At 66.5% G+C, this 167,223-nt stretch carries 156 protein-coding genes, 7 tRNA genes and 1 pseudogene (1 of these 164 running past the window's edge); 64 read left to right on the plus strand and 100 right to left on the minus strand.

The window, feature by feature from the left end:
* The 4 genes in view from sufC to M5J20_RS02700 are tightly spaced (at most 10 nt apart) and all read right to left on the minus strand, a layout consistent with a single transcriptional unit that may run on beyond the window.
* Positions 1-725, minus strand: the 5' portion of a protein-coding gene (sufC, locus tag M5J20_RS02685) for a Fe-S cluster assembly ATPase SufC (protein WP_253576085.1). 31 nt of this gene lie to the left of the window's left edge; the window shows 725 of its 756 coding nt (coding positions 1-725); the start codon lies at positions 723-725; its stop codon lies beyond the left edge, outside the window.
* Between the two features lie 10 nt (positions 726-735).
* Positions 736-1,908, minus strand: coding sequence for a Fe-S cluster assembly protein SufD (gene sufD, locus M5J20_RS02690; protein WP_253576087.1), 1,173 nt, complete (start codon positions 1,906-1,908; stop codon positions 736-738).
* Positions 1,909-1,912: 4 nt separating this feature from the next.
* Positions 1,913-3,358, minus strand: a complete 1,446-nt coding sequence (sufB, locus tag M5J20_RS02695; protein WP_253576089.1) for a Fe-S cluster assembly protein SufB — start codon at positions 3,356-3,358, stop codon at positions 1,913-1,915.
* Positions 3,359-4,054 carry a helix-turn-helix transcriptional regulator gene (locus M5J20_RS02700; RefSeq protein ID WP_253576091.1) on the minus strand — a complete coding sequence of 232 codons (696 nt, stop codon included), beginning with the start codon at positions 4,052-4,054 and terminating at the stop codon, positions 3,359-3,361.
* A gap of 167 nt (positions 4,055-4,221) precedes the next feature.
* Here M5J20_RS02700 and mptB point away from each other — a divergent pair, with 167 nt between their 5' ends.
* From mptB to M5J20_RS02725, 5 genes are all read left to right on the plus strand, one after another.
* Positions 4,222-5,820, plus strand: coding sequence for a polyprenol phosphomannose-dependent alpha 1,6 mannosyltransferase MptB (mptB, locus tag M5J20_RS02705; RefSeq protein WP_253576093.1), 1,599 nt, complete (start codon positions 4,222-4,224; stop codon positions 5,818-5,820).
* Complete coding sequence (locus M5J20_RS02710) at positions 5,813-6,736, plus strand: ABC transporter ATP-binding protein (RefSeq protein ID WP_253576095.1); 924 nt, start codon at positions 5,813-5,815, stop codon at positions 6,734-6,736. Before mptB ends, M5J20_RS02710 begins: the two co-directional genes overlap by 8 nt.
* Positions 6,737-6,739: 3 nt before the next feature.
* Complete coding sequence (locus M5J20_RS02715; protein ID WP_253576097.1) at positions 6,740-7,531, plus strand: ABC transporter permease; 792 nt, start codon at positions 6,740-6,742, stop codon at positions 7,529-7,531.
* A gap of 97 nt (positions 7,532-7,628) precedes the next feature.
* On the plus strand, positions 7,629-8,579 hold the full coding sequence (locus tag M5J20_RS02720) for a COX15/CtaA family protein (RefSeq protein WP_253576341.1): 951 nt from the start codon (positions 7,629-7,631) through the stop codon (positions 8,577-8,579).
* A gap of 12 nt (positions 8,580-8,591) precedes the next feature.
* Entirely contained in the window at positions 8,592-9,572 is a 981-nt protein-coding gene (locus M5J20_RS02725) for a quinone oxidoreductase family protein (RefSeq protein WP_253576099.1), read from the plus strand.
* Here the strand turns inward: M5J20_RS02725 and M5J20_RS02730 are convergent.
* Positions 9,569-10,471, minus strand: a complete 903-nt coding sequence (locus tag M5J20_RS02730; protein WP_253576343.1) for a heme o synthase — start codon at positions 10,469-10,471, stop codon at positions 9,569-9,571. The two genes, M5J20_RS02725 and M5J20_RS02730, sit on opposite strands and share 4 nt — an antisense overlap.
* Positions 10,472-10,710: 239 nt before the next feature.
* Between M5J20_RS02730 and tkt the strand changes: the two genes are divergently transcribed.
* The 5 genes from tkt to pgl are packed head-to-tail and all read left to right on the plus strand — an operon-like array spanning position 10,711 to position 17,165.
* Positions 10,711-12,864 carry a transketolase gene (gene tkt / locus M5J20_RS02735; protein ID WP_253576345.1) on the plus strand — a complete coding sequence of 718 codons (2,154 nt, stop codon included), beginning with the start codon at positions 10,711-10,713 and terminating at the stop codon, positions 12,862-12,864.
* Between the two features lie 21 nt (positions 12,865-12,885).
* A complete protein-coding gene (gene tal / locus M5J20_RS02740) occupies positions 12,886-13,971 on the plus strand; it encodes a transaldolase (RefSeq protein WP_253576101.1) in 1,086 nt (361 codons plus the stop codon).
* A complete protein-coding gene (gene zwf / locus M5J20_RS02745) occupies positions 13,968-15,509 on the plus strand; it encodes a glucose-6-phosphate dehydrogenase (RefSeq protein ID WP_253576103.1) in 1,542 nt (513 codons plus the stop codon). Before tal ends, zwf begins: the two co-directional genes overlap by 4 nt.
* Positions 15,494-16,441 (plus strand): glucose-6-phosphate dehydrogenase assembly protein OpcA, encoded by a 948-nt coding sequence (locus M5J20_RS02750; protein ID WP_367614860.1) that lies wholly within the window; start codon positions 15,494-15,496, stop codon positions 16,439-16,441. Before zwf ends, M5J20_RS02750 begins: the two co-directional genes overlap by 16 nt.
* A gap of 1 nt (position 16,442) precedes the next feature.
* On the plus strand, positions 16,443-17,165 hold the full coding sequence (gene pgl, locus M5J20_RS02755) for a 6-phosphogluconolactonase (RefSeq protein ID WP_253576105.1): 723 nt from the start codon (positions 16,443-16,445) through the stop codon (positions 17,163-17,165).
* Positions 17,166-17,221: 56 nt separating this feature from the next.
* Here pgl and secG read toward each other — a convergent pair whose 3' ends face one another.
* The 18 genes from secG to M5J20_RS02845 all read right to left on the minus strand — a co-directional run bounded on the left by secG (position 17,222) and on the right by M5J20_RS02845 (position 35,461).
* The gene (gene secG, locus M5J20_RS02760; protein ID WP_253576107.1) at positions 17,222-17,464 is read right to left on the minus strand and encodes a preprotein translocase subunit SecG; all 243 of its coding nucleotides are present in this window, start codon (positions 17,462-17,464) and stop codon (positions 17,222-17,224) included.
* Positions 17,465-17,537: 73 nt separating this feature from the next.
* Positions 17,538-18,311: a triose-phosphate isomerase gene (gene tpiA, locus M5J20_RS02765; protein WP_253576109.1), complete on the minus strand. Its 774-nt coding sequence runs from the start codon at positions 18,309-18,311 to the stop codon at positions 17,538-17,540.
* A 37-nt stretch (positions 18,312-18,348) separates the two neighbouring features.
* Positions 18,349-19,566 carry a phosphoglycerate kinase gene (locus M5J20_RS02770; protein WP_253576111.1) on the minus strand — a complete coding sequence of 406 codons (1,218 nt, stop codon included), beginning with the start codon at positions 19,564-19,566 and terminating at the stop codon, positions 18,349-18,351.
* A 104-nt stretch (positions 19,567-19,670) separates the two neighbouring features.
* A complete protein-coding gene (gene gap, locus M5J20_RS02775; protein ID WP_253576113.1) occupies positions 19,671-20,681 on the minus strand; it encodes a type I glyceraldehyde-3-phosphate dehydrogenase in 1,011 nt (336 codons plus the stop codon).
* A gap of 73 nt (positions 20,682-20,754) precedes the next feature.
* Positions 20,755-21,750 (minus strand): DNA-binding protein WhiA, encoded by a 996-nt coding sequence (gene whiA / locus M5J20_RS02780; RefSeq protein WP_253576115.1) that lies wholly within the window; start codon positions 21,748-21,750, stop codon positions 20,755-20,757.
* Positions 21,751-21,788: 38 nt separating this feature from the next.
* A complete protein-coding gene (locus tag M5J20_RS02785; RefSeq protein WP_253576117.1) occupies positions 21,789-22,769 on the minus strand; it encodes a gluconeogenesis factor YvcK family protein in 981 nt (326 codons plus the stop codon).
* Positions 22,770-22,867: 98 nt separating this feature from the next.
* On the minus strand, positions 22,868-23,764 hold the full coding sequence (gene rapZ, locus M5J20_RS02790; protein ID WP_437177611.1) for an RNase adapter RapZ: 897 nt from the start codon (positions 23,762-23,764) through the stop codon (positions 22,868-22,870).
* Between the two features lies 1 nt (position 23,765).
* The gene (gene uvrC / locus M5J20_RS02795) at positions 23,766-25,856 is read right to left on the minus strand and encodes an excinuclease ABC subunit UvrC (RefSeq protein ID WP_253576121.1); all 2,091 of its coding nucleotides are present in this window, start codon (positions 25,854-25,856) and stop codon (positions 23,766-23,768) included.
* 8 nt (positions 25,857-25,864) lie between these two features.
* On the minus strand, positions 25,865-26,398 hold the full coding sequence (locus tag M5J20_RS02800; RefSeq protein WP_253576122.1) for a PH domain-containing protein: 534 nt from the start codon (positions 26,396-26,398) through the stop codon (positions 25,865-25,867).
* Positions 26,399-26,444: 46 nt separating this feature from the next.
* Complete coding sequence (gene ribH / locus M5J20_RS02805) at positions 26,445-26,930, minus strand: 6,7-dimethyl-8-ribityllumazine synthase (RefSeq protein WP_253576123.1); 486 nt, start codon at positions 26,928-26,930, stop codon at positions 26,445-26,447.
* A 45-nt stretch (positions 26,931-26,975) separates the two neighbouring features.
* The gene (locus tag M5J20_RS02810; RefSeq protein ID WP_253576124.1) at positions 26,976-28,229 is read right to left on the minus strand and encodes a bifunctional 3,4-dihydroxy-2-butanone-4-phosphate synthase/GTP cyclohydrolase II; all 1,254 of its coding nucleotides are present in this window, start codon (positions 28,227-28,229) and stop codon (positions 26,976-26,978) included.
* Positions 28,222-28,827: a riboflavin synthase gene (locus tag M5J20_RS02815; RefSeq protein WP_253576125.1), complete on the minus strand. Its 606-nt coding sequence runs from the start codon at positions 28,825-28,827 to the stop codon at positions 28,222-28,224. The genes M5J20_RS02810 and M5J20_RS02815 overlap by 8 nt, the downstream gene beginning before the upstream one ends.
* A 3-nt stretch (positions 28,828-28,830) precedes the next feature.
* Positions 28,831-29,838: a bifunctional diaminohydroxyphosphoribosylaminopyrimidine deaminase/5-amino-6-(5-phosphoribosylamino)uracil reductase RibD gene (gene ribD / locus M5J20_RS02820; protein WP_437177614.1), complete on the minus strand. Its 1,008-nt coding sequence runs from the start codon at positions 29,836-29,838 to the stop codon at positions 28,831-28,833.
* The gene (gene rpe / locus M5J20_RS02825) at positions 29,834-30,496 is read right to left on the minus strand and encodes a ribulose-phosphate 3-epimerase (protein ID WP_253576127.1); all 663 of its coding nucleotides are present in this window, start codon (positions 30,494-30,496) and stop codon (positions 29,834-29,836) included. Before rpe ends, ribD begins: the two co-directional genes overlap by 5 nt.
* A gap of 10 nt (positions 30,497-30,506) precedes the next feature.
* Positions 30,507-31,997 (minus strand): RsmB/NOP family class I SAM-dependent RNA methyltransferase, encoded by a 1,491-nt coding sequence (locus tag M5J20_RS02830; RefSeq protein WP_253576128.1) that lies wholly within the window; start codon positions 31,995-31,997, stop codon positions 30,507-30,509.
* Positions 31,994-32,914, minus strand: a complete 921-nt coding sequence (gene fmt, locus M5J20_RS02835) for a methionyl-tRNA formyltransferase (RefSeq protein WP_253576129.1) — start codon at positions 32,912-32,914, stop codon at positions 31,994-31,996. Before fmt ends, M5J20_RS02830 begins: the two co-directional genes overlap by 4 nt.
* A gap of 15 nt (positions 32,915-32,929) precedes the next feature.
* Positions 32,930-33,427, minus strand: a complete 498-nt coding sequence (gene def / locus M5J20_RS02840) for a peptide deformylase (RefSeq protein WP_253576131.1) — start codon at positions 33,425-33,427, stop codon at positions 32,930-32,932.
* A 21-nt stretch (positions 33,428-33,448) separates the two neighbouring features.
* On the minus strand, positions 33,449-35,461 hold the full coding sequence (locus M5J20_RS02845; RefSeq protein WP_253576133.1) for a primosomal protein N': 2,013 nt from the start codon (positions 35,459-35,461) through the stop codon (positions 33,449-33,451).
* A 307-nt stretch (positions 35,462-35,768) separates the two neighbouring features.
* Here M5J20_RS02845 and M5J20_RS02850 point away from each other — a divergent pair, with 307 nt between their 5' ends.
* The 4 genes from M5J20_RS02850 (at position 35,769) to M5J20_RS02865 (ending at position 39,855) form a co-directional block, all read left to right on the plus strand.
* A complete protein-coding gene (locus M5J20_RS02850) occupies positions 35,769-37,010 on the plus strand; it encodes an RtcB family protein (protein WP_253576135.1) in 1,242 nt (413 codons plus the stop codon).
* Between the two features lie 693 nt (positions 37,011-37,703).
* Positions 37,704-38,582 (plus strand): polysaccharide deacetylase family protein, encoded by an 879-nt coding sequence (locus M5J20_RS02855; protein WP_253576137.1) that lies wholly within the window; start codon positions 37,704-37,706, stop codon positions 38,580-38,582.
* A 16-nt stretch (positions 38,583-38,598) separates the two neighbouring features.
* Positions 38,599-38,976 (plus strand): hypothetical protein, encoded by a 378-nt coding sequence (locus M5J20_RS02860; RefSeq protein WP_253576140.1) that lies wholly within the window; start codon positions 38,599-38,601, stop codon positions 38,974-38,976.
* A 3-nt stretch (positions 38,977-38,979) separates the two neighbouring features.
* Entirely contained in the window at positions 38,980-39,855 is an 876-nt protein-coding gene (locus tag M5J20_RS02865) for a hypothetical protein (RefSeq protein WP_253576142.1), read from the plus strand.
* Here M5J20_RS02865 and metK read toward each other — a convergent pair.
* The 11 genes from metK to pyrR all read right to left on the minus strand — a co-directional run bounded on the left by metK (position 39,852) and on the right by pyrR (position 51,404).
* Positions 39,852-41,093, minus strand: a complete 1,242-nt coding sequence (metK, locus tag M5J20_RS02870) for a methionine adenosyltransferase (RefSeq protein ID WP_253576144.1) — start codon at positions 41,091-41,093, stop codon at positions 39,852-39,854. The genes M5J20_RS02865 and metK overlap by 4 nt on opposite strands.
* A gap of 83 nt (positions 41,094-41,176) precedes the next feature.
* Positions 41,177-42,397, minus strand: coding sequence for a bifunctional phosphopantothenoylcysteine decarboxylase/phosphopantothenate--cysteine ligase CoaBC (gene coaBC / locus M5J20_RS02875; RefSeq protein ID WP_253576146.1), 1,221 nt, complete (start codon positions 42,395-42,397; stop codon positions 41,177-41,179).
* Positions 42,398-42,471: 74 nt separating this feature from the next.
* Positions 42,472-42,768, minus strand: coding sequence for a DNA-directed RNA polymerase subunit omega (gene rpoZ / locus M5J20_RS02880; protein ID WP_253576348.1), 297 nt, complete (start codon positions 42,766-42,768; stop codon positions 42,472-42,474).
* Between the two features lie 38 nt (positions 42,769-42,806).
* Positions 42,807-43,409, minus strand: coding sequence for a guanylate kinase (gene gmk / locus M5J20_RS02885; RefSeq protein WP_253576148.1), 603 nt, complete (start codon positions 43,407-43,409; stop codon positions 42,807-42,809).
* Between the two features lie 3 nt (positions 43,410-43,412).
* Positions 43,413-43,736: an integration host factor, actinobacterial type gene (gene mihF, locus M5J20_RS02890; protein ID WP_253576151.1), complete on the minus strand. Its 324-nt coding sequence runs from the start codon at positions 43,734-43,736 to the stop codon at positions 43,413-43,415.
* A gap of 225 nt (positions 43,737-43,961) precedes the next feature.
* Complete coding sequence (gene pyrF / locus M5J20_RS02895; RefSeq protein ID WP_253576153.1) at positions 43,962-44,810, minus strand: orotidine-5'-phosphate decarboxylase; 849 nt, start codon at positions 44,808-44,810, stop codon at positions 43,962-43,964.
* Positions 44,810-48,157 carry a carbamoyl-phosphate synthase large subunit gene (gene carB, locus M5J20_RS02900; protein WP_253576155.1) on the minus strand — a complete coding sequence of 1,116 codons (3,348 nt, stop codon included), beginning with the start codon at positions 48,155-48,157 and terminating at the stop codon, positions 44,810-44,812. Before carB ends, pyrF begins: the two co-directional genes overlap by 1 nt.
* The gene (locus tag M5J20_RS02905; RefSeq protein ID WP_253576157.1) at positions 48,158-48,604 is read right to left on the minus strand and encodes a carbamoyl-phosphate synthase domain-containing protein; all 447 of its coding nucleotides are present in this window, start codon (positions 48,602-48,604) and stop codon (positions 48,158-48,160) included.
* 20 nt (positions 48,605-48,624) lie between these two features.
* Complete coding sequence (locus M5J20_RS02910) at positions 48,625-49,908, minus strand: dihydroorotase (RefSeq protein ID WP_253576159.1); 1,284 nt, start codon at positions 49,906-49,908, stop codon at positions 48,625-48,627.
* Complete coding sequence (locus tag M5J20_RS02915; RefSeq protein ID WP_253576161.1) at positions 49,905-50,840, minus strand: aspartate carbamoyltransferase catalytic subunit; 936 nt, start codon at positions 50,838-50,840, stop codon at positions 49,905-49,907. The genes M5J20_RS02910 and M5J20_RS02915 overlap by 4 nt, the downstream gene beginning before the upstream one ends.
* The gene (gene pyrR / locus M5J20_RS02920; protein ID WP_253576162.1) at positions 50,841-51,404 is read right to left on the minus strand and encodes a bifunctional pyr operon transcriptional regulator/uracil phosphoribosyltransferase PyrR; all 564 of its coding nucleotides are present in this window, start codon (positions 51,402-51,404) and stop codon (positions 50,841-50,843) included.
* A 106-nt stretch (positions 51,405-51,510) separates the two neighbouring features.
* On the opposite strand from pyrR, the gene M5J20_RS02925 reads away from it, so the two are divergent.
* The 3 genes from M5J20_RS02925 to M5J20_RS02935 are packed head-to-tail and all read left to right on the plus strand — an operon-like array spanning position 51,511 to position 53,724.
* Entirely contained in the window at positions 51,511-52,851 is a 1,341-nt protein-coding gene (locus M5J20_RS02925) for a TIGR01777 family oxidoreductase (protein ID WP_253576163.1), read from the plus strand.
* 11 nt (positions 52,852-52,862) lie between these two features.
* The gene (locus M5J20_RS02930) at positions 52,863-53,309 is read left to right on the plus strand and encodes a type III secretion system chaperone family protein (protein WP_253576164.1); all 447 of its coding nucleotides are present in this window, start codon (positions 52,863-52,865) and stop codon (positions 53,307-53,309) included.
* Positions 53,299-53,724, plus strand: a complete 426-nt coding sequence (locus tag M5J20_RS02935) for a YbjN domain-containing protein (protein WP_253576165.1) — start codon at positions 53,299-53,301, stop codon at positions 53,722-53,724. Before M5J20_RS02930 ends, M5J20_RS02935 begins: the two co-directional genes overlap by 11 nt.
* Positions 53,725-53,732: 8 nt before the next feature.
* Here M5J20_RS02935 and M5J20_RS02940 read toward each other — a convergent pair whose 3' ends face one another.
* The 4 genes from M5J20_RS02940 to M5J20_RS02955 all read right to left on the minus strand — a co-directional run bounded on the left by M5J20_RS02940 (position 53,733) and on the right by M5J20_RS02955 (position 57,044).
* Positions 53,733-54,491, minus strand: coding sequence for an ATP-binding cassette domain-containing protein (locus tag M5J20_RS02940; protein WP_253576166.1), 759 nt, complete (start codon positions 54,489-54,491; stop codon positions 53,733-53,735).
* 4 nt (positions 54,492-54,495) lie between these two features.
* On the minus strand, positions 54,496-55,515 hold the full coding sequence (locus M5J20_RS02945) for an ABC transporter permease (RefSeq protein WP_253576167.1): 1,020 nt from the start codon (positions 55,513-55,515) through the stop codon (positions 54,496-54,498).
* The gene (locus M5J20_RS02950; RefSeq protein WP_256478053.1) at positions 55,512-56,453 is read right to left on the minus strand and encodes a substrate-binding domain-containing protein; all 942 of its coding nucleotides are present in this window, start codon (positions 56,451-56,453) and stop codon (positions 55,512-55,514) included. The genes M5J20_RS02945 and M5J20_RS02950 overlap by 4 nt, the downstream gene beginning before the upstream one ends.
* 147 nt (positions 56,454-56,600) lie before the next feature.
* Complete coding sequence (locus M5J20_RS02955; RefSeq protein ID WP_253576170.1) at positions 56,601-57,044, minus strand: hypothetical protein; 444 nt, start codon at positions 57,042-57,044, stop codon at positions 56,601-56,603.
* Positions 57,045-57,086: 42 nt separating this feature from the next.
* On the opposite strand from M5J20_RS02955, the gene M5J20_RS02960 reads away from it, so the two are divergent.
* The gene (locus M5J20_RS02960; RefSeq protein ID WP_253576172.1) at positions 57,087-57,860 is read left to right on the plus strand and encodes an SDR family NAD(P)-dependent oxidoreductase; all 774 of its coding nucleotides are present in this window, start codon (positions 57,087-57,089) and stop codon (positions 57,858-57,860) included.
* A gap of 601 nt (positions 57,861-58,461) precedes the next feature.
* Positions 58,462-59,970 (plus strand): HNH endonuclease signature motif containing protein, encoded by a 1,509-nt coding sequence (locus M5J20_RS02965; RefSeq protein ID WP_253576174.1) that lies wholly within the window; start codon positions 58,462-58,464, stop codon positions 59,968-59,970.
* 95 nt (positions 59,971-60,065) lie between these two features.
* Here M5J20_RS02965 and M5J20_RS02970 read toward each other — a convergent pair whose 3' ends face one another.
* The 16 genes from M5J20_RS02970 to aspS are packed head-to-tail and all read right to left on the minus strand — an operon-like array spanning position 60,066 to position 76,534.
* Positions 60,066-60,917 carry a PPK2 family polyphosphate kinase gene (locus tag M5J20_RS02970; RefSeq protein ID WP_253576176.1) on the minus strand — a complete coding sequence of 284 codons (852 nt, stop codon included), beginning with the start codon at positions 60,915-60,917 and terminating at the stop codon, positions 60,066-60,068.
* The gene (gene nusB / locus M5J20_RS02975) at positions 60,910-61,473 is read right to left on the minus strand and encodes a transcription antitermination factor NusB (RefSeq protein WP_253576178.1); all 564 of its coding nucleotides are present in this window, start codon (positions 61,471-61,473) and stop codon (positions 60,910-60,912) included. Before nusB ends, M5J20_RS02970 begins: the two co-directional genes overlap by 8 nt.
* A 9-nt stretch (positions 61,474-61,482) precedes the next feature.
* Positions 61,483-62,046, minus strand: coding sequence for an elongation factor P (gene efp / locus M5J20_RS02980; RefSeq protein ID WP_253576179.1), 564 nt, complete (start codon positions 62,044-62,046; stop codon positions 61,483-61,485).
* Between the two features lie 45 nt (positions 62,047-62,091).
* The gene (locus M5J20_RS02985; protein ID WP_253576181.1) at positions 62,092-63,183 is read right to left on the minus strand and encodes a M24 family metallopeptidase; all 1,092 of its coding nucleotides are present in this window, start codon (positions 63,181-63,183) and stop codon (positions 62,092-62,094) included.
* 16 nt (positions 63,184-63,199) lie between these two features.
* Positions 63,200-63,643, minus strand: a complete 444-nt coding sequence (aroQ, locus tag M5J20_RS02990) for a type II 3-dehydroquinate dehydratase (protein ID WP_253576183.1) — start codon at positions 63,641-63,643, stop codon at positions 63,200-63,202.
* Between the two features lie 5 nt (positions 63,644-63,648).
* The gene (aroB, locus tag M5J20_RS02995; RefSeq protein ID WP_253576185.1) at positions 63,649-64,701 is read right to left on the minus strand and encodes a 3-dehydroquinate synthase; all 1,053 of its coding nucleotides are present in this window, start codon (positions 64,699-64,701) and stop codon (positions 63,649-63,651) included.
* Positions 64,702-64,725: 24 nt separating this feature from the next.
* On the minus strand, positions 64,726-65,247 hold the full coding sequence (locus M5J20_RS03000; protein WP_253576187.1) for a shikimate kinase: 522 nt from the start codon (positions 65,245-65,247) through the stop codon (positions 64,726-64,728).
* Complete coding sequence (aroC, locus tag M5J20_RS03005) at positions 65,240-66,478, minus strand: chorismate synthase (RefSeq protein ID WP_253576189.1); 1,239 nt, start codon at positions 66,476-66,478, stop codon at positions 65,240-65,242. Before aroC ends, M5J20_RS03000 begins: the two co-directional genes overlap by 8 nt.
* Before the next feature lie 30 nt (positions 66,479-66,508).
* Positions 66,509-66,907, minus strand: coding sequence for a prepilin peptidase (locus tag M5J20_RS03010; protein ID WP_253576191.1), 399 nt, complete (start codon positions 66,905-66,907; stop codon positions 66,509-66,511).
* Positions 66,908-66,925: 18 nt separating this feature from the next.
* Entirely contained in the window at positions 66,926-67,747 is an 822-nt protein-coding gene (locus tag M5J20_RS03015; RefSeq protein ID WP_253576193.1) for a shikimate dehydrogenase, read from the minus strand.
* Positions 67,747-68,889: an endolytic transglycosylase MltG gene (gene mltG / locus M5J20_RS03020; RefSeq protein ID WP_253576350.1), complete on the minus strand. Its 1,143-nt coding sequence runs from the start codon at positions 68,887-68,889 to the stop codon at positions 67,747-67,749. The genes M5J20_RS03015 and mltG overlap by 1 nt, the downstream gene beginning before the upstream one ends.
* Entirely contained in the window at positions 68,883-69,389 is a 507-nt protein-coding gene (gene ruvX / locus M5J20_RS03025) for a Holliday junction resolvase RuvX (protein ID WP_253576195.1), read from the minus strand. Before ruvX ends, mltG begins: the two co-directional genes overlap by 7 nt.
* A 3-nt stretch (positions 69,390-69,392) precedes the next feature.
* Positions 69,393-72,059, minus strand: coding sequence for an alanine--tRNA ligase (gene alaS / locus M5J20_RS03030; protein ID WP_253576197.1), 2,667 nt, complete (start codon positions 72,057-72,059; stop codon positions 69,393-69,395).
* A gap of 48 nt (positions 72,060-72,107) precedes the next feature.
* A complete protein-coding gene (locus M5J20_RS03035) occupies positions 72,108-73,487 on the minus strand; it encodes a replication-associated recombination protein A (RefSeq protein ID WP_437177612.1) in 1,380 nt (459 codons plus the stop codon).
* The gene (locus M5J20_RS03040) at positions 73,484-74,719 is read right to left on the minus strand and encodes a protein kinase family protein (protein WP_253576199.1); all 1,236 of its coding nucleotides are present in this window, start codon (positions 74,717-74,719) and stop codon (positions 73,484-73,486) included. Before M5J20_RS03040 ends, M5J20_RS03035 begins: the two co-directional genes overlap by 4 nt.
* A gap of 6 nt (positions 74,720-74,725) precedes the next feature.
* Positions 74,726-76,534: an aspartate--tRNA ligase gene (aspS, locus tag M5J20_RS03045; protein WP_253576201.1), complete on the minus strand. Its 1,809-nt coding sequence runs from the start codon at positions 76,532-76,534 to the stop codon at positions 74,726-74,728.
* Between the two features lie 100 nt (positions 76,535-76,634).
* On the opposite strand from aspS, the gene ypfJ reads away from it, so the two are divergent.
* The 3 genes from ypfJ to M5J20_RS03060 are packed head-to-tail and all read left to right on the plus strand — an operon-like array spanning position 76,635 to position 79,732.
* Complete coding sequence (gene ypfJ, locus M5J20_RS03050; RefSeq protein ID WP_253576203.1) at positions 76,635-77,558, plus strand: KPN_02809 family neutral zinc metallopeptidase; 924 nt, start codon at positions 76,635-76,637, stop codon at positions 77,556-77,558.
* 5 nt (positions 77,559-77,563) lie between these two features.
* A complete protein-coding gene (locus M5J20_RS03055) occupies positions 77,564-78,301 on the plus strand; it encodes a CBS domain-containing protein (protein WP_253576205.1) in 738 nt (245 codons plus the stop codon).
* A gap of 36 nt (positions 78,302-78,337) precedes the next feature.
* Positions 78,338-79,732 (plus strand): L-serine ammonia-lyase, encoded by a 1,395-nt coding sequence (locus tag M5J20_RS03060; protein ID WP_253576207.1) that lies wholly within the window; start codon positions 78,338-78,340, stop codon positions 79,730-79,732.
* Here the strand turns inward: M5J20_RS03060 and hisS are convergent.
* Together hisS and M5J20_RS03070 are read right to left on the minus strand one after the other, a co-directional pair.
* Positions 79,729-81,036: a histidine--tRNA ligase gene (gene hisS / locus M5J20_RS03065; RefSeq protein WP_253576209.1), complete on the minus strand. Its 1,308-nt coding sequence runs from the start codon at positions 81,034-81,036 to the stop codon at positions 79,729-79,731. The genes M5J20_RS03060 and hisS overlap by 4 nt on opposite strands.
* Positions 81,037-81,058: 22 nt before the next feature.
* Positions 81,059-81,697 (minus strand): MBL fold metallo-hydrolase, encoded by a 639-nt coding sequence (locus M5J20_RS03070; RefSeq protein WP_253576211.1) that lies wholly within the window; start codon positions 81,695-81,697, stop codon positions 81,059-81,061.
* 89 nt (positions 81,698-81,786) lie between these two features.
* On the opposite strand from M5J20_RS03070, the gene M5J20_RS03075 reads away from it, so the two are divergent.
* On the plus strand, positions 81,787-82,737 hold the full coding sequence (locus M5J20_RS03075) for a peptidylprolyl isomerase (RefSeq protein WP_253576354.1): 951 nt from the start codon (positions 81,787-81,789) through the stop codon (positions 82,735-82,737).
* Between the two features lie 124 nt (positions 82,738-82,861).
* The gene (locus M5J20_RS03080; RefSeq protein WP_253576213.1) at positions 82,862-83,119 is read left to right on the plus strand and encodes a hypothetical protein; all 258 of its coding nucleotides are present in this window, start codon (positions 82,862-82,864) and stop codon (positions 83,117-83,119) included.
* A 173-nt stretch (positions 83,120-83,292) separates the two neighbouring features.
* On the opposite strand, the gene M5J20_RS11465 is transcribed toward M5J20_RS03080, so the two are convergent.
* The 24 genes from M5J20_RS11465 to M5J20_RS03200 form a co-directional block, all read right to left on the minus strand.
* Complete coding sequence (locus M5J20_RS11465) at positions 83,293-85,482, minus strand: bifunctional metallophosphatase/5'-nucleotidase (protein WP_253576215.1); 2,190 nt, start codon at positions 85,480-85,482, stop codon at positions 83,293-83,295.
* Positions 85,483-85,658: 176 nt separating this feature from the next.
* A complete protein-coding gene (locus M5J20_RS03090; protein ID WP_253576216.1) occupies positions 85,659-87,938 on the minus strand; it encodes a RelA/SpoT family protein in 2,280 nt (759 codons plus the stop codon).
* Between the two features lie 77 nt (positions 87,939-88,015).
* On the minus strand, positions 88,016-88,558 hold the full coding sequence (locus M5J20_RS03095) for an adenine phosphoribosyltransferase (protein WP_253576218.1): 543 nt from the start codon (positions 88,556-88,558) through the stop codon (positions 88,016-88,018).
* A gap of 37 nt (positions 88,559-88,595) precedes the next feature.
* Positions 88,596-90,209: an ABC transporter substrate-binding protein gene (locus tag M5J20_RS03100; RefSeq protein WP_253576220.1), complete on the minus strand. Its 1,614-nt coding sequence runs from the start codon at positions 90,207-90,209 to the stop codon at positions 88,596-88,598.
* A 44-nt stretch (positions 90,210-90,253) separates the two neighbouring features.
* On the minus strand, positions 90,254-91,429 hold the full coding sequence (gene secF, locus M5J20_RS03105; RefSeq protein WP_253576223.1) for a protein translocase subunit SecF: 1,176 nt from the start codon (positions 91,427-91,429) through the stop codon (positions 90,254-90,256).
* Positions 91,430-91,431: 2 nt separating this feature from the next.
* Positions 91,432-93,243 (minus strand): protein translocase subunit SecD, encoded by a 1,812-nt coding sequence (secD, locus tag M5J20_RS03110; protein WP_253576224.1) that lies wholly within the window; start codon positions 93,241-93,243, stop codon positions 91,432-91,434.
* Between the two features lie 174 nt (positions 93,244-93,417).
* Positions 93,418-93,708 (minus strand): preprotein translocase subunit YajC, encoded by a 291-nt coding sequence (yajC, locus tag M5J20_RS03115; RefSeq protein WP_253576226.1) that lies wholly within the window; start codon positions 93,706-93,708, stop codon positions 93,418-93,420.
* Positions 93,709-93,746: 38 nt separating this feature from the next.
* Entirely contained in the window at positions 93,747-94,823 is a 1,077-nt protein-coding gene (ruvB, locus tag M5J20_RS03120) for a Holliday junction branch migration DNA helicase RuvB (protein WP_253576228.1), read from the minus strand.
* A 10-nt stretch (positions 94,824-94,833) separates the two neighbouring features.
* Complete coding sequence (ruvA, locus tag M5J20_RS03125; protein ID WP_253576230.1) at positions 94,834-95,445, minus strand: Holliday junction branch migration protein RuvA; 612 nt, start codon at positions 95,443-95,445, stop codon at positions 94,834-94,836.
* Positions 95,446-95,475: 30 nt separating this feature from the next.
* Positions 95,476-96,009 carry a crossover junction endodeoxyribonuclease RuvC gene (gene ruvC / locus M5J20_RS03130; protein WP_253576231.1) on the minus strand — a complete coding sequence of 178 codons (534 nt, stop codon included), beginning with the start codon at positions 96,007-96,009 and terminating at the stop codon, positions 95,476-95,478.
* Between the two features lie 10 nt (positions 96,010-96,019).
* Positions 96,020-96,772 carry a YebC/PmpR family DNA-binding transcriptional regulator gene (locus M5J20_RS03135; RefSeq protein ID WP_253576232.1) on the minus strand — a complete coding sequence of 251 codons (753 nt, stop codon included), beginning with the start codon at positions 96,770-96,772 and terminating at the stop codon, positions 96,020-96,022.
* Positions 96,773-96,885: 113 nt separating this feature from the next.
* Positions 96,886-97,746 carry an acyl-CoA thioesterase gene (locus tag M5J20_RS03140; protein ID WP_253576233.1) on the minus strand — a complete coding sequence of 287 codons (861 nt, stop codon included), beginning with the start codon at positions 97,744-97,746 and terminating at the stop codon, positions 96,886-96,888.
* Between the two features lie 21 nt (positions 97,747-97,767).
* Entirely contained in the window at positions 97,768-98,253 is a 486-nt protein-coding gene (locus M5J20_RS03145; protein ID WP_253576234.1) for a hypothetical protein, read from the minus strand.
* Positions 98,250-99,353, minus strand: a complete 1,104-nt coding sequence (locus tag M5J20_RS03150) for a glycosyltransferase family 4 protein (protein WP_253576235.1) — start codon at positions 99,351-99,353, stop codon at positions 98,250-98,252. Before M5J20_RS03150 ends, M5J20_RS03145 begins: the two co-directional genes overlap by 4 nt.
* A 3-nt stretch (positions 99,354-99,356) precedes the next feature.
* Positions 99,357-100,268 (minus strand): phosphatidylinositol mannoside acyltransferase, encoded by a 912-nt coding sequence (locus M5J20_RS03155; protein WP_437177613.1) that lies wholly within the window; start codon positions 100,266-100,268, stop codon positions 99,357-99,359.
* A gap of 15 nt (positions 100,269-100,283) precedes the next feature.
* A complete protein-coding gene (gene pgsA / locus M5J20_RS03160) occupies positions 100,284-100,919 on the minus strand; it encodes a phosphatidylinositol phosphate synthase (RefSeq protein WP_253576238.1) in 636 nt (211 codons plus the stop codon).
* 6 nt (positions 100,920-100,925) lie between these two features.
* Positions 100,926-101,510, minus strand: a complete 585-nt coding sequence (locus M5J20_RS03165; protein ID WP_253576240.1) for an ATP adenylyltransferase — start codon at positions 101,508-101,510, stop codon at positions 100,926-100,928.
* On the minus strand, positions 101,491-103,566 hold the full coding sequence (gene thrS / locus M5J20_RS03170; protein ID WP_253576242.1) for a threonine--tRNA ligase: 2,076 nt from the start codon (positions 103,564-103,566) through the stop codon (positions 101,491-101,493). The genes M5J20_RS03165 and thrS overlap by 20 nt, the downstream gene beginning before the upstream one ends.
* 112 nt (positions 103,567-103,678) lie before the next feature.
* A complete protein-coding gene (locus M5J20_RS03175) occupies positions 103,679-104,893 on the minus strand; it encodes a Dyp-type peroxidase (RefSeq protein ID WP_253576254.1) in 1,215 nt (404 codons plus the stop codon).
* 15 nt (positions 104,894-104,908) lie between these two features.
* The gene (locus M5J20_RS03180; protein WP_253576256.1) at positions 104,909-105,523 is read right to left on the minus strand and encodes a copper resistance CopC family protein; all 615 of its coding nucleotides are present in this window, start codon (positions 105,521-105,523) and stop codon (positions 104,909-104,911) included.
* Positions 105,524-105,581: 58 nt separating this feature from the next.
* Positions 105,582-106,202, minus strand: a complete 621-nt coding sequence (locus tag M5J20_RS03185; RefSeq protein WP_253576257.1) for a copper chaperone PCu(A)C — start codon at positions 106,200-106,202, stop codon at positions 105,582-105,584.
* Positions 106,203-106,341: 139 nt separating this feature from the next.
* Complete coding sequence (locus M5J20_RS03190) at positions 106,342-107,541, minus strand: alpha/beta hydrolase (RefSeq protein ID WP_253576258.1); 1,200 nt, start codon at positions 107,539-107,541, stop codon at positions 106,342-106,344.
* A gap of 70 nt (positions 107,542-107,611) precedes the next feature.
* Positions 107,612-110,455: a DNA methyltransferase gene (locus M5J20_RS03195; protein WP_253576260.1), complete on the minus strand. Its 2,844-nt coding sequence runs from the start codon at positions 110,453-110,455 to the stop codon at positions 107,612-107,614.
* Positions 110,456-110,584: 129 nt separating this feature from the next.
* Positions 110,585-110,656: transfer RNA gene (locus M5J20_RS03200), tRNA-Val, on the minus strand.
* A gap of 245 nt (positions 110,657-110,901) precedes the next feature.
* Here M5J20_RS03200 and M5J20_RS03205 point away from each other — a divergent pair.
* The 9 genes from M5J20_RS03205 to msrB all read left to right on the plus strand — a co-directional run bounded on the left by M5J20_RS03205 (position 110,902) and on the right by msrB (position 113,844).
* A tRNA-Gly gene (locus M5J20_RS03205) sits at positions 110,902-110,977 on the plus strand.
* A gap of 22 nt (positions 110,978-110,999) precedes the next feature.
* A tRNA-Val gene (locus M5J20_RS03210) sits at positions 111,000-111,071 on the plus strand.
* A 49-nt stretch (positions 111,072-111,120) separates the two neighbouring features.
* Positions 111,121-111,193: transfer RNA gene (locus tag M5J20_RS03215), tRNA-Gly, on the plus strand.
* A gap of 28 nt (positions 111,194-111,221) precedes the next feature.
* Positions 111,222-111,295 (plus strand) — tRNA-Cys (locus M5J20_RS03220).
* A 30-nt stretch (positions 111,296-111,325) separates the two neighbouring features.
* Positions 111,326-111,397 (plus strand) — tRNA-Val (locus M5J20_RS03225).
* 1 nt (position 111,398) lies between these two features.
* Positions 111,399-111,474 (plus strand) — tRNA-Gly (locus tag M5J20_RS03230).
* Between the two features lie 46 nt (positions 111,475-111,520).
* Complete coding sequence (locus M5J20_RS03235; RefSeq protein ID WP_253576262.1) at positions 111,521-112,234, plus strand: dihydrofolate reductase family protein; 714 nt, start codon at positions 111,521-111,523, stop codon at positions 112,232-112,234.
* Between the two features lie 4 nt (positions 112,235-112,238).
* Positions 112,239-113,525, plus strand: a complete 1,287-nt coding sequence (locus M5J20_RS03240) for a glycosyltransferase family 87 protein (RefSeq protein WP_253576264.1) — start codon at positions 112,239-112,241, stop codon at positions 113,523-113,525.
* Positions 113,431-113,844, plus strand: coding sequence for a peptide-methionine (R)-S-oxide reductase MsrB (msrB, locus tag M5J20_RS03245; RefSeq protein ID WP_253576266.1), 414 nt, complete (start codon positions 113,431-113,433; stop codon positions 113,842-113,844). The genes M5J20_RS03240 and msrB overlap by 95 nt, the downstream gene beginning before the upstream one ends.
* Positions 113,845-113,850: 6 nt before the next feature.
* Here msrB and hemQ read toward each other — a convergent pair whose 3' ends face one another.
* The gene (gene hemQ / locus M5J20_RS03250) at positions 113,851-114,552 is read right to left on the minus strand and encodes a hydrogen peroxide-dependent heme synthase (RefSeq protein WP_253576268.1); all 702 of its coding nucleotides are present in this window, start codon (positions 114,550-114,552) and stop codon (positions 113,851-113,853) included.
* Between the two features lie 185 nt (positions 114,553-114,737).
* Between hemQ and M5J20_RS03255 the strand changes: the two genes are divergently transcribed.
* On the plus strand, positions 114,738-115,337 hold the full coding sequence (locus tag M5J20_RS03255) for a DUF3000 domain-containing protein (RefSeq protein ID WP_253576356.1): 600 nt from the start codon (positions 114,738-114,740) through the stop codon (positions 115,335-115,337).
* A 38-nt stretch (positions 115,338-115,375) separates the two neighbouring features.
* Positions 115,376-116,569 (plus strand): HRDC domain-containing protein, encoded by a 1,194-nt coding sequence (locus M5J20_RS03260; protein ID WP_253576270.1) that lies wholly within the window; start codon positions 115,376-115,378, stop codon positions 116,567-116,569.
* Here M5J20_RS03260 and dxs read toward each other — a convergent pair.
* The 4 genes from dxs to dut form a co-directional block, all read right to left on the minus strand.
* Positions 116,566-118,533 carry a 1-deoxy-D-xylulose-5-phosphate synthase gene (dxs, locus tag M5J20_RS03265; RefSeq protein WP_253576272.1) on the minus strand — a complete coding sequence of 656 codons (1,968 nt, stop codon included), beginning with the start codon at positions 118,531-118,533 and terminating at the stop codon, positions 116,566-116,568. The genes M5J20_RS03260 and dxs overlap by 4 nt on opposite strands.
* A gap of 94 nt (positions 118,534-118,627) precedes the next feature.
* Positions 118,628-119,854 (minus strand): class I SAM-dependent RNA methyltransferase, encoded by a 1,227-nt coding sequence (locus M5J20_RS03270; RefSeq protein WP_253576273.1) that lies wholly within the window; start codon positions 119,852-119,854, stop codon positions 118,628-118,630.
* Between the two features lie 2 nt (positions 119,855-119,856).
* Positions 119,857-120,777 (minus strand): DUF3710 domain-containing protein, encoded by a 921-nt coding sequence (locus tag M5J20_RS03275; protein WP_253576274.1) that lies wholly within the window; start codon positions 120,775-120,777, stop codon positions 119,857-119,859.
* Between the two features lie 97 nt (positions 120,778-120,874).
* Positions 120,875-121,339 (minus strand): dUTP diphosphatase, encoded by a 465-nt coding sequence (gene dut / locus M5J20_RS03280; protein ID WP_367614867.1) that lies wholly within the window; start codon positions 121,337-121,339, stop codon positions 120,875-120,877.
* A gap of 27 nt (positions 121,340-121,366) precedes the next feature.
* On the opposite strand from dut, the gene M5J20_RS03285 reads away from it, so the two are divergent.
* Positions 121,367-121,894 carry a DUF3093 domain-containing protein gene (locus M5J20_RS03285; RefSeq protein ID WP_253576275.1) on the plus strand — a complete coding sequence of 176 codons (528 nt, stop codon included), beginning with the start codon at positions 121,367-121,369 and terminating at the stop codon, positions 121,892-121,894.
* 12 nt (positions 121,895-121,906) lie between these two features.
* Here M5J20_RS03285 and M5J20_RS03290 read toward each other — a convergent pair whose 3' ends face one another.
* Complete coding sequence (locus tag M5J20_RS03290; protein WP_253576360.1) at positions 121,907-122,200, minus strand: DUF4193 domain-containing protein; 294 nt, start codon at positions 122,198-122,200, stop codon at positions 121,907-121,909.
* Positions 122,201-122,316: 116 nt separating this feature from the next.
* Entirely contained in the window at positions 122,317-123,168 is an 852-nt protein-coding gene (locus M5J20_RS03295; protein ID WP_253576276.1) for an inositol monophosphatase family protein, read from the minus strand.
* A gap of 46 nt (positions 123,169-123,214) precedes the next feature.
* Here M5J20_RS03295 and ppgK point away from each other — a divergent pair, with 46 nt between their 5' ends.
* The 6 genes and pseudogenes from ppgK to M5J20_RS03325 all read left to right on the plus strand — a co-directional run bounded on the left by ppgK (position 123,215) and on the right by M5J20_RS03325 (position 128,913).
* A complete protein-coding gene (gene ppgK, locus M5J20_RS03300; protein ID WP_253576277.1) occupies positions 123,215-123,976 on the plus strand; it encodes a polyphosphate--glucose phosphotransferase in 762 nt (253 codons plus the stop codon).
* 181 nt (positions 123,977-124,157) lie between these two features.
* Positions 124,158-125,696, plus strand: coding sequence for an RNA polymerase sigma factor (locus M5J20_RS03305; RefSeq protein ID WP_256478066.1), 1,539 nt, complete (start codon positions 124,158-124,160; stop codon positions 125,694-125,696).
* Between the two features lie 263 nt (positions 125,697-125,959).
* Positions 125,960-126,337: pseudogene (locus M5J20_RS03310) on the plus strand (integrase core domain-containing protein); the annotation flags it as partial.
* A gap of 160 nt (positions 126,338-126,497) precedes the next feature.
* Positions 126,498-127,169: a TetR/AcrR family transcriptional regulator gene (locus tag M5J20_RS03315; protein WP_253576279.1), complete on the plus strand. Its 672-nt coding sequence runs from the start codon at positions 126,498-126,500 to the stop codon at positions 127,167-127,169.
* Positions 127,166-128,092: an ABC transporter ATP-binding protein gene (locus M5J20_RS03320; protein WP_253576280.1), complete on the plus strand. Its 927-nt coding sequence runs from the start codon at positions 127,166-127,168 to the stop codon at positions 128,090-128,092. Before M5J20_RS03315 ends, M5J20_RS03320 begins: the two co-directional genes overlap by 4 nt.
* Positions 128,089-128,913 (plus strand): ABC transporter permease subunit, encoded by an 825-nt coding sequence (locus M5J20_RS03325; RefSeq protein ID WP_253576282.1) that lies wholly within the window; start codon positions 128,089-128,091, stop codon positions 128,911-128,913. The genes M5J20_RS03320 and M5J20_RS03325 overlap by 4 nt, the downstream gene beginning before the upstream one ends.
* A gap of 1,090 nt (positions 128,914-130,003) precedes the next feature.
* Here the strand turns inward: M5J20_RS03325 and M5J20_RS03330 are convergent.
* From M5J20_RS03330 to M5J20_RS03340, 3 genes are all read right to left on the minus strand, one after another.
* Complete coding sequence (locus tag M5J20_RS03330) at positions 130,004-130,699, minus strand: hypothetical protein (RefSeq protein WP_253576284.1); 696 nt, start codon at positions 130,697-130,699, stop codon at positions 130,004-130,006.
* 115 nt (positions 130,700-130,814) lie between these two features.
* Positions 130,815-132,566, minus strand: a complete 1,752-nt coding sequence (locus M5J20_RS03335) for a DEAD/DEAH box helicase (RefSeq protein ID WP_253576286.1) — start codon at positions 132,564-132,566, stop codon at positions 130,815-130,817.
* A gap of 59 nt (positions 132,567-132,625) precedes the next feature.
* Positions 132,626-132,883, minus strand: coding sequence for a DUF3039 domain-containing protein (locus tag M5J20_RS03340; RefSeq protein WP_253576362.1), 258 nt, complete (start codon positions 132,881-132,883; stop codon positions 132,626-132,628).
* Positions 132,884-132,931: 48 nt separating this feature from the next.
* Here M5J20_RS03340 and M5J20_RS03345 point away from each other — a divergent pair, with 48 nt between their 5' ends.
* The 6 genes from M5J20_RS03345 (at position 132,932) to galE (ending at position 138,346) form a co-directional block, all read left to right on the plus strand.
* Positions 132,932-133,396: a DUF3099 domain-containing protein gene (locus tag M5J20_RS03345; RefSeq protein WP_253576288.1), complete on the plus strand. Its 465-nt coding sequence runs from the start codon at positions 132,932-132,934 to the stop codon at positions 133,394-133,396.
* A gap of 30 nt (positions 133,397-133,426) precedes the next feature.
* Positions 133,427-134,968 carry a DUF7782 domain-containing protein gene (locus tag M5J20_RS03350; protein ID WP_253576290.1) on the plus strand — a complete coding sequence of 514 codons (1,542 nt, stop codon included), beginning with the start codon at positions 133,427-133,429 and terminating at the stop codon, positions 134,966-134,968.
* Positions 134,965-135,399 (plus strand): D-aminoacyl-tRNA deacylase, encoded by a 435-nt coding sequence (dtd, locus tag M5J20_RS03355; RefSeq protein WP_253576292.1) that lies wholly within the window; start codon positions 134,965-134,967, stop codon positions 135,397-135,399. The genes M5J20_RS03350 and dtd overlap by 4 nt, the downstream gene beginning before the upstream one ends.
* A 183-nt stretch (positions 135,400-135,582) precedes the next feature.
* Entirely contained in the window at positions 135,583-136,575 is a 993-nt protein-coding gene (locus tag M5J20_RS03360) for a sigma-70 family RNA polymerase sigma factor (protein WP_253576294.1), read from the plus strand.
* An 89-nt stretch (positions 136,576-136,664) separates the two neighbouring features.
* Positions 136,665-137,354: a metal-dependent transcriptional regulator gene (locus M5J20_RS03365; protein WP_253576296.1), complete on the plus strand. Its 690-nt coding sequence runs from the start codon at positions 136,665-136,667 to the stop codon at positions 137,352-137,354.
* Between the two features lie 11 nt (positions 137,355-137,365).
* The gene (gene galE, locus M5J20_RS03370; protein ID WP_253576298.1) at positions 137,366-138,346 is read left to right on the plus strand and encodes a UDP-glucose 4-epimerase GalE; all 981 of its coding nucleotides are present in this window, start codon (positions 137,366-137,368) and stop codon (positions 138,344-138,346) included.
* A 12-nt stretch (positions 138,347-138,358) separates the two neighbouring features.
* Here galE and M5J20_RS03375 read toward each other — a convergent pair whose 3' ends face one another.
* On the minus strand, positions 138,359-139,462 hold the full coding sequence (locus tag M5J20_RS03375) for a DUF4192 domain-containing protein (RefSeq protein WP_253576300.1): 1,104 nt from the start codon (positions 139,460-139,462) through the stop codon (positions 138,359-138,361).
* Between the two features lie 243 nt (positions 139,463-139,705).
* Between M5J20_RS03375 and M5J20_RS03380 the strand changes: the two genes are divergently transcribed.
* From M5J20_RS03380 to M5J20_RS03390, 3 genes are read left to right on the plus strand one after another with little or no spacing between them, the layout of a single operon-like run.
* Positions 139,706-140,752 (plus strand): PAC2 family protein, encoded by a 1,047-nt coding sequence (locus tag M5J20_RS03380; RefSeq protein WP_253576302.1) that lies wholly within the window; start codon positions 139,706-139,708, stop codon positions 140,750-140,752.
* Between the two features lie 21 nt (positions 140,753-140,773).
* Positions 140,774-143,314: a DEAD/DEAH box helicase gene (locus M5J20_RS03385; RefSeq protein WP_253576364.1), complete on the plus strand. Its 2,541-nt coding sequence runs from the start codon at positions 140,774-140,776 to the stop codon at positions 143,312-143,314.
* Between the two features lie 22 nt (positions 143,315-143,336).
* Positions 143,337-144,584 carry an NAD(P)/FAD-dependent oxidoreductase gene (locus M5J20_RS03390; RefSeq protein ID WP_253576304.1) on the plus strand — a complete coding sequence of 416 codons (1,248 nt, stop codon included), beginning with the start codon at positions 143,337-143,339 and terminating at the stop codon, positions 144,582-144,584.
* Positions 144,585-144,636: 52 nt separating this feature from the next.
* On the opposite strand, the gene ahpD is transcribed toward M5J20_RS03390, so the two are convergent.
* Both ahpD and M5J20_RS03400 read right to left on the minus strand, forming a co-directional pair.
* Positions 144,637-145,161 (minus strand): alkylhydroperoxidase, AhpD family, encoded by a 525-nt coding sequence (gene ahpD / locus M5J20_RS03395; protein ID WP_253576306.1) that lies wholly within the window; start codon positions 145,159-145,161, stop codon positions 144,637-144,639.
* An 87-nt stretch (positions 145,162-145,248) separates the two neighbouring features.
* Positions 145,249-145,845 carry a peroxiredoxin gene (locus M5J20_RS03400; RefSeq protein ID WP_253576308.1) on the minus strand — a complete coding sequence of 199 codons (597 nt, stop codon included), beginning with the start codon at positions 145,843-145,845 and terminating at the stop codon, positions 145,249-145,251.
* A 118-nt stretch (positions 145,846-145,963) separates the two neighbouring features.
* Between M5J20_RS03400 and M5J20_RS03405 the strand changes: the two genes are divergently transcribed.
* Both M5J20_RS03405 and hrpA read left to right on the plus strand, forming a co-directional pair.
* The gene (locus M5J20_RS03405; RefSeq protein WP_253576310.1) at positions 145,964-146,920 is read left to right on the plus strand and encodes a hydrogen peroxide-inducible genes activator; all 957 of its coding nucleotides are present in this window, start codon (positions 145,964-145,966) and stop codon (positions 146,918-146,920) included.
* Between the two features lie 25 nt (positions 146,921-146,945).
* The gene (hrpA, locus tag M5J20_RS03410; RefSeq protein ID WP_253576312.1) at positions 146,946-150,866 is read left to right on the plus strand and encodes an ATP-dependent RNA helicase HrpA; all 3,921 of its coding nucleotides are present in this window, start codon (positions 146,946-146,948) and stop codon (positions 150,864-150,866) included.
* On the opposite strand, the gene nrdR is transcribed toward hrpA, so the two are convergent.
* Together nrdR and M5J20_RS03420 are read right to left on the minus strand one after the other, a co-directional pair.
* Entirely contained in the window at positions 150,863-151,321 is a 459-nt protein-coding gene (gene nrdR, locus M5J20_RS03415; RefSeq protein WP_253576314.1) for a transcriptional regulator NrdR, read from the minus strand. The genes hrpA and nrdR overlap by 4 nt on opposite strands.
* Before the next feature lie 78 nt (positions 151,322-151,399).
* Positions 151,400-151,780 carry a hypothetical protein gene (locus tag M5J20_RS03420; RefSeq protein ID WP_253576315.1) on the minus strand — a complete coding sequence of 127 codons (381 nt, stop codon included), beginning with the start codon at positions 151,778-151,780 and terminating at the stop codon, positions 151,400-151,402.
* Positions 151,781-151,998: 218 nt separating this feature from the next.
* Between M5J20_RS03420 and lexA the strand changes: the two genes are divergently transcribed.
* The 5 genes from lexA to M5J20_RS03445 all read left to right on the plus strand — a co-directional run bounded on the left by lexA (position 151,999) and on the right by M5J20_RS03445 (position 157,033).
* Entirely contained in the window at positions 151,999-152,697 is a 699-nt protein-coding gene (gene lexA / locus M5J20_RS03425) for a transcriptional repressor LexA (protein WP_253576316.1), read from the plus strand.
* An 80-nt stretch (positions 152,698-152,777) separates the two neighbouring features.
* Positions 152,778-153,563, plus strand: coding sequence for a transcriptional regulator SugR (gene sugR, locus M5J20_RS03430; protein WP_253576366.1), 786 nt, complete (start codon positions 152,778-152,780; stop codon positions 153,561-153,563).
* Positions 153,564-153,634: 71 nt separating this feature from the next.
* Complete coding sequence (locus M5J20_RS03435) at positions 153,635-154,603, plus strand: 1-phosphofructokinase family hexose kinase (RefSeq protein ID WP_253576317.1); 969 nt, start codon at positions 153,635-153,637, stop codon at positions 154,601-154,603.
* A 15-nt stretch (positions 154,604-154,618) separates the two neighbouring features.
* A complete protein-coding gene (locus M5J20_RS03440) occupies positions 154,619-156,706 on the plus strand; it encodes a PTS fructose transporter subunit IIABC (RefSeq protein WP_253576318.1) in 2,088 nt (695 codons plus the stop codon).
* Between the two features lie 57 nt (positions 156,707-156,763).
* Positions 156,764-157,033 (plus strand): HPr family phosphocarrier protein, encoded by a 270-nt coding sequence (locus tag M5J20_RS03445; RefSeq protein ID WP_253576319.1) that lies wholly within the window; start codon positions 156,764-156,766, stop codon positions 157,031-157,033.
* Positions 157,034-157,065: 32 nt separating this feature from the next.
* On the opposite strand, the gene M5J20_RS03450 is transcribed toward M5J20_RS03445, so the two are convergent.
* Positions 157,066-158,406 (minus strand): uracil-xanthine permease family protein, encoded by a 1,341-nt coding sequence (locus M5J20_RS03450; protein ID WP_253576320.1) that lies wholly within the window; start codon positions 158,404-158,406, stop codon positions 157,066-157,068.
* A gap of 61 nt (positions 158,407-158,467) precedes the next feature.
* Here M5J20_RS03450 and nagB point away from each other — a divergent pair, with 61 nt between their 5' ends.
* A complete protein-coding gene (gene nagB / locus M5J20_RS03455) occupies positions 158,468-159,250 on the plus strand; it encodes a glucosamine-6-phosphate deaminase (protein ID WP_253576321.1) in 783 nt (260 codons plus the stop codon).
* On the opposite strand, the gene hflX is transcribed toward nagB, so the two are convergent.
* Positions 159,247-160,782, minus strand: a complete 1,536-nt coding sequence (hflX, locus tag M5J20_RS03460) for a GTPase HflX (protein WP_253576322.1) — start codon at positions 160,780-160,782, stop codon at positions 159,247-159,249. The genes nagB and hflX overlap by 4 nt on opposite strands.
* A gap of 114 nt (positions 160,783-160,896) precedes the next feature.
* On the opposite strand from hflX, the gene M5J20_RS03465 reads away from it, so the two are divergent.
* Complete coding sequence (locus M5J20_RS03465; RefSeq protein WP_253576368.1) at positions 160,897-161,637, plus strand: hypothetical protein; 741 nt, start codon at positions 160,897-160,899, stop codon at positions 161,635-161,637.
* A gap of 18 nt (positions 161,638-161,655) precedes the next feature.
* Positions 161,656-162,171 carry a hypothetical protein gene (locus M5J20_RS03470; RefSeq protein ID WP_253576323.1) on the plus strand — a complete coding sequence of 172 codons (516 nt, stop codon included), beginning with the start codon at positions 161,656-161,658 and terminating at the stop codon, positions 162,169-162,171.
* 9 nt (positions 162,172-162,180) lie between these two features.
* Here the strand turns inward: M5J20_RS03470 and dapF are convergent, their stop codons facing one another.
* Genes dapF through M5J20_RS03485 form a run of 3 tightly spaced genes read right to left on the minus strand, consistent with a single transcriptional unit; the run spans position 162,181 to position 164,532 of the window.
* A complete protein-coding gene (dapF, locus tag M5J20_RS03475; RefSeq protein WP_253576324.1) occupies positions 162,181-163,017 on the minus strand; it encodes a diaminopimelate epimerase in 837 nt (278 codons plus the stop codon).
* Between the two features lie 10 nt (positions 163,018-163,027).
* Positions 163,028-163,936: a tRNA (adenosine(37)-N6)-dimethylallyltransferase MiaA gene (gene miaA, locus M5J20_RS03480; RefSeq protein ID WP_253576325.1), complete on the minus strand. Its 909-nt coding sequence runs from the start codon at positions 163,934-163,936 to the stop codon at positions 163,028-163,030.
* Positions 163,930-164,532, minus strand: a complete 603-nt coding sequence (locus M5J20_RS03485; protein WP_253576326.1) for a hypothetical protein — start codon at positions 164,530-164,532, stop codon at positions 163,930-163,932. The genes miaA and M5J20_RS03485 overlap by 7 nt, the downstream gene beginning before the upstream one ends.
* A 125-nt stretch (positions 164,533-164,657) precedes the next feature.
* Here M5J20_RS03485 and M5J20_RS03490 point away from each other — a divergent pair, with 125 nt between their 5' ends.
* The 3 genes from M5J20_RS03490 to M5J20_RS03500 form a co-directional block, all read left to right on the plus strand.
* The gene (locus M5J20_RS03490; protein ID WP_253576327.1) at positions 164,658-166,061 is read left to right on the plus strand and encodes a DUF349 domain-containing protein; all 1,404 of its coding nucleotides are present in this window, start codon (positions 164,658-164,660) and stop codon (positions 166,059-166,061) included.
* Positions 166,061-166,741, plus strand: coding sequence for a hypothetical protein (locus tag M5J20_RS03495; protein ID WP_253576328.1), 681 nt, complete (start codon positions 166,061-166,063; stop codon positions 166,739-166,741). Before M5J20_RS03490 ends, M5J20_RS03495 begins: the two co-directional genes overlap by 1 nt.
* Positions 166,742-166,788: 47 nt before the next feature.
* Positions 166,789-167,223, plus strand: a 435-nt coding sequence (locus M5J20_RS03500; protein ID WP_253576329.1) for a hypothetical protein, incomplete at its 3' end; no start/stop codon positions are given.

Raw genomic sequence — 167,223 nt, forward strand, 5'->3', positions numbered from 1 at the left:
AGCTGGTCGGCGAGCTCGGCACCGCCCGTGGCCACGATCTTGCCGCCGGCGAAGACGTGCACGAAGTCCGGGCGCACGTAGTTCAGGATGCGCTTGTAGTGGGTGATCATGAGCACGCCGCCACCGGTCTCCTCCTGGTAGCGGTTGATGCCCTCGGAAACGATGCGCAGCGCGTCAACGTCGAGGCCAGAGTCGGTCTCGTCCATGACGGCGATCTTCGGCTTGAGCAGGGAGAGCTGCATGACCTCGTGGCGCTTCTTCTCGCCGCCGGAGAAGCCCTCGTTCACGGATCGCTCGGAGAACGACGCGTCCATCGCGAGCGCCTCGCGGGCCGCGTTGAGCTCGGAAACCCACTCGCGCAGCTTCGGGGCCTCGCCGCGCACTGCCGTCACCGCGGAGCGCATGAAGTTGGAGGAGGACACGCCCGGAACCTCGACCGGGTACTGCATGGCCAGGAAGAGGCCGGCGCGTGCGCGCTCGTCGATGTCCATGTCGAGGATGTTCTCGCCGTCGAGAAGCACCTCGCCCTCGGTGACCTCGTAGCGCGGGTGGCCCGCGATGGTGTAGGCGAGGGTGGACTTGCCGGAGCCGTTCGGGCCCATGATGGCGTGGGTCTCGCCGCCGTTGATGGTCAGGTTCACGCCCTTGAGGATCGGCTTAGCCTCCTGGCCCTCTTCGGTGGGCAGGACGTTGGCGTGCAGGTTCTTGATTTCCAGAGTGGACATGAAACTTCCTTTAGTTGTTGTTGTGCTCGAGCTCGCCGGCGACGCGCGCGATCAGCTCATCGCGCACAGACTCCACCGGAATCTGGTTGAGGACCTCGTTGAAGAAGCCGCGGATAATCAGGCGGGTCGCCTCGGCCTCGGGGATGCCGCGGGAGCGCAGGTAGAACAGCTGCTCCTCGTCGAAACGGCCCACGGTAGCGGCGTGGCCGGCGCCGGCGATCTCGCCGGTCTCAATCTCCAGGTTCGGCACCGCATCGGCGCGGGCACCGTCGGTGAGCACCAGGTTGCGGTTCGTCTCGTAGGTGTCGGTGCCCTTCGCCTCGGCGCGGATGAGCACGTCGCCCACCCAGCAGGTGCGGGCCTCGGGCAGGCCGGAGGACTTCTCGCCCTGCAGCGCGCCCTTGTACAGCACGTTGGAGCGGCAGTTCGGCACGGAGTGGTCGACGAGCATGCGGGTCTCGATGTACTGGCCGGCATCCGCGAAGTAGACGCCGTTGAGTTCCACGTCGGCACCCGGCTCGGCGAAGGTCACGCGCGGGGAAATGCGGGTCACCTCGCCGCCGAAGGCAGCGACGGTGTGGCGCATGACGGAGTCGCGGTTCGCGCGGATCGACTGCTGGCCGATGTGCACGGCGTCGCGCGCCCACTGCGTATCGACGACAGCGTTCAGCCGCGCCCCCTCACCCACGTGCCAGTTGAGGTTGTCCGCGTGGATGCCGGAGCCCTCGTAGCGCACGATGACGGTGGCCTCGGAGTGGCGGCCGGTTTCCACCAGGATCGTGGCGAAGGTGGTCGCGTCCAAACCGGCACCAGTGATGGTCACCTCGATCGCGCGGTCCAGCACCGCGTCCTGCGGCACGGTGATGATCGTGCCGTGCTCGGCGGACGTCCACGCCTGAGCGGCGACGCGGTCGGCGGGGCCGCCGCACACCTTCAAGCGTTCATCATCCGCGCTGACCTCTTTCACGGTGACTTCGGAGGGAGCGTCGATACACACCTGTACTGGCGCTTGCGCCGGGAATGTGCCGTTGTGCAAGCCGTGGATGCGGCGCAGCGAAATGAAGCGCCACACCTCATCGCGGCCGCCCGGGACGGGGAAATCCTCGACGTTGAAGGACTGGAAGACGTCGCCCTTGGTGTTGTGCGGCGTCGCGTTCTGGACGGGAGTTACTACGTCGGTCATCGGTCTAGCCCACCGATCCTTCCATTTGCAGTTCGATGAGGCGGTTGAGCTCCAGGGCGTACTCCATCGGCAGCTCCTTGGCGATCGGCTCGACGAAGCCGCGGACGATCATTGCCATGGCTTCCTCCTCCGGAATGCCGCGGGACATCAGGTAGAACAGCTGCTCCTCGCTGACCTTGGACACTTTCGCCTCGTGGCCGAGGGTGACGCGGTCATTGCGGATGTCGTTGTACGGGTAGGTGTCGGAGCGGGAAATGTCGTCCACCAGCAGCGCGTCGCACTCGACGTTGGACACGGAGTTGTGCGCGTTCGCGTTCACCTGGATCAGGCCGCGGTACGCGGAGCGGCCGCCGCCGCGGGCGACGGACTTGGACACGACCGTGGAGGACGTGTGCGGCGCCAGGTGCACCATCTTCGCGCCGGTGTCCTGGAACTGGCCCTCGCCGGCGAAGGCGACGGAAAGCACCTCGCCGCGGGCGTGCTCGCCCGTCATCCACACAGCCGGGTACTTCATGGTGACCTTGGAACCGATGTTGCCGTCAACCCACTCCATGGTCGCGCCTTCTTCGGCGCGGGCGCGCTTGGTCACCAGGTTGTAGACGTTGTTGGACCAGTTCTGGATCGTCGTGTAGCGGCAGCGGCCGCCCTTCTTCACGATGATCTCCACCACAGCGGAGTGCAGGGAGTCCGACTTGTAGATCGGGGCGGTGCAGCCCTCGACGTAGTGCACGTACGCGTCCTCGTCGACGATGATGAGGGTGCGCTCGAACTGGCCCATGTTCTCCGTGTTGATGCGGAAGTAGGCCTGCAGCGGGATGTCCACGTGGACCCCCGGCGGAACGTAGATGAAGGAGCCGCCGGACCACACCGCGGAGTTCAGCGCGGAGAACTTGTTGTCGCCGGCCGGGATGACCGTGCCGAAGTACTCCTTGAAGATCTCCTCGTGCTCGCGCAGCGCGGTGTCGGTGTCCACGAAGATGACGCCCTTGGCCTCGAGGTCCTCGCGGATCTGGTGGTAGACCACCTCAGACTCGTACTGCGCGGCCACGCCGGCCACGAGGCGCTGCTTCTCCGCCTCGGGGATGCCCAGCTTGTCGTAGGTGTTCTTGATGTCCTCCGGCAGGTCCTCCCAGGAGGTTGCCTGCTGCTCGGTGGAGCGGACGTAGTACTTGATGTTGTCGAAGTCGATGCCGGAGAGATCCGCGCCCCAGGTCGGCATCGGCTTCTTCTCGAAGATCTCGAGCGCGCGAAGGCGCTGGTTGAGCATCCACTCCGGCTCGCCCTTAATGCCCGAGATGTCCGCGACAACGTCGGAGTTCAGGCCACGGCGCGCCGAGGCGCCGGCCACGTCCGAGTCGTGCCAGCCGTAGTTGTAGGCGCCGATGGACTGGATGATCTCATCGTCGTTCATCGGCGTCTCAAGACCGGGTGCGGGGGTTGCTTTCGTCATTTAAGCTCCGCTCCTTTCGTTGATTTCTCCCGCCGGGGTGGCGACGGTGAGAGGAATGTTGGTCGTGCAAATACCGTGCCCGTCCGCGATCAACGCGAGCGGCTGGATGTGGCGGCCCACGAGCTGAGAAATCGCCTCGTGTTCCGCATCGCACAGCTCGGGGTGGGCCGCGGCAACCGCGGACACCGGGCAGTGGTGCTGGCAGATTTGGATGCCGCCGCCAGCGCGGGTGATCGAGGCTGCGTAGCCGTGGTTCTCCAGCGCCGCGGCGACGGCATCAATTACGCCCTCGACATCGTCGGCGCCGTGCACGCCCTGCACGCCGCCGAGAATCTTTTCAATGCGTTCCTTGGCAAAGCTGCGCACCGCGCTCTCCCCGCCGAGATCCTTGATCAGATCCACGGCTTCGAGCGCCAGCGTGTCGTAGCTGTTGCCGAAGTGATCGCGCCCCACTGCGGTGAGCCGGAAGTGCTTGGCGGGGCGGCCGCGGCCGGCCTCCTCGCCTGCGATCTGATTCGGTTCGCACGTTTCCGCCAGCCCCTCATCCAGCAGGATGTCGAGGTGGCGGCGCACGCCCGCGGCGGAAATGCCCAGCGCTCGCGCTAGCTCACTGGCACTCACGGGGCCGCGCTTGAGCAGCTGCGCCATCACCGCGCGGCGGGTATCGCCGCCGACGCTGCGGGTTTGCTCCGCCATCGCTTGCACCTCGCTTTCCGACGTTCACTTCCTCGGCGTGTGGTGAAAGTTGCACGCACTTTCGCCTTTCCACAACACTAGTGTGCGCTAAATCATTCCGCCTCTGAGGGTTCCCTTAGCCAGGGCGTTCTTAGGTTTTCTGCCTGCGCAGACTTAGAATCTGGTGCGTGAGAAAGGTTGCGTCGAAACGCGCATTGCGCCGCGCCCGAGTCGCGGGAACGGTGGGCACGGTGCTCATCGCCGTGGGCAGCCTCGGCGGCGGCGCCATGCCCGTGTCCTCGCACCCGTGGCCGCAGCCGTGGGGCATGGTGCACGGCTCTGCGATCGCGCTCGCCGGCGTGGCGGTGCTGGTAACGGCGTGGGCGTGGCTCTTTCAGCTCGTCGGCACCGGCCGCCGCGCCGCCGAGCACCGCGTATCGACGCGCGACATGGCCGCGACGTTTTTGTGGTGGGCGGCGCCGCTGCTGCTTGCGAGTCCTTTGTTCTCCCAGGACATCTACTCCTACCTCGCGCACGGATCGTGTGTGCGCATCGGGCTCGACCCCTACTGGGGCGGCCCGGTCGACCTGCTGGGCAGGCTCAACCCGCTGGCCCGCAACGTGCCGCCCATCTGGGCGCACTCCCCCAGCCCCTACGGCCCGGTTGCCCTCGGCATCGCCGCCGCGATCTCCGCGGTGACCCAGGACGCGGTCTTCCCCGCTATTCTGTTGCACCGCGCAGTCTCGGTGCTGGGCGTACTCGCCGCGGGGTGGGCCAGCATGCACCTCGCGCGGCGTTTCGGTGTCGGCGGTGCGAGTGCGCTGTGGCTCGGGCTGTGCAACCCGCTCACACTGCTGCACCTCATCGGCGGCATCCACAACGAGGCGATCCTGCTCGGGTTTCTGATGGTCGGCCTTGAGGTGCACTGCCGCGGCCTGGAGCGCCTTCGCGCAGGCACCGGCGGGTGGTGGCTGCTCGCGGCGTCCGCAGTGTTGATTTCTTGCGCGGGCCTGGTCAAGGTCACCGGCTTCATCGGCCTCGGTTTCACCGGCATGGCGCTAGCGCGCGAGCTGGCGGCTCGCCGCGGCATCGAAGATGCAGACAGGCTGCCGCGTCTGCGAGATGTCGGCTCCGTCGCCGGCGCCGCCGTATTCCAGGCTCTCATCCTCGCCGCGACCACGGTAGCGGCATCGGTGGGCACCGGCATCGGCCTCGGCTGGATGACGGTGCAAGGCGGTGCGGCGGAGATTCGCAGCTGGCTGTCCGTCACCACCGAAATCGGCGTGATCATCGGCACCGTCGGCGACTGGTTCGGGTTCGAAATCACGGACACCGCCGTGCACATCTCGCGCATCGTCGGCATCGCAATCGCGCTCATGTGCATGGCTTTACTGCTGTGGCGCACCTACACCGGCCGGATCCGCGCCGCCGGCGGTCTCGGTGTGGCGACGCTCATCCTCGTCATCCTGTTCCCTGTCGTGCAGCCCTGGTACCCGCTCTGGGCGATCCTTCCGCTCGCCGCCTGGACGACGGAACCGTGGGCGCGCATGGGCATCGCCGCGTACTCCGCATTCTTGAGCTTCCTCGTTCTTCCACCCGGCACCGGCATGATCGCGAGCGCCGTGATTACCGTCTACCTCTCCGCGCTCGCGGGCTTCCTCGCACTCGCCGCGGTCTGGTGGTTTTCGTGGCGCATGCTTGACGACGCCGCTTCAACCGCACCCGAGGACACGCCCCGCACCATGGACCCGCCGCGTTCCGGGGTTAGACTTGCCAGCCATGAGTGAAGCGCTCGTAGTCTCGGACGTCGTAAAGCGATTCGGCGAGAAGACCGCCGTTGACGGCGTTTCTTTCGCTGCCCGGCAGGGCGAAGTGCTCGCCCTGCTCGGCCCGAACGGTGCGGGCAAGTCGACGACGCTGAACATGTGCGAGGGATTCCTCGCCCCGACCGCCGGCGAGATACGCGTGCTGGGCATCGACCCGGCGACGCAGCCGCAGAAGGTGCGAGACAGGATCGGCATCATGCTCCAAGGCGGGGGATCCTACGCGGGCATCACGGTGCGCGAAATGCTCAAACTCGCCGCCTCATACAACGTGGACCCGCATGATCCCGAGTGGCTCATCGAGCTGCTCGGCCTCGGCGGCGTCGCTGGCACGACCTACCGCCGTCTCTCCGGCGGGCAGCAGCAGCGCCTTTCCCTGGCCCTGGCGATCATCGGCCGCCCCGAGCTGGTTTTCCTCGACGAGCCGACCGCCGGCATGGACGCGCAATCACGCCGCGCGGTGTGGAACATCGTCAACGCACTGAAGCGCGACGGCACCACTGTCATCCTGACTACCCACATGATGGACGAGGCGGAAACGCTCGCCGACCATGTAGTGATCATCGACCGCGGCCAAGTCGTCACCCAAGGCACCCTGGCAGAGCTCACCGAGCACAATGAGTTTCCCGCCGTTGCCGTCGATACGGCGGAACCGCTCGACCTCGCACGAATGACCAGTGCGCTCGCCCCCTTCGCCGTAACCGCGGAAGAGCCGCGCCGGCTGCACTACCGCATCATCGGCGACATCTCCCCGCGCGTTGTCGCGGCCATCGCGTCCGAAGCGGCGCGTCAAGGCGTACACATCCGGGAGCTGCGCGTGGCGCACCGCACCCTGGAAGACGTGTTCCTGGACATCACAGGCCGAGAGTTGAGGAGCTAACCCATGCGGCACACTGAAGAAACCCTCGAACTCCACACCTCGCTCGCGCCCGGAGTGTTCGCGCCGAACCCGCGCCCCGCCAGCTTCGGTGCCATGGCTGCCGCCCAAGGCCGCGTCGAGGCGAAGCTCATGCTCCGCCACGGCGAGCAATTGCTGCTCAACATCATCATCCCCGCCGCGCTGCTCGTCGCGGCGGCGCTTGTGCCGGTATTCGGCGAAGTTGATTTCAACCTCCTCGTCCCCATGGTCTTCGCTGTCGCTGCGACCTCGGCGGGGTTCACCGGGCAGGCGATTGCCCTCGCCTTCGACCGCCGCTACGGAGCGCTCAAGCGCGCCGGCGCGTCGGGTGTGCCGCCCTGGGTGATCATCGCCGGCAAGATCATCGGTGTGCTCGCCATGGTCGGCGTCCAGATCGTGATCCTCGGTGCGCTCGCGTTCGCTCTCGGGTGGCGTGTGAGCCTCGGCGGCGCGCTCTTCGGCCTGGTCACGCTCCTCGTCGGCGTTGCCGCGTTCACGGCCCTCGGTCTGCTCATGGGTGGAACCTTGTCGTCCGAACTCGTGCTGGCGCTGGCCAACCTCATCTGGCTCGTGCTCATGGGTGTGCTCGGCTGGGTGGCCTATTCGGGCGACATCGCGCACGCCGGGTGGTGGAATGTGGTGCCCACCGTGGCGCTGGCGGGCGCGCTGGTGCAGGCACTGCAGGGGGCGTTGAACGCCGCGGCGTGGATCTCCCTGCTGGCGTGGGCTGGTGCCGGCATCGGACTGGCGGCGCGCTGGTTCCGTTTCGACGGTTGAGTTAGCTACACTATCTGCCGAAGATCATCCTAAAGTTGCATAAGGGGTACCCCACGTGAGCACGACGAACGTCGACGCCGCCGCCCAGCCAGCCTCCGTGTCCGAAGCCGCGCGTCCCACCGGTGCGCGCCGCCTCGTCGAACCCTGGCACGACCCCACCGTCCGGTTTCAGCGCATCCTGGCCATGATCCTGCTCATCTGCCAGGGCGGCATCACCGTCACCGGCTCGCTCGTGCGCGTCACCGGCTCCGGCCTGGGCTGCGACACCTGGCCGCTCTGCCACGAGGGCTCGCTGGTGCCGGTCGCGGGTGCCGCCCCGTGGATCCACCAAGCCATCGAATTCGGCAACCGCCTGCTCGCCTTTGTCGTGGCGGCAGCCTCGATCGCTGTGCTTGTCGCCGTCATCCGCGCCGGCCGCCGGTCCGGCATCAAGGCGCTCGCGTGGGTCTCCTTGCTGGGTGTCGTGCTCCAAGCCGTGATCGGCGGCATCTCGGTGCTTCTTGATCTTCGCTGGTGGTCCGTTGCGGTGCACTTCCTGCCGTCGATGGTGTTGGTGTGGGTTGCGGCGCTGCTCTACATGCGCATCGCGGAAACCGACACCGCCGAGCCCACCACCCGCTACCCGGACGTCATCCGCACCTGGGTGGTCATCGCCGCCGTCGCGCTCTGCTTCGTCCTCGTCACCGGCACCATGGTCACCGGCTCCGGCCCGCACTCGGGCGACTCCGGCGTGGGCATGGAGGGCCGCCTCAACCTGGACACGGAGATACTGGCCTACGTCCACGCAGCCTGCCTCTACGTGTACCTGGCAGCGACGCTTGTCGCGGTCTACCTGCTGCGCAAGCACCAGGCGCCGAAGGACGCGTTCAACACCGCGGTCGTCCTCGTGGTGCTGATCATCATCCAGTGGGCCATCGGCGTCGCCCAATTCAACCTGGGCGTGCCGCGCTGGAGCATTCCCGCCCACATCGCCATGAGCTCCCTCGTCGTCGCGTTCTCCGCCTTCCTCTACGCCCACGGCAAACGCCGACTGCCCCTGCTCGTCTAAGCTCTGGGTGGCATGAAGGCCATCCAAGTATCGAAGCACGGCGGGCCAGAGGTGCTCGCACTCACCGATGTCCCCGCTCCGACCCCTTCCGAGGAGCAGGTGCTAATCGACGTCAGCTTTGCCGGCGTCAACTACATCGACACCTATTTCCGTTCCGGCGCCTACCCCAGCGAGGTCCCGTACATTCCGGGCTCCGAGGGCTGCGGCCGTGTCGCCCACGACCCGCGCGGCGAGATCGTCGAGGGCACACTCGTAGCTTTCAACGAGGCGCAGGGCACCTACGCTGAGCAGACCGTGGTGGACCGCGGCCGCATCGTGGCCGTGCCGGAGGGTGTTGACGAGAAGGTCGCGGCCTCCATGCTTTTGCAGGGTATGACCGCGCACTACCTGGTCACCGACACCTACCCCGTCGAGGAGACCACCTCCCTCGTCGTGACCGCCGGCGCCGGCGGCGTCGGACTCATGCTCACCCAGCTCGCCGCCGCCGCGGGCGCGACAATCTTCTCCGTGGTGTCTACCGAGGAGAAGGCCGAGCTCGCACGGGAGGCCGGCGCCACGGAAGTCTTCCACTACGGGCCCACGCTTGCCGACGACATCCGGGCCGCCAACGGCGGCAATGGCGTCGACGTGGTGTTCGACGGCGTGGGCAAGGACACGTTCGAGTTCGCCCTCGACGTGGTGCGCCCCCGCGGCCTCGTCTGCTCCTTCGGCTCCGCCTCAGGCGATGTGGAGGCCTTCGATCTGCAGGAGCTGAAGAAGGCTGGCTCGGTGTACGTGACACGCCCCATGCTCGCCCACTACACGTCCACGGATGAGGAGTTCCGCGCACGCGCCCAGGCCGTCGCCCGCGCGGTCGAGGATGGCACATTCTCTGTTCGCGTCCAGGAGCCCTACGAGTTGGCTGACGCTCGCCAGGCGCACGAGGATCTGCAGGCGCGGAAGACGACGGGCTCGGTGGTTATCCGAACGTCGGCAAGCGGGAAAAGCTCTTAGAGCAGCGTCGGGAGGCCGAGCACGGCGTCGACCGACAGGCCCAGGAACAGGGCCGCGAGGTAGTTGTTCGACAGGATGAACAGCTTGAGCGGCTTGACGTTCTCGCCGTGGACGATGCCGTTGTGCAGGCGAGTCGCCATAACAAGGAAGACCGTGCCGGATACGAGCGCAACGACGAGGTAGATCCAGGATGCCGCCGGGACGAGCAGCAAGGAAGTCGCCACGGTGGCCCAGGAGTAGATGACGATCTGACGGGTCGTCTGCGCCGGCGTGGCCACCACAGGCAGCATCGGCACGTTCGCGCGTGCGTAATCGTCCTTGTACTTCATGGCCAGCGCCCAGGTGTGCGGCGGTGTCCAGAAGAAGATGATCAGGAACATCACGATGGCCTGCCACCAGTTATCCGCCGAGCCGTCGTGCACGTTGTCCCGGATCACGGCCCAGCCGACCAGCACGGGCATGCAGCCCGCGGCGCCGCCCCAGATCACGTTCTGCCAGGTGCGGCGCTTCAGCCATTTGGTGTACACGAAAATGTAGAACACGTTCGTGAGCACGATGAACAGTGCCGCGAGCCAGGATTTGCAGAGCAGCCCCAGCCAGAGCACCGAAATAATCAGCAACGCCCATGCGAAGATGCGGGCGCGTTCTTTGGTAACTCGGTCGCGCACCAGCGGGCGGGCGCGGGTGCGGCCCATCAGCTGGTCGATGTCGTAATCGGCGACCATGTTGAAGGTGTTCGCGGCACCGGCACCCATCCAGCCGCCGAGCAGCGTGCCCAGAATCAGCCACAGATGCACCTCACCGCGATCTGCCTGGAGCATCGCGGGAATCGCGGCGACGAGGAGTAGCTCGATGACCCTCGGCTTCGTCAACGCGAAATACGCCTTGATGGTCTCCAACACAGCTCCTCACACCCTCGGCATCATTCCTTCGGATGATGTTAGCCCTCTCACGCAGCGGGCAACGAATCGACGCGGCGTCAGCGTACCGCCACACCCGGCACGCGCGCCCCGGCTGCAGTGCCGCACGGTAGAATTCTGCGGGACACGCGGGTTCGCGCCCGCCCATGCATTTGCCACCGCCGATTCGACCAAGTGAGGTTACTGTGACCGCGACCCTGCCCCCTGAACTGCAGGCCATGACCGTCCGCAACTACCCGGAGGATTGGACGGAGACTGACACCCGGGCGGTAGACACGGCGCGCGTGCTGGCCGCCGACGCTGTGGAGAACTGCGGCTCCGGCCACCCCGGCACCGCAATGTCGCTCGCGCCGCTGGCCTACACCTTGTTCCAGCGCATTATGCGGGTGGACCCGAACGATAAGGACTGGGTGGGCCGCGACCGCTTCGTACTCTCTAACGGCCACTCCTCGCTCACCCAGTACGTGCAGCTCTACCTCGGCGGTTTCGGCCTCGAGATGGAGGACCTGAAGGCGCTGCGCACCTGGGCGTCGAAGACCCCGGGCCACCCGGAGTACAACCACACCGACCACATCGAGATCACCACCGGCCCGCTCGGCCAGGGCCTCGCCTCCGCTGTGGGCATGGCGATGGCGGCGCGCCGCGAGCGCGGCCTGTTCGACCCAGAGGCACCGGCCGGCGAGAGCCCGTTCGACCACTTCATCTACGTCGTCGCGGGTGACGGCTGCCTGCAGGAGGGCGTGACCGCCGAGGCATCCTCCCTGGCGGGCACCCAGCAGCTGGGCAACCTGATTCTGTTCTGGGACGACAACCGCATCTCCATCGAGGACGACACCCAGATCGCTTTCACCGAGGATGTCATGGCCCGCTACGCCGCCTACGGCTGGCAGACCCTGACAGTGGAGTCCGGCGAGGACGTCGCCGCCATCGAGGCTGCCGTGGCCGAGGCGCAGGCTGACACCTCCCGTCCGACGATCATCCGCGTGAAGACCGTCATCGGCTACCCGGCGCCGACGCTCATGAACACCGGCGCCATCCACGGCGCGGCCCTCGGCGCCGACGAGGTCGCGCGCGTAAAGGAGGCCCTCGGTTTCGACACAGACGTGTTCTTCCCGGAGGAGGACAAGGTCATCGCCCACACCCGAAAGCTGCGCGAGCGCGCCGCCGAGAAGCACGCTGCGTGGAACGAGCAGTTCGATGCCTGGGCTGAAGCGAACCCGGAGCGCAAGGCGCTGTTCGACCGCATGTCCGCGCGCGAGCTGCCGGAGGGCTGGGGCGAGGGCGAGTTCGCCTTCCCGACGTGGGACGCGGACGAGAAGGGCCTGGCCACCCGCAAGGCCTCCGAAGCCGCGATTCAGGTCGCTGCGAAGGCGCTGCCGGAGCTGTGGGGAGGCTCCGCCGACCTCGCCGGTTCCAACAACACCCTGATTAAGGGTGCGGCCTCCTTCGGCCCGGAGGAGATCTCCACCGACATGTTCACCGCCCACCCCTACGGCCGCAACCTGCACTTCGGCATCCGCGAGCACGCCATGGGCGCGGTAATGAACGGCATCGCCCTGCACGGCGGCACCCGCGTCTACGGCGGCACCTTCCTCATCTTCTCCGAGTACCTCTACCCCTCCATCCGCGTCGCGGCCCTCTCCGGCATCGACGGCTACTACGTGTTCACGCACGATTCCATCGGCCTCGGCGAGGACGGCCCGACCCACCAGCCGGTGGAGACGCTGACTGCCCTGCGCGCCATCCCGGACCTGGCCGTGATCCGCCCGGCCGACGCCAACGAGACCTCCGCCGCGTGGAAGGCAGCCTTCGAGGCCAAGGAGCAGCCGAAGGCGCTGGCGCTGTCCCGCCAGAACCTGCCGGTACTGGCGGGCACCAAGGAGAAGGCGTTCGAGGGCGTGGCCCGCGGCGCCTACGTGCTGGTCGAGGGTTCCAAGGAGACCCCGGACCTGATCATCATGGCCACCGGCTCCGAGGTGCAGTACGCCGTCCAAGCCGCAGAGCAGCTGGAAGCTGAGGGCACCGCGGTGCGCGTCGTGTCCGTACCGTGCATGGACTGGTTCATGGAGCAGGAGGACGACTACATCGACACGATCCTCCCGCGCGAGGTCAAGGCCCGCGTTTCCGTTGAGGCCGGCGTCGGCATGCCGTGGTTCCGTTTCCTGGGCGAGCACGGCCGCGCCGTGTCGCTTGAGCACTTCGGCGCCTCCGCCCCGGGCAGCGAGCTCTTCGAGCGCTTCGGCTTCACGACGGAGAACGTTGTCCGCGTCGCCCGCGAGACCCTTGATTGCGTTGCCAACGACCGCACCGTGGCCACCAGCGAGCGCGTCGGCGACACCGAGTCTGAGCCGACCCGCGGCGACGGCATCTAAAACGAAAGGACACATGCTCCCATGACCGCTATCGACGATCTGCTCGCAGCAGGCACCTCCACCTGGCTCGACGACCTGTCCCGCGACCGCATCACCTCCGGCAACTTGGACGAGATCAAGGCGTCGAAGTCCATTGTCGGCGTGACCACCAACCCGGCGATCTTTGCCAAGGCCATGTCCACCGGCGACGCGTACAACGCGCAGCTCGCCGAACTGCGCGAGGCGAGCTCGCTTGCCGACGCAGCCGTCTACGCCATGAGCATCAAGGACGTCCAGGACGCCTGCGACCTGTTCGCCGACGTGTACGAGGCGTCCGGCGGCAAGGACGGCCGCGTATCCATCGAGGTAGACCCTCGCTACGCCGCCGACGAGGAGAAGACCGTGACCCAGGCAGCCGAGCTGTGGCGCCTGGTGGACCGCGAGAACGTGATGATCAAAATCCCGGCAACGGACGAGTCCCTGCCAGCAATCACCGCGTCCCTGGCGGAGGGCATCTCCGTCAACGTCACCCTCATCTTCTCCGTCGACCGCTACAAGCAAGTCGTCGACGCATACAAGGCGGGCATCCGCGCTGCTGCCGAGAACGGCCGCGACGTATCCAAGATCCACTCCGTGGCTTCTTTCTTCGTCTCCCGCATGGACACCGAGGTGGACAACCGCCTCGAGACCATCGGCTCCGAAGAGGCGCTGGCGCTGCGCGGCAAGGCCGGTATCGCAAACGCCCGCTTGGCCTACCAGGTGTTCCTCGACGAGTTCGCCGACATGTCCGACCTCCCGGCGGGTGCCAACAAGCAGCGCCCGCTGTGGGCGTCGACCGGCGTCAAGAACCCGGAGTACCCGGCGGACATGTACGTGGTCGAGCTCGCCGGCCCGGACACCGTGAACACCATGCCGGAGGCGACCATCGACGCGGCACTCGCCGGCGACGGCATCAAGGGCGACACCCTGACCGGCACTGCCGAGGAGTCTCAGCGAGTCTTCGATCAGCTCGAGGCCGTCGGCATCGACCTCGACGATGTTGTTGCCGTGCTCGAGCGCGAAGGCGTGGATAAGTTTGTCGATGCGTGGCAAGAACTGCTCGACTCGATGGAGGCCAACCTCAAGTGACGCGCCCACACCCGGCGCCGCTAGCGAACCCGCTGCGAGCGCTCGACGACACGCGCCTGCCCCGCATCGCCGGCCCGTCCGGCATGGTCATCTTCGGTGTGACCGGCGACTTGGCGCGGAAGAAGCTGCTCCCGGCCGTCTACGATCTGGCCAGCCGGGGTTTGCTGCCCGCCGGGTTCACGCTCATCGGTTTCGGCCGCCGCGAATGGTCCAAGCAGGACTTCGAGGCGTACGTGAAGGACGCCGTGACAGCGTCCGCGCGCAACGACTTCAACGAGAACGTGTGGAACCGCCTCGCCGAGGGCATGCATTTCGTCACTGGAGCGTTCGACGACGACGCAGCCTTCGACCGCCTCGCCGACCTTTTGGCCGAGATGGACGCGACCCGCGGCACCGGCGGCAACTGGGCGTTCTATCTGTCCGTGCCGCCGGAGCACTTCGCGGGCGTGATTAACCAGCTCGACCGCTGCGGCATGGCCGCACAGGACGAGAACCGCTGGCGTCGCGTGATCATTGAGAAGCCGTTCGGCCACGACCAAGCGTCGGCACGCGAGCTCAACGCCGTCGTGAACACCGTTTTCCCAGAGAACGCGGTGTTCCGCATCGACCACTACCTGGGCAAAGAGACGGTGCAGAACATCATGGCGCTGCGCTTCTCCAACCAGATGTTTGAGCCGGTGTGGAACTCCCACTACATCGACCACGTGCAAATCACGATGGCGGAGGACATCGGCCTCGGCGGCCGCGCCGGGTACTACGACGGCATTGGTGCCGCCCGCGACGTGATCCAGAACCACCTGATCCAGCTGCTCGCGCTGGTGGCGATGGAGGAGCCGACGTCGTTCAGCCCGCGCCGCCTCAAAGCGGAGAAGCTCAAGGTGCTGCGCGCCACCACCGCCGTCGGCCCATTCGAGGAGACGACGGCCCGCGGCCAGTACACCGCGGGCTGGCAGGGCTCAGAACGCGTGGTGGGGCTGCGCGAGGAAGAGGGGTTCGACCCCAACTCCACGACCGAGACGTACGCGGCCTGCACCATGCAGATCAACTCGCGCCGCTGGGCGGGTGTGCCCTTCTACCTGCGCACCGGCAAGCGTTTGGGCCGCCGCGTGACCGAGATCGCGCTGGTGTTCAAGCGCCCGCCGTACCAGCCGTTCACCGAAGGCCAGACCGACCTGCTCACCAACAACGCGGTGGTCATCCGCGTCCAGCCGGACGAGGGTGTGCTCATGCGCTTCGGCTCCAAGGTTCCGGGCTCGGCGTTCGAGGTACGCGACGTGAACATGGACTTTTCCTACTCGGAGGCGTTCACCGAGCAGTCCCCCGAGGCCTACGAGCGCCTGATCCTCGACGCCCTGTTGGATGAGTCCTCCCTCTTCCCCACCAACGACGAGGTGGAGCGAAGCTGGGAGATCCTCGACCCAGTGCTCGAGTTCTGGGCCGCCGGCGGGCGTCCAGACGAGTACCAGGCGGGCACGTGGGGGCCGGAATCCGCCGACCGCATGCTGCGCAAAGACGGCCGCGAATGGAGGCGCCCGTAATGATCATCTCGCTGCCAGACACCACCACGCGCCAAATCGCTTCGACGCTGATTAATGCGCGCGAGAACTACTCGCTCGCCACCGGGCGCGTGCTCACGCTGCTGGTCACGGCGAAGACGCGCGACGACGTCCGCCAGATCCTGGCCACCCTGCGCGAAGCCACTCGCGAGCACCCCGCCCGCGTGCTGGTGATGATCCTCGGCGATGCCGACGCGCAGACATCCCTCGACGCGGAGATCGTGGTTGGTGCCGATGCCGGTGCCTCCGAAATGGTGGTGATGCAGCTGCACGGCGAGCTGACCCACAACCTCGACGCGGTGGTCACTCCCCTGCTGCTGCCAGACACACCGATCGTCGCGTGGTGGCCCACCACCGCACCGGCGCGCCCGGCCGCTGCCCCGTTAGGCAACATCGCACAGCGCCGCATCACCAACACGCACCGCAACGTGACCGGTAACGCGCTGCTGCGCGTCACCACCGGGTACACGCCCGGTGACAGCGACATGATGTGGTCCCGGATCACCCCGTGGCGCGGCGTGGTCGCTTCCGCACTCGACCGCTGCCCCGACGCCACCATCTCCGCCGTCGAGATCTCGGGCTCCGCCCAGGACCCGAGCATCGACGTCGCCGCCGGGTGGCTGGCCAGCGCCCTCGGTGTCACGGTCACCCGCACCACATCGGGTGACTCGCCGCGCGCGGAGAACGGCGCACCCGTGGACATGCTGGTACTGAAGTCAAACCTCGGCGATATCACCGTCGAGGTTTTGGACGCGCACACGGTCCGCGTCGCCGTCCCCGAACGCCCCGATACCTTTGTGGCGCTCGGCGCCCGCACCGACGCGGATTGCCTCGCCGAGGAGCTGCGTCACCTCGACCCGGACGCAACCTACGGCCGCGCGCTCGCCGGCCTCGCACACGTACAGGTGGGTTAACATGCAGATTTTCCCGGAGCTTCCAGCGCTTATCGACGCCGCCTCCGCACGCCTCATCGACACCGTCACAGCCATCCAGAACGACCCGCGCGGCGGCGCCAACGCCGACGGCACCGCACGCCTAGTGCTCACTGGCGGTACCGCCGGCATCGCGCTATTGCGCCGGATTGCAGAGCTCGAGGCCGAAGAATGCCGCATCGACTGGGCCCGCGTCCACGTCTTCTTCGGCGACGAGCGCAATGTTCCCGTCGACCACCCCGATTCCAACGAGGGCCAAGCCCGCGAGGCGCTGCTCGATCACGTCGCGATTCCCGCAGCCAACATCCACGGCTACGGCCTCGACGGCGGCGACATGGGCGGCGCGGTGGCCGCCTACGCGGAGACGCTCGCCCAGTACGCGCCGCAGGGTTTCGACATTCACCTGCTCGGCATGGGCGGCGAGGGCCACATCAACTCGCTGTTCCCCCACACCGACGCAGTGCGCGAAACCGATGCGCTGGTGCTGGCGGTGACTGATTCCCCGAAGCCACCGTCGGAACGCGCAACGCTCACCCTGCCCGCGGTGCGCATGGCGGACCGCGTGTGGCTCCTCGTGTCCGGAGCGGAGAAGGCAGAAGCTGCCGCAGCGTTCGCCCGCGGTGCGGACCCCGAGGAGTGGCCGGTCGCCGGTGCGACGGGCAGGATCGAGACCGAACTCTTCGTCACAGAGGACGCGGCACCGTAAGCATCCCACAAGAAACGCCCCCTACCAGCCGGTAAGGGGCGTTACGCGTCTCAACACTAGGACGGCACGGCGAAGGTCTGCGTTAGGTTCAGGCCAATGATGCAGGCGATCCAGATCAGGCAGAGGATCACAGTCACGCGGTCGAGGTTCTTCTCCACCGTCGTCGAACCGGAGAGGTTTGCCTGCACGCCACCACCGAAGAGGGTGGACAGGCCGCCGCCCTTGCCTTTGTGCAGCAGAACGAACACCACCATCAGAATCGAGGTGATGACCAGCACGATCTCCAGGGCAAGCGTCATGCGCTAAACCCTACACCACAAACCCCCGCGCCCGAGAACCGGACACGGGGGGCATGGTGCTTGCCGACGGCGCTTACTGCACCGCATTCGCCGCAGCAGCGGCGAGCTTGGCGAAGTCCTGGCCGTCCAGGGACGCGCCGCCGACGAGGCCGCCGTCAACGTCCGGCTGGCCGACGATCTCAGCCACGGTGTCCGCCTTCACGGAACCGCCGTAAAGGATGCGGATCGCGTCTGCGGTCGCGTCGTCGGAAAGCTCGCGCACCAGCTCGCGGATGGCGTGGCACACTTCCTGCGCGTCCTCGGCGGAAGCGACCTTGCCGGTGCCGATAGCCCACACCGGCTCGTAGGCGATAACGGTCTTCGACAGGTCCAGACCCTCGAGAGACGCGCGGGTCTGGTTCACGACGTAGTCGACGTGAGTGCCCTCCTCGCGGATCTCCAGTGGCTCGCCCACGCACACGATCGGGTGCATGCCGTGCTCGATGGCTTTCTTCGCCTTCGCGGCGACGAGCTCATCGGACTCACCGTGGTACTCGCGGCGCTCGGAGTGGCCGACGACAACCCAGGTGCAGCCGAGCTTCTCCAGCATGGTTGCGGAGATCTCGCCGGTGTAGGCGCCGTTGTCGTGCGCCGAGACATCCTGCGCGCCGTAGGTGATCTGCAGCTTGTCGCCCTCAACGAGGGTCTGGATCGAGCGCAGGTCAGTGAACGGGACGGTCAGGGCAACGTCGACGAACTCGTAGCCGTCCTTCGGGAACGCGAACGCCAGCTTCTGCGCCGACGAGATCGCCTCTAGGTGGTCGTGGTTCATCTTCCAGTTGCCGGCGATAAGCGGTTTGCGTGCCATAGTTTCCTTCAGCTCCTTGAATGTGTTCGTTCTCGGGTTACTTGGACAGCACTGCCACGCCCGGCAGGTCCTTGCCCTCGATGAGCTCGAGGGAAGCGCCGCCGCCGGTGGAGATGTGGGAGAAGCCGTCCTCGTCCAGACCGAGGGTGCGGACGGAAGCAGCGGAATCGCCGCCGCCGACGACGGTGAAGGAGTCGTTGTTCTTAGTGGCTGCGATCATGGCCTCGGCAACTGCCTTGGTGCCGTCGGCGAAGTTCGGGAACTCAAACACGCCCATCGGGCCGTTCCAGAACACGGTCTTGGAATCCTCGATGGCAGCCGCGTAGTTCTTTGCGGTCTCCGGGCCGATGTCCAGGCCCATCCAGCCCTCCGGGATCTCGTCGAGGCCGACGATCTTCTTCTCCGCGTCCTTGTCGAACTCCGGGGCGGCAGCGACGTCGACCGGGAGCAGCAGCTTGTCGCCGTAGGTGTCCATGAGCTCCTTGCAGGTCTCGATCATGTCTTCCTGCAGGAGCGACTTCTGCACGTTGTGGCCCTGCGCTGCGAGGAAGGTGTAGCACATGCCGCCGCCGATGATCACCTTGTCGGCCTTCTCCGCCAGTGCCTTGATCACGCCGAGCTTGTCGGAGACCTTGGAACCGCCGAGCACGACGACGTACGGGTGCTCCGGAGCGTCCTTCACCTTGCTCAGGGTCTCAACTTCCTTGTCCACCAGGAAACCTGCGTACGCGGGCAGCTCCTTCGCCACGTCGTAGACCGAGGTCTGCGCGCGGTGGACAACGCCGAAGCCGTCGGAGACGAACGCGCCGTTGTCGGCGGCGAGGGCAGCGAGCTCCTTCGCGAACTCGGTGCGCTCAGCCTCGTCCTTCGAGGTCTCGCGGGGATCGAAACGGACGTTCTCCACCAGCATGATCTCGCCCTCGGTCAGGCCGTTCGCGCGCTCGTGCGCGTCCTCGCCCGACACATCTCCTGCGAGGGCGACGTACTGGCCGAGGCGCTCGGACAGCGCCTCGGCAACCGGAGCGAGGGAGTACTTCGAGTTGACCTCGCCCTTCGGGCGGCCGAGGTGGGCCATGACGATGACCTTGGCGCCGCCGTCGAGAAGCGCCTTGAGCGTCGGCAGGGAGGCGTCGATGCGGCCGGCGTCGGTGATGTTGCCCTCGTCGTCGAGGGGCACGTTGAAGTCGGAGCGGACGAGGACGTGGCGGCCGTCAACGCCTTCGTCGAGAAGCTGCTGCAGAGTCTGGGTAGCCATCAGGTGTTCTCCTAGGAATTTGGGGGGAATGGGTGATACTGCGAAGGGCCCGGGGCGTGCTTCGCGCACGCACCGGGCCCCCCTGGATTTACGGCAATTGCGGGTTAGAGCTGGTCCGCAACGTGCTTGGTCATGCGCACGTACTGGGAGGTGTAGGACCACTCGTTGTCGTACCAGGAGATGATCTTCACCAGGTTGCCGTCGATGACGCGGGTCATGCCGGCATCGAAGATGGCGCCGTGGGTGTTGCCGATGATGTCGGAGGACACGATCGGGTCCTCGGTGTACTCCAGCGCCTGGCCGAAGAGCTCATCCTGCACAGCGTTCTTGATGGCCTCGTTGACCTCGTCCACGGTGACGTCCTTGTTCAGGGTCACGGTGAGGTCGGTGGCGGAGCCGGTAATAGTCGGCACACGCATTGCGAAGCCGTCGAGCTTGCCCTCGAGGTTCGGCAGCACCAGGGAGACAGCTTTTGCGGCGCCCGTGGTAGTCGGCACGATGTTCTGCGCAGCAGCGCGAGCGCGGCGCAGGTCCTTGTGCGGAGCGTCCTGGATGCGCTGGTCGCCGGTGTAAGCGTGGATGGTGGTCATGAGGCCGGACTTGATGCCGAAGGTCTCATCCAGCACCTTAGCGACCGGTGCAAGGGAGTTGGTGGTGCAGGAAGCGGCGGAGATGATGGTCTGCTCGCCGGTGTAATCGGTGTGGTTCACACCCCAGACGTAGGTGCCGTCGACGTTCTTGCCCGGTGCGGAGATGATGACCTTCTTCGCGCCAGCGTCGATGTGGGCCTTGGCGTCCTCGCCGTTGGTGAAGCGGCCGGTGCAATCGAGAACGATGTCCACGTTTGCGTCGCCCCAGCCCAGGTTGGCCGGATCCTTCTCAGCGGTGACCTCGATGCGGCGGCCGTCAACGGTGATGGACTCCTCGTCGAAGGAAACCTCCTTGCCGAACTGGCCGTAAGCGGTGTCGTACTTCAGGAGGTGAGCCAAGGTCTTGTTGTCGGTCAGGTCGTTGATCTTCACGACCTCGAGCTCGCCCTCGTACTTGTCGGCGATGATGCGGAATGCCGAGCGGCCGATGCGGCCAAAACCGTTGATGCCAATGCGGGTAGTCACAGGTAATACTCCTCGTTACAGTGGAATTCTTTTGACTAGCCGAGCCTGCGTGGCCCGATGGCACCAAGTGTACTTAGGTACTCTCAGACGTGCAGGAGTGATTTTCGTCGATGAACGCCTGCGTGTCTGGTATCCCCAACTCCACTGCCCGCTTGTCGGCAAGCGACAGCAACCTGCGGATCCGCCCGGCGACGGCATCCTTCGTCATTTGCGGTTCGGCAAGTCGGCCCAGCTCCTCCAGCGACGCGTGCCGGTGCTCGACGCGCAAGAAACCGGCCTCGGCGAGGTGCTCGGGCACGTCGTCGCCGAGAATCTCCAGCGCCCGCTCCACACGCCGCGCCGCCGTCGCTGCCGCCTGTGCGGAGCGCCGCGTGTTGGCGTCGTCGAACGTCGCCAGGCGTTGCCCCGTACGCGCCCCGAGCTGCTTCGTCTTGCGTTTTTCGTCCCATTCCAAGCGCGCCCGCTGCGCACCCATGCGGCTGAGCAGGATGCCGATGGTTTCGCCGTCGCGGATCGAGATGCGCTCCACGCCACGCGTTTCGCGGGTTTTGGCGGCGACACCGAGGCGGCGCGCCAGCCCGACAAGCGCGAGTGCCGCTTCCTGTCCCGGGCAAGCCACCTCGAGCGCGGCAGTGCGGCCGGGTTCGGTCAGCGAGCCGCGAGCGAGAAAGGCACCGGCCCACGCCGCCTCCACCGCCGCGATCGAGCCAGAAATAACCTGACGCGGCATGCCCACAATCGCGTGCCCGGACGGGGTAACAAGCTTGAGCTTGCGGATCACGTCCTCCGCACCGTCATCGACGGTGAGCCGGTAGCGCGCCTCCTTGCTGGCGCTGCCCGGCTCCACGGTCTCGATCGTGCTGGCGACTCCGCAGCAATCGTCGAGAAGCATGGCAAGGCGCTGCGCGACCCGCAACTCGGCGAAGTCGCAGATCAGGGCAACGCTTCGCGACGACGGCTCAATCACGCCGCCGAAGCGGATCAACGCTGCTGCCTCGGCGGCGCGAGCCTCGGCGCTGGTGCGGCGCACCCCGAGCAGTTCGTCCTTCACCTTCGCCGTCAGCGCCACCGAGAAATCCTTTCGTCAGGCAATAGCCGGTTTGTAGTCTAACGTGCGTCCATCAGCTCGAGGAGCGCGGCTGCGAGCTTCGCCGGATCGTGCCTGTTGAAGCCGTCGCCCTCCGTGTGGGACTCGCGCACGTCCCGGAACACGATCTCCGCCCCGATGCCGGACGCGGCGCGCCGCAAGTGAGTGCGCTCCCCCTCTGTCGGGCTCACGAAGTTGTCCGCGAGGAAGTAATCCACCCGCAAGTCGGGCGCATGCTGCCCGAACACGTGGATGTGGCGCTCGGTGGTGAAACCGTGTGTCTCGCCCGCCTCCGGCGAGAGGTTCAAGATGACGGTGACCGTCGCCTCAGTGCGGTTCAGCGCGTCGACGATGTCGGGCACCAGCAAGTGCGGGATTACTGAGGAGAACCAGGAGCCAGGGCCGATGGTGACAACATCGGCGTCCAGAATCGCGTCGACGGCCTCCTGCGTCGCGCGTGGGCTCTCCGGCAGCAGCCGCACGCGGCGCACCGCACCAGGTGTCGTCGCCACCGCGACCTGGCCGCGCACGGATCGCAGCACGCGCGGGTCGTCGTCGAGCCCGGCAACGTCGGCCTCGATCTGCAGCGGCTCGGCGCACATCGGCACCACGCGCCCGACCGAGCCCGTCCAGCGCGCGACAGTATCCAGCGCCACCTGCATGTCGCCCTGCTGATCAGTGAGTCCCGCCAGGATCAGGTTGCCCACCGCGTGCCCGGCCATCGCGCCGTTGCCGCCGAAGCGGTGCTGCAGCATGCTCCGCCACAGATGTCCCTCTTCCGTGTCCGCGGTGAGCGCCGCCAGCGCCATGCGCAGATCCCCCGGGGGAATGATGTCCAGTTCCCGCCTCAGCCGGCCGGAGGACCCGCCGTCGTCCGCGACGGTGACCACGGCGTTAATCCAGGCAGCGTCAGCCGCCCGGGCGGACAGCAACGTCTGGTACAAGCCGTGGCCGCCGCCGAGGCACGTAAACGTCGGGGAGCCGGTCGAAGTGGGGGTCAACGGTGAAAGCCTTTCTGGGTGCGGGTGGTACGCCTCGCACGCGTGCCGACGTTTGCCGGGGTGCGAGGCCGCGCGGGTTGCGGCGGGCGGGGGAAGAGTTAGTGGCGCTCGAGGTCGCGGTGCATGACGTTGACGTCGACCGTGCCGAGCTGGCGCAGCCTGCGCCCGAGCTCCTCGGAAACTGCGACGGAGCGGTGGTGCCCGCCGGTGCAGCCGATGCCGACGGTGATGAAGTCCTTGCCCTCGTGGCGGTATCCGGCGAGCGTGGAAGACAGCAGCTGCATGAGGTTGTCGACGAATTCGGTTGCGCCCGGCTGGGAGAGCACGTAGTCCGACACCGGCTTATCCACGCCGCGGAATTCGCGCAGCTCCTCCACCCAGTAAGGGTTAGGCAGGAAGCGCACGTCCAGGATCAGGTCCGCGTCCCGCGGGGAGCCGTGCTTGAACCCGAAGGATTCGACGGTGATGTGCTGGCGGCCGATCGCCAGCTCGCCGACGGAGGCTTCCACCGCCCGGCGCAGATCATGCACCGAAAGGTTGGAGGTATCGATGATGACATCGGCGGTAGCGCGTACGGCGGCGATCTCCTCGCGCTCGCGCGTGATGCCGTCTTGCAGCGTGTCCCCGCCCTGCAGCGGGTGGGTGCGGCGCACCGAATCGAAGCGGCGGATGAGCACCTCATCACGCGCTTCCAGGAAGAGCACGAACGGCGAGTACCCGCGGGCGCGGATCTGCTCGATGGTCTCCATGAGCGAGCCGAACATCCGCGCGCGTACATCCGTGACCACGGCGAGGTGCTCCACCGGGGAATCCTCGGCGGCGACCATGTCCACGAGGTCCAAGATGAGCCGCGGCGGGAGGTTCTGGGACACGAAGTAGCCCTTGTCCTCGAACACCTTCGCAGCAGTGGACAAACCGCCGCCGGAGAGGCCGGTGATGATCACGGGGCGCAGTTCCTGCGGCGTTGTGTGCTCCTCGTTGCGCATAGGGCACATCCTAACTGTCCTCGGCGTGCAAATGGTCGAAGATTGTCTGCGCAAGCTTCGGCCCGACTCCCTTGACCTCCTGGATCTCCTCCAGCGACGCTTCCTTGATCTTCTTCACGCTGCCGAAGTGCTTGACCAAGTCCGTGCGCCGCGCCGGCCCGAGGCCCGGCACCGCGTCGAGGGCGGATGCACGCATGCGCTTGGAGCGCTGCTGGCGGTGGTACGTGATGGCGAAGCGGTGCGCCTCGTCGCGGATCTGCTGCAACAGGTACATGCCCTCGGAGTTGCGGGGCAGGATCACCGGCTCGTCGTCGTCCGGCACCCAGATTTCCTCGAGGCGCTTCGCGAGGCCGATGAGCTGCACATCCACGATACCCAGCTCGTCGAACACGGCCTGCGCCGCGTTCACCTGGGGCTTGCCGCCGTCGACGATAAAGAGCTGCGGCGGGTAGGCGAAGCGTTTCGACGACGCACCGCCGGTCGTCTCCACGCCGTCCTCCTCCCTTTCGTCGGCAAACGTCTGCTCCTCTGCCGCCTCATCGGGGTTGGCGAGCTTGTCCTCGTTGTACCGCTTGAAGCGGCGGCGGGTGACCTCGGCGATGGAGCCGACGTCGTCGGAACGCCCGTTACCGGCCGCCTCCTTGATGCGGTAGCGGCGGTAGTCGTTCTTCTTCGGCAAGCCATCCTCGAACACCACGAGGGACGCGACCACGTCGGTGCCTTGAATGTGGGAAATATCCGTGCACTCGATGCGCAGCGGCGCCTCATCCATGTACAGCGCGTCCTGGATGTCCTGCAGCGCCTGGGAGCGGGCAGTGAGGTCGCCGACCCGCTTGAGCTTGTGCTGGTGCAGCGCCTCGGCGGCGTTCTTGTGCACCGTCTCCATGAGCGCGCGCTTGTCGCCGCGCTGCGGCACGCGGATGTCCACCTGGGCGCCGCGCATCTGCTGAAGCAGCTCGGTGACCTCCTCCAGCTCTTCCGGCAGCGTCTCCACCAAGATTTCGCGCGGCACCGGCATCGGCGGCTTCACCTGCGCGCGCGATTCCTGGTCAACGCCGCGGCGGCGCACCTTCTGCGCGCGCAGCTTCGCGTCTTCTTCCTCTTCCTGGCGCACGCGTTCCACTGCGTCGGAGTAGTACTGCACCAGGAAGTTCTGCATGAGCACCGGAAGTGCCGGGTCTTCAACCCCTTCGTCGAGACGCTCCATGCTCCCCGGCTCGTCGCCGGTTTTCTCCACGACCCAGCCGCGCTGGGAACGGATGCGGCCGTCGCGCACGGTGAAGATCTGCACCGCGGCCTCGAGCTCGTCGGTGGCGAATGCGATAACATCCGCGTCGGTGTCGGTGCTGAGCACCACCGTCTGGCGCTCCATGACCTTGTTCACGGCGCCGAGATCGTCGCGCAGCCGGGCGGCCTTCTCAAACTCGAGGTTTTCCGCAGCCTCCTGCATCTGCTGCGTGATGCCGCGCACCAGCGGCTCAGAGCGGCCGGACATGAACCCCATGAACCCTGTGACAATCTCGTCGTACTCCGCTTCCGTCACCCTGCCGACGCACGGCGCCGAGCATTTGTCGATGTAGCCGAGCAGGCACGGCCGGCCCAGCGCCTCGTGGCGGTTGAACACGCCGTTTGAGCAGGTACGGATGGGGAAGACGCGCGTGAGCAGGTCAAGCGTTTCGCGCACCGCCCAGGCGTGGGAGAAGGGGCCGAAGTAGCGCACGCCCTTGCGTTTGGGGCCGCGGTAGAAGAACGCGCGCGGGTAACGCTCCTTCACGCTCACCGCGAGCATCGGGTACGTCTTGTCGTCGCGGTACATGACGTTGAACCACGGGTCGAACCGCTTGATCCATGTGTATTCCAGCTGGAGTGCCTCGACCTCGCTGGACACCACCGTCCACTCCACGCTGGCGGCGGTGAACACCATCTGGCGCGTCCGCGGGTGCAGCGTCTTGGGCGGCTGGAAGTAGTTGTTCAGGCGGGCGCGCAGGTTCTTCGCTTTGCCCACGTAGACGACGCGGCCGTTTGCATCGCGGAATTTATAGACGCCCGGCTCCGTGGGGATAGTCCCCGGCGCCGGGCGGTAATCCTTCGGGTTTGCCACGTGTGTGTTTAATCCTCCGGCATGTACTTGGCTTCGAGGACGCGGAAATCATCCACTGCCTTCAGCGCCCGTTCCTTATCCCCGGCGTGGATGGCCCATAGCGGCACATACTCGAAATCGGGGAGCTCGAGACGCGCCATGCGCGACCCCTTCGGGAAAGTCAGTCCGTAGATCACAGTCCACGGGTAGAACCTGGTGCCGATGATGTTGATCACCTGCACGCCGTCCTCGTTCGCGCGCACGCGCGGGCGGGTCAGGCAGATCCAGGACACCACGGAAATGATCAGACCGACGCCGACAAAGGCGAACTTGTCCACCCCGGTAATGGCGACACCAGTGAACTCGACATCCACCACGGCGGCCATGAAGATGTGCACGGCCATCACCACGATGATCCAGATGACGGCGGCGCGGCGCAGGTACGGGGAGCGCGCCTCGAATTCCCACGGCTTCGTCGACGTCGCGGCGTGCGGGTCGAGGGCGGTGAGGTACGCGAGTTCCTGGTCGCTGACTCGGCGGTCCTGGTGCTGCTTCTCGCTCACGGTCCTGCGCTTCCCTTAGGCGTTGTGGTCAAACTTCCGGTTGATACTAGTCCTTGATCGGCAATGCGCGTACTTTGCGCAGCTCCAAGGCGGCGCTGACCGCGGCGCGAACTGCCTCAGCGCCTTTGTCTTCTTTGGCGTCTTCGCCACCGGCGCGCTCGTACGCCTGGTCCTCATCCTCGACGGTCAGCACGCCGTTGCCGATCGGGGTGCCCTCGTCGAGCGCGATGCGGGTGAGTCCCTCCGTGACGGACTGGCAGACGTAGGTGAAGTGGGCGGTTTCGCCGCGGATGACGCAGCCCAGCGCCACCACCGCGTCGTACCGGCGGGCGCACGCCTGCACCACCACGGGCAGCTCCAGGGAACCGTCCACCTGGTAAGAATCCACCTTCACACCGAGCTCGTTCGCCGTCGCCAGCGCGCGCTCCTGCAGCTGGTCTACCACCATATCGTTCCAGCGGGTGGACACGACGGCGAGGGTCAAGCCCTCCGCACGTATCTGGTACTCCTCGGGGGCTCCGGTGGTAGACATTGCGTGCAAGCTCCTTGTGATGTGGGGCGGTATAAGAGGTGAAAGCTACGAAAGTTCCGGGTGCTCGGCGAGGTATTCGCCCACGCGCTCCAAGTCGTGGCCCATCCGGTCGCGCTTGGTGCGCAGGTACACGATGTTGTCGTGCGACGGAACGATTTCGATCCTAGTGCGTCCCAGCACCTCCGGTCCGAAGCCGTCCAGAGCGTCCACCTTCTCCGGGTTGTTGGAAAGCACGGTAAAGGACGCGAGTCCCAGATCCGCCAGGATCTGCCCGGCGACGGAATACTCGCGGGCGTCGATAGGCAAGCCCTGCTCCAAGTTCGCGTCGACGGTGTCCATGCCGGCGTCCTGCAGGCGGTAGGCCTCGAGCTTGGCCAGCAGCCCGATGCCGCGGCCTTCGTGCCCGCGCACGTAGACGACGACGCCGCGGCCGGCCTCCTGCACGCGCCGCATCGATTCGTGCAGTTGCGGGCCGCAATCGCAGCGGCGGGAGGCAAACACGTCTCCGGTGAGGCACTCCGAGTGCACGCGAACCAGCACGTCCTCGCCGCCGGCGACATCGCCAACAACCAGGGCAATGTGCTCGGAGCCGTCCAGTGCGTTGCGGTAACCGTAGGCGGTGAATTCCCCGAACTCCGTCGGCAAGCGAGTTTCAGTGACGCGCTCCACCGCGCGCTCCACGCGCCGAATGTGCGCGATGAGCTGCTCAATCGAGATCATGCGCAAGCCGTGCTCGTCGGCGAAGCGGCGCAGCTCGTCGAAGCGCGCCATATCGGTCGGGTCGTCCTCGGACACGATTTCGCAGAGCGCGCCGACGGGCGCCAGACCGGCGAGGCGAGCCAGATCCACCGCCGCTTCGGTGTGCCCGTCGCGGGCCAACACACCGCCGTCCCTGGCGCGCAGCGGCACGACGTGGCCGGGGCGGGTGAAATCTTCCGGCGTGGACGCGGGGTCTGCCAGACGCAGCATTGTTTCCGCTCGCGAGCGCGCAGAGATGCCGGTGGTGCCGGTGGCGGCGTCCACGGTGACTGCGTACGCGGTGCCGCGCGCATCCTGGTTCTGGGCGGTCATCGGCGGCAGGTCGAGCGCAGTCGCGCGCTCATCTGCCATGGACACACAGATGTAGCCGGAGGTGTAGCGCACCATGAACGCCACCAGCTCGGGCGTCGCCAGTTCGGCTGCGAAGATGAGGTCGCCCTCGTTTTCCCGGCCTTCGTCGTCCACCACCACAACCGCTTCGCCGCGGGCGATAGCTGCGATGGCGTCCTCCACAGAGTCCAGGCGGGCGTTCTCACTCATGGGGGTTTACTCTAGCCCCCACCATTTTTTCGACGTACTTGGCCACAATGTCCACCTCGAGGTTCACCGTCTCCCCGACTGCGAGCTCGCCGTGTGTGGTCTCGCGCAGCGTGGTGGGGATGAGTGACACCTCGAACCAGTCCTCCCCGACCGCCGAGACGGTCAAGGATGTGCCGTTGATTGCGATGGAGCCTTTCTCCACCACGTACCGCGCCAGCGCCGGGGGCAAGCTGAAGCGGAACACCTCCCAGTGCTCCGACGCGGTACGGGAGATGAGCTCCGCGCGCCCGTCCACGTGCCCCTGCACGATGTGCCCGCCGAGCCGCGCCCCGGCGGCAAGTGCCCGCTCCAGGTTCACCCGCGTGCCCGCCCCGTAGCTGCCCACCCGCGAGCGGTTCAGCGTCTCGCGCATCACGTCTGCGGTGAACACCCCTTCGGCCGCCTCGACCACGGTGAGGCACACGCCGTCGACGGCGATGGAGTCCCCGGGCTTGGCGTCCGAGGTCACCAGCGGGGCGCGCACCGCGATCCGCACGGCGTCCCCCAGGGACTCGAGCTTTTCGACGCTTCCAACTTCCTCGACAAGCCCCGTAAACACCGGTTAGTCGCTCCTCTCCAGCTCAATCAATACGTCGTCGCCCACCGGACGCACCAGCGTCCTCGTGAAGCGGTGCGCCTCGGCCAGTGTGGCGGCGACCGGCCCGCCGAGCACGCCGCGGCCTGCGCCGAGCAGCGCCGGGGCGAGGTACGCCTGCACCATGTCCACCAGCCCGGCACTCAGGAAGCTCTGCGCCAGGCCCGCGCCGCCTTCCAGCAGCACGTCTCGGGCACCCGATTCCCACAGTGCCGCGAGCGCCTCCTCCGGCGTCGCGTACTGCTCGTAGCCCAGGCGATCCAGATTCGTTCCCGTCGGCACTGCCCGCGAGCCGACGACTACCCGCCGCGGCTGGTGCGCGTAGAGGCTGCCGTCGGGGTGCCGGGCGGTCAGGGAAGGATCGTCGGCAAGCGCCGTGCCCGTGCCGACGATGATTGCGTCGCGAGTCGCGCGGTCCTCGTGCACCAGCTCGCGCGACTCGGCGCCGGTTATCCACTGGCTGGTGCCGTCGGCCGCGGCGGTGAAACCGTCGAGCGTAGCTGCGAACTTCCAGGTCACGCACGGCCTGCCGCGGCGCACAGCGTGCAGCCAAGGCTGCAACGCGCCGACGCGGATCGGCATGTGCTGCACCGCCACCCCGTGTTCGCGCAGGAAATCCGCGCCACCGGCGGCCAGCGGGTTCGGGTCAGCGGTGAGGTACACCACCTCGCCCACCCCGGCCTCCACCAACGCGTGCGAGCACGGGCCAGTGCGGCCGGTGTGGTTGCAGGGCTCGAGTGTCACCACCGCGGTCGCGCCCCGGGCGCGCTCCCCCGCTTCCCGCAGCGCCACTGCCTCGGCGTGCGCGCCGCCGGCGGGTTCGGTGGCGCCGGTGGCGATGAGCTCCCCGGAAGCGTCGACAAGCGCGCAGCCCACCGGCGGGTTCGGGGAGGTGCGCCCGCGCACGGACTCCCCCGCCAGGATCGCGGCGCTGGCCGCAGTGGCGAGCACTGCGGCGTCCAAAGGTGCGCTAATCGCCCGCCGCCTCCTTCGCCAGCTCGCGAAGGCGTTCCACGGCCGCGGCCGGGTCATCAGCGCCGAATACGGCCGAGCCCGCGACGAACGCGTCCACGCCCGCCTCAGCTGCCTGCGCAATCGTGGAGTTCGCGATGCCGCCGTCGATGCCGATGATGGTGTCCAGCCCCTCCTCGCGGATCCGGTCGCGCAGCGCCATTACCTTGCCCAGCACCTCGGGCATGAACTTCTGGCCGCCGAAGCCCGGCTCCACGCTCATGACCATCACCTGGTCGAAGTGCTCCAAGTCATCCAGATACGGCTCGATGGGGGTCTTCGGCTTGATGGCGAAACCCGACTGCACGCCCAGGTCGCGGCACTGCTTCGCGGCCGCAACGTGGTCCTCCACCGCCTCGACGTGGAACACCAGGCGGTCGCCGCCCGCGTTGACGTACGTCTCGAACCAGCGCTCCGGCTCCTCGATCATCAGGTGCATGTCCAGGAACTGGTCCGTCACCCCGTTCACGGCCTTGGTCACGTCCGGGCCGAAGGACAGGTTGGGCACGAAGTGGCCGTCCATGATGTCCACGTGGATGAGGTCGGCGTTGGGCACCTTGCGCACGTCGTCGCCGAGCGCGGCGTAATCCGCCGCAAGGATGGAGGGGGCGATGTAGATCATGGTCTCAACCCTAGCTCTCAACCGTCTTGCGGAGTACCGCGAGGAACATCGCATCCGTACCGTGCCGGTGCGGCCACATCTGCACGCTCAGGTCATCGCCGACGTCGCCCATGTCCCCGACGTAGGCGCGCGCGTCCAGCTCCTCGACCCCGCCCAGGGCAAGTTGCTTATCGACGATCGCCCTCGTCTCCCGCACATCCGGAGAGCACGTGGAGTAGACGATCACACCGCCCGGCTTGACGAGACGCACCGCGGAGGCGAGCAGCTCGGACTGCAGCGGGTTCAGCTCTGCAATATCGGCCTCGCTCTTGACCCAGCGGGCCTCGGGGCGGCGTCGTAACGCACCCAGCCCCGAGCACGGCGCGTCGACGAGGACACGGTCGTAGCCCGGTTCGAGCCCGGGGTCGCGGCCGTCGGCGACGTGGACGGTGACCGGCAGATCGCCCACCGCCTTGCGGATGAGCTCGGCGCGGTGCGGGGCGATCTCGATTGCGTCGACGTGCGCGCCGTCGATTGCGGCGAGCGAGCCCATGAGCGCAGCTTTGCCGCCGGGGCCCGCACAAAGGTCCAGCCAGCGGCCGCGGTCGTCCTCGACCGGCACTTCGGCGGCGGCGCGGGCGATGAGCTGGGAACCCTCGTCCTGCACGCCGGCGAGGCCCTCGCGGACCTCCTGCAGCTGGCCCGGATCACCCTCTGCCAGGTAGACCGCGTACGGAGAGTACTTGCCCTCCTCGCCGCCGGTGGTCAGCGCGAGCTCCTCGGCGCTAATCTCGCCCGGGCGCGCCACGAGGTGCACAATGGGGCGCTCCGAGTCAGCGGCGAGTGCGGCGTCGAGTTCCGCCTCTGCGTGCTCTCCCAGTGCCGTCGCGAAGCTGCGCGCAATCCACGCGGGGTGCGCGTGGGAGAACGCGAGGCGCTCCAGCTCACCTGCGGGCGCGACGCGCTCCAGCCACGTTTCCGCCGGGGTGCGTGCGATGGAGCGCAGCACCCCGTTTGCGAAGCCCTTCGCCTGGCCCTGGTTCGCCGCCTCCACCAGGCGCACCGAGGTGTCCACAGCAGCGTGGTCGTCGACGCGGGTGTACAGGAGCTGGTAGGTGCCCAGGCGCAGCGCGGCGAGCACCTCGGGGGCAATGCGCTCCAGCTCGCGGGAAGAATTCTCCGCGATCACGGCGTCGAGCACACCGAGGGTGCGCAGCGTGCCGTACGTGAGCTCGGTGGCGAACGCCGCGTCGCGGCCCTTGATCTTGCGCTCCTTGAGCAGTCCCGGCAGCGTGAGGTTGGCGAACGCCCCGTCGCGCGCGACGCGGAGGATGACCTCGAACGCGGCCTCGCGCGGCGCGTCCCCGATCGATGCCGGGCGGCCCTTCACGCTGTAGCGGTCTCGGCCTGTCGCCCGATCCTGACCTGCGGCCCGGTCCTGGCGCGGCTTGCCCTGTCCCGCCGATTCCTTCTTCGGCTGCTCCCGCCGCCCGGCTGACCGGGACCTGAATCCGCCGCTCATTCGAACCTCATCCCCTCAGTGTCCGTGCCACGCGCCCAATCGGCGGCAGCCATCATCTTCTTGCCCGGCGGCTGGATGCGGCTGAGCACCACGTCGTTCGTCCCGGTGCCCACCCGGACCTCTTTCTTCGTCGCCGCAACCTCGCCCGGCGCGAGTTCGCTCGTTTCGGTCGGAGTCACGCGGTCCACCTTGACGCGGTCGCCGTTCAGCGTGGTCCAGGCGCCCGGCGCGGTGGTGTAGGCGCGGATGGCGCGGTCGACGATCTCTGCCGGCTGGGTCCAGTCGATGCGGGCCTCATCGACGGTTATTTTGGGAGCGTACGTGCCTTCCTCGCGCTGCGGCTGAGGCTCGATGGTGCCCGCTTCGAGCCCGTCCATCGCCTCGACGAGCGTGACGGCGCCAGCGAACGCGAGGCGGGCGAGCAGCTCGTCGGAGGTGTCGTCGGAAACCACCGGCTCAACCAGCACATGCAGGATGTCGCCGGTGTCCAGCCCCTCGTCGATGCGGAAGACGGTGGCGCCGGTCTCGGTGTCGCCGTTGAGGATGGCGCGCTGCACAGGCGCCGCACCGCGCCACTCGGGCAGCAGGGAAAAGTGCAGGTTCACCCAGCCGTGGGTGGGGATATCCAGCATGTCGGCGGGGATGAGGTTGCCGTAGGCCACCACCGGGATGCAATCCGGTGCAAGCTCGCGCAGACGCTCGCGGATCTCGGCGTTGTCCTTCAAGGTCTCCGGGGTGAGCACCTCGATGCCGTGCTGCTCGGCGAGCGCCTTGACTGGCGACGGATGCAGCGTGCGTCCGCGTCCCTTGCGGGCGTCGGGGCGCGTGAGCACGGCGACGACCTCGTGGCGCGACTCAATGAGCTGCTTGAGCGACTCGACGGCGGGTTCCGGGGTGCCCGCGAACACTAGGCGCATGGCGGTCTCCTCCTCTTAGGCGGTGAACCAGTCGGCGGCGCGGATCTGCGCCATGGCTTGCTTCTTTGCCGCTGGCTCCATACGTGACAGGAACAGTACCCCGTCGAGGTGGTCCGACTCGTGCTGGATGCAGCGGGCCAGAAGCCCCGTCGCGCGGATCGCCAGCGGGCGCCCGAACGCGTCCGCCCCGGAGGCGACCAAGGTGTTGTGCCGCGCCACGTCGGCGCGGATGCCCGGGATGGACAGGCAGCCTTCCGGCCCGACCTGCTCGCTTCCGCCGAGTGGCGCCCACACGGGGTTGATGATGGCGCCGCGCATGCCCTGGCAATCGAAGACGAACACGCGCCGCGCAATACCGATCTGGTTGGCCGCCAACCCCACACCTCCTGCGGCATCCATGGTCTCGAGCATGTCGGCGACGAGGCGGCGCAGGCCGTCGTCGAACTCGGTCACGGGCGCGGCGACGGTAGTGAGCACCGGGTCGCCGAAAAGACGCAGGGGACGCACAGTCATAGCACCCAAGCCTAGTGGGGCTTAGCCCACGTCCACCGGGTTGACCTGGATGCGCAGCGGCGAATCCTGCTTGCGCGCGGCACGGCTCACGTTGCCCGCCCGCAGCGCCTTGCCGAGTTGGTCGCGCCCGGCGAGCGGGGCCCGAACTAGCATGCGTTGCGCCGGCCCGAGCTTGGCCACGTCCCACTCTCCCGGCAGGTGGACTCCGGGCGGCAGGTCGACCGGCCCGAGCAACTCCGCGCTCTCCGGAAGGTCCACGTGGGTGAAGAAGTCGTCGAGGGCCGCGCTCGGAGCGTCGACAAGCGCCATGTGCACCGCCGGCGGGAAACCCGCATCCCTGCGCTGCGCAAGCTCGCGTGCGGCGAACCCGGGCGCGTCCCACCGGATCAGGTGCTGCACCACAGGCAGCGCCGGGTCCGCAACGACAACAACTTCCCCGCCGGCGTGCTGCGGGGCCACGAGCGCGGCCGCCCCCAGCCACTTGGTAAACGCGTCTTCCACGGCACGCAGATCCGGGCGCTGCACGAGCGCCCAGGTGTCCAGGAGAATCGCGGCACCGTAAGAGCCGCCGTCGACACGCGGCTCCGCGTTCGGCGTCGCCACCACCAGCGCGGGCGCATTCGGCACCGTGTCGCGCACCTTCTCCCCCCACGACGTGAGCACGCGCTGCTTGGGAAAAGCGCGCCCGAGCTCCTCGGCGGTGCGCTCCGTGCCCAGCACCACCGCGCGCACCGCCCGCGAACCGCACGCGGGGCACACGTGTTGCGCGTCCATCCGCCCGCACCAGCGGCAGGTCGGGGCCGCGGCTTCGCTTCCCGACGGCAGCCCCAACGGACCGTTGCACCAGCGGCACCGGGACGGCTCGCGGCACACTCCGCACGCCAGAGCCTGGATGTAGCCCGCCCGCGGCACCTGGAACAGCACGGGCGCACCGTACTCCAGTGCTGCACTCGCTGCTTGGAACGCCACGGACGGCAAACGCGCCTGGCGCGCCCGCGGGTCGCGCTCCAGCTCGAAATCGGAATCACCCGCGGCGCGGATGAGCGGCGCGCGGGTACGCAGCGTTGAGCGCGGTGCCACGAGCGCGTGCATCCAGCCGGTTTCCACCAACAGCTGCGCCTCCGCGGTGCGGCTCACCCCGCCGATGATCAGCGACGCCCGTTCGATAGCGCTGCGCGTCGTCGCCACTTCGCGCGCGTGGAAATACGGCGCGCGGGGATCAACCAGGCTGTCGTCGCCGTCGTGCATCACCACGATGAGCTTGAGATCCACCACCGGCGCGAACGCCGCCGAGCGGGTCCCCACCACCACCCGGCCCTGCCCGTGCAGCACCGACAGGTAGCGGGAATAGCGCGCCTGCGGGCCCTGCGACGCCGTCAGCGTGGTCACCTGCTTCGCAGCCGCATGCGTGCGCAGCGCTTGTTCGCAGCGATCCACATCGCGCTGATCCGGCACCACGATCAGCGCGCCCCCGCCGCCCAGCGCCACCTTCACCGCCAGCGCCGCGATCGCCTCCGCCCAGTCGTCCCCAGGCGCGACCTGCCACGCCGCGCGCGCCAGCTTGCCCCGCAGCACCGCGTCGACGAATGATTCGCCGTACTCGTACGCGCTCCACGCGGACAGATCCGGCTCCTGCGCCTCGCCGAGCTCGTCCCAGCTCGTGGTGGTGTCCGTTTCCTCCGCCTTGGCGTGGCGCGCCGGGATGGCCGCACGGTAGAGATCCGGCCGGGTGCCGGCGTAGCGGTTAGCAAGTGCGTCGATAAGCAGGCGAAGCCGCTCCGGGGCGACCACCTCGGCGGAGATCACGCGCTCGATGAAGCGGAGTTTGCCCTGGTGAGAGCTTGTCGTGGCGCGCTCCAGCACAATCGCGTCCACGAGCCGGCCCGCGAAGCGGATGCGCACCCGCACCCCCGGCTGCGCAGCGTCCGATTCCTCCTCCGTGACCAGGTAGTCGAAGACCCGGTCCAGGTGTGGCGGACCCAAAAGCGGCAGCACCCTGACGATGGGGAGCTCGGCAGCCTGGGCGGTGGACATGGTTTGGCAGTGTAGCGCCCGCCGCCGTGCCAGTTCCCGGCAAAGCCGCGCCAGATCCCGGCGAAGCCTTGACGCAGCCCGTGCGAGGCTGCTAGAAGTTGGTTTGAGCTTCGAAAGGACACCCCCATGCGCCTATGCAACGTGAATCTGCAGCACAAGCAGCTGCAGCAATTTTGCATGCGCGCGTCCGGGTGCCCGCTCGCCGGCAACCCATAAGCCGGCACACACTTCGGACGCCTCACACCCCAGAAGGTGGAGGCGTTTTCTTATGTCTCCGCCGCAACAACCAGACACAAAGGAGACTCCCATGCACCCCGACCGGCGCAGCGGCAAGGCCCAGAAGAAGGCCGCCGCGCGCACCCGCGCCGCACTCATCGCCATCGCCGACCACACCCCGAAGGTGATCAACTTCGCCTCCGAGGTGGACGACAACACCCTCGAACAGGCCAAGGCCACCGCCTCAATGCCGTTCGTGCACCCGCACGTGGCCCTCATGCCGGATGCGCACTTCGGCATGGGCTCCTCCGTCGGCACCGTCTTCGGCACCCTGGGCGCCGTCATCCCCGCCGCCGTCGGCGTCGACATCGGCTGCGGCATGATCGGCGCACGCACCCAGTTCACCGCCGCCGATCTCGAGGGCAAGGACCTGGCGCAGCTGCGAGACGCCATCGAGGCCGCCATCCCGCTCTCCCCCGGCAACTACAACGACTGGCACATCGAAGGTTCCGCAGAGGACCGCTGCCGGGAGCTTGCAGCGCTTGCCGACGAAACGTCCGTGGACCTCTCCCACTCCAAGAACTGGCGCCAGCAGCTGGGCACCTTGGGCGGCGGCAACCACTTCATCGAGCTCTGCCTCGACGAAGAGGAGCGGGTGTGGATGTTCCTCCACTCCGGCTCGCGCGGCGTGGGCAACCGGATTGCGCAGAAGCACATCAACGCAGCGCAGGAGTACATGGTGCGCAACTGGATCGCGGTGCCGGACCCGGACCTGGCCTACCTCGTCGAGGGCACCGCGGAGTTCGACTGCTACATCCGCGAGCTCGCCTGGGCGCAGCGCTTCGCCTACCTCAACCGCGAGGAGATGCTGGACCGCTTCACCGCTTGCCTCGCAACCTTCCTGGATGCGGAAGTGGAGATTGTGGAACGGGTGAACTGCCACCACAACTACACCGTGCAGGAAAAGCACTACGGCAAGGATGTGTGGCTGACCCGCAAGGGCGCGGTGCGCGCAGAGAAGGGCCAGCTCGCCCTCATCCCGGGCTCCATGGGCACCGCCTCCTACGTCGTCGAGGGCAAGGCGTACGCCCCCGCGCTGCGTTCCGCGCCGCACGGTGCTGGCCGACGCTTCTCCCGCACCGAGGCGCGCAAACGCTTCACTGCGGAGGATTTGGATGCGCGCATGGCCGGCATCGTCTACCGCCCGGGCGACGCCTGGGTCGACGAGATTCCGGACGCCTACAAGGAGATTGACCAGGTCATCGCCGATAGCGCCGACCTGATCTCCGTCAAGCACCGGCTGCGCCAGGTCCTCAACGTCAAGGGCACGTAGCCGCGCACTAGCACGGCGGGCGCGGGCGTGCGGTGGTGCGGTGGGCGCGGGGATGCGGGCGCGAGATTGCTGGTGGCTGCGCCATAAGCCAGTGCGGTGCCCCACCGGTCGCGGGGCCACGTTCCCTCCGCCGCGCGGAAGTTTCTCAACCCGAGGTCGACAGTTGTCCGCCGCGCGGAAGTCTCTCATGTCCAGGTTCAGGATTGTCCGCCGCGCAGAACAACCTCAACACGAGGTCGATAGTTGTCCGCCGCGCGGAAGTCTCTCACGCTCTGGTTCAGGGTTGTCCGCCGCGCGGAACACCCTCAACCCAAAGTCGATAGTTGTCCGCCGTGCGGAGTACCCTCACGCCCAGGTTCAGGGTTGTCCGCCGCGCGGAACACCCTCAACCCAAAGTCGATAGTTGTCCGCCGCGCGGGAGTCTCTCACGCTCTGGTTCAGGGTTGTCCGCCGCACGGAAGTCTCTCATGTCCAGGTTCAGGGTTTTCCGCCGCGCGGAACAACCTCAACCCAAAGCCGACAGTGATCCGCCTCACGGAGGAAGGCGTAAGCGACACACCCCACGGCCTCGGCGTAGCAAACACCGCGCGCACCAGGCACCCGCGCGCCGAAGCTGGCATACGTGGGCCGCGAGGAGCATACTGCTTGCGTTACACCATTTCCCCCCAACGCTGGAACGGAGTCCGTCCGGTAATGAACCGTGTCGCCAAAGCCGCAGCCGCCGCACTGTGCTCCCTCGCCCTTATCGCCCCGGTGGTGCAGCCGTCGCCGGCCGCGGGGCTCACCCGGGTGGAGCAATTCTCCAGCACGAGTTCCGACGCCGCCCACAACGCCTGGTGGCAGGGCTTCAACCTCCTGCCTCCCCAGGTACGCGGTGCGATCCCCCGCGAGCTGCGTCCAGCGGATCCAGCCCCGCAGCCCGCTCCGCCGCCAGCGCCTGAAGCTCCCCAGGGCCACCCGGAGCCCACCCCGGACACGTGTGACAACTGCGTGGCCATCACGTTCGACGACGGCCCCGTCGGCGACACCGACCGCCTCTTGGACATGCTCAAGGAAAAGGACGCCAAGGCCACGTTCTTTGTCGTCGGCAGCAATGCGAAGGCCAACCCCAAGATCATGCAGCGCATGCGCGACGAGGGCCACACCATTGCCAACCACACCTATAATCACCCGCGCTTGCCTAAGCTTTCCGACGGCGCAATCGGCAAGCAGCTCGACGATACGAACGCGGCGATCGCCGAAACCACCGGCGTCACCCCGCGCTGGATGCGCCCGCCCTACGGTATGTACGACAACCGGGTGGTTGCTGCTTCCGGCGACCGCGGCCTCGCCGTCGCGCTGTGGGACGTGGACACCTCCGACTGGAAGCACCGCGACACGGCCAAGACTTGCAAGCTCGCGGTTGAGGGTGCCAAGCCCGGCTCGGTGATTCTCATGCACGACATTCACCGCCCCACCGTCGACGCGGTGCCGTGCGTCATCGACGGCCTCCGTGAGAAGGGGCTACGCCCGGTCAGCATGGACCGCCTCATCTCCAACCCCGCCGCGGGCACCGTCTACACCCGCCGCTAACTGCTAGGTTGGCGCCATGACTGAAACGCAGTCCGCGAAGCGCACGGAGCACGACGCGCAGGAGCAGCTTGAACGCACAGGGTGGCGCAAGGCCACCCCGTATGTCATGCTCGCGGCCTACATTGCGGGGCCGTGGCTCCTCATCCCCGCCTTCGGCGGCGGCGATTCAGCGGTGGTCCCCATCATCGTCTTCATCTTCGGCGTCGCCGCACTCACCGGGCTTGTCGACGGCATCTTCTACCGCGCCACTTGGTCGTTGCCCATCCTCGCCGGCGTCGGCTTCTGGATCGCCAAAGCGCTCTACTTCAATGACGGCACGCTCATTTACGCACTCGGTTGCGTGCTGGCAGCGTGGTTGGGGTCCTTCGTCGGCACGCACCTGCGCAGGAGCTAGCGCATGGAAGTCTGGCAGCTCGACCACCCCACGTACGGCCTGATCGAAGTCCGGCAAGGCTTCGACGCGGAGTTTCGCGAGCTTTACGACGATTGGCCAGGCGACACCACCGAGAACGGCGTGTGGCTGCCCGCCGATGCTCCCATTTGGGCGCGGGCGCGCACTTGGATAAAGAACCCGCCGCGCCGGCTGGAGATTAGCGTCGACGGCGAGATGCAGCACCGGTACGAATCCCTCGAAAGCGCCCGTGTCCCGCTGTTCGGTCAGGGTAAGCCCGAGCTCACCGTCATGACGGGACTCGGCACCGACCGCGCGAAACCGCACTTGAAGATCACCATGAGCCCGTTCAAGGAGCTGTTACAGATTGAGTTCCGCGAGGGGCCGACGATTGTCGAATTCGAGCCACCGGCCGGCTCGCGCGGCGAGCGACGCCACGAAATGATGCAATCCAGCACGTTCCGACGCACAGCGATCCCGATGGCCGAGGGGCTGAGCAAAGGCGGGTTCGCGCTGCTGGCGCTGCTGCTCGCCCCTGTCTTCGCGAGGGTCATTGCGTGGATTGCTGGGCTACTCCCAGATTGGGAGCTGCCGGAGATCCACCCGCCGCAGGTGGAGCTGCCTGTCCCCGAGCTTCCCCAGGTCGAGTTACCGTTGCCGAACTGGTCGTTCCCCGACATCGACCTGCCCGAGATGCCCGCCTGGGTGCAGTGGCTGGCCGAGTACGCCGAGATCTGGCTGCCTGTTGTGATGGGCATCGCCGTCGGTATCATCGCGCTGCGCAACCACCGCAAATCGGAGCAGCAGAAAGCCCAGTGGAAATCGCAGGAGCCGGCGCACGAGGAGCCGGCGCAGGAGGCGCCGCCCCGGGAGGAGACTTAAACTCCCGCCGCCGCCTTCAGGTCGTCGACCTTGTTGAGCTGCTCCCACGGGAACTCAACGTCCGTGCGCCCGAAGTGGCCGTACGCAGCCGTCTTCGCATAGATCGGGCGGCGCAGGTCCAGTTCGCGGATGATTGCGTCCGGGCGCAGGTCGAAGACCTTCTCCACGGCCTGCTGGATGGACTCGTTCGTCTGTCCCTCGGCTGCGGTGCCGAAGGTCTCCACGTACAGGCCGACCGGGTTCGCACGGCCGATGGCGTACGCCACCTGCACCTCCACGCGTTCCGCCAGGCCGGCAGCCACAATGTTTTTTGCCACCCAGCGCATCGCGTACGCCGCGGAGCGGTCCACCTTCGACGGGTCCTTACCGGAGAACGCGCCGCCGCCGTGGCGAGCCATGCCGCCGTAAGTGTCCACGATGATCTTGCGGCCCGTCAGCCCGGCGTCGCCCATCGGCCCGCCGACCACGAAGGAGCCGGACGGGTTCACCAGCAGCTTCGTGTCCTCGTTGTAGAAGCGCTCCAGGCCAGCATCGCGGATCACGTACTCCAGCACCTCGGTGCGCAGTGCATTCTCCAGCGGCGCGCCGGTGAAGTCCGGGTCGTGCTGGGTCGAAATCACCACGGTGTCAAGGTGCACCGGGGTCTCGCCGTCGTACGCAAAGGTGACCTGGGTCTTACCGTCCGGGCGCAGGCCTTCGACGATGCCCTCGTGGCGCACCTGCGCAAGGCGGCGCGACAAGCGGTGCGCCGTGGAAATGGGCAGCGGCATGAACTCCGGCGTCTCATTCGTGGCGTAACCGAACATCAAGCCCTGGTCGCCGGCACCGGACTGCTCAACGTCCTCTACCAGCGTGTTCTCGCGCGCCTCCTGCGAGGTGCTCACACCCTGGGAGATTTCCTCCGACTGGTCGCCGATAGCCACGTTCACGCCGCAGGTGGTGCCGTCGAAGCCCACCTCGGAAGACGTGAACCCGATCTCGACGAGCTTGTCGCGCACGATCTTGGCGATGCTCGAGTACGCCTCAGTGCGCACCTCACCCACCACGTGCACCTGGCCGGTGGTCACCAGCGTCTCCACCGCGACGCGCGATGCCGGGTCCTGGGCGAGCATGTCGTCGAGGATCGAGTCGGAGATCGCGTCGCAGATCTTATCGGGGTGGCCCTCGGTCACGGACTCGCTGGTGAAGAGCCGGTAGAACGAGCCGGACGAGGTGTCGGCGACGGGCGTTACGGACAAAGCTGCCTCCCATTGTCAGAGTTTCGGCGATTGAATGCCCCCACAATAGACCAAGCTGTCTGAAAGTAGCAACGAGGATGCCGCTACCAACCCGCGAACGCCTCCACAGCGTCGAGGATCCGGGCGGCAACGACCTGCTTGGAGCCGTCCTCCACCTCGAAGGTGGAGCCGTCCGCGCCGAGAATCCAACCCTGGTTCCGCGTCTCACCGAATACCTTGCCCCCAGCCACCGAATTCACCATTAACAGGTCGGCGCCCTTGCGCTCCAACTTCGCCCGCCCATACTCCAACGGGTTATCGGTCTCTGCTGCAAATCCGACAATCACCGCCTGCGTCTCCCCCGCTTTCCGCTTTTCGACGATCCCCTTCAGAATGTCCGGGTTCTCCACCAACTGCAGTGTCGAGAGGTCGTCGTCGGCAATGCCCTTCTTCAGCTTCGAATCGGCTTCGCGCTCCGGGCGGTAGTCGGCGACCGCCGCGGCCATGATGATCACGTCCGCGTCCCTGGCCCGCTCGTTCACAGCAGCCTGCATCTCACGCGCTGAGCGCACCCGCACAATCTCGGCCCCCGCGGGCGTAGGCAGCTCGTCGACCGCGCCCGCAACAATGGTCACCTGCGCCCCCCGCTGCGCCGCCACCTCGGCCAGCGCGTAGCCCTGGCGACCGGAAGAACGGTTGCCGATGTAGCGCACCGGGTCAATATTCTCCTGCGTCCCTCCGGCGCTAATCAGCACACGCTTGCCCTCCAGTCCACGCCCCATGCTGCCAGTCGCAGCCACTGTGCGCGTCAGCTCCGCGATCTGGCCCGCCTCCAGCATCCGGCCCGGCCCGGTGTCCTTTCCCGTCAAGCGCCCGTGCGCCGGCTCCAAGACGGTCACGCCCCGCGAGCGCAGCGTTGCGACGTTCGCCTGCGTCGCCGGATTGTTCCACATTTCTGTGTGCATCGCCGGTGCCAGCACCACGGGGCAGGTGGCCACGAGCACGGTGGCGGTCAAGAGATCGTCGGCGCGACCGGCCGCGATGCGGGCGATGACATCCGCTGTCGCTGGCGCAATCACCACAAGGTCCGCCTCCTGGCCCACCCGCACGTGCTGTACCTCGTCCACACGTGTGAACACCCCCGTATCCACCGGGTGGCCCGAGAGCGCTTCAAAGGTGGCCGCACCAACGAATTCCAGAGCGTTCGGGGTCGGCACCACCCGCACGCTGCACCCGGCTTCCGTGAACTCCCGCACCAGGTGGCAGGCCTTGTAAGCGGCGATGCCGCCCGCCACACCGACAACGACGTTGTGGATCTCAGTCATAGCGCCCAAGTCTAACAACGCAAAAACCGCGCACCCCGCTGGAAAGCGGCAGGTGCGCGGTGGGTGCGAAAAGCCTAGTGGCCTTCCTCGTGCTCCAAGAGACCCGCCTGGATCTCACGCAGCGCGATGGAAAGGGGCTTCTCGCCCGGCTCCGGGTTCACCAGCGGTCCGATGAACTCGAAGACACCCTCATCGTTGTTCTGGTAGAAGCTGTTGATCTGGCGAGCACGCTTGGCCGCGAAGATGACCAGGGCGTACTTCGACGAGACCTTGGTCAGCAGCTCGTCGATCGGGGGCGCGGTAATGCCCTCCGGCTCGTCGTAGACGCGCTCCTGCGCTGCCTCGGCCGCATCCGCGGTGGTCTGCGACAGATCGTCGGTAACGTTGCTCACTTATTCCTACTCGCTAACTAGTTGTAACGCTCGTTGTCGTTGTCCTGCGCAACCACGGTCAAAATCTCCGCGATCGCCGCCACGGCACGGTTCACATCGTCGTTCACCACGACGCTGTCGAACTCTTCCTGCGCACCCAGCTCCTCCCGGGCCGTCTGCAGCCTGCGCTGGATCACTTCTTCGGTCTCGGTACCTCGCCCAGTCAGGCGCTCCACCAGCACCTCCCACGACGGGGGCGCGAGAAAGACCGTGGCCGCCTCCGGCATGAGGCGCTTAATGTTGCGCGCGCCGACCAAATCCACCTCGACCAGCACAGGGCGCCCAGCGGCGAGCGCCTCGTTGATCGGCCCAGCGGGAGTTCCCGAGCGCTGGAGGCCGCCGTGGATGTCGGCCCACTCGAGCATTTCGCCCGCGTCAATACGCTCCTGGAACGCATCCGGGGAGACGAAGAAGTAGTCCCGTCCGTCTACCTCGCCGGGGCGCGGGGCCCGAGTGGTCATGGACACGGAGAAGTACAGGTCAGGCACGTCGCTGCGCAGGCGCTGCACCACCGTTGATTTCCCAACCGCCGAAGGCCCAGCTAGTACAACCAGCCTTCCACGGGACGTGTCCTGTGCCACCGTTTAGTCCTCGCTGAAGCCGAAGCGCTCCAGCAGAGCGCGGCGCTGACGGTCGCCGAGGCCGCGCAGACGGCGGGTCTGAGCGATCTCCAGCTCCTCCATGATCTCGCGGGCCTTCACCTTGCCCACCTTGGGCATAGCCTCGAGCAGTGCGGAAACCTTGGTCTTGCCGACGATCTCGTCGGTGTCGGCCTTATCCAGGACATCCTTCAGCGTGGTCTCGCCGCGCTTCAGCGAAGCCTTGAGCTCAGCGCGCTGCTTGCGGGCCTCTGCCGCCTTCTCGAGTGCTGCCTTGCGCTGCTCATCGGTCAACTGTGGAAGTGCCACGGATTCCTCCAAAAAAGTAGTAGTACGGTTCGGTCCTAACAAAGTCTGTGCTCGACCGTCCCCGGGGTCTCGCGACGGCGAATTGCACCGTTGCAAGTTCCCAGCTCCGGCCAAGTGTAGCACTGCGAAAGTGCTGCCGCGCCAACGCGCCTGGCGTTTCGCCACGTCAACGGGTCGACGGGAATAAACTACCAGGGTTTTTGCCCGGCCTTAAATAGGGCCGGGCTAACCACGCTGGCTGGCGAGGTCCCGCGCGTGTTTCCGCAGCTCAGCTGCGTCCGGGCCATGCGCCAGCACGGAACGCGACACACTCGGGAACACGAGCTCCGTGCGCTGACCGCCCAGACGGTCCGCATCTGCGAACGTCGCGCCCTGCGCACCCACGCCCGGCATGAGCACCGCCGCGTTGAGCGCGTCGAGGGCCGGGGGCGTATCAACGGTCGCCCCAACCACCACACCGACATTGCCCACCGCACGGTCGCGGTTCAGCGCCGCGCACTCGTCCACCATGAACTGGGCGACGGTGGGGTTGAGCTCCTCGGTGCCGTCGGCACGCACGCCCGCAAGACGCGCGGACTGGAACGCCTCCGCTTCCGGGTTGGAGTTCGCCGACATGACGAACACGCCCTTACCGTTCGCTTCCGCAACCTCCACCGCGGGCGCAAGCGAGCCGACACCCAGGTACGGGGTCAGCGTGACCGCGTCCGCCTCCAGCGGGGAGCCAGGTGAGAGCCACGCGGCCGCGTAGCCGGCCATGGTGGAGCCGATGTCGCCGCGCTTGGCGTCGGCCAGGCACAGCGTGCCGTTCTCGCGCAGCGCCGCCAGCGTCTCCTCCAGCACGGCGAAGCCCTGCGAGCCGAAACGCTCGAAGAACGCCACCTGGGGCTTGACCAGCGCCACCGCCCCAGCGAACGCCTCCACGCAGGTCAGCGCGAAAGTGCGAACGCCGTCGGCAGTCGCGGGCAGGCCCCACTGCGCGAGCAGCTTGTCGTGCGGATCAATGCCCACGCAGAGCCTGCCGTGCTCGCGGCCAGCGGCGACGAGGCGCTCGCCGAAACCAAGCTGGTCCGCCACTACTGCTCTCCCGCGTGGTCGAGCTCTTGCAGGCTAGTCACGGTGATCTCATTGCCGCGCAGCGCTTCAATGCCCTGCACCGCAGCGGTCACGCCCTGCACCGTCGTCATGATCGGCACACCCGCGGCGACGGCAGCCGCGCGGATGTCGTAGCCGTCGTGGCGGGCGCCCGCGGAACCTGCCGGGGTGTTGAGGATCAGGTCGATCTCGCCGTCGGTGATGCGCTCGACGATGCTCTTGCCGTCAGCGCCCTCGCGGACCTCGGAGGCCTTCAGCACGGTCTCGCACTCGATGCCGTTGCGGCGCAGCATCTGCGCCGTACCCGCGGTCGCGACCACGTTGAAGCCCATCGTGTACAGGCGCTGGATCGGGAAGATCAGAGTGCGCTTGTCGCGGTTCGCCACGGAGACGAACACGGTGCCCTCGGTCGGCAGCTCGCCGAACGCGGCTGCTTCGGCCTTCGCGAAGGCCACGCCGAAGGACGGAGCCAGGCCCATGACCTCGCCGGTGGATTTCATCTCCGGGCCGAGGATGGTGTCGAGCACCTTGCCTTGCGACGTACGGAAGCGGCTGAACGGCAGCACAGCCTCCTTCACGGCGATCGGGTGCTCCAGCGGCAGGGAGCCGCCGTCGTAGTCGCTCGGGATGAGCCCCTCTGCCTTGAGCTCCGCGATCGTCGCCCCCATCATGACGCGGCTCGCGGCCTTGGCCAGGTGCACGCCCGTGGCCTTGGACACGAACGGCACGGTGCGCGACGCACGCGGGTTCGCCTCGATGACGTAGAGGATGTCATCCTTCAGCGCGAACTGGACGTTCATCAGGCCCTTCACGCCGATGCCGTGAGCCAATGCCTCTGCGGAGCGGCGCACCTTGTCGATGTCGTCCGGACCGAGAGTCATCGGCGGCAGGGCGCAGGCCGAGTCGCCGGAGTGGATACCGGCCTCCTCGATGTGTTCCATCACGCCGCCGAGGTAGACCTCCTCGCCGTCGCACAGCACGTCGACGTCGATCTCGATTGCCGAATCGAGGAAGCGGTCAACCAGCACCGGGTGGTCCGGGGAGAGCTCGGTGGCGCGGTCGATGTAATCGTGCAGGCTGGCCTCGTCGTAAACGATCTCCATCCCGCGGCCGCCCAGCACGTACGACGGGCGGACCAGCACCGGGTAGCCGATACCGGCTGCCACCTTGCGGGCCTCCTCGAAGGAGATCGCGGTGCCGTATGCCGGGGCCGGCAGCTCCGCCGCGTCGAGCACCTTGCCGAACTCGCCGCGGTCCTCGGCCATATCAATCGCCTCAGGGGTCGTGCCGACGACGGGCACGCCAGCATCCGCAAGCTGCTGCGCGAGACCGAGCGGCGTCTGGCCGCCGAGCTGAACGATCACACCGGCGACGTTGCCCGTCGCGGCTTCGGCGCGGTAAATCTCCATCACGTCTTCGAACGTGAGCGGCTCGAAGTAGAGTCGGTCGGCCGTGTCGTAATCGGTGGAGACGGTCTCCGGGTTGCAGTTGACCATCACCGTTTCGTAACCGACGCGGGAGAGCTCGAGTGCGGCGTGGACGCAGGAGTAGTCGAACTCGATGCCCTGGCCGATGCGGTTCGGGCCGGACCCCAGGATGATCACTTTGTCCTTGGAACCGTCGCTGGTCAGGCCTTCTTCGCTCTCGGCATCGGGGTCGAGCTCGTAGGCGGAGTACAGGTACGGGGTGGTCGCCTCGACCTCGCCGGCACACGTGTCCACTGTCTTGAAGGTCGGGTGGATGTCCAAAGACCAGCGCAGCGTGCGCACGCCGTCCTCCCCGGCCAGCTCGGGACGAAGGGCCGCGATCTGAGCGTCGGAAAGCCCGTATGCCTTCGCCTCGCGCAGAAGCTCCGCGTCGAGCACGGGGGCGTCGGTGAGCACTTGCCTGAATTCGACGAGTGCCTCCAGCTCCGCGAGGAACCAGGGGTCGATCCCGGAGGCGCGGTAGACCTCGTCGATGCTCGCGCCGAGACGCAGCGCCAGCTCGACATCGTACATGCGCTTATCGGTAGGCACCTTGAGATCTTCGAGTACGGCGGCGACGTCGGCGGCGCGTTCGCCGGCGAAGTACTCGTCCGGCTTCGTCCAGAAGCCGTTGGGCTTGTCTTCCATCGAGCGCATGACCTTGTTCAGGCTCTGGATGTAGTTGCGGCCGATGCCCATGGCCTCGCCGACTGCCTTCATGGAGGTGCCCAGCGTCTCGTCGGAGCCCGGGAACTTCTCGAAGGCGAAGCGCGGCATCTTGGCGATGACGTAATCGAGCGTCGGCTCGCTGAGGGCTGTGAGCGCGCCGCCGGTCATGTCGTTGGCGATCTCGTCGAGGGTGTAGCCGATGGCGAGACGCACGGCGACCTTCGCGATCGGGTAGCCGGTGGCCTTCGACGCCAGCGCCGAGGAGCGGGAGACGCGCGGGTTCATCTCGATGACAATCATGCGGCCGTCGTCGGGGTTAATGGCGAACTGCAGGTTGCAACCACCGGTTCTCACACCCACCTCGCGGATGATCGCCTTGCCCTGCTCGATCATCTTGGCCACTTCGGGCTCGGTCATGGTGAGCACCGGGGCTACGGTGACGGAGTCGCCGGTATGCACACCCATCGCGTCAACGTTCTCGATGGTGGCGATGGTGATGCAGTTATCGTCCTTGTCGCGGACGAGCTCGAGCTCCATCTCCTTCCAGCCGAGGATGGACTCCTCGATCAGCACGTTCGCCTCGGGGCTCGCGGCGAGGCCGTCGCCCGCGATGCGGTGCAGATCGTCCATGTCGTAGGCCAGGCCGGAACCGAGTCCGCCCATGGTGAACGAGGGGCGCACGACGCAGGGGAAACCGAGCTCCGCGACAGTCTCCTCGATCTCCTCCATGGTGTAGCAGACGCGGGAGCGGGCAGACTCGCCGCCGACCTTCTCCACGATGTCCTTGAATTTTTGGCGGTCCTCGCCGCGCTCGATCGCGTCGATGTCCGCGCCGATGAGTTCCACGCCGTGCTTGGCCAGAATGCCCAGGCGGTCCAGCTTGATGGCGGTGTTCAGTGCTGTCTGGCCGCCGAGAGTCGGCAGTATCGCGTCCACCGGGTGGCCCTTCTCGGCCTCGCGGGCGAGGATCTTGTCGATGTAACCGGGCTCGATCGGCTCGACGTAGGTGGCATCAGCGAACTCCGGGTCCGTCATAATCGTCGCCGGGTTGGAGTTGACCAGGGTGACCCGGATGCCCTCCTCTTTGAGCACGCGGCACGCCTGGGTGCCGGAGTAGTCGAACTCGCAGGCCTGGCCGATCACGATCGGGCCGGAGCCGATCACCATGACGTGGTTGAGATCGTCGCGCTTCATTTATTTGGCCTCCTGGATCTGGATGGTGGCCTGCTGGGGGCCGGTCTTGGAAAGGTGGCGGACCAGCTTGCGGGTGTCCACGCCGCGAATGCCGGTCACGCCCTGGTTGCGCAGCTCCTCCTCGAGGGTGCGCTGCGCGCGGAAGTTCGACGGAATGCGCGAAACATCGCGCACGACCACAGCAGCGGGGGTGATGGATCCGTCGCCTGCGCTGTCCTCGCTGTTCCAGCCGACGTTGCCGACCTGGGGAGCGGCGAAGACCAGAATCTCGCCCTTGCGCTCCGGCGAGGTCATCTCGCGCTGGTAGCCGAACATGTCGACGGTGTGGGTGCAGGTTCCTTCGAGGCTCTCGGCCGAGGCACCAGCCTCGGCCGCGCCGAACGCGAAACCTGGGAATCGCGTGCCGTCGGCCAGCACGAGCACGGCCGGGATGCGTGATGTCGTCATAGTCAGTGTCCTTTTCGTGTCTAGTTGCTGGTCGCGTCGTAGGTGACGGCGCCGCGCAGCAGGGTCAGCTCGACGCGGGCGTTGAAGGCCATCTCCTCGTAGGGGGTGTTCGAGGCCTTGGACTTGAGTTCCTTGCCGTGGACCGTCCACGTGGCGTCCGGGTTGACCACGGTGAGGTTCGCTGGCTCGCCCGCAGCAATCGGGCGGCCCTGGTCCTTAAGGCGCAGAATCTCGGCGGGGCGCTCGCTCATCACCTTGGCAACGAAGCGCCAGTCCGCCAGGCCGGATTGCACGAAGACCTGCGCCACCACGGCGAGGGAGGTCTCGAGGCCCAGCATGCCGGGCTTCGCGTGCTCGAACTCCACGCACTTGTCTTCGGAGCCGTGCGGGGCGTGGTCGGTGGCCACCACGTCGATGGTGCCGTCGAGCAGCGCGTCGCGCAGGGCGATTGTGTCGCGGGCCTCGCGCAGCGGCGGGTTCACGCGGTAGTTGCCGTCGTAGGTGTTCAGGCATTCGTCGGTAAGCAGCAGGTGGTGCGGCGTAACCTCCGCCGTGACCTCGATGCCCTGGCCCTTCGCCCAGCGCAGCAGCTCCACCGTGCCCTCGGTGGAGGCGTGGCAGAGGTGGTAGCGCCCACCGTAGTCGCGGGTCATGATGATGTCGCGCGCGACGATGGATTCCTCCGCCACCCGCGGCCACCCCCGCAGGCCAAGCTTCGCCGCCGTCTCGCCCTCGTGGGCGCAGGCGTCCGCCGTCATGCGGTGGTCCTCGGCGTGCTGGGCCAGAATCACGTCGTAGGCCTTCGCGTACTCGATGGCGCGGCGCATTAGCTGCGGGTCGTTCACGCAGCGGCCGTCGTCGGAGAACATGCGCACGTGGCTGCGGGACATCAGCCCGATCTCGGTGAGCTGCTCGCCTGCGAGGCCCTGTGTGATGGAGCCGACCGGGTACACGTCGCACGTGCCGTACGCCTGGCCCTTCTCCCACACAGCCTCCGCCAGGAACGGCTGGTCAATCACCGGCTGCGTGTTCGCCATGGTGAACACGGCGGTGAAGCCGCCCTTCGCGGCGGCGTCGGAGCCGGTGGCGATGGTCTCGGTGTCCTCGCGGCCCGGCTCGCGCAGGTGCACGTGCATGTCCACCAGGCCCGGCAGCAGGATGTTGCCCCCGCAATCGATGGCGTCATCTGCATCGGTGAACGGGGTGCCGGCGATCTCGGCGATCACGCCGTCTGCGGTGTTGATCAGGATGTTGGTCACGTCTTCGCCGTAGGGGCGGACGTTGTTCAGGGCTAGCGTGCTCATGCGCGCGCTCCTTCCTCGCCGCTCGCGAGCAGCGTAAACAGCACGGCCATGCGGGTGTACACGCCGTTTGAGACCTGGCCTAGGACCACCGTGTTGGGGCGGTCCGCCACGTCGAAGTTGATTTCCATGCCGCGCAGCATCGGGCCCGGGTGCATGATCAGCGCGTCGTCGCGCAGGCGGGCTGCGCGGGCGGCGGAGAGGCCGAAGAGGGTGGCGTACTCGCGGTGCGAGGGGAAGAACCCGCCGTGCATGCGCTCTGCTTGGACGCGCAGCATCATCACCACGTCAGGGTCGCTTTCGAGGGCTGCGTCGAAATCAGTAGAAGTCTCGCACGGCCAGTGCTCAACCCCGGTGGGGAGCAGCGTCGGCGGGGCCACGAGGGTGACCGTCGCGCCGAGGGCGGAGAGCAGATCGACGTTCGATCGCGCCACGCGGGAGTGCAGGATGTCGCCGACCAGCAGCACGTGCTTGCCCGCGACGTCGCCGATGTGCTGGCGCATGGTCACCGCATCCAGCAGCGCCTGCGTCGGGTGCTGATGCTGGCCGTCGCCTGCGTTGATGATGCTGGTCTCCGGCAGCCACTGGCGCAGCAGGTGCGGGGCACCGGATGCCGGGTGGCGCATCACAATCGCATCGGCACCAACCGCGGCGAGCGTCGCAGCCGTGTCTTTGAGGCTCTCGCCCTTCTTCACGCTGGAGCTGGAGGCGGCGACGTTGATCACGTCCGCACTCATCCACTTGCCCGCTGTCTCGAAACTGGAGCGCGTGCGGGTGGAGTTCTCGTAGAACAGGGTGAAAATGGTGCGGCCGCGCAGCGTCGGCAGTTTCTTGATCTCGCGGCCGTCCAGCGCCTCGCGGAAACGGTCCGCCTCATCCATCAGGCCCACGATCTCCTCGCGGGTCAAGTCCTGAATGCTGATCAGGTGCTTCATTTACTCCGCCTCCTTGGTCAGCGTGACGCCGTCGCAATCGTCGATAGGCGTGAGGCTCACGGTGACGTCCTCGGTCTTCGCCGTCGGAATGTTTTTGCCCACGTAGTCCGCGCGGATGGGCAGCTCGCGGTGGCCGCGGTCCACCAGCACTGCAAGCTGGATCACGCGCGGGCGGCCGATGTCGCGCAGGCTGTCCAGCGCGGCGCGGATGGTGCGGCCGGAGTACAGGACGTCGTCGACGAGGATCACGGTCGCGCCGTCCACGTCGCCCGGGATGTTCGTGGGCCTCAGTGCGCGGTGCGGCTTGTCGCGCAGGTCATCGCGGTAGAGCGTGACATCCAGGCTGCCGACCGGCACCTTCACGCCCGAAAATTCCTCGATCGCAGCGGCGATGCGCTGCGCCAGCGGCACGCCCCCCGACGGAATGCCCAACAGCATGACCGAATTGGCAGTATCTGTGTCCAGCGCGGTCTTCTCAATAATCTGGTGCGCGATGCGTGCAATAGTGCGCCCGACATCTTGAGCCGTCAAAAGCTCAACCGTCGCGCGGTTATTCTCACTCATCGGACCTCCTTCCCCGCCTCTCTGTGCGGAATTTAAAGGTGGTTAGACTCCTGCCAGCGTAACACTTCGACCCGGGCTCCCGGAGCAGTCTGTAGCGTGGCCGGTTATGGGCCTTAACACCTCGCACATCGTCCCCGCCGACCGCGGCACCGTCTGGGAATGGCATTCCCGCCCGGGCGCCGTCGTCCGACTCACACCCGGCTTCCTGCCGATGGAACCTGTCGAGCAGGCGCAGTCCCTGCGCGGCGGCACCACGGTATTTTCCCTGCCGGCAGGCATGACGTGGGTGGCGCAGCATCAGGTTGACGGCTACGTTCCGGGCGAGCAGTTCGTCGACGAGGCCGTGAACCAGCCAATCAAGGCCGCGACCCAGTGGCGCCACACGCACCGCTTCGAGGACGCCACGCTTCCCGACGGCTCTCCCGCTACCCGCATCACTGACACCGTCGAGTCGACTATTCCCGAGCGCGACCTGCGCGCCGCCTGGGCCTACCGCCAGCACCAGCTCGTCGAGGACATCCAGTTCCTGCAGTCCCTCCCCGAGACAAACCCGCTGGTGATCGCCATGACGGGCGCGTCCGGACTCGTCGGCACGCACTTGAAAGCCCAGCTCACCACTGCGGGCCATGAAGTGATCGGCCTGACCCGCGGCGAGCCCGGCCCCGGCGAGCGCCACTGGGACCCGGATAACCCCGCCGCGGACCTGCTCGAGGGCGTCGACGCGGTGGCCCACATCGCGGGCGAATCCATCATGGGCCGCTGGACCGAGGAGAAGAAACGCAAGATCCGCGATTCCCGCGTCGGCCCCACCCGCAAGCTCGCCGAGGTCGCGGCTGCATGCGGCGTAGCGACGTTCGTTTCCGCCTCCGCCGTCGGCTATTACGGCACCGACGCGGGCGGCCGCCCGCACGTGGAAGAGGACGGCCCGGGCGAGGGCTTCCTCGCTGAGGTGTGCCGCGACTGGGAAGCTGATTCCCAGGTACAAGGCCTGCGCGTGGTGAACATCCGCACCGGCCTCGCGCTCTCCAGTGCCGGCGGCCTGCTGCCGGTGCTCAAGGCATCCGTGTCCGCGGGCCTCGGTGCCCGTTTCGGCGACGGCGACTTCTGGATGTCCTGGGTCGCCCTCGACGACCTCACCGACATCTACACTCGCGCGCTGCTCGATGATTCCGTGCGCGGCCCCGTAAACGCCACCGCGCCGAACCCGGTAACCAACAAGGAGATGTCGGCAACCCTGGCCGGCATGCTCAACCGCCCCGACTTCCTCCCCATCTCGGAATTCGGCCCCAAACTGCTCTTGGGCAAAGAGGGCGGCGAGGAGCTCGCGCTCGCCGACCAACGCGTCGTGCCCGCCCGCGCCGAGGCCGCCGGCTGGCGCTTCCGCTACCCCACCCTCGAGGCGGCCCTCGCCCACGAGCTGGGCAAGGAAGCGCTCCTCGGCGCGTAAGCTCGGGTGCCGTGACTAAGGATTCAGTAGTTCCCGTGACGGCCGAGGCCGTCGCCGCCATCTTCAAGGAGGAGGACCTCCAGCACCGCGTCGACGGCCAGATGGTGCGCTCCGGCTTCGTCAACACCGCGCTGGTTGTGGCCATCGACGGCCCCACCCTTGTCTTCGAGGCAGTGTGGCGCGGCGCGTTCCCGCAGGAGATGGCCTCCCACCTCCTTTTCGCCGTCAACGAGCACAACCAGACGCATTTCGCCCCCACCCTGCGCATGTTCGAGTCGGAGGACGGCACCCTCGCCGCCTCCGCGATCCGCACCATGAACATCGCCGAGGGCGCGTCCTTCAACCAGCTCGGCGCGTTCATCGTCAACTCGATCGACGCCACCCTCCAGACATTCGATTTCCTGGAGACCAGCTTCCCCACTCTCGTGACCTGGGAGGACCCGCACGATGACCACTAGCCTTGTCACCATCGACCGCGTCATCTCCGCCATGCGCGACATGGGCATCGAGCTTGCCGACGATCGCTCCGGGCGCGCCGCCCACGCCAACATCAACGATTTCCAGGTGCTCTTCGTCCTGCTGGACACGGTGCTCATCGTGCGTGCCGACGCCGCCACCGACACCCCCGCGAATTCCACCGACGCCGTGCTCTATTTGGCGGCGAACCAGGTGAACTCCACCTACCTCGATGCCCGCGCGATCGTGGTCAACCGCGGCGAGACGCTCGTCATCCGCACTGAGGCGGATATCAGCGTCCCCGCTGGACTGAGCGACCAGCAACTCACCAGCGCCCTGCGCGCCGCCGTCGACGGCGTCCTCGCCTGCCAAGACGCCATGGTCGCCCTCAGCGAAGACATGGAGGAGCTGCGCTAAGCCCCCGGTTAACGCTTGAGTTCCTCGCTGAGCTCGTCCAGCTCCCCGCCGCCCGCCATCTCGCGGGTCAGTTCGTCGAGCGTGACCTCCGCGCGCGGCGCGTCGAGCTCTTGGTGGCCCAGCTTCAGAATGGTGAAGTGGTCGCCCACCAGGTAAGCGTGGTGCGGGTTGTGGGTGACGAACACGACGGCCACCCCGCGATCCCGCGCCGAGGCGATGAACCGGAGCACCATGCCCGACTGCTTCACGCCGAGCGCCGCCGTCGGCTCGTCCAGGATCACCACCCGCGCGCCGAAGTACACCGCGCGCGCAATCGCGACAACTTGGCGCTGACCGCCTGAGAGCTTGCCCGCCTCCACATCCACGTCCGGGATGTCGATGCCCATCTGCAGCAGCTGCTCCGCGCAGATCCGCTTCATCTCTTCGCGCTTCAGCGTCCCCAACGCTCCGGTGAGCTCGTTGCCCAAAAAGAAATTGCGCCACACGCTGAGCTCGTCGACGATCGCGAGCGTCTGGTACACCGTCGCAATGCCGGCGTCGATCGCGTCGCGCGGCGACGAGAAGGCGGTGGGAGCTCCGTCGATAAGCATCTGCCCCGACGTCGGCGCGTGGAGCCCCGCGAGGATCTTGATCAGCGTCGATTTGCCTGCGCCGTTATCGCCGAGCACGCACGTGACCTCGCCCTCGCGGATGCGTAAGTTCACGCCGCGCAGGGCATCGAAGCTGCCGTAGGACTTGGTGATGTCGCGCAGTGCAATGATGGCCATGGGGTTACCTCCGCTTCGTGAGGTTGGCGAAGGAGGTGTTGGTGAACACCGCGAACAGCAGCATCGCGCCGAGGAAGAACTTGAACCAGTCCGGGTTCCAGCCCGCGTACACGATGCCTTGGTTGGTCATGCCGAAGATGAGCGCGCCGATCGCGGTGCCTACCGCCGTGCCGCGCCCACCCGTCATCGCGCAGCCGCCGATCACGGCCGCGATGATGTAGAGGAACTCGTTGCCCACGCCCTGGCCGGCTTGGATGGAGTCGAAGGCGAAGAGCGTGTGCATGCCGACGAACCACGCCGCGAACCCGACCGTCATGAACAAAGCGATCTTGACTTTGCCCACCGGCACGCCGACCGCGCGCGCCGCGTCCTCGTCGCCGCCGACCGCCGTGATCCAGTTGCCGTACTTGGTGCGGAACAGCACGAACGAGGCGACGGCCACGAAGGCGAGCCACCACAGGATCAGCACGCTGATGCGCACCCCGCCGATAGTGAACGTCCCGGCAAACACCGCCCGTGCGGAGGGGAAGCCCTCCATGTCCGCAATCGTCGGGGTTGCCACCTGGCCGGTCACCAGTTTGGTCACCGCCAGGTTCAGCCCCTGCAGCATGAGGAACGCCGCGAGCGTGATCAGGAAGCTGTCGATGCCTGTGCGCGACACCAGCACGCCGTTGAGCGCCCCGATCGCCAGAGAAATCCCCAGCGCGAGGAACGCGCCCACCCACGAGTTGAGGTGCAGGTTGTAGTTGAGCATCGTCGCAGCCAGCGCGGCCGTCGTCACCGCCACGCCCGCGGATAGGTCGAACTCGCCGCCCACCATGAGCAACCCCACTGCCAGCGCCACGATGCCGAGCGTCGAGCTGGCGTACAGGATCGTCGCCATCGCGTCGAAGGAGCGGAACGCCGGCGCGACCGCCATAAACAGTGCGAAGATGACCAGGAAGCCGAGCAGGCTCGCGAGCTCCGGCCGGCGGATCAGGGCCGCAAACCCCTTGCGGGTGCGCAATCTGTCGTCGGCACTCATCGCATACCCGCCTTGGCGGCTTCCGCGATCTGCTCCACGTTCTGCTTATCGACGAAACTCGGCCCCGTGTACACCGGCTGCCCGCCGCCCAGCGTGCCGCCGTTGCGCTTAGCAATCCACAGCGAATCGATTGCCAGGTAGCCCTGCAGGTACGGCTGCTGGTCAACGGCCCATGCAACGCGGCCGTCCCGGATAGCGTCGACAAGCTCAGCGTTCGTGTCGAAGGTGACAACCTGCGCCTGCGCGCCGGCCTCCTTCACGGACTCCGTCGCGCGAATCGCCACCGGGGCCTGCAGAGCGAAGACCGTGTCGAAGCTCGGGTCTTGGCGCAGCTTCGACGTGATCGTCGACTGCGCCGCAGTCAGGTCCTGGCCGTTGACGTACAGCAGCTCGACCGTGCCACCGAGACCCTTGCCGACGCCCGCGCAGCGCGCCTCCTGCGAAGAATTGCCCTGCTCGTGGATCACGCACAGCGTCTTGGTCTTGCCCTCCTCCTTCAGGCGTTCACCCGCCGCGGTGCCCGCGACTGTCTCGTCCTGCCCGAAGAAGCCGCTCAGGCCGTACGTCTGGTACTCGCTCATGCCTGCGTTGAGCCCGACCGTCGGGATGCCCTTGGCAGCCGCGTCGCGCGCAGCCGGGCCGATCGCCTCCGCGTTTGGCAGCGTCACCGCGATGCCGTCGACGCCGGCATCGATGGCCGAGCGCACGAGGTTCGCCTGGTTCGGCGCCTGCGGGTCAGAGGAGTACCGCAGCTCAATGTTGTCCTTCTTCGCCGCGTCCTCCGCGCCCTTGCGCACGAGGTCCCAGTAGGTGTCGCCTGGTGCCCCGTGCGTCACCATCGCCACGACGTAACGCGGGGTGTCCACCCCACCCGCCGTCCCGCCCGCGGCGTCGCGCGGCGGCGCGCCACCCGTCGACGAGCACGCGGCGGTGAGCATGACTGCAGCTGCCACAACAGCAGCGCGAACGGCGCGAGTGATTTTCAACACTCATCGAGTGTGCCCCACCCGCGCGCGGGCAACCGCATCCGCCCGCCTCTGTACCGATTCAGTGCCGCCTCGGCGCGAGGCCTTGGCGCGAGGGGGTTAGCGCACGCCCGTCAGGCGCCAGTTCGGCGCCCCCGTGCTGTCCTCTTCAAAAACGAGCGTCTGGTTCGGCGCGAGCTCGAGGAGGCCGCCCACGCCGTTATCGCCCCCGCACATCTCCACCTTCGTGCGGCTGAGCTCCTCTTTCACCAGCGCGCCCTTCTCGCTCTCCCAAACGAACCAGTTCGAGCCCTCCGCGGTGTCCTCGTAGCCTTTGAATACCTCGCGCCCGAAAAGATCCGCCGCGCGGAAGCCGATATACGGGCATACGATCGCGATCTTCGTCGCGTTCGGTACGAGGTCACTGACGACGATTTCGGCGGAGCCGCTTGCGTCGTCAAGCGTGCGCTCAAGTCTCGGAAGGTTATCGAGCGCTCCGCAGCCAGCGAGCGCGAGCACCGCGGCGAGAGTGCCGGCCGCGAGGCCGCGAGTTGGGGATGTCATACCCCGGAATCTTAGACCAAATCTGGCTTAGGCTTGAGGTGAATGTACGCGAAGGAGGACTACATCATGGGACGTTTCGATGGCAGAGTTGCGCTGGTGACGGGTGGTGCCGGCGGCATCGGCAGGGCCACTGCACAGTTGCTTGCCGACGAAGGAGCCCACGTCGTCATCGCCGACCTCAACCTCGAAGCGGCCGAGGCCGCGGCCGCCGAAATCGGCAACGCCGCGGCGGTCGAACTCGATGCCTCCAGCCGCGAAAGCAACGAGGCCGCCGTGCGCTTCGCGGTGGACACCTTCGGCGCGCTGCACCTGGCGTTCAACAACGCCGGCATGGGCGACAACAAGATTCCGCTCGCGGACAAGGAGCTCGACTTCTGGGACAAGCTCGTCGGTCTGAACCTGCACGGTGTCGCCTACGGCTGCCACTACGAGCTGAAACAGTTCCTTTCGCAGGACGACGGCGTGAACTGCGCCATCGTCAACATGAGCTCCATCCACGGCACTGTCGCCCGCAAGGGCGGCCTCGATGCTTACACCGCCGCCAAACACGGCGTGATTGGCCTGACCAAAGCGCTCGGTGCCGATTACGCCGAGCACGGCATCCGCGTTAACTCCGTCGGTCCCGGCTATATCCGCACGCACATGTTCGACCGCTACACCCCCGAGCAGCAGCAACACCTCGCCGATCTCCACCCCATCGGCCGCTTGGGCAAGCCCGAGGATGTCGCCGCCCTCGTAGCATTCTTGCTTTCCGACGACGCATCCTTCATCACCGGCTCCCACCACCTCGTCGACGGCGGGTACACGGCGGTGTAGTGGCGCTGGGGCGCGCGCCGGGTTTGGAGACTTTGCGACGAGGGCTCGCGGCGAGGGGTATGGGGGCTCGTGGCGTGGGGGCTCGTGGCCCAGATTCCGCCGTGCGGAAGAGCCTCTAGTTCAGCTTGATGGTTTTCCGCGGGGCGGAACTAGGAGCGGCGCCTCAAGCAACCCCGTATCGCGGAAACCCTCAACGTGTCCTTCACTATTGTCCGCGCGGCGGAAGACACTCATCCTCTCCTTGAGAGTCTTCCGCTCGGCGGAACACTGTCAACCTCAACTCGATGGTTTTCCGCGGTGCGGAACCAGGAGCGCCAACACCTGGGGCTCCGCCTCGCGGAACACTATCGACCGCTCCTTCACTGTTGTCCGCGCGTCCTTCACCGTTGTCCGCTCTGCGGAAGACCCTCAACCTCCACTGAACGGTTTTCCGCACGGCGGACAACGACGCTGATCCCGAACGTCGACAAGCACCCCCAAGCAGAGTGAGAAAGCTCACAGAATCACTCACTAGAACACGTGTTCTAGCGGTGGGTTGGGGTGCAGGAGGCGGGGTTTACACTCACCCCCAACATGCACAACACACCAGGAGAAACCCACCATGACCACCACAAACACCCACCCCGAGGCGGACCTAGCCACCGCTGAAGGACTCGAACACGCCCACCTCGTAGCCGAGGCGATTAGAACCCATCACACCCTGACCAACACCGCCAGGGCCGATCTGCTCGACTGCATCGCCGAGTTCGACGAACTCGAACTCGCTGGCCTGTTCGGCGCGACCAGCACCGGCAACTGGCTCACCCGCGAACTACGCTTCGCTTCCTCCACCGCCTACGAATACGTCCACGTCGCGACGTGGCTGCGCCGCTTCCCGAAACTCGCCCACGCACTACGCCACGGCCTAGTGGACTACAGCGCCGTGCGTTTCCTGATCAAATACATCACTCATGACACCGAAGACCACCTCGTCACCCTCGCGGAAGACTTGTGCTTCGCAGAGCTGAAAAAAGCACTCGCCGGGTGCGAACCCAACGACGAACACACAACCGACCCCGACGAGCCCTACTTGAACCTTCATGAGCGTGCCGACGGCATGCTCAAAGGCCACTTCTTCCTCCCACCCGTCATCGGGGCACTGCTGCAATCCGCACTCAAAATCGCAGAACTCGCCGCTGGCGGCCAACACCAACCCGACCCCGCACAACTCCACACCCTCATCACCGACCTCACTGGCGGCGTGATCGACCACACCACCGGCGACACGGACATGCTCGACCCGGATGCCGGCTACAGCGAAGACGACCACCCCTTCGACACCAACGAAGAGGACACCGAGGATGCGCGCGGCGACCACAACGACCACGAAGAGGACACCGAGGATGCGCACGACGACCCAGCGGCGTGGGCGGGCCTCGAGTTCTCCTTCGACGACGCCTTCGACGACACAGATGCTGACGTCGATATGGACACCCCGGTTGAGGTGCACCCCGGTGTGATGCTCACCCCACCACGCAAAGACACGACACTGACCACAGAGAAGATCCTGCGCCTGCCGTCGCGCTTCGGCCCGCCCCAAACGCAGAACCTCTACAAAGCGTTCGTCACCATGATCAACATCGTGCGCGCCCAACCCATCACCACCACCCGCGCACCCGGGGCAGACGTGAGCATCATCGTCACCGAAGACGGCCGCGCCTGGATGCCCCAAAACCCCCAAACCCCCAACACCGCCCTGATCGGCTACGTCCACAACGCCGAAGCACGAGTACACCTACTCAGCACCTCCGGTGTCACCCTGCACTACGGCAGACGCCGCCGCACAGCCTCCGATGCCCAGATCAAAGCTCTGCTCGAAGTGTGGGGCAACCAATGCGCCATGCCCGGCTGCACCCACGCACGCTTCATCGAAATCCACCACATCCACCAATGGGCCAACGGGGGCTTAACCGACATCGACAACCTCATCCCCCTGTGCTCAGCATGCCACTCACTCGTCAGCCACGGCACAGCCCACATCACCCCACAAGGCCCAGACCTGAAATTCCGCTTCCACAACGGCACCACCTACCTCTCACCAAACCGCACACTCCCACAAATCACCGCATAGAAAGCGCGAACCCCGGAAGCGACTTGGTCTCTAAGCCAGAAACCGGGCCGCTGCCGGGGAGCGAGAAAGCGAGGTAAAGATCGCCGGTACAGAAACTACGACTGCGCCAAACGTGCCAGCTCTACGTCGGGATCGAAATCCGGCGCGGGCCACTCGTTGCCGAGGGACTTGAGAGCGTCGTAAAGCAACGTCTTAACCACGGTGCGGCAGTACTTCTTGTTGTCGGACGGGATGCAGTACCACGGCGCGACATCGGTGGACGTCCGCGTCATGGCGATCTGGTACGCCGCCATGTACTGGGACCACAGCTTGCGGTCGTCGATGTCGCCGGGGTTGTACTTCCAGTGCTTCTTCGGGTTCGTGATGCGCTTGCGCAAATTCTCGGCCTGGTAATCGCGCGAAATGTGCGGCATAACCTTGATGATCTTTGTGCCGCGCGCAGCGAGCTCAGTTTCGAAGTCGACGATCGCGCCGTAGCGGCGCTCAATCTCCTCCGGCGGGGCCATCTGCTTCACGCGCTGTACCAGCACGTCCTCGTAGTGCGAACGGTCGAACACCGCGATCTGGCCAGGCTTGGGCAGGTGCGGCTCGAAACGCCACAGGAAGTCGTGCGCGGCCTCCTCCTCAGTCGGACGGCCGAAGGCCTTGACGTGCACGCCCTGCAGGTCCATGGTCTCGCCGATCACGTGGCGGACAATGCCGCCCTTGCCGGACGTGTCCATCCCCTGCAGCACCAGCAGCACCGACCCGGCCTGCTCGTTGTCGGCACGGCCGTTGGCGTAGAGCATCTCCTGGAGCTCGTCGAGGTCGTCGTCATACACGTGGAACGCCTTGTCCACGTCGTCGCTGCCGACGAGACCCGGGGTCGCTTTCGGGTCCACGTCGTCGAGCTGGAAGTTCGGCCCGACGCGCAGCTCCTGCGCCTCCGAAACGGACACCTTAGGCATGCGCGTCCTCCGCATTCTCCGATTCCACGGCAAACTCGGGTTCCGGGCTTTCGCTTGCCGACGGCGCGTCCTCACTGCCGTCGCCAAGCGTCGGCTCCGGCTCCACGCCGGGAGCGTCTGGGGACTGCGCCTGCACGATGCCGTCGAGCACGGCGTGGATGTACGGCGGCGCCTGGTTGCCGGAGTACTCGGTGGCCATCTCGAGGGCGTTCGCGATGGCGATGGCGGCGGGGACCTCCTCGTTGAAGAGGATCTCCCAGGTGGCCACGCGCAGGATCTGGCGGTCGACGGCGGGCAGACGGTGCAGCTCCCAGTCGCGGTTGAGAAACTGCTCGAGCGCGTCATCGAGGTCATCGAGCTTCTCGGCGGCGCCGCACACGATGTCGCGGGTGTACGCGGCGATCGGTGCGACGGCATTCTGCGGGTCGGCGGAAAGCTGCTCGCGGTCTTCGAGGATGGAGACTGGATCGATGTCGCGGGTCTCGGCTTCGAAGAGGATGTCTACTGCACGGCGCCGTGCGCGGTAGCGGGCGCCGTGACGCTTGTAGTCAGGCATCGCGGACGCTTAGTTGTTCACGCGGGAGAGGTACTCGCCCGTGCGGGTGTCAACCTTGACCACGTTGCCGGTCTCCAGGAACAGCGGCACCTGGATCTCGGCGCCGGTTTCCAGGGTGGCCGGCTTGGTGCCGCCGGTGGAGCGGTCGCCCTGCAGGCCCGGCTCGGTGTGGTCGATGCGCAGGTCGACGGAGATCGGCAGTTCGCCGAAGAGCGCCTCGCCCTCGTGGAAGGAGACCTGGACGCGCATGTTCTCCAGAAGGAAGCGGCCGGCGTCGCCGAAAGCCTCCGGGGAGAGCTCGTACTGCTCGAAGGTCTTGTCGTCCATGACGACGAAGTTGGTGCCGTCGTTGTACAGGTAGGTCATGTCGCGGCGGTCAACCGTCGCGGTCTCAACCTTCACGCCGGCGTTCCAGGTCTTGTCCACGGTCTTGCCGGTGACGACGTCCTTGAGCTTGGTGCGCACGAATGCGGGGCCCTTGCCCGGCTTGACGTGCTGGAACTCAATGATCTGCTGCAGCTTGCCGTCGACCTTCAGCACCAGGCCGTTCTTGAAATCTGCGGTGGTTGCCACGGTGTTTTCCCTTCCCTTAGTGGACAGCGACCAAACACAGCAATGCTACAGCACGATCAATTCCTTGGGGTATTGGGTGATGATGCGCGGCGCACCCGCGGTGATAATCAACGTGTCCTCGATGCGCACGCCGCCCTTGCCCGGCATGTAGATGCCGGGTTCGATGGTGAGCGTCATGTTCTCCCGCAGCGTGCCGGTACCGTGGACAGACGCGCTCGGCGCCTCGTGGACGTCGAGCCCCACGCCGTGGCCGGTGGAGTGCACGAAGTACTCGCCGAAGCCGGCCTCGGTGATCACGTTGCGGCAGGCGGCGTCGACATCCACCAGGGACGTGCCCACTACCGACGCCTTCACACCGGCGAGCTGGGCTGCGAGCGTCACCTCGTAGATCTCGCGGAGAAAGTCGCTCGGCTCCCCGATCGCGAAGGTGCGGGTCATGTCGGAGTTGAAGCCGAGGCGGTGCATGCCGAAGTCGATGGTTACCAAGTCGCCGTCGGCAAGCTCGCGGTCCCCGGCGGCGTAGTGCGGCATCGCGGAGTTCGGGCCGGAGGCGACGATGGTGTCGAAGCTTGGGCGCTCCGCGCCGAGCGTGCGCATGCGGAATTCGAGGTCCGCGGCAATCTCGCGTTCGGTGCGGCCGGCGCGGATGCCGCCGTCGTCGATAAGCTCGCGCAGCGCCTGGGTGGCAAGTTCGGCGGCTTCGGTGAGGCGGGTGAGCTCGAGGTTGTCTTTGGTGATGCGGATGTCTTCGATCACCCCGGTGACAGGCACGAGGGTGACGCCCTCCGGGCACGCCTCCTCGAGCTTCTTCAGCTGGGCGACGGAGACGTAATCTGCCTCGAAGCCCACGCGGCGGCCCTCCTTCACCTCCGCCAGCAGCTCGGGAGCGAGGTGGCGGCCGATGTGCGCCGGGATGTCCGGCACCTGGTGTGCGATCTGGGTGGTGTAGCGTCCGTCGGTGGCAATGGCCGCACTGCGGTCTTTGGAAACCAGCAGAGCGGCGTTGGAGCCTGTGAAGCCGGAGAGGTAGCGCACGTGGGTGACGCGGGTGACCAGCATGTCGTCCACACGCTTCGCGGCGAGTTCGGAAGCGAGTTTCCGGCGGCGGTCTTCAAAGCGGGTATCGGCAAGTCCCATGGTGTCCTCCTGACTGCTAAGGCAATTGCTGCGTGCGGGCGATGTGGTCCAAGGCTAGCCGGTAGCCGTCCACGCCGAGGCCGGCGATCACCCCGCGGGCGATCGGCGACAGGTACGAGTGCTGGCGGAACGGCTCGCGCGCGTGCACGTTCGAGATATGCACCTCGATGAATCCGGCGCCGTCGGCGACCTCGGCGAGCGCGTCGCGCAGCGCCACGGACGTGTGCGTGAACCCGCCGGGGTTGATGATCACGGGCCAGCCGTTATCCGCCGCCTCGTGCACCCACTCGATCAGCTCGCCTTCGTGATTCGACTGCCTGCACACCACCTTCACGCCCAGCTCCTCGGCGCGTGAGAGCATTTGCTTCTCGACGTCTGCGAGCGTCGTGGCGCCGTAGATTTCCGGCTGGCGCTTGCCGAGGCGATTCAGGTTGGGACCGTTGAGCACGAGAATGGTCATGGCGTCTACTCCGAGATCTTTGCGTAGGCCGAGCGCATCTCGTCGATGGTCGCGTCTTCGAGGCGGGTGCAGGAGCCGAGGCCGTCGAGAACTACAAAGCGGATGCGGCCGTCGCGGTTCTTCTTGTCGTGAGTCATCGCGTCGTAGAGCTCATCGAAGGCGCCGGCCTCGTAGCGCGAGGGCAAGCCCACTGCGTCGAGGATCTCCTGGTGGAGGGCCAGCAAGGAATCGTCGATAAGCCCGCGCTGGTGTGCCAGGTGCGCGGCGAACATCATGCCCACGCCGACGGCGTTGCCGTGGCGCCATGTGTAGTCCTCGCGGCGCTCGATGGCGTGGCCGAGGGTGTGGCCGTAGTTGAGAATCTCGCGCAGCCCGGCTTCCTTAAGGTCCTCGCTGACCACGCGCGCCTTGACGGCGACGGAGCGCTCGACAAGCTCCTCCCAGTGTTTGTGGGCGCCGGCGCGGTAGAGATCCAGGATGGCCGGGTCGGCGATGAAACCGGTCTTCACCAGCTCGGCGGAGCCGGAGATGACCTCCTCCTCCGGCAGGGTGTAGATGCGCTCGAGGTCGATGAACACAGCGTTCGGCTCGTGGAACGCGCCGACCAGGTTTTTGCCGGCGGCAGTGTTGATGCCGGTCTTGCCGCCCACCGCGGCATCCACCATGGCGAGCAGCGTCGTGGGCACATGCACGACCTTGATGCCGCGCATCCACGCGGACGCGACGAAACCGGCGAGGTCTGTCACCGCGCCGCCCCCGAGACCCACCACGGCATCCTGGCGGGAGAATCCTGCCTCGCCGAGCGCATCCCAGAGCTGGCCGGCGACCTCGAGGGTCTTGCCGTCCTCTGCGTCCGGCACCGCCAACAAGTGGGGTTCGACGCCAACGGACTCGAGGTCGCAGACAATGTTTCGTGCGATCGCCCGCAGCGGCTGCTGGTGGATGATCGCCACCTTCCGCGCGCCGGAGGTCTTGATGTGGTTCGCCACCTGCGCGGTGATGTCGTGCCCGATATGAATGGTGTAGGGGCTCGCGCCCGTGACCTGAATTTCAGCCATGTTCATGCCCCTTGGGTGCGTCGGTTAGGAATCGATGAAGCTTAGGACCTCGGCCACCACGCGCTGCGGCGGGCGGGAGTCGGTGCGCACGCGGTGGTCCGCCACCTCGCGGTAGAACGGCTCGCGCGTGGTCAAAAGGTTGCGGTAGTGCGCGGCCGGGTCGTCGGCCTTGAGCACCGGGCGCGAGGTGTCGCCGGCGGTGCGGCGGATGCCTTCCTCGGCGGTCACGTCGATCCACACCACCGGGTGGCGCTGCAGCAGCGTGCGGGTGGATTCGGTGAGCACCGCCCCGCCGCCGAGGCTGACCACACCGCCGGTCGCCAGTGCGCGGGCCACGTAGCCCGCCTCGACCTCGCGGAACCGCGGCTCGCCGAGCTCGGCGAACAGTTCGCCGCAAGCGACGCCCTCGCCCTGCTCAATCAGCGAATCAGAATCAACGAACGGCAGGTTCAGGGCACTCGCCAGGCGACGGCCGATCGTCGATTTGCCCGCACCCGGCGGGCCGACGAGTACCACGCGCGGCGAAGAATTCACCATGTTAGGCATCTGCGTCAGCCTCCTGCGCCTCCTGCCCGCCGAAAGCGAGCCGCTGGGCAACGTACTCGTTGTAGGACGCGATGTTGCGCTTGACTTCGTCGAGGCTGTCGCCGCCGAACTTCTCCAGCACGGCGCGCGCGAGCACGAGTGCGACCATCGCCTCGGCGACCACGCCGCCGGCTGGCACGGCGCAGACATCCGAGCGCTGGTGGATGCCGCTCGCAGCCTCGCCCGTCGCCATGTCCACGGTCTTCAGCGCGCGGGGCACGGTGGAGATCGGTTTCATGGCGGCGCGCACGCGCAGTTGCTCGCCGTTGGTCATGCCGCCTTCGAGGCCGCCGGCGCGGTTGGTCAGGCGGCGCACGCTGCCGTCCTCGCGCACCATTTCGTCGTGCGCCTCGGAACCGCGGCGGCGGGCCTCCTCGAAGCCGTCGCCGACCTCGACGCCCTTCACCGACTGGATACCCATGAGCGCCGCGGCGAGCTGCGCGTCGAGGCGGTGCTCGCCGGAGATGTGGGAGCCGAGGCCGATCGGCAGGCCGTCCACGATCACCTCGACGATGCCGCCGAGCGTGTCGCCGGCCTTCTTCGCGGCCTCGATGCACGCGACCATGTCGGCCTCAGCGTCCTTGTCGTACGCGCGCACCGGGGAAGCATCGATCGCGTCGATGTCCGCGAAGCTCGGGCCCTCGCCCGCAGCCGGCGTGGACTCGCCGATGCTCACGACGTGCGAGAACACCTCCACGCCCAGCGTCTCGCGCAGGAAAGAGCGCGCCACCGCCGCCGCCGCGACGCGGGCAGCCGTCTCGCGTGCCGACGACCGCTCCAAGACCGGCCGCGCAGAATCGAAGCCGTACTTGACCATGCCGGCGAAGTCGGCGTGGCCCGGTCGCGGGCGGGTGAGACTAGCGCCGCGGCCGGACGCCATCGCCTTGGCCACTTCCTCGTCCTCCAGATCCAGCGGATCCGGGGACATGATGGTGGTCCACTTCGGCCACTCAGTGTTGCCGATCATGATGGCAATCGGGCTACCGATCGTCGCACCGTGCAGGATGCCCGTCAGTAAAGTCAGCTCATCCTGCTCGAACTTCATGCGCGCGCCGCGGCCGTAGCCGAGGCGGCGGCGTGCGAGCTGGTGGCCGATTTCTTCTTTGGTCACCGGCACCCCGGCCGGCATATTCTCGACGAGCGCCACAAGCGCCTGCCCATGGGATTCCCCAGACGTGGTCCAACGCAGCATGGCGTCATTGTCTCACACCTCGCCTGCGCATCAGACGGGAAGTCCCGCAACCCCCGCCACACCCCACGCAGCGGCGAGCATCGCGGGCCCGTGCGGCACCGTCCGGCTCCGCGCCAGCATGCCGACGCACGCGGTGAGCAGACCGGATACCCCGATCGCGGCAAGCACGCCGGGCAGACCTGCGCACCACGCAGCACCCACGCCGAGCGGCACTGCGAGCTTGATGTCTCCCCCGCCGATTCTCGTGCCAACGAACAAATAGGCCGCCGGCCACACGAGCCCCCACAGCGCCCCCGGATCGATCACGCACAACGCGCACGCCGGCGCGAACGCCGGGAGGGTCAGCCAATCGGGCAGGCGTTGAAACCGAACGTCGGAAAGCGTGAGCCCTAGGCTCCACGCAGCAGCAAAAATCCCCCAAATCCCCATACCCGGGGAGTCTAGGGGCTAGTGCTTGCCGACGTTCGACATCAGCGCGGCGCGCATCGCCTCCCGCGGGGCCGCGGTGCCGGTGAACTGCTCGAATTGGGAGTAGGACTGGCCTGCGAGCATGACGAGGCCGCCGACGGTCGGGTGACCATGCGACGCGGCGCGGATCGCGAGCTTGGTGGGCCACGGGTTGTAGATCACGTCGAGCAGCGGCGCGTGGGCGATGCCGTTGACGTGGGCCTCGATGGCCTCAGGTGGGACAGTGGAGATGACGACGTCGGCGGCCATAGTGGCGGATTCGATGTCCGTGCCGAAGCCTGCGAAGACGACGTCCATGCCGCCGGTCAGCCCGGCAATTTCGGCGGAGCGGTCGCTGCGGTTGATGACGGTGACGCGCTCAGTGCCGAGCTCGCGCAGCGCCCACAGCGCGGGGCGCGCGGTGCCGCCCGCGCCGACGACGACGGCGGTGCGGATCGCCGCACCGCGCATCAGCTCGTCGAGGGCGGCGAGGATGCCCTCGCAGTCCGTGTTGTCCGCGCGCCAGCCGCGCTCGGTGCGCACGAGCGTATTCGCGGAACCGATCGCGCAGGCGCGGTCAGTGACCTCGTCGGCGAACTCGAGGGCCGCGAACTTCGCAGGCATGGTCACGGAGAACCCGCGGTACTCCTCCCCCGCCTCGGCGACGATGCGCGGCAGGTCCTCGGCGGTGCACTCGATGCGGGTGTACTCCCAGCCGGTGAGCCCCGCGGCCTCGTAGCCGGCGTTGTGCAGCACAGGCGAGAGAGAGTGGGCGATCGGTGAGCCCAGGACCGCGGCGCGGTGCGTGATCGGCGCGGCCATTAGCGCTGGGAGTCGAGCACGCCGGAGTTGATCGCCCGCTGGGTGTCCTGCAGGTGCTGCTCGAAGGTCTCGTTGAAGATGGTGGTGCCGTCCTTGTCCACGGTGACGAAGAACAGCCAGTTGCCGTCGGCCGGGTTCTCCATCGCCTCGATGGCCTCGATGGACGGGGACGCGATCGGGGTCTGCGGCAGGCCGTCCATGGCGTATGTGTTCCACGGGGTGACGCGCTGGCGATCGGCGTCGGTGGTGGCGACCTCGACGGACGGCAGGCCGTAGTTCACGGTGGAGTCGAACTCTAGGCGCATCGGAGCATTGAGACGGTTGAGAATCACGCGGGCGACTTTGTCGAACTCGCCGGCCGGTGCCTCGCGCTCCACGAGTGAAGCGGCGGTGAGCAGCTCGTAGGGGCTCAAGCCCACGTTCTTGGCGCGGTCGACGATGCCGGTGGCGTCGTACTGCTTAGCGGAACGGGTAATCAGGTCAGTGAGGATCTCCTCGGCGCTGGCGCCCGGGTCGATGATGTACTCGCCCGGTGCGATCAGGCCCTCGAGGCGCTTCGCGTCACCCTTGCGGGCGTTGACCACGTCGAGCGCCCACGCCGGCACACCGAGGCTCGCGGCATCCGCGTCGGAAGCGACCTTGTTCAGCTTCTCCACGTCCACGCAGTTAGTTGCGGTGCCGCAGGTGACGTCCTGGATCATGGTGAGGATGCCGTGGCGCACCTGCCCGCCGAGCACGTTGATATCCATCAGCGTCGCGCCGCCGTAGACCTTCAGCGGGGTGATCTTGTTCGCCGGATCCAACAGCGCCTCGACGGCGGACTCCGCGCTCATCTCGCCCTGCAGGCGGTAGAAGCCGGGGTGGATGCTGTCCGAATCCGGGTTGTTCGCCGCCGCGGTTTGGAACGCGCTATTTGTCTTCACAATGCCGCGCTCTTCCAACTCCGGGCCGAGCTGCGAGATCGTGGACCCCTCGGCGATCTCCACGATCTCCTCCTGGCCGTTGCCGGTGCCTTCGAAATCGCCGGCGTTGCCGCCGCGCGCGACCGCGATCCACGCGATCAGGCCGATGATGACAAGGATCGAGGCCACGAGCACGGCGATGCTGCGGGTGCGCTGTGCGCTACGTCGGGTGGTCACGATTCGTTCTCCTTGAGGTCCTTGAGGTAGTTGGCGCGGCCGTCCAGCCAGGACTGGAGGATCTCGACCGCAGCCGCCTGATCTATGAATTTTCGGCCACGCTTCTCGTTCGTGCCAGCGGAGCGCATCGCATTTGCGGCGACGACGGTGGTGAGGCGCTCATCCGCCATGCGCACGGGAAGGCCCGTGCGGCGCCTGATGCGAAACGCGATCTCCTTCGCGTGCTTCACGCTCTTCGAGCCGTTTCCCTGCAGGTCACGTGGCATACCGACGACGACTTCGGTGATGTCGTAGTCCTCGGTGAGCGCCACGAGACGGTCGATGTCGGCGCCGTCGCGGTCCTTGAAACCGGTGACGCGCTCCACCGTCTCAACGGGGGTAGCCAAGCGGGCATCCCGGTCCGACACAGCCACGCCGATGCGCACGGTTCCGACGTCGACGCCGAGGCGGCGGCCGGGACCCGGGTCATCCACGCCGGGCGTATCTGGCTGGACCTGCGCCATCACTTAGCCCTGCAGTCCCTGGCGCAGTGCGGCGAGTCCGGCGTCGATGCCGGCCGGGTTCGCGCCGGAGCCTTGTGCGAGATCCGGTTTGCCGCCGCCTTTGCCGTCGACGTGCTGGCCGAAGGCCTTAACCAGCTCGCCGGCCTTGATGCCGGCGTCGACGGCCTGCGGGGTAGCCGCGATCGCGAACGCCGCCTTGCCGCCGTCGGCGGAGGCGAGCACGACAACAGCCGCGCGGTCGTTGAGCTTGCCGCGGACGTCGTTCGCCATGGTGCGCAAGTCGCCGGTGTTCACGCCGTCCGGCAGGTGCACCGCCACGAGCGAGTACTCCCCGACGGTCTCCGCCTTCGCCGCCAGGTCAGCGGTCTGGCCCAGCAGCTGCCGGCGGTGCAGGTTCTCAATCTCCTTCTCCGCCGCGCGGAGACGCTCGGTGAGCTGGGCGATGCGCTCCGGCAGCTGCTCGGACGGGGTCTTCAGCTCCGTCGCCAAGCCGGAGGCGAGCGCCGCTTCCTTGGAGAAGTAGCGGAAGGACTCCATTCCGGAGTACGCCTCGATGCGGCGCGCGCCGGAGCCCACGGAGGACTCGCCGAGCACGGCCACGGGGCCGATCTGGGAGGAGTGGCCGACGTGGGTGCCGCCGCACAGCTCGATGGAGAACGGGCCGCCGATCTCCACGACGCGGACCTGGTCGCCGTAGTTCTCACCGAACAGCGCCATCGCGCCCATCGCCTTCGCCTCCTCCAGGGAGGTCTCGATGGTGTTCACGGCGAAGTCCGCGTCCACTGCCTGGTTGGTGATGGTCGCAATCTCCTCCAGCTGCGCCTCTGAGAGCTGGTCGGTGTAGTTGAAGTCGAAGCGCAGGTAGCCCGGCTTGTTCAAGGAGCCAGCCTGAACCGCGGTGGGGCCGAGCACCTGGCGCAGGGCGGCGTGGATGAGGTGGGTGGCAGTGTGGGCCTGGCGGGCGCCGTGGCGCCACGCGCCGTCGACCTCAGCCGTGACCGTGGTGCCGAGGTCCAGCCCGCCGTTTTGGACGGTGGCCTTGTGCACCCACAGCTTCTTGCCGATCTTCTGCACGTCGTTGACGTTGAGCACCGTGTCGCCCACGAGGATGCGGCCACGGTCGGCCATCTGGCCGCCGGCCTCGGCGTACATCGGGGTGACGTCGAGGATGACCTCCACCTCGTCGCCGGCGTTAACCTCAGTGACTTTTTCCCCGTCGCGGACGAGGCCGATCACGTTCGCGTCGTGGGTGAGCTGGTCGTAGCCAACGAACTCGGTCGGGTAAGTGTCCACCCATTCGCGGTAGAGCGAGTCGTCGCGGTTGCCCATCTTCTTCGCCTTGTTGTCCGCCTTGGCGCGGTCGCGCTGCTCCTGCATCGCGGCATCGAAGGCGGCCATGTCCACGTCGAGGCCGGCCTCGCGGGCCATCTCGAGGGTGAGGTCGATCGGGAAACCGTAGGTATCGTGCAGCTCGAAGGCCTGGCCGCCGGAGATGGTGGTGCCGCCGGCTGCCTTGAGCGCGCCAGCCGCCTCGTCGAAGCGGTGGGTGCCGGACTCCAGCGTCCTAGAGAAGGCGCGCTCCTCGGCAAGCGCCACGCGCAGGATGCGCTCGCGGTTCTCGGCAATCTCCGGGAACGACGGCGTCATCGTGTCCATGATGGTGTTCATCAGCGGCTCCATGACCTCGCCGGTCGCGCCGAGGAGACGGGCGGAGCGGATGATGCGGCGCAGCAGGCGGCGCAGGATGTAGCCGCGGCCCTCGTTGGACGGGGTGACGCCGTCGAGGATGATCATCATCGCGGTGCGGGAGTGGTCGGCGATGACGCGGAAACGCACGTCGTCGGCCGGGTTGCCGGCGTCGTACTTGGTGCCGGTCAGTTCCGCAGCCACGTCGATCACGGGGCGCAGCAGGTCAGTCTCGTAGACGTTGTCCACGCCCTGCAGGATGCAGGCGACGCGCTCGACACCTAGGCCGGTATCGATGTTCTTGTTCGGCAGCTCGCCGAGAATCTCGAAGCCGCCCTTCTTGTCGCCCGCACCGCGGATGGACTCCATGAAGACCAGGTTCCAGATCTCCATGTAGCGGTTGTCGTCCGCGATCGGGCCGCCTTCCTTGCCGTACTCGGGGCCGCGGTCGTAGTAGATCTCGGAGCAGGGGCCGCACGGGCCGGGCACACCCATGGACCAGAAGTTGTCCTCCATGCCCATGCGCTGGATGCGTTCCGACGGCACACCCACGACGTTCTCCCAGATCCCTGCGGCCTCATCGTCGTCGGTGTACACGGTGACCCAGAGACGCTCCGGGTCGAGCCCGAAGCCGCCGTCGGCACGGTCACCGGTGAGCAGCGACCAGGCGTGCTTGATCGCACCCTCCTTGAAGTACTGCCCGAAGGAGAAGTTGCCCGCCATCTGGAAAAAGGTGTTGTGTCGGGTGGTGATGCCCACCTCCTCGATATCGAGGGTGCGCACGCACTTCTGGATCGAGGTGGCCAGGCCGTTCTCGAACGGCGGGGTCTGCTGGCCCAGGAAGTAGGGCTTGAACGGCACCATGCCGGCGTTGACGAAAAGCAGCGTCGGGTCATCCAGGATCAAGGAAGCGCTGGGCACCTCGGTGTGCCCTGCCTTGACAAAATGGTTGGTGAACCGCTCCCGGATTTCGTGGGTCTGCACGTCATGTGTCCTTTCGCTCACGCGTGATGGCGTCAATCCCGCACTACTTTACCCGCGCACCATCTTCCGCAGCCGTCCGAGGTACTCCCTAATCCGCTTCTCCGCGCCGTGCTCGGTGGGCTGGTAGTAGACGCGGTCCTCCAACCCCTCCGGGATGTACTGCTGCTGCACCACGCCGCGCGGATCATCGTGGGGGTACTGGTAGCCCACGGCGTTGCCCAACGCTTTCGCGCCTTCGTAGTGGCCGTCGCGCAAGTGCGGTGGGACGGGGCCGGCGTTACCGGCGCGGACGTCGGCCTGGGCAGCGTCGATCGCCTGGTACACCGCCGCCGACTTCGGCGCCGTCGCCAGGTGGATCGTCGCCTGGGCCAGCGCGAGGCGCCCTTCCGGCATGCCGATGAACTGCACCGCCTGCGCCGCGGCGGTGGCAGTCTGCAGCGCCGTCGGGTCCGCCATGCCAATGTCTTCGGAGGCGTGGATGACCAGGCGGCGGGCAATGAAGCGCGGGTCCTCCCCCGCCTCAATCATGCGCGCAAGGTAGTGCAGCGCCGCGTCGACGTCGGAGCCGCGAATCGATTTGATGAACGCACTAGTGATGTCGTAGTGCTGGTCGCCGTCGCGGTCGTAGCGCACCACTGCACGGTTCACGTTGTCGCGCACCACGTCCAGCGTCACGGTACCGCCTTCCGGGACCGCTTCCGCCGCCGCTTCCAGGTACGTCAGCGCCCGACGGGCATCCCCGCCGGCGAGAAGGACGAGCTGGTCACGTGCGTCGTCGGCAAGCGAAATGCTCCCTGCGAGACCGCGCTCGTCGCCCACGGCGCGCTCGAGCACGCCGCGGAGATCCTCGTCGCTGAGCGGCTCGAGCTTGAGCAGCAACGAGCGCGACAACAGCGGCGCGACCACCGAGAAGCTCGGGTTCTCCGTCGTCGCGGCGACGAGCAGCACGGTGCGGTTTTCCACCGCCGCCAGCAGCGCGTCCTGCTGCGTCTTGGAGAAGCGGTGCACCTCGTCGATGAAGAGCACCGTCTTCTCGTCGCGGATAAGGTCGCGGCGCGCCGCGTCGATGACCTGGCGGACCTCCTTCACCCCCGAGGTCAGCGCGGAAAGGCCCACGAAGTTCTGTCCCATCGTCTGCGCGATGAGCGACGCAATCGTCGTTTTGCCGGTGCCCGGCGGGCCGTACAGGATCACCGACGCCGCGCCGGAACCCTCGACGAGCCTCCGCAGCGGCTTGCCACCTGAGAGCAAGTGGCGCTGGCCCGCGATTTCCTCCAGGCTGCGCGGACGCATCCGAGCCGCGAGCGGGGCACCGCTCCCCGCCTCGAAAAAGCTCGCACCGCGTGCGCCGGGCATCACGCTTGCCGACGCCCGCTTCCCCGCCTCGTCCCCGTCGAACTCGCCCCCGAAGAGGCCGGCCTGCGTCATCGCAACCTGCTGGCCACGCGGTGCGCGAAATCCGAGATGACCAGGTATGCCGTGTCGCGGCCGGTGCCCGCGTAGCTGGCCAGCGCCTCGAATGCTTCGTAGAGATCTTCCCGGACCATCAGCTCAGCAGCGGTGAACGGGCCTTGGGTGGAGGGGCGCAGCACATCACGTGCACCATCCACATCGAACTCCTCCACGTCGTCGTCGACCGTGATGCCCGCGCTCTCGAACTCAGCCGCGAGTTCGTCGTCGCCGGCGACAACCTCAACCAACGCCACGGGGTTGAGCACCGACAGGCTCGACAGTGCCCAGCCGATGAGCGCGCCGGTGATGCGGGCTTGCAGGGTGTCCTCGTGCTTGAGCAGGGGCCACGTGTCAGCGACCTCTTTGAGCCATGCGTCGATGAACGCCATCGACGCTTCTTCGTTGTAGTGCTGCGGAGAGATATAGAGCGGGAAACCGGCGAGCACAAAGGCCACGTCGAAGGTGGCGTCGCGGAAGCCAGCCCACTCGTAGTCCAGGAACTGGGTGCCGCTGGCGGTGTAGAGCACGTTGTCCGGGGAGAGGTCGAACGGCGTGAACGCGCGCACGCCGCCGCGCAGCAGCCGCGACTGGATGTTGGCGGCGGTGAGCGCAACCTCGTTCGGTATGTCGATGCCGGCCTGCTCCACCATCGCGAGGCCAAGCCGGATGCGGTGGGCCAGCAGGCGGTCACGCAGCTGCTGGATCCGCTCCGCGCCCGTACGAGAGCGAGTCATGCGCTTGAACAGGACGTTGAACTGTTCCTCGCGGCCGGCAGTGCCGGCATGCATCCGGCCGAGCGCCGTGCCGAGGTTGCGGAAAATCTGCACCAGCTGCGCCTGGTCAGCGACCTCCAGCATCGCGGCGAGGGTGTCGCCGTCGCCGGAATCGGAGATGATGAGCATCCGCTGCGCAGTGTCGTAGCCCAGCAAGACAGGGCCCGGACGCACGTCGCTGCTGAGCGACGTCGTGAACTGGTAGGCCACTACCTCGCGCAGGAATGCGGCGTCATCCAGCGCGTACCCCGTCTCCGGGGCGTGCTTGATCACCACGGAGCGGTGCTGCAGAAACGGGTTGTGGGCAACGCGCGCGCGGAACACACCCGCGTTGCCGGTGCCGCTCAAGCGGGTGACATCGCTCAAGCGCTGCACTCCCCCGTAACGCCGGGTGAGGATGTCCTCGGCTACTGCGATAACGGCATCCTGCTCCATGAAGACCTACTTACCTGCGTCGGCGTCTGTGTCCTCGTTCTGCTTCTTCGGCTTGAAATCCACACCGGTCTCGGCGCGCTGCGCGGCCGGAATCGGTGCCGGCGCGTCGGTGAGCGGATCGACGCCGCCGCCGGACTTCGGGAAGGCAATCACGTCGCGGATCGAGTCGAAACCGCCGAGCAGGGACACGATGCGGTCCCAGCCGAAGGCGATGCCGCCGTGCGGCGGGGCACCGAACGCGAACGCGTCGAGCAGGAAGCCGAACTTCTCCTTCGCCTCTTCCTCGGTGATGCCCATGACCTCGAACACGCGCTGCTGTACATCGCGCTGGTGGATACGGATGGAACCGCCGCCGATCTCGTTGCCGTTGCACACGATGTCGTAGGCGTAGGCGAGCGCCTCGCCCGGCTCCGTGTCGAAGGTGTCCATGTATTCCGGCTTCGGAGAGGTGAACGCGTGGTGCACAGCGGTCCACTTGGAGTGGCCGAGAGCCACGTCGCCGGACGCGGTCGCATCCGCGGCCGGCTCGAACAGCGGGGCGTCGACGACCCAGGTGAAGGCCCAGTCCCCTTCGTCGATAAGGTCCAGCTTGCGTGCAATCTCGCCGCGAGCCGCACCCAGCAGTGCGCGGGATGCCTTGGTGTCGCCGGCGGCGAAGAAGATCGCGTCGCCCGGCTTCGCGCCGACGTGGTCGACGATGCCCGCCTTCTCCTCGTCGGTGATGTTCTTGGCCACCGGGCCGGTCAGCTCGCCGTCCTCCTGCACGAGGATGTACGCGAGGCCCTTGGCGCCGCGCTGCTTCGCCCACTCCTGCCATGCATCGAGCTGGCGGCGCGGCTGGGAAGCGCCGCCCGCCATGACCACAGCACCGACGTACTCCGCCTGGAAGACGCGGAACGGGGTGTCCTTGAAGAACTCGGTGCACTCCACCAGCGGGATGTCGAAGCGCAGGTCCGGTTTGTCGGAACCGTACTTCTCCATCGCCTCCTTGTAGGTCATGCGCGGGATCGGGGTCTGGATCTCGTAGCCGATGAGCTTCCACAGCTCCACCAGGATCTCTTCTGCAAGTGCGATGACATCGTCCTGGTCCACGAAGGACGCCTCGACATCGAGCTGGGTGAACTCCGGCTGACGGTCAGCGCGGAAATCCTCGTCGCGGTAGCAGCGGGCGATCTGGTAGTAGCGCTCCATGCCGGCGACCATGAGCAGCTGCTTGAACAGCTGCGGGGACTGCGGCAGCGCGTACCAGGAGCCCGGCTTCAGGCGGGCCGGCACCAGGAAGTCACGTGCGCCCTCAGGGGTGGAGCGGGTCAGGGTCGGGGTCTCGATCTCCACGAAGTCGTGGTTGTCCAGCACGCGGCGGGCAGCGCGGTTCGCGGCGGAGCGCAGACGCAGCGCGTCGGCCTGGCGGTCGCGGCGCAGGTCCAGGTAGCGGTACTTCAGGCGGGTTTCCTCGCCGACCTCGTTGGAGGAAGCGTCCTCGATCTGGAACGGCAGGGCGGCGGCCTTGTTCAGCACCGTCAGCTCGGTGGCGTTGACCTCGATCTCGCCGGAAGCGAGGTTCGGGTTCGCGGAACCCTCCGGGCGCGGCTCCACAACGCCGGTGACCTGGACAACGAACTCGCTGCGCAGGTCGTGCGCAGCTTCGGCCACCTCGGACTCGCGGAACACGACCTGGGCCAGGCCGCTGCGGTCGCGCAGGTCGATGAAGATCACGCCGCCGTGGTCGCGCCGGCGCGCCACCCAGCCGGTCAGGGTGACAGTTTGTCCGTCAAGTTCTTTGTTCAGGTTCCCCGCAAGGTGAGTGCGCAGCACTGTCTTCCTCGTCCTTCCACTTCAGGGCTAAGTAACGCGAAAGAGTCTACCGCGCCCCAGTTCCGGACACACGCACCGGTTGTTTGGCACAATGCGTGACATGACGTTCAAGGGTAATTACGGGCAGGGCGCAGGCCGACGCGCGCAAAGTAGCGGAGGGTCGGGTCGGGCACCCGGCCGGTCCATGGGCCCGGGCGCTCTCGCACTGCCGATGATGCTGGGCGGCGGCGGCATCGGTTCCGTCCTTCTGGTCCTCCTCCTGCTGTTCCTCTTCGGCGGCTTCGGGGGCGGCGGCGGGCAGCAGGCCGGCCAGGGCCAGGGCCAGTACCAGTCGCAGGGCGGCTACAACCTCGAGCACTGCGATGCCCCGAACGCGGCCAACGAGTACGACGATTGCCGCGCCGAGGCCACCGCGCGTTCCGTCGACGACGTCTGGTCCCACCTCCTGCCGGACCAGGCTGGTCTGGAGTACCGCCAGGCGGGCATCCACATCTTCAAGGGCGACGTGAACACGGGCTGCGGCTTCGCCACCTCGGACACCGGCCCCTTCTACTGCCCGCGCGATGAGACGGCGTACCTTGACGTCTCCTTCTTCAACCAGCTGCGCTCCCTCGGCGGCAGCGCCGGCCCGCTGGCGCAGGAGTACGCCACGGCGCACGAGATGGGCCACCACATCCAGCACATCGAAGGCACCCTGGGCCTGAGCGACTACAAGAACCCGGGCGAAGACTCCGCGGCTGTGGCGATTGAGCTGCAGGCGGACTGCTACGCGGGCCTGTGGGCGCACTACGCGGAGCAGCAGCAGATCCTGGAGCCGATCTCTGAGGAGCAGCTCAAGGAGGCGATCCAGACCGCGCAGGCGATTGGCGACGACAACATTCAGCGCCGCTCCGGCGGCCAGGTCGACCCGGATGCGTGGACACACGGCTCTTCTGAGCAGCGCGGCAAGGCGTTCATGGCCGGCTACACCACCGGCAGAATGGCTGCCTGCGACACGCTGAACCGCGGCGTGTACCAGCAGTAGGCGACGTGGCTGAGCAAGCACCGAGCCGCGCCGTCGCGTTTCTGGCCGCGTTCAACGAGATCGAGGCGTTTCTGCGCGAGGAGCTGAGCGCGAAGAAGAGCGACTCGTTCAAGTGGATGTGTACCCAGGGCGCGAAGCGCGGGGTGCTCACACGCGACCAGGCGGATGATCTCAAGGAATTCGCCGAGCTACGCAACGCGATCAGCCACGGCGAGTACCGCGATTTCCGCCCCATCGCGGAGCCGCTACAGGAAACCGTCGAGGAAATTCAGCGGATCCGCAATGCGCTGCTCGAGCCCACCCTCGCAGTGCAGGTGGTCGGCCAGGAGCAACGCGTAGTCACCTTCGCGCCGGACGACGACATCCTCGAGCCGCTCCACGCCATCCGCGAAACCGGCCACACTCAGTTCCCGATTTACGACGACGGCACGTGCATCGGCCTGCTGACCACCAACGCCATCGCACGCTGGGTGTCCGCAGAGTTGGAGCGGGGCAACCTGATCGATCCCGACGGCGAGGGCACCACAGTCGGCGAAGCGCTGAAGCTCTCGGGCCAGCACGACCATCCTGTCTTTCTGCCGCGTACGGCAACGGCCGCGATGGCGATCGACGCGCTGACCACACCTTTGGATTCCGGCGCGCTCCCCCGCTTGGTCATCATCACCGAGCACGGCAAACCCACCCAGCGCCCGATCGCGGTCGTGGGACCCACGGACATCCCCGCGCTTGCCGACGAAATCTAGCCCCGCCATTCGGTCTTCGGCGGGTACACTGCGCGCATGCCTCACAACACGGTCAGCGTCGTGGATCTTTTCAGCATCGGCATCGGCCCGTCTTCGTCCCACACGGTGGGGCCAATGCGGGCGGCGATGGCTTTCGTCGAAAAGCTTGGTTTCCTGCCGGCCAAAGTGCGCGTCGAGCTGCGCGGCTCCCTCGCCGCGACGGGTATCGGCCACGGCACGGACCGTGCGGTGCTGCTCGGCCTGGTCGGCTACACCCCCACGACCACGAGTGCCGATGTCTCGCCGAAACCCGGCGACCCGATTGCGGCGGTGGGAACTATCGATGGACCGGAGGGCTCCGTCGAGTACGAGATGATCTTCGACCCGCAACCGGTGCCGGAGCACCCGAACTGCCTGATTTTCAGCGCCTGGGATGCGGCGGGGAACCAGCTCGCCGCGCAGGAGGAGTATTTCTCCGTCGGCGGCGGCTTCATTCTGGATCGGGCGGGCATGGCGGCGCACGAGGACGAGACCGGTGTGGCGACCGCCGCCCACCCCGAGGTCGTGCCCTATCCCTTCGACACCGCGGCTCAGCTGGTGGCGCAGTGCGAGCGCCACGGTCTGAGTATTGCGGAGCTCATGCAGGCCAACGAGGAAGCAATCCACGGTGCGGAGGTGATGAACACGCACCTCGACGCGGTGTGGGACGTGATGCAGGAATGCGTCGCGCACGGGCTGAAAACCGAAGGCACGCTGCCCGGCGGATTGAACGTGAAGCGCCGAGCGAACCGTCTCCACCGCCTGCTCACCGCTGAGTACCAGGCCTCGACGGCGCGAGGACTCGACGCGATGGAGTGGGTCAACCTGTACGCGCTGGCGGTGAACGAGGAGAACGCCGCGCACGGGCAGGTAGTCACCGCACCGACTAACGGCGCGGCGGGCATCATCCCGGCAGTCATGCACTACTGCCGGGATTTCATGGATGACTTTGGCACCGACAAGGCCCGAGAGTTCCTGCTTACCGCGGGTGCGATCGGCGTGATCATCAAGACGAATGCGTCGATCTCCGGCGCCGAGGTCGGTTGCCAGGGCGAGGTCGGTTCGGCCTCCTCGATGGCAGCGGCCGGCATGTGCGCCATCCTCGGTGGGACCCCGGCGCAGGTGGAGAACGCCGCCGAAATCGCGCTGGAGCACAACCTCGGGCTGACCTGCGATCCGGTCGGCGGGCTCGTGCAGGTACCGTGCATCGAGCGCAACGCCATCGGAGGCGTGAAGGCGATCAACGCGGCGCGCCTGGCCAAGCTCGGCGACGGCACGAACATCGTCACCCTCGATGACGTGGTGGAGACGATGGCCTCCACGGGCCGGGACATGATGACAAAGTACAAGGAGACGTCCATGGGCGGCCTCGCGGTGCAGCTCGGCCTGCCCGTGAACATCACGGAGTGCTAGAGACCGTCGCTGGTTTCAAGATCCGCCGGCACGAAGATCGCGTCGATAATCTCGTCGATGTCGAGCGGCACCGTGCGCTGCTCGTGTGCGGCGAGATTCTTAACGGTCACTTCGCCGGCTTCCAACTCGCGCTCGCCTAGGACCAGTGCGGTGTGGGCACCGGAACGGTCCGCGCCCTTCATCGCACCCTTCAGGCCGCGGCCGCCGTAGGCCATATCGGCGGAGATGCCGTTTGCCCGAAGCTCGTCGATAAGCAATGCCATGCGCCCCTGCGCCGCCTCGCCGATGGCGACACCGAACACGTCAACGCGGGAGAGAACGCCGTCGAGGGTTACACCCTCGGCTTCGAGCGCCAGTACGGTGCGGTCTACGCCGAGGCCGAAGCCGATGCCGGAGAGGTCCTGCCCGCCGATCTGCGCCATCAGACCGTCGTAACGCCCGCCGCCGCCGATGCCGGACTGCGCGCCGAGGCCGTCGTGCACGAACTCGAAGGTGGTCTTGGTGTAGTAATCCAGGCCGCGCACCATGCGCTTGTTGATCACGTAGGCCACACCCATCGCGTCGAGGGTCCCGGTCACGGTTTCGAAGTGGGCGCGGCAGCCGTCGCAGAGGTGGTCGAGCATGAGCGGCGCGTCCTCGGTCATGGCGCGCACGTCTTCGCGCTTGTCGTCCAGCACGCGAAGCGGATTGATCTCGGCGCGGTGGCGGGTGTCCTCATCCAGCGGGAGGTCGAAGAGGAAGGCCTGCAGCTTCTCGCGGTAGCCGGGGCGGCACTCGCGGCAGCCGAGCGACGTCAACTCGAGGCGGAACCCGGTCAGGCCGACTGCGCGGTAGCAGCGGTCCGCGAGTGCGATGACCTCGGCATCGAGCAGCGGGTCATCCACGCCGATCGCCTCCACACCCACCTGCTGAAGCTGGCGGTAGCGGCCGGCCTGCGGGCGCTCGTAGCGGAAGAACGGGCCGTAATAGTTCAGCTTTACTGGCAGGTAACCGCGGTCGAGGTTGTGCTCGATCACCGCGCGCATGACACCGGCGGTGCCCTCCGGGCGCAGCGTCACGGAGCGGTCGCCGCGGTCCGCGAAGGTGTACATTTCCTTGCTCACCACGTCGGTGGATTCGCCCACACCGCGCGCGAACAGGGCCGTGTCCTCGAAGACCGGCAGCTCGATGTGCTGGTAGCCGGCGAGGCGCGCCTGACGCGCAAACTCATCGCGCACATTAATAAAGGTCGCCGATGCCGGCGGCACGTAGTCGGGCACGCCCTTCGGGGCGCTCAAGGCCTGGAAAGTGTTCTGCTCACTCACGGGCCTTAAGTCTAGTGCGCGGCTACAGTCGGTCCACGTTCGCTTCCCGCAGGAACGGGTTCGTCGCTCGCTCATGCTTGACGACGCTCGTAGAACCGTGCCCCGGCAGCACCGCCAGCGCATCGTCGAGCTCCCACACGGGCCCGCGCAGCGTCTCGTGCATTTCGGCCGGATCTGCGTACGGCAGGTCGGTGCGGCCGATGGAGCCACGGAACAGCACATCGCCGCTGAACACGAGTTCCTCGCCGATGAGCAGCACGCTGCCCGGCGAGTGCCCGGGTGCGTGGCGCACCTGGAGCTCCATCCCGGCGAATGCAACCGCGATCCCGTCGTCTAAGTGGTGGATTTCAGCCGGGGTAGCCATGGAAGCGGCGTTGAAAAGCGGGCCCGACGCCTGCGGCACTCCCCCGTCCAGCATGAATTCGTCAGCCTCGTGGATGTAGACGGGCACACCCAGCTCCGCGGCGTCGCGCACGTGATCGATGTGGCCGTGGGTGAGTACTACCGCAGTGAGCCGTGCGCCCTGTGCGCCGAGGATCTCCCGCACCTGCGCCGCGGCGCCGAGGCCAGGGTCGACGACGAAGGCTTCGCCGGTGCCCTCGTTGAGCACGACGTAGCAATTGGTCTGGTAGGGCCCGGCTGCGAAACCTGCGATCTGCATGCCACTCATCCTAGGGCTGGCGGTGATGCGGAGCGGGCGCTGCTAGGCTTTCACCGTTCACAATGCACTCCCCGAGGAAAGAGGTCACGGTGACTAGCAACGAGCAGCGAGGCAAAGAAGCGCTGGCGAACCTGGAGAAGGAGCTCGCCGCGCGCGACCGCAAGCGGAAGTCCAGCCCGTGGGTGGCGGCGGCGGCCTCGCTGGCCGTGATCGGCGCGCTCGGCGGCGGCATCTACTTCCTGGCCAACCAGGGTTCGGACGAGAACGTCACCGCCTCTGAGGAAACCACCACCGCTGAAACCACTGCGCCGGAGGAGAGCGAGTTCGACCCGAACGAGTACGAGGCCCTCGCAACCCAGCGCACCGAGGCGCTGCCGCCGACCGTCTCCTGCGCCTACAACGAGGACGGCCGCGACGAGCACTTCGTGGGCCTGCCGCAGACGGAGGATGTCTCCACCGAGGGCACCGTCACCGTGGAGCTGGACACCTCCGCTGGCCCGATCGGTATGGAACTGGACCGCTCCGTGGCGCCGTGCACCGTCAACGCCATCGAGTACCTGGCTGCCGACGGCTACTTCAACGACACGGTGTGCCACCGCCTGACGACCGGCGACGGGCTTAAGGTGCTGCAGTGCGGCGACCCGTCCGGCACCGGCGCGGGCGGCCCGGGCTTCCAGTTCGCCAACGAGTACCCCACCGACGAGGCGCTCAAGAATGTCGACGACGCCGGCATGCAGCTGCCGGAGGGCATCTCCGAGGAGGAGAAGGACCAGTACCGCGCAATGATGCTCCAGGGCGAGCCGAAGCGTTACGAGCGCGGCACGATCGCCATGGCTAACGCCGGCGTGGGCACCAACGGCTCCCAGTTCTTCCTCAACTACGGCCCGTCCATCCTGCCGCCGCTGTACACCTACTTCGGCATGATCGACGACACCGGCCTGGCCACCCTCGACGCCATCGCGGCGGAGGGTGTCGAGGGTGGCGCTTCCGACGGCACCCCGGCCAAGGAAGTCCGGATCAACTCAGCAACGGTGCGTTAGAGCTCGCGCTTACCGGCGTTCGCCGTTTAGCACGTGTGACAGAAGTTGCGCTATTGCACTCCCTGTGCGCGGCCGTTAAGATCACCAGCGTCATCCAGACGTCCTCGAAAGATTGGATTTCCTCATGCAGATCCGCAAGGGCCTCGTGGCTACCGCCACCGCTGCCGCAGTGCTCACCTCCGGCGTGACCGTCGCTGGCGCTCAGACTGTTAACACTGACGCCAAGACCGTCGCCACCCAGGACAACAAGTCCTCTTCCTCTTCCAACGACGGCAAGAAGATGACCGCCAAGGAGATCCAGGAGTGGATCGCCGTGGCTACCGCGCTCGTCGGCCTGCTGGGCACCCTCGCTTCCTTCGCATCCAAGTACCTGAAGCCGTAGCACGTTTGAGCCGGAGTGCGGCTCGAACCTGAGGAACGTCGACCGCCCCTGCCTCTCACGAGGCGCGGGCGGTTTTCTCGTTGGCAGGCCTTGGCTCGCTGAAGCACAAGCGCCGCCCCTCCCCGGCGATGCGGGGTGAGGCGGCGCTTGAACTATTTGGTTTGGCTACGTGATTACCACTGCGCCATGATCAGGGAAGCAATCGGGAAGCCGCCTGCGGTGACCAGGAAGCCGCCGAGGCCGACAGCGATCAGCAGCGCAATCGCGGTACCGATGATGGTGCCGGCGATCACTTCGTTGGTGGAGGAACCGGTTGCCTCGCCACCCGGAACAACGACGGAGCCGCCCTTGCCCTTGCCGACGGTGACCGGCATGGTGACCTTGGTGCCGGCGTCGGTGGTGATCTCGAGGGTCTGTGCGCCCTTCACGCCAGCCGGGATGTCCAGGGTGACGGTTGCGCGACCCTGCTCGCCGTAGCCCTTGTCGGCATCGGTGACGGTGTTGTCGACATCAGCGGTGGCGGTGGCGTCGCCGACCTTCACGGTGACGGTCTTCGCCTGCGGCTCGCCCTCGGAGGAGTAGGACAGGGAGGACAGCTTGATCTCGTTCTTGCCAGCCTTCAGGCCGCCCGCCGGCAGCACCACGCCGACGTCCTTCTGGCCCTCGCGGACCTCGATGTTGTCAGCGTTAAGGTGGTCGATCAACGCCTGGGTGTCGTTGTAACCAATGTCCAGACGCTCGATGATCTTGGAGGGATCAAGGAAGTCATCGCCACCGTCCAGCAGGAAGGTGGAAGCTGCGAAAGTGTACTCCTTATTTGGATCCAGGTTTGCACCGTTGATGGTGATGTTCTGGATGCGCTGGCCGCGAGCTGCCTCTGGGTTGTAGGTGTAGGCCACGTTGTCGGAGAGGCCCATGTCCAGGCGAGGACGGCCGGAGGAGGCAGTCTTCTCCTCAGTCTGCCACTGGTTCTCCAGCATCTCCTTGAGGGTGGAACCCTTGATCTTCGCGAAGGAGATGTCGTTGCCGAACGGCTGCACAGTAACGGCGTCCTTGTAGGTGATCTCGCCCTTCGGCAGGTCATCGCGCACGCCGCCTGCGTTCATGATGCCGAAGTCGATCTCGCGGCCCATGTACTTGGACAGGGACTGCACTGCGGACTGCGCGAGCATGTTGTTCGCGGTGGACTCGGTGCCGCGGTTAGAGCCGGCGGACGCGCCCGGGTTGGAGCCGCGTTTGAAGTCGGACTTGATGGTCGCGACAACCTGCTCGCCCAGCTCGTCAGCATTCTTCTTCGCTTCGGTGACGATCTTCTCAACATTTACATTCGGGGTGATCTTGAGATCGGCCAGCTGAGAAGCGTCGATGAAGTTGTAGGTCGGCTTGCCAACAACCTTCTTTGCCTTCTTGTCGTACTGGAAGTCCATGTCAATGACGGTCTTGCCGTACTCCCAAGCCTGCGCGTAAGGAACCGGGGCATCCGCGTTCTCGTACACCACGTGAGAGTCACCACCGAAAAGGAAGTCGACGTAGTCGGAGTCGAGCTTGTTCGCTCGCTCCTTCGCGTCATCGTGGATAAGCGCGATGACAACGTCTGCCTTGCCTGCGTCCTTGAGCGCCTTAGCTTCCTTGTTCACCCACTCAGCAGAATCCTTGATGTCCACCTCGGCGACGTTGGACGGCGCGGACTTCGTGACGGTGAGGTTCGAGGTGGTGCCGATCAGTGCAACCTTGACACCATCAACATCGACAATGTTGTAAGGGTTGACCTCGCGGGTGTCGGTGCCCTTCAAGAAGATGTTAGCGCCGAGCTGGGTCTGGTTCTTCCACTTGGTGTCATCGGCGGATGTGACGTTGTTGTGTTCAACGGCCGTCTCGCGCATGATGCGGCCGGTGATATCGGAGTAGCCCTGATCGAACTCGTGGTTGCCCACTGCGCTGCCGTGGGTGCCGATGGCCTGCAGGAAGTCCATCGTTGGCTGATCATTCTTGTTAATCAAGGATACGAAGCCGGAGCCACCCTGGTTGTCACCGGAGTTGGTAACAATGAGGTTCTCGTTCTGTGCACGCAGGTAGTCGATGATGCCAGCCACACGTGCCGCACCCATCTCGTCCCCCTTCTTCGGGGTTTCGACCTTTACGTCCTTGCCCTTATCGTCCTTCACCGCGTTGCCCGCAGCGTCCTTCTTGGTCGTCTTAGACGGCTTGTATTCGAGGCGGCCGTGGAAGTCGGTGAAGTTCGCGACCTTAATGTCGACGATGTCCTTCTCGTCGGCGAACGCAACGGTGGTGCCGGAGAGGATGAGTGCGGTAGTGGTGGTGGTGGCGGCGACGAGGCTGCCTACGCGACGGAGATTGAACACGGAAAACTCCTTGGGGTGACAAACAGGTTCACCCAACTTTGTAACCGTGTTCCCAGCCACATGCAGACCCTTGCTAAGGAGATACCAGATTGAGCTGGGTCGCTAACCTGCAGGTCGAAAAGAATTCACTTTATGGTTACTAAGTATTCGTCTTCAAGCAAGCGTCCACTGTCGCGCTACGCAGTAACTCGGTAGATGTCGAAGACACCCTCAACGTTGCGCAGCTGGTTCATGATCTGCCCCAACTGCTTGATGTCGGACACCTCGATGGTCAGGCGCACCGTGGCCACGCGGTCGTCGCCCGCCTGGGAAGACAGCGCCAGGATCGGCAGCTTCTGCTCGGAAAGCGCCCCGGTGAGTTCCGCCAGCAGGCCGTTGCGGTCCAGTGCCTCAACCTGCAGGGTCGCGCGCGAGGCGCTGCCGGAACCGCTGGCGTTGGCCCATGCGACATCGATCAGCCGCTCCGGCTCATCGCGGAGCTTCGCCGCGTTGGTGCAATCCGCGCGGTGGACGGACACTCCCCCGCCGCGGGTGACAAAGCCGAAGATCTCGTCACCCGGCACCGGCTGGCAGCACTTCGCCAGCTTGGCCATCACGTCGGGGCTGCCCTGCACGAGCACGCCGGGGCCGTCGTGGCGCGAAGCGCGCTGGATAATCTCGGAGATCGGGGCGCGTGCCGCGAGGGCATCGACGGCGTCGTCCTCGTTGCCGAACATGTCGACCAGCAGTTTGCCCACGTGCTGCGCGGAGACGTTGCCCGCGCCGATGGCGGTGTAGAGCGCATCAACGTCCGGGTAGTGCAGCTGCGTCGCTACCCGACGCATGCTTTCTGCGGTGAACAGCCGGTGCATCGGCAGGCCGCCGCGCTGGACCTCTGCAGCGAGAGCATCGCGGCCCGCCTCCAGGTGCTCCTCGCGGCGCTCCTTGGCAAACCACTGGCGGATTTTCGCCTTCGCACGCGGCGAGACGATGAAGTCCTGCCAATCCCGCGACGGGCCGGCGTTCTGGTCCTTGGAGGTGAAGATCTCGACGCGGTCGCCGGACTTCAGCTCGGATTCGAGCGCGACCAGCTTGCCGTTCACCTTGGCGCCGATGCAGCGGTGGCCCACCTCGGTGTGAACTGCGTACGCGAAGTCGACCGGGGTCGACCCAGCGGGCAAGTTCACCACGTCGCCCTTCGGGGTGAAGACGAAAATCTGCTGGCTGGTCAGGTCGTAGCGCAGAGAGTCGAGGAACTCGTTCGGATCGGCGGCTTCCTTCTGCCAGTCGAGCAGTTGGCGCATCCACGCCATCTGGTCCACCTCGGCCTGGTCGCCCTTGTGGGAACCCTTCGTCTCTTTGTAGCGCCAGTGCGCGGCCACGCCGAACTCTGCGTTGTAGTGCATCTCGTGCGTGCGCACCTGCACCTCGAGGGGGCGGCCCGTATCCGTCATCACCGTGGTGTGCAGCGATTGGTAGACACCGAAGCGCGGGTTGGACACGTAATCCTTGAAACGGCCCGGCATCGGCGAGTACAGCGCGTGGACAACGCCGATGGCCGCGTAGCAGTCGTGCACCGTGTCCACGAGGACGCGGATACCCACCAAGTCGAAGATCTCGTTGAAGTCGTGGCCGCGAACCACCATCTTTTGGTAAATGGACCAGTAGTGCTTCGGGCGGCCCATCACTTCGGCCTCGATGCCGTTGGCGCGCAGCTCGGCCTGGAGGTGGGTGGTGATCTCGTGCAGCGCGCGGTCGCGGGACGGGGCCCGGTCAGCCACCAGCCGGACAATCTCCTCGTACTTCTTCGGGTACAGGATGGCGAAGGCGAGGTCTTCGAGCTCCCACTTCACGCTCGCCATGCCCAGGCGGTGCGCGAGCGGAGCGATCACGTCGAGGGTTTCGCGCGCCTTCTTCGCCTGCTTCTCCGGCGGCAGAAAGCGCATCGTGCGCATGTTGTGCAGACGGTCGGCCACCTTGATCACCAGCACGCGGGGATCTTCGGCCATGGCCACGATCATCTTGCGGATGGTCTCCGCCTCGGCCGCCGCGCCGAGCGCCACCTTGTCCAGCTTGGTCACGCCGTTGACGAGGCGGGCCACCTCGGGACCGAATTCCTCGGTGAGCTGTTCCAGGCTGTAGTCGGTGTCCTCCACCGTGTCGTGGAGCAGCGCCGCTACCAGCGTGGTCGTGTCCATGCCCAGCTCGCCGCAAATTGTCGCGACGGACAGCGGGTGGGTGATGTAGGGGTCGCCGGATTTGCGGTACACGCCCTCGTGGAGCCGCTCCGCGGTCTCGTACGCCCGGTTCAGCAGCTCAACATCTGCTTTGGGGTGGTACTTGCGGTGGATCGACAGCAGCGGGTCCAGCACGGGGTTGGTGCGGGGACGGCCGCCGCCGGTCAGTGAGCGCGCGAGGCGCGCGGAAACACTCCGCACGCTGGGCCCTGAGCGCTTCACTGGTTTGTCGTGCGTCACCGCGGGCCTCCGTTCACGGGTAGGAATCGAGCGTCGAAAAGCTGAAAGCTCAAGTGTACTGCGCCGCTCTCCGAGGTTTAGCCGAGGACCACCAAGGGAACGTCGCCGAGCTTCTCGCGCCCGCCGAGGCCCTGGACCTCGAGGACCACGACGTAGCCGGCGACGGTGCCGCCGGCCTGCTCGATGAGGTCGGTGGCGGCGACGAGGGTGCCGCCGGTGGCCAGCACGTCGTCAACGAGCACAATTTTCTTGCCGCGGATGTCCACGCCGTTCGCCGGGATCTCGAGCGCGGCGGTGCTGTACTCGGTGGTGTATTCCTGGGTAATCACCGGCGGCGGGAGCTTGCCCTTCTTGCGGATCGCCAGGATGCCCAGGCCCATGTCGTACGCGACCGCGGAGCCGAGGAGGAAGCCGCGTGCGTCGAGGCCGCCGATGAGGTCGGCACCCAGCTCCTCGCAGGCGCGGGCCATCTCCTCGATGACGGTGTGCAGGGCGGGACCGTCGGCGAGCACAGGCGTGAGGTCCTCGAAAAGCACACCCTCCTCCGGGAAATCGGGCACGCGGCGGATCTTCGCGTCGAGGGCTTCCTTGGCGGATGCGTACGGGGTGGTCTCAGGCATGGTGAGCTTCCTCGGAAGGTGTCGGGGGCTTGGCGGGCTACCGGGCATTGACGACGTCAGTATTAAACTGCCACCGGTTCATATTCCAACCGATGCCGGTAAGTCCCGTATACGGCACAACGTTACTCACGTTGCGGGCAATTGCGAACGTCACGGGTTGTGCCGTGAGCGGAATGGACGGCAGGACGTTCCACAAGAAGTGTTCCTGCGAGCGAATGATATCCAGGTCCTGGGGGCGGTTGTTTGCCGCCGGGTATTCAACCATCGGGTCGATCGGCCGCAGAATCGCGTCAGCTGTGCCCTCGGTTACGACTTCCTCGCCCCACTCCCCGATCTCCGTGCGCGGCAGGTCAGCGAGCGTCTTGCCCTCACCGGCCACGTCGACGATGGTGACACCGGCCGGCTCGCAGCTCGCCCGCATCGACTCGACCATAGCGGCGTAGCGCGCATCCGGATACGGGTAGCCGACGCGCACTTCCATACCGGCGAGTGCGCTGGCTGCGGCGGTGTCCACGTCCATGTTCGCTTCCGCCGCCTCGCTGACCCGCTTGGCCAGCGGGTCATCGTGGCGGATCACGTGGTAGGGAGCCGCCGGCACCTCGATGCCGGCGGCATTGGAGGACGCGGCAGCTACAGCTCTCGGGTCCACGCAGCGCGACAGCGCCTTGCGGTTGGCCTGGTAGGACCACGTGCCCACCTCGGGGAAGGTGAGCACCTCCGTGAGCACACCCACAGACGTGTCCACATCGAGGCGGTTGCCCTCCGCGTTCGGGTCGTACCAGGGCTGCGACGCATCCCGCAGGTCGCCAACCATCAGCACACCCTCTTCGGCGAGCGTGTGCGTATCGACGGAGCCTGGCCACACCACCAGCTCCCGCTCAACCGGCGCGTCGCCGTAGTAAAACTCGTTGGCCTTCAGCGTCACTTCGCCGTGCTCGCCGACGCTGTCGATGACGTAGGGGCCGAAGGACACCTGCAGCTCGGGGTCGAACTGGTCTAGATCGAAGCCGGTGCGCCACACCTCGGCGATCGGGCGCAACTGCGCGAGCTCCTCGGACTGCAGCGCCGCCACGAGGTCCTCGACCGTCATCCCGAGTTTGGCGGCCACGGCGTGGGCGGGGAGCACCGTGCCACCCTCGAAGAGGCCGCGCCAGCGCGCGCCACGGCCCTCCTCGAACACCAGGGTGAACTCCTTGCTGCCCGGGGTGCATTGCAGGTCCGCAGTGTCGTCGAAAAGTGGCATGTGGGAGCCAAACAACTCCGGGTTGGTGCCCGCCGTGAACGCCAGCAGGTAATCAGCGCAGGTAACGGGAGTGCCGTCGGAAAATACCGCATCCTCGGAGAGGGTGTAAATGACCCGGCTTTCCGTGCCAGGCAGCGCCTGCGTGCTCACCAGGTCCGTGTTCGGAATCCGCTGGCCTTCAGGCCCCGGAACGTACACGCCCGGGTAGAGGCGGCCCGCAAGCTTTTGCGCCTGCAGGGACGCGCCTTCAAGGGAACCGGCGTTGGTGGTGCGCAACTCGCCGGCAACCTGGTAGCCGGCGATTGGCTCGCTCTCCGGCTCTCTGCCCTCGCGCGGGCTGCACGCGGCGGATCCCGCCGCGAGGCTCAGCGCTGCGAGCGCACCTGCGACGCGCTTGAAAGTGTGCACGTGTGCCGTCCTTTCTTGCTTGGCTTGGCTTGGCTTCGGCGCGGCTAGCGCGCGTTCGGCCTCCACGTGGTCGTGCCGCCGCGGGACTCGAACTGGCCGGTGTGCGCGGCGCGCGCCGGAGCGCTGTGGGTGACCGGGGCGGTGACGGTGCGCTTCGGGGTGGCGGGCTCGCGATCGTCGTCAAGCTCGGTGCCCGCGGCCGCACGCTCGGCTCGGTAGGCGGCGACCTCCTCGTTGTGGCGCTTGTACTTGCCCTGGCGCTCGACGAGGGAGACCAGCAGGGGGGTTGCCAGGAAGAGCGAGGAGAAGATGCCCTCGATCACGCCGATGAGCTGGATCAGAGCGAGGTCCTTCAGGGTGCCCACGCCGAGCATCCACACGGCAACCACCATGAGCGCGATGATCGGCAGCGCCGAGATCACGGAGGTGGAGATGGAGCGCATCACGGTCTGGTTCAGAGCCAGGTTCGCTTCCTCCGCGTAGGTAGAGCGGCGCGAATCCAGCACGCCGGAGGTGTTCTCCTTCACCTTGTCGAAGACGATGACGGTGTCGTATATGGAGAAGGTCAGCACGGTGAGCAGACCGATGATCATTGCCGGGGTGACTTCCAGGCCGAGCAAGGCGTAGATGCCCATGATGACAACACCGTCGACAAGCAGCGCGAGCATGGCGGCGAGCGCCATTTCGCGCTGCAGGCGCAGTGCCACGTAAACGGCCGCGGCGATGAGGAAGACGCCCATTGCAAGCAGCATGCGTTTGGTGATGGTGTCGCCCCAGGACTCGGACACCGTCGAGTCACCGATGGCATCCGCGGTGGCGTTGCCCTCCGCGTCCTTCGGCTGGTACTCGTCGAAGATCGCCTGGCGCGCCATGTCGATCTGCTCCTGCGTGAGGTGCTGGGAGTTGATCTCCAGGGTGCGTGCATCGCCGGCGCCGACGATCTGTGTCAGCTCCGGGGTGACGCCGGTGGCCTCGATGAAGGTCTCCTCCACCTGCTCCGCGACGAGATCGCCCGCGGGCATGGACATCTTGGTGCCGCCCTCGAAGTCGATGCCGAGGTTGAATCCGCGCAGCAGCATGGCCGCGATCGCGACCGCGAGGAACGCCAGCGTGATGCCGTACCAGGTCTTGCGGCGCGACATGAAGTCGATCGCGCCCTCGCGCGTGTAGATCCGCTCCCAGCGGCCCGTGTCCACGGTGGTGTCAACTGCGGTAGTCATGGTTACTTCTCCTCCGTGGTTGCGGCGGCCGGGACGGGTTCGGTTGCGGGCTTCACGCTTGCCGACGCTCGATTCCTGCGCCCCACCTCAAACGCCTTCGTCATACCGTTGACGGCCGGCTTGGACCAGAACTGGCTGCGCGAGGCGAGGATGAGCAGCGGTGCCGTGATCAGGAAGGTGACCACAAGGTCGAACACGGTGGTCAAGCCCATGGTGAAGGCGAAGCCCTTCACGTCGCCGATGGCGAGGAAGTAGATGATCACCGCGCCGATCAGGGTCACCATGTTGCCGGTGATGATCGTGTCCTTCGCACGCTCCCAGCCGGATGCCGTGGCCGAGCGGAACGTCTTGCCCTTGCGCACCTCATCCTTGATGCGCTCGTAGATGACCACGAAGGAGTCCGCGGTGGTACCGATACCGATAACCAGGCCCGCGATGCCGGAGAGGTCGAGCGAGTAGCCGATCCAGCGGCCGAGCAGCACCAGCGAGCCGTAGACCAGAAGGCCAGCGGCGAAGAGGGTGAACAGGGAGATGAGACCGAAGAGGCGGTAGTACGCGAACACGAAGATGGCCACGAGTAGCAGGCCGACGAGGCCCGCGTAAATGCCAGCCTGCAGCGAGGCGAGGCCCAGTGACGGCGGCACCGTCATTGCCGTGCCACCCGGCTCGCCGTTCTCGCCGGCGAACGACAGCGGCAGCGCGCCGTAGCGCAAGTTGTTCGCCAGCGCCTCGGCTTCTTCCTGCGTGAACTGGCCAGTGATCGAGGTCGCGGAACCGACCGGGGTGGCGCCCTGGATGACCGGGGCGGAGATGATCTGGGAGTCCAGGGTGATGGCGATCTGCTGGCCGATCAGCGCGCTGGTCAGCTGCGCCCAGGTCTGGGAGCCGTTGTACTGGCCATCCTGGGAAAACGCGAAGCTGATCTCCATCTGGCCGGTCTGCACGTTCGGGCCGCCGGTGATCGCCCGGTTGGTGTCGATCTGCTCACCCGTCAGACGCGGGCCGTCCTCCTCGGTGACACCGGTCAAGAGCGGCACCTCGTCGAGCAGCAGGGCCTGGCCCGAGGAGGGGTCGCAGGCGATCAGCGGCCGCGACTCGTCATCGGTGCCCGCCAGCGGGTCGGTCTCCTGCCCCATGCAGCGGCTGGACATGAGGACCAGCGCGGCGAACTGCTGCGTCGGATCCTCGGACTGGCGCGTCTCGCGCAGCATGTCCGCGGTCTCCTTGCGGCGGTCGGACACCTCCACCGGGCCGTTCGGCTCCGGCAGCTCCTCCGCCTGAACCTTCGGGGCTTCCTGCTTGATGACGGCTTCTTCGGCGGCCGCCTCATCGGCAGCAGCCTCCTCGCCTTCGGCGGGGGTCTCCTCCTCAGGCGCGAGCACCAAGTCGACGGCACTTTGCGCACCTTCCTGGGAGATCACGCCGTACTGCACCCACTTCACGGCGGTATCCATCAGCACGTCTTCGAGCGCCTCCGGATCCGGCATCGGGGTCTGCAGCACCGGGCGGAACAGCAGCTGCGAGGTCTGGCCGATGTTGCGGACCTCGGACGTGTCGTCGCCGGCGGCGGTAATCACAAGGGTGTTGCCGTCCACTACAACGGAGGCGCCCGAGACGCCCATGCCGTTCACGCGCTGCTCGAGGATGTTGCGCGCATCTTCGAGCTGCTCGCGCGTCGGTTCAGCACCCTGCGGCACGAGGGTGACGCGGGTGCCGCCTTGGAGGTCGATGCCCAGCTTGGGCGATGCGGCCTTGTCGCCGGTGAAGAACACCAGCGAGTAGACCCCGATGACAATGAGCGCGAACAACGCCATGGCCCGCAGCGGCCACTGGCGCGATGCCCCGCCGGATCGCCGAGTGTGTGAAGACGACACTGAGCTTGCTCCTCTATATTGCTTAGGCTTTGAAGCGCCCCAAAATGGCAGCTTCGGGGCGTGCACATCGGAACATGCTACGGCATGGGGCCTGAAACCTTGATTCCCGGTGCGCTACAGGGTCGGCGTTTCGCTTTCGTCGGCAAGCGTGGGCTCCACCTTGCGCATGATGCCGGCGGATTCCATCTGCACCACGGTGCCCGGGGCGATTTCCAGATCGATGACCTCGCCGCGGTTGGCCACGACGGTGCCGTGGAAGCCGGCGACGTTGATAATGCGGTCCCCCGGCACGATCGAGGCGCGCATCGCCTCAATCTCAGCCTGGCGCTTGCGCTGGGAGCGCATCAAAAGCATCGGCGGGACCACGAACAGGATCAGGATGAGGAGCAGCGGCAAAAATTCCATGGCCCGCATTGTTCCATACAGGAGGAATGATCCCGCGGCTAGAACAGGTCCAGCTGCCCGGGCGCGTCCGGCGGCGGGGTCATCCCGAGGTGGTGCCACGCGGACGCGGTTGCGACGCGACCGCGTCCGGTACGGGCCATGAGACCGGCGCGCACGAGGTAGGGCTCGCAGACCTCCTCGACAGTGCCGGGTTCCTCGCCGACAGCGATAGCCAGCGTATTCACGCCGACGGGGCCGCCGCCGTGGCCGCGGATCAGCGAGTCGAGCACCGCGCGGTCGAGGCGATCCAAACCCAACTCGTCCACATCAAACACGGCCAGGGCGGAGCGCGCGGCCGCCAGGTCCACGTGCCCGTTACCGTTCACGTCCGCCCAGTCGCGCACGCGGCGCAGCAGGCGGTTGGCGATGCGCGGTGTGCCGCGCGAGCGCGACGCGATCTCGACGGCGGCATCGGGCTCGATCGACACCCCGAGAATGCTCGCGGCGCGGGTCACCACCTTCGTCAGGTCCTCGACGCTGTAGAACTCCATCTGCGCGGTGAAGCCGAAGCGATCCCGCAGCGGGCCGGTGAGCATGCCGGCTCGCGTCGTAGCGCCGACCAGCGTGAACGGAGGGATCTCCAGCGGAATCGACGTTGCGCCCGGGCCCTTGCCCACGATGACGTCGATGCGGAAATCCTCCATCGCCATGTAGAGCATTTCCTCGGCCGGGCGGGCGATGCGGTGGATCTCGTCGATGAAGAGCACGTCGCCCTCCATCAGGTTCGACAGCATGGCGGCGAGGTCGCCGGCGCGTTCCAGGGCCGGGCCGGACGTCATCCGCAGCGACGTGCCAAGTTCCTGCGCGATGATCATCGCCATCGTCGTCTTGCCCAGGCCCGGCGGCCCGGAGAGCAGAATGTGGTCCGGGGTGACGCCGCGGCGGCGCGCACCTGCAAGCACGAGGTTTAGCTGCTCTCGCACTTTCGGCTGGCCGATGAACTCGTTGATCGATTTCGGGCGCAGCGACTTCTCAACGTCGCGCTCTTCCGGCAGCACGGTCAGCCCCACCGGGGAATCGTCGGGGCGGCCGAAGCCCTCCGGCAGCGCGAACTCGGTCTTTTCCAGGTCGGACACGGCGCGCCTCCTACTGCTTGCCCAGCTGGGTCAGCGCCGCTCGCAGCAGGGCGGAGGTCGGCGCGTCGGGGGTTTCGGCACTGAGCGTATCGACGACAGGACGAGCCGCCTTCTCGGTAAAACCGAGGCCGATAAGTGCCTCGACCACCTGCTCGGACGCATAGGAGCTGTCGGCGGGTGCGGCGGCGACCGCAGCTGCGCCGTCGGCAGGTACCGCTGCGAGGCCCTCCATCTTGTCCTTGAGCTCCAGGACGATGCGCTCCGCCATCTTCTTGCCCACGCCCGGGATGGTCTGCACCGCCTTTGCGTCGCCGGCGGCGATGCGGGAGGCAAGATCGCCCGGCTCGAATACGGCGAGCGCGGCCAGCGCCAGCTTGGGGCCGAGGCCGGTCACGGTCTGCAGCTTGTGGAACATCGTGCGCCCGTCCGCGTCGCTGAAGCCGTAGAGGGTGATGCCGTCGTCCTTGACCACCATGGATGTGAGCACCCGGCGGGTTTCGCCGCGGGTCAGCCTCCCGAGCGTGGGCGGTGTGGCCAGGAAACGGTAGCCGACACCGCCGCACTCGATCACGGCGTGATCCAGCCCGATGGCGATCACTTCACCGTTGAGGGAATCAATCATGCGGGGAGGATCCTTTCGTCGTAAAGCGGGCTAGCCCCAGGCCCCCAAGCGGGCGCTGGCCTCGGCGCGGGCGATGAGTGGGGCGCGCCAGCAGTGGCACACCGCGATCGCGAGCGCGTCGGCCGCATCGGCGGGCTTCGGCGGTTCGCCGAGACCCAGGATGCGGGTGATCATGTTGGTCATCTGCTTCTTGTCGGCGCGTCCGTTGCCGGAGATAGCCTTCTTGACCTCGGAAGGCGTGTACTCGTGCACCGGGATGCCCCGTTCGGCGGCGGCGAGCACCATCACGCCGACCGCGTGGGCGGTGTGCATGACGGTGGAGACGTTGCCGCGCTCGAAGATGCGCTCCATGGCCACCACGTCCGGTTTGTACTCGTCCATCCAGTCCCCCACCGCATTCGAAATTCGCAGGAGGCGCTCAGCGAGTTCGGCAGAAGACGGGGTGCGGACCACACCCACCGCAACGGGGATGATCTGGCGGCCGCGGCCGGCCTGCACCATGGACAAACCGCACCGGGTAAGCCCCGGGTCGATCCCCATAACGCGCAGGCCTTCGAGGCTCATGCCGGTTTCTCTAGTCCTCGAGCTGGGCGGCGACCTCGTCGGAGATCGTCATGTTGGTGTAGACGTTCTGGACGTCGTCCGAGTCCTCGAGCGCGTCGATGAGGCGCAGCATCTTCTTCGCCCCGTCAGCGTCCAGGTCCACCTGCACGTCGGCGCGGAACTCCTGGCTGGAGTCCTCCACCTCGATGCCCTCGGCGGTCAGCGCGTCCTTCACGGCGGTAAGGTCTGTCGGCTTACAGATGATCTCGAACTCCTCGCCTAGGTCGTTGACCTCCTCGGCACCGGCGTCGAGCACAGCCATGAGCACATCGTCCTCGGTGAGCTCGCCCTTGGCGATGGTCACGACACCAGTGCGCTCGAACATGTAGCCCACGGAACCGGACTCGCCCAGGTTGCCGCCGTTCTTAGTCATCGCGGTGCGCACCTCGGTTGCGGCGCGGTTGCGGTTGTCCGTCAAACACTCGATGAGCACGGCGACGCCGTTGGTACCGTAGCCCTCGTACATCACGGTTTCCCAGTTGGAGCCGCCGGCGATCTCGCCGGAGCCGCGCTTGCGGGCGCGCTCAATGTTGTCGCCCGGCACGGAGGCCTTCTTGGCCTTCTTAATCATGTCGTCGAGGGTGGGGTTGCCAGCCGGGTCGCCGCCGCCGGTACGCGCAGCAACCTCGATATCCTTGATCAGCTTCGCCCACAGCTTCGAACGCTTCGCGTCGTTCGCCGCCTTCTTGTGCTTGGTAGTCGCCCATTTAGAGTGGCCAGCCATCTCGCACCCCTTTTCGCTCGGAATGAATAACGCAAACTCGAATAACGGCTGCCCAGTATACGCGGGGCGCCCTACAGACCCGGCATCCGCGTTCGGCCGCCCTCGTTCCTGGCCTAATTGCCGCGCACCGGCACCTGGGTCGCGCCCGCCCGCAGATCGCGGGCCAGCCCCTCCTGCGCCACAAGTGCGACAAGCTCCCCTCCGCGGTTGAAAATGCGCCCCTGCGCCAGCGCGCGCCCCGACGCCGCCGACGGCGAGGCCTGCCGGTAGAGCAGCCAGTCGGTGACGCGCACCGGCCGGAAGAACCAGATAGCGTGGTCCAGCGACGCGAGCTGCACCTTGTACCCCGGGTGCGCCTGGAGAGCCGAAAACAGGATGGTCATGTCGGACATGTACGACAGCGCGCAGGCGTGCACCGCGTTATTGTCCGGCAGCTCGCCCTTGAAACGGAACCAGATGGAGCGCCCGGACACGGTCGTCAGGTCCGGCACCGCGACGTTCGGGTCGATGGTGCGGATGTCCCACTCGCGGAAATCCTTCTTCGCCCCCGGCACGCCGGAGGGGATGTCCTCCGGCACCGGCACATCCTCCGGCGCAGGCACCTCCGGCATCGGCTCCGCGTGCTCGGGCCCGTTGTCCAGATCGTGGTGGAAGCTCGCCGTCATCATGAAGCAGCACTCGCCGTCCTGGTACGCCTCCACGGTCCGCGAGGCGAAGCTGCGGCCGTCGCGCAGGCGCTTGACCACGTACTCCGTATCCTTGTCCGCGTCCGCCGGCGCGAGGAAGTAGCTGTGCAGGGAGTGCACCAGCTTGTCCTCGCCCACCGTTCTCGTCGCCGCGGCCACGGCCTGGCCGACCAAGTGCCCGCCGAAGGTCCGGTTGAACACGTCGGTGTTCATGGACGGGCCCCGGAACCGATCGTCGGAAAGCTGCTCGATGCGCAACACGCGCGCGAGCTCGGAGGTGTACTGCATATCAGGGCACCCTAGCAGCCATTATGCGCCGCTGCGCCCCGGCAGTTGGCCCAGCGCGGCGTACTCCGGCAACGCCGCCGTGCCGCCGAGGCGCAGCGTGCGCACGAGCGGCCGCAACCGCAGGGCCCGCGCGTCCGCCACCGCGTCGTTGTAGAAACGCAGCGCGAGCATCACGCGGGTATCCGCGTCCGCGAGCTCCGGGCTTTGCGTACCGACGTTCATTTCCAGCCCCGCCATGCGCCCCGCTAGCGCGTCCTCCGCGCCGAGCCGCGAGCCCAAATCGCGATCCGTCAGCCTGATTTCCTCCGTCTGCCGCGCTTCCCTGGCGAGCGCCGGGACCGTGGCGGCGATCACGGCGCAGCGCCGATCCAACGCCGCCTGCAGCGCATCGCGCGAACGGTCGAGGCGGATGTGCAGGCGGTCCAGACGTTGCGCGGTGAGCACCGCCCACACAGCACCCACCGCGAGAACAACCGCGGCGAGCACCCAAACAAGCGTCGCACTCACCTCGCCACCCGCACCTTTTCGCCGGCGGCAGTGTTCGCAACAGTCTCGTACACGGCCATCACTTGGTCAGCCACGGTCACCCAGTCGTAGCGGGCTGCGCGGCGGGTGCCGGCCTCGACTAGGCGGTTTCGCCGCTCACGATCGTCGATAAGTAAGGAGAGCTCACGAGCGAGCGCGTCCGCGTCGCCGACCGGGAACAGTACGCCCGCGGGGTCCTCGGAGCCGGCGTCGCAGACCGCGGCGAAGGCTTCAAGGTCGCTGGCCACCACCGCGCACCCCGCCGCCATCGCCTCAACAAGCACGATGCCGAAGCTCTCCCCGCCCAGGTTCGGCGCGACGTAGATGTCGGCACGCCCGAGAATCTCCGCCTTCTGCGCTTCAGTCACCTTGCCCACGAAATCCACGCCCGCAGCCTCCCGCGGGTGGCCCGCCCCCATCACGGTCACTTTCACCGGGGCTGGAAGCTTTCCGACGGCAGCAAGCAGCACCTCCAAGCCCTTCCGCGGCTCGTCGAGGCGGCCGAGAAAAACGATCTCGACGGGCCCGTCCGCGGCAGGCGCGGTGCGGGCGGCGGCGAAGCGGGCGGTATCGACGCCGTTCGGGATTACGACCGGGTCGGTGCCGACCTGCTCCACCTGCCAGCGGCGCGCCAACTCGGAGACTGCGATGCCGCCGCGGATCTTCTCCAGCTGCGAGCGCATGACCGGCAGCGCCGCCTTGAGCACCACCGATGACGTCGCCGAAGCGTGGTACGTGGCCACGATCGGCCCCTCCGCAGCGCGGACCGCCGCCATGGCGTAGCTGTGCGCGTTCGGTTCGTGGACGTGGAGGACATCAAAGTCGCCTGCCTCGATAAATGCCCGCGCGGTGCGCCCCACCTGGGGGCCCACCGCGAGCCTGGCCACCGACCCGTTGTACGGCACCGCGACCGCAGCTCCCCCGCGGGTGACGTACGCGGGCAGCTCGGTCTCCCCAGAAGCGGGACCGAGCACCTCGACATGGTGGCCGCGCCCGATAAATACCTTCGCCAGGTCGAGGATGTGGGCTTGGACGCCGCCGGGCTCGTCGAAGGAGTACGGGCACACCATGCCGATGCGCATCGCCTACCTCCCCTGCGGTCTGGGGCGGCGTTTCTTGCGGTCGGCCGGCCACATCGGCTGGAGCATGTGCCAATCTTCCGGGTGGGCGGCAATGTTCGCGGCGAAGACATCCGCCACGCGCTGCGCGGTAGCCCCAAGTTCAGTTACCTCGATCGACGGGCTCACCGACAAGCCCCAACCGGGGCCCTCAGGCCCGTCGGTATACCAGGAGTGCACGGCCAGAAGTTCCGCTCCGGTGTCGATCGCGAGTTTTGACGGCCCAACCGGGAACGTCGTCTCCTCGCTGAAGAACGTCACCGGCACGCCGCGGCCGCCGAGGTCGCGCTCGCCCATCAGGCACACGATCCCGCCGCCTTCGAGCACCTCGCGCAGCCGCTCGTAGGGCGGCTGCTCCCCGCCGGTCAGCGCCAGCACCTCGAACCCGAGCGCCTCCCGGTATTCCACGAACGCATCGAACAGCGCCTCGGGTTTGAGGCGCTCCGCAACCGTCGCGAAGCTGCCGTAGTTCCGCACCAGAAAAAGGCCGGCGAAGTCCCAGTTGCCCGAGTGCGGCAGTGTCAAGACCACACCCTTGCCTTTCGCCACAGCGGTGTCGAGATGCTCGAGCCCCTCCACGCCTTCGGCGTAGCGCTGCAGCGTCGCCTCATCGCCCGCGATGCGAGGCAGCCGGAACGCCTCCAGCCAGTAGCGGGCATAGGAGCGCACCGCATCGCGAACCAGCTCCCGGGTTACGTTTTCAGCGCCCACCACGCGGGTGAGGTTGCGGCGCAGCATCTCCATGCCGGTACCGTCGCCGCTCATGCGGTCCGCGCCCGCGCGAAACAGCGGCCACGTGACGCGGTACGGAAGTGCGCCGATGATCTTCCACCCGGCGATGTAGCCGTACGCGGTGAGTGTGTCCTTGAGGTTGCCCACGTCGCCCATCTTCCTCTACGCGCCCGGCGGCGGAGCGAGCGTGACATTGGCCTGCGGGTCGCGGTGCGCGTACATCAATCGCTGCACCACCGTGAACGCGCTGCCGACAACGAGCAGCCAGATCGACACTTCCACGGCGTGCGGCACGCCGAACCCCTCGAGCCCGAGGCCGAGAAGCGCCACGATGAGCCGCTCCGGGCGTTCCACGAGGCCTCCCACGATCTTCAAACCGCCAGCCTCGCCGCGGGCCTTGATGTAGCTAATCACCTGCGACAAGACGAGCACGGTGAGGCACGCCGCGACGTGTGCGGGGTGCGCACCATCGACGTACACCATCCACATTGCGATCGCGGCGAAGAGCGCGCCGTCGGTGATGCGGTCGCAGCTCGCATCGAGCGTCGCGCCGTACGCGGTGCCGCCGCCGCGCAGCCGCGCCATCGTGCCGTCCACCATGTCGAACGCAGAGAACAGCGCGATAAGGATGGCGGCCGAGACGAGGTGGTTCGTCGGAATGAGCACGACCGTAAGGAGCACAGCGATGGCTGTGCCCGCAAGCGTCACCACGTTCGGCGTCAGGCCGAGCCGCAGCATCGCGCCAGCTACAGGTTCCACGAATTTCTTCACCGGTTTGCGTCCGTGCACGCCAAGCATCGCCGTCTACCCTTCCGCCTCGATCTCGCACCACGCATCCGCCAGCATCCGGCGGGTGTCGCGCAGCAGCTGCGGCAGCACCTTCGTGCCGCCGATGACCGTCATGAAGTTCGAGTCGCCCGCCCAGCGCGGTACTACGTGCAGGTGCAGGTGCTCCCCGACGGAGCCGCCCGCGGCCTTCCCCAGGTTGAGTCCGACGTTGAGCGCCTCGGGCCGCGACACCTTCTTCAACGCGCGCACCGCCCGCTTGGCAAACACCATGAGCTCGGCGGTCTCCTCGTCCGTGAGCTCCTCCAGCTCCGCGACCTTGCGATACGGCACCACCATGAGGTGGCCGGCGTTGTACGGATACAGGTTGAGCACCGCGTACACGCTCTTCCCCCGCGCGACGATCAACCCGTCCTCGTCGCTGAGGTTGGGGATTTCCAGGAACGGGTCGGGGCGCTTCCCGCCTTCCGACGGCATCTTGGCGATGTAGTTGGAACGGTACGGCGCCCACAGCCGGGTCAAGCGGTCCTCATCCCCCACGCCCTGGTCCACGTACGGGTCCTCGCGGGGGGAATCGGCCTCGTTACGCGCGTCGGGAAGCAATGGCTTCCTCGCTCGGCTGGGTGTTGTTCTTCTCCGCGACCCAGGTGGTGATGAGCTCAACTGCCTCATCCACCGGCACGCCGTTGACCTGGGTGCCGTCGAGGAAGCGGAAGCTCACCGCGTTCGCCTCCACGTCGCGGGCACCGGCCAGGAGCATGAACGGCACCTTGGAGGTGGTGTGGGTGCGGATCTTCTTCTGCATGCGGTCGTCGGAATGGTCGACCTCAGCTCGCACGCCGTGCTCGCGGAGACGGGCGATGACGCCGTCGAGGTGCGGGCCGAAGTCGTCGGCGACAGGGATGCCAACTACCTGGTGCGGGGCGAGCCACGCCGGGAATGCGCCGGCGTAGTGCTCCAGCAGCACGCCGAAGAAGCGCTCGATGGAGCCGAAGAGGGCGCGGTGGATCATCACCGGGCGTTTCTTGGTGCCGTCGGACGCGGTGTAGGTCAGGTCAAAACGCTCAGGCAGGTTGAAGTCCAACTGCACGGTGGACATCTGCCAGGTGCGGCCGATCGCGTCGCGCGCCTGCACAGAAATCTTCGGGCCGTAGAACGCTGCGCCCGCCGGGTCCGGCACGAGCTCCAGGCCACTCTTGGTGGCCACCGACTCGAGGATGTTCGTGGAGCGCTCCCAGATCTCGTCGTCGCCGATGTACTTCTCCGGGTCCTTGGTGGACAGCTCCAGGTAGAAATCGTCCAAGCCGTAATCCTGGAGCAGCGAGATGATGAACTCCAGCACGTCGGTCAGCTCCTGCTCGAGCTGCTCCTCGGTGCAGTAGATGTGGGCGTCATCCTGCGTGAATCCGCGGGCGCGGGTCAGGCCGTGCACCACGCCGGACTTCTCGTAGCGGTACACCGTGCCGAACTCGAAGAGGCGCAGCGGCAGCTCGCGGTAGGAACGGCCGCGCGAATCGAAAATCAGGTTGTGCATCGGGCAGTTCATCGGCTTGACGTAGTAGTCGACCGCCTGCTTGGTCACATTGCCCTCGTCGTCCACTTCGCCGTCCAGCTTCATCGGCGGGAACATGCCGTCCGCGTACCAGTCGAGGTGGCCGGACTTCTTGAACAGCTCGCCCTTGGTCACGTGCGGGGTGTTGACGAAGGAGTAGCCGGCGGCGAGGTGGCGTTCGCGGGAGTGTTGCTCCATCACCATGCGGATAATGCCGCCGTCCGGGTGGAACACCGGCAGGCCGGAGCCGACCTCGTCCGGGAAGGAGAACAGATCCATCTCGTTGCCCAGGCGGCGGTGGTCGCGTTTCTCCGCCTCCTCGAGCATGGTCATGTACTCGTCCAGCTTCTCCTTGGACTCCCACGCCGTGCCGTAGATGCGCTGCAGGCCAGCGTTGGACTGGTCGCCGCGCCAGTAGGCGGCGGAAGAACGGGTCAGCGCAAACGCCGGGATGTACTTCGTGGTGGGCACGTGCGGGCCGCGGCACAAGTCACGCCACTCCACCTCGTCGGTGCGCGGGTTCAGGTTGTCGTAGTGGGTCAGCTCACCCGCGCCGACCTCGGTGGCCTCGTCCGAGTTCGGGTCGACGTTGCCCTTGTCCTGGATCAGCTCGAGCTTGTACGGCTCGTCCTTCAGATCCTCGGCCGCCTCCTCCTGGGACGCGTAGACGCCGCGGGCGAACTTCTGGCCCTGCTTGATGATCTTCTTCATGCGCTTTTCCAGCGTCTTCAGATCTTCCGGCGTGAACGGCTCGGCGGAGTCGAAGTCGTAGTAGAAGCCGTCATTGATGGCGGGGCCGATGCCCAGCTTCGTGCCCGGGAACTCCGCCTGCACAGCCTGCGCCAACACGTGGGCGCAGGAGTGGCGGATCACAGAACGGCCCAGCTCGGTGTTCGCAGCCACCGGCATGAACGTCGCGGTCGCATCCGGCACGTGGGAGAGGTCCTTGAGGTTGCCTTCCGCGTCCTGGACGACGACGATCGCGTTCTCGCCCTTGTTCGGCAGGTCCAGCTCGCGCATCGCGGCGCCAACCGCAGTGCCGGCGGGAACCTCGAACGGCTCGAACTTCAGGGCCTCGCTGGCGTTGGTGGCTGCATCGGTGGGCATGTGCGCTCCTTTAGGCGTCGAGGGCTCGCGTCATACCTGGACGCGGCCTTGGTCAGTGCGGTAGCACAGTCTACTCCGCTCCCCCGGCACCGGCCGACTCGACGTGAAGCGCTCAGCCGAGGACCGACTCGCCCCAGAACTTGTCGCCCTTGCCGTCCGCGGACGTGCCCGGCGGCACCCAGTACACCGACGAGCCGATGTGGGTGATCCACTCGTTGAGCCGGTCGGCCTCGTCCAGGCGCTGGAGCACCGGCGTGAACTGCACGTCCGGGTCTTTTTGGAAGGCGATGAAGATCAGGCCTGCGTCGGAAAGCTCGGCCGAGCCCGGCGCCGGCGGCAGGTTGTAGTTGTAGGGGCGGCGCTTGAAGCGCTGCTCCGGGTGGTTCGCGTCCGGGCGGGAGCGCGCCATGTGGGAGTTGCGGTCGATGACGGGCAGGCCGTACTGGTCGGTGGCGCCGAAGTCGGGTTCGGTGAATTCGTCCCCGCCGCTGAGGGGGGCGCCGTCGGCAAGCGTGCGCCCCACGGCCTCCTCGCGGGAGGCGCGGTCGAGCATCTCCCACTCGTCGAGGTGCATGGCGATGCGGCGAATGACGAGGGATGTCGAGCCGTCCTCGTTCCACACCTGCTCGGCGTACTCATCGGCCTCGTAGGGGTTGACGGTGCCGTCGACCTGGCCGAAGAGGTTGCGCGGCGTCTGGCCTTTGGGGATGGCCCCGTAGGCGTTCATGAAGCCCTGTTGCACCCAGGCGATTTGGGCGTAATCGCCGCCGGCGCGGGTCATGTGGCGCATGGCCCAGGCGCACATGACGGGGTCGTCGGCGCAGATCTGCAGGGCGATGTCGGTTTGGCCCCACTCCTCGCGCAATTCGTCGCGCGTCATTGCCGGAATGTCGTGCAGCCAGGCCGGCTTCTCGCCCGGCGCGGCGATGTCGAAGACGCGCTCGCCGAAGCCGACGGTGAAGGTGAGGTTGGCGGGCCAGCGGTTCATCTCCGGCTCGAGGCTGCCGAGCGGAGTGCGGCCAGCGGCGAGTTCGCGCGCGTCCTCCGTCCACAGGCGCATGAGCCGTGCGAGGCCCGCCTTGTCCACGCCTCCCTTGAGGTTGAAACCGATCAGGTTGAGGTCCGCCTGCGTCGGCGTTTCCACGCCGGCTTGGTGCGGCCCGTCGAAGGCTACGATCGCCTCCTGCAACGGCTCGTGGTCCGGCTCGGAGTTGCTGGGCACCCCGGGAGGTGCCGCCTGGTCTTTCTCCCCGGCGCACGCCGCGAGCACGCTTGCCGACGCCGCCGTTGCCGACCCCGCAATGAATCCTCTGCGCGAAACGCTCATCGTGTGCCCCTCCCTCTAGACGTCGAGGCGCGGGGCAGTCGTGCCGCCGGTGCCGCTGTTCGGGTTGTCGTCCCCGCGCTTGTGCCTGCTGACTGCCGCCAAGCCCGCGCCGGCGACCGCGACCACGCCGATGACGAGGAGGATGAGGCGCATATTGTCGCGGCTTTCCTCATCCACCGTCTGCGTGGCGGAATCGGTGTGCACGACGGTAGTGGCCCCTGCGGCCTGGGCGTGGGCGGTACCGTCAGGGTCGAAGGTGAACGTGGTCATGCCCTTTGTGGCGTGGCCGTCGGAGGAAATGATCTGGAAACCGATGCGGTACTCCCCCGGTTTGGTGTCCAGGTCGGCAGGCAGGTCGATGGACACGAAACGGCCCTCAACCTCCGGTTCGCCGGAGAAGAGCACGTCCGCCGCGCCGTCGGTGACGCGGGAGAGCGCGAAAGTGTTGAAGCCTTCCTTCGGTTCGCCGGAAAACTCGAGCACCAGCTCCGTCGGGAACGTTTGGAGGACGGCCCCGTTCTCCGGATTGCCGCCGATGACTGAGTCGTGGGCGAACGCCGCCGGGGTGGCGGCCATCCCGAGCATCGCCGCGGCGGCGACCCCACTTGCGAACCGACGACCCCGAACCATGCTCATCCTCTCCGCACTCAATCTCGCTTGCTACCACCCACCCTAGTGGGCGCCAGCCCTAGTGCTTGTGCTCGCCGTGCTCGCCGCCGTTGTTGTGCTCTGCGCCGTGCTGGTGGCCCTGCAGGTTGCCGTCCTCGCCGTAGCTCTCGTCGCCCGCGCCCATGGTGCGCACCGCCACGTCCGGGACGAGCACCTCGGAGCCGTCGGCGAACTGAAGCGTCACCTCGACGGTGTCGCCGGCAGCGATCTCCGGCGCGTAGCCCATGATCATCAGGTGGTCGCTGCCCGGTTTGAACTCGTGGGAGCCGCCGGCCGGCACCGTGATGCCGCCTTCCTTCTGGCGCATCATGCCGTCCACGACCTCGTGGATCTCGTAGGACGCATCCCCCAGCGAGGTAGTGAAGCCGGTCAGCTCCACGTCCTTGTCGCTGCGGTTGTGCAGTACGCCGAAGATCGCGGTCATCTCGGAGCCGTCGGCGGTGTCCGTAGCAGCCTTCGCGCGGATCGTCGCGTCGGCGAGCATGACATCCGCGTCGTCGTGCGCCGCAGCGGTCGCCTCCGCGGTGGCGGCCTCGGAGGTCGCGACTTCGGTCGCCGTGCCGGAGGTGCCCTCGTTGCCGCAGGCGGCTAGGGAGAGGGCCACGAGACCCGCTGTCAGAGCGGCAGCAATTCGTCGCATTGAAGCATCAATCCTTTCGAGCTTTGCGGCCCGGGGACAAACCCAGGCGCATCTTCGCGTAACTGAGGCAGTAGTCGGCTGCCGCTCCGCGAAAGTTCCCGCGGGGTGAAAATAATCGTCGTTAAGCGTGCTGCTCCCCCTACTCCACGCCGAGTGCCGGCCCGACAGTCTTCCAGGTCAGCGGCAGTTCGCGCTGGAAGGTGCCCAGGTTATGAGTACCCTCGTAAAGTTCGTACCAGTCGTAGTCCACCCCGCGCTTGTCCGCGCGCGCCATGAAGTGGTGGGAGCACACGTACGCGAGCTGCTCATCCGGGACAAGCAGGAAATCGGGCGAATCGCTCATGCCCTTGTCGAACTCGGAATGGATGCCGCGCGACGCAGTGACGAAGATTTTCTTGCCGCTCAGCCCCTCGAAGTTGCTCACCGGGGAGTTCGCGTCCCACGCCGGGTCGAAGGTGCCGCCCCACATCTTGGCCGGGTCGCCCTTATAGAAGCGCACGCCGAGCTGCGCAAACGACTTACCTATCAGGCCGGACGTGGACGGGCAGGAGGAGTACGTGCCGGTGGCCACGAAGCGGTCCGACAGCGTGGCAATCAGCAGCGCCGATGCGCCGTGTGCCGAGGATCCGGCGATGGCATCGCGGCCGGTGCCGTGGAACACCTCGTCGATGACCGGCGGCAGCTCGCGCGAGAGGTACGTCACCCACTTGAACTCGCCCGCCTCGGGGTGCGGTTCGCGCCAGTCCGTGGCCATCGAGCCGCGCATGCCGTACGGGGAGACGACGTTGACGTTCTTGCCCTCGAAAAATTCAGGAATGCCCTCGTACTGGGTGAACGGGGTGCCACCCGCGCCACCGAGGATGTAGTACGCCGGGCGCGGCGTGGTGTTGTCCGGCCCGCCCGCGGGCGAGATCACGTCGTTGACAATTTCCTTGCTCATCGACGGCGAGTACACCGTGACCTTCCACATCGTCTCGCTGACCTGCTCCACCTTGCGCAGCTCCCCCACCGGCGCGTCCGGGCTCGGCGCGATCTTGCGGGAGCTCACGCTTGACGACGATCCCTCCTTGTCGAACCCGAACAGCATCGACCCGAAAGCACCGCCCATCAACCCGGCGAGGAGCACCGCCGGCCACGCCGCGACCGGGTGCGAGGATGTCGAACTCCGCGAGCGGTTAAAGCGCTCCTTGAGACTGTCGCCGGAGGATCTCTCGGCGGCAGGCTGCTCGGCGACCGTGGTGGTCGCGTTCTCCTGCGCGTGCGCGGGTGCGGCAACGAGGGAGAACGTCATGGCGGCGGCGGTGGCGAGGGCCCAACCGCGTCGTCGAGTCGTGTGCATTCTGCCACTGTAGCTGCGACTGCAGGAGTGGCGGATTGGATTGAGCGCGAACTCGCTTGACCTAGCACCCCTAGCTAGACCCTGTGAGTTCGGTGTAGCGCGCGAACAGAACTTCTTGGCGCTGCCGTTCCGAGGTGAGCTTACGCGGCGCCCCGAATGCTAGGTCCACTTCGCGGTCTAGTGCGTCGTGCGCCTTCACAAGCACGGGGTCCATTGCGAGGGGGTTGTAGTGCTCTGCGAGTGAGCGCTCCGGGTGCAGCGCACGTGCGTCTATAATTTTCTGCCCCGCTTCGATGATCCGTTGACGGCTCGTTTGCGTCAGCTCCGGGACGGGCAATGTGTTCCATGTCAGGGACCCGGAGAAACTTAGGTCTGACTTGAGGTAGCCGCCGATAGACCGCTGCCACGTGATGAACATGCTTGAAGACACAAGAGCGAAAAGCAACCCGGCCGGGTCTTCCGCAGCATAGACCCTGTTGCTGCAAATTACTTCTGGTGCTAGGTAGGCGGCTGTAAAGAATCTCCTGTTCGTCGAAACGACGATGGGCAGGCATAAGTATTCCGTAGACGGTTGCCTGATCGAAACGAAAAGGTGAGGGGTCTTTTCAGCCTTCTTTGTAGCGGCCTGCTTCGCTTTGGATCGCATCTCGCGAACCCCTTCAAGCCGCTTTCTCAGTTCCGGAGATTTAGCAACGTCGGACGGTTCGAGATCCACGAGCCATAGACACCAACGTTTCGATCCTCGAACCAATTCAGCTGCCGCAATGAATGGACGAAGGTAGCGTGCCGCGACCGGATCGTTTAAGACCTGTGGCAGTTGCTCGGGTGTGACCATCAAATGACCACCATCGCGTGGTTCAGACCCGTTGACAATTGGGGGGAGTTCAGGTGAAAGCGGTCGTGTTCGCGGCCCCACTAGCACCCACGGACTGTCCGCGAGGTAGGCATTGACCCCGATCCTGACTTCCACTTCCGTCCCATCTGAATTGGGGCGCGGGTATTCCCATAAACGCTGCTTCACTGCGCGGCTACGAGTAAAACCGATGATCACGCAGTGTACCGCGGCTTTTCCCGGGGCTTCCGAGTCCCAAGCGAATGTGCGGTGTCCAAACTTGATGATCCAACCCATATCCCGCAATGGCCCAAAGATCAACGGAACCTGAACCCCTTGCACTACAGAATTAGTTGAAACGAATGCGAATTCCCCTCGTCTGGTTTCGAGAAGACGTGCGGACTTGATAAACCAACCGCTCACAAAATCGATCAGACCAGATGGGTATTCGCCCCACGCTGCGGCCAAATCTAGCTTCTGATGTTTCGACATAGTTCGGGAACCAGAAAATGGCGGATTACCGAATATAAATGTCTCACCCTGTACTTGTGGTAGTACATCGCTCCAAACCATCTGTAAGGCGTTGCCGTGGTGGATATGCGCGGTAATGGTAATCGGCAGGCGGTCGGGGGCTTGGCCTACTCGGTCGGCCAGGTGCCTGTTTTCTTGGTGGTCTACAAGAAACATGGCGGTTTCTGCGATGCGTGCGGGCCACCAGTTCAGTTCGAAACCGTGAAATTGTCCAATACTTAATTTCTGTTCCCACGTGGCATCGAGGGCCATACCCATTTCACCTTCACGCTTGCGGATAGCAACGATGAGGTCCGTTTCGATCCGACGTAGTTCCCGGTATGCGACGACAAGGAAATTGCCGCTACCGCAAGCGGGATCGCAGAACAGGTGTTTTGCGAGACTGTCACGGAATTGGCGCAGTTTGGCCGTTGGTGTGGACTTTGCGGCTATCAATCGGTCGGCCTCAGCCCGCATCTCATCGAGGAACAGCGGCCCGATGGTCTTGAGAATGTTCTTCTCGCTTGTGTAGTGCTCGCCATCGCTGCGACGTGCTTCCTTCGACTTCACCAATTGAAACAGGGAGCCGAAGATAGCGGGACTGATATGCGTCCACTGAAATCGGCACGCATTGATGAGAGCGTCGCGCATTGCAGGGTTGAAGTACTGCATCGGCATTGTCACAGCGAAAATGGAGCCGTTCACGTATGGGAAACGCGCAAGCGCGTCGGGCAGGCGCTTAGAGCGGGCTTCTTCAGGCGTGTTGAGCACGTCGAAGAGTGCGGCGAGCTGGCTGCCCAGTGTCTCTGACGTAGTGTGATCCAGCACGAATCGATAAAACAAGTCCTGTTCCCATAGGCCCGCGTCGTCACCAAAAAGGAGAAACAACAAGCGCGTGAGGTACATGGAGGTTTCCTGTACCGCCGCGTCCTCGTCTTCCGGGTTTGTCGGCGCGTCATCGCCCACTTTTTCATCTGCATCGTCACCCACCATGGCAGTGAACAGGTCCGCCATGAGCTGGGACGCTCTGATCGACGCCGCTTCCTGTTCCTCGGGGGTGACATCCTCGTAGCCGGCAAAGAACTTCAACTGGTCTACGTAGTCGTCCACTTCTGCCAGCGGAAATGTGATGTCGTAGCGCTGTTCGGGTGCCCCCAGCCGGATTAGGCGGAATGTCTCAAAGTCAGACGCAATGATGTAGTTCGGCTGTTCGGCGTCGCTGACGCTGCCACCTTGCAGGTAGTCGCGGGCCTGCGCTACGGCAGCATCGAGGTTTTTACCGGGTGACTTGGCTTCCCCGATTACCACGCCGGGCCAAAAAAGGTCGATATAGCCACCTTGGCCTGACGACGCGCGCCGGGCGTCCTGTTCAAACAAATCGAAACGCGTGGCAGTAATTCCGAAAGCTGCCAGCAACTCGGACCAAAAGCTTTGGGCGTACTTCTTTTCGATGCCACCTTGATTCGCTTCACCCCATGCATCTAGCCGTTGCCGCCAGTCATGCTTAAACCGTGTGAGATTTGCGCGCATGGTTGCGGCATCCGGGCGCTGCATCGTGGAAGTGGAGAACATTCCTCAACCGTAGCAATCTGCGGAGGTGCGACCGAGGCCGTTCTTAACCGAACTTGAGTGCATCCATGACGCGACTACGCGCAAACGGACCCTAGGCGAATACAGCCTGGGGTCCGTTGAATACATTTGTGGTCCTAGCTGGGATCGAACCAGCGACCTTTCCGGTGTGAACGGAACGCTCTTCCACTGAGCCATAGGACCGAACGGCGAACACTTTACACAGCCCCACGGCCTACAACGAATCGCCAGCTCAACCCACTAATTTCCAGCAGGGTCGTCCAAGCCCAAAACCCCTCCCCCAATCACATCGCTGTAATCTGCGCAGAGCCCAAAGGTGATCGTCGGCACGCGCCGGACACCCCCGGCGAACTGCGGATTTGGTCGCACCGCGCGCAGCGGTTAAGGTTCTATCTCGCACAATCACAGTGCTGAGGCACAGTGCGAATGCGGATGTAGCGCAGTTGGTAGCGCATCACCTTGCCAAGGTGAGGGTCGCGAGTTCGAGTCTCGTCATCCGCTCCAGGCCCACAAGGGCCGATGTCCCGCGCGATTAGCTCAGCGGGAGAGCGCTTCCCTGACACGGAAGAGGTCACTGGTTCAATCCCAGTATCGCGCACCGGATTTCCTCACGGAAATCCTCTTCCGAGGCGAAAAGCCGACGAAGTGCGGATGTAGCGCAGTTGGTAGCGCATCACCTTGCCAAGGTGAGGGTCGCGAGTTCGAGTCTCGTCATCCGCTCAAGTACTTTCCACGTACTTCACATCCTGGTGGATTGGTCGAGTGGTTAGGCAACGGTCTGCAAAACCGTGTACACGGGTTCGATTCCCGTATCCACCTCCACAAAAGCCGTCCCCGTTACGGATAACTCACGCGCGTTTAGCTCAGCGGGAGAGCGCTTCCCTGACACGGAAGAGGTCACTGGTTCAATCCCAGTATCGCGCACGCGGATGTAGCGCAGTTGGTAGCGCATCACCTTGCCAAGGTGAGGGTCGCGAGTTCGAGTCTCGTCATCCGCTCCACGTCAGCCCCGGTTCCACGCGTTGGAGCCGGGGTTATGCTTTCCCCATGCACACCGCAGCCACGCCCGTAGACACCGCCGCCCTCCTCGGCCCCGTGCTTCCCGCCGGCGAACCCGAGCTGCGCGCCATCGCCGTCAACGCGCTCTTCGGCGCGTTCGGCCGCGAAGGCACGTCCGAGGCGCTGGGCAACGACACAGACGCGGCGCTGATCCGCGAGCTCCGCGGATGGGCCGATGTCATCCTCGTCGGCGCCGGCACCGTCGAGGCGGAGGATTACGGCCCCGCCGACACCCCAATGGCGGTGCTTTCCACATCCCTCGACCTCGACCCCGGCCTGGGCATTTTCCACGGCGCGCGCCTCATCGTCCTCACCCCGGAGCAGTCGCTTACCGACGACTCCTTAGCAGCCAACCGCACCGCCCTCGAGGCGGCCGGCGCGGAGCTCGTGAGCTCGTTCGGCGGCACCATCCGCGAGGCGGTCGAGGCGCTGCGGCGCGAAGGGTACGCACGCATCCTCTGCGAGGGCGGCCCCGGCGTCTACGCTGATGTCTTCGCCGCCGACCTCGTCGACGTACTGCACCTGACTATCGATCCCTCGCTCAGCCCCGCCGACGCGCCCTCCGGCCTCGAGCTGGACGGCCCGGCAGACGGCGTCGCCCGGTTTGCGTTCGAGGACGTGACTGTGGAGCACAACGCGATGATGTTCTGCCGTTTGCGGCGGGTGGCGGACGTCGGCACGCGCGTGCCCCGGTACGGTTAAGCGCGTGCTCGAGACGATCTGGACCGCTCCCCGACCCGCCGCGGACATCCGCCCAGCGCGGGTGCTCAGCGCCGCCGCCTGGCCGCTGGCGATCCTGTTGATCATCCACCGCCTCGCCGTGCTGGCGCGAGCGGGTGCCGTCACCGACGATTTCACCACGGTGTGGTCGGCCGCCCGCCGGTTTGTGGAACGCGTGCCGGTGTACAACGAGGTGTACCACTACGTCAACCCGCATTATCTCTACAACCCGGGGGCGACGCTGCTGCTCTCCCCACTCGGGCTGATCCCGAGCATGGAGGCGGCTCGCCCCTGGTTCATCGCGCTCAACGCCGGTTGCATCATCGTCGCGCTCGCGTGGCTGACGCGTCTTTCGGGCTACCGCTTGAGCTCGCCGGTTTTCCCCGTGGCGCTCGCGCTCGCCTTTGCGACGGAGGCCGTGACCAACACCCTCGTTTTCGCCAACATCAACGGCGTTCTGCTGCTTGCGCTCACCGCGTTCCTCGCCCTGCTTTTGCGCGATTCCCCCATCGCCGCCGGCGTCGTGCTGGGGTTGGCAATCCTGGTCAAGCCGATGTTCGCCCCGCTCATCGTGCTGCCGTTCATGCTGCTGCGGTGGCGCGCGGTGGCGGCCGCCATCGCCGTGCCGGTGGTGCTCAACCTCGTGGCGTGGCCGCTGACCCCGGGTGCCGGCGACTACTTGGACAAGCTCGTTCCCTACCTCGGCCAAACGCGCGATTACGCCAATTCGTCGCTCGCTGGCTTCGCCGTGTATTTCGGCATGCCCGGGCGGCTGCACGGCACGCTGTTCCTCCTGCTCGCCGCAGCTGTAGCCGTCGCGGTGCTGGGGCTTGCGCGGTGGCGCTTCAGCGACACCTGGCTCTTTCTCGCCGTCAGCTCCGGCGTGCTGCTCACAGGCGTGTGCCTGCTGTCGTCACTCGGCCAGGCCTACTACTCGATGATGCTGTTCCCGGCGCTGTTCACCGTGCTCCACCGCGCCTCGCCCATGCACACCTGGCCCGCGTGGCTCGGGGCGTTCTGCTGCCTCGCGCCGCTGGCTTGGGTTGTGCCCGCGCACCCGGTGGCCGGGCGCTGGGTGGGCACTTTCTTGCCGACGGCAGGCTGGGCACTGTTCATCCTCGCCGCCGCCGCATGGGTAGTGTCGGTCCAGATACACAACCGATCTGGAGGACAGACAAATGAGCGAGCAGAACTACAAGGAATGGACCGAGGAGCAGTGGCGCGAGAAGCTCACGCCGGAAGAGTTCTACGTCCTGCGCCAGGCCGGCACTGAGCCGCCCGGCGTCGGTGAGTACACCGACACCACCACCGAGGGCGTGTACCATTGCCGCGCCTGCGGCGAGGAGCTGTTCCGCTCCACGGAGAAATTCGCCTCGCACTGCGGCTGGCCGTCCTTCTTCTCCCCGCTTGCGGGCGACAAGGTCATTGAGCGCGAGGACCGCTCCCACGGCATGGTCCGCACGGAGGTGCTGTGCGCGAACTGCGGCTCCCACCTCGGCCACGTGTTCGCCGGCGAGGGCTACGACACCCCCACCGACCTGCGCTACTGCATCAACTCCATCTCCATGACGCTGGAGGAAAAGGAGATTTAAGCGCTCCTACGGGAGGATCTCGATGACCTCGCGGATGCTGCCCACGCGGCGGCCCGTCTGGAACGGGATTTCCTCGCGCACGTGCATGCGGGCTTCGGTGTAGCGCATCTTGTGCATGAGCTCCTCGATGCGCTCCAGGGTCGGCGCTTCGAATGCGAGCATCCACTCGTAGTCACCCAGCACGAACGCCTCGACGGTGTTGGCGCGCACGTCGGCAAAGTCACGCGCGGCCATGCCGTGCTCGGAGAGGATGCGGCGGCGCTCCGCGGGCTCAAGCAGGTACCAGTCGTAGGAGCGGACAAACGGGTACACCGTGATCCAATCCTGCGGATCCTCACCCATGATGAAGCTCGGCAGGTGGGACTTGTTGAACTCGGCCGGGCGGTGCAGGCCATTGCCCAGCCAGCTCACCTCGACGAGCTGGCCGAGGGTAGTCGTGCGTCGGAAAGTAGCGAGCGCCTGCTGCAGTTCGGAGAAGTGCTCGGCGTGCCACCAGATCATGAAGTCCGCGTCAGCGCGGATGCCCGTGTTGTCGTAGATGCCGCGGACCGTGACCTTGCCCTCCTGCTCGAGGTTGGCGAAGAATGCCTCCGCCTCCTCGATGATGCGGGAGCGCTCGGTGCCCAGCGCGCCGGGAATGGCGCGGAACACCGCGAACTGCAGGTAGCGCTGCATAGAGTTCAGTGCGTCGAAGTCGAGCTTGGCCATGGGTGCATGGTCCTTTCTGCCGCGAGGCGTATCATCCAAAAGTCGGATTTCAGTCTACCCCCGCCTCCACCGCACGCGGCCACCGCCGCCCGCTGGACGGCGCGCCTCCCACCGAAGTCAGCCACCCCTGGATAGCTTTAGAGCCTGTGAAGCACACGGACACCTCCCCCGCCGCCCCCACCCCGCTGGGCGGCGAGCCCGCGACTGGCGCTCCCGCGACCACCCCGGCGGAGTTCGCCGCCGCTGTGGAATCCATGCACGCGGCGCGGCTTCGCCCGGAGATCACCCTGGGCACCATCCGCCCGCCGCAGCGCCCCGCGCCCTTCAGCCACGCCGTAGGCCTCGAGGTGGACCGCGGCGACGACACCGACCATGTGCCCATCGACAGCGAAGGCGACGCGTTCGGCCGCCTCATCCTGCTGCACTCCCCGGACGCCGAAGAGGCGTGGGAAGGCTCCATGCGGCTCGTGGCGTACATCCAGGCCGACATGGATGACGCGGTAGCGTCCGATCCCCTCCTGCCGGACGTGGCGTGGCAGTGGCTCAACGAGTCCCTCGCAGACACCGGCGCCGGGTTCACCAACCTGGGCGGTACCGTGACGTCCACCGCGTCGGTGCGCTTCGGCGAGATCGGCGGCCCGCCGCGTGCCTACCAGTTGGAAATGCGCGCCTCTTGGACCGCGGACGGCTTGGACCTCGCTCCGCACGTGGAGGCGTTCGCCAGCGTGCTCGCCCACGTCGCGGGACTGCCGCCGGAAGGCGTGACCGAGCTCGGCCGCCGCTAACCCCACCTGCTGCGCGGCCGGGACTACACTGCTGCGATGTGACGCAACACCCGGACTACACGCTGGTTGACTCCCCCGCGGGGTTCCGCCGCGCTGCGCAGGCGCTGGAAGCGGGTCGCGGGCCGTTCGCCGTCGATACCGAGCGTGCGTCCGCGTACCGTTACGACGATCGCGCATTCCTCGTCCAAGTCCACCGCCGCGGCGCGGGCACGTTTCTTTTCGCCCCGGAGGGCCACCGCGATGCCGTGCGCGACGCGCTGGAGCCGGTGCTGGGTGGCGCCGACTGGATCATCCACGCCGCCGGCGAGGACCTGGCGAGCCTGGCGCTCCTCGGACTCCACCCCGCCACGTTGTTCGACACCGAGCTCGCCGCCCGTCTCGCCGGGTTCGATCGACCGAACCTGGGTGCAATGGTGGAGCATTACACCGGCACGCACCTGGAGAAGGGCCACGGCCGGGAAGATTGGTCGCTGACACCGCTTCCTGCAGACTGGCTCGACTACGCCGCACTCGACGTCCTCTACCTCAATGACCTCGCCGAGGCGCTCGCGGAAGAACTGGCGGCCGCTGGCATGCTGGCCGCCGCAGAGCAGGAGTTCGCGCACCTCATCCGCACTCGCAGCCTGGCTCCCGCACAACCCAAGACGTGGCGCGACATGAAAGGCGTGCAGGCCGTGCGCTCCCCCGCGGGCCTGCAAATCGCCCGCGCGCTGTGGCAGGAGCGCGACGCAGCAGCGCGGCACACGGATGCGTCACCCGCCGCGCTGTTGCAGACAAAGGTCATTGTCGCCGTCGCGCAGGCGCAGCCGGGCACGCCGGACGAGCTCGCGCGCGTCCCCGGTTTCCCTGCCCGCAAGCGCGGCGCCACCAGCCGGTGGTTTGGGGTGGTCGAGGCGGCGCTTCGTGAGCGTCGGCAAGCATGGCCCGAGCGCACCCGCCGCGACCCGCACACGCCGCCGTCGAAGCCGACGTGGGAGCGCACTTACCCCGAGTCCTTCGCCGCCCTGGAGCAGGCTCGCACGCGGGTGGCCGCCGCCGCGGGAAACCTCGGCATCCGCCCCGAGGACTTGCTCAGCCCGGCAACGCTGCGCGAAGTGATGTGGTCTGCTGCCGCACGCCCGCTCCTTGATGCGCACGACGCGTGCCGACGCCTCCTTGCAGCCGGCGCCCGGGAGTGGCAAGCCGAGATCGCGGGACCGCTCCTCGTAGCGCCGCGCGCCGCCGAGGACTAGTTCTCCGGCGCCGCGTTCCACTCGCGGATCTGCCCCGCCCACTCGCGGACCTGCTCCGCCGCGGAGACCGCGTCGAGGCCGTATTCGGCGAGAAGCTGACCGCGCGAGGCGTGCACGGGGAAGATGTCGGGGAAGGCCAGGTGGCGCAGCGGGGTATCGATGCCCGCGGCCGACATCGCTTCAGCTACCGCGGAGCCGACACCGCCGCGCACGGTGCCGTCTTCGTAGACCACCACCATGTCCGCAAGTGCCGCCATGCCGAGCACGTCGGGTGATACCGGTATCACCCAGCGCGGATCGACCACGGTGACGCGGATGTTATCCGCCGCGACATCCTCGGCAACAGAGAGCGCGTAATCCGCGAACGAGCCGACGGAGATGATGAGCACATCGAGGGTTTCATCGTCCTCAGCATCGGCCTGGTTCGCGCCGGTGGCGGGTGCACCGTCGGGGAAACGCAGCACGTCCACGCCGCTGGGCAGGCGCATTTCCGCATCGATGTCCTCGGCCACGCCGCCCTTGGGGAAGCGCACGACAGTGGGCCCGTCCTCGATAGCAATCGCCTCTCGGAACTCCTCGCGCAGGCGCGCGGCATCGCGCGGCGCGGCGATGCGGATGCCCGGCACGATAGAAGCCATCGCCATGTCCCACACGCCGTTGTGGCTGGCTCCGTCAGAGCCCGTCACCCCGGCGCGGTCCAGCACCAGCGTCACCGGCTGGCGCAGCAGGCCAACGTCCATCAGCAGCTGGTCGAACGCCCGGTTGAGGAAGGTGGAGTAAATCGCCACCACCGGGTGCAGCCCGCCGAGAGCCAAGCCCGCGGCCGAGGTCACCGCGTGCTGCTCGGCGATGCCGACGTCGTAAAAACGCTCCGGGAACTGCTCCGCGAAGGGCGCCAGCCCCGTGGGACCAGCCATCGCGGCGGTGATCGCCACAATGTCGTCGCGCTCGTGCCCGGCCTTGAGCAACTCCTCCGTGAACACCGACGTCCAGCCCGGGGGCGATTCGGAAAGCGCCTCGCCCGTCACCGGGTCGATGATGCCGGTGGAGTGCATTTGATCCGCTTCGTGATTCACCGCCGGTGCGAAACCGTGCCCCTTCTCGGTGACCACGTGCACGATAAGCGGGCCCTGGTAGCGGCGCGCGTAGGAGAACGCAGCGTCAAGGGCCTTGAGGTCGTGGCCCTCGACGGGGCCGATGTACTTCATCCCCAGCTCGGAAAACATTTCGGTGGGCACCATCTGGGAGCGCACCGACGCCTTGAACGCGTGCAGCGCCTCGAAGGTGCGCTCGCCCACCCAGCCCATGGACTTCAAAGTCTTCTTACCGGACTCCATGACTTCGTCGTACGCAGGCTGGATCCGAATTGATGCCAGCTGATCGCGCAGACGCTTGAGGTTCTTGGCGAACCCGCCGATGGTCGGCGAGTAGGAGCGGCCGTTGTCGTTGACCACAATGACCACGTTGCGGTCGCTCGCCGCGATGTTGTTCAGCGCCTCCCAGCACATGCCGCCGGTCAGTGCCCCATCGCCCACCACGGCCACCACGTGCTCATCACCGCGGCCGGTGAGTTGCTTGGCCTTCGCCAACCCGTCCGCGTAGCTCAGCGCGGCACTCGCATGCGAGGACTCAGTCCAATCATGCTCCGACTCGGCGCGGGAGGTGTAGCCGGAAAGGCCGCCCTTCTGCCGCAGCGTGTCGAACTTGCCGGCGCGCCCGGTGAGGATCTTGTGCACGTACGACTGGTGGGAGGTGTCGAACACGAACGGGTCATTCGGCGAATCGAAGACCCTGTGCAGCGCAATCGTCAGCTCCACCACACCGAGGTTCGGCCCGAGGTGCCCGCCCGTTGCCGACACCTTCTGAATCAGCATCTGCCGAATCTCATCCGCGAGCTGGCCCAACTCCTCTTGCGGCAGGCGCTTCAGGTCCGCCGGCGAAGCGATGGAATCTAGCAGTCTCACGGTTCGGTTGTGCTCCTTCGGTGCAGGCTGTTTCGCTTCCCCGCAATATTACACGGGGCGCATGTGGCCCTGTCTCACAGTTCGCTTTCGGGATTTAGCGGGGAGACAGTTCGACGATGGTTTCGAAATGGTGGGTCGCCGGGAATGCGTCGATAAGCAGGATGCGCCGCGCCGCGTACCCAGAGGCCGCCCACGCGGCGAGGTCGCGCGAGAGCGTCGCCGGGTCGCACCCGATGTGGATCACGCGCTCAGGTCCGGCCGCAGCCACCGCCTGCACCACGGCTTCCCCCGCACCTGCGCGGGGCGGGTCCAGCACGACGAGGCCCGGGGCAGGCAGCGTATCGACGCTCAATTCCACCCTCCCCCGGTGCACCTCCACCGGGATCTCCGCGAACGCCGGCTGGGTGCGCGCGGTAGCTGCCGGAGAATAGTCCACAGAGTGCACGCGCGCGCCGGCCGCGGCGTGAATGGCGGGCGCAAACGCGCCGACGCCGCCATACAAATCCCACGCGTCGTCGCGGCTGTACTCGCCTGCGCCCCAGTCGGCGATGACATCGGCGTACGCCTCGGGGGCGGCGCGGTGCGCCTGCCAGAACGCGGTCGCCGGGAATGCGAACTCTGCGCCGTGGACACGCTCGGTGACCTCGCCGGAGCCTTCCAACACCGTGCGGATGTCCTCCACGCGGCGCCCGCGCTGCACGCGGCTGGTTTCCACGACATGGCGGGTGGTTCCTGAGTCCATGACTGCCACCACCTCAGACCCCGGAGTGAAGCGGGCCTCCCCGATAAGGCCGTCGGTGAGCCCCGGCACCGGCTGCGTGCAAGCCTCGGAGGCGATGACGTCCGCGGAGCGGGCGCGGCGCACCCCGGCGCGACCCTGCGCGTCGACACCGAGACGCACGCGGGTTCGCCACCAGCTGCGCGGCTCGAGGCTTTGGGTGGCGATGGCATCTACGTCAATCCCGTCGAGGGCGCCGGAGCGCCCCGCGAGTGCGGTCAGTTGGCCGCGGAGCACATCAAGCTTCAGGTCGAGCTGGCTCGCCGGGTTGATGTGGGAGAAATCGCAACATCCCGCACCCGCCGCAGCTGCCGGGCAGGCGTAGGGCACGCGCATAGGCGATGCCTCGACAACTTCCAGGAGATCGGCGCGGGCCCACCGCTTCTTTGCTTTGGTGATGGTGGCGGCGACGGTATCGCCCGGCAGCGCGCCCGCGACGAACACCACGCGTCCGTCCGGGTCGGTGCCGATGCCTTCCCCACCGTGCGCCATGCGCGTGATGCGCAGCTCCAAGCGGGTGGTGTCAGTGGTCTCAGCCGCCATGCCTAGCGGTTGTCGGCGTTAGCGCCGCCGTTGTTGATCTCCATGATCTGGCGCAGCGCGTCGCTGAGTGCGTTCGGGTTGCCGCCGGTGGGCGCCTGGCCGGTAGCGGAGGCGCCGGCGTGCTGGTTGGCGCGGGCCTCGACGGCCTGCTGCACCTGCGCCGCCAACTGCGGGGGCAGGGTCACGGGCAGGGAGTTGCCCGCCAGAATCGGAGACTCGCCGCGGTAGACAAAGGAACGCGCAATGGTTTCGCGCCCTAGGTCCGCCATCGCGTCTTCGCGTCCGCTCGGGGCCGCGAGTGTCACGCGGTAGAGCCAGCGCGGGCCCTCCACGCCGATGATGCGGATCTGCCCGTTGCTGCCGGTGCCCACAACCTCCGGGCCCCACGGGCCCTCCTCGACGTGGCACGGCATGCCCTCGGCGGTCATTCCCTCGGCGATCTCCTGCACGGAGCTCTCCCACAGGCCGCCGGTGCGGGGTGCAGCGAACGCGACCGGGGTCAGGCGGCCGTGCGGGGTGACGATGTGGACCATCTTCGGGCCCTGGTCGCCCATCTCGACCTGCACCTGAGTTTCCTTCGGCATGGGCACGCGCATGGAGCCCAGATCGAGCACCACGTCGGAGAAGTCGGAGAAGTCGAAGTCGTTGATGTCAACGTTGTCGCCGTCGAACGGGCCGGTAGAACCGTTCACCGGGTCATAGTTCTGCAGCGGCGCGGTGCCAGCAGCCTGGGCGACCGGCTCCGCAGACACCTGTGCGGCAGGGGCAGCGGCAGCGGCCTCGGGGGTTTCCTCGCTGACGTCGGCACGCGTCGGCTCCTCGGTAGCTGGCGTCGGCTCGGCGGCGAACTCCGTCGCCTGCTCCTGCGCAGGCTCAGGGGCGTTGTCATTGTTCTTCTTCTTGCCAAACGGCCACAGGGCCATCGTGGTCTCACTTTCCCCGCGCGGACCGCGGTGGGTTGAGTTGGGCTATCTGAGTCGACCTTAGTACCGCTGGCGGTGCGACTACCGGCGGCCGCGCTTAGTGCGTGCCGGTGGAGCCGTAGCCGCCGGCACCGCGCTCCGTGTCGTCGAGCTCTTCGACCTCTTCGAAATCCACGAGCTCCACGCGTTGGACTACCAGCTGCGCGATGCGCATGCCGCGGGTGATCTCAATCGGCTCGGAGCGATCGGTGTTCAGCAGGCACACTTTTAACTCGCCGCGGTACTGCGCGTCCACTGTGCCGGGGGAGTTGACAATGGTGAGGCCATGCTTCGCCGCAAGGCCCGAGCGGGGGTGGATGAGCCCGACCGTGCCCATCGGCAGGGCGATGGCGATGCCGGTGCCCACCAGCGCGCGCTCGCCGGGCGCCAAGGTCACGTCCTCGGCTGCGTACAGATCCGCGCCAGCATCGCCGTCGTGGGCGCGCATCGGCAGCGGCAGATCCTTGTCCAGGCGCTTCACGCGGAGCGTGCCGACGGTGTTTTCGAAGCTGTTGTCGTTCACGTGCCCCACCCTACTAAGGTTGGACAGGTGACCGACTTCAGCGTTTCCTCCTCCGGGCCCGGCGCGGCCGCGCCGCAGGTCTTGTACTCGGAACGGCAGTGGGTCCCGTGGTACTGGTGGGCCGCCGGCCTCGGCCTGACCCTGCTGCTGTCCGCCCAATTCGCCTTGAACCGCAATGTGTGGTGGTTCATCATCCCGTTCATTGCCGTCGGCGGGCTTGTCGCCTGGTTCCTCACCTGGTTGTCAAAGACCGTGGTGCGCGTTGAGCTGGAGGCGGACGGTACGCGCTGGCTGAATGTGGAGGACGCGAACCTCCCCGCCAGTGTGGTGTCCAGGTCGATGGTGGTGCCGGCGTCGGCACGCCAGAACGCGCTCGGCCGCCAGTTGGACCCGGCGGCGTTCCTTGTTTCCCACGCGTGGGTGCCGGAGCATGTCCTTTTAGTGCTGGACGATCCGACTGACCCGACCCCCTATTGGATGGTGTCCGCCCGCAACCCCGAAGCTGTGCTCGAGGCCTTTGTCCCGGGCCAGCGGGACACGGGCGAGCCGGTCTAACTACCCCGGCGATTACTCGCAGTCGAGGCAGATCATGGAGCCATCCGGCTCCACGTGTGCGAGGCGCTTGCGCTTCTGCACCAGGAAGCACGAGGCGCAGGTGAATTCGTCGTCCTGGCGCGGCTTGACCTCGACGTTGAGCTCCTCGCCCGAAAGATCCTGGCTGGGCAGCTCGAAGGGCTCCACAATCTCACCGTCATCATCCATGCTGCTGCCAGCTACCTCGGCGGCCTTGAGGCCCTCGAGAGAATCGGTCTCGAGTTCGTCGTCCATCCGGCGGCGCGGCGCGTCGTAATCGGTAGCCATGGTGAGTCCTCCAGCAAGTGCAGTCATGCGCAGTTTCTTGCGCGTTTGAGGCGGAATACTAAAGCAACCCGCGCGCTATGTCATCTGCCCACGTCAACTGGGTAAACGGGGGTAATTTACGGCCCCTCCAACGCGCGCGTGGCACCCGCCGATTCCAGCAGGTCGTAGAAGCTGTCCCACAACCGTGGCGCGGCGGCGATGAGCGGCGCGCCGACATCAGCTTTGTCCTCGAGCCCAGGGTGGCGAACCACGGCCCCCGCCTCAGCCGCGATGACGGCACCGGCGGCGTAGTCCCAGGGGTGCGTGCCGTGCTCGTAGTAAGCGTCGACGCGGCCTTCCGCCACGTGGCACAGATCGATCGCCGCTGAACCAAGGCGACGGATGTCGCGCACCCGCGGCAACACGAGGCGCAGGATCTCAGCCTGGGCCGCGCGCCGGTTGGCGTCGTAGCCGAAGCCCGTTGCCACGAGCGCGAGGTCCGTGTTCTCCGCCCGCGAGGCGATGAGCCGCGTGCGTTCCCCGCCGCGCTCCACGAAAGCGCCCTCCCCCACCGCCGCGGAATACACGTCGCCGCTCGCCACGTTCACCACCGCGCCCGCCGCCAGCTCGCCGTCGACAGCCACGCCGACCGATACCGCGTAGATCGGCAGGCCGTACAGGAAGTTCACGGTGCCGTCGATGGGGTCCACGACCCACTCAATGCCCGTCGTGCCGGCGACGTTCGCTCCTTCCTCGCCCACAATGCCGTCGTCGGCACGCAATTCGCGCAACCGCTCGGCGATGCGCACCTCCGCGGCCCTGTCCACCGCGGTGACGGGATCCACCGGCGTGGATTTTGTTTCCGTCACCTGCGCGACGGAGCCGTGCTTGGCCAGGAAGTCGCGCTGCAGCACGATCAAATCGGCGGCATCGGTGGCGAGGTCGATGCAGATGTCGCGGAGCTGGGCGTGGTTGGGGCGTGAGTCCATACGTTCCATCGTGCCCCCAATCGCTGCGTTTTGTACACTGCTCGGCATGGCAGGAGCGGAGAATCTTGGCGTAGGCGTGGATGTCGGCGGTTCCGGCATCAAGGGCGCAGTGGTGGACCTGACGACGGGCGAGTTCGTCGGCGAGCGAGTGAAAATTGCCACCCCGAAACCCGCCACCCCGGACGCTGTGGCCGCAGTCGTCGCCGACGTGGTTCGCGAGCTTAAGTGGGACGGCCCCGTGGGTGTGGCACTGCCCAGCGTGATCAAGCATCAGATCGCAGTGACCGCCGCCAACATCGACAAGTCCTGGATCGGCACCAACGTGCACGACCTGCTCGCACGTCACCTCGGCGCGCGCCAGATTGCCGTGCTCAACGACGCGGATGCCGCCGGCCTCGCCGAGGTTGCCTTCGGCGAGGAGGATGCCAAGCGCGGCGCGGTCATCTTCCTCACCTTCGGCACCGGCATCGGTTCCGCGTTCTTCGCCGACGGCAGGCTCTTCCCCAACACCGAGCTGGGGCACTTGCTTATCGACGGACGCGATGCAGAACACCTCGCATCTTCCGCAGTCAAGGACGCTGAAGACCTCAGCTATCCGGAGTGGGCCACCCGCGTGGACACCGTCCTGAAGGAATTCGACCGCCTCTTCAACCCGGCCGCGTTCGTGGTCGGCGGCGGCATTTCGCGCAAGGCCGATCGCTGGGTGCCGCACCTCACCGTCGACGTGCCGGTCATCCCGGCGAAGCTGCGCAACCGCGCCGGCATTGTCGGTGCCGCGATGGCCGTCCGCGAACACGTCGCGCCGTAGCGCTGTTTCCGGCCAAGTACCTCAGATACTGCGCGTTCGGCGGGTCGGTGGAATATAATCGCCGGCTCATTGTTACTATGGGCGTTCTGAAATCACGGACAGAAGTCCGTACCCTGGTGTGCCAATACCTCGGCATATCCGGGGACCGCATCCAGCCCGTGCCGCGGGTTGGCCGCGGAAACTGATCCGAATTGGCGAAAGGGCGTACGTGGTAGCCAGCGAAGCTTCAGGCGACAACACCGTCACCGGCGCAGTGGATGCGTCTTCTGGCGGCGAAGCCAGCACGGAATCCACCACCGGCACCGCCGCCGGCACTCAGCGGACGGCGAAGAAGACCGCCAAAAAGGCTGTGAAGAAGACAGCCAAGAAGACCGCGAAGAAGGCCACCAAGAAGACGGCCAAGAAAGCGGTGAAGAAAACCGCGAAGAAGACAACTCGCAAGACCGCCGCTGCCGAGAAGGCCGAGGTCAAGGACGAGGCGCTCGTCACCGACCCGGAGCTCGAGGACGAGACCCTTGCAGCCGCCGATGACGATGAACCCGCCGACCTCGAATACGATCCGGAAGACCCGGAGCTGATCGACGACGAGGACGAGGCGTTCGACGACGAGCTGCCCACCGACCTCGAAGATGACGAACTTGAGACGGACGAACTCGGCGACGAGGAAGAGTCCGAGGATGATGAGGACGAGGAAGAAGAGGAGGAGGACGACGGTTCCTCCGTGTGGGACATCGAGGAGTCCGCAGCGCTTCGCCAGGCGCGCAAGGACGCCCAGCTCACCGCTTCCGCCGACTCAGTCCGCGCGTACCTGAAGCAGATCGGCAAGGTCGCCCTGCTCGACGCCGAGCAGGAGGTGTCCCTGGCGAAGCGCATCGAGGCTGGCCTGTACGCCCAGTACCGTCTCGACGAGATGACCCGCGCCGCCGAGGAAGGCGACAAGGACGCGAAGCTCACCCCTGCTGTGAAGCGCGACCTGCGCGCCGTTGCCCGCGACGGCCGCAAGGCGAAGAATCACCTGCTCGAGGCTAACCTCCGCCTCGTGGTTTCTCTGGCCAAGCGTTACACCGGCCGCGGCATGGCGTTCCTGGACCTGATCCAGGAAGGCAACCTCGGCCTCATCCGCGCCGTGGAGAAGTTCGACTACTCCAAGGGCTACAAGTTCTCCACCTACGCCACCTGGTGGATCCGCCAGGCCATCACGCGCGCGATGGCGGATCAGGCCCGCACCATTCGTATCCCGGTCCACATGGTGGAGGTCATCAACAAGCTCGGCCGCATCCAGCGCGAGCTGCTGCAGGACCTCGGCCGCGAGCCGACGCCACTTGAGCTGGCGAAGGAAATGGACATCACCGAGGAGAAGGTCCTCGAGATCCAGCAGTACGCCCGCGAGCCGATTTCTCTCGACCAGACCATCGGCGACGAAGGCGACAGCCAGCTGGGCGACTTCATCGAGGACTCCGAGGCCGTCGTCGCCGTTGACGCTGTCTCCTTCACGCTGCTCCAGGATCAGCTTCAGGATGTGCTGCACACCCTGTCCGAGCGCGAGGCCGGCGTTGTACGCCTGCGCTTCGGGCTTACCGACGGCATGCCCCGCACCCTCGACGAGATCGGTCAGGTCTACGGCGTGACCCGCGAACGCATCCGCCAGATCGAGTCCAAGACGATGTCCAAGCTGCGCCACCCGTCCCGCTCGCAGGTGCTGCGCGACTACCTGGACTAAGCGGACTCGCTCTCACCTTTTCGCCCGGATGGATTCCGCCGGGCGGAATTTTTGTGTCCGCCTTGGCATTGTGGTCCGGACGCGGAGTGCCCAATGCCCGTGGCTTGGGTCTGCCGCGCGGAAGACCTTCAACTCCCGCTCGAGGGTTGTCCGCCGCGCAGAAAAGACCGCTTGTCGCATCCAAGGCTCAGCCCGAGTCCGCCTGGCGGAAGACCCTCAACCCCGACTCGACAGTTGTCCGCCGCGCGGAAAACACCGCTCGTCGCGTCCTCGACGAGTTCCGCACGTACTAAAACACCCAACGACCCCACCGCGCCCTGGGCAGACGCACACCAGCACAGGCCTACACCGCACGCCCCAAAGCCACCCCCAACGACAACCCACAAGAAGAATGGCGCACCCGAGACGACATCGTCTGCAACAACGGAAAAGTCACCGTCAGATACGCCGGCAAACTCTTCCACCTCGGCATCGGACGCGCCTACAAAGGCCAAAAAATCCTCATGGTCATCACCGACAACCACATCATCACATCACTGGCCGAAACAGGAGAAGTCATCACCGAGCACTACATCGACACCAGCCGCGACTACCAAATGGCCTACTGGAAACACGGCGACCCACCACTAGACCCCCACTAACACAAAACCGGTGCCCCAGAACACAAAACACTGAGGCACCGGTTTGTCCACAATGACGCGACTCACCCGTCAAGCATGTCGCGACTCATGAGACGGGTTAGCAGGCGGGTGGGGGGGTGTGGTCTTGACGGTTACTAAATGAACATATAGGCTGCTAAACATGAATTCAGTTTCTGAGTCTTCCGATCTGACCGGGCGTGCCCGTCTCCGTGATGCGGCGATCGAGTTGTTCGCGGAACGGGGGTTCGACAAGACGAGCGTGAAGGCAATCGCGGAGGCTGCCGGGGTCAGTCCTGGACTGGTGATCCATCACTACGGGTCGAAGGACGAGTTGAAGCGCGTCTGCGATGAGCATGTGATCGCCAAACTGCTCGATGAGCGATTCGCCTCAGCGGAGACTCCCTCCCCGAACCTGGTGCAAGCGCTTCTGGCCGAAGCCTCGAGCGCGGGCCCGATGTTCAACTACCTCGCCCGCCTGCTGATCGAACCGGGTAAGGCCGGTGACGAACTGCTCGCCCGGCTGGTGGCGAGCACCCGGCAGAACCTGGCCGAGGGGCGCGAGTCTGGTTCGATCAGGCCTGCATCTGATCCCGAGGCGACCGCGATGCTGGTCACCGTGTTCGGGGTCGCGCAGTTCTTGGTGCGTGATCGCTTCGCGCAGGTCTTGGGGGCTGACCCGTTCTCGGCTGAGGGGGCGGCACGGCTCACGCTCCCGACTCTCGAAATCTTCACCGAGGGCCTCTATGCCGATACGGGGCTGCTTGAAGCGGCTCGAAGCGCCCTCGCAGGGCAGAGCGACGCCAAGTCGAACGACGGAAGGGATGGCGCATGACCGCCGTCATTGAGACACGCGAGTTGCAGAAGAAGTACGGCAAGCACCTCGCCGTCGATGGGATCGGCCTGCGCGTCGAACGGGGTTCGGTGTTCGGGTTGATCGGTCCGAACGGTGCGGGCAAGACGACGGTGTTGCGGATGCTGGTGGACATCATCCGCCCGACCGCTGGGGAGTTGAGCGTGCTCGGTTCCGTGCCACGCCGTTCCGGTACGGCGCTGCGTCGTCGTATCGGCTACCTGCCGGGCGAGCTGAAGCTGTCCGAGCGCATCCGTGGCGGCACGCTCTTGCATCACCTGGCTCAGATCAGCGGTCCGGTCGAGCCGGGCACGATCGAGGGCCTGGCAGAGCGTCTGGGTCTTGACCTGAACCGTCCTGTGAGGGCGTTGTCGAAAGGGAACCGGCAGAAGCTGGGCCTGATCCAAGCGTTCATGCATCGGCCGGAGTTGATAATTCTCGATGAGCCGACCAGCGGCCTCGATCCGTTGGTGCAGCGCGAGTTCCTGGCGATGGTGCGCGAGGCACGCGAAGCCGGGCAGTCGGTTCTACTCAGTTCGCACATCCTGACCGAGATACAGCACTCCGCAGATGATGTGGCGGTTCTCGCCGGCGGCAGGATCGTCGCCCAGGGCGACGTGTCCTCGCTGAGACTCTCCCGCGTCGCCCGGCTGAGCGCCGTGCTCGCAGACACCACCGCCGACGCGGCACGGGCGGCGCTCGCCACGTTGCCGATACTGGATGACCTCGACGCGGAAGCGACCGCCTCGGGCGATCTCGTGAGGCTCAAGGCCACCATCCGAGGCGAGGCCGACACGGTCGTGAAAGCCCTCGCGCAGTTCACCGTGCGCGACCTGACCATCGAAGAACCCGACCTCGAAGAGTCGATCCTCGACCTCTACGCGCGAACGAACGGCACCAGATGACCACGGCAGCACTGGCCCCGGTTTCCCGACCCACCGCCCCGATCTTCTCCCGGCACCTGCTCGACGGCTGGCGCGGGCAACTCGGCTGGTCGCTCGGCATCGCGGCCGTGATCGGGATGTACCTGCCGTTGTTCCCCTCGCTGCAATCCCCGGAACTCGCGCAGTTGATCGACAGCCTGCCCGCTGAACTGGTGAGCACGCTCGGGTTCAACCAGATCGCCAGCGGAGCAGGTTACGCGCAAGCGACGTTCTTCGGCCTGCTCGGCTTCGTGCTCGCCGCAATAGCCAGCGTCTCCTGGGGCGCGGCGTTCATCGCAGGCACGGAGGAAACCGGGCGACTCGAACTCACCCTCGCGCACGCGGTCGGACGCGCCCAGTACGCGCTCGAAAGTGCAGTGGCACTCATCGTCAAGATGCTCGCCCTCGGCGCGGTGGCATTCCTGCTGATCCTCGCAATCAACACCCCCGCAGAACTCGACCTCTCCGCCACCAACCTCCTCGCCGTAACGATCGCCTGGACAAGTCTCGGCCTCCTCTCCGGTGTCGCCGCTCTCGCGTTCGGCGCCCTCACCGGGCGGCGATCCTGGGCGATCGGAGCCGGAGCCGGGATCGCCGTCCTCGGCTACGGACTCGATGCCGTCGGAGGCACCAGCGAAGACTTCGCCTGGCTATCGAACCTCTCGCCCTACCACTGGGCATTCGACAACACCCCGCTCGCGGACGGCTTCGACTGGGCCGGGCTTGCGCTCCTCTGGGGTCTCTCCGCAGTCCTCATAGGCATCACCGCCTGGGCGCTGTCGCGCCGCGACATCCTCGGGTAACCCATATCCGTCGCCTGAGCAACTTTCCCCTCGCCCGCCCTGACCCCTAGCAACGTGGTGCATCTGCTGACGGGCGGCGGGTACAGCGGCGTCCTGGCGCGCGTGCTGGCGTGGGTGCTGGTGGCGCACCTCCCTTCTGGGAGGCGTCACCGTGGACGAGCACATCACCCCTGCCAGCGACGATACGGCGGGACCGGCTGGCCCGGCCAGCCACGGATTCGAGAGCCCCGAGGGACTACGTGCCCTGTTGATCCGCTTGCATGAAGCCGGGCCTGGGGCCTGGCGGGGTGATCGTGAGGCGGCGGAACTGATGCGATACACGGCAGTGAGGTATCGGCGGCTGGCTCGCAGATACAGGATGGATACCTGGGAGGTCGCTTCGATGGCGTTCGAGGTCACGCTCGCCCCCTCGACGCGGAACGCGGGAAGCGCTGGATAAACACCTTCTCCTAACGACCGCTCCTACTCCCGCGCTTCGCTGGGGCCATCCGCAATACTGCGCCACAGAAAACTTATGATGACTGCGGTAATTAGGTAACCGCTGACCGCATAATTGAAAAGGCCGCTACACATCTCATCGCTGAGTATGTCGTAGATCAGAAAAACGGGTGCTAGTAAAACCATCACGACTAAGAAACGGTATGGAGAAAGCACCTTCCGCTTAGCTGAAAGGTGGACTAGGTACCCCATTGCCATGATGCATAAGGAGACGAATAGCGCGACTACAGCACCAAAAACCACATAGATCATGTTTCTCTCTGAATTCTTTTAGAGGGTGGCCACGACATCCGTTGCGCTCGATCTCATTCTGGAACCTCGGTTCCCTGTGTTGCCTGAGTGGGATCCGGCTGACTATCGGTCGTGGTGTCGCTTGGTGTGGGGGACTCTTCTTCTCGGATTGTTGGAAGTGAAGTGGGCATGCTACCACCCTTCTGTGCCGCTTCACACCTTCAACCCTCACTCAAAGGTTGTCCGCCGGGCGGAAGACCTTCAACCCCCGCTCGACGGTTGTCCGCCGCGCGGATTGCGAGGACGCTGAGACAAAACAACGGCCCCAGCGCGGTGCTGGGGCCGTGAGTTTTCAGCGCGTTTAGTTATTGGACTCGATGCTGTCCATAACCTCTTTCTGGATGCACTCCTGCAGCTTCTGCGGATCATCCTGGTACTGCTCGCAGCGTTCGATCATGCCGCTCTCGAGCACCTGCTGTGCGATCTGGAAGCCGAAGGCAAAGATGGCGCCAGAGACGACGAGCGACACAACACCAAGCACAAGACCGGTGATCGCCTTACCCTTGCCGGACGGTGCACCGGCGGACTGTACTGCGACCTCCACATCCTTGGCGCGACGAATGCCCAAGAAGCCGAGAATGATCGCTGCCAGGCCGAGAATCAGCGCGAACGGGAAGAACAGCACGATGAAGATAAGCGCGATGATGCCGACGACGAGCGCCGCCGTTGCCATCGAGTTCTTCGGTGCCGGGGCGGCCGCTCCGTAGCCCGGGAACTGGCCGTAGCCCTGCTGGGCGTAGCCGTCCTGGCCGAAACCGGTCTGGCCGTACTGCTCGTAGCCTGGCTGACCGTAATCTCCCGGCTGACCGTAGCCGCTCTGCTGACCATACTGGCCGAAGTCAGACTGGTCGTAGCCGGACTGGCCCGGCTGACCGTACTGGTCGTAGCCAGACTGGCCGTAGCTGTTGGCCTCCGTGTTTGGGTTGTAAGCGGAGTAGCCCTCCGGGTGGTTGAAGCCGCTCGGGTCGGGACGGTTCGGGTTCGGGTTGTTCGTCATTGGTGTCTCACTTTCGTCGCGGTCTCTGTCACAAACTCCCCGCCATAGTACAGACGTGAACCCAAGCACCTCGGAACCGGAGATCCACCTCCGACGCGGAACTTCCGGCGCGGGGTTACCAATCCCGCAGGTAGGCGATGCGGTCGCGGAGTTGCTCCGCGTTGCACAAGGCAGTCGGCGGGCCGCCGCAGGCATTGCGCGCCTCAGTATGAATCGCGCCGTGGGGCCTGCCGGTTTTACTGGCGACAATCGCCACGCGGGCGTTCAGCTCCTTGCGCAGCTCGGGAATTTCGTCGGACGCGACTCCCCCGCCCCCAGCTCCACCCGCGGCCGCCGCAGCACCGGCACCACCCGCAGCACCAGCACCACCGGCACCGCCAGAGGCCCCGCCGTCGGAAAGCATCTGCTCCCCCAGGATCTGGGCGCGCTCGCGGGCCTGACGCTCGGCGGCCCGGCGCGCCTTCTCCTCGGCATCGCGGGCGTCGAGCTGGTCGCTTTGGCGTTTGCGCAGGAGGATTTTCACTTGCTCTGCGTCGAGAAGCCCCGGTAGCCCGAGGAAGTCCTGCTCCTCGGCAGAACCGGCGACCGTCGGTGTGCCGTAGGTCGAGCCGTCGAAGATGAGGGAGTCTAGCTCGGCGGAGGCGCCGATGGCTTCGTAGCCGGCGAGTTCGTCCGGTTCGTTCTCGGTGCGGTTCGCCTGTTCGAGGAGTTCGTCGGACCAGCCTGATTCGCGGTGTGGTTTGCCCAGGACGTGGTCGCGGGCAACTTCCATGTCCTCGGCGAGCTGCAGGAGCACGGGCACGGAAGGCAGGAACACTGACGCGGATTCGCCGGGGAGGCGCGAGCGCACGAAGCGGCCGATGGCCTGGGCGAAGAAGAGCGGCGTGGAGGCGGAGGTCGCATACACGCCGACGGCGAGGCGGGGCACGTCGACGCCTTCGGACACCATGCGCACCGCGACCATCCACTCGCTGGTGGATTCGGAGAACTCGGTGATGCGCTCGGATGCGCCTGCTTCGTCGGAAAGCACGACGGTGACCGGCGTTGAGCTGATGCCGGAGAGGATCTTCGCGTAGGCGCGTGCGGTGGTGGTGTTGGTGGCGATGACAAGGCCGCCGGCATCCGGCATATGCGCGCGGATCTTCAGCAGGCGGGTGTGGGCGGCGGTGAGCACGGCCGCGATCCAGTCGCCCTTCGGGTCCAGCGCGGTGCGCCACGCCTTCGCGGTTTGTTCGGCGTTGAGCGGCTCGCCGAGGCGCGCCGAGTATTCCTCGCCGGCGGAATCCTTCCACTGCGCCTCGCCGGAGTAGGCCAGGAACACGACGGGGCGCACGACGCCGTCGCGCAGTGCCTCGGCGTATCCGTAGGTGTAGTCGGACCTCGACACGAGGTGGCCCTCCCCGTCCTCCTCGTAGCGCACAAAGGGAATTTGTGAGTCGTCGGAGCGGAACGGCGTGCCGGTCAGTGCCAGGCGGTGCTCAACATCGTTGTAGGCCTCGTAAATACCGTCGCCCCAGCTCTTGGCATCGCCGGCGTGGTGGATCTCGTCGAGAATCACCAGGGTGCGGCGCGCGCTGGCCACCGCGTGATGCTTGAACGGGTGCATGCCCACCTGCGCGTAGGTCACTACAACGCCGTCGTACGCCGGGTTTACCGCGGACGAGTTCGTGAACTCCGGGTCGAGGGCGAGGCCGAAACGCTTCGCCGCGTCCGACCACTGGTGCTTCAGGTGCTCGGTGGGCACGACGACGATGATGCGCTGCACGCTTTTCGACGCATGCAATTCCGCCGCCAGGGTCAGAGCGAACGTCGTTTTGCCGGCGCCCGGCGTCGCCACCGCGAGGAAATCGCGCGGCTTGGTGGCCATAAAAGAATTGAGGGCCTCTTGCTGCCATTGGCGCAGCCGAGGCCCCGTTGCGGACGCGGTCACTTCCGGCGCAGCCCCTTGTAGATGCGCTCGCAGTCAGCGCACACCGGGGAGCCCGGTTTCGCCTGCTTTTTCACGGGAAAGGTCTCCCCGCACAGCGCCACCACCATCTTGCCCGAGATGGCGGAGTCGACGATCTGGTCCTTCTTCACGTAGTGGAAGACCTTGGGGGTGCCGTCGTCAGTGGTTGACGAGGTATCTTCCCGCAGGTCGGTGCGCTCCAGGGTTTTCGTCGTCGTCTTCACGGTGTCCATCATGCCCCACATGGCGGAAGAACTTAAGCCGGAGGGCTACCCTGAAAGGCTATGAGCGAGGCGAGCGGGCACTTCCACGACCAGCACACGGTCGACGTGGACGTTGAGCAGTCCGCACCGCGCGCGCGGCGCAGCCGTCGGAAAACGAAGCGCGCCCTCATCACGGACCTTAAGCGCTCCCCCGAGCAGAACCGCAGGAGCCGCGAGGTGCAGTACCTGATTATGCAGGGCCTCCGTCTGCCCTTCATTCTGCTCTCCCTGTTCGCGGCGTTCGCCTGGGAAAATTGGGGGCTGGCCGCGATTTTCTTCCTCATTTCGGTGCCGCTGCCGTGGATTTCCGTGATGGTGGCGAACGGCCAGGGCGAGGTGCGCGATTCGCGTTCCCGGAACGTGTACAAGCCGGCGGTGGCGCGCGAAGAGGCGGCGCGGCTCGAGGCGGCGCGCCAAGCTCAGCTCGCTCAAGCCGACGGTTCCGGCGCGGCGAATGCCCCCAGTATCATCGAGCACGACGATTAGCCCCCGGCTGCGAAGGAGCCTGTACGTTCCATGACCGCTCCCCCTCCCCCTGCAGCGCTCATGCGCGACCTTGCGACGGTGCTGCACGAGGCCCAGTTCACCGCGGACGGCGTGGCCGCCCACCTCGGGCCAGACGCCACGGACGCGCTGTACCGGGGCGAGCCCGGTGTGGTGCTCGCGGCTACCCGCGGCGGCACGCAGCTCGACGGACTCATCCGCTTTTTCCTGCTGCGCCGCCCCGTCTCCGGGGAGGAGCTGGCGGACCTCATCGGCTCCCGCCTTGCGCTCTCGCTTGTCGACGCTTCCTTCGCCACCCAAACCCCCGCCGGCGACCTGGTGGTGAACTTCGATGTCCGCCCGCACATCGTGGCCGGCGAACCGCGCCTGGTCGTGTCCGACCGGGACGCGTCGGTGACGGAGCTCGTGCCCGGGCGCGACCATGTGCTCGGTGTCGGCGCGGCGTCGTTGTCGCTACTCTCCGCCGCCCCGCAGGTACCGGTGGGCCGCGTGCTCGATCTCGGGACGGGCTCCGGTATTCAGGCGCTGGCGCAGGCCGCGGCCGCGGAGCAGGTCGTGGCTACCGACGTGCACCCGCGCGCCCTCGAGCTCGCGTCCGCAACGCTGGCGGCGAACGGCGTGGAGAACGTCGAACTGCGCGAGGGCGCCTGGTTTGAGCCCGTGATCGGCGAGCGCTTCGACCGCATCGTGGCCAACCCGCCATTCGTCGTGGGGCTGCCGGAGGTGGGGCACGTCTACCGCGATTCCGGCCTCGGCCTCGACGGTGCGACCGAGCTCGTGGTCTCCCAGGCCGCGAACCACCTCGCGGAGGACGGCACGGCGTGCATCCTCGGCGCGTGGGTGCACACCCTGGACACGCCGTGGCAGAACCGGGTGGCCTCGTGGCTGCCGTCGTCAGGCGTGAGTGCCTGGGTGCTGCAGCGCGACGTGGTGGATCCCGGCATGTACGTCTCCACCTGGCTCAAGGATGAGTCGGTGGACCTGCGCTCCCGCGAAGCGTTCGAGCGCAGCGAGGCGTGGCTGGACTACTTCGACGACAACGACGTCCACGCGATCGGCTTCGGCTGGGTGTTCCTGCGCGACATCGGCGATGCCCCTTCGGAAATCACCGCCGAGGAGGTGCGCCAGCCCTTTAACGATCCGCTCGGGCCCGAGGTGGAGGAGTATTTCAGCCGCACCGCGTGGCTGCGCGCCGCCGATAAGGACGCGGTGCTGGATGCCACGTACGTGCTGCGCCCCGGTGTGGCGCTCGAAGAGGTGCAACTCGCCGACCAGGAATTGGGCATGGGCTTTACGACGGAGGTCATCCGCATCACCCGCACCGACGGGCCACGCTTCACCCACGACGTGGACGAGGCGCTGCGCGCTGTGCTCGCCGGGCTCCACCCGCAAGGTCTCCCGCTGCGAGAGGTGGTTGGGCTCCTCGCCGCCTCGCGCGGCATGGCGGATGCTGAAGCGCTCGGCGAGCTCGAGGACCAGGCGGCCGCAGCGATTGTGGATCTCGTGCGCCACGGCATTGTGATCCCCTCGGCGATCGCTGAGGTTGTGCGATGAGGGCTGTGCTGACTCGGGTCTCCAGCGCGTCTGTCACTGTGGACGGTGACGTGGTAGGCGCGATCGATTGCCCCGACACCGGCGGGATCCTCGCCCTTGTGGGTGTCGGCGCCGAGGACAGCCCCGACGCCTGGGAAACTGTCGCGCGCAAGATCGCGGAACTGCGCATTCTCGACGGCGAGCGCTCCGTCACCGATGTCGGTGCACCGGTGCTTCTCGTCAGCCAGTTCACGCTCATGGGCCGCACCGCGAAGGGCCGGCGGCCGTCGTGGTCCGATGCCGCGCCGGGCGACATTGCGGAGCCGGTCATCGCGCGCATTGCGGAGGAGCTTCGCAGCCGCGGCATCAGGGTCGAGGAAGGCCGTTTCGGTGCGAAAATGCGGGTCGCAAGCGTCAACGAAGGGCCTTTTACCGTGATTGTGGAAGCTTAGCTAGCAACGCCACGCTTCATGTGACATATTTCATATTGCAGGATTGTCCGCGCCCATGCCGGCGATAGGTCAATGTGCGAGGATTATGCAAGGAATCTAATCTCCCGCCGCGGGAACAAAACCGCGCGGTGAGACGTTGGACTGTTGGATTCACTCACAACGCTATCGAGGAGGCAGCACCACATGACTCAGCCGGATCATGTCAACGCCGCAGAGCAGGAAGAAGTCGACCGCGGTAGCCGCCGGAACCAGACGAACGATAACCCTTCGGCTGACCTTGTCCGCGTCTACCTCAACGGCATCGGCAAGACGGCGTTGCTCAGTGCTGAGGAAGAAGTTGAGCTGGCCCAGCAGATCGAGGTGGGCCTGTACGCCCAGTACCTGCTGGATGATCCGGAGACGCAGCTCACCCGCGCCAAGAAGCGCGACCTGAAGATTCTGGCCAAGCAGGGCCGCAAGGCCCGCGCCCACCTGCTCGAAGCGAACCTGCGCCTCGTGGTCTCGCTGGCGAAGCGCTACACCGGCCGCGGCATGCCGCTGCTGGACCTCATCCAAGAGGGCAACCTGGGCCTCATCCGCGCGATGGAGAAGTTCGATTACACCAAGGGCTTCAAGTTCTCCACGTACGCGACGTGGTGGATTCGCCAGGCAATCACCCGCGGCATGGCTGACCAGTCCCGCACCATCCGCCTCCCGGTCCACCTGGTGGAGCAGGTGAACAAGCTCTCCCGTATCCGCCGCGAGATGTACCAGTCCCTCGGCCGCGAGCCGACGAACGACGAGCTCGCCGAGGAGTCCGGCATCCCCGAGGCGAAGATTGAGATGCTGCTGCGCCAGTCCCGCGATCCGGTGAGCTTGGACATGCCCGTCGGCGCGGATGAGGAGGCCCCGTTGGGCGACTTCATCGAGGATGCTGAGGCGACCGACGCAGAGGATGCGGTGGTGTCCACCCTGCGCCACGACGATATCCAGGACATCATCAACGGCCTCGAGCAGCGCGAGCAGGACGTGATCCGCATGCGCTACGGCCTGACCGACGGTGTGCCGCGCACGCTGGATCAGATCGGCCGCGAGTTCGGCCTGTCCCGGGAGCGGGTCCGCCAGATTGAGCGCGAGGTGATGGCGAAGCTGCGCGTGGGCGAGCGCGCTGACCGTTTGCGCGATTACGCGATGTAACCCAGCCTTCTCACCAGCGGCCCGGCACCTGTGCGCCGGGCCGTTTCTTTTTCAGATGCGCGGGGGTTGACTGGGTTACAGTAGACGCTATGCGCGATTTGGTTGATACCACCGAAATGTACCTGCGTACGGTGTACGAGCTCGAGGAAGAGGGCATCACGCCGCTGCGCGCCCGCATCGCGGAGCGCCTCGAGCAGTCCGGTCCCACCGTGTCGCAGACGGTGGCCCGCATGGAGCGCGACGGACTCATCGTGGTCGAGCGCGATCGCTCGCTGTCCCTCACCCCCGCCGGCCGTGAGCTCGCGACGTCGGTGATGCGCAAGCACCGCCTGGCGGAGCGTCTGCTTACCGACGTGTTGAAGATGGACATCGAAAAAGTCCACGAAGAGGCGTGCCGCTGGGAGCACGTGATGAGTGATGAGGTGGAGCGCCGCGTCGCAGCAGTCCTCGACGATCCGAGCCGCTCCCCCTTCGGCAACCCGATCCCGGCGCTGGCGGAGATCGGCGCTTCCGGCGCGGCGAACGCGCAGGCAGGTGAGCGCTCCATTGACCTGCGCCTGAAGGAGCCGGCCAAGGTCAAGGTGATCCAGATCAACGAGATTCTGCAGCAAGGTACCGCTGTGCAGTCCCCGGTGATCGCGCTGGGCTCCCTGGTTGGGCAGACGGTGACGCTTGAGCCGCACGACGACGGTGCCATGACCGTGACCACCGAGGACGGCGAGTCCGTGGAACTGGCGCCGGAGTTCGCCCACGCGCTGCGCGTCGAGCTCGCTGAGTAAAGCCCGCAGCCATGAAGCTCGTTGTCACCGGCGGTGCCGGGTACGTCGGTTCCGTCTGCGCTGCTGTGCTCATCGAAGCCGGCCACGATGTCGTTGTCATCGATGATTTCTCCACCGGCAACCGCGATGCCGTGCCGGAGGGTGCGATGCTTGTTGAGGGGAACATCGTCGACGTGATCGACGGGGTGCTCGCCGAGGGCGGCATCGACGGCGTGCTGCACTTCGCCGCCCGCTCGCTTGTCGGCGAATCCGTCGGGGAGCCGGCCATGTACTGGCACGACAACCTCGTCGTGTCGTTGGTGCTGTTGGACGCAATGCGCCGCCACGGTGTCACTTCCCTGGTGTTCTCCTCGACGGCGGCCACCTACGGCGAGCCCGAAGAGGTGCCGATTGTGGAGACGGCGCCGACGCGCCCGACTAACCCGTACGGTGCCACGAAGCTCGCCATCGACGACGCGATCTCGTCCTACTGCACCGCGTACGGCCTCGGCGCGACCAGCTTGCGCTACTTCAACGTCGCGGGCGCGTACGGCGAGCACGGCGAGAACCACCCGACTGAAACCCACCTCATTCCGCTCGTGCTGCAGGTGGCGATGGGTTACCGCGAGAAAATCATGATCTTCGGGGACGACTGGCCCACCAAGGACGGCACCTGCGTGCGCGACTACATCCACATCCGCGATCTAGCGGACGCGCACGTGCTCGCGCTGGAGGCGAACCAGCCGGGCGAGCACCGCATCTTCAACCTGGGCTCGGGTGACGGCTACACGGTGCGCGAAGTCATCGAAACCTGCCGCGAGGTCACCGGCCACCCCATTCCGGCCGAAGTAGCGCCGCGCCGCGCGGGCGATCCGGCGGTGCTCATCGCGTCGTCGGCACGCATTCAGCAGGAGCTGGGATGGAACCCAACGCGCACGGAGCTGACCCGCATCGTTACGGACGCGTGGCACTTCACCCGCGACCTCGGCGAGCGCTCCCACGGGGCGCGGTAAAAGCCGGGCGCTTTAAGCCCCGAATCCTTCCTTCCATAGGGTGTTGCTGCTTTCCGCGGCGGTGGCGAGCAGGGTGTCGTGCTCCCCGCACATGAGTAACTGGGCGAGGATGGCCGAAAGCGAGTGCTCTTCGATCTCCTCTTGGGCGCAGGCGAGGGCCGCACAGGCCCAAGAGGAGAGCCGCATGCGCACGGCGGCGACCGCCCAGAGGCTGAGCGCGTTCGCGCGAATGACGCCCTCGTAGGACCTCGCGATAGTCGCCAGCACGGCGGCTGCAGGCAACGGGGCTTCGAGGACGACGCTGAAGAGGCAGTCGCGCAACGGCGAGCGGCTGAGTATCACGGCGACGTGCTCGAGATCCTCCCGCGGCGCGGGGAGATGCGCTTGCTTTGCACCTTCGCCGACGAGCGGTCGGGCACTCGCGGCACGCAGGGTCTCGCGCGCCCGCTCCACCGCTGCTTTCACCATGATCGGCTCGGAATCGAGCTTGTCCACCAGGCGGTACCCGCGGCGGTACACGTCCGCGAGTTCCCGTGTGGTGATGCGCGGGGCGACAGCCGGGTCGTGGTCGAAGAACGCGCGCGTGTGCTCGCGGCTGAGCTCCGGCAGCGCCCCCTGGGCCAGCAGCGGGCCCATGGTCGGCTGCGCCATGACGGAAGGCACGATGCCGGATACCCAGTCCCGCGGCAGGCCCGCACTGTGCAGCTCGGCTGGGGTGGGACCGAAAAGCATGGTGTACGGGGTGCCGGTGGCGATTTCGGAGAGATGCCAGCAAGCGTCGAGAAGCGGAAGCCCGTCCAAGTCGCGCGCGGCCGAGAGCTCGTCGATGGCCTCTGCCACGAGCTCGGAGGTGGGAATACGGCTGACGACGAGCCCGAGGAACCCGAAGGTGTCCGCGGTGCAGTGCTCGAGGGCGAATACGGCGGCTTCAGCGGTTTGGGGCAGGTCGGCGCGCAGGACGGGTCCGAGGAGGATGGCGCCGGTGTCCGCGTCGCGCTCGAGGGCGAGCAGGATGGTCGATTCTTGCGGGTAGTAGCCGAGGAGGCCGGGGATCGAGGCGAAGACATCGCCGAGGGTGAACAAGGTTGCGTGTGGAATGTGCGGTGTTTGAGTCATAGGTATTGGACGCTCGAAACCCGCCCCGCGTTCCCCCGCCGCCGGCGCGCGCGGCCCGAGTTATCCACATTTCAGCCGCAATTGGTCACCTCATTGGGGAGCTGTGGATGAAAGTAGCGTCGCGGTGGCATCGGGCCGCGTGCTCGGGCAGAATAGAGCGCTCGACTGCACTCGCCCCGCCGGGAATGTTGCGTCGAACACCATTGTTGACATGAGAGACTGTCATACACGAGGAGGAATACCATGTCGGACGATCACCGCATGTACGAGCTTGAGTATCCTTCGCCTGCCGTCGGCGAGGGTGGACCCGCCGGCCCCACGCTTATCATCGCGATGCAGGGCTACGCGGATGCCGGCCACGCCGTGGAGGGTTCCGCCGACCACCTCAAGGCCGCGCTGGAGTCCCGCACGGTGGCGACGTTTAACAACGATGAGCTCATCGATTACCGCGCCCGCCGCCCGGTGGTGACGCTGAACCAGCACGAAATTTCGAACGTCGAGGACCTCGAGCTGGACATGCGCGTGCTGCGCGATTCGGACGGCACCTCCTTCCTGCTACTCTCCGGCCCAGAGCCGGATCTGCGCTGGGAGGCGTTCAGCGAGGCGGTGGCGGATCTCGTCGAGCGTTTCGACGTTCGCGAGACCATCTGCCTCTACGCCGCGCCCATGGGCGCGCCACACACCCGCCCGCTGGTGGTGTCCGCGCACGGCAACCGTGAGGAGTTGGTGGGCTCCATGTTCACGTTCGACGGCATGGTGACCATCCCGGGCTCCGCCTCGATACTGATCGAGCGCGAGCTGCACAAGCGCGGCCGCCCGGTGGCCGGGTTCACCGCTCACGTGCCGCACTACGTCGCATCCTCGCCCTACCCGCACGCGATGTACCAGCTCCTGCAGTCAGTGGAAGACTCGGCGAACCTCCGCTTCCCGCTGCGCTCCCTCGAACGCGACATGGCGAAGGTGTCGCGCCAGCTCGCGGAGCAGACCGCAGCGTCGGAGGAGGTGGCGCAGGTGGTGCACGCGCTCGAGCAGCACTACGACACGGAGATGGAGGAGTACCGCGAGCGCAACCCGGAGGCGATGATGCCGGGCGAGGCCCAGGTGCCTTCCGGCGAGGAGATCAGCGAGGCGTTCGAGAACTTCCTCGCCGCCATCGAGGACCGCGACCGCGCGCTCGGCGAGGGGCACTCCCCGGGCGAGGACGAAAGTACGCGTCGCCTCAGCGACCACTACTTCATCGACCCGTCCGAGGACGACGGCTTCGAGGGCCTCGCGGAGGACGACGAGTAGTTCGCTAGGTTGGAAGGCGTGATGCTTTCCAGCCTGCTGCCCGACCTCGCCGACGTTCCCGAGTCCCTCTTCGAGGACGCGGTGTGGGAATCGTTCACCCGCTGGACCGCAGCGCGCGGAATCTCCCTCTATCCCGCCCAAGAGGAAGCGTCACTGGCGCTCCTCGCCGGCGACAACGTCATCCTGGCCACACCAACCGGCTCCGGCAAATCTATGGTGGCAAACGCCGCCCACTTCATCGCAATGGCGCGCGGACAGCGCAGCTTTTATACCGCGCCGATCAAGGCGCTGGTGAGCGAGAAGTTCTTCGCCCTGTGCGAGATCTTCGGACCCGAGAATGTCGGCATGATGACGGGCGATGCCACCGTGAACGGCAATGCGCCTATCATCGCCGCCACCGCGGAAATCGTCGCCAACATCGCCTTGCGCGAGGGCGCGAATGCGCGCATCGACCAGGTAGTGATGGATGAGTTCCACTACTACTCCGAGCCCGACCGCGGCTGGGCCTGGCAAGTGCCGCTCCTGGAGCTGCCGAAGGCGCAGTTCCTCCTCATGTCAGCCACCCTCGGCGACACGAAGTGGCTCGAAGACGATCTCACCGCCCGCACCGGGCGCCGCACCAGCTATGTCGGCGGCTCCACCCGCCCCGTGCCACTGGACTTCCACTACGTGTTCACCCCGGTCCACGAGACGATCGAGGAGCTTCTCGAAAACGGCAAGGTCCCGATCTACGTCGTCCACTTCTCCCAGCGCGAGGCAACCGAACGCGCCCAGGCGCTGACCAGCATGAACATCGTCACCGCAGAGGAGAAGGCGAGGATCGCCGAGGAGATCGGGGACTTCCGCTTTACGACGTCGTTCGGCAAGACCCTCTCCAAACTCGTCCGCCGCGGCATCGGCATCCACCACGCGGGCATGCTCCCCAAATACCGCCGCCTCGTCGAGCGGCTCTCCCAAACCGGCCTGCTGAAGGTCATCTGCGGCACCGATACGCTCGGCGTGGGCATCAACGTGCCGATCCGCACCGTGCTCATCACCGGCCTGGCGAAGTACGACGGCACGCGCCAGCGCATCCTCAAATCGCGTGAATTCCACCAGATTGCGGGCCGCGCCGGGCGCGCCGGGTACGACACCGAGGGCACCGTGGTTGTCGAGGCACCAGAGCACGAGATTGAGAACGTGAAGCTCCGTCGGAAAGCGGGCGATGACCCGAAGAAGCTGAAGAAGCTGCGCAAGAAGTCCGCGCGCGACGGCGAGGTGTCCTGGTCGGAGAAGACGTTTGAGCGCCTCACCACCGCGGAGCCGGAGGAGCTGACCAGCCAGTTCCGTGTCTCCAACTCGATGCTGCTCAATGTGGTCGCGCGGCCCGGCGACGGTTACGAACACATGCGTCACCTCCTGCGCACCAACCACGACCCGCGGGCTAAGCAGAACCGCGACATTCTCACCGCCGTTGAACTGTTCCGCGGCCTGATCAACGCGGGCGTGGTGGAGCGCACCCCCGACTCGCCCGCGTTTCGTCCGTACACGCTGACCCGCGAGCTGGACCGGGACTTCGCGCTGAACCAGCCGCTTTCCCCCTTCGCGCTCGCGTTCCTGACGCTTCTCGACCCGGAGTCGGAGACGTACACGCTCGACGTGATCTCGGTGTTCGAGTCGATTCTCGATGACCCCCGCCAGCTCCTCCAGGCCCAGCAGACTGCCGCCCGCGGCGAGGAGATCGCGGCGCTGAAGGCCGAGGGCGTGGATTACACCGACCGCATGGCGATCATCGAGGACGTCACCTACCCGAAGCCGCTCGCCGACGAGCTGGACGAGGCCTTCGACACCTTCACCGAGGGCAACCCGTGGGCCAAGGAATTCGAGCTCTCCCCGAAATCCGTGGTGCGCGACATGCTCGAGCACGCCATGACGTTCTCGGATCTCATCGCTACCTACGGCCTCGCCCGCTCCGAGGGCGTGGTGCTGCGCTACCTCACCGACGCCTGGCGTACGCTGGCGCACTCCATCCCGGAGGCGTACATGAACGAAGAGCTTGCCGACGTCGTGGTGTGGCTCGGCGAGCTAATCCGCCAGGTGGACTCGTCGCTGATCGACGAATGGGCACACATGGCCGACGAGGACTCCCCCGTGTCCCGCGAGACGATGGAGCGCGAGCTGGCATTCGGCGTGGAGGATCCGACCGCGCTCACCGCGAACCGCCGCGCCCTCACCATCATGGTGCGCAACTTGTTTTTCCGCCTCACAGAACTCTTCGCGTACGAGAAGGAAGACCAGCTCGCAGAGATACTGGATTACCTGGATGCCGACCAGACCGTCGATTGGCCCGCGGCGATGGATGATTACTTCGACGAGTACGACGACATGGACACCGGGCCCGATGCCCGCGGCCCCGAGTACTTCCGCCTCGGGGATCAGTCGGGCCGCCTGTGGGAGGTCACCCAGATTTTCAAGGACCCGGAAGGCGACAACGCGTTCCAGCTGCGCGGTGTTGTGGACCTCGACGCCTCCGACGAGGCCGGCGAAGTGCGCTTGGCTTCCATTTCGCTGACGCAGGCCTAGTTGGGCCGGTAGATTGCTGGTCATGACCAAAGCACTTGTCGTCGGTGCCGGCATGACCGGCCTCTCCACCGCGTGGCACCTGCAGGAATACGGCTACGAAGTAGAAGTTGTTGATCGCGTCGGTGTCGCCGGCGGCTCGTCCTGGGGCAACGCCGGTTGGCTTGCGCCGGGCAAGACCATCCCCTTGTCCAACTCCAGCCTCTGGATGTACGGCCCCACCGCGCTCTTCGACAAGCACGCGGCGCTCGACGTGCCGGTGCGCATCGACGCGAAGCTGTGGGCATTCGTCGCGCAGTTCATGGCGCATGCCACCGGCCGCGCATGGGACACCACGATGAAGGGCCTCACGCCTGCGGACCTCGCCGCCCTCGCGGCGTTCGACGAGCTCGAGGCCAACGGTGTTGACGCCGAGAGCATCGACGCGCCGTTCATCATCGGATTCGAGGCGGAGGAGCAGGCCAAGGGCTTCTTGAAGGAAGTCGAGGGCGCCGCGCGCCACGGCCAGGAGATCCCCTTCCACAAGATTTCGCTGGACGAGGCGCGTGCCGACGCTCCCATGCTCACCGAGAAGGTCGGCGCCATCTACCGCATGGAAGGCCAGCGCTACATCGAGCCGGGCCCGTACTGCGAGGCAATCGCCGACTCCATCGAGGCCCGCGGCGGCACCGTCACCTCCGGCGTCGAGGTCGTGGAGGTCACATCCACCCGCAAGCCGGCCGTGAAGCTCTCCACCGGCGAGTGGCTGACCCCTGACGTAGTTGTCATCGCCACCGGTGCGTGGATGCCGAAACTGGCCAAGGACCTCGGCGTGACCACCATGATCCAGGCTGGCCGCGGCTACTCCTTCAGCGTCGAGACCGCGGAGCCGGTCACCTGCCCGGTGTACCTGCCCGAGCAGAAGGTGGCCTGCACCCCGTACCAGGGCCGTTTCCGAGTGGCCGGCACCATGGAGTTCCGCGGCCCGGACGAGCCGTTCCAGCCGGGGCGCATCCAGTCCATCATCCACACCACCAAGCGGATGTTCCGCGGCATCGACTGGGATTCCCGCCAAGACGAGTGGGTGGGCTCCCGCCCGGTCACCCCGGACGGCCTGCCGCTCGTCGGCGCGACCAAGGTGCCCAACGTGTACGTCAACGGCGGACACGGCATGTGGGGCGTCGTGCTCGGCCCGATTTCCGGCAAGATGCTGGCCAAGGAAATTGCGACCGGCGAGGTCGACCCGATTCTCGAGCCGTTCAACCCGCTGCGCGGCCACTTCGTCGGTATCTAACGCGAAAGGCTCCCCCGAAGGGGAGCCGGAACGCGGGAGAGCCGAGCGCTATTTAGCGCGCAGCCTCAACGGTGAGTGCCTGTGCCACAGCCTGGACCACAGCTGCGACCTTGACGGCCTCCCAGACCTGCTCCTTGGTCAGGCCAGCCTCGCGGACCTCGTGGGCGTGGGCGACGGCGCAGTGCTCGCAGCCGTTGATGGTGGAAACTGCGAGGGACCACAGCTCGAAGTCGGCCTTCTCAACGCCCGGCTTGGAGATGATGTTCATGCGCAGGCCGAACTTGACCTGGGCGTAGTCGTCGCCGAGCCAGTTCTTGGCGCGGTACGCGACGTTGTTCATCGCCATGACGGTGGCCGCGCCGTACGCTGCCTCGATAGCCTCTTCGGAGAGGTGCTCCTTGGCCTCGTCGGCGATCTCGGAGATCACGGCATCGTTGCGGGTCGCTGCGGCGGATGCCAGCAGAGTGCCCCAGAGCTGCTGCTCGCTGAGCTCGGTGGAGCGGGTCAGGGAGCCGAGGTTCAGCTTCTGGTCCTTGGCGTACTCCGGCAGTGCGCCGCGCAGGTTCTCGATAGACATAGGTTTATTCCTTTCGGTGGTTGATAGCTTTCGTCGAAAAGCGGGGGCTGGAAAAGCCCCGCGCTCAGGCGGGGCTTCGAAGCGTGGTTACTTCAGGGACTCCTGAACCACAGCCATCTTGTCGATGTTCTTGGTCGGGTCGTTCTTCTGCCAGTCGCAGGCGCAAACCTCCTCGGACTGCAGTGCGTCGAGCACGCGCAGCACCTCGTCGACGTTGCGGCCGACAGCGTCCGGGGTGACGGACACGAACTGGATGACGCCGTCCGGGTCGATGATGAAGGTTGCACGGTCAGCGACACCGGCAGCGTTCTCCACACCGAGGGCGCGGATCAGGTCGTGGCGCACGTCGGCGAACATCGGGAACGGAACCTCGAGGAGCTCCGGGTGGGTCGCACGCCAGTTGAAGTGGGAGTACTCGTTGTCGGTGGAGCCGCCGAGCACCTGGGTGTCGCGGTCCTCGAACTCCTCGTTCAGCTTGCCGAAGGCAGCGATCTCGGTCGGGCAGACGAAGGTGAAGTCCTTCGGGTAGAAGAAGACGATCTTCCACTTGCCCTCGTACTTGTCCAGGGAAACGTTCTCGAAGTAGTCGTCCGGAGAGCTAGCGTTAGCCTCCTTGAGGTTGCCACCCTTCAGTGCGACAAGGTCGAACTCCGGGAAGCGCTCCCCAACGGTCATGATCGGCATAAGAATCCTCCTGGTTGGTGTGAATGTCGGGCGCAGTGCACCACTCGCATTCGATTTTGCCATAAAACTCGCATCGCCTCAACACCTAAACCTATTGGCGTGTTGTATGGTTATAGGCATGCCCAATAGGACGTACAAGCCGACGCTCGCCCAGCTCCGCACCTTCGTCACCGTTGCCGAGAACAAGCATTTCGGCACGGCCGCCGCGAAACTGGGCATCTCCCAACCCTCCCTCTCCCAGGGCCTCGTGGCGCTGGAGACGGGTCTCGGCATCCAACTGATCGAGCGCTCGACTCGCAAGGTCATCGTGACGCCGAAGGGCGAGGCGCTCCTGCCCTACGCCAAGGCGGCGCTCGACGCCGCCGAGGCGTTCGTCGCCCGCTCCCGCGGCACCGAGGGCACGCTGGCAGGCACCGCCACGATCGGCATCATCCCAACCATCGCGCCCTACATCCTCCCCCACCTGCTCGCGGAGCTCAGCCAGACCTACCCGCAGTGCGAGCCCCGCATCGTCGAGGAGCAGACCGACCGCTTGATCTCGCAGCTGCGCGACGGCCAGATCGACGTCGCCGTCCTCGCGCTGCCCGTCGACGCGCCCGGCCTCGAAACCGTCGAGCTCTACCGCGAGCCCTTCGTCGCCATCACGCCTGCGGGGCACTTCGGCGCGGAGGAGCGCGTCCTCTCCCTCGACGACCTGGGCGATCTGGAGCTGCTCCTGCTTGACGACGGGCACTGCCTCCGCGACCAGATCGTGGACCTGTGCAAGCTCGCGCACACCACGCCGAGCGGCACGTCCCTGTCCGTCACCCGCGCGGCCTCGCTGACCACGATCGTGCAACTGGTGGTTGCCGGCCTGGGCTCCACGCTCGTCCCGCTGTCCGCGGTAGAGACGGAATGCGGCCGCCCGGGGCTGGACCTCTACACCTTCGAGGAGGGCGCGGACGCGGAGCGCGTCATTGGCTTGGCGTACCGCGCGTCTTCGACCCGCGCGGACGAGTTCGCGGCGCTCGGCACACTGGTGGCCAACGCATACGAGCGGGCGATCGCTCCCACCGAGGCGACCTTGCGGGGGTAGCTGGGGCTAGACTCGTCTCCCAGTTATGAATGACACGTCTGCAGCCGAGCTGTACACACAACTTTCCCGCCTCACTCTTGCCGACGAGCGTCGCTTCCGCCGCCGCCTGAGGAAGGCCCACTCACCGGAGGCCCTCGCAGCCATTGCTGCGGACTTGGAGGCGGCGGCAACGATCGTCGAGAAGCGTGAAAGCGCACTCCCGGAGATCACCTACCCTGAGCAGCTGCCGGTGTCCGCGAAACGCGAGGACATCATGGCGCTCATGCGCGAGCACCAGGTGGTGATCATCGCTGGCGAGACCGGCTCAGGCAAGACCACGCAGATTCCGAAGATGCTGCTTGAACTGGGGCGCGGCCGACGCGGCATGATCGGGCACACGCAGCCGCGCAGGCTGGCTGCCCGCACGGTGGCCGAGCGCATTGCTGAGGAGCTGGGCCAGGACATCGGCGAGAGCGTGGGTTACGCGATTCGTTTCGACGACAAGGTGAGCGCCTCCACGTCGGTGAAGCTGATGACGGACGGCATCCTGCTGGCGGAGATGCAGCGCGACCGCTTCCTCAACGCCTACGACACGATCATCATCGACGAGGCGCACGAGCGCAGCCTGAACATCGACTTTCTGCTCGGCTACCTCAAGCGCCTGCTGCCGCGGCGGCCGGACCTCAAGGTCATCGTCACTTCCGCAACGATCGATCCGGAGCGCTTCGCCGCCCACTTCGCCGACGCAGACGGCAAGCCCGCACCGATCATCGAGGTCTCCGGCCGCACCTACCCCGTCGAGATCCGCTACCGCCCGCTGGTGGAGCATGTGGAGACGAAGGACGGGATCAAGGAGATCGACGCGGACATGATCGACCGCGTCGTCGACGCCTGCAAAGAACTCATGCGTGAGGGCGAGGGCGACATCTTGTGCTTCTTCGCCTCTGAGCGCGACATCCGGGACTGTATGGAGGCTATTGACAAGCAGCATTGGCGCGGCGTGGAGGTCGTACCCCTGTTCGGCCGCCTCTCCAACGCCGAGCAGCACCGCGTCTTCGCGCCGCACGCCGGGCGGCGCATCGTCTTGGCAACGAACATTGCCGAGACCTCGCTGACAGTGCCTGGCATCCACTACGTGGTGGACACCGGCCTCGCGCGCATCTCCCGCTACTCCACCCGCACCAAGGTGCAGCGCCTGCCCATCGAGGAGATATCCCAGGCCAGCGCCAACCAACGCTCCGGACGCTCGGGCCGTGTGGCAGACGGCATCGCCATCCGCCTATACTCCGAGGAGAACTTCGAGGCGCGCCCGGAATTCACCGACCCGGAGATCCTGCGCACCAACCTGGCCAGCGTGATCCTGCAGATGATTTCATTGCGCCTGGGCGACGTGAGCGAGTTCCCGTTCATCCAGCCGCCGGACCCGAAGTCCGTGCGCGACGGCTTGATGATTCTCCACGAGCTCGGGGCGATCACGGACAAGGAGCGCGACGGTGCTCCTGTACTCACCGGCATCGGCCGCGATCTGGCCCGCATCCCGGTGGACCCGAAGATGGCGCGCATGCTCGTGGAGGCAAACCGCCTCGGCGTGCTCGACGATGTCACGGTCATCGTTGCCAACATGACCATCCAGGACGTGCGCGAACGCCCCCTTGAGTTCCAGGCCCAGGCCGACCAGGCGCACGCCCGCTTTAAGGACAAGGAATCGGACTTCCTGTCCGCGCTCAAGCTGTGGGACTACATCAAGGATTCCCGCGACGAGCTTTCCGGCAACGCATTCCGCAAGCGGATGAAGCGGGAGTTTTTGCACTACATGCGCATTCGCGAGTGGTATGACCTGGTGCGCCAGCTCCGCGATGTGGAGAAACAGCTCGGGTGGTCCCGGGCGGAGAATGTCGTCGGCGAGCGCGATGCGGGTGCGATCCATAAATCCCTGCTTACCGGCCTGCTTTCTAACATCGGCGCCCGCGACGGCAACTCGAAGGAGTTCCAGGGCGCGCGCGGAACCCGCTTCATGATCTTCCCGGGATCGTCGTTAAGCAAGCGCCCCCCGGAGTTCGTGATGGCGGCGGAACTGGTGGAAACCTCCCGCCTGTGGGCGCGAGACGTGGCGAAGATCGAGCCTGCGTGGGTGGAGAAGGCCGCGGGCGATTTGTTGCGCCGCAACTACTCGGAGCCGGTGTGGTCTCGCAAGCGTTCCGCCGCGATGGTGCACGAAAAAACCATGCTCTACGGCGTGACCATCGTGAGAGACCGGCTGGTGCCGTATCACCGCGTGGACCCGGACGGGGCGCGCAACATGTTCATCCGCAACGCGCTGATCGCGGGCGATTGGAACCGCCACCACCTGTTCATCGAGCACAACGAGGCACTCATGCAGGAAGCGGCGGCTGTGGAAGAGAAGGTGCGCCGCCGCGGTCTCGTGGTCGACGAGGATACGCTCTTCGATTTCTACGATGCGAAGCTGCCGGCCGAGGTCACCACGGCGCGCCACTTCGACTCGTGGTGGAAGAAGCAGCGCCACGCCGACCCTCACTACCTGGACTTCGACCCGGCAACGCTTGTCGACGACGGCGGCGAAGACACCTCCGAGAACGCGTTCCCCAACCGCTGGCGCCAAGGCTCGATTGATTACGAGCTGCACTACAAGTTCGAGCCGCGCGACCCCTTTGACGGCGTCACTGTGCACGTGCCGGTCCCGCTTTTGGCAGGGCTTGATCCGGACGGCTTCGACTGGCTGGTCCCGGGCCTGCGCCTCGAGCTGATCACCGAGCTCATCCGCACCCTGCCGAAACCGCTGCGCCGCACCGTCGTCCCCGCCCCGGACTTCGCCGCACGCGCCTTGCCGCACGTGCAGGAGCTCGCCGAGGACAAGGAAGAGCTTCCGCTTAAAGACGCTCTTTCCCAAGCCCTCAAGACCATCGGTGTCAACGGTATTGACGGCACGGACTTCAACGCCGCCGCGCTGCCCCCGCACCTGAAGGTGACCTTCGCCGCCATCGATCGGCGCGGGGACGTCATCGACCACGACAAAGACCTGAACCAGCTGAAACGCAGGCAGGCCGGCAAGATCCGCTCGTCGGTGGCCAAGCACAGCCAAGCATCCGCCTCGGAGGCGGTGAAGCGCTGGACCGCCGATACCCTCGGCGAGGTGCCGGAGACCGTCACCACCGTCATCGAGGGCAACGAGGTGGATGCCTACCCCGCGCTCGAAGCGACCCCGGACGGCGTGAAGGTGACTATCCACCCGACGAAGGCGGCGGCCGATGCCTCCATGACCACCGCAACCTTGACGCTGCTGCTCCGGGAGATCACGGTCAACCCAGCCCAGATGACGAAGGGGATGCCGCTGCGCCACAAGGTGGCGGTGGACCACTACCCGCACGGCGGTGCCGAGGGGCTCGTGGACGACGCGCGCGTCGCGGTGATCAGGGATCTCATGCTCTCCCACGGCGGCCCGGTGCGCTCGCCGGAGGAGTTCGACGCGCTCGTGCGCGAAATCAAACCGAAGGTGGCGGGCGAAGTCCGCCGCATCGTCGTGGGCCTTGCACCCGCACTCGTCGAGTACGCGAACATGGCGAAGGAGCTGGAGCAGTGGGACGGGCCGGCGATCGAGGACATGAAGGCCCAGCTGCGGTTCTTCCTGCCCAAGCACGCTGTGACCATCCACGGAGCGCAGCACCTGCAGCACCTCCCCCGCTACATCGAGGCGATGCGCATTCGACTCGATGACATGCGCCTCGATCCGGACCGTGATGCGGACCGCCAAGCTGTAGTCGACGAGGCGAAGCGCTACGTGGAGAGCCGCATGCGGCAGCTGCCCGCCAACCGCCGGAAGTCAAAGGCGTACAAGGACATTCTGTGGCGGATTGAGGAGCTGCGCGTGAGCTTGTTCGCGCAGCGCCTGGGTACGCCGCAGCCAGTGAGCCAGCGGCGCATTGAGAAGCTCGCAGACAAACTGCGCTAAAAGTCTTCCCGGTCCCGCCGGCGCATGAGTCGGATCTCCGACTCGAAGTCGTCGGCACTTTCGAAGGACTTGTAGACGGAGGCGAAGCGCAGGTACGCGACCTCGTCCAGGGCCCGCAGCGGTTCCAGCACCGCGAGGCCGATCTGGTTTGCCGGCACCTGCGAACTACCCTGCGCGCGCACCGTTTCCTCCACCTGCTGCGCGAGGCGCTTCAGTGCATCGTCGGACACGTCGCGCCCCTGGCACGCCCGCCGCACACCCAGTATGAGTTTGTCCCTGTCGAACGGCTCGCTGACACCGTTGCGCTTGACGACGGTGAGAACGGCCTTCTCCACCGTCGTAAAACGGCCCCCGCATTCCGTGCACTCCCGGCGCCGGCGGATCGCGGAGCCGCCTTCGACGGCGCGGGAATCCGTGACGCGCGAATTATCGTTGTGGCAGAACGGGCAATACACGGCAATTACACCCCATATGTTGTGGCGGTTAAGCGTTATCCGCAAGCTTACTCCGCACGAGGGGGTGGGAGGGAGGCGCTAGCGCAGCTGCGCCGAGGCAACCTGGACGGCCGCGCTCTCGGACTGCGCCTGACCCTCTTGGTTGGTGAATACGCCGCCGAATGCGGAACCGATGAGGAGGGCTGCGGTGAGAACCGAGCCGAGGATGAAGTTGTCGCGGTTCTCGCGGCCCGGTTCGAACTCGACACGAGCCGAGCGGCGGCCGGTTTCCTTGGCGACGCCCGCACGCTCGAACGTTCGAGTCTCACGCGAAAGTGGTCGAACCGCGTGACAATTGCGCGCCGATGCGGCGAACGGCATGGAATCGGCGATGTCCCACACCTCGGCGGACGTACTGGTCGCGCGATCGGCCCAACCGCCTGCTGTGGTGGAAGACTGGGGACGGATTACGGTGGTCATGATGCTCTCCCTTCGTTGTTGAGGTGCATAGTATGAGCCGCCTCCGACATACCCTTCCGAGACAACGCTCAAGTGTTCGAATATCGGCTACGTGTTCGATTTATAGCAGGCGCTCCGCCCGCTGTCCAGACACGCGTGAAAAATATCGAACACACTTGCTTCACGTGGTAGCTTCGGGTGTGAGCCCGTGTTTCCCCGCACATCACGAAGGAGTGGGTATGGCCCGCAAGAAGATAGACCCGAACAGCCTCGACATGAGCACTTTGACGGACCGCCAACGCCGCATTCTCGAAGTCATCCAGGATGCCGTCGTGCTCCGGGGTTACCCGCCGAGCATTCGCGAAATCGGCGATGCCGCCGGCCTGCAGTCCACATCTTCTGTGGCGTACCAGCTCAAGGAGCTGGAGAAGAAGGGCTTCCTGCGCCGCGACCCGAACAAGCCGCGCGCCGTGGATCTGCGCCACCTGCCAGATACGCAGGCCAAGACCAAGCGCACAACTGCCGCGGCGCCAACGAACACGGATGTGCCGGAGGAGGCCTCCCAGCCGCGTTTCATTCCGGTCGTCGGCCAGATTGCGGCCGGCGCACCGATCCTCGCAGAGGAAAACGTGGAGGCCTATTACCCGCTCCCGGAGGAACTGTTGGCCGACGGGGACCTGTTCATGGTGCGTGTTGTGGGTGAGTCCATGGTGGATGCCGCAATCCTGGACGGGGATTGGCTTGTAGTCCGCTCCCAGCCGGTGGCCGAAGAGGGCCAGATCGTCGCCGCGATGATTGACGGCGAGGCTACCGCGAAGGTTTTCCACAAGGATTCCTCCGGCGTGTGGCTGCTGCCGCGCAATGATGCCTTCTCCCCCATCAAAGGCGATGACGCGGAGATCCTCGGTCTCGTAGTCTCCGTCTTCCGTTCGCTCTAATCCACTCCCCACTTCCGGGGGATTCGGAAACAAAGTCACGCGAACGGGCATACTCAGCGTGCGAAAATGGCCGGGTGCAGATGTACGCAGAGGAACGCCGCCGACAGATCGCATCCCTGACCGCGGTGGAGGGACGCGTTAGCGTGACCGAGCTGGCGGCGAAGTTCGATGTCACCGCCGAAACAATTCGCCGCGATCTCGCCGTACTCAACAAGGAAGGCATCGTCCACCGTGTCCACGGCGGCGCGGTTGCGACGCAGTCGTTCCTCACCACCGAATTCCCCTTGGACACCCGCTTCCGCTCGGCATCCGCGGCGAAGGATGCCATTGCGCGCGAGGCGCTGCGCTTCTTGCCGAACCAGCCGGGCGGGGCCATCTTCCTCGATTCGGGCACGACCATCAACGCTCTGGCGAATCTCATCGCGGCCGACTCAAACGCCACTGCTATTTCGATCGTCACGAACTCCCTGCCCATCGCGCTCGACCTGTCCACGGCGGGCCTGACTAACGTGCAGCTGCTCGGCGGCACTGTCCGCGCAATCACCCAAGCTGTCGTCGGCGACACGGCGCTGCGAACGCTGGCACTCATGCGTGCCGACGTCGCGTTCATCGGCACCAACGCACTTACCGTCGACCACGGGCTGTCCACGGCGGACGCGCACGAGGCAGCCGTGAAAGCATCCATGGTCACGAACGCCCGCAAGGTCGTCGTCCTGTGCGACTCCACCAAGCTGGGCAACGACTACCTGGTGAGTTTCGCCCCGCTGGATGCCATCGACGTTGTCATCACCGACGAAGCCGCCCCCGAATCCCTCCTCGCCGAACTCACTGAGAGCGGCATCGAAGTGGTGCTGGCCACAGACTAGAACGATTGCCCATTCGGGCATATTCGGGCATACTTGTGGTATCTAAAAACCACATTCAGAGGAGTCGGGCATTGCTTGTGACACTCACCCCAAACCCGAGCATTGATGCCACCCTGGAAATTTCCGCTCTTGTCCGAGGTGAGGTGGCACGCGCCACGTCCGCCCGTCGAGAGGCCGGGGGCAAGGGCATCAACGTGGCGCACGCCGCCGCCAAAGCCGGGTACCCCGCCACCGCTATCGCGCCGTGCGGCGAGGACGACCCGTTCGCGCCGGCAGCACGTGCGCTCGGCATCAACTTCGTGCCTGTCGCCGTCTCCGGCAAGGTGCGCACGAACACCGCACTGACCGAGGGGGACGGCACCACAACCAAGGTCAATGAGTCTGGGCCGACACTCACTCCGGAAGACCTAGCCGCGATGACTGCGACCGTCGCGACGCATGCGCGCCATGCTGCGGCTGTAGTGCTCGCCGGTTCGCTGCCCCCAGGGGCCCCGGAGGGGTACTACGCGGACGCAGTCGCGGCCATCCGCGCCGGATCCGAGGCCCTCATCGCCGTCGACACCTCGGATGCGCCACTGGTCGCGCTCGGCGAACGTCTCGACGAACGGACACATCCGGACATCTTAAAACCCAACGCGTTTGAGCTCGCGCAGCTGACGGGCGCGAACGGGCGCGAGCTGGAGGACCAGGCCGCCGCGGGCGATGTCACCGCGGTGATCTCGGCAGCCCGCACGCTGGTAGAGCGCGGGGTCGGCGAGGTGCTGGTCACCCTCGGCGGTGCCGGCGCGTGCTTGGTCACTGCGGACGGCTCGTGGGTCGCCACTCCGCCGCCTATCACGGTGCGCTCCACGGTCGGAGCCGGCGACAGCTCCCTGGCCGGGTACATCATGGCGCGCATCGACGGCGCTGATCCCGCCGAGTGTCTCCGGCGCGCCGTCGCGTACGGCTCCGCCGCAGCAGCACTCCCCGGTACGGGCATCCCCGTGCCCGCCGAGCTCGACCTCGCCAACACCATCGTTTCCCCCTTAGCTAGCGCATAACCCCAAGGACTTCTCATGCACGATGCATTGATTACTGAATCGCTCGTCGCACTCGACGTCGATTTCGGTGCTACCCCGCGCGAGGTCATCGGCCACCTCGCGGACCTGGTCGTCGGCGCCGGCCGCGCCTCCGACGCTTCAGAGCTCGCCGAAGCCGCCGCAGCGCGCGAGGCGAAGGCCGGCACCGGCGTCAACGGCCGCGTCGCCATTCCGCACTGCCGCACCTCTGCCGTCACCGAGCCCACCCTGGCATTCGCGCGTTTGAGCAACCCGGTCGACTTCTCCGGCCCCGACGGCGACGCCGAGCTGGTGTTCCTCATTGCTGCTCCGGAAGGCGGCGGCAAGGAACACCTCAAGATCCTGTCCCAGCTCGCCCGCGCGCTGGTGAAGGGCGATTTCGTGCAGACACTGCGCGACGCCGAAACCGAGCGCGAGGTTGTCGAGGCGGTCCTCGACGTCGTGAACGCCGAGCCGAAGAAGAAAAAGGCCGCCGCGGCAGCTCCGGCTGCGGGTTCTACCGTCGTCGGCGGAGCGGTAGCCGCGGGAGCGGAAGAAGCGTCGGCAAGCGGGAAGCCCAAGCTGCGCATCGCCGCTGTGACCTCGTGCGCAACAGGCATTGCGCACACCTACATGGCGGCCGACGCCCTCACCCAGGCGGCCGAGAAGCGCGGCGATGTAGAGCTGATCGTGGAGCCGCAGGGCTCCTCGGGCGGCGACCGGCTGGAGCAGAGCTTCATCGACTCCGCGGACGCCGTGATCTTCGCCCACGACGTGGCGATCCGCGATAAGGCGCGCTTCGCCGGCAAGCCAGTCGTCGACAGCCCCGTGAAGCGAGGCGTGAACGAACCGAACGCGATGATTGATGAGGCGATTCGCGCCGCGAACAATCCCAGCGCCCCGCGCGTGGTGGCAGCGAGTGCCTCGAGCGGCGAAGATTCCGCCACTGCCGGCACCGGCGAGAGCTGGCCGAAGCGTCTCCAGCAGGCTGTCATGACGGGCGTGAGCTACATGGTGCCGTTCGTCGCGGCGGGCGGCCTGCTGCTCGCCCTCGGCTTCCTCATCGGCGGCTACGACATGGCAAACGGCTGGCAAGCGCTGGTCACCCAGTTCTCTCCCACGAACCTCCCCGGGCACGAGGTGCTTATCGACGGCGAGACCATGACCTTCACGCGTTCCGGCTGGGCGCTGTATCTGGGTGCAGTGCTGTTCGCGACCGGCCAGATGGGCATGGGATTCGTGGTCTCGGCGCTGTCCGGCTACATCGGTTACGGCCTCGCCGGCCGCCCGGGCATCGCGCCGGGCTTCATCGGCGGCGCAATTTCTGTGATGGTCGGCGCTGGCTTCATCGGCGGCCTGGTCACCGGTATTCTCGCCGGCCTCATCGCCTACTGGATCCAGACCTGGAACGTGCCGCGCTGGCTCGGCTCCTTGATGCCGGTGGTGATCATCCCGCTGCTGACGTCGCTGGTCGTCGGCCTGCTCATGTTCATGCTGCTCGGCCGCCCGCTCGAGGGTGTCATGAACGGCCTAACCGGCTGGCTGGAGTCCATGTCCGGCTCCTCCGCCGTGCTGCTCGGCGTCATCATCGGCCTGATGATGTGCTTCGACCTCGGCGGCCCGGTGAACAAGGCTGCCTACCTCTTCGGCACGGCGGGCCTGTCCGCCGGCACCGACGCGAGCTTCCAGATCATGGCGGCTGTCATGATCTCCGGCATGGTCCCGCCGATCGCGCTTTCCATCGCCACCTTCCTGCGCAAGGGGCTGTTCACCCCGGCTGAGCAGGAGAACGGCAAGTCCGCCTGGCTGCTCGGCCTCTCCTTCGTGTCCGAAGGCGCGATCCCGTTCGCCGCGGCTGACCCGTTCCGCGTCATCCCCGCGATGATGCTCGGCGGCGCAACCGCCGGCGCTGTCTCCATGGCTCTCGGCGTCGGCTGCCAGGCCCCGCACGGTGGCCTGTTCGTCATCTTCGCCTACGAGCCCTGGTGGGGCATGCTGATCGCCCTCGCTGCCGGCGTGGCTGTCGCCACCGCTGCGGTGATCCTGATCAAGCAGTTCTGGCCCAACAGGGAGATCGAGAAGGCTGCTGAGGCAGTGGCGGTTTAGTCCGTCGCGGACCTACACTGGACACAAGTTATAACCACTTATTGAAAGGACACACGCATGGCTTCCAAGACCGTCAAGGTTGGCTCCACCGTTGGCCTGCACGCACGCCCGGCGACCGTTATCGCTGACGCTGCCGGCGAGTTCGATGACGAGATCATCCTCACCCTCGTCGGCGGCGATGAGGACGACGAGACCGATGCCGCCTCCTCCCTCATGATCATGGCGATGGGCGCAGAGTTCGGCGACGAGGTCACCGTGACCTCCGACAACGCTGAGGCAGTTGAGCAGATTGCCGCCCTGATCGAGAAGAACCTCGACGCAGAGTAAGCCCCCGCGCCGCACCGGCCCCTGCACCTTTGTTAGCCGAAGGTGTGGGGGTCGGTCACGTTTTCGGGCCCGCGCTTTTCGACGGCGAATTTCGAGGCGTACTTGCCCTCCCCGACCGTGTCGTAAATCCAGCGCATGAGCGGGTAGATGACGATGATGCCCACCGAGCCGAGCGCAATGCCTTCCAGTGTCACCTGCCCCACCGTGAGGGTGAGATTGCCGATGCCGACGATCAGCGCCACCGCTGCCGCGGTGAGGTTGACCGGGTCGGTGAAATCCACCTTGTTGTCTTGCCAGATGCGCACGCCCAGCATGCCGATGAGTCCGTAGAGGACGAGGCAGGCCCCGCCCAGAACACCGGCAGGGATAGTGAAGATCACGGCACCGAACTTCGGGATGAACGCGAGAACCACCGCGAACGTCGCCGCCACCCAGTACGCCGCGGTGGAGTACACCTTCGTCGCAGCCATAACGCCGATGTTTTCGGCGTACGTGGTCGTGCCGGAGCCGCCGAAGCCGCCTGCGAGCGTCGTTGCAATGCCGTCGCCGATGAGCGCGCGGCCCTGCATGTGGTCGAGGTCTCGCCCCGTCATCTCGGACACGGCCTTAACGTGGCCGACGTTCTCCGCGATGAGCACGACGAGTACAGGCAGGGTGACCAGGATCGCGGAGAGGTGGAACTCCGGGGTGTGGAAATCAGGCAGACCCACCCAGGGTGCTGCGCCGATCGTCGCCAATGCGTCGTCGCCAAGTCCCCCGCTCAGCGCGGCGAACACCCACCCGACGACGACGCCGATGAGGATGCTGAGGCGGGAGGCCATCCCGCGGGTGGCGACGGTGACCAGCACGATGGTCAGAAGCGTCACGCCGGCGACGCCCGGCTGCGTCTGCACGTTGGATACAGCCGTGGGCGCCAAGTTGAAGCCGATGAGCGCAACGATCGCGCCCGTGACCACGGGCGGCATCACCGCGTCGATGACCCGCTTGCCGGCGACCTGCACCAAGGCGCCGACGGCGATGAGCGCCACACCGGTCAGCAACACACCGCCGAGCTGCGCTCCCATGCCGTACTGCTGCGAGGCGGTCAGCGGCGCGATGAACGCAAACGAGGAGCCGAGGTAGCTCGGCAGCTTGTTGCGGGTGATGAGCAAGAAGATGATTGTGCCCAGGCCGGAGAACAAAAGCGTCGTGTTCACCGGGAAGCCGGTCAGCGTGGGCACCAGCAAGGTCGCGCCGAACATGGCGACCACGTGCTGCATGCCGATACCAATGGTGCGCGGCCAGCTCAGCCGCTCGTCGGGGGCAACGACCGCGCCCGGGCGCACGTGGCGACCGTCGCCGTGGAGGGCCCAGCCCAGAGAAGTAGAAGTCACGAGGTGCCATTATCGCGCGGCCTTAACCCGCTGCACCAATCGGCGCGCGTAGGTTTGACCTATGGAGATCATCATCCGCCACACGCCCGCCGAGGTTGCCCAGGTAGCCGCGAGCCTGCTTGAGCCGTTCATCCGCACTGGCGCAACGCTTGGCCTCGCCACGGGTTCCACCCCGAACCCCACCTACCAGGAGCTGATCCGCCGCCACCGCGAGGAGGGCTTGAGCTTTGCCAAGTGCCGGGCATTCCTGCTCGACGAGTATTACGGACTGCCCGCCTCCCACGAGCAGTCCTATCACGCGACGATCCGGCGCGAGCTCACCCACCACATCGATATTGCCGACGAAAACGTCCACTCCCTCGACGGCGCTGCTGTCGATCCCGCTCAGGAAGTGGAGGATTACGAGGAAGCCATCGAGGACGCCGGCGGGGTGGACATTCAGATCCTGGGTATCGGCACCAACGGCCACATTGCTTTCAATGAGCCGACTAGCTCCCTGCGCTCCCGCACCAGGCTCATCACCCTGCACCCGCGCACCGTCGCGGACAACGCGCGCTTCTTCGATTCCAGCGACGAAGTGCCGCGCCACGCGCTCACCCAGGGCATCGGCACCATCATGGAGGCGAGGCACCTCATCCTCATCGCTACCGGCCCCGCTAAGGCAGACGCGGCCCGCGCTCTCATTGAAGGCCCGCTCAGCGCTTCCTGCCCCGCCTCCGCACTGCAGCTGCACAACAACGCAACGGTGCTTCTCGACGAAGCCGCCGCCGCAAACCTCGAAGGCCTGGCCTACTACAAGGCGAAGGAACCTTACTGGCCCGTCGGGGAGACCTACAGCTGTTAGCTCACCACGAACTCGCGGTGCTGCTCCGCGATGACGCGGGGCAGGCGAACGTCGATAAGCGTGCCCTGCTCCTGATACTCCTCAGAGCGCACGGTGCCGTGCTCGTGGAGCAGTGACACCACGTCGCCGCGGGTGAAGGGCACGAGCATGGTGACGTGCTCGTCGAGGGTATTCAGGTACATCTCGATTTTGGCTTCGAGCTCGTCGATGCCTTCGCCTGTGAGCGCAGAGACGAACACCACGTCGCGTCCCGAGCGGTCGAAAGCGTGGCGAAGCTCGGCGAGCACAACGGGATCAGCCTCGTCGATCTTGTTCACCACAATGATTTCCGGGGGGATCTCCTCGCCGCTTTCGCGGGTGATCTCGGACAGCACGTCGTTGACCGCCTCGATCTGCTTCAGCGGAAACGCATCCGAGCCGTCCACGACGTGCAGCAGCAGGTCCGCGCCCGAGACCTCCTCGAGAGTGGACTTGAACGCCTCCACCAGCTGGGTGGGCAGGTGGCGAACGAAGCCGACGGTATCGGTGAGCACCACCGTGCGGCCGTCCGCGAGCTGCGCCTTGCGTGTCGACGGATCCAGGGTGGCAAACAGCGCATCCTCCACCAGCACGCCGGCATCCGTCATCGCGTTAATCAGCGAGGACTTGCCCGCGTTGGTGTAGCCGGCGATCGCGATCTTCGGCGTGGTCGACCGCGCGCGCTGGGCGCGCTTGACCTCGCGGGCCGTCTTCATATCGCGCAGCTGGTGGCGCAGCTTCGCCATTTCCGTGCGCAGACGGCGGCGGTCCGCCTCAATACGGGTTTCACCGGGACCACGCAGACCCACGCCGCCATTCGAACCGGCGCGGCCGCCCGCCTGACGCGACAGCTGGCCACCCCAACCACGCGTACGGGTGTAGAGGTATTCCATCTGCGCTAGACTGACCTGCGCCTTACCCTCTTTGCTCTTCGCGTGCTGCGCGAAGATGTCGAGGATCAGCATGGTGCGGTCAATCACCTTGACCTTGAGCGCCTCTTCGAGCGCCACCATCTGGCCGGGCGAAAGCTCACCGTCAAACACCACGGTATCCGCACCGGTGGCGGTCACGATCTCGCCGAGCTCCTTCACCTTGCCCGAGCCGATGTACGTGCCCGGGTCCGGCTTGTCGCGTTTCTGGTAGAACATGTCGAGCACCTCGGCGCCCGCAGTCTCCGCCAACGCGGCGAGTTCCAGCATGTTCGCTTCCATCTCCGCCGTCGTGCCCTCGGTCCACGCGCCGACGAGGATGACCTGCTCAAGGCGGAGCTTTCGGTACTCAACGTCGTAGCCGTCTTCTTGCTCCTCAGCGCGGATGTCGGTGTCGCGGTAGATGCGGCGCAGCGAGTTGCGGTCCTCCAAGTCGAGCGCGCCCGTGGTCGGGTCACCATAGGCGGTCTCCCCTGCGCCGGGCTGCTTCGCATTGTGGCGGAATGCGCGCGAAAGCAGCTCATCGTGCAGGTCTTCCTGCGAGCTGTTGCGGGAGTCTTGGGGATCAAACGCGGTTACAGTCATGCAATCCTTTATGTTTCTGCGTGCTAGATACTTCGTATCCATCTAACACCACAGCACCCGCTTTTCTTCCGGGCTATACCCGGGCGGGTAGGGTTAGCTGACATGACAGACACCATCAGCACAGACCTCGCAGCGATCGGGCTCGGTTTTCCCAAGTGGCAGGATGCCGTGGAAGCCGCGATCGCCTCTGGCTCCCTCGCCGTCACCGGCGAGGTGCGCGGCGGGCAGCTGATCCAGTACGTCGACGCATCCGGTGCCCAGCTCAACATCTTGGCGGTGGAACCTTTCGCAACCTTCGCCGGCTTCGACTCCACCACCCGCGCATACGCGCACATTACTCCGCTCACGGACGTTGTCGCGCTTGCCGATGTGGTTGATCCCCACGGCAACACCATGGCGTCTGCCACGGTGAACCTCGCACAGGGTCCGCTGGTTGTCGACGAAGCCACGCTCCAGTGGCAAGAGCTCGGCGTCACCGCCCTCGTGCTTGAGCACGAACGATTCGAGTCCATCGACGCGTACCTCACCGCCAACCCCGGAACCGTGGTCGGCGAAGTCCGTTCCAAGGGCGCCGAGGCGGTTGCCAACGGCGCAGCCAGTGCCCCCGACGCGAGCGCGGAGTTCTCCGCCCGCGTCCTTGGTGCCGAGTACCGCACCTCCCAGCTCACCGGCCAGCGCTTCATCCACGTGTCAGTGGACGCGGCTTTCCCCTTCGACGTGTGCCTGCCGGACGGCGACCTGCCGGAGCGCGACAGCGTCATCGCAGGCACCGCGGTGCTCGCCGGCTCCATCCCAGCCCCGTCCGGCGGCGGCTGCGGCGGTTGCGGAGGCTCCTGCGGCTGCGGCGGCCACTAAAGGGAGCACCCGGCACCCATGAAATCCTCGGATCGCGACCTCGCCCGCGCCATCGCGGGTGCGTTGGTGCTCGCCGCCGTGGTGATGCTTGTGGTGCTACTGCGCGTGCCGGGGCTGATCCTCTCCCTCATCCTCGTCGCCTTCGTGGTGATGGTCGGGCGGAAGTACCAGCCCAGCCCCGAAGTTGAGGCACTCCATGCGTCGCTGAGCTACGCGCGCGACGACATCATGGAGGTCCTCACCTCCTACGAGCAACTGCAGACCGGCGCCACCGCGGCCGACATCGCGGACCGCACGTTGTACTACCCCGCCCTGGCAAACCCGGACAACTCCGTGCCGGAGGTCAACGAGTTCCTCCTGCGCGCCTCCTCCGCGCGGCGCTTCGTTGCGCGTATCGACGCATATTTAGAAGACCCGCTGCTCGACCGCGCCAAGCTAGAAAAGCTCATCAACGTGGCAGACCAGCGGGCCTTCGAATTGCAGACGGCGTGGGACGACGCCCGCCGCGCGGCGCGCGAGATCGGGCCGGCGTAGGGCCGAGACTTAGCCCAGCCCGCCTGCCAGCACCCCGCGAGCCACGATGCGGGACGGGCCGGTCATCTGGGCGCGGCCGTCCTGCAGCTCGATGGTCAGCGCACCCCCGGGGACGTTCACGGTGACTTGGCCGTGCTCGATACCGGCGTCGGCGAGCGCGGTTTGGGCGGCGGCGACGGTGCCGGTGCCGCAGGAGCGGGTCTCCCCCACGCCGCGTTCCCACACGCGCATGTGCACCTCGCCGCCGTCCTCGCCCGGTGCGAGCTCGGTGAGCACCTCCACGTTCACGCCCGCGGGGAAGAACTCGCGGTCGAACTCCGGCTGGGAGAACGGCATCGCGGCGAGCTCCTCGGCGGTGAGACCGGGGATCACGCAGGCGAGGTGCGGGTTGCCCACGTCGACACCGATGCCGGCGAATTCAAAGTCCCCCATCCGCGCGGTGGACACGCCAGTGACCGCAACCGGGCCCATGTCGACGGACACGGTCGCGTCGACACCGTCGGCGGCGAGCACGCGGATGACTTTCACGCCGGCGCGGGTGTCCACCTCGAACTTCTCGGCGGTCTCGAGGTCCTCGGCCACCAGGACGTGAGCGAAGGCGCGGATCCCGTTCCCGCACATCTCCGCAATGGAGCCGTCGGCGTTGCGGTAATCCATGAACCACCGCCCGGTCTCGGGGGAACGCACGACACGCAAGAGGCCGTCGCCGCCAATGCCGGCGCGGCGGTCGCACAGCCACGCAACCTGCTCGGCGGTGAGGTCGAGCTCGTCGTTGACATCGGTGAGCACCACGAAGTCATTCTCAGTGGCGTGGGCTTTGATGAAGGGCAGTTGCGCGGTATTCACGTCGACGAGCTTAACGCTCCTCGACTGTCTTCAGTGCCTCCCCCACCACGTCCTCGCCGGCCGCGTCGAGCCACACAATCCGCGGGTCTCGGTTGAACCAGGAGCGCTGACGGCGCACGTAGCGCCGGGTGCCGGTGATGGTCTGCTCGCAGGCGTCGGCAAGCGAAAGTTCCCCGTCGAGGTGCGCGAGGACCTGCGCGTACCCGATGGCGCGGCCTGCGGTGGATTCTCGGACGAGGCCTCGGGCGACGAGGCCGCGGACTTCGTCGACAAGCCCCTGCTCGAACATTTGGCGGGTGCGCAGCTCAATCCGCGGGTTCAGCCAGGCCGCGTCCGTGCGCAGCCCAAGGATGCGGGTACCCCAGCGCGGCGGCGCGTCCTTCGGCGGCTGCGAGGCCTGGAAAGGTTGGCCGGTGAGCTCGATGACTTCGAGGGCGCGGACGGTGCGGCGCGGGTCCTTGTCCTCGATGACGCGGGCGGCTTCCGGGTCCACCTCCGCGAGCTCGGCGTGCAGCGCGTCGACACCGATCTCGGCGAGGCGGGCCTCGTAGCGCGCGCGGACTGTGGGATCGGTGGGCGGGAACTGCCAGTCGTCGAGCAGCGATTGCGCGTAGAGCATCGACCCGCCCACCAGGATTGGCACCTTGCCGCGCGCGGCGATCTCCTCGACGGTGTCCACCGCGAGCGCCTGATACTCTGCGACGGACGCGGTGCGCGTGACCTCCCAAATGTCGAGCAGGTGGTGCGGGATTCCTTCTCGTTCCGACGGCTGAAGCTTCGCCGTCCCGATATCCATCCCGCGGTACAGCTGCATCGAGTCGACGTTGACGATCTCCCCGTCGAGGCGCTGCGCGAGCGCGATCCCCAGCGCGGACTTGCCGCTGGCGGTGGGGCCGACGACTGCGATGGGCGCTAGCATGCGACCTCCCACACGCCGACGTAGCGGCCGACACCGAGCGTGTCGTCGGCGTCGATCAGCTCCGCGCTTGCCGGGGAAAGCTCAGCAAGCATTGTCCAGGGCTCGGGCTTGACGACGCCCGCTTCCTTCAGCGTCTCAGCTTCAGCCAGCCCTGCACCGCCTGCGATGAATCGCTGCAGTGCGGCGTGGATCTCGGGTGCAGAGTCGATAAACGCGAGCGGCGCGCGCGGAGTGAGGCCGGCAGGGCCGTCCGCAACGATGACGGTGAGTGCATCCGGGTCGAGTGCACCGATGGTCCCCCGGGCCGGACGGTACTCGCGCTTGCCGAGTAGGTAGCGTGCGAGCAGCTCGCCGAGATAATTGCCCGCCCCGACTTGGACGTGCGGAGCACCCCAGGCGGTGAAGGTGCCGGTGCGTGCGGTGTATTCGTCGTCGGAAAGCGGGCACACCACGTCCACCGGCAACCCCGAGAAGCGGGCAGACATCTCGCGCACGGCCCCGGCCAGGCGTTTCGACGCGGCATCCGCCGGTGCCAGCGCCGTGACGAGCGCCGGTGAGCCGGGGATGATCAGCACGGGGGCAAGGATTGATTCCACCTGCCCCACCCTAGCCAGTTAGGAAGGTAAACCTGCCCCGCGGCGGTCGGACCACGGTAAAGTTGGAACACACTCGCTTTGCACGGCAGCCGCGTCGCGCGGCACAGCAGAAAGGATCCGCTTCGATGACCACCCCCAACCAGCCCACGCCCACCCCGGGCGAGGCTACGCCTCGTCCGAACCCTTCCGCGATGGCGAACCGGGCACCGAAGCCGGGCCCGCGCCCGGGTGCTCGTCCTGGCTCCGCTGACCAGCAGCAGACCACCCCGTCCCCGGTGCCCAAGCCGGCGGCGGGTGCAGGTGCGGTGAAGTCCGATCCCTCCAAGTTCGGCCGCATCGACGAGGCTGGCACCGTGTTCCTCACCCGCGGCGGCGAAGAGCGCGAGATTGGCTCCTGGCAGGCCGGTACCCCGGAGGAGGGCCTGGCGCACTACGGCCAGCGTTTCGACGATCTGGTCACCGAGGTCGAGCTGTTCGAATCCCGCCTCAAGGCCCACCCTGAGGACGCCGCCAGCCTGCGTACCAACGCCCAGGCGCTGAAGGACTCGCTGGCAGAGACTGCTGCGATCGGCGACTTCGACGCGCTCGAGGCTCGCCTGGACGCAGTCATCGCCGAGACTGCCGAAGCCGGCGAGCGCGCCAAGGAAGCGAAGGCCGCCCGCCGCGCCGAGGCAATCGCCCGCAAAGAGACCCTCGCTGCCGAAGCAGAAGACCTCGCCGAGAACTCCACGGACTGGAAGGTTGCGGGCGACCGCATCCGCGACATCCTCGAGGAGTGGCGTACCATCCGCGGCATCGACCGCAAGACCGATGACGCGCTGTGGAAGCGCTACTCCCGCGCCCGCGACAGCTTCAACCGTCGCCGCGGCTCACACTTCGCCGAGCTGGATCGCGGCCGCGCCGCTGCGAAGAAGGCCAAGGAGGAGTTGGTCACCCGCGCAGAGGCGCTGAAGGACTCCACCGAGTGGAACGAGACCGCCCGCGCATTCCGCGACCTGATGAAGGAGTGGAAGGCCGCCGGCCGCGCCCCGCGCGAGGTCGACGACAAGCTATGGGAGCAGTTCCGCGCAGCGCAGGACCACTTCTTCGACGCCCGCAACGCCGTCAACGCCGAGCGCGACAAGGAGTTCGTTGCCAACGCCGAGGCCAAGGACTCCCTGCTCGCCGAGTACGACCCGCTCATCGACCCGTCCAAGGGCCTCGACGCCGCCAAGGCCAAGCTGCGCGAGCTGCAGGACAAGTGGGAGGAGATCGGCTTCGTGCCGCGCGGACAGGTCCGCGAGTACGAGGACAAGATCGCCAAGATTGAGAAGCGCGTGTCCGATGCCGAGGATTCCCGTTGGCGCAAGTCTGACCCGGCCGCCCAGGACAAGGTGAACCAGTTCCAGGCCCGCGCAGACGAGTTCGCCGCGCAGGCGGATGCCGCCGAGGCAAAGGGCAACGCCAAGAAGGCTACTGAACTGCGCGAGCAGGCGAAGCAGTGGCAGGAGTTCGCCGACGTGGCGGCCAAGGCGGCGAGCGACCGCTAGTGCCCACCGCACTCCAGTTTGTGCCCCGACCCCACGCGACCGGCACCGCGCACACCGCGCATGCCGAAGCCGTGATCGGGGCATATGCCTTTTCCGCCACCCTGGCGATTCAGGACATCACGGGCCTGGCCACCTCCGGCGTCACCGCGTCCCACATCGCGAAGCGCCTCGAGGGCTCCGCCGAGTCGGAGGCGCTGCTCTTTGCCATCACGTCCCGCCACGCGCTGCGCCCCGTCACCGATCTCGGCTACCCCGAGCTCATGGAGGACGACCTCCTGGACATCGACGCCTGGGTCTTCATCTCCCTGCCCCTGCTCGAGGACACCGGTGTCGTCGAGGCGAACGTCACCCTCGACGCGTCCATCGCGCCGCTTCCCGGCGAGGAGGTTCCCGCCGCGCCCTGGCACGGGGCTTTCACGCTTATCGACGATCTTTCTACCCACCTCGCCCGCCCCACCCGCCAACTGTGGGTTACCCACCCCGTCGGCGACTGGACCCCGCCGGGAGCGCAGGAGTTCGGCTACGCCGCCGCCTTCCGCGAGGACCAGGCGGTGTTCAAAGCGGAAGCTGCGGTTGGCCTGCAGGCCACTGCCAGCGCTCGTGCAGCCGCCCCTGCCAGCGCAGACCCCCATAGTCATGACCCCATAGTGGCCGAAAAATCGGGCGGTGTCATGTGGTGAATGCGCCACCTGACCGGGAGGTTGTTGTGGGTCGACGTTCGACGCCTATGCATGTGCGCCAGGCTGCGCTGGCCAGGGTTGAAGCGGGTGAGGGGGTGTATGCCGTCGCCCGCGATGTAGGCGTGGGACCGGATCGGGTGTACGCCTGGATGAAAGCTGCCGGGGTTGTGCCACCCCAGACCAAAAGCGCGCGGGCGAAGGATCTGGTGCTGGGCGATGCGGTGCAGTTGTGGCAGGCAGGGATGTCAATTGATCAGGCGGCGGCAGCGGTAGGACTAACTGAAGCGCAGTTGCGTTACCGTTTGCAGAAAGCGGGTTTAGTTTCGGTCAAGCCGGGCAAATCCCCAACGCCTATGCACGTGCGCCAGGCTGCGCTGGCCAGGGTTGAAGCGGGTGAGGGGGTGTATGCCGTCGCCCGCGATGTAGGCGTGGGACCGGATCGGGTGTACGCCTGGATGAAAGCTGCCGGGGTTACACCACCC

This window comes from Corynebacterium stercoris (assembly GCF_024160105.1).
Taxonomy (GTDB): Bacteria; Actinomycetota; Actinomycetes; order Mycobacteriales; family Mycobacteriaceae; genus Corynebacterium; species Corynebacterium stercoris.

Excerpts from the sequence above, each read along its gene's own strand:
- sufD (WP_253576087.1), bottom strand. The coding sequence starts at position 1,908 with ATGACCGACGTAGTAACTCCCGTCCAGAACGCGACGCCGCACAACACC.
- sufB (WP_253576089.1), bottom strand. The coding sequence starts at position 3,358 with ATGACGAAAGCAACCCCCGCACCCGGTCTTGAGACGCCGATGAACGAC.
- M5J20_RS02700 (WP_253576091.1), bottom strand. The coding sequence starts at position 4,054 with ATGGCGGAGCAAACCCGCAGCGTCGGCGGCGATACCCGCCGCGCGGTG.
- M5J20_RS02710 (WP_253576095.1), top strand. The coding sequence starts at position 5,813 with ATGAGTGAAGCGCTCGTAGTCTCGGACGTCGTAAAGCGATTCGGCGAG.
- M5J20_RS02715 (WP_253576097.1), top strand. The coding sequence starts at position 6,740 with ATGCGGCACACTGAAGAAACCCTCGAACTCCACACCTCGCTCGCGCCC.
- M5J20_RS02725 (WP_253576099.1), top strand. The coding sequence starts at position 8,592 with ATGAAGGCCATCCAAGTATCGAAGCACGGCGGGCCAGAGGTGCTCGCA.
- tkt (WP_253576345.1), top strand. The coding sequence starts at position 10,711 with ATGACCGTCCGCAACTACCCGGAGGATTGGACGGAGACTGACACCCGG.
- tal (WP_253576101.1), top strand. The coding sequence starts at position 12,886 with ATGACCGCTATCGACGATCTGCTCGCAGCAGGCACCTCCACCTGGCTC.
- M5J20_RS02750 (WP_367614860.1), top strand. The coding sequence starts at position 15,494 with ATGGAGGCGCCCGTAATGATCATCTCGCTGCCAGACACCACCACGCGC.
- pgl (WP_253576105.1), top strand. The coding sequence starts at position 16,443 with ATGCAGATTTTCCCGGAGCTTCCAGCGCTTATCGACGCCGCCTCCGCA.
- secG (WP_253576107.1), bottom strand. The coding sequence starts at position 17,464 with ATGACGCTTGCCCTGGAGATCGTGCTGGTCATCACCTCGATTCTGATG.
- tpiA (WP_253576109.1), bottom strand. The coding sequence starts at position 18,311 with ATGGCACGCAAACCGCTTATCGCCGGCAACTGGAAGATGAACCACGAC.
- M5J20_RS02770 (WP_253576111.1), bottom strand. The coding sequence starts at position 19,566 with ATGGCTACCCAGACTCTGCAGCAGCTTCTCGACGAAGGCGTTGACGGC.
- rapZ (WP_437177611.1), bottom strand. The coding sequence starts at position 23,764 with ATGTGCCCTATGCGCAACGAGGAGCACACAACGCCGCAGGAACTGCGC.
- ribH (WP_253576123.1), bottom strand. The coding sequence starts at position 26,930 with ATGTCTACCACCGGAGCCCCCGAGGAGTACCAGATACGTGCGGAGGGC.
- M5J20_RS02810 (WP_253576124.1), bottom strand. The coding sequence starts at position 28,229 with ATGAGTGAGAACGCCCGCCTGGACTCTGTGGAGGACGCCATCGCAGCT.
- rpe (WP_253576127.1), bottom strand. The coding sequence starts at position 30,496 with ATGATCTACATCGCCCCCTCCATCCTTGCGGCGGATTACGCCGCGCTC.
- M5J20_RS02830 (WP_253576128.1), bottom strand. The coding sequence starts at position 31,997 with ATGAGCGGCGGATTCAGGTCCCGGTCAGCCGGGCGGCGGGAGCAGCCG.
- fmt (WP_253576129.1), bottom strand. The coding sequence starts at position 32,914 with ATGCGCCTAGTGTTCGCGGGCACCCCGGAACCCGCCGTCGAGTCGCTC.
- def (WP_253576131.1), bottom strand. The coding sequence starts at position 33,427 with ATGACTGTGCGTCCCCTGCGTCTTTTCGGCGACCCGGTGCTCACTACC.
- M5J20_RS02845 (WP_253576133.1), bottom strand. The coding sequence starts at position 35,461 with ATGTCCACCGCCCAGGCTGCCGAGCTCCCCATCGTCAGGGTGCTGCCG.
- M5J20_RS02850 (WP_253576135.1), top strand. The coding sequence starts at position 35,769 with ATGCACCCCGACCGGCGCAGCGGCAAGGCCCAGAAGAAGGCCGCCGCG.
- M5J20_RS02855 (WP_253576137.1), top strand. The coding sequence starts at position 37,704 with ATGAACCGTGTCGCCAAAGCCGCAGCCGCCGCACTGTGCTCCCTCGCC.
- M5J20_RS02860 (WP_253576140.1), top strand. The coding sequence starts at position 38,599 with ATGACTGAAACGCAGTCCGCGAAGCGCACGGAGCACGACGCGCAGGAG.
- M5J20_RS02865 (WP_253576142.1), top strand. The coding sequence starts at position 38,980 with ATGGAAGTCTGGCAGCTCGACCACCCCACGTACGGCCTGATCGAAGTC.
- coaBC (WP_253576146.1), bottom strand. The coding sequence starts at position 42,397 with ATGACTGAGATCCACAACGTCGTTGTCGGTGTGGCGGGCGGCATCGCC.
- carB (WP_253576155.1), bottom strand. The coding sequence starts at position 48,157 with ATGAAGCGCGACGATCTCAACCACGTCATGGTGATCGGCTCCGGCCCG.
- M5J20_RS02905 (WP_253576157.1), bottom strand. The coding sequence starts at position 48,604 with ATGACGACATCACGCATCCCGGCCGTGCTCGTGCTGGCCGACGGCACG.
- M5J20_RS02910 (WP_253576159.1), bottom strand. The coding sequence starts at position 49,908 with ATGAGCACGCTAGCCCTGAACAACGTCCGCCCCTACGGCGAAGACGTG.
- M5J20_RS02915 (WP_253576161.1), bottom strand. The coding sequence starts at position 50,840 with ATGAAGCACCTGATCAGCATTCAGGACTTGACCCGCGAGGAGATCGTG.
- pyrR (WP_253576162.1), bottom strand. The coding sequence starts at position 51,404 with ATGAGTGAGAATAACCGCGCGACGGTTGAGCTTTTGACGGCTCAAGAT.
- M5J20_RS02925 (WP_253576163.1), top strand. The coding sequence starts at position 51,511 with ATGGGCCTTAACACCTCGCACATCGTCCCCGCCGACCGCGGCACCGTC.
- M5J20_RS02935 (WP_253576165.1), top strand. The coding sequence starts at position 53,299 with ATGACCACTAGCCTTGTCACCATCGACCGCGTCATCTCCGCCATGCGC.
- M5J20_RS02940 (WP_253576166.1), bottom strand. The coding sequence starts at position 54,491 with ATGGCCATCATTGCACTGCGCGACATCACCAAGTCCTACGGCAGCTTC.
- M5J20_RS02945 (WP_253576167.1), bottom strand. The coding sequence starts at position 55,515 with ATGAGTGCCGACGACAGATTGCGCACCCGCAAGGGGTTTGCGGCCCTG.
- M5J20_RS02950 (WP_256478053.1), bottom strand. The coding sequence starts at position 56,453 with ATGCTCACCGCCGCGTGCTCGTCGACGGGTGGCGCGCCGCCGCGCGAC.
- M5J20_RS02955 (WP_253576170.1), bottom strand. The coding sequence starts at position 57,044 with ATGACATCCCCAACTCGCGGCCTCGCGGCCGGCACTCTCGCCGCGGTG.
- M5J20_RS02960 (WP_253576172.1), top strand. The coding sequence starts at position 57,087 with ATGTACGCGAAGGAGGACTACATCATGGGACGTTTCGATGGCAGAGTT.
- M5J20_RS02965 (WP_253576174.1), top strand. The coding sequence starts at position 58,462 with ATGACCACCACAAACACCCACCCCGAGGCGGACCTAGCCACCGCTGAA.
- M5J20_RS02970 (WP_253576176.1), bottom strand. The coding sequence starts at position 60,917 with ATGCCTAAGGTGTCCGTTTCGGAGGCGCAGGAGCTGCGCGTCGGGCCG.
- nusB (WP_253576178.1), bottom strand. The coding sequence starts at position 61,473 with ATGCCTGACTACAAGCGTCACGGCGCCCGCTACCGCGCACGGCGCCGT.
- M5J20_RS02985 (WP_253576181.1), bottom strand. The coding sequence starts at position 63,183 with ATGGGACTTGCCGATACCCGCTTTGAAGACCGCCGCCGGAAACTCGCT.
- aroQ (WP_253576183.1), bottom strand. The coding sequence starts at position 63,643 with ATGACCATTCTCGTGCTCAACGGTCCCAACCTGAATCGCCTCGGCAAG.
- aroB (WP_253576185.1), bottom strand. The coding sequence starts at position 64,701 with ATGGCTGAAATTCAGGTCACGGGCGCGAGCCCCTACACCATTCATATC.
- M5J20_RS03000 (WP_253576187.1), bottom strand. The coding sequence starts at position 65,247 with ATGCCTAACATGGTGAATTCTTCGCCGCGCGTGGTACTCGTCGGCCCG.
- aroC (WP_253576189.1), bottom strand. The coding sequence starts at position 66,478 with ATGCTGCGTTGGACCACGTCTGGGGAATCCCATGGGCAGGCGCTTGTG.
- M5J20_RS03010 (WP_253576191.1), bottom strand. The coding sequence starts at position 66,907 with ATGGGGATTTGGGGGATTTTTGCTGCTGCGTGGAGCCTAGGGCTCACG.
- M5J20_RS03015 (WP_253576193.1), bottom strand. The coding sequence starts at position 67,747 with ATGGCCGCGCCGATCACGCACCGCGCCGCGGTCCTGGGCTCACCGATC.
- ruvX (WP_253576195.1), bottom strand. The coding sequence starts at position 69,389 with ATGGCGCAGGTCCAGCCAGATACGCCCGGCGTGGATGACCCGGGTCCC.
- M5J20_RS03035 (WP_437177612.1), bottom strand. The coding sequence starts at position 73,487 with ATGACGCAGGCCGGCCTCTTCGGGGGCGAGTTCGACGGGGACGAGGCG.
- M5J20_RS03040 (WP_253576199.1), bottom strand. The coding sequence starts at position 74,719 with ATGGAGCAGGATGCCGTTATCGCAGTAGCCGAGGACATCCTCACCCGG.
- ypfJ (WP_253576203.1), top strand. The coding sequence starts at position 76,635 with ATGACGTTCAAGGGTAATTACGGGCAGGGCGCAGGCCGACGCGCGCAA.
- M5J20_RS03060 (WP_253576207.1), top strand. The coding sequence starts at position 78,338 with ATGCCTCACAACACGGTCAGCGTCGTGGATCTTTTCAGCATCGGCATC.
- M5J20_RS03070 (WP_253576211.1), bottom strand. The coding sequence starts at position 81,697 with ATGCAGATCGCAGGTTTCGCAGCCGGGCCCTACCAGACCAATTGCTAC.
- M5J20_RS03080 (WP_253576213.1), top strand. The coding sequence starts at position 82,862 with ATGCAGATCCGCAAGGGCCTCGTGGCTACCGCCACCGCTGCCGCAGTG.
- M5J20_RS03095 (WP_253576218.1), bottom strand. The coding sequence starts at position 88,558 with ATGCCTGAGACCACCCCGTACGCATCCGCCAAGGAAGCCCTCGACGCG.
- secF (WP_253576223.1), bottom strand. The coding sequence starts at position 91,429 with ATGACTACCGCAGTTGACACCACCGTGGACACGGGCCGCTGGGAGCGG.
- secD (WP_253576224.1), bottom strand. The coding sequence starts at position 93,243 with ATGGCGTTGTTCGCGCTCATTGTCATCGGGGTCTACTCGCTGGTGTTC.
- yajC (WP_253576226.1), bottom strand. The coding sequence starts at position 93,708 with ATGGAATTTTTGCCGCTGCTCCTCATCCTGATCCTGTTCGTGGTCCCG.
- ruvA (WP_253576230.1), bottom strand. The coding sequence starts at position 95,445 with ATGATTGATTCCCTCAACGGTGAAGTGATCGCCATCGGGCTGGATCAC.
- ruvC (WP_253576231.1), bottom strand. The coding sequence starts at position 96,009 with ATGAGCCTCGAAGGCCTGCGCGTTATGGGGATCGACCCGGGGCTTACC.
- M5J20_RS03135 (WP_253576232.1), bottom strand. The coding sequence starts at position 96,772 with ATGGCTGGCCACTCTAAATGGGCGACTACCAAGCACAAGAAGGCGGCG.
- M5J20_RS03140 (WP_253576233.1), bottom strand. The coding sequence starts at position 97,746 with ATGCAGTACACCTCCGAGCTCGCGCGCGTGTTGCGCATCGAGCAGCTT.
- M5J20_RS03150 (WP_253576235.1), bottom strand. The coding sequence starts at position 99,353 with ATGCGCATCGGCATGGTGTGCCCGTACTCCTTCGACGAGCCCGGCGGC.
- pgsA (WP_253576238.1), bottom strand. The coding sequence starts at position 100,919 with ATGCTTGGCGTGCACGGACGCAAACCGGTGAAGAAATTCGTGGAACCT.
- thrS (WP_253576242.1), bottom strand. The coding sequence starts at position 103,566 with ATGCCCACCGATGCAGCCACCAACGCCAGCGAGGCCCTGAAGTTCGAG.
- M5J20_RS03175 (WP_253576254.1), bottom strand. The coding sequence starts at position 104,893 with ATGAGCGTTTCGCGCAGAGGATTCATTGCGGGGTCGGCAACGGCGGCG.
- M5J20_RS03180 (WP_253576256.1), bottom strand. The coding sequence starts at position 105,523 with ATGGTTCGGGGTCGTCGGTTCGCAAGTGGGGTCGCCGCCGCGGCGATG.
- M5J20_RS03185 (WP_253576257.1), bottom strand. The coding sequence starts at position 106,202 with ATGCGACGAATTGCTGCCGCTCTGACAGCGGGTCTCGTGGCCCTCTCC.
- M5J20_RS03190 (WP_253576258.1), bottom strand. The coding sequence starts at position 107,541 with ATGCACACGACTCGACGACGCGGTTGGGCCCTCGCCACCGCCGCCGCC.
- M5J20_RS03195 (WP_253576260.1), bottom strand. The coding sequence starts at position 110,455 with ATGTTCTCCACTTCCACGATGCAGCGCCCGGATGCCGCAACCATGCGC.
- M5J20_RS03235 (WP_253576262.1), top strand. The coding sequence starts at position 111,521 with ATGCACACCGCAGCCACGCCCGTAGACACCGCCGCCCTCCTCGGCCCC.
- msrB (WP_253576266.1), top strand. The coding sequence starts at position 113,431 with ATGAGCGAGCAGAACTACAAGGAATGGACCGAGGAGCAGTGGCGCGAG.
- hemQ (WP_253576268.1), bottom strand. The coding sequence starts at position 114,552 with ATGGCCAAGCTCGACTTCGACGCACTGAACTCTATGCAGCGCTACCTG.
- M5J20_RS03270 (WP_253576273.1), bottom strand. The coding sequence starts at position 119,854 with ATGGCGGCTGAGACCACTGACACCACCCGCTTGGAGCTGCGCATCACG.
- M5J20_RS03275 (WP_253576274.1), bottom strand. The coding sequence starts at position 120,777 with ATGGCCCTGTGGCCGTTTGGCAAGAAGAAGAACAATGACAACGCCCCT.
- M5J20_RS03290 (WP_253576360.1), bottom strand. The coding sequence starts at position 122,200 with ATGGCTACCGATTACGACGCGCCGCGCCGCCGGATGGACGACGAACTC.
- M5J20_RS03295 (WP_253576276.1), bottom strand. The coding sequence starts at position 123,168 with ATGGACTCACGCCCCAACCACGCCCAGCTCCGCGACATCTGCATCGAC.
- ppgK (WP_253576277.1), top strand. The coding sequence starts at position 123,215 with ATGGCAGGAGCGGAGAATCTTGGCGTAGGCGTGGATGTCGGCGGTTCC.
- M5J20_RS03315 (WP_253576279.1), top strand. The coding sequence starts at position 126,498 with ATGAATTCAGTTTCTGAGTCTTCCGATCTGACCGGGCGTGCCCGTCTC.
- M5J20_RS03320 (WP_253576280.1), top strand. The coding sequence starts at position 127,166 with ATGACCGCCGTCATTGAGACACGCGAGTTGCAGAAGAAGTACGGCAAG.
- M5J20_RS03325 (WP_253576282.1), top strand. The coding sequence starts at position 128,089 with ATGACCACGGCAGCACTGGCCCCGGTTTCCCGACCCACCGCCCCGATC.
- M5J20_RS03330 (WP_253576284.1), bottom strand. The coding sequence starts at position 130,699 with ATGACGAACAACCCGAACCCGAACCGTCCCGACCCGAGCGGCTTCAAC.
- M5J20_RS03335 (WP_253576286.1), bottom strand. The coding sequence starts at position 132,566 with ATGGCCACCAAGCCGCGCGATTTCCTCGCGGTGGCGACGCCGGGCGCC.
- M5J20_RS03340 (WP_253576362.1), bottom strand. The coding sequence starts at position 132,883 with ATGATGGACACCGTGAAGACGACGACGAAAACCCTGGAGCGCACCGAC.
- M5J20_RS03345 (WP_253576288.1), top strand. The coding sequence starts at position 132,932 with ATGAGCGAGGCGAGCGGGCACTTCCACGACCAGCACACGGTCGACGTG.
- M5J20_RS03350 (WP_253576290.1), top strand. The coding sequence starts at position 133,427 with ATGACCGCTCCCCCTCCCCCTGCAGCGCTCATGCGCGACCTTGCGACG.
- dtd (WP_253576292.1), top strand. The coding sequence starts at position 134,965 with ATGAGGGCTGTGCTGACTCGGGTCTCCAGCGCGTCTGTCACTGTGGAC.
- M5J20_RS03360 (WP_253576294.1), top strand. The coding sequence starts at position 135,583 with ATGACTCAGCCGGATCATGTCAACGCCGCAGAGCAGGAAGAAGTCGAC.
- M5J20_RS03365 (WP_253576296.1), top strand. The coding sequence starts at position 136,665 with ATGCGCGATTTGGTTGATACCACCGAAATGTACCTGCGTACGGTGTAC.
- galE (WP_253576298.1), top strand. The coding sequence starts at position 137,366 with ATGAAGCTCGTTGTCACCGGCGGTGCCGGGTACGTCGGTTCCGTCTGC.
- M5J20_RS03375 (WP_253576300.1), bottom strand. The coding sequence starts at position 139,462 with ATGACTCAAACACCGCACATTCCACACGCAACCTTGTTCACCCTCGGC.
- M5J20_RS03380 (WP_253576302.1), top strand. The coding sequence starts at position 139,706 with ATGTCGGACGATCACCGCATGTACGAGCTTGAGTATCCTTCGCCTGCC.
- M5J20_RS03385 (WP_253576364.1), top strand. The coding sequence starts at position 140,774 with ATGCTTTCCAGCCTGCTGCCCGACCTCGCCGACGTTCCCGAGTCCCTC.
- M5J20_RS03390 (WP_253576304.1), top strand. The coding sequence starts at position 143,337 with ATGACCAAAGCACTTGTCGTCGGTGCCGGCATGACCGGCCTCTCCACC.
- ahpD (WP_253576306.1), bottom strand. The coding sequence starts at position 145,161 with ATGTCTATCGAGAACCTGCGCGGCGCACTGCCGGAGTACGCCAAGGAC.
- M5J20_RS03400 (WP_253576308.1), bottom strand. The coding sequence starts at position 145,845 with ATGCCGATCATGACCGTTGGGGAGCGCTTCCCGGAGTTCGACCTTGTC.
- M5J20_RS03405 (WP_253576310.1), top strand. The coding sequence starts at position 145,964 with ATGCCCAATAGGACGTACAAGCCGACGCTCGCCCAGCTCCGCACCTTC.
- hrpA (WP_253576312.1), top strand. The coding sequence starts at position 146,946 with ATGAATGACACGTCTGCAGCCGAGCTGTACACACAACTTTCCCGCCTC.
- M5J20_RS03420 (WP_253576315.1), bottom strand. The coding sequence starts at position 151,780 with ATGACCACCGTAATCCGTCCCCAGTCTTCCACCACAGCAGGCGGTTGG.
- lexA (WP_253576316.1), top strand. The coding sequence starts at position 151,999 with ATGGCCCGCAAGAAGATAGACCCGAACAGCCTCGACATGAGCACTTTG.
- sugR (WP_253576366.1), top strand. The coding sequence starts at position 152,778 with ATGTACGCAGAGGAACGCCGCCGACAGATCGCATCCCTGACCGCGGTG.
- M5J20_RS03440 (WP_253576318.1), top strand. The coding sequence starts at position 154,619 with ATGCACGATGCATTGATTACTGAATCGCTCGTCGCACTCGACGTCGAT.
- M5J20_RS03445 (WP_253576319.1), top strand. The coding sequence starts at position 156,764 with ATGGCTTCCAAGACCGTCAAGGTTGGCTCCACCGTTGGCCTGCACGCA.
- nagB (WP_253576321.1), top strand. The coding sequence starts at position 158,468 with ATGGAGATCATCATCCGCCACACGCCCGCCGAGGTTGCCCAGGTAGCC.
- hflX (WP_253576322.1), bottom strand. The coding sequence starts at position 160,782 with ATGACTGTAACCGCGTTTGATCCCCAAGACTCCCGCAACAGCTCGCAG.
- M5J20_RS03470 (WP_253576323.1), top strand. The coding sequence starts at position 161,656 with ATGAAATCCTCGGATCGCGACCTCGCCCGCGCCATCGCGGGTGCGTTG.
- miaA (WP_253576325.1), bottom strand. The coding sequence starts at position 163,936 with ATGCTAGCGCCCATCGCAGTCGTCGGCCCCACCGCCAGCGGCAAGTCC.
- M5J20_RS03490 (WP_253576327.1), top strand. The coding sequence starts at position 164,658 with ATGACCACCCCCAACCAGCCCACGCCCACCCCGGGCGAGGCTACGCCT.